The organism is Rheinheimera sp. B2H12 (assembly GCF_059620065.1).
On the sequence record NZ_CM184363.1, the window covers coordinates 1,440,141 to 1,670,826 of the forward strand.

General features: G+C 50.7%; 194 protein-coding genes, 1 other RNA gene and 1 pseudogene (2 of these 196 only partly in view). 112 read left to right on the top strand and 84 right to left on the bottom strand.

Translation table 11 applies throughout. The annotated features are described in order from the left end of the window. Both AC53GJ_RS06445 and rlmC read left to right on the top strand, forming a co-directional pair. Positions 1–619: the 3' portion of a GGDEF domain-containing protein gene (locus AC53GJ_RS06445; RefSeq protein ID WP_496731722.1), read on the top strand. Its footprint begins 596 nt before the window's first position; 619 of the gene's 1,215 nt are visible here — the last part of the coding sequence; the start codon falls outside the window, past its left edge; its stop codon occupies positions 617–619. A gap of 114 nt (positions 620–733) precedes the next feature. Beyond that, positions 734–1,822: a 23S rRNA (uracil(747)-C(5))-methyltransferase RlmC gene (rlmC, locus tag AC53GJ_RS06450; RefSeq protein WP_496731723.1), complete on the top strand. Its 1,089-nt coding sequence runs from the start codon at positions 734–736 to the stop codon at positions 1,820–1,822. A 10-nt stretch (positions 1,823–1,832) separates the two neighbouring features. Here rlmC and AC53GJ_RS06455 read toward each other — a convergent pair whose 3' ends face one another. Further along, entirely contained in the window at positions 1,833–2,393 is a 561-nt protein-coding gene (locus tag AC53GJ_RS06455; protein ID WP_496731725.1) for a SixA phosphatase family protein, read from the bottom strand. A gap of 307 nt (positions 2,394–2,700) precedes the next feature. Here AC53GJ_RS06455 and AC53GJ_RS06460 point away from each other — a divergent pair, with 307 nt between their 5' ends. From AC53GJ_RS06460 to AC53GJ_RS06470, 3 genes are all read left to right on the top strand, one after another. Further along, complete coding sequence (locus AC53GJ_RS06460) at positions 2,701–3,204, top strand: M48 metallopeptidase family protein (RefSeq protein ID WP_496731726.1); 504 nt, start codon at positions 2,701–2,703, stop codon at positions 3,202–3,204. 1 nt (position 3,205) lies between these two features. Further along, positions 3,206–3,658: a gamma-glutamylcyclotransferase family protein gene (locus AC53GJ_RS06465; RefSeq protein WP_496731727.1), complete on the top strand. Its 453-nt coding sequence runs from the start codon at positions 3,206–3,208 to the stop codon at positions 3,656–3,658. A gap of 66 nt (positions 3,659–3,724) precedes the next feature. Next, positions 3,725–5,065: a serine hydrolase domain-containing protein gene (locus tag AC53GJ_RS06470; protein ID WP_496731729.1), complete on the top strand. Its 1,341-nt coding sequence runs from the start codon at positions 3,725–3,727 to the stop codon at positions 5,063–5,065. Positions 5,066–5,074: 9 nt separating this feature from the next. Here the strand turns inward: AC53GJ_RS06470 and rlmA are convergent, their stop codons facing one another. From rlmA to AC53GJ_RS06495, 5 genes are all read right to left on the bottom strand, one after another. Continuing rightward, positions 5,075–5,899 carry a 23S rRNA (guanine(745)-N(1))-methyltransferase gene (gene rlmA, locus AC53GJ_RS06475; RefSeq protein ID WP_496731730.1) on the bottom strand — a complete coding sequence of 275 codons (825 nt, stop codon included), beginning with the start codon at positions 5,897–5,899 and terminating at the stop codon, positions 5,075–5,077. Between the two features lie 96 nt (positions 5,900–5,995). Then, positions 5,996–6,487: an SRPBCC family protein gene (locus AC53GJ_RS06480; protein WP_496731731.1), complete on the bottom strand. Its 492-nt coding sequence runs from the start codon at positions 6,485–6,487 to the stop codon at positions 5,996–5,998. Positions 6,488–6,732: 245 nt separating this feature from the next. Further along, a complete protein-coding gene (locus AC53GJ_RS06485; protein ID WP_496731733.1) occupies positions 6,733–7,122 on the bottom strand; it encodes a VOC family protein in 390 nt (129 codons plus the stop codon). 21 nt (positions 7,123–7,143) lie between these two features. Next, positions 7,144–7,800, bottom strand: coding sequence for a response regulator (locus tag AC53GJ_RS06490; RefSeq protein WP_496731734.1), 657 nt, complete (start codon positions 7,798–7,800; stop codon positions 7,144–7,146). Positions 7,801–7,802: 2 nt separating this feature from the next. Continuing rightward, positions 7,803–8,975 (bottom strand): sensor histidine kinase, encoded by a 1,173-nt coding sequence (locus AC53GJ_RS06495; protein WP_496731735.1) that lies wholly within the window; start codon positions 8,973–8,975, stop codon positions 7,803–7,805. Positions 8,976–9,170: 195 nt separating this feature from the next. Here AC53GJ_RS06495 and AC53GJ_RS06500 point away from each other — a divergent pair, with 195 nt between their 5' ends. The 17 genes from AC53GJ_RS06500 (at position 9,171) to AC53GJ_RS06580 (ending at position 24,171) form a co-directional block, all read left to right on the top strand. Further along, positions 9,171–9,905 (top strand): hypothetical protein, encoded by a 735-nt coding sequence (locus AC53GJ_RS06500; protein ID WP_496731736.1) that lies wholly within the window; start codon positions 9,171–9,173, stop codon positions 9,903–9,905. 71 nt (positions 9,906–9,976) lie between these two features. Beyond that, positions 9,977–10,333: a DUF440 family protein gene (locus AC53GJ_RS06505; RefSeq protein WP_496731737.1), complete on the top strand. Its 357-nt coding sequence runs from the start codon at positions 9,977–9,979 to the stop codon at positions 10,331–10,333. A gap of 27 nt (positions 10,334–10,360) precedes the next feature. Beyond that, positions 10,361–11,026 (top strand): HutD/Ves family protein, encoded by a 666-nt coding sequence (locus AC53GJ_RS06510; RefSeq protein ID WP_496731739.1) that lies wholly within the window; start codon positions 10,361–10,363, stop codon positions 11,024–11,026. Positions 11,027–11,203: 177 nt separating this feature from the next. Next, on the top strand, positions 11,204–12,358 hold the full coding sequence (locus AC53GJ_RS06515) for an alpha/beta hydrolase family protein (protein WP_496731740.1): 1,155 nt from the start codon (positions 11,204–11,206) through the stop codon (positions 12,356–12,358). A gap of 80 nt (positions 12,359–12,438) precedes the next feature. Then, on the top strand, positions 12,439–12,954 hold the full coding sequence (locus AC53GJ_RS06520; protein ID WP_496731741.1) for a ClbS/DfsB family four-helix bundle protein: 516 nt from the start codon (positions 12,439–12,441) through the stop codon (positions 12,952–12,954). 1 nt (position 12,955) lies between these two features. Continuing rightward, positions 12,956–13,558 carry a GNAT family N-acetyltransferase gene (locus AC53GJ_RS06525; RefSeq protein ID WP_496731743.1) on the top strand — a complete coding sequence of 201 codons (603 nt, stop codon included), beginning with the start codon at positions 12,956–12,958 and terminating at the stop codon, positions 13,556–13,558. Beyond that, a complete protein-coding gene (locus AC53GJ_RS06530; RefSeq protein ID WP_496731744.1) occupies positions 13,549–13,929 on the top strand; it encodes a cupin domain-containing protein in 381 nt (126 codons plus the stop codon). The genes AC53GJ_RS06525 and AC53GJ_RS06530 overlap by 10 nt, the downstream gene beginning before the upstream one ends. Before the next feature lie 110 nt (positions 13,930–14,039). Beyond that, positions 14,040–14,786: a 2OG-Fe(II) oxygenase gene (locus AC53GJ_RS06535; protein WP_496731745.1), complete on the top strand. Its 747-nt coding sequence runs from the start codon at positions 14,040–14,042 to the stop codon at positions 14,784–14,786. 90 nt (positions 14,787–14,876) lie between these two features. Further along, the gene (locus tag AC53GJ_RS06540; RefSeq protein ID WP_496731747.1) at positions 14,877–15,146 is read left to right on the top strand and encodes a hypothetical protein; all 270 of its coding nucleotides are present in this window, start codon (positions 14,877–14,879) and stop codon (positions 15,144–15,146) included. Positions 15,147–15,226: 80 nt separating this feature from the next. Further along, on the top strand, positions 15,227–15,568 hold the full coding sequence (locus tag AC53GJ_RS06545) for a 5-carboxymethyl-2-hydroxymuconate Delta-isomerase (RefSeq protein WP_496731748.1): 342 nt from the start codon (positions 15,227–15,229) through the stop codon (positions 15,566–15,568). Positions 15,569–15,691: 123 nt separating this feature from the next. Continuing rightward, positions 15,692–16,009, top strand: coding sequence for a hypothetical protein (locus AC53GJ_RS06550; protein ID WP_496731749.1), 318 nt, complete (start codon positions 15,692–15,694; stop codon positions 16,007–16,009). Positions 16,010–16,060: 51 nt separating this feature from the next. After that, positions 16,061–16,318 carry a helix-hairpin-helix domain-containing protein gene (locus AC53GJ_RS06555; RefSeq protein WP_496731750.1) on the top strand — a complete coding sequence of 86 codons (258 nt, stop codon included), beginning with the start codon at positions 16,061–16,063 and terminating at the stop codon, positions 16,316–16,318. 133 nt (positions 16,319–16,451) lie between these two features. Further along, positions 16,452–17,867 carry a leucine-rich repeat-containing protein kinase family protein gene (locus AC53GJ_RS06560; protein WP_496731751.1) on the top strand — a complete coding sequence of 472 codons (1,416 nt, stop codon included), beginning with the start codon at positions 16,452–16,454 and terminating at the stop codon, positions 17,865–17,867. Between the two features lie 134 nt (positions 17,868–18,001). Next, positions 18,002–20,080, top strand: a complete 2,079-nt coding sequence (locus tag AC53GJ_RS06565) for a S9 family peptidase (RefSeq protein WP_496731752.1) — start codon at positions 18,002–18,004, stop codon at positions 20,078–20,080. A gap of 135 nt (positions 20,081–20,215) precedes the next feature. Next, entirely contained in the window at positions 20,216–21,826 is a 1,611-nt protein-coding gene (locus AC53GJ_RS06570) for a sensor domain-containing diguanylate cyclase (protein ID WP_496731753.1), read from the top strand. Positions 21,827–21,919: 93 nt separating this feature from the next. Next, positions 21,920–23,224: an MgtC/SapB family protein gene (locus AC53GJ_RS06575; RefSeq protein WP_496731755.1), complete on the top strand. Its 1,305-nt coding sequence runs from the start codon at positions 21,920–21,922 to the stop codon at positions 23,222–23,224. Between the two features lie 47 nt (positions 23,225–23,271). Then, positions 23,272–24,171, top strand: a complete 900-nt coding sequence (locus AC53GJ_RS06580) for a pseudouridine synthase (RefSeq protein WP_496731757.1) — start codon at positions 23,272–23,274, stop codon at positions 24,169–24,171. 27 nt (positions 24,172–24,198) lie between these two features. On the opposite strand, the gene AC53GJ_RS06585 is transcribed toward AC53GJ_RS06580, so the two are convergent. From AC53GJ_RS06585 to AC53GJ_RS06600, 4 genes are all read right to left on the bottom strand, one after another. Continuing rightward, positions 24,199–24,675, bottom strand: coding sequence for a hypothetical protein (locus AC53GJ_RS06585; RefSeq protein ID WP_496731759.1), 477 nt, complete (start codon positions 24,673–24,675; stop codon positions 24,199–24,201). 43 nt (positions 24,676–24,718) lie between these two features. Continuing rightward, positions 24,719–25,657, bottom strand: a complete 939-nt coding sequence (locus tag AC53GJ_RS06590; protein ID WP_496731760.1) for an SPFH domain-containing protein — start codon at positions 25,655–25,657, stop codon at positions 24,719–24,721. 211 nt (positions 25,658–25,868) lie between these two features. Further along, a complete protein-coding gene (locus tag AC53GJ_RS06595; RefSeq protein ID WP_496731762.1) occupies positions 25,869–27,725 on the bottom strand; it encodes a M61 family metallopeptidase in 1,857 nt (618 codons plus the stop codon). A gap of 88 nt (positions 27,726–27,813) precedes the next feature. Further along, a complete protein-coding gene (locus AC53GJ_RS06600; RefSeq protein ID WP_496731763.1) occupies positions 27,814–28,443 on the bottom strand; it encodes a DUF2799 domain-containing protein in 630 nt (209 codons plus the stop codon). A 144-nt stretch (positions 28,444–28,587) separates the two neighbouring features. Between AC53GJ_RS06600 and AC53GJ_RS06605 the strand changes: the two genes are divergently transcribed. Together AC53GJ_RS06605 and AC53GJ_RS06610 are read left to right on the top strand one after the other, a co-directional pair. Continuing rightward, complete coding sequence (locus AC53GJ_RS06605) at positions 28,588–29,838, top strand: class I SAM-dependent methyltransferase (protein ID WP_496731765.1); 1,251 nt, start codon at positions 28,588–28,590, stop codon at positions 29,836–29,838. A 48-nt stretch (positions 29,839–29,886) separates the two neighbouring features. Next, positions 29,887–30,285 carry an acyl-CoA thioesterase gene (locus tag AC53GJ_RS06610; RefSeq protein ID WP_496731766.1) on the top strand — a complete coding sequence of 133 codons (399 nt, stop codon included), beginning with the start codon at positions 29,887–29,889 and terminating at the stop codon, positions 30,283–30,285. 35 nt (positions 30,286–30,320) lie between these two features. Here the strand turns inward: AC53GJ_RS06610 and yjjX are convergent, their stop codons facing one another. Then, complete coding sequence (gene yjjX, locus AC53GJ_RS06615; protein WP_496731767.1) at positions 30,321–30,848, bottom strand: inosine/xanthosine triphosphatase; 528 nt, start codon at positions 30,846–30,848, stop codon at positions 30,321–30,323. An 83-nt stretch (positions 30,849–30,931) separates the two neighbouring features. Next, positions 30,932–31,633 carry a YebC/PmpR family DNA-binding transcriptional regulator gene (locus AC53GJ_RS06620; protein ID WP_496731768.1) on the bottom strand — a complete coding sequence of 234 codons (702 nt, stop codon included), beginning with the start codon at positions 31,631–31,633 and terminating at the stop codon, positions 30,932–30,934. Positions 31,634–31,771: 138 nt separating this feature from the next. Here AC53GJ_RS06620 and AC53GJ_RS06625 point away from each other — a divergent pair, with 138 nt between their 5' ends. Together AC53GJ_RS06625 and AC53GJ_RS06630 are read left to right on the top strand one after the other, a co-directional pair. Then, positions 31,772–32,221, top strand: a complete 450-nt coding sequence (locus AC53GJ_RS06625; RefSeq protein WP_496731769.1) for a cytochrome b562 — start codon at positions 31,772–31,774, stop codon at positions 32,219–32,221. Between the two features lie 104 nt (positions 32,222–32,325). Further along, positions 32,326–32,721, top strand: a complete 396-nt coding sequence (locus AC53GJ_RS06630; protein WP_496731771.1) for an excalibur calcium-binding domain-containing protein — start codon at positions 32,326–32,328, stop codon at positions 32,719–32,721. 44 nt (positions 32,722–32,765) lie between these two features. Here AC53GJ_RS06630 and serA read toward each other — a convergent pair whose 3' ends face one another. The 5 genes from serA to ppnP form a co-directional block, all read right to left on the bottom strand. After that, complete coding sequence (gene serA, locus AC53GJ_RS06635) at positions 32,766–33,992, bottom strand: phosphoglycerate dehydrogenase (RefSeq protein WP_496731773.1); 1,227 nt, start codon at positions 33,990–33,992, stop codon at positions 32,766–32,768. Between the two features lie 143 nt (positions 33,993–34,135). Continuing rightward, a complete protein-coding gene (rpiA, locus tag AC53GJ_RS06640; protein WP_496732774.1) occupies positions 34,136–34,792 on the bottom strand; it encodes a ribose-5-phosphate isomerase RpiA in 657 nt (218 codons plus the stop codon). Positions 34,793–34,967: 175 nt separating this feature from the next. Then, complete coding sequence (locus tag AC53GJ_RS06645) at positions 34,968–36,044, bottom strand: calcium/sodium antiporter (RefSeq protein WP_496731774.1); 1,077 nt, start codon at positions 36,042–36,044, stop codon at positions 34,968–34,970. 66 nt (positions 36,045–36,110) lie between these two features. Further along, complete coding sequence (locus tag AC53GJ_RS06650) at positions 36,111–37,925, bottom strand: ABCB family ABC transporter ATP-binding protein/permease (protein WP_496731775.1); 1,815 nt, start codon at positions 37,923–37,925, stop codon at positions 36,111–36,113. 57 nt (positions 37,926–37,982) lie between these two features. Beyond that, positions 37,983–38,264, bottom strand: coding sequence for a pyrimidine/purine nucleoside phosphorylase (gene ppnP / locus AC53GJ_RS06655; protein ID WP_496731776.1), 282 nt, complete (start codon positions 38,262–38,264; stop codon positions 37,983–37,985). Between the two features lie 395 nt (positions 38,265–38,659). Here ppnP and AC53GJ_RS06660 point away from each other — a divergent pair, with 395 nt between their 5' ends. Beyond that, positions 38,660–39,991: a diguanylate cyclase domain-containing protein gene (locus AC53GJ_RS06660; RefSeq protein WP_496731777.1), complete on the top strand. Its 1,332-nt coding sequence runs from the start codon at positions 38,660–38,662 to the stop codon at positions 39,989–39,991. On the opposite strand, the gene AC53GJ_RS06665 is transcribed toward AC53GJ_RS06660, so the two are convergent. After that, on the bottom strand, positions 39,988–43,668 hold the full coding sequence (locus AC53GJ_RS06665; RefSeq protein WP_496731778.1) for an ATP-binding protein: 3,681 nt from the start codon (positions 43,666–43,668) through the stop codon (positions 39,988–39,990). The two genes, AC53GJ_RS06660 and AC53GJ_RS06665, sit on opposite strands and share 4 nt — an antisense overlap. Before the next feature lie 251 nt (positions 43,669–43,919). After that, positions 43,920–46,181 (bottom strand): Orn/Lys/Arg family decarboxylase, encoded by a 2,262-nt coding sequence (locus tag AC53GJ_RS06670; protein WP_496731779.1) that lies wholly within the window; start codon positions 46,179–46,181, stop codon positions 43,920–43,922. Positions 46,182–46,614: 433 nt separating this feature from the next. Between AC53GJ_RS06670 and AC53GJ_RS06675 the strand changes: the two genes are divergently transcribed. After that, positions 46,615–47,496 (top strand): transporter substrate-binding domain-containing protein, encoded by an 882-nt coding sequence (locus AC53GJ_RS06675; protein ID WP_496731781.1) that lies wholly within the window; start codon positions 46,615–46,617, stop codon positions 47,494–47,496. 32 nt (positions 47,497–47,528) lie between these two features. Here the strand turns inward: AC53GJ_RS06675 and AC53GJ_RS06680 are convergent, their stop codons facing one another. The 3 genes from AC53GJ_RS06680 to AC53GJ_RS06690 all read right to left on the bottom strand — a co-directional run bounded on the left by AC53GJ_RS06680 (position 47,529) and on the right by AC53GJ_RS06690 (position 51,621). Beyond that, positions 47,529–49,067, bottom strand: a complete 1,539-nt coding sequence (locus AC53GJ_RS06680) for a PKD domain-containing protein (RefSeq protein ID WP_496731782.1) — start codon at positions 49,065–49,067, stop codon at positions 47,529–47,531. Between the two features lie 246 nt (positions 49,068–49,313). After that, positions 49,314–51,251 (bottom strand): alpha-amylase family protein, encoded by a 1,938-nt coding sequence (locus AC53GJ_RS06685; protein WP_496731783.1) that lies wholly within the window; start codon positions 51,249–51,251, stop codon positions 49,314–49,316. 40 nt (positions 51,252–51,291) lie between these two features. Then, positions 51,292–51,621, bottom strand: a complete 330-nt coding sequence (locus tag AC53GJ_RS06690) for a hypothetical protein (protein WP_496731785.1) — start codon at positions 51,619–51,621, stop codon at positions 51,292–51,294. 129 nt (positions 51,622–51,750) lie between these two features. Between AC53GJ_RS06690 and AC53GJ_RS06695 the strand changes: the two genes are divergently transcribed. The 4 genes from AC53GJ_RS06695 to AC53GJ_RS06710 all read left to right on the top strand — a co-directional run bounded on the left by AC53GJ_RS06695 (position 51,751) and on the right by AC53GJ_RS06710 (position 55,130). Next, positions 51,751–52,395 carry a hypothetical protein gene (locus tag AC53GJ_RS06695; protein ID WP_496731787.1) on the top strand — a complete coding sequence of 215 codons (645 nt, stop codon included), beginning with the start codon at positions 51,751–51,753 and terminating at the stop codon, positions 52,393–52,395. Between the two features lie 12 nt (positions 52,396–52,407). Continuing rightward, positions 52,408–52,743: a hypothetical protein gene (locus AC53GJ_RS06700; protein ID WP_496731788.1), complete on the top strand. Its 336-nt coding sequence runs from the start codon at positions 52,408–52,410 to the stop codon at positions 52,741–52,743. Positions 52,744–52,847: 104 nt separating this feature from the next. After that, positions 52,848–54,563: a M28 family metallopeptidase gene (locus AC53GJ_RS06705; RefSeq protein WP_496731790.1), complete on the top strand. Its 1,716-nt coding sequence runs from the start codon at positions 52,848–52,850 to the stop codon at positions 54,561–54,563. A 99-nt stretch (positions 54,564–54,662) separates the two neighbouring features. Continuing rightward, entirely contained in the window at positions 54,663–55,130 is a 468-nt protein-coding gene (locus AC53GJ_RS06710; RefSeq protein WP_496731792.1) for an OsmC family protein, read from the top strand. 118 nt (positions 55,131–55,248) lie between these two features. Here AC53GJ_RS06710 and AC53GJ_RS06715 read toward each other — a convergent pair whose 3' ends face one another. The 5 genes from AC53GJ_RS06715 to AC53GJ_RS06735 form a co-directional block, all read right to left on the bottom strand. Beyond that, complete coding sequence (locus tag AC53GJ_RS06715; protein WP_496731793.1) at positions 55,249–56,043, bottom strand: gluconate 2-dehydrogenase subunit 3 family protein; 795 nt, start codon at positions 56,041–56,043, stop codon at positions 55,249–55,251. A gap of 1 nt (position 56,044) precedes the next feature. Further along, positions 56,045–57,718 (bottom strand): GMC family oxidoreductase, encoded by a 1,674-nt coding sequence (locus AC53GJ_RS06720; RefSeq protein WP_496731795.1) that lies wholly within the window; start codon positions 57,716–57,718, stop codon positions 56,045–56,047. Then, positions 57,715–58,419 carry a 3-keto-disaccharide hydrolase gene (locus AC53GJ_RS06725; protein ID WP_496731797.1) on the bottom strand — a complete coding sequence of 235 codons (705 nt, stop codon included), beginning with the start codon at positions 58,417–58,419 and terminating at the stop codon, positions 57,715–57,717. Before AC53GJ_RS06725 ends, AC53GJ_RS06720 begins: the two co-directional genes overlap by 4 nt. A 454-nt stretch (positions 58,420–58,873) precedes the next feature. Then, on the bottom strand, positions 58,874–59,623 hold the full coding sequence (locus AC53GJ_RS06730) for an ABC transporter permease (RefSeq protein ID WP_496731798.1): 750 nt from the start codon (positions 59,621–59,623) through the stop codon (positions 58,874–58,876). A gap of 28 nt (positions 59,624–59,651) precedes the next feature. Continuing rightward, complete coding sequence (locus AC53GJ_RS06735; protein ID WP_496731799.1) at positions 59,652–60,587, bottom strand: ABC transporter ATP-binding protein; 936 nt, start codon at positions 60,585–60,587, stop codon at positions 59,652–59,654. Positions 60,588–60,790: 203 nt separating this feature from the next. Here AC53GJ_RS06735 and AC53GJ_RS06740 point away from each other — a divergent pair, with 203 nt between their 5' ends. The 6 genes from AC53GJ_RS06740 (at position 60,791) to AC53GJ_RS06765 (ending at position 65,945) form a co-directional block, all read left to right on the top strand. Further along, positions 60,791–61,903 (top strand): sensor histidine kinase, encoded by a 1,113-nt coding sequence (locus AC53GJ_RS06740; RefSeq protein WP_496731801.1) that lies wholly within the window; start codon positions 60,791–60,793, stop codon positions 61,901–61,903. Positions 61,904–61,906: 3 nt separating this feature from the next. Further along, a complete protein-coding gene (locus tag AC53GJ_RS06745; protein WP_496731803.1) occupies positions 61,907–62,503 on the top strand; it encodes a response regulator transcription factor in 597 nt (198 codons plus the stop codon). Positions 62,504–62,611: 108 nt separating this feature from the next. Continuing rightward, positions 62,612–63,451 (top strand): Cof-type HAD-IIB family hydrolase, encoded by an 840-nt coding sequence (locus AC53GJ_RS06750; RefSeq protein ID WP_496731805.1) that lies wholly within the window; start codon positions 62,612–62,614, stop codon positions 63,449–63,451. A gap of 157 nt (positions 63,452–63,608) precedes the next feature. Further along, positions 63,609–64,448: a polysaccharide deacetylase family protein gene (locus tag AC53GJ_RS06755; RefSeq protein WP_496731806.1), complete on the top strand. Its 840-nt coding sequence runs from the start codon at positions 63,609–63,611 to the stop codon at positions 64,446–64,448. A gap of 89 nt (positions 64,449–64,537) precedes the next feature. Continuing rightward, positions 64,538–64,945 (top strand): GFA family protein, encoded by a 408-nt coding sequence (locus AC53GJ_RS06760; protein ID WP_496731807.1) that lies wholly within the window; start codon positions 64,538–64,540, stop codon positions 64,943–64,945. A 100-nt stretch (positions 64,946–65,045) separates the two neighbouring features. Further along, positions 65,046–65,945 (top strand): hypothetical protein, encoded by a 900-nt coding sequence (locus tag AC53GJ_RS06765; RefSeq protein WP_496731808.1) that lies wholly within the window; start codon positions 65,046–65,048, stop codon positions 65,943–65,945. A gap of 18 nt (positions 65,946–65,963) precedes the next feature. Here AC53GJ_RS06765 and AC53GJ_RS06770 read toward each other — a convergent pair whose 3' ends face one another. The 12 genes from AC53GJ_RS06770 to kdpA form a co-directional block, all read right to left on the bottom strand. Further along, a complete protein-coding gene (locus AC53GJ_RS06770) occupies positions 65,964–66,848 on the bottom strand; it encodes an SMP-30/gluconolactonase/LRE family protein (RefSeq protein WP_496731809.1) in 885 nt (294 codons plus the stop codon). A 47-nt stretch (positions 66,849–66,895) separates the two neighbouring features. After that, the gene (locus AC53GJ_RS06775) at positions 66,896–68,425 is read right to left on the bottom strand and encodes an FAD-binding oxidoreductase (RefSeq protein ID WP_496731810.1); all 1,530 of its coding nucleotides are present in this window, start codon (positions 68,423–68,425) and stop codon (positions 66,896–66,898) included. A 90-nt stretch (positions 68,426–68,515) separates the two neighbouring features. Beyond that, positions 68,516–70,078 carry a methyl-accepting chemotaxis protein gene (locus AC53GJ_RS06780; RefSeq protein ID WP_496731811.1) on the bottom strand — a complete coding sequence of 521 codons (1,563 nt, stop codon included), beginning with the start codon at positions 70,076–70,078 and terminating at the stop codon, positions 68,516–68,518. Positions 70,079–70,272: 194 nt separating this feature from the next. Then, entirely contained in the window at positions 70,273–71,817 is a 1,545-nt protein-coding gene (locus AC53GJ_RS06785; RefSeq protein ID WP_496731812.1) for an amidase, read from the bottom strand. A gap of 164 nt (positions 71,818–71,981) precedes the next feature. Then, positions 71,982–72,620, bottom strand: coding sequence for a hypothetical protein (locus tag AC53GJ_RS06790; protein ID WP_496731813.1), 639 nt, complete (start codon positions 72,618–72,620; stop codon positions 71,982–71,984). A gap of 370 nt (positions 72,621–72,990) precedes the next feature. Beyond that, positions 72,991–73,410 (bottom strand): VOC family protein, encoded by a 420-nt coding sequence (locus AC53GJ_RS06795; protein WP_496731814.1) that lies wholly within the window; start codon positions 73,408–73,410, stop codon positions 72,991–72,993. Positions 73,411–73,602: 192 nt separating this feature from the next. Further along, positions 73,603–74,280: a response regulator gene (locus tag AC53GJ_RS06800; protein WP_496731815.1), complete on the bottom strand. Its 678-nt coding sequence runs from the start codon at positions 74,278–74,280 to the stop codon at positions 73,603–73,605. A gap of 35 nt (positions 74,281–74,315) precedes the next feature. After that, a complete protein-coding gene (locus tag AC53GJ_RS06805; RefSeq protein ID WP_496731816.1) occupies positions 74,316–76,994 on the bottom strand; it encodes a DUF4118 domain-containing protein in 2,679 nt (892 codons plus the stop codon). An 18-nt stretch (positions 76,995–77,012) separates the two neighbouring features. Beyond that, a complete protein-coding gene (locus AC53GJ_RS06810; protein ID WP_496731817.1) occupies positions 77,013–77,738 on the bottom strand; it encodes a TorF family putative porin in 726 nt (241 codons plus the stop codon). An 84-nt stretch (positions 77,739–77,822) separates the two neighbouring features. Beyond that, positions 77,823–78,536, bottom strand: a complete 714-nt coding sequence (kdpC, locus tag AC53GJ_RS06815) for a potassium-transporting ATPase subunit KdpC (protein WP_496731818.1) — start codon at positions 78,534–78,536, stop codon at positions 77,823–77,825. Beyond that, a complete protein-coding gene (gene kdpB, locus AC53GJ_RS06820) occupies positions 78,536–80,539 on the bottom strand; it encodes a potassium-transporting ATPase subunit KdpB (RefSeq protein ID WP_496731819.1) in 2,004 nt (667 codons plus the stop codon). Before kdpB ends, kdpC begins: the two co-directional genes overlap by 1 nt. A 1-nt stretch (position 80,540) precedes the next feature. Further along, complete coding sequence (gene kdpA / locus AC53GJ_RS06825) at positions 80,541–82,298, bottom strand: potassium-transporting ATPase subunit KdpA (protein WP_496731820.1); 1,758 nt, start codon at positions 82,296–82,298, stop codon at positions 80,541–80,543. 560 nt (positions 82,299–82,858) lie between these two features. Here kdpA and AC53GJ_RS06830 point away from each other — a divergent pair. From AC53GJ_RS06830 to AC53GJ_RS06845, 4 genes are all read left to right on the top strand, one after another. Next, positions 82,859–84,082: a metallophosphoesterase gene (locus tag AC53GJ_RS06830; protein WP_496731821.1), complete on the top strand. Its 1,224-nt coding sequence runs from the start codon at positions 82,859–82,861 to the stop codon at positions 84,080–84,082. 282 nt (positions 84,083–84,364) lie between these two features. Next, positions 84,365–87,103 carry a TonB-dependent receptor domain-containing protein gene (locus tag AC53GJ_RS06835; protein WP_496731822.1) on the top strand — a complete coding sequence of 913 codons (2,739 nt, stop codon included), beginning with the start codon at positions 84,365–84,367 and terminating at the stop codon, positions 87,101–87,103. A gap of 85 nt (positions 87,104–87,188) precedes the next feature. Then, positions 87,189–87,740 carry an alpha/beta hydrolase family protein gene (locus AC53GJ_RS06840; protein ID WP_496731823.1) on the top strand — a complete coding sequence of 184 codons (552 nt, stop codon included), beginning with the start codon at positions 87,189–87,191 and terminating at the stop codon, positions 87,738–87,740. Between the two features lie 34 nt (positions 87,741–87,774). Then, the gene (locus tag AC53GJ_RS06845; RefSeq protein WP_496731824.1) at positions 87,775–89,934 is read left to right on the top strand and encodes a winged helix-turn-helix domain-containing protein; all 2,160 of its coding nucleotides are present in this window, start codon (positions 87,775–87,777) and stop codon (positions 89,932–89,934) included. Positions 89,935–89,951: 17 nt separating this feature from the next. Here AC53GJ_RS06845 and AC53GJ_RS06850 read toward each other — a convergent pair whose 3' ends face one another. The 10 genes from AC53GJ_RS06850 to AC53GJ_RS06895 form a co-directional block, all read right to left on the bottom strand. Beyond that, positions 89,952–90,653, bottom strand: a complete 702-nt coding sequence (locus AC53GJ_RS06850) for a response regulator (RefSeq protein ID WP_496731825.1) — start codon at positions 90,651–90,653, stop codon at positions 89,952–89,954. Further along, positions 90,632–91,948 (bottom strand): DUF4118 domain-containing protein, encoded by a 1,317-nt coding sequence (locus AC53GJ_RS06855; RefSeq protein WP_496731826.1) that lies wholly within the window; start codon positions 91,946–91,948, stop codon positions 90,632–90,634. The genes AC53GJ_RS06850 and AC53GJ_RS06855 overlap by 22 nt, the downstream gene beginning before the upstream one ends. Positions 91,949–91,952: 4 nt before the next feature. Continuing rightward, positions 91,953–93,437: a TrkH family potassium uptake protein gene (locus tag AC53GJ_RS06860; RefSeq protein WP_496731827.1), complete on the bottom strand. Its 1,485-nt coding sequence runs from the start codon at positions 93,435–93,437 to the stop codon at positions 91,953–91,955. Positions 93,438–93,687: 250 nt separating this feature from the next. Then, a complete protein-coding gene (locus tag AC53GJ_RS06865; RefSeq protein WP_496731829.1) occupies positions 93,688–95,562 on the bottom strand; it encodes a PhoX family protein in 1,875 nt (624 codons plus the stop codon). 197 nt (positions 95,563–95,759) lie between these two features. After that, positions 95,760–97,172, bottom strand: a complete 1,413-nt coding sequence (locus AC53GJ_RS06870) for an FAD-dependent oxidoreductase (protein WP_496731830.1) — start codon at positions 97,170–97,172, stop codon at positions 95,760–95,762. A 17-nt stretch (positions 97,173–97,189) separates the two neighbouring features. Beyond that, a complete protein-coding gene (gltB, locus tag AC53GJ_RS06875) occupies positions 97,190–101,656 on the bottom strand; it encodes a glutamate synthase large subunit (protein ID WP_496731831.1) in 4,467 nt (1,488 codons plus the stop codon). A 419-nt stretch (positions 101,657–102,075) separates the two neighbouring features. After that, on the bottom strand, positions 102,076–103,002 hold the full coding sequence (gene folE2, locus AC53GJ_RS06880; protein ID WP_496731832.1) for a GTP cyclohydrolase FolE2: 927 nt from the start codon (positions 103,000–103,002) through the stop codon (positions 102,076–102,078). 284 nt (positions 103,003–103,286) lie between these two features. After that, complete coding sequence (gene iadA, locus AC53GJ_RS06885; RefSeq protein ID WP_496731833.1) at positions 103,287–104,465, bottom strand: beta-aspartyl-peptidase; 1,179 nt, start codon at positions 104,463–104,465, stop codon at positions 103,287–103,289. A 10-nt stretch (positions 104,466–104,475) separates the two neighbouring features. Next, positions 104,476–106,020: a putative basic amino acid antiporter YfcC gene (gene yfcC, locus AC53GJ_RS06890; protein ID WP_496731834.1), complete on the bottom strand. Its 1,545-nt coding sequence runs from the start codon at positions 106,018–106,020 to the stop codon at positions 104,476–104,478. A 147-nt stretch (positions 106,021–106,167) separates the two neighbouring features. After that, positions 106,168–109,041, bottom strand: coding sequence for a TonB-dependent receptor domain-containing protein (locus AC53GJ_RS06895; RefSeq protein WP_496731836.1), 2,874 nt, complete (start codon positions 109,039–109,041; stop codon positions 106,168–106,170). A gap of 362 nt (positions 109,042–109,403) precedes the next feature. On the opposite strand from AC53GJ_RS06895, the gene AC53GJ_RS06900 reads away from it, so the two are divergent. Next, entirely contained in the window at positions 109,404–111,218 is a 1,815-nt protein-coding gene (locus AC53GJ_RS06900; protein ID WP_496731837.1) for a cyanophycinase, read from the top strand. A gap of 32 nt (positions 111,219–111,250) precedes the next feature. Further along, positions 111,251–113,548 carry an ATP-binding protein gene (locus tag AC53GJ_RS06905; RefSeq protein WP_496731838.1) on the top strand — a complete coding sequence of 766 codons (2,298 nt, stop codon included), beginning with the start codon at positions 111,251–111,253 and terminating at the stop codon, positions 113,546–113,548. Positions 113,549–113,619: 71 nt separating this feature from the next. Here the strand turns inward: AC53GJ_RS06905 and arcA are convergent, their stop codons facing one another. Further along, the gene (arcA, locus tag AC53GJ_RS06910) at positions 113,620–114,327 is read right to left on the bottom strand and encodes a two-component system response regulator ArcA (protein ID WP_496731839.1); all 708 of its coding nucleotides are present in this window, start codon (positions 114,325–114,327) and stop codon (positions 113,620–113,622) included. 216 nt (positions 114,328–114,543) lie between these two features. Continuing rightward, entirely contained in the window at positions 114,544–116,181 is a 1,638-nt protein-coding gene (locus AC53GJ_RS06915; protein ID WP_496731840.1) for a sensor histidine kinase, read from the bottom strand. A 194-nt stretch (positions 116,182–116,375) separates the two neighbouring features. Between AC53GJ_RS06915 and AC53GJ_RS06920 the strand changes: the two genes are divergently transcribed. Then, on the top strand, positions 116,376–116,774 hold the full coding sequence (locus AC53GJ_RS06920; RefSeq protein WP_496731841.1) for a DUF3293 domain-containing protein: 399 nt from the start codon (positions 116,376–116,378) through the stop codon (positions 116,772–116,774). Positions 116,775–116,824: 50 nt separating this feature from the next. On the opposite strand, the gene AC53GJ_RS06925 is transcribed toward AC53GJ_RS06920, so the two are convergent. Together AC53GJ_RS06925 and trmB are read right to left on the bottom strand one after the other, a co-directional pair. Next, complete coding sequence (locus AC53GJ_RS06925; RefSeq protein ID WP_496731842.1) at positions 116,825–117,907, bottom strand: class I SAM-dependent methyltransferase; 1,083 nt, start codon at positions 117,905–117,907, stop codon at positions 116,825–116,827. Beyond that, a complete protein-coding gene (gene trmB / locus AC53GJ_RS06930; RefSeq protein WP_496731843.1) occupies positions 117,907–118,656 on the bottom strand; it encodes a tRNA (guanosine(46)-N7)-methyltransferase TrmB in 750 nt (249 codons plus the stop codon). Before trmB ends, AC53GJ_RS06925 begins: the two co-directional genes overlap by 1 nt. A 130-nt stretch (positions 118,657–118,786) precedes the next feature. On the opposite strand from trmB, the gene mutY reads away from it, so the two are divergent. From mutY to rlmM, 6 genes are all read left to right on the top strand, one after another. After that, entirely contained in the window at positions 118,787–119,812 is a 1,026-nt protein-coding gene (mutY, locus tag AC53GJ_RS06935; RefSeq protein WP_496731844.1) for an A/G-specific adenine glycosylase, read from the top strand. Between the two features lie 130 nt (positions 119,813–119,942). After that, a complete protein-coding gene (locus AC53GJ_RS06940) occupies positions 119,943–120,218 on the top strand; it encodes an oxidative damage protection protein (RefSeq protein ID WP_496732775.1) in 276 nt (91 codons plus the stop codon). A 25-nt stretch (positions 120,219–120,243) separates the two neighbouring features. Further along, on the top strand, positions 120,244–121,179 hold the full coding sequence (locus AC53GJ_RS06945; protein ID WP_496731846.1) for a transcriptional regulator GcvA: 936 nt from the start codon (positions 120,244–120,246) through the stop codon (positions 121,177–121,179). Beyond that, positions 121,179–121,883, top strand: coding sequence for an alpha/beta family hydrolase (locus AC53GJ_RS06950; protein WP_496731847.1), 705 nt, complete (start codon positions 121,179–121,181; stop codon positions 121,881–121,883). Before AC53GJ_RS06945 ends, AC53GJ_RS06950 begins: the two co-directional genes overlap by 1 nt. Beyond that, on the top strand, positions 121,861–122,277 hold the full coding sequence (locus AC53GJ_RS06955) for a hypothetical protein (RefSeq protein WP_496731848.1): 417 nt from the start codon (positions 121,861–121,863) through the stop codon (positions 122,275–122,277). Before AC53GJ_RS06950 ends, AC53GJ_RS06955 begins: the two co-directional genes overlap by 23 nt. A 1-nt stretch (position 122,278) precedes the next feature. Beyond that, entirely contained in the window at positions 122,279–123,349 is a 1,071-nt protein-coding gene (gene rlmM, locus AC53GJ_RS06960) for a 23S rRNA (cytidine(2498)-2'-O)-methyltransferase RlmM (protein ID WP_496731849.1), read from the top strand. A gap of 123 nt (positions 123,350–123,472) precedes the next feature. Here the strand turns inward: rlmM and AC53GJ_RS06965 are convergent, their stop codons facing one another. The 6 genes from AC53GJ_RS06965 to AC53GJ_RS06990 all read right to left on the bottom strand — a co-directional run bounded on the left by AC53GJ_RS06965 (position 123,473) and on the right by AC53GJ_RS06990 (position 128,497). Continuing rightward, entirely contained in the window at positions 123,473–125,191 is a 1,719-nt protein-coding gene (locus AC53GJ_RS06965; protein ID WP_496731850.1) for a M28 family metallopeptidase, read from the bottom strand. Between the two features lie 167 nt (positions 125,192–125,358). Next, a complete protein-coding gene (locus AC53GJ_RS06970; RefSeq protein WP_496731851.1) occupies positions 125,359–125,619 on the bottom strand; it encodes a cysteine-rich CWC family protein in 261 nt (86 codons plus the stop codon). A gap of 151 nt (positions 125,620–125,770) precedes the next feature. Then, positions 125,771–127,048, bottom strand: a complete 1,278-nt coding sequence (locus tag AC53GJ_RS06975; protein WP_496731852.1) for a hemolysin family protein — start codon at positions 127,046–127,048, stop codon at positions 125,771–125,773. A gap of 175 nt (positions 127,049–127,223) precedes the next feature. Then, positions 127,224–127,835: a 5-formyltetrahydrofolate cyclo-ligase gene (locus AC53GJ_RS06980; protein WP_496731853.1), complete on the bottom strand. Its 612-nt coding sequence runs from the start codon at positions 127,833–127,835 to the stop codon at positions 127,224–127,226. Between the two features lie 180 nt (positions 127,836–128,015). Further along, positions 128,016–128,199, bottom strand: a non-coding RNA gene (ssrS, locus tag AC53GJ_RS06985) — 6S RNA. Positions 128,200–128,236: 37 nt separating this feature from the next. Beyond that, positions 128,237–128,497, bottom strand: a complete 261-nt coding sequence (locus tag AC53GJ_RS06990; RefSeq protein ID WP_496731854.1) for a cell division protein ZapA — start codon at positions 128,495–128,497, stop codon at positions 128,237–128,239. Positions 128,498–128,626: 129 nt separating this feature from the next. Between AC53GJ_RS06990 and AC53GJ_RS06995 the strand changes: the two genes are divergently transcribed. The 7 genes from AC53GJ_RS06995 to gcvP all read left to right on the top strand — a co-directional run bounded on the left by AC53GJ_RS06995 (position 128,627) and on the right by gcvP (position 138,156). Next, positions 128,627–129,208, top strand: coding sequence for a UPF0149 family protein (locus AC53GJ_RS06995; RefSeq protein WP_496731855.1), 582 nt, complete (start codon positions 128,627–128,629; stop codon positions 129,206–129,208). 78 nt (positions 129,209–129,286) lie between these two features. Continuing rightward, complete coding sequence (gene pepP, locus AC53GJ_RS07000) at positions 129,287–130,603, top strand: Xaa-Pro aminopeptidase (RefSeq protein ID WP_496731857.1); 1,317 nt, start codon at positions 129,287–129,289, stop codon at positions 130,601–130,603. Next, positions 130,604–131,995: a 2-octaprenyl-6-methoxyphenyl hydroxylase gene (gene ubiH / locus AC53GJ_RS07005; protein WP_496731858.1), complete on the top strand. Its 1,392-nt coding sequence runs from the start codon at positions 130,604–130,606 to the stop codon at positions 131,993–131,995. Beyond that, positions 131,982–133,202, top strand: coding sequence for an FAD-dependent monooxygenase (locus AC53GJ_RS07010; RefSeq protein WP_496731860.1), 1,221 nt, complete (start codon positions 131,982–131,984; stop codon positions 133,200–133,202). Before ubiH ends, AC53GJ_RS07010 begins: the two co-directional genes overlap by 14 nt. Before the next feature lie 281 nt (positions 133,203–133,483). Further along, positions 133,484–134,563: a glycine cleavage system aminomethyltransferase GcvT gene (gene gcvT, locus AC53GJ_RS07015; RefSeq protein ID WP_496731861.1), complete on the top strand. Its 1,080-nt coding sequence runs from the start codon at positions 133,484–133,486 to the stop codon at positions 134,561–134,563. A gap of 110 nt (positions 134,564–134,673) precedes the next feature. After that, entirely contained in the window at positions 134,674–135,060 is a 387-nt protein-coding gene (gene gcvH / locus AC53GJ_RS07020) for a glycine cleavage system protein GcvH (protein WP_496731863.1), read from the top strand. Between the two features lie 207 nt (positions 135,061–135,267). After that, positions 135,268–138,156, top strand: a complete 2,889-nt coding sequence (gene gcvP / locus AC53GJ_RS07025) for an aminomethyl-transferring glycine dehydrogenase (protein ID WP_496731864.1) — start codon at positions 135,268–135,270, stop codon at positions 138,154–138,156. Between the two features lie 170 nt (positions 138,157–138,326). Here gcvP and AC53GJ_RS07030 read toward each other — a convergent pair whose 3' ends face one another. Next, positions 138,327–139,298 (bottom strand): integron integrase, encoded by a 972-nt coding sequence (locus tag AC53GJ_RS07030; protein WP_496731865.1) that lies wholly within the window; start codon positions 139,296–139,298, stop codon positions 138,327–138,329. Positions 139,299–139,530: 232 nt separating this feature from the next. On the opposite strand from AC53GJ_RS07030, the gene AC53GJ_RS07035 reads away from it, so the two are divergent. The 7 genes from AC53GJ_RS07035 to AC53GJ_RS07065 all read left to right on the top strand — a co-directional run bounded on the left by AC53GJ_RS07035 (position 139,531) and on the right by AC53GJ_RS07065 (position 146,526). Next, positions 139,531–139,965 (top strand): hypothetical protein, encoded by a 435-nt coding sequence (locus tag AC53GJ_RS07035; protein WP_496731866.1) that lies wholly within the window; start codon positions 139,531–139,533, stop codon positions 139,963–139,965. 671 nt (positions 139,966–140,636) lie between these two features. Then, entirely contained in the window at positions 140,637–140,969 is a 333-nt protein-coding gene (locus tag AC53GJ_RS07040; protein ID WP_496731867.1) for a hypothetical protein, read from the top strand. 699 nt (positions 140,970–141,668) lie between these two features. After that, positions 141,669–142,082 carry a hypothetical protein gene (locus AC53GJ_RS07045; protein WP_496731868.1) on the top strand — a complete coding sequence of 138 codons (414 nt, stop codon included), beginning with the start codon at positions 141,669–141,671 and terminating at the stop codon, positions 142,080–142,082. 417 nt (positions 142,083–142,499) lie between these two features. Then, a protein-coding gene (locus AC53GJ_RS07050) for an IS3 family transposase (protein ID WP_496732760.1) occupies positions 142,500–143,674 on the top strand; the annotation gives its coding sequence in 2 pieces (ribosomal slippage) (positions 142,500–142,767 and positions 142,767–143,674; 1,176 coding nt in all). Further along, positions 143,655–144,341 (top strand): serine hydrolase, encoded by a 687-nt coding sequence (locus AC53GJ_RS07055; protein WP_496731869.1) that lies wholly within the window; start codon positions 143,655–143,657, stop codon positions 144,339–144,341. The genes AC53GJ_RS07050 and AC53GJ_RS07055 overlap by 20 nt, the downstream gene beginning before the upstream one ends. 80 nt (positions 144,342–144,421) lie before the next feature. Next, positions 144,422–144,943, top strand: coding sequence for a YcxB family protein (locus AC53GJ_RS07060; RefSeq protein ID WP_496731870.1), 522 nt, complete (start codon positions 144,422–144,424; stop codon positions 144,941–144,943). A gap of 407 nt (positions 144,944–145,350) precedes the next feature. Further along, positions 145,351–146,526: an IS4 family transposase gene (locus AC53GJ_RS07065; protein ID WP_496731871.1), complete on the top strand. Its 1,176-nt coding sequence runs from the start codon at positions 145,351–145,353 to the stop codon at positions 146,524–146,526. A 492-nt stretch (positions 146,527–147,018) separates the two neighbouring features. Here AC53GJ_RS07065 and AC53GJ_RS07070 read toward each other — a convergent pair whose 3' ends face one another. After that, the gene (locus AC53GJ_RS07070) at positions 147,019–147,318 is read right to left on the bottom strand and encodes a type II toxin-antitoxin system RelE/ParE family toxin (protein WP_496731872.1); all 300 of its coding nucleotides are present in this window, start codon (positions 147,316–147,318) and stop codon (positions 147,019–147,021) included. Further along, entirely contained in the window at positions 147,315–147,557 is a 243-nt protein-coding gene (locus AC53GJ_RS07075; protein WP_496731873.1) for a type II toxin-antitoxin system ParD family antitoxin, read from the bottom strand. The genes AC53GJ_RS07070 and AC53GJ_RS07075 overlap by 4 nt, the downstream gene beginning before the upstream one ends. Before the next feature lie 184 nt (positions 147,558–147,741). On the opposite strand from AC53GJ_RS07075, the gene AC53GJ_RS07080 reads away from it, so the two are divergent. The 5 genes from AC53GJ_RS07080 (at position 147,742) to tnpC (ending at position 152,521) form a co-directional block, all read left to right on the top strand. Next, entirely contained in the window at positions 147,742–148,491 is a 750-nt protein-coding gene (locus AC53GJ_RS07080) for a hypothetical protein (RefSeq protein WP_496731874.1), read from the top strand. A gap of 406 nt (positions 148,492–148,897) precedes the next feature. Beyond that, positions 148,898–149,911, top strand: coding sequence for a S41 family peptidase (locus AC53GJ_RS07085; RefSeq protein ID WP_496731875.1), 1,014 nt, complete (start codon positions 148,898–148,900; stop codon positions 149,909–149,911). 312 nt (positions 149,912–150,223) lie between these two features. Beyond that, entirely contained in the window at positions 150,224–150,598 is a 375-nt protein-coding gene (locus AC53GJ_RS07090; RefSeq protein WP_496731876.1) for a transposase, read from the top strand. Next, a complete protein-coding gene (gene tnpB / locus AC53GJ_RS07095) occupies positions 150,595–150,942 on the top strand; it encodes an IS66 family insertion sequence element accessory protein TnpB (RefSeq protein ID WP_496731877.1) in 348 nt (115 codons plus the stop codon). Before AC53GJ_RS07090 ends, tnpB begins: the two co-directional genes overlap by 4 nt. Positions 150,943–150,991: 49 nt before the next feature. Beyond that, positions 150,992–152,521 carry an IS66 family transposase gene (gene tnpC / locus AC53GJ_RS07100; protein WP_496731878.1) on the top strand — a complete coding sequence of 510 codons (1,530 nt, stop codon included), beginning with the start codon at positions 150,992–150,994 and terminating at the stop codon, positions 152,519–152,521. 684 nt (positions 152,522–153,205) lie between these two features. On the opposite strand, the gene AC53GJ_RS07105 is transcribed toward tnpC, so the two are convergent. The 3 genes and pseudogenes from AC53GJ_RS07105 to AC53GJ_RS07115 all read right to left on the bottom strand — a co-directional run. Next, positions 153,206–153,484: a type II toxin-antitoxin system RelE/ParE family toxin gene (locus tag AC53GJ_RS07105; protein WP_496731879.1), complete on the bottom strand. Its 279-nt coding sequence runs from the start codon at positions 153,482–153,484 to the stop codon at positions 153,206–153,208. Further along, positions 153,481–153,765: a type II toxin-antitoxin system RelB/DinJ family antitoxin gene (locus AC53GJ_RS07110; RefSeq protein ID WP_496731880.1), complete on the bottom strand. Its 285-nt coding sequence runs from the start codon at positions 153,763–153,765 to the stop codon at positions 153,481–153,483. Before AC53GJ_RS07110 ends, AC53GJ_RS07105 begins: the two co-directional genes overlap by 4 nt. 135 nt (positions 153,766–153,900) lie before the next feature. Beyond that, a pseudogene (locus AC53GJ_RS07115) lies at positions 153,901–154,080 on the bottom strand (transposase); the annotation flags it as partial. A 239-nt stretch (positions 154,081–154,319) separates the two neighbouring features. Between AC53GJ_RS07115 and AC53GJ_RS07120 the strand changes: the two are divergent. Beyond that, on the top strand, positions 154,320–155,039 hold the full coding sequence (locus AC53GJ_RS07120) for a DJ-1/PfpI family protein (protein ID WP_496731881.1): 720 nt from the start codon (positions 154,320–154,322) through the stop codon (positions 155,037–155,039). A gap of 164 nt (positions 155,040–155,203) precedes the next feature. On the opposite strand, the gene AC53GJ_RS07125 is transcribed toward AC53GJ_RS07120, so the two are convergent. Beyond that, positions 155,204–156,394 (bottom strand): helix-turn-helix domain-containing protein, encoded by a 1,191-nt coding sequence (locus AC53GJ_RS07125; protein ID WP_496731882.1) that lies wholly within the window; start codon positions 156,392–156,394, stop codon positions 155,204–155,206. A 177-nt stretch (positions 156,395–156,571) separates the two neighbouring features. Here AC53GJ_RS07125 and AC53GJ_RS07130 point away from each other — a divergent pair, with 177 nt between their 5' ends. The 26 genes from AC53GJ_RS07130 (at position 156,572) to AC53GJ_RS07255 (ending at position 195,219) form a co-directional block, all read left to right on the top strand. Next, a complete protein-coding gene (locus tag AC53GJ_RS07130; protein WP_496731883.1) occupies positions 156,572–157,321 on the top strand; it encodes a DUF2306 domain-containing protein in 750 nt (249 codons plus the stop codon). A 37-nt stretch (positions 157,322–157,358) separates the two neighbouring features. After that, positions 157,359–157,529 (top strand): hypothetical protein, encoded by a 171-nt coding sequence (locus AC53GJ_RS07135; RefSeq protein WP_496731884.1) that lies wholly within the window; start codon positions 157,359–157,361, stop codon positions 157,527–157,529. A 233-nt stretch (positions 157,530–157,762) separates the two neighbouring features. Beyond that, a complete protein-coding gene (locus AC53GJ_RS07140) occupies positions 157,763–159,664 on the top strand; it encodes a bifunctional 2',3'-cyclic-nucleotide 2'-phosphodiesterase/3'-nucleotidase (protein ID WP_496731885.1) in 1,902 nt (633 codons plus the stop codon). Positions 159,665–159,751: 87 nt separating this feature from the next. Continuing rightward, positions 159,752–161,920 (top strand): DUF6359 domain-containing protein, encoded by a 2,169-nt coding sequence (locus tag AC53GJ_RS07145; RefSeq protein WP_496731886.1) that lies wholly within the window; start codon positions 159,752–159,754, stop codon positions 161,918–161,920. A gap of 418 nt (positions 161,921–162,338) precedes the next feature. Next, a complete protein-coding gene (locus tag AC53GJ_RS07150) occupies positions 162,339–162,695 on the top strand; it encodes a hypothetical protein (RefSeq protein ID WP_496731887.1) in 357 nt (118 codons plus the stop codon). 227 nt (positions 162,696–162,922) lie between these two features. Next, a complete protein-coding gene (locus AC53GJ_RS07155) occupies positions 162,923–163,090 on the top strand; it encodes a glyoxalase superfamily protein (protein WP_496731888.1) in 168 nt (55 codons plus the stop codon). Then, positions 163,026–163,235, top strand: a complete 210-nt coding sequence (locus tag AC53GJ_RS07160) for a glyoxalase superfamily protein (protein ID WP_496731889.1) — start codon at positions 163,026–163,028, stop codon at positions 163,233–163,235. Before AC53GJ_RS07155 ends, AC53GJ_RS07160 begins: the two co-directional genes overlap by 65 nt. 677 nt (positions 163,236–163,912) lie before the next feature. Further along, positions 163,913–164,428 (top strand): GNAT family N-acetyltransferase, encoded by a 516-nt coding sequence (locus tag AC53GJ_RS07165; RefSeq protein WP_496731890.1) that lies wholly within the window; start codon positions 163,913–163,915, stop codon positions 164,426–164,428. 105 nt (positions 164,429–164,533) lie between these two features. Further along, on the top strand, positions 164,534–164,992 hold the full coding sequence (locus tag AC53GJ_RS07170) for an HIT family protein (protein WP_496731891.1): 459 nt from the start codon (positions 164,534–164,536) through the stop codon (positions 164,990–164,992). 96 nt (positions 164,993–165,088) lie between these two features. After that, positions 165,089–165,565 carry an ASCH domain-containing protein gene (locus tag AC53GJ_RS07175; protein WP_496731892.1) on the top strand — a complete coding sequence of 159 codons (477 nt, stop codon included), beginning with the start codon at positions 165,089–165,091 and terminating at the stop codon, positions 165,563–165,565. 287 nt (positions 165,566–165,852) lie between these two features. Further along, positions 165,853–166,014, top strand: coding sequence for a haloacid dehalogenase-like hydrolase (locus tag AC53GJ_RS07180; RefSeq protein WP_496731893.1), 162 nt, complete (start codon positions 165,853–165,855; stop codon positions 166,012–166,014). A 337-nt stretch (positions 166,015–166,351) separates the two neighbouring features. Continuing rightward, positions 166,352–167,419 (top strand): serine hydrolase domain-containing protein, encoded by a 1,068-nt coding sequence (locus tag AC53GJ_RS07185; RefSeq protein ID WP_496731894.1) that lies wholly within the window; start codon positions 166,352–166,354, stop codon positions 167,417–167,419. 467 nt (positions 167,420–167,886) lie between these two features. Further along, a complete protein-coding gene (locus tag AC53GJ_RS07190) occupies positions 167,887–168,123 on the top strand; it encodes a DUF3303 domain-containing protein (RefSeq protein WP_496731895.1) in 237 nt (78 codons plus the stop codon). Between the two features lie 138 nt (positions 168,124–168,261). After that, positions 168,262–168,633 carry a nuclear transport factor 2 family protein gene (locus AC53GJ_RS07195; protein WP_496731896.1) on the top strand — a complete coding sequence of 124 codons (372 nt, stop codon included), beginning with the start codon at positions 168,262–168,264 and terminating at the stop codon, positions 168,631–168,633. 103 nt (positions 168,634–168,736) lie between these two features. Beyond that, the gene (locus AC53GJ_RS07200) at positions 168,737–170,062 is read left to right on the top strand and encodes an alpha/beta hydrolase (protein WP_496731897.1); all 1,326 of its coding nucleotides are present in this window, start codon (positions 168,737–168,739) and stop codon (positions 170,060–170,062) included. Between the two features lie 494 nt (positions 170,063–170,556). Then, positions 170,557–172,122: a TolC family protein gene (locus AC53GJ_RS07205; RefSeq protein WP_496731898.1), complete on the top strand. Its 1,566-nt coding sequence runs from the start codon at positions 170,557–170,559 to the stop codon at positions 172,120–172,122. Then, positions 172,123–172,854, top strand: coding sequence for an efflux RND transporter periplasmic adaptor subunit (locus AC53GJ_RS07210; protein ID WP_496731899.1), 732 nt, complete (start codon positions 172,123–172,125; stop codon positions 172,852–172,854). It abuts the gene before it with no gap. Between the two features lie 83 nt (positions 172,855–172,937). Beyond that, positions 172,938–187,850 (top strand): autotransporter-associated beta strand repeat-containing protein, encoded by a 14,913-nt coding sequence (locus AC53GJ_RS07215; RefSeq protein WP_496731900.1) that lies wholly within the window; start codon positions 172,938–172,940, stop codon positions 187,848–187,850. Positions 187,851–187,853: 3 nt separating this feature from the next. Beyond that, complete coding sequence (locus AC53GJ_RS07220; RefSeq protein ID WP_496731901.1) at positions 187,854–189,191, top strand: efflux RND transporter periplasmic adaptor subunit; 1,338 nt, start codon at positions 187,854–187,856, stop codon at positions 189,189–189,191. Further along, the gene (locus AC53GJ_RS07225; protein ID WP_496731902.1) at positions 189,192–191,309 is read left to right on the top strand and encodes a site-2 protease family protein; all 2,118 of its coding nucleotides are present in this window, start codon (positions 189,192–189,194) and stop codon (positions 191,307–191,309) included. Further along, positions 191,310–192,140: a hypothetical protein gene (locus tag AC53GJ_RS07230; protein WP_496731903.1), complete on the top strand. Its 831-nt coding sequence runs from the start codon at positions 191,310–191,312 to the stop codon at positions 192,138–192,140. Positions 192,141–192,411: 271 nt separating this feature from the next. Beyond that, complete coding sequence (locus tag AC53GJ_RS07235) at positions 192,412–192,954, top strand: hypothetical protein (RefSeq protein ID WP_496731904.1); 543 nt, start codon at positions 192,412–192,414, stop codon at positions 192,952–192,954. 60 nt (positions 192,955–193,014) lie between these two features. Beyond that, entirely contained in the window at positions 193,015–193,473 is a 459-nt protein-coding gene (locus AC53GJ_RS07240) for an acetyltransferase (RefSeq protein WP_496731905.1), read from the top strand. Between the two features lie 33 nt (positions 193,474–193,506). Further along, positions 193,507–193,791, top strand: coding sequence for a hypothetical protein (locus AC53GJ_RS07245; RefSeq protein WP_496731906.1), 285 nt, complete (start codon positions 193,507–193,509; stop codon positions 193,789–193,791). Between the two features lie 108 nt (positions 193,792–193,899). Continuing rightward, positions 193,900–194,310, top strand: a complete 411-nt coding sequence (locus AC53GJ_RS07250; protein ID WP_496731907.1) for an SRPBCC family protein — start codon at positions 193,900–193,902, stop codon at positions 194,308–194,310. A 57-nt stretch (positions 194,311–194,367) separates the two neighbouring features. Continuing rightward, positions 194,368–195,219: an alpha/beta hydrolase gene (locus AC53GJ_RS07255; RefSeq protein WP_496731908.1), complete on the top strand. Its 852-nt coding sequence runs from the start codon at positions 194,368–194,370 to the stop codon at positions 195,217–195,219. Between the two features lie 148 nt (positions 195,220–195,367). Here AC53GJ_RS07255 and AC53GJ_RS07260 read toward each other — a convergent pair whose 3' ends face one another. The 6 genes from AC53GJ_RS07260 to AC53GJ_RS07285 are packed head-to-tail and all read right to left on the bottom strand — an operon-like array spanning position 195,368 to position 202,243. Then, a complete protein-coding gene (locus AC53GJ_RS07260; protein ID WP_496731909.1) occupies positions 195,368–197,266 on the bottom strand; it encodes an NAD(P)-binding domain-containing protein in 1,899 nt (632 codons plus the stop codon). Positions 197,267–197,278: 12 nt separating this feature from the next. Beyond that, positions 197,279–197,764 (bottom strand): aromatic-ring-hydroxylating dioxygenase subunit beta, encoded by a 486-nt coding sequence (locus AC53GJ_RS07265; RefSeq protein ID WP_496731910.1) that lies wholly within the window; start codon positions 197,762–197,764, stop codon positions 197,279–197,281. Then, the gene (locus tag AC53GJ_RS07270; protein WP_496731911.1) at positions 197,765–198,976 is read right to left on the bottom strand and encodes an aromatic ring-hydroxylating oxygenase subunit alpha; all 1,212 of its coding nucleotides are present in this window, start codon (positions 198,974–198,976) and stop codon (positions 197,765–197,767) included. Positions 198,977–198,979: 3 nt separating this feature from the next. Continuing rightward, entirely contained in the window at positions 198,980–200,119 is a 1,140-nt protein-coding gene (locus AC53GJ_RS07275) for a cupin domain-containing protein (RefSeq protein WP_496731913.1), read from the bottom strand. A gap of 19 nt (positions 200,120–200,138) precedes the next feature. Next, positions 200,139–201,593 (bottom strand): di-heme oxidoredictase family protein, encoded by a 1,455-nt coding sequence (locus AC53GJ_RS07280; protein WP_496731914.1) that lies wholly within the window; start codon positions 201,591–201,593, stop codon positions 200,139–200,141. Between the two features lie 44 nt (positions 201,594–201,637). Then, positions 201,638–202,243 carry a glutathione S-transferase family protein gene (locus AC53GJ_RS07285; protein ID WP_496731915.1) on the bottom strand — a complete coding sequence of 202 codons (606 nt, stop codon included), beginning with the start codon at positions 202,241–202,243 and terminating at the stop codon, positions 201,638–201,640. 124 nt (positions 202,244–202,367) lie between these two features. On the opposite strand from AC53GJ_RS07285, the gene AC53GJ_RS07290 reads away from it, so the two are divergent. From AC53GJ_RS07290 to AC53GJ_RS07335, 10 genes are all read left to right on the top strand, one after another. Then, positions 202,368–203,291, top strand: coding sequence for a LysR family transcriptional regulator (locus AC53GJ_RS07290; protein WP_496731916.1), 924 nt, complete (start codon positions 202,368–202,370; stop codon positions 203,289–203,291). Positions 203,292–203,489: 198 nt separating this feature from the next. Further along, entirely contained in the window at positions 203,490–203,798 is a 309-nt protein-coding gene (locus tag AC53GJ_RS07295) for a DUF6172 family protein (RefSeq protein WP_496731917.1), read from the top strand. Between the two features lie 177 nt (positions 203,799–203,975). Then, positions 203,976–205,355 (top strand): DEAD/DEAH box helicase, encoded by a 1,380-nt coding sequence (locus AC53GJ_RS07300; RefSeq protein ID WP_496731919.1) that lies wholly within the window; start codon positions 203,976–203,978, stop codon positions 205,353–205,355. Between the two features lie 412 nt (positions 205,356–205,767). Next, positions 205,768–206,373 (top strand): class I SAM-dependent methyltransferase, encoded by a 606-nt coding sequence (locus AC53GJ_RS07305; RefSeq protein WP_496731921.1) that lies wholly within the window; start codon positions 205,768–205,770, stop codon positions 206,371–206,373. An 85-nt stretch (positions 206,374–206,458) separates the two neighbouring features. Then, positions 206,459–207,337 carry an alpha/beta fold hydrolase gene (locus AC53GJ_RS07310; RefSeq protein WP_496731923.1) on the top strand — a complete coding sequence of 293 codons (879 nt, stop codon included), beginning with the start codon at positions 206,459–206,461 and terminating at the stop codon, positions 207,335–207,337. Continuing rightward, positions 207,334–207,783 (top strand): hypothetical protein, encoded by a 450-nt coding sequence (locus tag AC53GJ_RS07315; RefSeq protein ID WP_496731924.1) that lies wholly within the window; start codon positions 207,334–207,336, stop codon positions 207,781–207,783. Before AC53GJ_RS07310 ends, AC53GJ_RS07315 begins: the two co-directional genes overlap by 4 nt. Further along, on the top strand, positions 207,773–208,003 hold the full coding sequence (locus tag AC53GJ_RS07320) for a DUF6500 family protein (RefSeq protein WP_496731925.1): 231 nt from the start codon (positions 207,773–207,775) through the stop codon (positions 208,001–208,003). The genes AC53GJ_RS07315 and AC53GJ_RS07320 overlap by 11 nt, the downstream gene beginning before the upstream one ends. Before the next feature lie 22 nt (positions 208,004–208,025). Next, complete coding sequence (locus AC53GJ_RS07325) at positions 208,026–208,166, top strand: hypothetical protein (protein ID WP_496731927.1); 141 nt, start codon at positions 208,026–208,028, stop codon at positions 208,164–208,166. Between the two features lie 303 nt (positions 208,167–208,469). Next, a complete protein-coding gene (locus AC53GJ_RS07330) occupies positions 208,470–210,437 on the top strand; it encodes a LodA/GoxA family CTQ-dependent oxidase (RefSeq protein WP_496731929.1) in 1,968 nt (655 codons plus the stop codon). Then, entirely contained in the window at positions 210,437–211,555 is a 1,119-nt protein-coding gene (locus AC53GJ_RS07335) for an NAD(P)/FAD-dependent oxidoreductase (protein ID WP_496731931.1), read from the top strand. Before AC53GJ_RS07330 ends, AC53GJ_RS07335 begins: the two co-directional genes overlap by 1 nt. A 33-nt stretch (positions 211,556–211,588) precedes the next feature. Here AC53GJ_RS07335 and AC53GJ_RS07340 read toward each other — a convergent pair whose 3' ends face one another. Next, positions 211,589–212,398, bottom strand: a complete 810-nt coding sequence (locus AC53GJ_RS07340; RefSeq protein ID WP_496731932.1) for a S1/P1 nuclease — start codon at positions 212,396–212,398, stop codon at positions 211,589–211,591. Positions 212,399–212,452: 54 nt separating this feature from the next. Next, positions 212,453–213,298 carry a 23S rRNA (adenine(2030)-N(6))-methyltransferase RlmJ gene (locus AC53GJ_RS07345; RefSeq protein WP_496731934.1) on the bottom strand — a complete coding sequence of 282 codons (846 nt, stop codon included), beginning with the start codon at positions 213,296–213,298 and terminating at the stop codon, positions 212,453–212,455. Between the two features lie 215 nt (positions 213,299–213,513). On the opposite strand from AC53GJ_RS07345, the gene AC53GJ_RS07350 reads away from it, so the two are divergent. The 4 genes from AC53GJ_RS07350 (at position 213,514) to AC53GJ_RS07365 (ending at position 220,961) form a co-directional block, all read left to right on the top strand. Beyond that, a complete protein-coding gene (locus AC53GJ_RS07350) occupies positions 213,514–214,524 on the top strand; it encodes a tRNA/rRNA methyltransferase (protein WP_496731935.1) in 1,011 nt (336 codons plus the stop codon). A 144-nt stretch (positions 214,525–214,668) separates the two neighbouring features. After that, complete coding sequence (locus AC53GJ_RS07355) at positions 214,669–215,196, top strand: GAF domain-containing protein (protein ID WP_496731936.1); 528 nt, start codon at positions 214,669–214,671, stop codon at positions 215,194–215,196. A 196-nt stretch (positions 215,197–215,392) separates the two neighbouring features. Further along, the gene (locus tag AC53GJ_RS07360; protein WP_496731937.1) at positions 215,393–219,748 is read left to right on the top strand and encodes a response regulator; all 4,356 of its coding nucleotides are present in this window, start codon (positions 215,393–215,395) and stop codon (positions 219,746–219,748) included. Positions 219,749–219,797: 49 nt separating this feature from the next. Then, on the top strand, positions 219,798–220,961 hold the full coding sequence (locus AC53GJ_RS07365; protein WP_496731938.1) for a response regulator: 1,164 nt from the start codon (positions 219,798–219,800) through the stop codon (positions 220,959–220,961). 2 nt (positions 220,962–220,963) lie between these two features. Here AC53GJ_RS07365 and AC53GJ_RS07370 read toward each other — a convergent pair whose 3' ends face one another. From AC53GJ_RS07370 to AC53GJ_RS07410, 9 genes are all read right to left on the bottom strand, one after another. Next, a complete protein-coding gene (locus AC53GJ_RS07370; protein WP_496731939.1) occupies positions 220,964–221,215 on the bottom strand; it encodes a superinfection immunity protein in 252 nt (83 codons plus the stop codon). A 57-nt stretch (positions 221,216–221,272) separates the two neighbouring features. Beyond that, positions 221,273–222,007, bottom strand: a complete 735-nt coding sequence (locus AC53GJ_RS07375) for a LytR/AlgR family response regulator transcription factor (RefSeq protein ID WP_496731940.1) — start codon at positions 222,005–222,007, stop codon at positions 221,273–221,275. Next, positions 221,985–223,154, bottom strand: coding sequence for a sensor histidine kinase (locus tag AC53GJ_RS07380; RefSeq protein WP_496731942.1), 1,170 nt, complete (start codon positions 223,152–223,154; stop codon positions 221,985–221,987). Before AC53GJ_RS07380 ends, AC53GJ_RS07375 begins: the two co-directional genes overlap by 23 nt. Further along, positions 223,147–224,382, bottom strand: a complete 1,236-nt coding sequence (locus AC53GJ_RS07385; protein ID WP_496731943.1) for an ABC transporter permease — start codon at positions 224,380–224,382, stop codon at positions 223,147–223,149. Before AC53GJ_RS07385 ends, AC53GJ_RS07380 begins: the two co-directional genes overlap by 8 nt. Before the next feature lies 1 nt (position 224,383). After that, complete coding sequence (locus AC53GJ_RS07390; protein WP_496731945.1) at positions 224,384–225,115, bottom strand: ABC transporter ATP-binding protein; 732 nt, start codon at positions 225,113–225,115, stop codon at positions 224,384–224,386. Further along, positions 225,112–226,287: an efflux RND transporter periplasmic adaptor subunit gene (locus tag AC53GJ_RS07395; RefSeq protein ID WP_496731947.1), complete on the bottom strand. Its 1,176-nt coding sequence runs from the start codon at positions 226,285–226,287 to the stop codon at positions 225,112–225,114. The genes AC53GJ_RS07390 and AC53GJ_RS07395 overlap by 4 nt, the downstream gene beginning before the upstream one ends. Before the next feature lie 88 nt (positions 226,288–226,375). Beyond that, positions 226,376–227,068 carry a YIP1 family protein gene (locus tag AC53GJ_RS07400; protein ID WP_496731948.1) on the bottom strand — a complete coding sequence of 231 codons (693 nt, stop codon included), beginning with the start codon at positions 227,066–227,068 and terminating at the stop codon, positions 226,376–226,378. Between the two features lie 148 nt (positions 227,069–227,216). Further along, complete coding sequence (locus AC53GJ_RS07405; RefSeq protein WP_496731950.1) at positions 227,217–227,879, bottom strand: lytic transglycosylase domain-containing protein; 663 nt, start codon at positions 227,877–227,879, stop codon at positions 227,217–227,219. 101 nt (positions 227,880–227,980) lie between these two features. Further along, the gene (locus AC53GJ_RS07410; RefSeq protein ID WP_496731951.1) at positions 227,981–228,550 is read right to left on the bottom strand and encodes a YkvA family protein; all 570 of its coding nucleotides are present in this window, start codon (positions 228,548–228,550) and stop codon (positions 227,981–227,983) included. A 202-nt stretch (positions 228,551–228,752) separates the two neighbouring features. On the opposite strand from AC53GJ_RS07410, the gene AC53GJ_RS07415 reads away from it, so the two are divergent. Beyond that, complete coding sequence (locus AC53GJ_RS07415) at positions 228,753–229,439, top strand: M24 family metallopeptidase (protein WP_496731953.1); 687 nt, start codon at positions 228,753–228,755, stop codon at positions 229,437–229,439. Here the strand turns inward: AC53GJ_RS07415 and AC53GJ_RS07420 are convergent. Then, positions 229,394–230,686 carry the 3' portion of a response regulator gene (locus AC53GJ_RS07420; RefSeq protein ID WP_496731955.1) on the bottom strand. The gene runs 312 nt beyond the window's last position, so only the last 1,293 of its 1,605 coding nucleotides appear in the window; its start codon lies beyond the right edge, outside the window; its stop codon occupies positions 229,394–229,396. The genes AC53GJ_RS07415 and AC53GJ_RS07420 overlap by 46 nt on opposite strands.

Consider the following 230,686-nt stretch of genomic DNA (forward strand, 5'->3'; position numbering starts at 1 on the left):
GTTACCGCAATTAGGCTTTTTGCTGGTGTTTTCGCTGTTGATGAATATTAATGCCTTTGGTTGTGCGCTCAGCCGGTTGATTTTAAGGATCCGTGATCTGGCGGATCGGGATGCCCTGACCCGGGTCTGGAACCGGCGGGTGATCCTGGAGTTGCTCCGTCAGCATGAAAGCCGTTATCAGTTACAGGGCATCCCCTTTGGTTTGCTGGTGTGTGATCTGGATCATTTTAAACAAATCAATGACCGTTATGGCCATCAGGCCGGTGATGAAGCGCTGTTACATGCCATCCGTTGTTTTGAGCAAGTGTTGCGCGATACCGACATCATAGGTCGGTTGGGTGGCGAAGAATTTGTCATTATTCTGAGCAATACTGCCCCTGCCGGTGTGCACAGTGCCGCTGAACGGTTCCGGCAAAATTTATCGGCACAACAGCTGCAATTCAGTGCTTTGGCTGACCAGGCTGCGTCCCAGCAGATTACTGTCAGTATCGGTTATGGTTCAATGGGGGATTTTGCCGACGTTAGTGCGTTACTGGTCGCTGCGGATCAGGCGATGTACCGCGCTAAACAAAATGGCCGCAATCAGATTTGTGCTGCGACTGAACCGGCGCTTGCTTGATGTTAGTTGCGGCATAACCCGATTAATTTTGCTAAAATCAGCGTTTTTCGCTTGAGTCAGTTTGTCATGCTTTGTCCATTTTTTGCCGCAGATCGCTGTCGTTCCTGTTCTGCCATGGCAACCCCTTATACCCTGCAACTTCAGGCTAAGCAGCAACAACTACAACAATTGTTGGCTGCATTTTGGCAAGTCGAACTGTTACCACCGGTGGCCAGTGCCGAACTGCATTTTCGCAATAAAGCAAAAATGGTGGTGCTGGGATCTGCTGAGGCGCCGGTGCTGGGCATTATCGACCAGCAACAGCAGCCACTGGATCTGAGCGCTTGTCCATTATACCCAGCTGCTTTTGCGACTGCATTTAGCCATATTGTGGCTTTTATCCAGTTGGTGAAGTTACAACCTTATGATCTGCTGACAAAAAAGGGTGAACTGAAATATATTTTGCTGACGCAAAGCATGGCGAGCGGCCGCTGGTTATTAAGGTTTGTGCTGCGCTCGCAGCATCAATTGGCGGCGATCCGCAAATATTTGCCGCAACTCCAACAACAATGGCCTGAGCTGGAAGTGTGTTCTGTTAATCTGCAGCCAGAGCATAAAGCTGTGCTGGAAGGTGAACAGGAGTTTATCCTGACCGAGGCTCAGATGCTGGCGGAGCGATTAAATGACGTGCCTTTGTATCTGCAACCGCAAGGCTTTTTTCAAACCAATCCACAGCTGGCGGCGCAGTTGTATCAGACCGCGCGCGACTGGACGGCTGAGCTGCCACTCGTCAGAGTATGGGATTTGTTCTGTGGGGTGGGAGGCTTTGCACTGCATCTGGCACAGCCGGGCCGTAGTCTGACCGGGATTGAGATTTCAGCCGCTGCTATCGCTTGCGCCAGTCGTTCTGCCGCCGAGATGCAACTGAGCGATTTTCATTTTCAGGCGCTGGATGCGGCGGCTTTTGCCAGCGCGCAACAACAAAGCCCGGATTTGCTGGTGGTCAATCCACCCAGGCGTGGTCTGGGGGCCGGCCTTTGCCAGACCGTCAGCCAGTTGCGCCCGCAGTGGTTATTGTATTCCAGTTGTAATCCGCAGACGCTGGCGGCAGATTTAGCGCTATTAACCGACTATCAGTTGCTCAAAGCGCAGTTGTTTGATTTTTTCCCGCATACCAGCCATGCCGAAGTGTTATGCCTGTTGCAACTGAAGACCGGACATTAACAGCCCGCCTTTAGCGAGCTGCCGGCTGGCAGGCGGCAGGAACTGGCAGTTGCAATAGCTGTAATGTCAGCAATTGCCGGCCTGAGAAATTCAGCTGATAAATCAGTCCGTACTGCTGTTCGTGCATGGCGGGCACTTCGCGTCCTGTCAGAAGGCTGACCAGCGCAGGAACGGTATTACTATGACCTACCACTAGTGCTGACTGTTGTTGTTGCAGCAGTTGCTGCGCCAAAGTAGCAGCTTCCGCCGTTTGATACTGCTGTAACTGACGGCCTTGTTGCAACAAAGCACTGGCCGTCTGCCGGGTACGTTGATAAGGGCTATGATAAAGCGTCGGTAACTGGACCTGCTGCAATAAAGTCGCCAGCGCTTTTGCCTGCGCCAGTCCACAAACGGATAATGCCGGATCCGACTCATTACTGCTGACCTGCTGTTTTTCGGCGTGCCTGACCAGATACAGTTGATACAGTGCTGACTGCGGCTCTGTAGCCACTGCGCTGGTCGTGATACATAAAGCGGCGATAACAGCCAAAAGCACGCTGTGATACCAGCGCTGAAAAAAATCCTGCATCAATTAACCCCTTGTTGCCAACTGGTTCGTCCAATGTCTGAATGCAGTGCACAGGCATGAAAGCAAACACTGCCAGATCAAACGTAACGCAGGAGCATATCATAACGATAGATTTTTGGGTTCAGCCGCAATCCACTGTCGCTGTAATGGCTGCCGCTAATCCGGCTGCTGTAACGGCCTGTGCGCCCTGATGGCCAGGGTGAAAAATGCTGGGCATAGTGCCGGACTCTGGCTACAATGGCCAGCTTCACCCCGTTGAGCCGTCGACGCGGCTGCCTTATGTTCAGTCAGTGGATTTAGCTGCGTTATGTCAGACCTGATTTACCTGGGTAGTTACCCGGATCCAATCCAACAGCAAGTGCGGCAATTACTGCAGCAAGGCAAGCTTGGCAGTATTTTGCAACAACGTTATCCGCAAATGCAGCACCAGGTGCAGACCGATAAAGCACTCTATGATCTGACTTTGCAACTGAAACAACGTTTTCTGAAAAGCAGCGAACCGCTGAGTAAAGTGCTGTTTGATCCGAAAATTCATGTCATCAATAATGCGCTCGGCACTCATACCCAAATCAGTCGGGTACAGGGTGGCAAACTGAAAAGTAAAAATGAAATCCGTGTCGCCAGCTTGTTAAAACAGCTGCCTTTTCCTATCCTGAACATGGTTGTGGTGCATGAACTGGCGCATTTAAAGGAAAAAGATCACAACAAGGCGTTTTATCAATTGTGTCAGTATATGGAACCCCAGTATCATCAACTGGAACTGGACCTGCGACTGTTTCTGACCTGGCGCGATTTCGCACAAGGAGCTTAACATGGCTGATAGGGCACATATTTTTGTCTATGGTTTGCTGATGTTTCCGGACATTGTTAGTGCGATTACCGGCCGTCAATTCCAGATGATCCCGGCGCAATTGCCTGATCATCGTCGTTATGGGCTGAGTAAAAATCCGGGGCAAACACCGGTGCCGGTGTTACTCCCTGCCGCCGGTGCCAGTCAGTCAGGTCAGTTACTGCTGGATGTGGACGCTGAGTCCGTCGCCAGGCTGGATTATTTTGAAGAGCTGGATTCTGGTCTTTATCTGAAAAAACAAGTCAGAGTCCAGACGGAACAAGGCTGGTTGCCGGCATGCTGTTATCTGGCAGGACCGGCGCTGGCACCTTATGCGAGCGGTGAGTGGCAGCCTGAACAGGTGAATGCCACTGACCGGCAATATTTGACTGAACAATTGATCCCACAAATGCTGGCTGCTTTTCCTGCAGGTTAACTTCAAACCGCAGTGTGTCGCAGGCTTGTGCTGCCCAGCCAGGCAAGGTGGATCCCGGAAGGTATTATGTTGAAGTATTCTCTGTTCGCGGGGATGTTGTTACTGTCCACAGCTGTGGCTGCTGCGCCTGCTGTCAGTCAATTTTCCGATGAGTTTCATCGTGAATTTACCAGCAAGATGAAAAAAAATAACATCCCTGGTGGTGTTTATGTCATTGTAAAAGATAATAAAATTGTTCGGGTTGGCGCTTATGGCGTCCGTGCTAAAGGCGCGAAAGCCAAAGTGGACGCCAATACGGTTTTCCGGTTGGCATCGGTGTCGAAAACCTTTGCCGGCGGGCTGGCGGCCCAATTGGAACATGAAGGCCGCTTTAGCTGGAATGACAAAGTCACTAAATATGTGCCGGGTTTTCGTTTTCGCAGTCCGAATATGACCGCACAATTGAAGGTTGAACATTTACTGGCGCAAAATGCTGGCTTAAGTGCCAATGCTTTTGATGATTTGATCGAAGCCAATATGACCCCGGCGCAGATCCTGCCCAGATTTGGCCGGATCAATCCGCGTTGTCAGCCCGGTAAATGTTATGGCTATCAGAATGTGTTATTCAGTCTGATTGAAACTGTGTTGCTGAAAACCACCAATACGCCTTATGAGCGGCTGATCGAGCAACGAATTTTTAAACCTCTGCAAATGCACAATGCCTCAGTCGGTTATGCCGCCTTTCTGGCCAGTAAAAACCGCGCCATGCCGCATGTGAAAATACGCAATGGCTGGGGTGAAGCTAAAGTGGTACCGACTTATTACCGGGTCAATCCAGCCGCTGGCGTCAATGCCAGTGCCATGGATATGGGTAAATGGTTAATTGCCAGACTGGGCCATCATCCGCAAGTGTTATCGCCGGCAGTACTGGCTGATATTCATCAACCCAGAGTGAAAACTTCCGACAATTTGTCCGGTCGCACTTTTGGGCCTTATGTGTCGGCAGCACATTATGGTTTAGGTACCCGCATCTATAAATTTGGCCGGCATAATCTGTATTATCATGGCGGTTTGGTGAAAGGTTATCGCACCGATTTGTCTTATTCGACCGAAAAAGGCCTGGGTCTGGTGGTGTTATTGAACGGCCAGAGTAATTTAGTCGCCGAGTTATCCAGTTATTTCTGGGCGACTATGCTCGATACCCAACCGCAGGCGGCTCCGGCGCCACAACGGAAAAAGAAAGTTCGCAAAGTTGCGCAGCAGTTGGAACCTTTGTTTACTCCCGATGAGATAGCAGAGTCGCAGTTGCTGGCGGACTGGACTGTGCCACAGTTGCCAGCCACCGAAATGACAACGGCTACCTGGTCAGATGATGAATTGCAGCAACTGGCGCAACAAGCGATGAGCGAGCTGCAGGTCGCGCCCTGAGCAGGGCGCTTACAGATCAGCAGTGCGTTGATACAGATCCAGATAAAAATCCAGGCTGATGGCCGGTAAATCAAGCAGCAACTGCTGGCGACTGTCGGCACTGAAGCGATAACCCAATGGGATCATCTGCAGTAATTGCGACAGCGCCGCCGCATCCGCGGGCTGAAAAGTCCAGCTGAGCCGTTGGCGCTGTTGGTGGCTAAAGCCGGCTTCAGTGGCGACACTGGCAGGATGTAACCGTACCTCGCTGTAAATCCGCTGTTTCAGTTGCAACAGATGCTCTGGCGCTGGTGTGACAGTCAGCAGATAGCCGCCAGGCCGGCATACTCTGGCTAGCTCTGTCGCTTTGGATGGCGCATAAATTCTGAGCAGGGCATCGATGCTTTGGCTGGCAAAGGGCAACTGATAGCTGCTGGCCACTGCCACCTGCAGTTGCCGGTACTGTTTAGCGGCAGCTTTGACTGCAGCTTTAGAAATATCAATGCCAAAGCATTGCAGTTGCGGGTGGGATGGCTGCAGACTTTGTTGCATTCTGGCGCTGTAATAGCCTTCACCACAGCCGATATCGAGCAGCACTGCGTTGCCTGGCAGGGGTAATGCCAGCAACTGTTGATTCACCGCATCCGATAAGGCCTGGTAAAAACCAGCTTGCAAAAAGGCGCGGCGCGCCTCGATCATGCTGGCACTGTCGCCCGGATCCAGCGATTTTTTCTGCTGCACAGGTAACAGATTCAGATAACCTTCGCGGGCCCGATCAAACTGATGACGGCTGGCGCAAGCCAGCCCCTGCGGGTTTGCTAAAAGTGGTTGTTGGCAAAGCGGGCAAAGATACATCGGCAGTTCCGGCTGAAAAAAGGCTGCTGATTATAGCCGCAATTGCGCTTGGGATTACAGCCCAGGTGCATAGCTCAGGCTAACAACAGCCCCTGATCACAGCCGCAAAGCCGGATATAACCGCGGCAGAGCGCTGCGTTTTGGCAATTGACGCTGATCATTTAAATCGGCCGCTAATCTCATCAGAATATTGGTCCAGCGTTCTACCAGCTTTTGTTGCTGCTCATTGCTCAAGCGCGGTAAATGATGATGCACCGTCAATTCGCAGCCAAAAGGGTGCGGGCTAAATTGTAACCGGACTAAGTCCGGTTCTGGCTGCTGGACATTTTCCAGACTAAACAACAGTTGATGCGGTGGTTCAATCAGATGAAATTGGCCGGTTAATAATAAAGGACCTTGCTGGCGGCGCTGACTGATTTGAAAACGGCCGCCAACTCTGGCATCCAGTTGTACTTCAGGCGTAGGAGCATCATGGCTGGTGAGTAACCAGCGGCCGGTAGCTGATTCCTGTAACCAGCAGTCAAAAACTGTCTGGCATGCATATTCAAAACAATGACTGACCTGGACCAGTGTGGTTTGCCGGTGCATGAATGTCACCTCCCTGCCGTTGCCTTGGCAATTGTGTTGCCGCTGAATCAACCTCAGTGCTAAGCCGAGGTTGGCTTAAATCCTGGGGTTAAGTTTAGCGGCTTTGCCATAAAGCGCGAACAGAAAAACACAGCGCAGTTGATAAAGATCAAATGAAATGCCGACAAATGAATTATTAAAGCGAAAAGCTCAGCTCTACCAGCTCAGCTCTACCAGCTCAGCTCTACCAGCTCAGCTGTACTGGCTCAGTGATTGCGTTGCAGCAGATCCCATTTATTACCATACAGATCACAGAACACCACGACAGTGGCATAAACCTCCTGTCTGGGTTGCTCCAGAAACTGCACACCTGCAGCCAACATCCGCTGATAATCTGCCCAGAAATCGTCGGTTTGTAAAAATAACCAGACCCGGCCTGCGCCTTGTTGACCGATCATGGCTTGCTGGCTGGCATCACTGGCTTTGGCCAGTAATAAAGCGCAGCCAGAGCTTTGGCGCGGGGAGACCACCACCCAGCGTTTGTTGCCTTGTGGGCTGTCTTCCTGCAGGCTAAAACCCAGTTTTTCGATATAAAAATCAATAGCTTCATCATAATCGGCCACCAGTACACTGACCAATCCAAGTTGTTGTGTCATCAAAACCTCCGCCAGTGGCGTTTAGCCTAATAATCCTAAATCTATCGCTTTTAACACGGCTTTGGTCCGGTCGCGCACCCCAAGTTTTGCCAAAATAGCCGACACCTGATTTTTCACTGTGCCTTCAGATTTAAATACTGCGCTGGCAATTTCGCGATTGCTAAAACCTGCTGCTAATAATCTGAGTATTTCCAATTCCTTGCCTGAGAGTTGGTCCGGTCCGGCCAATGGCTCTGGGGCTGAAGACGCCGATTTCCGGCCCAGAAAAGACGCCAGAATTTTATCGGTAATACCAGGTTGTAATAAACTGCCACCAGCATGCACAGTATGGATAGCGTCCACCAGCAGCTCCAGCGCGACATCTTTGAGTAAATAACCACGGGCGCCGGCCTGCATCGCCTGCAACACCCGCTCATTGTCATCAAAAGTGGTCAGAATAATCACCGGGACCTCCACCGCAGCAGCAGCCAGCAGATGCAGCGCATCAATGCCGCTAACCTGGGGCATTTGAATATCCATCAGTACCACTTCAACCTGATGCTGTGCAATCAGTTCGACGATGCCGGCACCATTGGCAGCCTGCGCTACCACAGTTAAATCCGGTGCCAGACTGAGCAAGCTGACAATGCCTTGTCTTACTAATGTTTGATCATCAATGACTGCAACCCTGATCGTCATTTTTACTCCATGAACTCGACATCAATCTGCAAACCCTGAGTGGCGCTTTGGCTAAATAACAACTTGGCCCCAGCCTGTTCAATCCTCTCCCGCATGCCACGCAAGCCATTGCCTTCTGTCAATGGCCAGTGGGCGCAATGACCATTATCCTGATAGCGGAACAGTATCTGCTGCTGGTGACGCCAGACTTCTACCTTGGCATGGCTGGCACCGGCGTGACGGATACTGTTAGTCAGTGCTTCCTGACAAACCCGGAATAGCAGGGCTGTGGTCAAAGGGTGTAATTGTAAATCCGGCCGGATTTGGCAATCGAGCTGTAACTGCGGGAAATTGGCCGCTAAGGCACGGCATTGCAGGGCCAGTTGCGGGCTCTGGGGTTCGCGTAATTGTGTCACGCTATGGCGGATGTCCTGCAGTAACTGTTTGGCCAGTTGATGGCAATGCTGTAATTGGTTTTTTTGCGCCGCACCAGCCTGGTATTCAGCCACCTGCAACTGGATCACCAGCGCGGTCAGATGATGGCCCAGACTGTCATGTAAGTCGCGGGCGATCCGCAAGCGTTCAGTATCAGCCGCTTGTTCTGCCAACTGCCCTTGTGCATCCAGCAGTTGTTGGTGGGTGAGTGCCAATGTTTCTCTGGCAATGGCTTCGGCTCTGGCTTTACTCATGGCAAAAATGGCAAAAAACTGAAAAGTCCCGCAAGTCACCAGCATAATCAGCAGTCGGGCTGAAGGTTCATCCAGCAGATTCACCAGCGCATAAGGTGCCAGCGAGGGCACAATCATCCAGTACACATAACGTTCCGGGATAAACCAGGGCAGCAACGCCACCCACAACACCCCCAAGCCCGGGGCAAAACCATCCGGTACCAACACCGCATTGAGCGTCAGCAACAACCACATGCCCCCCAGTTGCAGCCATTGCCGGCGGACAGATAATGCTTGTTGGCTGGATAAAAACAACGTGATAAACAGCAGCAAACTCAGCACTATCAGCATTGTTATGCCACTTTGCATGCCATATTGCCGGCTGATGGTTAAAAATTGCACGTAACTAAAGGCCAGCCAGGTAATGATGGCGGCCCAGTTTTCTTTGGCAAACCAGCGGCGGGGCCGTTGGTTGCTGTTCGCCAACAGTGAGAGTTGGCTGGTGGTGGTAAAGCTGGTTGTGGTCATTCAGTGTTTTCCAACCCGAAATACAGCAGGGGCATGATGGCAGTCGCAGTAGTATGCCGTTGCGTCTGCTTTGGAGCAATAGGCCACAAGTCATGTTGCTGCTGATGACTTGTGGCACTGGGCTGGCTCCTGTTGCTGTTTTAAGCTGCCACTTCGCAGTCAACAACAACTGCAGTCGCAATGGAGGAAAGCATCATGGTTTATCTGTATCAGGGTTTTGTGTGGGCACATATTGTCGCTGGCAGTCTGGCACTGCTGTTATTCTGGGCCCCGATGCTGGCGACCAAAGGCAGTGCCTGGCATCGGCAAAGCGGCCGTTGGTATGCCAATTTGCTGTATATCGTTTCGTTATCCGGCATTGTTTGTTGTGGGCTGGTGCTGGCGGCGCCGCTGTATTTTAAAGCTGAACGTTTTGCCGCTGGCACTGATATGGCCGCCCAAATGGGGCAGATCCGGTTATTCTGGAGCTTTTTAGCCTTGCTCAGTGTGCTCAGTTGGGTGTCCATCCGCCAGGCCGTGCTGGTACTCAAAGCTGGTCCGGCACGGTTGTTACTCAAATCCGGCAGCCATCTGGCGGCTATTAGTGTGCTGTTACTGCTGGCTTGTTATGTGCTTTGGCTTGGCATCAGCCATGCTCAGCTGTTGCTGCAAATTTTCAGCGCTGTGGCGATATTCAGTGGTATTGGCGCACTGCACTATATTTTCCGTACCAATGTCAGCCGGTTGCAGATCATTCGCGAACACATTGGTGCTATGTTGGGGTCAGGTATTGCGGTTTTTACTGCATTTACCGCTTTTGGCGGCCGACGTTTGTTTGCGTTCAGTGCCAATGCTCAGTTGTTAAGCTGGCTGTTGCCGTCGCTGATTGGCCTTGGTTGCATCCTCTGGTATCACCACCGCTATCAGTTGCCGGCTAAATCGTCGCGTTGAGCTTGGTTTACGCACTGGAGCCGTCGGGGCAGTGTTGGTATACTGCCCTTTTTCGCGCCGGGAACTCTTTTATGTCAGAACAGCAGCACCAGCAAGCCAACCCTAACTCCGAGCTTGAACTTTGGAGTATCGATGAACTGTGTGACCATGCCTTTAGTATTTTTGAAGAGCTGGCGGCAGAGAATTTATCGGCGGCTGATTATCAGTTGTATCAGCAACATTATGAACAACGGGCTTATGTCGATTTAGTGGCCCCTGCCGCTGACTGGATTGATTTAATTCAGGCTGAGCTTGAGCCTGAACTACATTTCGAAGCCCTGATCGGTTTAAGCGGCGAAGCCGGGTCTGCTGATTTAGTGCTGGCGCGGATTTTACTGAGCCGGGAAAAACATGATGCGCTTTGTCATGCCCAATGGCGCGGTCAGTAAAGCCTAAACAGATACAGGATTAGCACTGTGCAAGCTGAACTCATCCGCCCTGAGCAGATGACCATCAGCCATTGGGCCGGTGGCAGCACCCGGCAACTGGCGATTAGTCCGCCGGGAGCTACTGTGGCAGCGCAGGATTTTCACTGGCGCTTTAGTTCTGCCACTGTGCTGCAGGACGGCCAGTTCAGCCGCTTTGTGGCTCATCAGCGGTTATTGGCCTTGCGCCAGGGCGGCGGGATGGCGTTGCAGATTGATCAGCAACAGGCAGTGTTATCCAGTCAGTATCAAAGCGTACGTTTTGCCGGTTCAGCCAACAGCAGAGCCACTTTATTGGCCGGCGCTGTCACCGATATCAATCTGATGCTGGCCACGGGCTGGCAAGGCAATTTATGGGCTGAGCCTTTGTCGCCTGATTGGCAAAGCCTGCAATGGGCGGGGCCGCCGCTCTGTACCTTGTTATGCTATGCCGATGAAGCGGCGGTTGAAATCCAACTGATGACTGCGGCTAAACAGCGATATCACTGGCAACTGGCCCTTGGTGAGGCGCTGCAACTGGCCCACTTAAGCCAGCACAGTCGGATGAGGTTGCGACGTGTTGGAACCAGCCAAACAACCACTCAAGTCTCCACCTCTGCAGTTGCCACCAGTCCAAGCCTGGTGGTGGCCTGGCTTTGTCAGCAAAGCAATGACTGAACGCCAGTATCTGCCTCGCTATTGGCGCTAGTTCAGTCGGTTCAAAGATGGAATTGCCGCCAGAATAACTGCCGTTTTATCACGCGCCGATTGCCACTGCGCTGTGAAGCTGTTAACTGTTGACCACATTTTTTTGATGGTGCCAGTTGCGATCATCCTGCACGACGTGGAAAACCGATGAAAGGCTACTTATGGCTGTTGTTATTTTGTTGCTGGCCGCTGTTGGCCGCTGAAACTGTGTTCTGGCCTGCTGAATTGCAAGCATTGCCGGTGCAAGCCAGCGCCAGTTGGCAAGCCGGACAAGACTTTGCCAACTGGCAACAACAAGGCCGGCAACTGCTGAGACAGTCTTATTTATGGCCGCAGCAAAGCCTGCCGCCAGTCAGTCAGGCCAGATTAGTGCAACGACTGGAACAAGGCAGTTACTGGCGTGAGCATTGGCAAGTACAGTTACTGACGCCGGTCTGGCAGCAAGTCTGGTTGTTAGTGCCAAAAACAGCTTCAGCACAGCAGCAAGCGCCGGCTGTACTGCTGTTGCATGATCATGGTGCTGAATTTCGGCTGGGCAAAGACAAATGGATCCGGCCATTGCAACCCGGGAAGTTTAAGCTGGCTGTACAATGGGCTGACAAATATTTCTCCGGCCAGTTTTTTGGCGAACAGCTGGCAGCGGCAGGTTTTGTGGTGTTAGCAGGCGATATGCTCGGTTTTGGTGAACGTGGTCCTTTGCCTTACTCACAGCAGCAACAGTTGGCGGCTAATTTTCAGGCGCGGGGTTTATCCTTGTCCGGCTTTGTCGCTTTGGAAGATCAAATGCTGGCCACCTGGTTAGCGCGCCGCCCAGAGGTGGCTGGCGGTCAACTGAGTGCCGTCGGATTTTCGCTTGGGGCTTATCGGGCCTGGCAACTGGCCGCTTTATCTGAGGTGGTCAGTTCGGCGGTCGGCATCGGTTGGTTTAACCAATTTGCGAACTTAACCACGGCTGACAGTAATCTGAGCCAGGGGCAAACGGCATTTTATCTGTTGCATCCCGGGTTGAATGCGCAGCTGGATTTACCTGATGTGCTGGCGCTGGCGGCACCCAAACCGCTGCTGATCCTGCAAGGTGAGCAGGATACACTGATGCCTGTCAGCGGTGTGCAACAAGGCTTCCGGCGCTTACAGCAGTTGTATCAGGCTTGTGTGGGCGCCGCAGGTCAGTCCCCGCTACGGGCCCTGTTGTTACCGGCGCAGGGCCATAGTTTTCCGGCCAGCAGTCAGGCGCTGGTGCTGCATCAACTACAACAATGGGCAAAACACAGGGCCAGACCAGTGGCTTGCATCGCCTCGTAGCAGTCTGTTGCAAATGCGTTGAAAACACGGTAGTTTTGCGCTGGAAGACCGAGAGAACTCAGCAGGCGCAGGGATGGACCATGAGCAGAATTGCGCACAATAAAACTGCATTACAACAAGCGATCAGGCAAAATTTCACTCTGTTACAGGCTGATTATCAGCGGTTACCTGTTGAGATTTGTCGCCAGCCGTTGTTAGCTGGTAATCGCAGAGGTTTGCAAATCAGTGTTTGTGATAGTCTGGCTTATCTGATTGGCTGGGCGGCACAGTTGCAATGCTGGATCTATGACTGGCAACAAGGATTAACACCGAAGCTGCCAGCCCCCGGCTATCAGTGGCATCAATTGGGTGATTTGGCAGAACATTTTTATGCGCAGCAGCAAGGTCGCAGTGTGGCCGAATTGTTCACTCTCTACCAGCAGCAGATTGATACTGTGCTTGAGCTGATTGAGCAGTTCACTGAGCCGCAATTGTATGCTGGTCTCTGGTATCGGAATTATTCACTGGGCCGGATGATCCAACTGAACACCGCTGCGCCTATGCACAATGTGCGGTGCAAAATCCGTACTTTACTCAGAACAAGCACAAGGAACTGATGTGGTCAGCCTGACAAACCCGATGGCAGCATTTGAGATTGTCAGTCCGACAGCTGCCGATGCCGCCTTGTTGGCCGATTTTTATTTACAAAATCATGCACATTTCCAACCATTTGAGCCGCTGCGGCCAGCCGATTTTTACACTGAGCCTGCACTTTTACATCGGCTGGCCGCGCAGCAACAGTTGCAGCAACAGCGGCTTTGTTATGCGCTGATCGCCCGGACTGAACAGCAAATTGTGGCGCAGGCGACATTAAGCAATATTATTTACGGGCCTTTTTGCGCCGGTTATCTTGGTTTTGGCGTCGCCAAAGCTTTCGAAGGGCAGGGCCTGATGACAGAACTGTGCCGGCAACTGATCCGGCACGCCTTTACCGAGCTGCACCTGAATCGGATTATGGCGAATTATTTACCGTCGAATCAGCGTTCAGCGCGTTTACTGCAGCGGCTTGGCTTTGAGGTGGAAGGGCGGGCCCGGCATTATTTACAAATCAATGGCCAGTGGCAAGATCATATCCTGACAGCCTTGTTGCATCCGAAATATGCCAACAGCACTGCCAGTATCTCCAGCCCTGCTAGCTTTGGAGTCAAGCAATGCTGTTAGATCCGCAACAACATTACCTGAGTTTATTGCCAGCAGGCCAATTGCAGTTATTACCTGGCGGTGAGGCGTTCTGGCAACAATCGCCGGCGGCCTTGGATGCTGTTGGCCGGCGCTGGCTGGTGACTGAATTCAGCTTTAGCGCAGATTGGGCGCAGTGGGAGCTGCATCCGGCTGGCGATGAACTGGTGTATCTGCTGACAGGCGCGGCTGAATTGTGGCTGGAAACGCCAGCAGGTTTACAATGTTTGCCAATGCAAGCGCCGGCAGCAGCCCTGATCCCTGCCAATTGCTGGCATAGAGTCAGTACCCAGCAGCCTTGCCGGATGTTGTTTATCACTTATGGTGAAGGTACCCTTCATAAAGCGGTCTGAATGGGAACGCTGGTGTTCATTTTGCATTGAAATATTGCAGTCAGTCATGGCTCAACCTGCTGGTAGGACAATACCCGTTCAGCGGTTGCAGTCTGGTATCCGGAGTGGTAATGAAACTTGAACTTAATCCTGAGATAGAAGCGCATTCGGCCTTATCAGCGGCCCAACTGCAGGCAAACGGTGTGTTACAGCTGCGGGATTTGTTGCCAGCAAGCGATTGCCTGGCGTTATACCAGGTGGCGGCAAGTCTGCCGTATCAGTTGTCGTTAAATAGTGGCGATAAATCGATGGATCTGGATTTGACTGAGCTGGCGAGTTTAAGCCCGGAACAGCAACAACAACTGACCCATCTGATCCATCAGGGCGCTGCCAGTGGCTTTCAGTATTGCTTTGATTCTTATCGGTTATCGGACCGGATGGAAGCTGGGTTGGACTGTCCGCCGTTGTTGCAGCAATATTATCACTGGCTGAATTCTGCCACCTTTTTACAACTGCTGCGGGATATCTCCGGCGATCCTGGCATTGTGTATTGTGATGCGCAGGTCACCCGCTATCGGCCAGGCCACTTTTTGACCAGTCATGATGATGCGGTGGCTGGTAAAGGCCGGGTGCTGGCGCTGGTGTTTCATCTGAGTCCTTACTGGCAACCGGATTGGGGTGGTTTATTATTATTCCATCAACCCGATGGCGTGGTGAAAACTGGTTTTTCGCCGCAGTCTAATACGCTGAACCTGTTTCAGGTGCCGGCACTGCATGCGGTCACTATGGTAGCGCCATTCGCCCAAGCCGAGCGGATTGCAATCACTGGCTGGGCTCGCACTCAGAGACCGCTGACGGTAGTCGAGGCTCAGGCGTAAACCATGCTGATGTTGATTCAGCAACGGCTCATGCTGGCGGCTGTAACATGGTTTTTTTGGTATATCAATGGCTTTAAAAAGGGATAAAGGATGACAGAACCGAACACTGCAACAACTTCGGTCAAACAAAAACTGCTGCTGTTTGCCTTTGAATGGGGCGTCGCCTTGCTACTGGCGCTGCTGCTACTGATCAGTGCCGGGGTCGAGGTCGGCAGCGCCAATCCGCTACGGCCAGAATTCTTTGCCTGGTCCGTGCTGCTATTACTGGTGATTTGTGTCTGGTTTTTCCAAAAAATTTGCGCCCTGTGCAGCCGTTGGTTTTGGCCTGTCGTGAAAAACACAACAGAAAAACCGCTATAAAGTTACGTTTTAGCCAATGATTGCGGTACCCTATGCAGGTTTTTTCGTTTTAACTTGTGCTGAAATTTTTTAGGATAGTCATGCCACACTTTATCGTCGAATACGCCAGCCCCTTGCAGCACAAAGTGGCGTTGCCGGAATTACAACAAGCCGTCTGGCAAGGCGCTGCGGGGAGTGGATTATTTACCGGACCGGACATCAAAATCCGCTTATTGCCTTATGAACATTATCAGGTCGGCACTGAGCGTACTGATTTTATTCATGTCACGGCGCGCATTTTAACCGGTCGCAGTGCAGAGCAACGTCAGCAGTTAGCGGCCACAGTACTGGCACAATTAGCGGCGCTTGAACTGACGGCTGTCTCCCTGACGGTGGAAGTGGCTGAAATTGAGCGGCAAAGTTACGCCAAGCAACTCGTTTAAAGCAAAACCATGCTGTGTTGAAGCTCAGACTGCGACAGGTCTGAGCACTCAATGGCCGCTGGTGTTGTTCCTTGTTTGCTTTATGCTGGTCATGTGCACCGCTATCACAGACTGAGATACATCATGCTGGTCATGTTCCTTGTTGCTGTACTGATTATTATGCTTGGCTGCTGGCCGATTTGGGCGCTGGCACAACATATCAAACGCAGTAAAGATTATTCGTTGTTTTGTGGCTGGCAACCGGCCAAGCTTCGTCAGCCTGAGCTTTATGCAGCACAGTTGTGCCGGGGCCTGGAACAATTTGCCGTTGCATTGGCGATCGCAGCCTTGAGCTTGATGATCCCGTCAATTCCGATTTGGCTCAAAGCCAGTTTGCTGATCGGATTACCCTTCATTGTGCTGCTGCATGCCATTATCCGGGCGGAACAAAGCAATAGCTAAGCGGGCTTGCATCGCCCAAGATTGGATTGATTAAGCATGGACAGGACCACGATGATTTTTCCCCCGGCCGAAGCCGCTGTGTTATTACAGGTGAAAGGCGTTGGCCCGACGGTGATCCGTCGGCTGGAACAAATTGGCATCAGCTCGTTGGCGCAGTTACAGCATTGTGAGGTCAGCACCCTGGCGCAGACCGTCGCAGACATGCTGCGCAGCAGTTGCTGGAAAAACAGTCCACAAGCAAAAGCTGCTCTGGCCGGAGCTATTGCGGCAGCACGGCATTATTGCACGCAAGAAGTCAGCCATTCGTAGCTAGCCACTGCGGGCAGCAGCAAATGAACAATGTCATGTTGTCGTCTTTGCTTTCGTACTTGGTCGGAAAACACAGTTTCCGCTTTTTTGCCGGGATCGGCTAGCGTAGAATATCGCTATTTGCGAGTGACCCATGTTATCTTTTACTGCAAACAGCCTGGAAGCGCTCGCCGCCTGGCTTGACACTACCGGCATCAACAGCGCTGTGCCTGCCGGCCCCGTGGCTACCCCGCCAATGGCTGCGCTGCGGATAAAACTGGCGGCTGGACTGACTGAGTTTCCAGAACTATTGTACCGCTGCACTGAACAACTGGAAATTCTTGATTTATCTGATAATAAACTCTGTGCATTGCCGTCAGATCTGGCCAGATTTCGCCGGTTAAAACGGCTGTTTCTGACCAATAATCACTTTGAACATATTCCAGCGGTGCTGGCGCAGTGTCCGGCGCTGGTGATGCTGAGTTTTAAAGGCAACAGCCTGACTGAGTTTGCTGCTGACGTGTTGCCTGTGCAATTGCAATGGCTGATCCTGACCGATAATCAGTTGTCAGAATTACCCGCTGATTTTGGCCGTTACCGGGCGCTGCAAAAACTGGCGTTGGCTGGCAACCAGCTCAAAGCGCTGCCGGACTCGATGCAACAGTGCCAGCAACTGGGTTTGTTGCGCCTGGCATTGAATCGATTCGACGCTTTCCCCGATTGGTTATTCCAGTTGCCCAAGCTGGCCTGGCTGGCACTGGGGGCGAATCCAGCCTGCCCGGTCGCGGATAAAACCAGTCAGCAACTGCCGTTGTTAGCAGAAGACGCTATCACCAGTCTGGATATATTAGGGCAGGGCGCTTCCGGGGTGATTTACCGCGCACAGTTGCAACAACCCCTTGATCAGACTGCCCCTGATGGCAACCGCAGCACGCTGCCAGTTGGCACTGAGTTGGCGCTGAAGCGTTTTAAAGGCTGGATCACCAGTGATGGCTGTCCAAAAGAGGAGTTACAAAATTACCTCAACGCTGGCGCCCATCCGAATCTTATCCCGGTGCTGGCGCGGGTTCAGAGCAATGATTTACCTGCACTGGCGATGCAATTGATCCCAAAACGCTTCAGCGCGCTGGGTTTGCCGCCTTCTTTTGAGACGATCACGCGTGATACTTTTGCGCCGGAACTCAGCTTAAGCGCCGAGCAGGTTCTGAGCCTGGTGCGGCAACTGGCAGCTGTGTTATTGCAGTTGCATCAGCGTCAAATCATCCATGGTGATCTCTACGCGCATAATGTGTTACACAATGCCGCTGGTCAGTTGTATCTGGGCGATTTCGGCGCTGCCACGGCGCTGGATGCGTTACCCCTTTGGCAGCAACAACAGGCCAAAGCACAGGAAATGCGTGCTTTTGGTTATTTTATTGAAGATTTATTGCCATTCGTTGCAAGCGACAGTGCGGCTGATAGCCGGTTGACAGCCTTAACACAACTGGCCGGGCGGTGTTTGACACCTGAATTGTCAGCGCGGCCAGTGGCGGCTGAATTAGTGCAGCAACTTGAACTGGTGACAGCTTAAAACAACGGTTAGTTTTTGTGTTTTGTCGTGCTCAGACAGCAGTGACTGGCAGGTTTTTTCCGGCCATTGGTCGAACAGCATTTGTTGTCCGTGGCAACAACAGGTAAGTTAGTTATTTTGCAAGGGGATGATTGATGTTATTACCACGCCGATTTTGGGGGGCTTTGTTGCTGCTCAATACCGCGATATCGCCGATGCTGGCAACCGCCAGTGCTGAAACAAAACAAACTGCGGCCAGTTATTTTCAGCCGGAAGATATTTTTGCCTTAGAGTACGCTTCAGATCCACAAGTCTCTCCCGATGGCCGGACTGTGGTTTATGTCAGGCAAAGTAATGACATTATGACGGACGATAGCCGGGGTAGTTTATGGCTGATTGATGTCAAAACCTCTCAGCAGTGGCCTTTGTTTGACGACCAGTTTCAATACAGCCAGCCACGCTGGTCAGCGGATGGTTCTCAGCTGGCTTTTGTATCGGATCGCAGCGGTTCCCGCCAAATTCACGTGCACTGGTTGCAACAAAACCGCACCGCTCAGTTGAGCCAACTGGCCGGCAGCCCGGCCAATCTGACCTGGTCACCGGATGGACGTCAACTGGCTTTTAGTATGAATGTTGCGGCCGGACCTGCCAAAGTCAGCAGTCTGGTGAAAATGCCGAAAAAGCCAGCTAAAGCGAACTGGTCTGAACCTGCGGTGGTGATTGACCGCGCGGATTACCAGGCGGATGGGCAGGGATTCTTATCTTCTTCTTACCGGCAGTTGTTTATCTTACCTGCCACGGGTGGCAAAGAGCGGCAACTGACTTTTGCTGAGCGCCATCATGGCGCTGATTTATTATTTAGTCCGGATGGCCAGTCACTGATTTTTTCTGCCAACTTAGCGGCTGATTTTGAATATCAGCCCAGAGATAAAGATTTATATCAGTTAAGGTTATCCGATCTGTCGCTGCAACAGCTCACCCGTTTGGCCGGACTGGAAGAAAAAGCCAGCTTTTCGCCGGATGGCCAAAGATTAGCGTTTATCTGGGGACACAATGAAAAAGTGCCTTTTGCCAATGGCAAGGTGAAAGTGCTGACTCTCAAGACCGGTCAGATTGAGGATATTGCTGCCGACGCTGATCTGGATATTGCCGCGCTGGACTGGCTGGATAACCGGCAATTGCTGGTGCAATACGATGAACGCGGTTTGCGTAAACTGGCGACTTTATCTTTGGCTGGCAAGTTTAATGTACTGACGGATCGGTTGTCGGGCACAGGTTTGCCACAACCTTATCTGAGTGGTGAGTTTCACCAGCAAAATGGCGTCATTGCCTTTACCGATGGTGATGCCAGCCGGCCTGCCGATATCGCCATCTGGCAACAAGGTAAAAGTCGGGTAGTGACAGCATTAAATGCCGATCTGCTGGCGCATAAAAAGTTGGCGCAAGTGCATGAAATGAATTACACATCATCTTTTGATCAAGAGCCAATGCAAGGTTGGTATCTGACACCGCCAGACTTTGACCCGGCGAAAAAATATCCGCTGTTGCTGGAAATTCATGGCGGGCCGCATCTGGCCTATGGGCCGCATTTCAGTGCCGAAATGCAGCGGTATGCCGCCGAGGGTTATGTGGTGTTTTATGCCAATCATCGTGGCAGCACCAGTTATGGTGAAAGGTTTGCCTTGTTATTGCATGGTAAATACAGTTCAAAAGAAGATTTTGCCGATCACAACAGTGGTGTGGATGCCATGCTGCAGCTTGGCTTTATCGATAGCAACAATCTGTTTATCGCCGGTGGTTCGGCCGGTGGTATTGCCACGGCTTATGCCATTGGTCTGACCGATCGTTTTAAAGCTGCAGCTGTGGTGAAGCCTGTGATTAACTGGTTAAGTAAGGTACTGACCGGTGACAGTTATTTGTATCAGACTTATTTCCAATTCCCGGGTGTACCATGGGAGCATATGGAACATTATTGGCAACGTTCGCCGCTGTCTTTGGTGGGCAATGTGAAAACACCCACCATTTTAATCACCGGTGAAGCCGATCGACGGACGCCGATCAGTGAATCAGAGCAGTTTTATCAGGCACTGAAGCTGCGCAAAATTGATACAGCTATGGTGCGGATCCCAGGCGCGCCGCATGGTATTGCCAACAAACCAAGCCGGATGATCAGCAAAGTCGAACATATGCTGGCCTGGTTCCGTTTGTACCGGACCGATCTGAACCACAATTAACTGACCACTTGTCAGCCGCTGGTGAGACAGCGGCGACTGGCATTGGCTGCAAACGGATTTGCAGTTTAATATTGACACAGGGCTGAAAGCAGCAATGCTTAAGGCTGAATCTAAACACGGACCAGGATAGTAGTGTTGACCGAGTCGCAGTTTCCCCGTCAGCGAAATAAAAAAGTCGCAGTGGCCGCTGGGGAGCCACTTCAACTGTCGCCAGGCTGGCGACAGCAGCTATCGCGCCAATGGGCGATTTTTGCTTTGTATCTACTGCTGGCATTCTTGCCTATGGTGGTGTTTAAAACTATCAATGTCTGGCCTTCTGCTGGTGTGGCTGCGGCCGCTTTTTTACTCTATGGCCGTCAAATCTGGCCCGCTGTTTTTGCCGCCTCTCTGTTGGTGGTATGTGGTTTTTTTCTGCAGGCGGAAGCTAAGATCAGTGCTAGCTTGATGTTGTTGATTAGCTTGGCGACTGCCACTGGCAATACCTTGTCCGGCTGGCTGGCATTGTGGTGTTGCGGTCAGTTGCAGCAGTTGGAACTGTCATTTGCTGATCAACGCTGGATGATCCGGCGGTTTATTCCTTCGACTGTGCTCTGTGGTGGCGTCGCAGCCAGCTGTGGCGTTGGCGTTTATTGGTTGGCAGGCTTAGCCTGGCCCCAGGGCTATTTTCGTGGGGTACTGAATTGGAGTGTCAGTAACACCGTTGGCATGCTGATTATGGCGCCTTTGTTGATCGGTTGTGTGTTGGAGCCGCATTGGCGGCGATTGCTGAAAAAAGTCAGGTTGAAATTTGTCGCGCTCGGTAGCCTGTTGCTGTTGGCGTTGTTTTTATTTGGCCCGGGTCAGCAATGGCTGCCGGCCGTGTATCTGCAACCGGCGTTATTGCTGGTGCCGTTGTTATTTGTCGCCCTTAGTAGTACAGCGTCTTTTGTCTTTATTTTTCAGGCGCTGACCTTCTTGCTGATTTGGGCTGGAACCACTGCAGGTTATGGCCCCTTTATTACTGCAAATCAGCAAGATACTGATATGTCGATGCAGTTGTTTTGTGGTTTGCTGGCGGCCGTGGTGCTGATAGTGCAGGCGCTGCAAAGTGAACAACGTAAATTACGCAAACTCTGGACTTCTGAGCTTTTGAGCAGTAATCGCCGGCTGGAGCAGCGGGTGCAACAGCGAACCCGCGAACTGGAAGAAGCCAATCAGCAACTGGAACAACTCAGTGTCACAGATGCGCTGACGCAACTGGCTAACCGGCGGCGGTTTGACAATTATCTGTTGGCAGAATGGCAGCGTGCCAGTCGGTTGCAGCAGCCGCTGGGGTTGATGATGATAGATGTCGACTGGTTTAAAAACTACAACGACAGTTATGGTCATTTGCAAGGAGATGAATGTTTACGCCAGATAGGTCAACTGCTGAGGTTAGGCGCCAGACGCACCACAGATTTAGCGGCTCGCTTTGGTGGTGAAGAGTTTGCGCTGGTGGTGCCACAAGCCGATGTGAAGTACCTGCGCCAGCAAGCTGAGCTGATGCGAATGGCCTTTGCCTCGCTCAATATTCCGCATCAGAGTTCACCCTTGGGCAGGGTCACTGTCAGTATTGGCATTGCAGCTTTAGTGCCTGCCATCGGCCAACAACCTGAAGTTTTGCTGGAGCTGGCTGATCAGGCGTTGTATCAAGCCAAAGCGCAAGGTCGCAATCAGGTGGCTGTTGCAACTGAGGAAGGCCCTTTGCCAGCAGCCATGTCGCAATAACGTGGCTACGCACTTTGCGTGCGGCCAGCCATTGCATTGTGCTTGGGGCAGCGGCACAATGCCTTCAACTACGCAGCGACAAGGAAAGCCTAAGTGTTTGAATTTGATGTAGCTCTGGTGCAAAAGTTTTTGCTGGCACTGGCCATTGGCGCTTTAGTCGGCATTGAACGGGAAAAACATAAAAGTCTGGAGCAACACAGCGGTTTTGCCGGCTTACGGACTTTTATTCTGTTGGCTCAACTTGGCGCTATCAGCGCCTGGCTCAGTATGTTTTTACAAAGCCCGGCGGTGTTTACCGGCACAGTGCTGGCCGTATCCGCGATAGTGCTGACATCCTATGTATTAAAACAACGCAATCCGCAGCCAACTCTGACTACTGACGATGTACCGCCGGCCAGCAGACTGGGCCTGACCAGTGAGTTTAGCGCTATCACGGTTTGTTTACTGGGTGGGGCCGTGATGTTTGGTTTTGCCGAATTGGCGGTGGCGCTGGCTATCCTGACTTCGGCGGTGCTGACCTTCAAACAACCGCTGCATGGCCTGGTCAGTAAAATTGATAGCAGTGATTTATATGCCGGGTTGAAATTGTTGCTGGCGACTTTTATTGTGTTACCGCTGCTGCCGGATCGTACTGTTGACCCCTGGCTGGCATTAAATCCATTTAAACTCTGGTTGCTGGTGATTTTGATTTCGGCACTGTCATTGCTTGGTTATCTGGCGGTGCGTTTGCTCGGACAGGCCCGTGGTACTGCGGTGGCCGGACTGACTGGTGGTCTGGTGTCTTCCACCGCAGTGAGTTTAAGTTTTGCCAGACAAAGTAACAACGACCCTGATCCGCTGGCCGGAGATATGTTTGCCGCCGGTATTCTGCTGGCCTGGCTGGTGATGGTGATCCGGGTGCTGGTGATGGTGGCCCTGGTCTATCTGCCGTTGCTGCAGGCGCTTTGGCTACCGCTGGGGGGGATGGGGCTGGCGACGGCACTGTTTGCCGGTTATTTTTATTGGCACGGCAGTACCAGGCGACAATTGCAACAACGGCAGGTACCACTGAGCAACCCGTTTAGCCTGTGGGCAGCCAGTAAATTTGGCTTGTTGTTTGCTGCTATTTTGCTGGCGGTCAAACTGACCGAACAATATGCCTCCAGTCATGGTTTATATCTGCTGGCGGCCGTAGCTGGGGCCACCGATGTTGACGCCATTACCTTATCCATGACCGAGTTTGCCAGACAAAATGATTTGACGCTGGCAGCTGGTGCTATCTGCATCGCAGCGCTGAGCAATACTCTGGTCAAATGTGGCATGGTGCTGCTGACCGGCAGTCAGGCACTGCGCCAGCGTTTATTGCTGGCGACACCGGTGATTGTGCTCAGTGGTGCGCTGGCGGTCTGGCTGAGCTGAAGCTGCGCCTTATGCTATGATGCGGTTTTTTGCCACAAGGATCTGCTATGAGCATTGCAGAGCGCGCTTCTGAAATTACCTTGCCACCGCGCAATCAAGGCTGGCCGAATCTGGGAGAATTTGTCTGCAGTCAATTCCCGCGCATCAGCCGGGAGATTTGGCAAGCCAGGTTTGCGGCGGGCAAAGTGCATTGGTTTGGTGGTGCCGTGGTTGCCTTTGACAGCCCGTTTTTGCCCAGCAGAAGGCTGTGTTATTACCGCGAAGTATCGGCTGAGCCAAAAATCCCTTTTCGCGAGACTGTGATTTATCAGGACGAGCATATTCTGCTGGCTTGTAAACCGCATTTTTTACCGGTAACGCCCGGTGGTGAGTTTGTCAACGAATGCTTGCTGGAACGGCTGCGGCAGCAATATCAGTTGCCTGATCTGGTGGCGGTGCACAGGTTAGATCGGGAAACCGCCGGTTTAGTGTTGTTTAGTACCAACGCCAGTAGCAGGGCGGCTTATTATCAGTTGTTTGCCGGTGGTCAAATTGAAAAACGTTATCTGGCGGTGGCGGCAATGCCAACTGCGGCCGTCTGGCCAACGGGGCAGCACAGGCAAGTGGCGAACCGGTTAGAGAAATCGCAACCTGCTTTTTTGATGCAAGTGGTGGCAGGTGAGGTCAATGCCCGCTCTGACATTCAATTACTGGCACAACAGGATGGCTTGGGTTTATTCCAATTAACCCCCCATACCGGTAAAACCCATCAGCTGCGTGTGCATATGCAAGAGCTAGGCTTGCCACTGTTGCATGATAAATATTATCCAACCTTATTGCCTAAAACGGCGGTGGATTTCAGCCAGCCGTTGCAACTGTTAGCGCAACAACTGGCTTTTACCGATCCGGTGACCGGATTGCAGCATCATTTTCAGTCAGAACGCAGGTTGCAAGCCTGGCGCTGCTAGTCAGCTGCAGTGGGTGGTCAAAACGGGTTAATCCGGTACTGCGGCTTTGACTGTTAATTTGCCAACATTGGCACTGACAATCACCACAGGAGTGCCGGCTGGTAAAAAACTGTGCTGGCTGTCTGGCGCCAGCTGTAGCTGCCATCGTACGCCTGAAAAATCGGTGTGGCTGAGTTGGCCCAATTGCAAATCCGCCTGCAGCACCAGTTGAGCGCCGACAAAATCGGAAATTGCCGGATCTTCCTGCAGCCGCAGTGAAGGTTGTTGTAAGCGCCGCAACGGTTTGTACAGCAAAGTTGCCAGCAGTAAAGTGCCAAGCGCCAGCGTAGGCAGTAACCAGGCTAACTCAGCTGGCAGCCAGCCTAAAGCCAGCAAGCCGGCACTGATAAAACTGGCCAAAGCCAGTGCCAGTAACGCTTCCAGAATACCAGGCACGGCAAAAGGTAATAAAATCAGGCAAACCAGTCCTAACAAGGCGGTCCAACTGGTGAGTGATAATTCCATAATGCTCCTCTTGCGCAGCGAAGGGTGGGTCAGATCCTAGCGCTTAACACAAAGTGCCCGATTTTTGAATAGCGGCAATCACCCCTAAGGCCTCTGCCACACTGTTAGCGGTGTTGGATTTATCATTATCCATCAGTACCACAGTGGACGCTTTGGCAATGGCCTTTTTCGCCGCGATGGCTTCAGTGGCTAAATCCAGTTGCACGGCGGCCTGGCCATCCGCGGTCGAAGCGGCTTCACCAATCAGCGTCAACGCTTTGGCTCTGGCGGCTGCGACCAATTCAATGGAGCGGGCTTCCCCTTCAGCTCTGAGCACTTGCTGCGCTTTGTCGGCCTCAGCGGCCAATACAGTGGCTTGTTTTTCACCTTCGGCCAGGTTTATGGCGGCCTGACGTTTACCTTCGGAATCCAAAATGGCGGCCCGTTTTTCCCGTTCAGCACGCATTTGCTTTTCCATCGCGTCCAGTACCGACGCCGGTGGGCTGATATCTTTCACTTCGTAACGCATCACCTGTACACCCCAAGCGGCAGATGCCTGATTGATGGCTTCGATGATTTTGGCGTTCAGGTTATCCCGTTCTTCAAAAGTTTTATCCAGATCCAGTTTACCCAGTTCAGAGCGCATCGAAGTTTGTGCCAGTTGGATCACGGCGTATTCATAGTGATCAATGCCATAAGACGCTTTATAAGGTTCCATCACTTTGATGTATAACACACCATCAATGGTCAGACTGATATTGTCTTTGGTAATGGCGGCCTGGCTTGGGATATCAATAGCACTTTCTTTGAGTGAAACCCGGTAAGCGATCCGGTCGATAAAGGGGATAACAAATTGCATCCCAGCCGTCATGGTATCGTGATATTTTCCCAGCCGTTCGACGATATAAGCCATATTTTGCGGGACTATCACCACAGCTTTGCTGATAATCACCAATACGGCGATCACCATAAATAGACTTACCAGCAGATTTGAATCGGGCATCTGTCACTCCTTGTAAAGACAGGGGTTCTGAGCTGCAACGTGCAATCACAACCCAGCGTAAAAACAACAGCCTAACGGAAGCAGATTGAAAATTAAAGATCTGTACATCTTTGGTAACATTTTACTATCGAGGCACTGCCGCCAGTGTGAGCGGACCCGCCGGGTTTATGGTGCCTGACGGCACTGTGGCACAGCGCCGTCACGTCAGCAATTAACCTTTCAGGGCTGAATCCAGCCAGGCCGCCCGGCGTTTCAGCGCCGCTTTGGCCGGTTTTTGGCCAAGGCTCTCCATGGTGACCAGTTCAAGCTCAGGATCGCTACCGAGTGTCAGGCGGGTCGTGCGCTCTTCACCATATTGCTGATACCGTAATTCAACCTGTTGTCCTGGTTTTAGCTTCGCCAGTGCTGCTTGCCAGTCTTGCTCTGTACTCAGCCGATCACGGCCTATCTGCAGCAACACATCATCGCGGTCAATACCCGCCTGATACAAAGGACTGCCAATTTTGCTGTTGCCAGCGACGATTAACTTGCCATCTTCAGTGCGCAATGGCACCGCGCCGGCAGCAGCGGCCGTACTGGATTTTGCTTGCAATACCAATCCCATTGTCGCGAATAAAGCTTGAAAGTCCGGTAGTTGATTACCTTCGATATAACGGCTGAAAAAGTCGGCGGCCAGCTTTTGATCGCCACTGCTATCAGCAAGGGCGGTTTGCAAATCGTGGGTCTGATAAGGCCGTTCAGTTTTACCAAAACGTTGCCACATCAGTCGCATCAGTTGATCAAGGTTACGCTCTGTCGCTGGCTGACGCAGCGTTAAATCTAATGCCAGGCCCAGCATATCGCCATACAGATAATAGGAAATGTAACTGTTGCCGTAGTTGTGCTGATCAACAGCGACCGCAGCATCGACAAAAGGCGCTTGCTGGCTCATTTGCACTGCCGAGGCAAACTGCCGGCCCGGACTCTGGATAAAACGGTTCAGTTTACGCGCCAGCAGAGCCAGATAGGCTGCTTCGCTATGGTGCCCTGAGCGTTTTAATAATAAATCGCCGTAATAACTGGTGACGCCTTCGGCAAACCACAGACTTTCCGACATATTGCCGCCGTGATACAAAAAGGGCTCCAGACTGGCAGGGCGAATGCGTTCCACGTTCCAGGCATGAAAAAACTCATGCGAAATAGTGCCAAGCTGGTCAAAATTGGCTTGATACAAAGACTTATTGCTGGTGACAATGGTGGAGTTGCGGTGTTCCATGCCATCGCCACTGACGCCTGGCAAAAAGTCATTGATAAACACATACCGACCATGGTCAAAATCCGGCAGTTCACCAAATACCGCCATTTGTTCTGCCACCACAGCTTTGGTTTTTGCCAGCAGCACAGCTTCATCCTCCGTCGTGCCCTGATGATGGGTCGCCAGCACCAACTGATAGTTTTTGCCAGCCGAAGGCACTGTCCACTGCTGCACTGTATGGCGGGACAGTTCGATCGGGCTGTCCATGAGTTCATCCAGATCAGTGGCCAGCCAGCGACCATCAGTGCTTTGCTGCAATTGGGTTGCAACCTGCCAGTCCGCCGGATGATCGATAAAACTCAGGCTGATCGGGCTTTGTTGCAGGGCTGGCGACCACAACAAGGTGGCTGGCATATTCAAATGGGCATGACGATGATCAATCTGATTGTAGGTGCCGTCAGCATGGTCACCATAAAGCCGGTAACTGATTTCGACACTGCCATCCTGCTCCGCCACCTGCCATTGGGAAGGAGCCAGCCGCTGCAGCGGCAACGGCTCCCCTTTGCTGTTGCGGGCGGTTAACTGATAAATATTTTTGGCAAAATCATGGCGGGCATAACGACCAGGTGAAGCGTTACTAAATTGCAGTTGCAATGGTCCGGCCGGTAACTGACTGAAGCGTACTGTGACCAAGGCTTCATTATGCACCGCATTGGCGAAAGAAAACTGATAATGCACCGCAGTTTGGGCGGCGTTTTGAGCTAATGCGGCTGGCAGCATGCTGGCAGCCATCAGGCTGAGCACCAGAGCTGACTGACTGAAACGACATAACATAAGGCGATCCTTGTGAAAAAATCAGTGAAAGTCGGAGCTGGTGCTGCTTGCAGACTAAGGCCACAGCTGACAGTGACCTTGGTCGGGGTTAGCGATTGAGCGGGGCGAACGCTTGTTGCGCTTGTGCCAGTTGCACTTGCAAACGTCCAACCTCAGCACTGTACTGTTCCAGATCAGCTCTTAATTTATCTGTTCTGTATAACAGAGCCGCTCTGTCCTGACTATTCCCTGACACGACAATCTGCTGATTATTGCGGTAGATTTCATCTTTGGTCTGTTCAATCCGATAGTGTAGGCTGCTCAGTGCCGAGGCGATATCATCGACCCGCTTTTTTGCCAGATACCAGCGATGGCCTTGTTGGTAGCCACTGCGAAAAGAGGGTTCAAGTTTACCGGTACAAGCGGTGTTGTAATCGGCACCACTGCGACCATGGGCTTCGCCATGGGGGAAATCGCAATAAAATACTAAGCCCTGACTGTGTCCCTCGGTATAAGCCTTGAAATCCGGCGCTACGCCATGTTTGCCGCAATCTTTTTGATAGTCACGGAATTTGCTGCTCAGTTCACCGGCCTTGCCGTCATTCACACCCAGGCTATACCAGTCGCCAATCTGACATTCTTCTTTGCTGATGCTGCTACAGGCGCTGACTGTCAACAGACCGACTGAAAGCCAGACCACGCGTGCTAGTCTGGTCGTGATAAAAGATGCTTGTTGCATGAAACTAACCTGTGCTGTTGTGATGGTTGGATCCTAATCGCTCAGGGCCTGACTGCCAAGTAGAATTCGGCAGCTTTTGCCACTGACACGCCTCGGTTTCTGCTATAATGCTGGCCGATTTTTCCTGCTTAACCAAGGTGTGTGATGACTCCAACCCCTGCCACAACAGATGCTGCGCTGGAAGACTTTTTCCAGCAGTTACAACGGGCCTGGCAAGAGACGCAGTTGCAAAAACTGGTGCTGAGCAAATATCAGGGCCTTGATCCTGAATGGCAACGGGTACAGATCCGTCCTGTGAAGTTGAAAACAGAATTTTTGTTGCAGTTTGTCTGGCAAAACCGCACCTTTGATCAGACCAAAAACCTGGATTTTGACGCTGCAGTAGCCCAGTTAAGGCAGTGGCTCGGACAGTGTTTTTTCAGTGCCCATCTGACCACCGCCAGTCAGGAACTGCAACTGAGTTACAGCAAAAAAGGCAAAGTGTTATTAAGCCGGCATAAAAAAGCCAGTATTGCGCCAACGCCAGTTGCCGCAGGTCAGCCTCCGGCAAACGCCGACGTCGCGCTGGCGGCATTGCAGCATAACAAAGCGAAACAGCGTTATGTCGAGCAAAGCCGGCCATATCTGCAGGCGCTTGGCATCACGGACAACCAGGGACAACTGGTGCCGTCGATGTCAAAAAAGTGGAAGCAAATCAATAAGTTTATTGAGATTTTGGCCGCCGCTATCCAGCAAACCGGTTTGTCAGGCCGGCAACAGGTGCATGTGGCTGATTTTGGTTCCGGCAAAGCTTATTTAACCTTCGCAGTCTATGACTATCTGACCACAGTGTTGCAACTGGATGCCAAAGTGACAGGCGTTGAGTTACGCCAGCCGTTGGTTGATTTATGTAATGAGCTGGCAACGCGGGTGCAGTTCGCTGGTTTACAGTTTGAACAGGGCGATGTGAAGCATTTTAAAGCGCGTGGCATCAATGTGATGATAGCGCTGCATGCCTGCGATACGGCCACTGATTATGCCATTGAGATGGGCATTCGTACCGGCGCGGAAATTATTATGTGTTCGCCTTGTTGTCATAAACAGCTGCGGCCGCAACTACAAACCCCCACCGTATTAGCACCCTTATTACAACATGGCATCCACCTGGGACAGGAAGCTGAAATGCTGACCGACGGTTTACGGGCATTGCTATTGGAAGCTTATGGTTATGATACCCAGGTATTTGAATTTATTGGCTTGGAGCATACCAGTAAAAACAAAATGATCCTGGCGCAAAAACGGCGTAAAGCACGGGATCATCAGCCGATATTACAGCAAATTGTGGCACTGAAAGCCTTTTATGGTATTACTGAGCATTGTCTGGAAACGCTGTTACAAGCTGCCCCGACCAGCTAACAAGGTTTTTTCGGCGACAATCAGTCTTTTTATTGCATGGAGTTCCGCGTGTTTAGCGTCGATTTTAAAGTTCGTGATTACGAATGTGATATGCAAGGCATCGTCAATAATGCGGTGTATTTTAATTACCTTGAACATGCCCGGCATGAGTTTTTACTGAGCCAGGGCATCGATTTTGCGGCGCTGGCGCGGCAGCAAATTAATCTGGTGGTGATCCGCAGCGAAATGGATTACAAAGGCTCGTTAACCTCAGGCGATCAGTTTGTGGTGACAGTGGCTTATGAAGCCATTTCGCGCTTGAAGTTTGGTTTTCGCCAGCAAGTTATCCGCAGCAGCGATGGTGCTGTAATGCTGCAGGCGCTGGTGATCGGCACCGCCCTGAATGCCAAAGGCCGGCCTTTTGTACCGGATGTATTGCAGTTGTTGCTGGCAACTGACAGCCAGTGACCGGTGCCGCAGGCTCAGTGAGTGCAGCGCAGTGGCTAGTCTTGTCTGGGAAACAGCGCTGGATTCAGCACCGGGATCAACGCCAGGATCAGCGCCTGATGATAGACGCTGCTGCGACTGAGTCGGTTACCAGTCAATAAACCAATGGCACCACCAGCTTGTTTGATATTCTGAGTGCCAAACAACTGGTCCATCACATCACCAAGTTCAGCCCCTTGCCTGAGCTTGGTAAGCGCGGCCGGTGGCAGCATCAGACTGGCAGAGCGGGCTTTACTTTGCTGACCCTGATGCTCAATCAACATCCAGGCGAAGGTCAGCTCCTGCTCCAAACCCGCTTCGATACTGACATAAAAATCGGCCTGCAACTGAATTTTCAGTGCTTGTAATCGGTTTTGTGCCCCCAATAAGGTTTCAGCACTGGTCATAGGTTGGGCCGCCACACCAGAAGGCACGGCCAGGCCACGAACTTCAATGCTTTGGGTCGGGAAGACTTCGGCAAAACATTGTTGTACCGCGTTAATTTTGGCCGGATTGGCAGAGGCAACGGCAATCATCCAGGGCATACAGCAGATCCAATAGCTAACAGCGGACAGGGCGGTGGGCGACTGAATTTAGCTCAGTCGCCTGCGAGCAGAGTAAGCAGGTATTAACCAGCCAGTCCGACATAAACACTTTGCACGTCGTCGTCACCGTCAATGGCTTCTAAGAAAGCTTCCACTTCGGCGCGGGCGGCATCGTCCAGACTGACCGGGTTTTTCGGTTTGTAGATTAATTTGGCTGAGCTGACGGTAAAACCAAATTCTGGCAGTGCCTTTTGTACCAGATCCAGATCGGTAGGTTCAGTGTAAAATGTCACACCACCTTCGTCGTCCTGTTCAAAATCCTGCGCACCGGCTTCAATCGCAGCAACTTCCACATCGGCATCTTTGCTGTCAGCGGTTGCTTCAATGGCACCCAGATAATCAAAATCCCATGAAACTGAACCTGAAGTGCCTAACTGGCCTTTACGGAACAGCACCCGGATACTTTGTGCCGAACGGTTTTTATTGTCGGTTAAACATTCAACAATCACCGGCACCTGATGCGGTGCAAAACCTTCGTACACCACATGTTCGTAGTTGACCGGACCATCCAGTAAACCGGCACCTTTTTTAATGGCGCGCTCTAAGGTCTCTTTAGGCATGGATGCTTTACGGGCCGATTCAATCGCCATCCGTAATTTGGAATTCATCGCCGGATCGGCACCATTGCGTGCTGCCACCATGACTTCTTTCGCTAATTTAGTGAAAATTTTACCTTTGGCTGCCGCGGTGTCGGCTTTATGTTTGGCTTTCCATTGTGCGCCCATGGCTGCAATCTCGCTGTCTGAATGTGAGGGGAGTAGAAAATCGCAGTAGTCTAGCCAATGGCCTGCGCCGACGCAACAGTTCTGCCCGAACAGGCGCTAGATTATGCTAGACTGCTGACTGAATTTTTTGAGGTTGTTATGGGTTTAAATCAAAAACTTTTTACCAGTTCTATGCTCATGCTTTGCTTGAGTTTTCATCATGTTATTGGGTATGCTGACGAGCAACAGTCAGCGGCACCGACCAGCACTGTGGTCGCCACGACTGATGTTGAGGCCACGATGAAAGCGATGGCGCTGCATTTAAAACAAGCGGCGGCTGCGCCTGATGTAGCGACCATGCAGCAACAGGTGGAGCAATTGCAGCAATTGGTGGCTGCGGTGCAGCTTTACCAGTTCAGTGCTGACAAGCAAGCGGTGTTCCAACAAGGTTTGGATAAAGTACAACAGCAACTGACGCTGGTCAGCCAGAGTTTGCAGCAACAACAGTTGGAGCAAGCCCGACAGCAGTTACAGCAAGTGGATGCTCTGCGCAAAGAATATCACCGTCATCGCAGTCCCAGTATCTGGCAACTGTTATTTGGTGGTTAGCTGCGCTGTTTCAGTTTGCTGCCGTTATTCAACCGCGGGCGGTTGAGGTCGTGACGGCGTATTTTTGCCAGTGTGGGATCAGACAATTTAGCCAGGAGGGCGGCATGAAAGGGATTTTATTATTAGTGCTGGTGGTGTTTTTTGCCGGTTTTGTCGCAGGTAAGCAATATTATCAGCCGCAGCAACCGGCATTGACCACCGGCTTCGCGGTCAGTACTGAACAAGAAGCCTATCTGGCGCCGGTGGCTAGCGGGCCCAATGGCGCTAGCCAGAAACCACAATTTCGTTGTGATAGCCGGCGTTATTGCTCAGAAATGACCTCGCGGGCCGAAGCGAATTTTTTTCTGCAACATTGTCCGGATACTGCGATGGACGGGGATCAGGATGGCGTCCCCTGTGAGTTTTCGCCACGCTGGAATACTCACTTTGCTGAGTCAGACGCTGCAGCGCAGAGCCATACTGACGATGAAGTTAGCCGCAGTTCCCGAAAACGCTATTAGTTTGCTTTGACCCTGAGCTATGCGCAGGGTAAAGCAATATTAACCTAGTGCAAGACCCGCGCTTTTAACGTCCCTGGAATGGCTTTTAGTTCATTCAGCGCCAGTTCCTGATCCAGACTGTCGATATCAATCACCACATAACCAATTTCACTGTTGGTTTGCAGATACTGGCCAGAAATATTGATGCCGTGCCGGGCAAAAGTTTCGTTGATTTTGGTCAGCATGCCAGGCTGGTTTTTGTGGATATGGAGCAACCTGGAGCGACCTTTGTGCTCTGGCAGTGACACTTCCGGGAAATTGACGGCCGATAAGGTCGAGCCATTATCTGAGTATTTCACCAGTTTACCGGCCACTTCATAACCGATATTCTCCTGCGCTTCTTGGGTAGAACCGCCGATATGCGGCGTCAGTATCACATTGTCAAAAGCGCGTAATGGCGAGATAAACTCTTCATCATTACCGGTAGGTTCCACCGGGAATACATCAATGGCGGCACCTGCCAGTTTTTGTTCTGCTAATGCCCGCGCCAGCGCATCAATATCGACCACAGTACCGCGGGAGGCATTGATCAGCACTGCACCTGCTTTCATCAGATCCAGCTCAGCTTCACCAATCATATTCTGCGTCTGAGCAGTTTCCGGCACATGCAGCGACACCACATCTGAGGTTTTCAGTAAGGTGGCCAGGCTAACCTGAGTGGCGTTACCCAGCACCAGCTTATCTTCGATATCGTAAAACTGTACCCGCATGCCGATGTTTTCCGCCATGATCGACAACTGAGTACCGATATGACCATAGCCAATAATGCCAAGGGTTTTGCCACGGGCTTCGTAAGACTGGGTGGCGGTTTTTTGCCATTCACCGCGATGCGCCGCGGCATTGCGTTGTGGAATACCACGCAGCAACATAATGATTTGCCCCAGTACCAGTTCCGCCACGGAACGGGTATTGGAAAATGGCGCATTAAAGACCGGAATCGCCCGTTCCAGCGCGGCGTCTAAATCCACCTGGTTGGTACCTATACAGAAACAACCGATGGCCACCAGTTTACTGGCTTCTTCCAGCACCCGTGCTGTCAGTTGGGTGCGGGAGCGGATGCCGATAAAATGCACATCTTTGATTTTTTCCAGCAATTCTGCTTCGGATAACGAAGTTTTCAGGTATTCGATATTGCTGTAGCCCTGATTTTTAAAGGTTTGCACCGCACTCTGGTGCAAACCTTCCAGTAACAGGATCTTAATTTTATCTTTTGGCAGTGAGTATTTTTCCATGTTCCGTTCTCTTCAATGTTGCAAAAATAATACGGCGCAAGCTGTTGATTTAATTATTAAAGTAAATTTCGCTGCCGATGTTTATCCAGCGCTGACGCAAGCAGCGCCGAAACAGTGTCCTGGTACAGTGTCCTGGACCAGTGTCAGGATAATACTTGGGTGCCTGCAGCGGTGCCCACCAGTACCAGGTCAGCATTGCGACAGGCAAAAATGCCATTGGTCACCACACCGGTGATTTGATTGATTTGTTGTTCCAGCGCAATAGGATCGACAATCTGTAAATCAAACACATCGAGGATATCATTGCCATTGTCAGTGACGACACCTTGCCGCCAGACCGGACGACCGCCCAGTTGACTCAGTTGCCGCGCCACATAATTGCGTGCCATCGGAATCACTTCGACCGGCAGTGGAAATTTGCCCAGGACTGGTACTTGTTTGCTGCTGTCGACGATACAGATAAATTTATCGGCTACAGCGGCAACAATTTTTTCCCGCGTCAGTGCCGCGCCGCCGCCTTTGATCATATGGCGCGCCGGGTTAATTTCATCGGCACCATCCACATAAACACTAAAGCTGTCGACTTCATTTAAATCCAGTACCAGAATGCCCAAGGCACGCATTTTGTCAGTCGATTGCACCGAACTTGACACTGCACCTTTGATCTCAGTTTTGATACTGGCCAGGGCGTCGATAAAATGATTGACTGTCGAGCCGGTACCTACACCGACGATGCTGTGGCGGGGGACATAATCCAGTGCAGCCCAGGCCGCATTTTTTTTCATTTCATCTTGGGTCATCGACATATCCGAACTGTTTAGCCATAAAGACGGATATTATATCGAAAGGCAGGTCGGACAACAGTGCAATTTGCCGACTGAGAGAAAAAAACCAGCACTGCTACTTGATGTCGCGCTGAGCAAACAACAACGCTGGTGAAGCAGCGTTGTTGTTTGTGGCTTCACAAAATATGGCTTAGTGAGTCTGGCGACGGTGTCTGAGATCCTGTAACAAAGATATCACCACATAAAGCAGAACTAATGGCACCAGACCATACATGATACCGTTCTGCAGCTGCGCTAAGTAAGTTTTATTCAGTGCCAGCGCTATCAGGTACCAGGTATAAGCGACGTATAAGACTAAAAACAATACCCCTTCAATCCGGTTCAGAATAGAGCCGGCAAAGAACAGCGGTACACACAGCATCGCGACCGCCAGCATCACCGGAATATCAACCTGGGCCAATTGATCGCCGGCCAGTAATGGGATAGGGGATACCAAACCAGAGATACCCAGCACACACAAGATATTAAAGATGTTGCTGCCGACGACGTTGCCGACGGCAATATCACGTTCGCCTTTAATTGTCGCCACAATAGAAGTGACCACTTCAGGTAAGGACGTACCGGCCGCGACAATAGTTAAACCTATCACAGCTTCATTCACGCCCCAGGCTGTCGCCAGTTCAATCGCACTTTGTACCAGCCAGCGTGAACCGAGCACCAGACACGCCAGGCCGGCAATGACAAAAGCCAGGTTTTGCCACAGTGGCTGCGGTTGGCTGATTAATTCATCAACTTCACTGTCCGCCGCGTTATCCGCCCCCTGGGCTTTCCCCTGTTTAAACAGGAAAAAGGTGTAACTGAGCAAACCAAGGGTTAAAAACGCCGCTTCAATTTTATCAATCTGACCATCCTGCACCATCAGGACTGCTAACACAGACACAGCAACCATAATTGGTACATCCTGGCGGATTAACTGGCGGGAAATGATCAGTGGCATAATCAGCGCGGCAGCGCCAAGAATAAACAACACATTAAAAATATTGCTGCCGACGACATTGGCAATCGCCAGTTCAGCCTGACCGGCATACGCAGCTTTGACACTGACCGCCAATTCAGGTGCACTGGTGCCAAACGCAACAACCGTCAGACCAATCACCAGGCTGGGAATACCAAAACTGGCTGCCAGCCGGGCTGCTCCTTTTACCAGTAAATCAGCCCCTATTACCAGTAACACCAGCCCTACGGCCAGCAAAAACCATGTCATCATCAGGATTTCCTTTTAAGTTGAAAAATTGTGCTCAGCCTACTCAGTTCGTTGATAAAATACAATCAGTCAACCCTCTGTCGTATGTTCTTCCCGCTGCTGCATCGCCCACAGCTTGGCATAATAACCTTGCTGACTAAGTAGTTGCGCATGGGTACCTTGTTCGATCACTTGACCTTGCTCTAACACCACAATCAAATCAGCGTCTGTAACGGTCGATAAGCGGTGCGCGATCACCAGCGAGGTATGGCCAGTCGCCAGCTCCCGCAACGCAGTTAAAATAGCGCTTTCGCTGGTTGAATCCAGCGCTGAGGTGGCTTCATCAAAAATCAGCACCGGCGAGCGTTTTAACAGCACACGGGCAATGGCGATGCGCTGTTTCTCGCCGCCTGAAACTTTTAAACCTCGTTCACCAACTAAAGTTGCATCGCCTTGTGGCAGGCTTTGGATAAAAGGTCTTAAGTGAGCTAAATCAATGGCTTGCTCTATGTCTACTGCATTGGCGTCGGGGTTGCCATAGGCAATATTGTCGCGAATGCTGCTGTTAAACAACACAGTATCCTGCGGCACTATCGCCACAGCGCGGCGCAGGCTGTCGAGGCTGACCTGACGGATATCCTGGCCTGATAACAAGATTTGACCTTGGTTGATGTCATAAAAGCGATATAACAATCTGGCCAGCGTGCTTTTACCAGCGCCTGAACTGCCGACCACTGCCACCTTTTGTCCTGGTGCAATCTGCAGATTAAAATTCTGTAAGATTGGCCGCTCGGGCTGATAAGCAAAGTTGACATCGCGAAACTCAATACTGGCGGCAGTCAGTTGTAATTCTTTAGTACTAGCGGCGTCGGTGATGGCGGGTTGGCGGGTTAATAAGCCCAGCATATTTTCCAGATCAGTTAAAGCTCGTCGGATTTCCCGATAGACAAAACCTAAAAAGTTCAGCGGGATAAATAATTGGATCATGTAAGCGTTCACCATGGCTAAATCGCCCAGCGTCAGCTCTTTTTGTAACACGCCGTTGGCGGCCAGCCACATCATCAGGGTAATGGCTGCTGCAATAATCAGCGCCTGACCTGAGTTCAGCGTCAGCAAGGACATGCGGTTTTTTAATTTAGCGGTTTCCCATTTCGCCAGAAATTCATCGTAAATCCGCGCTTCATAAGCTTCGTTGTTAAAATATTTTACCGTTTCATAATTCAGCAGACTGTCGACCGCGCGGGTATTGGTGGCAGAGTCGGCCTGATTGGCTTCGCGGATAAATTTATTCCGCCATTCGGTAATCACCACGGTGAACCAGATATACAAACTAACGGCCACTGCAGTGATCAGGGCATACCAGAAAGAGAATAAACCCCAGAAAATGGCTGCCACCAACACAATTTCCAGCAAGGTCGGCACAATGTTAAACATCAGAAACCGCATCAGAAAACTGAGGCCATTGGTACCACGTTCGATATCCCGGCTAATGCCACCGGTGTTGCGGTCCAGATGAAAGCTCAGCTCAAGCTGATGCAGATGTTTAAAGACTCTTAAGCCAATCTGGCGCATGGCATGTTCAGTCACCCGGCTGAATAGGGCATCCCGCACCTCACCGAAAAATACCGTGCCAAACCTGAGTAAGCCATAACCGATGATGAGCAATAAAGGTAAGGTCAGGCTTGGCTGGAGTGAGCTATCGAGGCTATCGACAATCAGTTTCAGCGCATAAGGCAGCAGCAAGGTGGTGGCTTTGGCCGCGATCAGTGCCAGCAACGCCAGCACAATCCTGCCTTTAAAGGCCCACAGATAAGGCCACATATAACGGATGGTTTGTTGAAGATTTAACGCCTGTACCGAGCGGCTGGCGTCAGGTCGTTTTGCTGCTGTGCCCATGCCGCGCATGTGGACTCCTGTGCTGACTTAAGGTATGCAGATCCTGTTACCTATTGCCGAATCAGGCTATTGATAAGTACAGAGATAAGCGGTATCAGTGGCAACCTTCAACTGAAATTTGCTGTGGGCAGGCACGGCAAATTGCTGGCCCTTGCTAAAGGTCTGCCAATGCTGGCTGCCTGGCAACAACACAGTTAATGCGCCGCTGATGATGGTCAGCACTTCATGCTGACTGGTGCCAAATTCATAGTCACCGGCGGCCATCACGCCAACGGTGGCCGGTAATTGTTCGCCCTGAAAAGCGATAGACGCTACTTTACCATCAAAGTACTGATTTATTTTAAACATAAGTTGCTCCTGTGAAGTTTCTCTGGCAGTAAAGCGGATTTTTCGGCGCTTGAATAGCTATTTTTAGCTGTATAGATGGCTGAAACATTTCAGTCAGAGCAAGATCTGCCGCGACATCGATGCGCGTCGTGGCCAGAGTGTGGCACAGCCAACAGCAAGGCTGGTTTTTTTGTAGTTTAATTGCTGGTAACGGTCAAAGCTGCGGTTTTTTTGCAAGGAAATCGTTGGTAAATTGCTGCCTGCGTGCAGCAAACCAAAGCCCTTGCACAGTCTGATTGCGCTTTAAAAGCCAAGCAGTTACTGTAGACATGTCTGCGGCTTCGAAGCTGTTTTTGTGATAACTTCGCTGCGCCCAGCCTGATGTAAGTTCCACATGCTGCCCACAGGAGTCTGTCTTGGACAACAGTAGTTTTGTCGCCCTTAGTCAGTATATAGATTTATTGCTGGACGCCATTTGTGTGGTTGACCCTGAGGGGACTTTTGTCTTTGTCAGCGCCGGGGCCGAGCGGATTTTTGGTTATAGTCCGCAGGAAATGATCGGCCGGCCCATGCTGGATTTATTACATCCGGCCGATCGGGAAAAAACACTGCTGGCAGCGGCTGAAATTATGGCAGGTCAGCCCAAAGTAGATTTTGAGAATAGATATCTGCGCAAAGATGGCCAGGTGGTGCATATCCTGTGGTCTGCCCGCTGGTCGGCGTCACAGCAACTCAGAGTCGCTGTAGCACGCGATATTACCAGTTTGAAGCGCAGTCAGGCGCGCCAGGCGGCTTTATTTGCCATCTCTGAAGCGGCGCATGATGCTGCCAGTCTGACCGACTTATACCAGCATATTCATCGCATCGTTGCCGGGCTGCTGCCGGTTGCCAATTTTGTCATTCTGCGGACCGATGAACAAAGCGGTTTGTTACAGTTTGCTTATCAGGCTGCCGCTGAACCTGCAGCCGTGGTGCAACATCAAGCGCAAATTATTGCGCATGCGCAAACTGTGTTACAACAGCAGAAAACCTTGTGTGTCACCAGGCCAGCTTTAACATCAGAGCACAGTCAGCATTGGCTGGTGGCGCCACTGAAACTACAACAGCATTTATCCGGTGCTGTGGTGTTATTTGGCTGTCAAAGTTACAGCCAGGATGAGCAGGAATTACTGGAATTTGTCAGTAGTCAAATCGCAGCGGCGATTGAACGGAAACAACTGCAGAACAGATTACAGCAAATCGCCTTGTATGATGGGTTAACCGGTGTGCCAAACCGGTCGTTGTTTGCCGATCGGCTGCAATCGGCGTTATTCCGCGCCAAGCGCGAACAAAGTCAATTTGCCGTGCTTTATCTGGATTTGGATAAGTTTAAACAGGTTAATGATGCTGCCGGCCACGCGGTTGGTGATCAATTATTACAACAGGCCGCCTTGCGTGTGCAACGCGCCATTCGTGCCAGCGATACCGTGGCACGTTTTGGCGGTGATGAGTTTGTGGTGTTATTAGAACACATTGATGAGATTGCCACAGCGAGTTCAGTGGCGGAAAAAGTCCGGCTGGGGCTGAATCAGCCGTTTGATATCGACGGTGGTCAGTATTGGGTGTACCCGAGTATTGGCATTGCCGTATTTCCGCAGCAGGGCAGTGATGAAAAATTGCTGTTGCTCGAAGCCGACCGCGCCATGTATCAGGCTAAACAAGCCGGCGGTAATCAAGTTTGTTTGAGTGATATTGCCAGGCCACATTAGTGCTGGGTTTGTTGTTGTCCTAAGGGCGCAATGACCGCAGGTTCGGCTTCGCTGCGGCAGATAAACATAATCTCGAACCAGCCACTCTGTTCGTCGGACTGATAACGAATGGAGCCGTGCAGCAACTGGCAAACCAGATTATAAATCAGACTGAGGCCCAAGCCTACATGGCCTTGTTGTCTTGAACTGGTGGTGAAGGGATCAAACATCTGGCTACGCAGTGCCCGACTAATGGGTTTGCCATTGTCCTGATAGCGGATGTGGCAGTGGTTTTGCTGTAGCCAGATCTGCAACCGGATCTGGCCCGGCTGGCCGTTTAACTGGGCATGTTGCAAGCTATTTACCAGCAACTCATGCAAAATTTCGCTGATAGCACTGTGGTAAGTCTCAATCTGCAGCTCTGGCTCAATTTCGGTTTGAATGCTGAACTGGCGGGCCTGGATCTGAGCTTGTTGCTGTTTGAGCAAACTTTGCCACAACGGGGCCAATGCCAGCCGGATCTTGCTTTCGCCAGATAAATTGACCGCCAGTTTTTTAAAGACGGTAATCAGTTGTGCCATGCGTTGCAAATTCTGGGTGGCAATTTGGCAGCCTTGCTGAATTTGTTGCTGGCTTTGATCAAAAAACTGCGCTGATAATTGCTGGTTGGCACGTAATTGTTGCTGCTGCCTTACTAAATCTTCCACACTGCTGACCGAAGTGACCGCGACCCCCAGCGGGGTATTCAGCTCATGCGCCAATCCTGCCACCATAGTGCCGAGCGACGCCATTTTTTCGACCTCCAGCAATTCATGTTGGGTGTCCTGCAATTGACGGATAGTGTCCCTTAATTGCTGATTACTTTGTGCCAATGCATTGGTTCTGTCTTGAACCAGTTGCTCCAGTTGGTCATTGAGTCTGGTTAAGGCCTGTTCGGCAGTTTTCAGTTGTTCAATCACCTGGAGAGTACCACTGAATCGCAATGGTTGTTGTTGTTGATCGCGGGCAGTCACTTTGCCGCGGTCCAGTACCCACAACCATTGCTCAGCACCAATCTGCAGCCGGTAACTGGCCTGATAAAATTGCGATTCGCCGCGCAGATGTTGTTCAATCAGCGTCTGCACCTGTAGCCGATCGTCAGGATGGACCTGGTCCAGCCGTTGTGCCAGCTTAAAAGCCGTGGTTTGGGCCGGACTCTGCAACTGGGACAAACAATTTTGTCGCAGCATCAGTTGTTGCGGGATATGCCAATCCCATAATTCATCGCCAGAACCCCACAATGCCATACGCAGCTGTTGCTCTTTTTCCTGCAATTGCGAAAGATGCAGGGCCTTGGTTTGCTGCCGGCAACGCCAGTCCTGGTAAAGCAACCCAAGCATCAGTAAAAGCAATAAGCTATAACCACTGTAGGCCAGCCCGGTGCGCCACCAGGGCGGATGGATCTGCAACTGTAATTGTAACTGCTCAGTTGAAACCTGATTATCCGGCCAGATCCAACGGACCTGCAACTGATGCTGGCCTATCGGCAGGTTGTACAAATCAAATTGCGGTTGCGCCGTGGCTGGCCCCCATTCATCCTGTTGGCCGGGGATCCTGAGCTGGAAACGCAATGTACTGAGATCGATACTGGCAAAGCCGGCCAGTTGCAAGCGGAATTGGCGCTCATCGTAGCCAAGCTCAACCAGCTGAGTGGGGGCGAGGTTTGACAGCTCAATCTGGCGTTGTAAAGTGCTCAGTTGACTAAAAGCCAGCGCCAGTATGGGTTGCTGGCGCTGCTGGACCAGATCCAGCCGGAGTTGATTCAGTCCACTGACAGAACCGCTGTACAGCACCTGCTGATTACTCAGCAATTGTTTAGCTGGTAGCGGTGTCAGCAACCCTTGGCTGGCCTGGATGCTACTGGCTTGCCACAGTTCATCCTGATAGACCATGATTTGTTCGCTGTTATGCAACCAGATGTGACCATCCTTTGCTAAATGCACAGTCCGGACTTCACTGTGCAGTGCCGTCACGCCAAGGACCGGCGAATCAAGCGTTAACTGGCCATCTGTCAACGTCAGCCGGAAGGCACCCTGATCACTGGCAAACCACAGTCGCTGTTCGGTGTCGGTGGTAAAATCAAAATAAGTGCGACCTGGTAAATGCGAGGTATCAAACCTTTGCCATCGCCGCTGACTTGGTGCCAACTGTAACAGCCCGTCGGAACGGGTTAACAGCCACAGCTTGCCGTCTGCGGCCGGTGCTATATTGGCGATAGTGATCAGTTGGTTATTCAGTGGTAGTGGGAAATGTTGCTGCCGACCAGTTGTTAAATCAACCTGCACCAAACCGTAAAAAGTGGCCAGATACAACAACTGTTGCGACTGATCCAGATAAGAAGCGTTGATACTCTGATAGGTCTGCTGCTGCAATAACGCCAGCGGCTGCCAGTGAAATTGTTGCAACGCCGCATCCGCCACATAATAACCGGCGTTACCAATCAGCAGCACCCGACCATCCTGCAATTGGCGGGCGGCGTAAGCCCTGATGTCAGGCGCTAACGCAGTGAGCTGTTGTGACTGTGGTTGCCAGCGCCACACTTTAAGCTGGTGATCTGCCAGCAGCAAACTGTCGTCGGCTAGTAACAGCAGAGGCCTAAGTGCATGATTGCCGGGCTTTGGATCCGCCAGCGCAAAGCCCTGACTTTCATGATGCCGTAGCGAGATACGCGCTAAACCGGCATCGACGGTGCCGACCCATAAATTTTGTAACCCATCGACATAGAGCACACTGGTGTGATTATCGGTTAAGGCATTGGCCAGTCCAGGCACAGCGGTAAAGCGCTCAGCCTTAGCGCTGGTTAATTGATAGCGGATCAGGCCGGTATCAGGGCCACTTAACCACAGTTGCTGATTTTCGTAAGCCAGATAAAAAGGGTGAGCGTTCTGATGCAGGGTGCGACAATCAAGCAATAACCGGCTTTGCTGCAGCTTTGGATCCAACTCCAGTAGTTTCTTGTTTTGTAGCAGATAGATTTTATCCGCGACCACCAACATTGCTTCGACCGGTTCAGCAGCGGCCAGTCGCAGTACTGGTGTCAGTTGTTCAGTTGCTGACTGCCAGCGATACAATTGACCCTGGTCGGTCAGTACCCACAGGTCTGGCTGACTTGGATCTGAACCAGTGACAGTGCCATAACGGTTGACCAGACCATCCAGCGGTGGACCGGCACTGTGTAATGTCAGGCTGTCCCGCTCGACAAATCTGATCCTGTTACCGCCTAGCAGCCATACTCGGTTGGCAGTGCCATGAAACCTCGCCACATTAAAGCGCTGGGTCGACAATGCCGTTGATAAATCCAGCGTTTGGAAACTCCGAGTCTGATAATCCATTTTCTGCAGTTGCAGGTTATAGGTCAACAGCCATAAGGCGGTTGGATCGCTGTTATCCAAATCTGTGACCAGATTATTGGCCAGGCCGGAATTATTGCTGGCAAAACGTTCAACCTCTACACCATCATATCGCAACAAGCCATTACGGCTGGCCAGCCACAACCGACCCGCCGGATCCTGCACTATGCTGCCTAACGAGCCATAACGGCTCAGTTGCTGCTCTGCAGCACTGCGGCTGACATGCAACAGCGGTTGCATACTGGCTTGGACGGCAGCAGGCGGCTCTTTGGCTGATGCAGCCGCTAGTGGACCATAGCTGGTCAGCATGAGGCAGAGCAGGGCAGCGCAACATAGCGCCAGTCGAAGCAAATAGCCTGATTGCTGCAAGGCAAGATCCCGCTGATAGTGAATTTTCAGAGCCTAGCTAATTTTTCGCTTTTAAGTAAGGTTGCAGGCTGTAAAAGCCCGGTTTTGGCCGCAAATGTCACTGTGATGGGAAAATTTAGTTGTTAGCCGCTTTGTTCGCGGGCAAAAAAAACGGCAGTTATTACTGCCGTTTTGTGTCGTTTAGACTGAGATTATTTCACGCAGTCGACATAATAGACTTTTTTGCCATCGATTTCGGTCAAAGCCAGGCCGTGAATGTAAGTTTCAAAACCTGGGAATTTACCATTAAATTCGCGGGCGAATTTCAGGTAACTGACGATGGTCTCATTAAACACTTCGCCTGGCACCAACAGTGGAATTCCTGGCGGATAAGGCGTTAACATCACGGCCGTGATCCGACCGGTCAGCTCGTCCAACGGCACCCGTTCAATTTCTTTGTGCGCCATTTTGGCAAAAGCATCGGCTGGTTTCATCGCTGGCACCATTTCCGATAAATACATTTCGGTGGTCAGTTTGGCGATGTTGTTGGCCCGATAAATATCATGGATCTGATCACATAAATCTTTTAAACCAATGCGTTCATACTGCGGGTATTTCTGGATAAATTCCGGCAGAATACGCCACAGCGGGGCATTTTTGTCGTAATCATCTTTAAATTGCTGCAGTGCTGTCACCATGGTATTCCAGCGGCCTTTGGTAATGCCGATGGTAAACATGATAAAGAAGCTGTACAGACCGGTTTTTTCAATCACCACACCATGTTCGGCCAGATACTTGGCGACAATAGCTGCCGGAATACCGCTGTCCGAGAAGTTACCATCCACATTCAGGCCCGGCGTTAAAATGGTGGCCTTGATTGGATCTAATAGGTTAAAACCTTCGGCAATGGCACCAAAACCATGCCAGTTTTCGTCGGCATGCAGCATCCAGGCATCACGGTGATCCAGACCTTCGTCGGTTAAATCATCCGGGCCCCAGACTTTAAACCACCAGTCGTCGCCATATTCGTCATCGACTTTACGCATGGCACGACGAAACTCCAGTGCTTCATCCAGTGATTCTTCCACCAGTGCGGTGCCGCCCGGTGCTTCCATCATCGCCGCGGCCACGTCGCAGGACGCGATAATGGCGTACTGCGGGCTGGTTGAGGTGTGCATCAGATATGCTTCGTTAAATAAGTTGGTATCCAGCTTATTGTTGTTGGCATCCTGCACCAGAATTTGCGAAGCCTGGGAAATACCGGCCAGCAGTTTGTGGGTAGACTGGGTTGAGAACACCATGGACGTATCACAACGCGGCCGGCCTTCACCGATGGCGTGGTAATCGCCATAAAAATCATGGAAAGCTGCGTGCGGCAACCAGGCTTCGTCAAAGTGCAGCGTTTCGATTTCACCATCCAGCAACGACTTAATCTCTTCAACGTTATATAAAATACCGTCGTAGGTGGATTGAGTAATGGTCAGTACCCGCGGTTTCACGTTGGGGTTTTTCGCCAGCACTTCGCGGATAAATGGATTGGCTTCCATTTTACGACGGATAGTGGCTGGTTCAAATTCACTGCGCGGAATAGGGCCGATAATGCCGTAATGGTTGCGCGTTGGCATTAAAAACACCGGCAGCGCGCCTGTCATCATAATGGCGTGCAAAATTGATTTGTGGCAGTTGCGGTCAACCACCACAATATCACCTGGCGCCACAGTGCTGTTCCAGACAATTTTGTTGGAGGTTGAAGTACCGTTGGTGACAAAAAATAAATGGTCAGCGTTAAAAATGCGCGCAGCATTACGCTCGGAAGCGGCGACCGGACCGGTATGATCGAGTAACTGACCGAGTTCATCCACTGCATTACACACATCGGCGCGCAGCATGTTTTCACCAAAAAACTGGTGGAACATCCGGCCAACCGGCGATTTTAAAAAGGCAACCCCGCCTGAGTGGCCAGGGCAATGCCAGCTGTAAGAGCCATCTTGCGCATAATGCGTCAGAGCGCGAAAAAACGGTGGCGCTAATGAATCTAAATAACTTTTGGCTTCACGAATAATGTGACGCGCGACAAACTCCGGCGTATCTTCATGCATATGGATGAAGCCATGCAGTTCACGCAGGATATCGTTTGGTATATGGCGGGCGGTACGGGTTTCACCGTACAGGTAAATCGGAATATCCGGATTACGACGGCGGATTTGCTCAACGAAGCTGCGCAATTGTGCCAGTACCGACTGACTCTCTTCTTTGCTGCCGCTGCCAAATTCTTCATCGTCAATCGACAGAATAAAACCAGCGGCGCGGCTTTGTTGCTGCGCAAATGATGTTAAATCACCATAACTGGTATAACCGACCACATCCATACCGGCTTTTTCAATGGCAGAAGCCAGTTCACGGATGCCGGAACCGCTGGTATTCTCCGAGCGGAAGTCTTCGTCAATAATGACCAGAGGAAAGTAAAAACGCATTTTGGCTCCTTAATTTGCAGCATTCGGCCAGCAGAGCAGACAGCAACAGACTGCATCGGGTAAAAGCGCAAAAGCCAGGCTGCATCAGTATGCAGTCCGGCGTATCGTCTTTTGCGCGACAGAGTCCATGAATAGCCCGGAGACAACCGGGTGGAAAAACCTGCACACCATACCTGAAATCTGAGTTTTTTCCAGTGAAAATCTGTGACAAGCGGCAAAAGCAGCAAAAAAAACCGTCTGCCAGCAACAGTCTCAGCAAAAATAGATATGCCGCTTTCCTGACTGCTCATGCAGTTTAGCCGGCCAGTATCCAGTCACAGGCTGTTGCTGAGGCTGGTTGGGAGAACATGTTGCAGCAATAAATCGCTTTTGGCGGGCTGCAACATTCAGGCTTATACTGTGCTGCAGACTGTTGTTCACTGTGGTCGTTGTTATGCTGGTGAAAAGATCCCGGGTATTCTGGCATTGGTTACTGTTGCTGCTGCTTGCCAACTGGTCAACAGCCGCAACTGAAAGCCGCACTGTTACTTATAGCTGGCCTGTGCATATGCAAATGGATAAACGGGGAGATTATCCGGTCGCTTTATTGCAATTGGCGCTGAGCAAAGCAGATCAGCGCTATCAGGTGAAGCCAAGTGACATGGTGATGAGTCAGCATCGCACCCTGAAACAGCTGGAACTGCAACGTGGCATTGATGTGGTCTGGACTATGAGCACCGCTTTGCGTGAGCAACAATTCAGACCGATCCGAATTCCGATTGACCGCGGTTTGATTGGCTGGCGCCTGCTTGCCATTTCACAACGCGATGTTGATTTGTTTAATAATTTAACTGATGCATCGCAGTTAAAAGCATTGCTGACGGTGCAAGGGGCAGACTGGCCTGATCTGACTATTTTGCAAGCGAATGGTTTTGTCATCGCACCCAGCAATCATTTTGACGGCATGTATCAGATGCTCAGCCAAGGCCGGGTACGCTATTTCCCACGCTCTTTGACCGAGATTTGGCCGGAATTAGCGCAACGTCCGGCTTTATCCTTGACTGTGGCTCCACGTTGGGTGTTGTATTATCCGGCAGCTTTGTACTTTTTTGTCAATAAATCCGATACCCAATTAGCGACAGCCCTGGAAACTGGTTTGGAGCGGGCTATTGCGGATGGCAGTATGTTGCAGTTATTCCGGCAATATTTCCAGCAAGCCATCGAAGCGGCAGATCTGCCTAATCGTCAGGTGGTGCCGCTGACCAATCCGACCTTATCAGCGACCATGCCGCTGCACCGGCCGGAACTTTGGTTTGACCGGCAAAAAGGTTACTGAAGTAGTCAGCGGCCATGTCCGGCCGCTGACTGCTATTTAACCTGAACCAGCGCTTTGAGTGGAGCCGAAGCTTTGCCCTGATTGTCAGTCACAACCACCATCAGATAATAATCTCCGGCCAGATCAGCACTGAATTCTGTACTGGCCTGGTTTGGCTGGCTCAGATTGACTTTCGCGTTGGTCGGTGCCTGTGCTACGGTCCACTGATAACTGAGCGGGCTAGCTTCAAAATCGCTGGCCAGCACAGTTAAGGTCCGATTGCTGCCGACAGCAACTATGCCTGCAAAGGGTTGAATGCTGACTTCTGGCGCAAAGTTGTGATAAGCCTCAATTTTCACTCCCTTTGGAAAAGATTTTTTCTCGCCGTCTGATACCTGCATCCAGATGACATATTCGCCTTCTAAATCAACAGTTAAATCTGTGGTTGCCGCCGCAGGTGCAGTTAATTTTGCCTGGCTGTCACGAGGTTTGATGCCAAGACGCCATTGATAACTCAGCAGATCGCCTTCCGGATCTGTGGCGTTGGCAGTGAGCTTAACGGTATCGCCAGGCCGGATTTTTTTCTGACTGCTGCTTATTTCGGCCCGAGGAGCCTGATTTTGCGTATCAGCCTGCAGATTCAACGCTTGGGTGGCCTTTTTCTCGCCGTCCGAAACCGTTAATTGCAACTTATAAGTACCCACAAGATTGGCAACAAATTCGGTATTTACCGCTGCTGGCGCCGAAAAACTAAATACAGCGCCAGCTGGAGATTGCAGGACCTCCCACAGATAGCTCAGCGGCTTTCCCTCAGGATCTGAACTGTTGCTGGCGGACAGATTGACCTTTTCATTGATTTTTATCGAGGTTTTTTCCAGTCCGATGACAGCTGATGGCGCGGCATTGCTGCTGATGGCGCTGACACTGAGCGTCAATTGCTCGGTCAGGGATACGCCTTGACTGGCAGTGACCGTCAGTTTCAGCACGTAGTCACCTGGTACATCGGGTTGTAATGTGGTGTTCAGTCCCTGGAGCGAGGTTGGACTGCTTTGGCTAAGGAGCGGTTTTTTCTCCAGTTGCCACTGATATTGTGGTTGCTCCAGATCAAGTGAACTCAGGGCGGCGCTGTAGGTTAATAACTGACCCTGACTGGCTGATTTCACCCCAACAATGGTTGCCGTGATAGCCTGCAGCGCACTGACGGTGATGCTTTGTTGCTGTTTGCTGCTTAATCCTTTGCTGTCGGTCACTTTGAGCTCGATTTTATACTCACCGGCCACAGGTGTGATGACTTCAGTGCTGGCAGTCGCGGCATTGTTCAGCGTGATGGCTTTTCCGTCCGGGCCTGTCAGCAGCCAGCTATAACTGAGCGTATCCTGCTCCGGATCTGTACTTTGGGTTGCATCCAGTTTCAGCATGCCACCAGCTTTGTTATTGCTGTGGCTTAGCACGGCTTTGGCAACGGGAGCCTGATTTTGTTGCTGCACCTGGCTCGGGGGTTGCTGAGCTTCACCTGAGCCGCCACCACAGCCACTGAGCATGACAGCAACTGTGGTTGCTGAGGCAAATAAAAAAGAATGTGATTTGAGCATCCTTGAGGGTCCTTTTCCTGTGCCGCCGGCAATCGCGGATAATTATGATGTGCATTGATTTATCTAAAAAAAGTTAATATTAAATGATAGATAAACCTAAAATCAATTCAATTGTTTTTTATTTGTGAATTTAAGCTTTTTTATTTGTGCTTTTGAGCGTTGCCACCGCCTGCTATGTGCCCGTGGTGGCCCGGGCAGACAGCAATAGGGTCGGTTCCAGTGACTTGCCGGTGTTGGTCTGTGAGGTTAATCCGCTACTTGCAGTTGCAACACTGCCGACGCCAGGCCCTCCAGTGACAGAGTCACAGTGGCGTTTGTCGGGTTGAGCTGTATCTGGTAGGACTGACCTGAAAAGATATCTGCCAGTTGCCAGCGAGCTGTCGGGGTTGCAGGTCGCAATACTTGCCATTGTGCGAGCAAAGTTGTCGGTAGTTGCAGCTGAAAACTAGCTTGCTGCCTGCTGAAATTGCTGACGATGATCAGCTGTTGTTGTTGATCCCAGCGTGCAAAACTCAGTTGTTGTTCTGTGTAACCCGGAGTGTTCAGATTCAACTGATGTAACGACATAAAATCGCCAGTCAGCGCCGGTGCAGTCCTGACAAAGCTAAGCAATTGCTGATAGAACTGACGTAATTGCCGCTGCGGCGCTGTCAGTGCGCCACCATCATATTTGCCTTGATTGAGCCAGCCCTGATGGGCGGGAACTCCGGCATAATCAAAAATACTGGTGCGGCCCGGTTTACCAAAACCACTGTCAAGCGCTCCAGCTTCACCCACTTCCTGGCCAAAATACAGCAGGGTCGGGGCTTTGCCTAACATGCTCGATACCACCATGGCGGGTTTACCATGCTCGGCCGAACCGGCAAAGTCGGGGCTGGCGATGCGATGTTCGTCATGGTTTTCGAGAAACTTCAGCATATGGCGCTCAATATCGGCAATACTCTGCTGTTGTTGCAGTACCGCGCTGGCGCTGCCTTTGCCCTGCATCAACAATTTCAGACTGTCATACACACCGACTTTGTCATACAGGTAATCCATTTTACCCAACTGGATATAATCACGGTACAGGGCGAGTTGATACACTTCTGCCAGCAGCAGGGCTGTTGGTTGTTGCAGTTTGATCTGGCTGTTTAAGTAACTCCAGAATTCAACCGGCACCATTTCGGCCATATCGTAGCGAAAACCATCGACACCCATATCTAACCAGAATTTAGTGATCTCACGAAACTTCAGCCAGGAATTGGGGACTTCTTTCTGCTGCCAGAATGCCGCATGCGCCGCCACATCTTGCTTGGCATAATCAGCCGGTAGCCGGTCAAAGTCATAGCTGCCGTCTGGTTTCACCCCGTAGTTAATTTTCACGGTTTCATACCAGTCGTTAAAGTCAGGTTTGGCGGTTCTGGCACCATTGCCGGTCCATTTGGCTGGCATTTCACTGAACTGACCATCTTTTAATGGGTGTGATGACTGACCCAATGGCGTAAAAGCTGGCGGGATATCGGGCAATTGGAAGGCCTGATCTGGCACATAATAAAAATTATTATGTTTATGGTACACCAGGCTGTTGTCATCATCAGCACCAAAATCGCGCACGCCAGCAGGTTTACCGAGCGATTGATAATGTCTGGCGACATGGTTCGGCACTATGTCGATGATCACTTTTAAGCCGTGTTGATGGGCTCGCGCCAGCAAGGCTTTGAATTCTTCCATCCGTTTGGCCGGATCCACCGCCAGATCCGGATTGACACTGTAATAATCTTTCACGGCATAAGGCGAACCGGCCCGGCCTTTAATTACATCCGGATCATCAGCACTGATGCCATAGGCAGAATAATCTGTTACCAGCGCATGATGCGGTACTCCGGTTAACCATAGATGGCTGACACCCAGTTGTGTCAGTGCAGATAAAGCAGCGTCATTGATATCATTAAATTTACCAACCCCATTTTGTTCCAGGGTGCCAAAAGGTATGTTTTGACTGTTGCTATTGCCAAACAAACGGGTAAACGCTTGATAAATTATGATTTTTTGTTGTGGCTGTATTTCAGCGCCAGCAGAACTTCGGTCGCGCTCGACCCTGACGGAGCCTGCAACAGTTTCTGGGGCAGTTTCTGGCCCTGGAGTGCATTGACTCAGTAAGCTTAGCAATAACAAAGCTGATGAAATATATTTGATTTTATTCATAATTGGTTCTGCAAATGTCAGCATGTGCCTCATGCTACCATCAGCGGCCGCTGTCCGTGTCATCTGGCTTGGCTGCATACGTTTGCAGTCTGGGTGGCCATAACGCATATTTGCTATCCAATTGAACCAACAACTGCAGCAGGGCCTGTTGCGCTGATGCTGCGCCGCTCGTCAGTTGTGGCCGTTGTTCATCGGTCAGTAATAACACTGCGGAACCTGCACAAAAGTAGACACTATGGCCAAAAAAGCTGACACAGACTTTTAACTGTTCTAACTGATAACCGATGCCAAAAGGTGTATCGGCAATGACGCCAAAATGCTCAGCTTTGGCAAATACACTCAGCAGCAAACGCGGCGGCGGTAACGTCATGATGTCCGATGCAATGCAGAGGGTAAATGCTGCAAGTATGGACAAAACTACAGCTTATGCCAGTGGTCCTGCACCACAACACTTGTGCCATGCCGCCAGCGCCGGTTATAGTCAGCCAAAACAAGGAGAATGATGATGATAAAAACCATGCCTTGGTATCAGCGCAGCAGCTTGCGCCCTTCGATCATTGTGATGTTGTGTGCTGTGAGTCTGGCGCCGCTGGTTGCGACTGCAACAGTGGCCGGTGCCAAGCCAAAGGCGCAAACTGAGTTTTTGGCCAATCTGGCGGCTTTATGTGGCAAGGCCTTTGCTGGCAAAGTCATTAAAGGCAATGCCAGTGATGACAAGATGCGCAGCCAGCAACTGCTGATGCATGTGCGTGAGTGCAGTGAGCAACAGGTGAAAATTCCATTTCATGTGGGCGAAGACAGATCCAGAACCTGGGTATTTCGGCAAACCGCCAGCGGTTTACAGCTAAAACATGATCACCGTCATCAGGATGGCAGCTCGGATAAAGTCACAATGTACGGTGGTGATACTGCCACAGTGGGGACAGCCAATGCACAGGCATTTCCGGCCGATGCCGAGTCGAAAGCCTTATTTAGTGCCCATCAGATGGCGGTGTCCAATGCCAATACCTGGCTGGTAGAAATTGTGCCGGGTCAATATTACCGCTATGGCTTAACCCGGCCGGGTCGTGAGTTTATGGTGGAATTTGATTTAACCCAACCAGTGACGCCACCACCAGCGCCCTGGGGTCACTCTACTCTTTAATAAAGGATCGTTATGTTGAAAAAAATACTCTGCTCTGCGCTGTTAGTGGCTGCACAGGCAAGCGCACAGACTTACGTTGGCAGTGCTCCTAGCAAAATTGTGTCGATTACTTCTTACAATAAATATGGTGGTGGCGATGTTCATTTTACTCTTGAGCATAACAGCGCAGAATGTCAAAGCGGCTATTGGCTGACCAAAACAGATGCTGGTTTTCAGGCCGATCTGAGTCTGCTGCTGGCCGCCTATCAGGCGAAAAATACGGTGATAATTTATGGTATACCGACTGAAATGTGGCCAGGCAGCAGTAGCGCAAAATTCTGTAAACTGCAGTCAGTGACGTTAAAATAAGCCAAAAAACTGCAGGCAAAACCGAACAACTAGCCAACAGTAGATACCTGCGTTACCATCAGTCGGCGTGACCGATAATTCTTATAATCAGCATTGGAGCCTTTATGAAACCGAACTTTTGGTTTTCAGGAACAACGCTGGCGCTGAGTGCCTGTCTTGGTTTAGCCGCCTGCCAAAAGCAGCCGGACACTGAACCAGTCAGCACCACAGCCTCAGCCCCCGTCGAAGCCGCAGCCCCGGCTCAAACAGCACTGGTCGATACTCTGATGAATCCGAAACTGGGGGAATATATTAAAACCCTGGCTTCTGATGACTTTCAGGGCCGTGCCCCAGCCACCAAAGGCGAAGAAAAAACCCTGGCCTATTTGTCAGCCCACTTTAAGCAGATTGGGTTAAAACCACTGCATGGCGACAGTTATATCCAGCCGGTTCAGTTAGTGCAAATTGATCCGAAAGAAGTGTCAGCGATGACCTTTAGCGGTGACAAAGCACCAGCTGAGTTTAAATACCGCGAACAGATGTTTGCCTGGACCACCAGAGTCACTGAATTTTCAGAAGTGAAAGAGTCCGACATGGTGTTTGTAGGTTACGGTATTGTGGCACCAGAGTATAACTGGAATGACTACGAAGGCCTGGATGTTAAAGGCAAAACCGTGGTGATGTTTGTCAATGACCCAGGTTTTGCCACCAAAGACAAAAATCTGTTTACCGGCGATGCCATGACTTATTACGGTCGCTGGACTTACAAGTTTGAAGAAGCGGCCCGCCAGGGCGCAGCTATGGCGCTGATCATTCATGAAACCGATGCCGCTTCTTACGGCTGGCATGTGGTGGCTGGCGGTTCGGCGACCAAATTTGATCTGATTAATCCAAATAAAAATGCTGACCGGGTGGCGGTGGAAGGCTGGGTCACCAGCGAGTCCGCCCAAACCTTATTTGCCGGTATTGGTGAAAGCTTAGAATCAATGCATAAAAAAGCGCTGGAGAAAGATTTTGCGCCGGTGCCACTTCAGCTAAAAGCCTCTGTTTCGGTGAAAAACAATGTCCGCGAGCTGACCTCGGGTAATGTAGCCGGTTATATCGAAGGCAGCGAAAAGCCGGATGAAGTGGTGCTCTATATGGCGCACTGGGACCATCTGGGGGTCGATTTTTCTAACCCGAATAACAAAGTGTTTAACGGCGCGCAGGACAATGCTTCAGGCACCGGTGGGTTGATGGCGTTGGCGGAGTATTTTGCCAGCCAGCCACAGCCTAAACGCAGTGTGGCTTTTATTGCCGTGACGGCAGAAGAGCGCGGTTTGTTAGGTTCAGCCTGGTATGCGAAAAATCCGTTATTTCCACTAAACAAAACAGTTGCCGGCATCAATATGGACGTGATGAACGTCTATGGTCCGATGAAAGATATGGTGGTGGTTGGACAAGGCAATTCCGAGTTGGAAGTGTTGCTGGAAAAACACACCAAAGCCCAGGGCCGTTATGTGGCGCCTGAGCCAAATCCGGCTGCAGGCTCTTATTACCGCTCAGACCACTTCAATCTGGCGAAAGTTGGTGTGCCGATGTTGTACGCCAAAGGTGGGGTGGACAGTGTCGCCCATGGCAAAGAATGGGGCCTGGCGCAAGCCAAGGCTTACAACACTTGCTGTTACCACAAAGTAGAAGATGAATTCCAAGACAGCTGGGATTTATCCGGGGCACAGCAGGATTTATTCCTGTACTACCGGGTGGGGCGTGAGTTAGCCGATTCTGCGGCCTGGCCAAACTGGTACGAAGGTAAAGAGTTCCGTGCCGCGCGGGATGCTTCGCGCGCTGGCAGCAACTAAACGGCCAACACTCGGTGTGTCGGCGTTGCATAAAAAACGGTAAGCTTTGCTTGCCGTTTTTTTTAAACGTCAGCGCTCACTGAGTCATAAGGAAAAAAAATGTCCGAATATACTGCTTTGGTGACATGGGCTCGTGGCAAAGATGAAGCCTATATCGACAATAAATATAGCCGGGGCCATCTCTGGCAGTTTGATGGTGGTGTTTGCGTGCCTGCTTCTTCCTCGCCTCAGGTCGTGCCTGTACCGTATTCAGTTGAAAAAAATGTTGATCCTGAAGAAGCATTTGTTGCCGCTTTATCGAGTTGTCATATGCTGTTTTTTCTAGCCATCGCAGCGAAAAAAAAGTTTGTGGTTGACAGTTATACCGATGCCGCTATTGGCCTGATGGAAAAAGACCCGGCAGGTCAACTAGCTATGACCAAGGTCAGGCTCAGGCCAACAGTCGTGTTTGCAGGTGATAGCAAACCTGCCAAAGCAGAGCTGGAAGAAATGCATCAGTTGTCACATCAGCAATGTTTTATCGCGAACTCGGTCAAAACCAGCGTCACTATTGAAATCAATCCTTAACAGAGACTGTGCCAATACGACCGTTGAGCCTTGCACCCGCTAAAGGCCAGCCGTTTTCACGGCTGGCACTTGACAATGCCTTGAATATCAAAGGGTGGCTACCGCAACCAGTCCTGGCTTAACCCCCTTGCCAGGCGTATGCAGTTAAGCCCAAATCGGCCAGCACTTTGGTCAGATGAGCTTTGGCTGCAGTTGTTGGACCCGGGTAATCACCGCCGATGGCGGTATTGCCGAGATAGCCGATATCTTTGGTACCGGCCGGACTGGCAAAAAAAGCTGCCACGACTAGCCCACGCAGCAGCGCGAAGGCTTTGGTGATGCGGACAAAACGAGGCGCTGTTTCAGTGTTCAGATAAGCGATATCATCCAGAATGGCAATCCGCTCAGCCCGGCTCAGACTGGCAAAAATTTTGTTAAACCGCAGCCTGGCTTCATCATCAATCCAGGCCAGCGCGGCTAAGATCACGGCTCTGTCCTGTTGTTGCCGGACATAAGGCGCACTGACCCATTCATTGATGACGCTTGGGACATCCACTTCTGCAGCTGAAGGGGTTTCGCCGTCGCGTGGGATCAACAGATCGGATAACAGTGCTACCAGCGTCAGTTGTGCCGGTGTTAAGGTCAGTGGCCAGGGTGATTCCGGCGGCAAAATCTGGTTCGGATCCTTGCCATAACCCGGCGCCGTGATTGGGCTCAGTTGCAATTCTGGCCAATGCTCTGTCGTTGGCGCCGCGCTGCCTGAGCTGCTACTTGCCATCGGTGTTGGCGCTGGTTCGCAGCCGCTTAATGCCGGCAGTAAGGTACTGGCGGCCAGGGCTGCCAGTATTTTTAAGGAATCGCGCCGGCTCAGCCTGGATTGATAAGGTACAGCAACTTTGTCCATCAGTTCTGGGGTGTTGTTGTCGACAGCCATGTTACAGCGCTCCTTTGCTCAGTTGTCCGGACAGCCAAGACGAGTTTCGCATCGCCAGCGTCATAATGGTCAGAGTACAATTTTTATGCGGGTTGGAGGCAAAGACACCGCCATCCATCACAAATAAATTCGGACAATCCCAAGTCTGTCCCCATTGATTGCAAACCGAATCTGTCGCCGAGGCGCCCATTCGGGTGGTGCCGACTTCATGAATAATCTGGCCGCCCTTTAAAATGGCTTGCTCCGGCGTTGGCAGTTCGTCGACGGTAGCTCCCATAGTGGTCAGAATAGCCTTCGCGGTTTGTAAACCATGCGCCACTTGTTTTAACTCATGTTCCGACCAGCGCCAGTGAAATCTGGCCACCGGAATGCCCCATTTGTCTTTTACCAGCGGGTCGATATCCATATAACAATGTTCATTGGGCAACATTTCACCCCGCAGCGCAAATTGTACATAAGCGCCGTATTTTTGTTTCACCTGTTGCTTCAGGGCAGTGCCATAGCCTTGCAGGCTGGTATCAATATTGGCACCAGGTTCGCTAAAACGGCCCCCCAGTTCAAAATGATAACCACGCGGGAAATCCAGTTCTTTGCGTTGCTGCGCCTGATGGCCCCACCAAGGAATAAACAAATGATTGGCAGTGTGGCCATCTTCGTTATAAATAGGCCGGCCTTGTAAAGCTGGCACCAAGGCACCCAGATTGGCTCCGGTCGAATCCATCAGGTTTTTGCCGACCTGACCACTGGAGTTGGCGAGGCCATTCGGATAACGCTCGGTTTTAGAATTCAGTAAAATGCGCGCCGACTCGCAGGCACTGGCCGCCAGAATCACGATTCTGGCTTGTACCTGCTGCTCGGCGCCGGTTTTTTTATCGATATAGCTAACGCCTGTGACTTTGCCTTCGGCATTGCTGTCGACCGATTTCACCATGGCATTGGTCAGGATAGTCAGTTTGCCAGTGGCTTTGGCCATCGGCAGTAATGAGGTGGTGGTCTGAAACGCCGCGCCAATAGAGCAACCATGGCCACAAGGAGTGGCATAAAAACAAGCTGCTCTGTTATCCAGCGGCCGGGTCAGCACAGCCCGATGCATGGGGACTGCCGGGATACCCAGCTTTTTCGCTGCTGCCGCCACCAATAGCTCTGGCACCCTCGGCACTGGTGGCGGTTGTAACACGCCGGGCGGCGAGGGCGGCATATCGTCCAGGCCGGTATTGGTGCCACAAACCCCAACTAATGCTTCAGTCTGATCATACCAGGGCGCCAGCTCGGCATAAGTAAAGGGCCAGTCCGCACCTAAACCATCGCGGCTTTTCCCTTTAAAATCGTGTTCACTAAAACGCAGGGCATAACGCCCCCAGTGATTGGTGCGGCCTCCCAGCATCCGCGCCCGCCACCACATAAATTCGGAACCTTCGGCCGAGGTATAAGGCTCATCCGGCACCTGCCAGCCGCCATCGACAGTCGCATCGTAATAACCAAAGTCTTTATCCGGCGTACCGGCACCCAATAACGGCGCTTCGGCATTGCGTTTAAACATCGGAGTTTCAGTTTTAGGGTCGTAATCGCGACCGGCTTCTAACAACAGCACCTGATGACCGGCTTTGGTCAACTGATAGGCTGCCATAGCGCCACCTGCACCGGAACCGACCACCAGAATTTCAGCAGCGGTCATGGTTTTAGCTCCCGGATTTTGATGTTTTTAAACCAGACCTGGTCGCCGTGATCCTGCAAACCAATATGACCGCGGTCGGCTTTGGCAAATCCAGCCCAGTTGGCAAACTTGCTGCTGGCCAACAGTTGTTGCCATTCTGGGCCATTGATTTGAATATCGGCAGTCTGCAGCTGATTTTGCCAGATGGTCAGTTGTTGCTGATGCAGGCGGATTTTGAGCTGATTCCACTGACCGGCTGGTTTTTGCGCGCTGGCTGGCGCAGCGATCATATCGTATAAAGAGCCGGATCTATGGCTGGCGAGTTGATTGTCGGTATGGCGTTCGTTATCCAAAATCTGAATTTCCGGCGCATGGGAATAAATATACTTGCCGTTTTCATCGACCAGCACAAAGACGCCGCTGTTGCCCGCTTCGGCGATTTTCCACTCCAGTTGTAATTCAAATTGCTGATATTTGCTTTTGGTTAAAATATCGCCGCCGCCTTTGCCGGTCAGCACCATAGCACCTTGTTGTACCTGCCATTGCGGGTTTAAGCCGGTTTGCTGGTAATTGCGCCACTGGGTCAGATCCTGCCCATTAAACAGCAGTTGCCAGCCATCGGCTTGCTCTTGTGGCGTCAATTGGTTATCAGCGTTAGCCTGGGCGCTCAAGCTGAGCATGCCCAGCAGCATGGCACTCGCCAGTGTGAAAGTCGATGTCAATGCAGTTCTCCTGTTGCGGTGGGCCTGGTCTTCACACTTTGTTGGCGCAACAACAATCGAGTGCCAGGCTTGTTATTGATTTTGCCGGTTATAACAACAGCATTTACCCGACAGTTGCAAGCGGGCCGTTGTTTTTTTGAGCCGCTTATCCACTGCTGTGGGTTGAATGGAGCTGTGGATGGCCAGCTTTGGCTGCTGGCTGTTAATTGTCACAGGGCACAGAGCGAAACTCAGTATCGCAACTGTCGAGTTGGGGTGAGGCTGAAACGTTAAATCCGGCGCCTTATTTTGCTGTTGGCAGTGCCGGTGATGTTCAAAGTGCTGAATAGTTACGCTGGCATAGCGGCAAGACTGACAAAAAACGTCAGGATCCCCCTGAAATAGCAGCCGACAGCTCAGGAGTAGGCCGCTGTACTGTGCGGCCGGCTCCTTTGCAGGATACTTCACTTGGGCGCTAACGCTGCAAATTGCGAAATAACTTGTTGGCTAACGCCGCCAGCAGCAGGCAACTGAGCAGTAAAGCAGTTAAATGACCGGCGATAGTCCCCCCCTGATCCTGAGCTATCACTTTCAGACCCAGTTGCGACAGATGATAACTGGGCCACAACCAGCAAATATCCTGCAGTAAGTCTGGTAACGTACTGATTGGAAACCATAAACCGGATAAAAATGCCATCGGCAGATACAACAGATTGACGACCCCTGGTGCCGCTTTATCCGACAGCAGCAAACCTAATACCAGCCCGAGTAAGGCAAAAGGCAGTGATCCCAGCAATAAAATGAGCGCCAGCAACAGCCATTGCGCGGGCGCCAGCCTTACTTCCGCCAGTCCTGCCGCGACACTGAACAACAGCAGGATGATCAGCAGCGCAAAGCTCAGGCTGGTGCTAAGTTTCGCCAGCAAATAAGCTGGCATCGGCAGCGGGGATAAGCGTTTGAGTGTGAGCCAGCCGTGGGCTCGGTCACTGGCAATATTGGCGGCAAAATTAAACATGGCCGGCCCCATAATCCCGAAACAACCGTAGGTCACCAACAAATAACTACTGCCAGTGGCCGAGCCAAACAGCACTCCAAAAAACAGATAAAACAGCACAGGAAAGGCCAGCGCGGGCAGCACAAAACCGCTGCTGCGCCAGACACTGAGTAAATCATACCAAGCCTCTTTCTGATAAAGCCGTAATTGCGCCATGCTGCCTGCGTTCATGCTGCTTGCTCCTGTGACTGGGCGGCGTTCATGCTGCTTGCTCCTGTGACTGGGCGGCGTTTTGTGGTTCGCCGGTCAATTGTAGAAAAGTCTGTTCCAATGAGACGGGCCTGACTTCCAGTTGGCTGAGTCTGGTATCTTGCGCCAGTAAAGCCCTTACTGTTTGCTCGGCGTGCTGGCTTTGCAGGCTGACTTGCTGCGCATCGCGGTGGATGGCAATCACACCGGGTAAAGCCAGTAACTCGCTGTCGGTTAAACTGCTGTGGCAATGGATCAGTTTATAGCTACAAAGTGCACTGAGTTCGCTCGGCGTGCCGCTGGCAATAATTTGACCTTGCTGCAGCACCAGAATACGGCTGGCCAGTTGCTCAGCCTCTTCCAGATAATGAGTGGTCAGTACCACGGCCACGCCTTGCTGTTGTAAATGACGGATTTGCTGCCATAAAGCCTGACGCGCCGCCACATCCATGCCAAGGCTTGGTTCATCCAGAAATAACAAAGCGGGTTTGCCGGCCAGAGCCAGCGCGAATAACAAGCGCTGTTTCTGCCCGCCGGACAAGGCACTAAATTTGAGTCCGGCGCTGTCGGCTAAACCGCAAATGTCGAGTAATTGCGCTGGCTTTTGCTGATAGTGGTAATAACTGGCGAATAAATCACATTGTTCAAACACAGTTAAATTGGCGCTGAGCTGGCCTATTTGCAGCATCACCCCCAGTTGCTGCCGGATGCTGTTGGCTCTGTGTTGTCCGCGCTGTGGCTGACCAAACAAGCTAATGTCGCCACTATCGGCGCCAATCAGCCCCAGCACTGCTGAGATAAAAGTCGTTTTACCAGCCCCATTCGGCCCCAGCAAACAAACCACTTCGCCGGCCTGAACACTGACATCCACACCTGCTAATACCGCTTGCTCCGCATAGGATTTACGCAATCCCCGGACAGCTAATACCTGACGATTGAGCTGCATCTTAACCTCCTGTAAAGCGATGGTCAGACCGGATCTGGTCTGTTAGTTGGCAGCATAAGAGTCGGCAGCAGGCTTGACGAGTGACATTTGTCATGGATTGTCGATGACAAATGCCAGCAATTGCCGCCCTGGCTTGAGCAAAAGGCCAGCCTTAGGTATAACCAAGGCAGTGCATTGACCGATTGTTCGCCACAGGAGTTGGCATGGCCACTATCAGACTTGAACGGAAAATGAGTTGGGTTTATCTGCTCAATCTGAGCTTTATGCTGCCGCCTTTGTTCAGTTTGCCTTATAGTCCGTGGCAATATCTGTGGCAGGGGGTGGCGGTGGCCGGTTTTTTGCTGGTTTATGTCCAGGCTTATGCCAGTGACAGTCAGCGCATGCTGCTGCCCGTGGCAGTGATGGTTCTGCTGGCCGCTTTGGTGATCCCGCTCAATCCAGGTGCTGTCTCAATGCTGGCATTTGCCAGTTTTTTTATCGGTTTTGCCTGTTCGATGCGGTTTTTTGTGTCGGCGATGCTGGCATTCACGCTGTTACTGTTGCTACTGGAACAATTAAGTAATCCACCCTGGGACTACTATCGTTATATCGCCATGGCGATTACGGTGGCTGTTGGTTTACTCGGTCGAAGCGAACGGGAAAAAGTGCTGGCGCAACAACGCCAACTGCAAAGTCAGGATGAAATTCGCCAACTCAGTGCTATGGTCGAACGTGAACGGATAGGCCGGGATTTGCATGATATTCTCGGTCATAGTTTGTCCAGTATTGCGCTCAAAGCTGATTTGGCCAATAAGTTGCTGCAGAAGCAGCAACTGGTGGCGGCACAACAGCAATTGACCGAACTGAGCCAAATTGCCCGCGATAGCTTATCGCAGGTCCGGCAAAGTGTGTCAGGTTACCGGCATCAGGGCCTGGCGGCTGAAGTGGCAAAATTATTAGCCAGGCTCAGAGATGGTGGTTTTATTGCCAAGCTGCAAGGCGAGATCCCAACTCTGGATAGCCGCACCGAAACTGCTGTGATACTGGCGCTGACAGAGCTGGTGACCAATGTGTTACGCCACAGTGATGGCAGTTATTGTGAGCTGAGTTTTGTCAGTCATGACCAGGAGTTGCAGATCAGTGTTTGTGATGATGGCCGCCAGCGTGCCTGGTCAGAAGGCAATGGTTTGAGTGGCGTGCGGGAACGGTTGGCGGCGCTGAATGCCAGTCTGGAAATTCGCCAAACAGCGGGTTGCGCTATTTATATTCGGCTGCCAGCAGGGGCCGTCGCCATTGACAGTGCCGCAGGTCGCGCTTTAACGACGCAAAGGGAATAAGCAATGAAATTATTACTAGCCGAAGATCAGGCGATGGTGCGTGGCGCCTTGGCCGCTTTGCTGGCGCTGGAAGCAGATTATCAAATCATTGAAGCGGCCGATGGTGACAAAGCGCTGGCACTGCTGAAACAACAACATTTTGACCTGCTCTTGACCGATATTGAAATGCCCGGCCTCAGTGGTATCGAATTGGCGCAATATGTCCAGCAACAGCAACCTGCCACTAAGGTGGTGATTATCACCACCTTTGGCCGTTCTGGTTACATCAAACGAGCGTTGGCGGCAGGGGTCAGTGGTTTTTTACTAAAAGATGCGCCTATTGAACAGCTGTGCAGTGCGCTGCGTCAGGTGCAGGCGGGAAAAAAGGTGATTGACACTGAACTGGTGCTACAAGCGCTGGGGGATGTAGATCCGCTGACCGATAAAGAACGCCGGGCATTACGGCTGGCCGCTGAAGGCAAAACCACCAGCGAAATTGCGGCGGCACTTTATATTGCAGAAGGCACTGCGCGCAATTATCTATCGGAAGCTATCAGTAAAATGCAAGCCAGTAACCGGATTGATGCAGCCCGGATTGCCCGGCAAAAAGGCTGGCTCTGAGCCGCCAACTGAGCATCAACGTGGCTCAGTTTGCGGAACACTGCCAGAAGCTTTACAATCGCCGATACCACAGTGGGTGGTCTTTCGCTTGCAACAGGGAGTCAGTGCATGCAATTACAGGATATTCGGCCCGCGGCCACTGTCATCGAAACCTTTATTTTCGATTTAGATGGCACCTTACTCAATCGCCAGCATCAGTTGTCGGCAATGACTGTGGCCACTTTACAGCACTTGCAACAGCAAGGTGCCCGGTTAGTGATTGCCACTGGCCGCCATATCAATGATGTCCGTGGTTATCTGCAACAATTAGGCGGTGATATCACCGCGATCAGCTGTAACGGTGCCAATATTCATGCTGGCAATGGCGAGTTGATTTACCGGCAGGCGCTGGCGACTGAGTGGAATTTACCTTTGCTGAAGCTAGGTCAGCAATTTGCCGTCCATACCAGTTTTTACACCGACCAACATTGGCTGGTCAGTGCCGAGAATGCAGATTTAGCTGCAGTGCAACAACATGGCCCAGGTTATCAGTTGCTGGATGTCGGGCAGTTATCAGCCTTGTCCGCGCTCAAAGTGATGTTTTATGGTGAACATCAGTTGCTGCAGCAGCTCAAACAGCAGATTGCCGACCAATGGCCACAACAGTTACACCTGACGTTTTCCGATCCACATTATCTGGAAGTGATGCCGGCCGGTTGTTGCAAAGGTCAGGCGCTGCAATTTTTACGACAACAACAGCAATTTTGCCTGCAGCAGAGTATAGCTTTTGGGGATGGAATGAATGATGCCGAATTGTTGGCGCTGGTGGGATTTCCGGTGCTGATGGCCAATGCCAGCCAAAGTTTACAGCAGTTGTTACCACAGGCGGCGCGGGCGCCACATCATGATCAAGACGGCGTGGCACAGTTTTTAGCTGCGCTTGGCTACAGCGCTGAATTGCTGCGCTAACACCGGTTTGATGGCTGCTGGCTGGTTTTGCCGTGCTCTGCCATAAAATCTTCCTCCGATAGCCCTGCCAGCCTGTTATGATCGCCACTGAAATCGTGTCTATCGTCCAGTCGTCAACCTGACGGCTTGATTGCGGCACAACTGATTGAGAAAAATCATGAATTCTAACGGCAACACGACTCAACGCCAGCACAGCAAATGGCATTGGCCTGGCTGGGCTCTGCTGATTGGAGCCAGCTGGCTGCACGCTGGCCAGGCCGCTGAGCCGGCATTTAATTATCCTGACAAAAACAGCAATGCCGTCTCCATCAGTTTTGATGACGGTCATGCCAGTCAGGTACAATTGGCGGTGCCTTTGCTGGAGCGACTCGGCGTCAAAGCGACTTTTTATTTGTTGCCCTATCATATCCGGCATCAATTGCCTTTGTGGCAGCAAGCGGTGAAAAATGGCCATGAAATTGGTAACCACACCAGTTCCCATACCTGCACCGGCAATTTTCGATGGTTACGCAATCGTAATGCCGGTCTGGAGCAAGTGGACTTAGCGTTTATGCAACGTGAGTTGCAAGCCTCCCAGGCCGATTTGCAGCGGATGTTAGGTGTCAGCCCCCGTCATTTCGCTTATCCTTGCGGCCAAACTTTTGTCGGCCGTGGCCGGGCGGTGCAAAGTTATGTACCGCTGATTGCCGAGCACTTTGCCACGGGCCGGACCTGGAACAATGAAACCGGTAATGATCCGACTTATGCCGATTTTGCCCAGTTAGCCGGGCTGAAAATTGATGGTTTAACCTTTAACCAGATGCGACAGCTACTGGAACAATACCGCGAACAAGATAAGTGGTTGATCCTGGTTGGTCATGAGGTGGGTGTCGCAGGACCTTACAGCACAGATTTGCAGGCGCTGGAGCAATTGATCCACTATCTGCAAGATCCAGCCAATGGCTATTGGCTGGCGCCTGTGGGTGAAGTGACCAGCTATATCCGGCAACAACAGTAGTCGGCTTTTTACGCTATAACAGGACCGTCACTGTGCTGGCGACCGACAGCTGCAATGCCGTTGCTGAACTTATTAAGGAGGAAGGCAGCTTGAGTTATCTGGCTAGTTGTTTATGTGGACAAGTCCGGTTGGCAATTGACGGACCTATCACGGCGATTATTCATTGTCATTGTTCCAAATGCCGTAAAAGCACTGGCAGTGCTTACGCCACCAATGGTTTTGTCGCCACCGCAGATCTGCAGTTGCTGGCTGGGGCTGAGCTGTTACAGTGTTATTCGGCGGCGCCGGGTAAAAAACGTTATTTTTGCCAGCATTGCGGTTCACCGGTTTACAGTGCAAATCAGGCAGAACCCCATCGGCTGCGGATCCGGCTCGGCTTGCTCGATTGCGACATCCGCGAGCAGCCGTTGTCGCATAACTTTGTCAGCTCCAAAGCCAATTGGGATCTGTTTGACTGCACTTTACCGCAGTATGACGGCTACGAACCGGGACGTTAATACAGCGTTATTGTGATAGCCCTGCCATTTGTCAGTTGGCAGCCTTGCGCTACACTTCAACAGCCTAGGGTGTTTAGTCCGGGGAACAAGGAGGCCGACGATGGCAAATCAAGGGCGTTTGTCTTATCTACTGATTTTCAGCTTGCTAGCGGCAGTGTTGTATTTCAGTGCTGCCGGATTGGGGCAGGCAGTGAGTGCATTGCAGCTTTGGTATGGCTATTTATTGTTGATGCTGTTGGTGTTGTTGCTGCTAGGCAAGACGATCACCGGCTCCTGGCGTGGTGTGCTGATTGATGAGCGTAACGTCATTTCATTATCACGTTTTCAATTGCTGGCCTGGACCTGGCTGATTTTGCCTTCCTATGCCGTGGCAGTGCTGTGGAATATGCAGCTATCTGGCGCTCAGGCCATCAATACCATAGCTTTGGATCCGACGTTATGGCTGTTGATGGGGATCAGTACCACCTCGCTGGCTGCTTCCCCTTTGATCCTCAATGGCAAAAAAGCCCAGACACCGCAAACCCTTGAGATGGAACGAACTTTTGCTCAGCTACAGCAACAGGGTGAACAGACCAGCAGTCATCAGGGGCTGGTGGTGACCAATCAGAGTCAGCGACAAGCAAAATGGAGTGATATGCTCACCGGTGAAGAAACCGGCAATGCCGCTCATTTGGATTTAAGCCGGGTGCAAATGTTTTTTTTCACCCTGATTAGCTTGCTGATTTATGCGGCGACTTTAAACAACATGTTTGCCAGATTAACCGGTGCGCCTTTGACCATGCTGACGGAGTTACCGCAGTTGTCCGAAGGATTATTGGCACTGATTGGCATCAGTCACAGCGGTTATCTGGCGGTAAAAGCGCTGCCAGCCAGTCAGAATGCGGCGCTGCCAGCCAGTCAGAATGCGGCGCTGCCGGCCAGTCAGAATGCGGCGCTGCCAGTCAGTCAGAATGCGGCGCTGCCGGCCAGTCAGAATGCGGCACCGCCAGCATCTGACTGATTTGCTCGGCCTTGGGTGCTATTTTTTGCTGTGGCGCAGGTTGATCCTTTCCACGGCACCTTGTTGTTGCATCGTAACGTATAGCCACTGCTGATCCGGGCTGAAGCTGACGTTGGTCGGATACTTACCCTGCAACTGATACTCCTGCAGTAAGGTGCCATCTGGGCTCAGTTTGGCAATTACGCCTTTGCCATAGCGGGCGATATATAAGTTGCCGGCGTCGTCACAGCGCATGCCATCTAGCCCAAAGTCAGCAAACTGGTGCAGCAATTTTTTTTGTCCGGTTTGTAAATTTTGGTCTAATTGATACACCCAAACCCGGCGCTGTGCACTTTCGTTGACATATAATTTTTGCTGATCCGGACTGATTTCAATCCCATTGGTGGTACCCATGCCAGTTTCTACTAACTGGCTATCCCCAGCTTGGCTTACCCGCCAGATCTGACCCTGGTTATTTTTCCAGTCCGGATCGCTGGCAAACAGCACACCGCTGCGGCTGATGGCCAAGTCATTAGGTTGATGCATCTGACTCTGATGGCTATGCAGACTGAGTTTGCCCGCAGCATAACGCCAGATGTTATGGCCAGTATAGTCGGCAATATACATTGCGCCTTGTTGATCAAACCGGATGCCATTGCCAACACTGCCAGTAGGTAAGCGCAAATAGAGGCTGACCTCACCAGTTGGCGTCACTTTACCTATAGTGCCTTTATAGCTATCTGCCGGTCCGCCAACATTGACAGCATATAAGTTACCTTGTTGATCGGTGGCCGGACCTTCGATTTCAGCATGAAAACTGCCGGCTTTGACAAATATTTCGCTGTCAGCCTGAGGCTCTGGCGGTGGCACTGCGCCGGTGCCTGTCAGTAACGCGGTGAATAATAACGTCTGGGTCATCAACATCAGTTCCCTCCCTGTCTGCAGCTATGCAGTGTTGTTGTGGTCAGCCCTCAGCGGCCTTGGCTGAGTTTGGCCGGTTGAATATGCTGTCGGCCCTGAAATAGCTGGCCGGCATCATACTGGGTTTTGATTTGTTGCAAGCGTGCATAATGATCGCCGTAATAAGCTGTGGGCCAGTCTTTTAACAAGGCATCGGTATAATTCAGATAAGCGCCGCCGCTACTCCAGCTTTTCATCACGGTGCGCATCTGGTTGACCCAACGGGCACCATCGGCCATTAAAGGTTCCGGGCTACCCACCGGACCACTCATCAGGTATTGGGCGCTGAGTAAAGCCCGGCGGTGGGCAAAGGCACTGTCATGATGCGGCAGTTTGTTAATGGCGCCGCCCATGGCCGTCAGCATCACGCCGCCACGGCCGCCTTGTTGATGACGTTGCCGGATGGCTTGTAATAGCCGGGTAATGCCCTGGGCTGGGATCGCCTGATTAAAAATATCTGAGCTGCCGGCCATCGCGACTCGCTTTAACCGGCCATTCTGATGCTGATTCGGTAACTTACATTCTGGCATTTCCATGCCGTCACAGTCGGTTAGCATAAAATCCAGATATTGGTGATCCTGCATATCCAGTTCACTCCAGACTTCGCTTAGTTGCAGTGCCAATTGTTGCCAGTGTTGCGTCAGCAGGGCAGGCTCATCCATGGCACAAGCGCGGATTTGAATTTCCGGCTCACGCCGGGCGTCACCACTAAACCAGATAGTGGCCTGACTCCACAAACTGTCCGGCAGTTGCCTCAGCCAGCCTTGCCACTTTGTCAGTACTTTTTCTCCCGCGCGAAGCGGATAACGACCGATATAATTGCGAATAGGCCCGGTGGCAAAGGTCTGAAACACCAGTTCGGTCACAATGCCAAACTGACCGCCACCGCCGCCTCTGAGCGCCCAGAATAAATCAGCATGCTGGCTGCGGCTGCATTGTCTGATCACGCCATCCGCTGTCACAATTTCGACACTTTGCAAGGCATCACAAGTCAGGCCAAAGCGCCGGTCGGCAATACCAAGGCCACCACCGAGGGTTAATCCGGTGATACCGACACTGACACAGCTGCCGGCCGGAATGGAACGGCCGTCACGGCCCAGTGTGGCGTACACATCACCCAACTTGGCACCGGCACCAATACTAGCTAACTGACCATCCAGCCGGATCTGTTGCAATAATCCCAAATCTAACAACAGGCCATGACTACTGGACAAACCGGTATAACTGTGGCCGCCGCCGCGAATGGCAAATGGCAGTTGATGCTGGCGGATAAAGTTGACGCAAAGCTGCACGTCCTGACTGTTGGCGCAGCGGATAATAGCCGCCGGTATGTGGTGGTCATATCTGGCATTGGCGGCTTTACCCAGCCGGCTGAATTCAGCATGTCCCGGCAGCAGCAATTCCCCCAGTAATTGGCGGCGGAGTTGCTGCCAGTCTAATTCGGCTGGCAGCGCAGACTGCTGGCGATTGCTCACAGCGCTGCAGGCGCTCAGAGCCGCCAGACTGGCGGAAGAAAGCAATAAAAATTCCCTGCGGATCATCAGGTTGCTTCTGTCAGTGCGGAAATATCTGTCAACCTTAGCACAGATAAAACCACACCGGAAGCGCGCAGAGTTGAAGACCGACCTGACTCAGTGGCGTTTAAAGCCAATGCGAAAACCACCCCAGTGCCGGCCATTCACCATAATTGGCACCGATAAATCATGCAGAATTTCGCCGGTATCTCTTTTATAAGTTTGTAGCAGCATGGTTTGAGTATTGCTGCCACAACGACTGCCGGTCCGGTCGTTAAATAAGCGTTTGCTGCGGTTTTGTAGCAAATCTTTTTGATAGTCGCCGGTCAGCGGCTGGCTGAATTTTTTGTTATGGGTTGGGAAATAGCCTTTGCGATCGACGGCGCCTGCATACAACACTTGCGGCAAGCGCTGTAAAATCGGTTCCTGAATAGCTGGAAAATGTAGATCGGTATAACGATCGTAACTGCTATGATATTTCTGCGGATTGGTATTACTGATGGGCTGGTATTGTTCACTGAACAACGCTTTTTCGTCCAGTTCCCCGGCGCTGATGGCTTGTTGCAGTAAATTGCCGATGGCGTTGGCAGCCTGCTGTGCTTCTAGCAGTACAGGCGCAAAAAATGTGTTGATGCCGATTTGGCTGATTTCCCGATAAATACTTTCTGTTTCGACAGATAAATCAATGGCTTGCTCAGCAACTGTGCCGCCTTTATCTTCAATCGCGGCCAGGCCCTGATGAATATTGGCAATGGCCTGACTAATTTCACTGCTGGCCTGTAACACGCCATTGCCGGCTTGATCAATTTGGCTCAGTGCCCCTGAAGCTTGTTTAATTTCGCCGCTGATATCATTCACACCTTGGGCCACTGCCTGCAATTCCTGCCTGGCGCTGTTGCTGATCTCAACCAGCTTATCCATCTGCGCGCCGGTCTGACTGCTTTGCTGACGGATATCCTGCAACATCTGGCTAATATCGCGGGTGGCGGTGGAGGTTTTACCGGCCAGGGTGCGAACTTCATCGGCCACCACCGCAAAACCGCGGCCAGCTTCGCCGGCACGGGCTGCTTCAATGGCTGCATTGAGCGCCAGTAAGTTGGTTTGATCGGCCACACTATGAATGACTTCAGTGATGCGCTGAATATTGTCGGCACTGCTGCGCAGTTGTTGCAACTGACCGGCAGCTTGATTGACGGCGTCTGCCAGCTCTGCCAGACGCGCTACGCCAGCCTGCAGTCGTTGATCGGTTTGATTGGTGCCTTCAGCGGTGTGCCGGACATTACGGCTAATATGTTGCAGGTTTTCACTTAATTCGGCGCTGGTGCTGGTCAGGTTGCTGGCAACCGCGGCAATTTGCTGGCTATCTACGCCGACCTGGCGGATATCTTTGGTCAGGCCATCAATATAAAAAGACACTTCTGCTGCACCAATTGCCATGCTGGACGTTGCTGCTGTGATGGCCTGGCCGCAATGGCTTAAATCTTTGCCGGTAACACCGGCGCTGTTATCCGCGCTGTTGCCACTGGCCTTGCTTTGCGGTTGTAACTGCAGCCAACCAAATAACAGCAGAGCACCGAGCAGCAGGCTGAGCCAAAGCGGTACTTGCAGCCATAACAACACCGTCAACAAACCAAACAGCAACAGGACAATGACGGCATTTTTCAACATGTTGGCGACCATAGGTAAAACTCCGGGCGGAGGACAAAACTGTGCAGGCAGTTTTGGTCAATTCGGCCAATGTGTCAAATATAGCGACATTGAATTCGACCAAAGTCGTAGCGTAAAAAAGGCGCCGCAGCGGCACCTTTGATCCAATCAACGCAGGATAAAACCAACCCAGGCCATATTTGGTAAGACTGTTCGCATCCTGTTGCTTATAACTGCGGTTTGACCCGGGCTGGTAACTGTTGCTCCAATAAACTTGCCAAACCAATCAATTTTCCTTCTGACCAGCGTGGACCCACCAGACTCAGCCCCAAGGGTAATTGTTGGTCCATGCCAGCAGGAATAGTGACAGACGGATAACCCGAGACGGCCGCAGCAGTGGAGGTGCCAAAGTTAAATTGGTCGCCTTTGACATGATCAATAGGCCAGGCCGGGCCATAAGCCGGTAATAAAATAGCATCTGCCTTGGCATCGACCAGATAAGCATCCAGTGCCGCCGCGGCCAGTTTGCGGCTATTCGTCAGTGCCTGCTGATAAGCCGCCTGCGCTTTGTCCAAATCAATGCTATTGGCCTGTTGCAAATATTCCTGACCATAAAAAGCCAGCGCAGCTTTGCCCTTTTTTTGATTAAATTCAATGATTTTAGCCATGGAGTTCACCGAAGCAGGCACCTGATACTCGGCTAACCACTGATTCAGATCCCGTTTAAATTCATACACCAGCACGGTAATTTCATCTTTGCTCAGTTGTTCAGGTAATTGCCAGCTCTGAACCTGCTGCACAGTGATACCCTGTTGTGTCAACACGGCTGCTACCCGATCCTGCATCTGTTTTACGGCCGGATATTCGGCATCAAAAGCACGTACCAACACCACTTTTTTTACTTTGGTCGGTGTGGCCGCCGCTGCCAGTGATGTACTGTATTGTGCTCTGGCGGCAGGTGTTGCCAATGTATCGAGCAATAAAGCTGCATCAGCGACCGTACGTGCCATTGGTCCCGCAGTATCCTGCGAGGCAGCAATAGGGATAATGCCATGCCCCGACACTGCACCATGGGTTGGTTTGATCCCGACAATGCCATTGACTGCAGCCGGACAAGTGATAGAACCATCGGTTTCAGTGCCAACTGCCAGCAAGGTCATATCTGCGGCCACAGCAACACCGGAGCCAGAACTGGAACCACAAGGCGAATGGCTCAGCAGATGCGGATTTTTGGTTTGACCACCGAGGGCTGACCAGCCGCTGGCGGACGCCGGCCCCCGGAAGTTGGCCCATTCAGATAAATTGCTTTTGGCGAGGATCACGGCACCGGCAGCTTTTAACTGGGTGACTAATTCGGCATCTTTTTTACTGAGAAAACCTTTCAGCGCTAAAGCACCGGCCGTGGTTGGCATGCCGTCAGCGGTGGCGATATTGGCTTTTAACACCACAGGTAAACCATGCAATGGGCCACGCAGTTTACCGGCTTTGCGTTCAGCATCCAGCCGGCTGGCCAGTTTAATCGCATCGCGGTTAATGTCGACAATAGCGCGCAAGTCGGCGCCCTGACGGTTATGTTTGTCGATGCGGGCCAGATAATAATTGGTCAGTTCCACTGCTGTCAGTTGGTTCGCGGCCATCTGTTCCAGTGCTTGTTGTGCGGTGATATCGGTCAGTTGAGCCGGGGTGGCATCAGCCTGCTGAGCCGTCAGTGCCAGCATCAGTACGGACCAGGCTGGCCACTGTGGCCGGACGGAAGAAAACAAATTTTGCATTGCAGTTCCCTGATATTTTTATTTGAGTTTTGTGGCTGATAGCCTGAGGTATGTGCCGGTTGCGGCGGACAGCACAACATAGTGGATATTTTTCCGCCATGCAATGGCGATCATACCGCCAGATGCTGATAGTCTGACTGCAGATCAGCAACTGGCGACAGCGATCAGTGCTGACTGCTGTGGGTTGTCGCGGTGCCTGTCGCCGTGGTCGTGTCTGCTGCGGTTGGCCAATTCCCCAGCTCCTGGCAGTTATCCACCAGATATTGATTGTTTCGTCCGTCATTGGCGACAAACCATTGCTGATTCGCGTTTTTTTCCAACACGCCATCGGCGGCACAATCGGCACTCTGAGTATTGCCAATCACCACTAAACTACCAGGTTTCAATTGGCAACTGACATGTTGGTCCAGTGCACTCCAGGCCGGACAAATTGCATTGGCGCGCTGGTACGCTGCTTTCGGGCCTTGTGGTAATTCAGCAGACCACCACTGGCCTAATTTAGTGTAACTTTTACTGCCATCCCAAACCCGGTACAGCCGGACTGGCTGTTTGGCCTGGAACACCTGGCCGGCGCAAATTTTGCCAGCCCCAGTTGCGCCCAGCGCCTGTTGTAATAAGGCTGCATCCTGCACCGGGGTTAACCCCGGCGGCGGCGGCTGCAGCGGACCCACACAGGCGATGCCATCAATACCAACAGTGGCGGCACCGGCGACAGCTGCGCTATCTTTTGGCAACTGCGGTAGTTGACTACAAGCGCTGAGAATAACAATAAAACAGAGTGTACAAAGTGACTGAACTTTCATGGCAACCTCCTGTTGCATGCGGAATAACAATGATGGTCTGATAGGGCACTACAGTGCAGCAGTATTGATTTAACTAGGTATTATTTCCAGCGGTCGGTTTGATATTCTGCTGATAAAGCAATTAGAGCACCGAGCAGTTTAAAAAAACGGCAACCGCCGTGGGCAAAATAGGACTCAGACAAGGCAAATTTCTGAAGGTTTAGTGCACTAAACCGAAGGAATTTAACGCCGGATGCGAGTTTTCCCGTTAGCTCTGCTGCTCGCTTTTTGAACTTGTGTTGACCTTTGGTGAACAGGCAGGCGAAACTTTTAACGGCTAAGCAAAGATGCCAACACCGGCCGCAGTCTGGCTGCGACCGGATGATGCTGCTTAACCTGCCATGGCTGCCGGATCCATCCAGAATGCTTCCCAGACGTGACCATCCGGATCAGCCAGGCTGCGGCTGTACATAAAACCAAGTTCCTGCAGTGGATTAATATCCGTTTGTCCACCTTGCTGACCTGCAGTGGTTACCATGCTATCCACTGCGGCGCGAGTTGTGAGTGCCAGAGCCAGCATCACCTCACTGCTGTCTGTGGCTGGAATAGGCCGGCTGGTAAAGGTCTGCCATCTGGCATGCGTCAGCAGCATCAGATAAATGCTTTCACTCCAGACCATGCAGGCGGCGGTTTCGTCGCTGAACTGCGGATTATTGACAAAACCAAGCGCCTGATAAAAGGCGATGGCGGTCGTTAAGTTTTGGACCGGTAAATTCACAAAAATGCTTCGTGCTGCAGTGGGTTGTGACATAGGAGTTCCTTTTTTATCTGCATTGAGGGTTACAACCAGCGTGGCTGGTTGTCACAGTCAGGCTCGGTTGTACTTCCTGTGACAAGGATAGTCGCAGCAGTAAGGGGCGAATCGACAGGCAGAACAAAAAAATTGTTGCCAGGATTGCTGACTCAGTCAGGTTAGCGCAGCAGCGGCCGAAGCCGCGCCGTTTTACAACATCAGCCGGTAACCAATGCCGGCTTCGGTTTTCAGATAACGGGGTTCGGTTGGATCGTCGCCAATTTTTTGCCGGATATGGCTGACTACAATCCGCAAATAATGACTGTCGTGGCCATGGGTTGGCCCCCAGATTTGTTCCAGCAATTGTTTTTGCGTAATGACACATTGCCGGTGTTGGGCCAGCAGTGCCAGGACTGCATATTCTTTTGGTGTTAAATCAATGGCTTGCTGTTGTACCTTTACCAGCCTTCTGGCTAGATCAATCTGCAGATAACCATCATCGAGCAGTGGCTGAGTTTTTTCCGGCAGTCGATCCCGCAATTGCGCCCGCACTCTGGCCAATAGCTCCTCCACACTAAAAGGTTTGCTGACATAGTCCTGAGCACCGACATCCAGTGCCTGCACTTTGTCGCAGTCACCGCTGCGCACTGACAGCACTATCACCGGAATTTTACTGAAAGTACGCAGTTCGGCCAGTAATGCCATGCCGTCACCATCCGGTAATCCCAAATCCAGGATCAGTAAGTCTGGCTGTTGCCTGACCAGCGCGGCCAGGCCAGATTGCACTGAATCTGCTTCAGTGACGTCATAACCGACACTTTTGAGTGCAATCTTCAGCATTTTACGGATTTGCGTTTCATCATCAATCACTAAAATACGTGCGGACAAAGGGTAAACTCCAGCTAAGGGCAAAGGTCTGTGGTTTAAGCTTGTGGCTCGGTCAACGGCAGTTCAATCACAAACAAAGAGCCTGTGCCATCAGCCGCTGCGATTGCACGCACAGTGCCACCGTGGGCGCCAATCATACCACGGCAAATTGCCAGCCCCATGCCGGTGTTATGTCTTTTACTGTCGCCGTCAGCTACCACATAAAACATATCAAAGACTTTTTCCCGCAGCTCTGCCGGAATGCCTGGGCCTTTGTCTTCAATCTCAATCCGGCAGCTTGACTGGCCTCTGCCGCCGGACTGGTGTTGCACCCGCAATAACACAGCTTCACCCTCCGGGCTGTACTTGGCGGCATTTTCCAGGATATTAAACAGCGCTTGTTCCAGCAGCGCAGCATGCACATACAAGGGCGGCATCTGCGGATCGGGCTGATAAATCAGCTCCTGAGCTGGGAAAAATCTTTTTAACCGCTGTTTGGCACTGCCGACGATATCGTCAAGGCTGACCCAGTCGCGCTGCAGTTTTAAAGTGCCATGACCAAGCCGGGTCATATCGAGTAAATTCTGGATATAGCGATCCAGTCGCTGACTTTCACTGACAATGGTAGTGAGCAACTCAGTCCGATCGGCGGGGGACAGCTGTTGATCCAGCACCTGCAGACTTTCGGCGCTGCCCATCATGGCGGCCAGTGGTGAACGTAAATCGTGTGACACCGACGATAACAGCGCTGAGCGCAGTTGTTCCATTTCAGCTTTGATTTTTGAACTTTCCAGTGCAGTGCTAAGGTGAATACGTTGCCAGACACTGGCCGCTTGCTGCACTAAGCTGTGAATCAGGTCCAAATCATCCGATCTGAGCACCAACTGGCTGGCGGGCAATTGCAGCATCAGCACTGCGAGCGGTTGGGTGGCGGCAGGATCCGGACTGACCACCGGCAGCGCAGTCCAGCTACTGGCATTGAGGGTATCGCTGAACCGGCCTGCGCGCTGCTGATGACGGCGACACCAGTCCAGCATAGCCTGATCCAGCGCCAATAGCGGTTGCGGTAGCGTCGGTAGCAGTTGTTGTTGCTGCGCCTGCCACACCACCAGATGGGCCGGACAGCGCAGCGCCTGCTGCAACTGCTTTGCCAGCAGCAGCCAGACATCCTCGGTTTGATGCAGCACTGTCAGTTGCTGGGCAAAATCACGTTGCAATTCTGAATAGCGGTTGGCGGCTTTGAGCAGCAACAATTGCTGACGGATGCGGGACGCCGCCGGACCGCACACCATGCCAATCACCAACATAAAGATCAACGTCGCGACATCATGGTGTTTGTTGACATCAAAGCTGTAAAACGGCTCGGTCAGGAAAAAATCAAAACTCAGAAATGACAACAGCGCGGTGAAAATGGCAGGCCTGGCGCCAAACTTCAAACCTGCCAAGACCACCGCCATCACATAAATCAGTACCAGATTGCCACTTTGCAACCATTGATCCAGCAGCAAAGCCAGACCACTGGCGACGGCCGTCAGCAGGATACCGGCGGCATAACCGGCTTTTTGGCCAAAGGTGCCGGATTGCGCACTGCTGACGCGCTGAGGTTGCTGCTCTTCACTGCGACAGACCGAGACTTCCAGCGGCAATGAGCTGTTGATCAGTTGCTGATACAAAGGTTTGCGCCAGGGTTGCCAGAAACGGCGCACGCCAGCACCCACCAGCACGGTATTAATGCGATGTTCGCTGATATAAGGCAGTACCATTTGCAGCGTCGAAGGGCCGCGCAGAATATCAGTGGCGGCGCCAAGCTCGCGCGCCAGCGCCAGCGCTGATTGCAGCCGCTGCTGCATCGGCTGGTATTGTTGTTGGCCGGTATCGACCCAGACCACCAGCCAGGGCATCTGCCGTTTTTCCGCGATCCGCCGGCCTTGGCGGATCAGATATTCGTGATCACGGCGGTTGGAAATCAGCACCAGCAATTTATCCTGAATAAGATAATCATGGCTGCGCGCCTTCGCCGCCTGTTCGGCCGATAACTGGCTGTCGAGGTGCGTCATCACCCGTTTCATCGCCATTTCCCGCAGTGCGGTCAGGGTTTCCAACTGAAAAAACTGCTGCACTGCAGTGGCCGCGTAGTCAGCCAGATAGACTTTGCCCTGTTGCAGGCGTTCCAGTAAATGATTCGGTGCCAAATCAACAAACACCAATTGGCGGGCGCTGTCGATAAACTGATCCGGTACTGTTTCCTGCACCCGGATGCCGCTGATTTGCAGCACTAAATCATTCAGGCTGGCAATATGCTGCACATTCACCGTGGTATAGACGTCAATACCGGCAGCCAGTACTTCGGCGATGTCCTGATAACGCCTCTTATGCCGGCTACCGGGGATATTGCTATGTGCCAGTTCATCCACCAACAGTAACTCTGGGTGGGCGGCCAGCGCCGCATCCAAATCAAAGTCGCTTAAGGGTTGACCCTGATACTGGATTTCGCGTCTTGGTAACTGCACAAAGCCTTGCAATAACGCCTGAGTATCGGCCCGGCCATGACACTCCACCAGGCCTACCAGCACCTGACAGCCTTGTTGCTGCCGCTCGCGGGCGGCATTGAGCATGGCGCAGGTTTTGCCAACCCCGGGCGCGGCCCCTAAAAAGATTTTCAGTTGGCCACCGCGCTGTTGTTGCAGGTTTTTCAACAGCGCATCGGCTTGCTGGCTGCGTGTATCTGTCACCACGACGCTATTCCTTACTAATTAAAAGCTTTTACTCAGACCCAGCACCAGGCGGGTATCACATAACTTGATGCAGTCGCTGGCACTGACACTGGTTCCGGAAAGCATAAGTGACCAGTCCAAACCAAGTTGTGATGTTTGCACTTGCACACTCCAGTCGGTGTATGCCTTGACGGTGGCCGCAGCACTGCCGACAAAACCCTGATAATCTTTGAGTCCGGCAAAGCTATTGTATCCCAGATGCCAGCGCAGCTGTACCTGTTCTGCTAACTGTCGTTGCCAATCCAGCGTCAGATAGCCAAATTTACCGACGCCGGCGCCAAAATAGTTGTCGGTCAGGGCCAAACCCAGCGTCCAGTCCTGATAACTCAGTTTGCTATAGGCTTCGATAAAGTTGTAGTCGGTCTGGTCATTATCGCCTTGTGGGTAACGGTATTGCATCAACCCCAGATCCAGCTTGATATCCTCTGACAGTTGAAAGAACCGGCCAGCCGACAGATCCAGTTCCAGGCTGCCGTCGCCAAATTTGATATTGGAGCCCCAGGCCGTCAGATACCAGTCCTGCTGTTGCAAACTAAACTGGCCCTGCAGCGCCGGTCCTTCATTGGTCTGAGAAATGCCACGATACAGATAATCAGACACCAGTTGCAGCTGACCTGAGCTGGTGGCAGCACTGACCGGGGCAGGGCAAAGGGCGCTCAGTGTGATGGTGGACAGCAGAGCCAGGGTTAAAGAGTTGATACGCATAATATTCCTATGTTATTGAACAAAATGGCGCTGGATAAAGCTATCCAGCGCTGTTGCCAGCCTTTACTGTCAGCGATAATTGGATTATTTCAATGTTGCAGCCGTGCTACTGGGCATAGTCGCCGGCAGCGGAAATTGCTGATCCAGTGCTAGATTCAGTTGCAGCACATTGACAGTCGGCTGACCTAACAAGCCCCACTGCGGGCCTTGTTGCTGCTGGCTGAGCAGCAACTCCAGCGCGGTCGTGCTGATGCCACGGGCGGTGGCCACTCTGCCTAGTTGCAGCCGGGCGGCGGCTGGTGAAATATGCGGGTCGACGCCAGAGCCTGAGCTGGCCAATAAATCGACCGGTAATTGCTGTGGTGTCACCTGATATAAGGCGGCCAGATGCTGACTCTCATCGCTGACCCGTTGCCGCAATGCCGGGTTAGAAGGCGCTAAGTTGCTACCGCCGGTTGCCATTGGATCCGTGCCGACACTGCTCGGCCGGCCATGAAAATAATGACTGGCGGTAAAAGGCTGACCAATCAGCGCAGAACCGACATAACGCCCATTTGCAGTAGCCGTAGCTGAGTCGGCCGCTGCCGGCGTGGCACTGATTAAACTGCCATGCGCCTGCAGCGGGAATAACCAGCCACCGACAGTGGTGACCACTGGGCTATACAACAAGCCGCAGCCGACCAGCATCAGCACGGATAAACCCAGTGCCGGCCGCCAGACCGGCGGGGTAGCTGTAACAGCAGGGCTGGCCTTGGTTTGGACCTGCAGTGTACGAGTTGTGGAGTTGTTGTTAGTCATCAGATCACCCAATTCAGTAAGACATCAATCAGTTTGATGGCGACAAATGGCAGCAGCATGCCGCCAAGGCCAAAGATCAGCATATTGTTACGCAGCAATTTTTCCGCGCTGATGGCGCGGATTTTCACGCCCTTCAGTGCCAGTGGGATCAGCGCCGGAATAATCAGCGCGTTAAAAATTAGCGCTGATAACACCGCGATTTGTGGATCCGGCAGTTGCATCAGATTGAGTGCATTAATTTCTGGCATAGCTGCAGCAAACACAGCTGGCACTATGACAAAATATTTCGCCACATCATTGGCTAATGAGAAGGTGGTCAGGGCGCCGCGAGTGATCAATAACTGTTTACCGACCGCTACCACAGCTAACAATTTGGTTGGATCTGAATCCAAATCCACCATATTGCCGGCTTCTTTGGCGGCCTGAGTGCCGGAGTTCATCGCCAGACCAACGTCGGCCTGGGCCAGGGCCGGGGCGTCATTGCTGCCATCACCGACCATGGCCACCAGATGACCGCGGGCTTGTTCGCGCCGGATCAGTGCCAGCTTGTCTTCCGGTCTTGCTTCGGCGACAAAATCATCGACGCCGGCTACAGCGGCAATAGCCCCGGCTGTCACCGGGTTATCGCCTGTCACCATCACAGTACGAACCCCAAGCGCGCGTAATTCAGCAAAACGTTCGGCTACACCTGGTTTAATCACATCAGAGAGCTGGATCACACCAAAAATTTGTTGTGAACTGGCGACTACTAAAGGGGTAGCTCCCTGTTGTGCCACTTTGGCCACCAGCGCATCCAGTTGCGCCGGAATGGTCACGCCCTGGCTTTGCGCCCATTTTTTCACTGCATCAGCGGCACCTTTCATCAGATGACTGCCACTTGGCTGGGATAAACCTGATAACCGGGTTTGGGCGCTAAATGGGATAAACTCGGCTGCGGCGGGCATTGGTGGCAGTCCGAAGCCTTCGCTTTGGGCCAGTTTCAGCACGGACTTGCCTTCAGGTGTTGGATCTTGCAGCGAACACAAACAGGCGGCATTGATAAGCTCAGCCAGCGGGCAACCGCTGACCGGTAAGAAAGCCGTGGCCTGACGATCACCAAAGGTGATAGTGCCGGTTTTATCCAGCAGCAAAGTGTCGATATCACCGGCCACTTCGACGGCTTTACCGGATTTGGCAATCACATTGGCCTGTAAGGCCCGATTCATGCCAGCAATACCAATGGCTGGCAATAAACCGGCGATGGTGGTTGGGATCAGACAGACCAATAATGCGATCAGCATCAGCAGATCCAGCTCAATGCCGACAAATGCGGCCATCGCCGGCAAGGTGGCGACCGCAATGACGAACACCAGCGTCAGCGCTGCTAACAGTACCGTCAGCGCCAGCTCGTTGGGCGTTTTTTGCCGGTTGCTGCCTTCGACCAGGCTGATCATTTTATCCAGAAAACTGTGGCCAGCTTCGGCGGTGACTCTGACAACCACGTTGCCGCTTAATACTTTAGTACCAGCAATCACCCCTGAGTGATCAGTGCCGGCTTCGCGCAGTACCGGCGCCGATTCACCGGTCAGAGCTGACTCATTAATAGTGGCAACGCCCTGACTGATCTCACCATCGGCCGGAATAAATTCGCCAGCCAGCACCCGAACTTCATCTCCCGGTCTGAGTTGGCTGGCAGCCACAAGCTGCACCTGACCAGATTTATTCAGCAGTTGGGCGGTTAAATCGCGCCGACTGGCTTTTAAACTGGCGGCCTGACCGCGGCCACGCGCTTCAGCTATGGCTTCGGCAAAGTTGGCAAACCATAAAGTAAACAGCAAAATCAGACTGCAACAAAAAGCAAAGCCAATAGGTTGGCCGTGCCAGCCTTGCTGCAGTGTCAGGCCAAATGACAGCATAGTGCCGAGCCAGACCACCCCCATCACCGGGTTTTTCACCGCCTGGCGCGGTTCAAGTTTGTAGATTGCGGCCAGACTGGCCTGTTTGATCACAGCTTGGGTCAGCATATTAATGTCCTGCTCCAGAAGTAAAGCCAGACTGGCTTAATTGCAGTGCTTCGCCGATGGGGCCAAGTACCAGGGAAGGTAAAAAGGATAAGAAATTCAGCATTAAAATTACCGTCAACAGCGTGACGATAAAGGTAAGGCCACCCAGCGGTAAGCTGGCAGCATTACTGGCCAACTGGCGTTTTTGTGCCAATAAACCGGCGATATACAGCGGCAGCAATAACGGCAGGAAACGACCCAGTAACAGCACCAGCGCACAACTCAGATTCCACCATGGCGTGTTGTCGGCCAGACCTTCAAAACCGGAGCCATTGTTGGCAAAGGCTGAAGTATATTCATAAAACACCTGGGAAATACCATGTAAACCCGGATTACTGTTGCCAGTCAGCGCCGGAATACTCAGCGTGATGGCACTGAACACCAGTACCACAGCGCCTGGCAATACCAGTAAACAACCAAGGGCACTGAGTTCAGATTTTTCCAGCTTGCGGCCGAAGATTTCTGGCGTCCGGCCTGTCATCAGACCGGCCATAAATACGGCGATCCAGACATAAACCAGGAAGTTAACAAAACCACAGCCAATGCCACCCCAAATGGCGCCAATCAACATGGCAGAGCGGGTAATCAGACCAGCCAGCGGATTCATCGAGTCATGCATGGCATTAACCGAACCGTTTGAACTCTGGGTGGTTAAAGTGGCCCACAACGCCGACAAATCGGTGCCAAAGCGAACTTCTTTACCTTCCATATTGCCAGCAGGGGCTGACAGACCGGCAAAAGCCGCATTCGGTTGTTGTTCGCTATAAAGCGCCACCGCCACACAGATCAGACTGAGCGTGCCCATCACCACTAAGGTCATGCGGGCGAATTCAGGTCTTTTCAGCATGCCACCGGCCATAAACACCACTGCAATCGGGATCAGCACCAGCGCGATGGTTTGCAACAAGTTACTGAAAGGTGTTGGGTTTTCCAGTGGGTTACTGCTGTTTGGGCCATACCAGCCACCCCCATTGGTGCCGAGCTGTTTAATGGCGACCATGGCCGCGACCGGACCCAGCGGAATTTTTTGGCTGGTCAGTTGCTGATCAGCCTGCAATACCTCAATGGTTGGACTTGGCTGATAAGTCGAAGGAACACCCTGACTGGTCAGCAGCAGGGCCAGCACTGCACTGAGCGGGATTAATAATCGCAATACAGCTCGCACTGTGTCCTGATAATAATTACCCAAATCAGCGCCTGTGGTAACCACGCCAGACTGAGTTGTTGTATCGCTGACGGCAGCAGCTTGCCGGCCACCGGCTAAACCGCGGATCACCGCCAGACAAATCGCCAGTCCCATCGCCGGGGTGACAAATTGTAGCGTGACAATCACCACACTCTGGCTGAAAAAGCTCAGTTGTGCCTGACCGGAATAATGTTGCTGATTGGTGTTGGTTAAAAACGAAATCATGGTATGAAATGCCAGATCCCAACTCAGAGCACCAACACCATCCGGATTACCCGGCAACAGATGTTGCAGCATCAGCAGCAGATAGGCCAGTGTTGCCAGCAGCAGGTTACTGAGTAAAAAGGCTTTACCAAAAGCTTTCCAGTCCATGCCCTGAGCCGGATTGATCCCCAGCAGCTTAAAAATACCGTTTTCCAACGGTAAAAACAGTCGGTCACTCCAGTGCGACTGGCCACTGAAGATCGCAGTCATATAACGGCCAATTGGCCAGGCCAGCAGCAGTGCCAGCGTTAAAATCAAGATGATATCCATCAGCTATCCTCAGAACTTTTCCGGTGCCAACATGGCGTAAAACAACAAAGCGCAGACCGCGCTTATTCCTATCAGTTGAACTATCAACACAAAGCTGCTCATTTTTCACTCCAGTGGGACTTATGTACTTCTTAAGGAACTTCTTAAGGAACTTGGTTATTTACTGCCGCTGGCAATCGCCAGTCGGGGCTGACCCTGGTGCAGGCACTCAGGGTAAAACCGGCGGCTAAGATAGGGCCGGTCCGCGTAAAGACTCCAGATGGCAAGCCCCTCAGGGCGTAAAGAGTTCGTAAAATTGCGTCGTCAGTCACGGCGTGGTGCGGCAACAATGATTGGCAATCAAGCTTATTTTTGCTGTTGGATTTAATTTAAGTATTTGAAAAATAAATAAAAGATATGAATAGATATTAAAGCGGCACACAAAGGAGACTGGCAGCAGCCAGATCGCTTGCAGCAAGGCTTGGCTTTGCCTGATGCTCAGACCATCAGATGCGGCGGCCTCATGGCTTTGGCATCAGGCTGAGCCCGCAGACTTAACGCGGGGCAACTGAGTGGATAAGATGCGAAGCAAAAAAATAGCACAAACCTTGTTTTTCAGCCTGTTAGGGCTGGCGCCATTGCTGTTGGTCTGGGGCTGGCTCAGCGGCCAGTTGCAAGCCTGGCAGCAACAAGATCTGAACGACGGTCCTTATATTTTTTATCAAACGACAGCAGACCAAGCATTCAGCAAAGCTTTCACGGCAGATCGCAACGAAAAGCCGGCAAATACGGCAGTAGGTCAAAACCCGCAACTTCAGGTGCAGTGGATTTGTCAGGGCCAATTGTTGCAAACACAACAGCAACTGCAACAGCCAGTGCTGCCAGCCTGTGGTTTTCAACAACCGCTGCAAATCCGGCCACCGGCGACTGCGTTACCGACGGTGAAATTCAGCGCCAGCAAGCTGGCGGCGCTCAGTGATATTCACGGCCAGTACCCCTTGATGTTGCAACTGTTACAGCGCCATGGCGTGGTTGACGAACAACTGCAGTGGCGGTTCGGGACAGGCCATCTGGTGATCGCTGGCGATGTGATGGACAGAGGGCCACAAGTGACTGAAATATTGTGGTTTTTATATCAGTTAGAACAGCAGGCCATTCAAGCCGGTGGCCGGCTGCATTTGTTATTGGGCAATCATGAAACCATGGTGCTCAGAGCCGATCTGCGCTACATCCACGACAAATACCGTCAGGTTGCCAGCCTGCTTGGCCGCAGTTATCAGCAGCTCTACAGCGCTGATTCAGTGCTTGGCGATTGGCTGCGCAGTAAACCTGTGCTGGTGCAAATTAATGACAGCGTTTTTCTGCATGCCGGGCTGCATCCGGATTATCTGGCACTTGGCTTATCGATGTCGGCCGTGAATGAGCATTACCGGCAAGGGCTTGGCCTGAGTAAAAGTCTGCTCAAGCAACAGCCGGTGCTGGAGTTTTTGTATGGTTCAATTGGGCCTTTATGGTATCGCGGTTATTTCCGTGCCAAAGACGCCATCCAGTCGCCCGCCTTAGATCAACTGCTGCAGCAGTTACAACTGCGGCGCATCGTCGTGGGCCATACCAGCATGGATGCAGTGTACAGCCACTGGCAGGGCCGGGTGCTGTCACTCGATAGCAGTATCAAAAATGGCGTCGGTGGTGAATTGCTGTTATGGCAACTGCCGGGGATGCCAGCAGACACTTTTATGCGCGGCACCCTGGATGGCCAACGCTTAACGTTAACAGAGTGGCAGGCCGGGGCAGCGCAGCACTAAGGTTGACTGCGACTCTGTAATACACTGATTTATATAAAAATAGATATTAAAAGATATCAATTGGACAGTGAAAAGATGCCGATGGCATTGAGTTGTCTTGCTGACTACTGATGATACCAGGCAGTTGCTGCACTGTGGCTCACACCCAGCCAGCCACTGCAATCTGCGCCATAGCGTGGTCAGCCACCAGATTCGGTCTTGCGCCGGACTAAGCACCGAGATATGCAGGAAGCACAAGCGATAACAGGGATCCAGCAACATGATAAAAACAGGAAACACCCAATGAATAACAAGACTCTGATCGCCCGTATCGTGCAAACTGCTTTGGCTGGTGGCATCTTGCTGTCAGTGCCGTTACAGGCAGCAACCCAGACAGTGACAGCCGCGGCCAAACCAGACAGCCCGGAGCGGATCGAAGTAACAGGTTCCAGGATCAAAAGAACAGATATGGCCGGTGTCGCCCCTGTCACCGTCATCAGCGCCATTGATATTGAACGCAGTGGTTTTAGTAATGTGGAAGAAATTCTGCAAGCCAGTATCGGCAATGCCGGTCGTACTATCGAAGGCAATGAATCGAGCTGGACTCAGGGAGCCAGCACCATCAATTTACGGGGTATGGGGGCTAACCGCACTCTGGTGCTGGTCAATGGTAAAAGGGTGCCGCAGTATCCAACCGCCACTGGTGGTAATACCAACTTTGTCGATACCTCCACTTTTCCATCCAGTGCTGTGGAGCGGATTGAAATTCTGACCGGTGGCGCTTCGGCGATTTACGGTTCGGATGCGATCGGTGGGGTGGTGAACATTATCCTGAAAAAACAATATGACGGTTCCAGCTTAGAATTACGTCATGAAAATCCGCAACATGGTGGCAATGATAACAGTAAATTGTCTTTCACCAGTGGTTTTGAAACATCCTGGGGTAATACGGTGCTGGTGGCTGAATACACAGATGAAGAAATTCTGCTGGCCGGTCAACGAGAGCTGACTGCGGGTTTAGGCCCGGACAATATCAACTTGCACAGTACCACCTCCGCTTATATCCGCGATCGCAATAAAACCTTCCATAAAGATGAATATGTGATGGCCAATGAGCAGCAATGTTCAGCGTTGTTTGGTCAGCTTGCGGTGTATGACAGCAAAGAAAGCCGTCACAAATGCCGTTACAACGCGCTGGCAGAAGATGGTCTGCAGACCGGCAAAGAAGAATACAACCTGGTGCTGAACCATCAGAAAGATTTATCCGATGACTGGAGTCTGAGTGCTTTATTGCAAGCCAGTCATAAGGATACCGTTAAAGGGAATGCACAAAAGAGCATCAGCCCGACCATTTATATGGACCGCAATAAACCAGGCCGCTACAGCTACAATCAGGCTGATTTTGCCAGCAGCCGTGAATTCCGGGTCTATCGGCGGTTAGACGATTATGGTCAAAGCCGGTTGTATCCGGGTGAACAGGAAAGTTTGACCAGTTCCTTGGGTTTACAGGGCACTGTCGGGGATTATCAGCTTGAACTGAGCTGGGCTTATGGCAAAAGTAGCTTTACCCGCGAAGGCCGCAACCAGATGTTGATGGATAAGTTGCTGGAAGTGATTAGTTTTAATCCGGCGGATTCGGCCAATCCGGATAAATGGTATCCGATGGATGCGATGACACCAGCACAAAAAGATAAACTTTATGCCAACACTCTGACGGATGCCGGTTCAGGCCTAAACCAGTTATCTGCCGTGATGACCGGCGATCTGCTGGAGTTACCTGCTGGTACTGTGCAGTTTGCTAACTCGGTGGAGTGGGCGCGGGAGTGGTATTTCGATTTAAAAGATATCCACACCGTGAATGGTAACCTGATTGGTCAGGGCGGTACCCAAGGCCGCGGTGAGCGTAAACGTTATGCTGGTGCCAGTGAAGTGTCAGTGCCGCTGCTGGCACCAGACAGTGGTGTTGGCGCGCTGGAGCTCAGTGCCGCGGTCAGATATGACTATTATGACGATCAATCTGATGTCGGTGGTGCCATGACACCGCAGTTTGGCCTGAAGTATCAGCCAACCGAGGATGTGCTGGTCAGATTTAATGCCGGTCGCAGTTTCCGTGCACCGGATCTGCATCGGATGTATGCAGGGGTCAGCCGCTCTTTCAGCGAAACCACGGTCAAAGTAGACCCGAATCATCCTATCGATTTGGATGACTCATTTGAATCCTACAGCGCCGGTAATCTTGGCTTGACTGAAGAAAAGGGTAAATTTGCCAATTTAGGCGTGGTGGCGCAACTGACCGAGGATCTGAGTGCCAGCATTGATTACTGGCGGGTCTCGCTCGAAGGGGCTGTATATAGCGAAAGTTCACGCCGCATCCTGGAAAATAAAGCTTATGATATGACAGGTAAGGCGAGTAACTGTCGTGATATCAGTGGTTTAGGTTATATTCTGCAACGTCAGCCGGACCAGAGTTATCAGGACGTATTGTGCGTGCGCAGCGGCACCATCAACAGTGCTTATGAAGCTTCGCAGGGTATAGACGCTGAATTGAGCTACAAGCTGAGCCTGGCTGATTTCGGCCAGCTGAAAATCACGCCAAAAGTATCTTATATGATGAAAAAGGAGTACTTGCCGTTTACTGAAGGTGAACGGGAAGAGTACACCAAAGATGACTATCTGCCAGCATGGAAAACCGAGTTAGCGCTGAACTGGAGTGTGGAAGATTTAAGTGTGAATCTGAGCTGGTACTACTTAGGCACAGCCGAGGGCCGTGATGACTGGACGTTCAAAGACAGTGCCGGTAAAGAGTACCAACAAAGAGTCTGGAGTAAACTCGACAGCTATGATCGGGTGAACCTCAATAGCAGTTACCGCTTTAATCAACAGCATAAACTGTCTTTGGGTATCAATAACTTAACTGACAGTATGCCACCGTTATTTAAGCCTGGTCATCCGGAGCGGAATTCACATCCGTATTTTAGTGAAAACAGTGGCTACAACCTGATCGGGCGGATTTTCTACGCCAGTTATCAGTACAGCTTCTAAGTTGCCCAATCTGACCTGTGCGGGCAAGGTCTGTGGTGAGGAGTGAACAAGCAAGGCCGGTTCCGGCCTTGCTGTTTTTTGCTGTGTGTCATGCGAAGATGATGATGAAAACTCTGTTGATGTTGCTAACTGGGTTGTGACAGTGCTGGAACGGCTTGGGGTGGCTAAACGTGGCAACATCGCGATTGGTGGCCATTCTTATGGTGCTTTTATGGTGGCAAACTTATTGGCGCACACGGATTTATTTGCCGCCGGTATCGCCCGCAGCGGCGCTTATAACCGCACCCTGACACCTTTTGGTTTTCAAGCCGAACAGCGCCATTTATGGCAGCAACCTGAGCTTTATCTGGCGATGTCGCTTTATCTGGCGGCGACAAAAATCAAAGCTCCTTTGTTGCTGATCCACGGCAGCCATGATCAAAACAGTGGCACCAGACCCTTGCAATCAGAGTTGATGTACCAGGCGTTGCAGGGACTGGGTCGGGTCAGCCGGTTGGTGATCTTGCCGGCTGAGGGGCATCATTATCAGGCGCGACAGTCATTACAGCATCTGTTGTGGGAGCAACAACAGTGGTTGCAGCAACATTTGCAAGCAGACGGCAGTTCGGAGGTTGTTGTTGAGCGTCGCCGAAATTGATACATTAGCATCCTGCTTTTTTAATGAAGTTGATATGCCTGAATCTGGACGTTTTTCAGCCCAAGCTTTTTTGCTGAGTCATATTGTGGTTGATCCGGTGGCGCTGACGTTGACAGCGCCGCAGCAGACTGCTGTCAGCATTCAGCAGAAACCGATGGAAGTGCTGCAGTTTTTGGCGCAGCAATACCCGGCGCTGGTGACGCGTGAGCAGTTGATCGAAGCGGTCTGGGATGGCAATGGTTATGTCGGTGAAAAAGCCCTGACCAATGCCATCTGGCAATTACGGCATCAATTACAACAGCTCGGGGCCGCAGAACTGATTGGCACTATCCGCAAAAAAGGCTACCGCTTACAGGCAGCGCCAGCGCTGTTGTCGGCAACTAATCCCATGCACGCTCCGGTTACCGGTTCGGCTGGTGTCCTGACCAACATTGACCTCAGCACTGCTATGCCGTCCGGTGGTCTTAGCCTGGGGCTTGCTGGCAAAGCCTACCGCTGGTGGTTGCCAGTCGGCCTGTTGTGTTTGCTGCTATTAGGCTGGTTGTTCTGGTGGCTGCAGCAGCCTGCGCCCCAGGTACTGCAACAACAATTGACGCAGGGCAGTGGCCGCGCATTATTTCCGTCGTTATCCGATGATGGCCGTTATCTGGCTTTTAGCTGGCGTAAGTTTGAACAGGGCACAGATCTGTATCTGCTGGACTTACAACAGCCGCAACAGCCCTTTAAGCAACTGACATTCAGTCCTGACAACGAGAGCAGACCGGTGTGGGGGCGCGACCAGCAACATTTATATTATTCAGTCAATTCAGCTGTGTATGGTCATTGCAAAATTATGCGGCTAGACTTGCGGACCCTCAGCAGTACCCAACTGGCCAGTTGCAACCGGCACAGTTCAGTGTATCTGGATGTGTCACCGGATGGCCGTTATCTGTTGTTTAATGGCTCACTGACGCAAGATGGCCGCAGCTTATACCAACTGGATTTACAAAACAGTGAAGCCAAACCTGTGGCACTGCCTTGTCAGCAAAACTGTCAGCATCGGATCCGGGATCTGGCCTTTGCACCGGATGGCCGTAGTTTAGCCATTACCCGCCGTGCTAATGCTCTGTCAGAGCAGGTGTATTTACATCAATTGGCAACTGGCGAAGAAATTCAGCTGACCTCAGATGAAGAAGATATTCTGGGCATGGAGTGGCATCCGGATGGGGAACGACTGGTCTATGGCGCACTACGGCACGGGAAGCGCCATGCGGTGCTGCTGAATATCCGCACCAAACAGCGGCAAAATCTGGGGGTGGCCGATTTTGCCGGTCATACCCGGATCACCAGGGCGGGTGAGTTGTATTTCCATCGGTTAAATAGCTCCTCACAACTGGCTTATTTGCCGTTATCGAAAAATAAACCTGGCACTTTGTTTCCGCTGACGGCTTCGGATGAGCGCTATGAAAGCCCTGATTACAATCCAAATCGGCAGGCTTTAGTCTATGTCAGTAACAGTTCAGGTTATATGGAGTTATGGCAGGCCGATGCAGATATGCAAAATCCGAAACAATTAACCTCATTACAAGGGGTGGTAAAATATCCGCGCTGGTCAAGACATGGCGAAAAGGTGTTGTTTGTGGCTCGTTTTGCCGGTGAGCAACGCGACCGGCTGATGTTACTGGATATCACCACCGGTCAGCTCACCACGTTGCAAACCGGCATTCAATGGCACCGGCGCCCGAGCTGGTGGCATCAGGATCAAGGGGTGGTGTTTCGCAAAGGCGACAATTTATTTTTACTGAACCTGGCGGATCAGCAGATCAAACAATTAACCCATCAGGAAGGCGTTTATGCCGCAGTGACAGATAGCGGCAAAGTCTATTTCAGTAAAGGCACCAACCGCGGCTTATTCCAGTTATTGCCAGATGGTTCAGAACAACAGCTGCTCAGTGGCGAGCAATTTTCGCCTAAATATGCCTGGACAGTGGTAGGTGAAGACATTTATTTCCTGCAACACAGTCCAAACCAGCTGATGTTGAGCCGTTACGACAGTCAAACCCGGCAAGTGACTGACATCCAGTTATTATCGCTGGAATATTTATATCCCTTTAACAGCATTAGTTATGACGCCCAGCGCCAGCGGCTGTTACTGGAGCTATCGGCCATGCCCAGAGCTGATATTGTCAAACTGGAACACCCGTTATTGAAATGATGCCAGTTTGACCCGGTTTAGCAGACAAACCGATAGCCTACACCAGCTTCGGTTTTGATATGACGCGGTAATTCAGCGGTGGTTTCCAGTTTTTGCCGTAACTGGCCTATATGCACCCTGACCAGCTCAGGCCTGTCCTGATAGGTGTTGCCCCAGACTTGCTGCAAAATTTGATTGTGAGTTAAAGCGGCACCTTCATGCCTTAGTAAACACAACAACAGTTCAAATTCAATTTTAGTTAAATGCAGTGGCTGGCCAGCTTTACTGACCAGCCGCCGGCCAACATCGACCTTGATATCGCCAAAGCTGAAATGCTCCATGGCAGCTGTGCTCTGCGTTGTGGTTGGATGGGGCGCGCGCAGCGCTACCCGGATCCTGGCCAGTAACTCGCCTGCGCTAAAAGGCTTAGTGACATAATCGTTGGCGCCCAGATCCAGTGCTGTGACTTTGTCCTGCTCCTGTTGCCGCGCCGAAATTACAATCACCGGCACCTGGCTGGAGGCACGTAAAGTGCGTAATACGCTGATCCCGTCCTGATCCTGCAAGCCTAGATCAAGCAGAATTAAATCGGCTTTTTGTTGCTGCAACCAGCGTAAACCTGTGGCACCAGCCGCCCAAAACTCAGTCTGATAACCCTGACTTAGCAACAGGGTCTGTAAAAAACTCTGCATGCCGCTGTCATCTTCAAACACCCCGATCATGACGGTTGATTCGGACATAAAGGCCACTCCAGAGTTGCGATAAATTGTTGCTGGTCAGCACTGAGCTGCCGGTAAAAATGGCCCTGATGCAGGCTGGCGATTGTTTCGATGATAGGAATTCCCAGCCCAGAGCTACTGTCGCGGCCACGGGTTGCGGTAGTGGTAAACTGATTGGTTAACCGCAGTTGATTGCGCCCCTGCTGCAGCACTTCCAGATGGAAGGGCGGCTGGCCATGTTTACAGGCATTTTCCAGCATATTCGCCAGCGCAATTTCCAGCAGATCTGCCACTGCCAGCAGCCTGGCGCTGGCAGGTAACTGCAGCTGCGCCGGACCCAGCGCGGCCAGCTCAGGCCGGCGTGCCAGTGCACCGCTGATTAAGTCTGCTGTTAACACAGTTTCAAAACGCACAGTGGCTGGGGTCAACTGGGCTTTGCTCAATTCCAGCACTTTTTCAAATTGTTGATTTAACAACAAACTTTGCTGATAAATATTGGCGGCCTGCTGCTGTTTTTGTGACTCCGTCAATGGCAGGCTGGTATCCGCCAGCATGCTGGATGCACCCATAATAGTGGCCAGTGGGGTGCGCAAATCATGCGATAACGACCTTAATAACATAGTGCGGTTTTGCTCTGATTCCATTTGCAATTGCTGCTGCTTTTGTTGCTGCTGCAGCTGTAAATTCTGCAGACTTTGCGCCAACAAGGTACAAGCAGCCTGCAGCAGGGCAGATTCGGTTGCGCTGGCTGCTCTTGGCAGTTGCAGCCAGGCTAAAGCAGGTGCCTGGCCAATCAGAAAGATGTGTTGTGGCCCGGCTGGTGGCTGGCCCTGATAGATCTGGACCTTGCAACCCAAGCGGCGGCTTAAAAAGCGGGCGCTGTAGGCACAACAACTATCAAAGCTACGCCGGCTGGCCAGTCCGCGTGACAACCGGTACATACCACGTAATTCTGCCATGGAGGCTCTGGTTTGCAGCAATTGTTGTTGTAAGGTGTCGGATAAATAACTAATCGCCGCGCCAAGTGCCGCCATCACCACAAAACTAATTAAATTGCTGGCATCCTGCACGTGCAAGGTATTGTAAGGCGGTACAAAATTCCAGTTGAGCAGTAATACACTGAGCAATGTGGTCGCCAGCGCCCAGCCTTTGCCAAAGCGATAGGCCATCAAGGCTATCCATAACAATTGCAGCATGGCGATGTCAGTGATGCTGATGCTGCTGCGTAATTGTAATAACAACCAGGCGAGCAGCAAAGGGATGAACACAGTGCCCGTCAGTGCGGCTGGCCAGCCGGATAAGATGATTCGACGCATTGGCTTAATAGCGCCAATAAGCAGGGGTAAAAAAGATCAGCATGGTGAGAATTTCCAGTCGTCCCATCAACATGCCAATAGTTAACCACAATTTAGCGCCGTCTGGTAAGGAGGAAAAATTACCGGCCGGGCCAATAATGCTGCCAAGCCCTGGCCCAACATTGGCTACTGCGGTGGCAGCGCCAGTGACAGCGGTGACCAGGTCAAGCTGATAAAACGACAAAGCCAATGCCAGGGCGCCAATGGTGGCAAAGTAGATAAAGCAAAACGCCAGCACAGTGCCCAGTAATTGGTCATCGACAGTCCGACCGCCGTATTTTTGTGAGATCACGGCCTTGGGATGGATCAGCAGTTTAAATTGTTTCATCAACAGCAATGCCGCAAGCTGGATGCGAAAGATTTTTAACCCACCTGAGGTCGACCCTGAACAAGCGCCACAAAAAGTCAGGTAGAAAAACACCATCACAGCCAAGGGACCCCACAAGGTATAATCTTCAGAAGCATAACCACAGGTGGTAATAATAGAGACCACATTAAACAGACTATGAGTCAGTGCATCAAACCAGTCACGGTCATGATGCCAGTGTTGATAAGCTGCCAGCGTCAGGCTGCAGACCAACACAATGCTCAGGAAAGCTCTGACCTGTGGATCACGCCATAAGGCATGGCGATCCGTTTTTACCATAGCGACATAAAGCACAAAAGGCAGGGCGGCTGCCATCATAAAGAAGCTACTTAACCAAAAAATCAGCGGGGTGTCGCGATACTGACCAAACGAGGCATCATAGTTGGCAAAACCGCCGGTGGCGACTGTGGACATGCCATGAGTGATGGCATCAAACCCAGTCATGCCGGCGGCGTAATAACTCAACATAGTTGCCAGACTTAACAGCAGATACACCATGCCAATGGAACCTGACAAGGTTGAACTTTTCGGCAGGATTTTTTCCGAAATATCTGAGTTTTCAGTTTTGAATAATTTCATACCGCCAATTTTTAGCATCGGCAGAATCGCAATCGCCATCACGATAATGCCAATGCCACCGATCCAGTTCAGCACTGCACGCCAGAACAACAAGGCTTTTGGCATCTGATCCAGGCCGGCGAAGACTGTTGAGCCTGTGGTGGTAATAGCTGAAACCGTTTCGAACCAGGCGTCAACCCAGCTACAATTGGGGACTACCAGCCAAATCGGGATAGCCGCAAACAGACAGATACTGAGCCAACTGAGTGTCGTCAGGGCAAATAACTGGCGGTTTTTGATTTGACTACTGTGATGGCGGCCGCGGTAAATCAGCAGATTGGCGAAGAGCAGCGTAAAACAGGCGCTGGCTAAAAATAACCAGAAGATCTTTTCGTTATAAATCACAGCGACCACCACAGCGACCAGCTTTAACCCTGTCAGCATCAGCAGTAAATAACCAACAATCCGGTATAACAGCAAACGATTGGCGGAGTTGGTCAACGCCAGTTCAAGGTTTTTGGCCATAACATCTCAACAGCTTCGCTGCTCACAAGCAGGAACAGTCCACAGTATTTTGCTGCTGCGCAGTGTAATGGGGTTGGTGAAGGGCAGTTATAAAGTTTTTATAAAGATTACCGACAGCCCATCGCAATAGGGCGCTGCAGGCTAATGCTCTGCCGAGCAAGGGCAACCCCAATCGCATTGAGCATTGGGGTTGTCTGTTACTGGCATCAGAACAAGCAAATGGTGAGTCAGTTGTCAGCTGCGGATACAGTTAACTGCCGATGATTTGACCATCTTTTTTGCCAATCACCACCACAGCCGGGCGCGGTGGTAATTTCTGATCAAAATCCGGCCAGCGGGTGGATGGTTGGTCGAAACTGCTGCCATCAGCCGGATGCTGCACTGAACAGAATAAGTATTTGTCATCCGGGGTAAAAAACGGCCCGCAAATTTCCGCCCCGACTGGTGCCCGTAAAAAACGTTTTAGCAGTGCCCGGCCTGCGCCGCTGACATCGGTCGCCCAAATGCCTTCGGCAATATCAAAATCTTCGGCGCCATCTGAGGTGATCCAAAGCCGGCCTTGCCGGTCAAAAGCACAGTTATCCGGACAGGCCAGCCAGCTATTGGCACCGGTGGCCGGGTGGTAATTACTGGAGGGATCATCCTTGCGGCCCGCCAGTAAAAACAGATCCCAGGCAAAACTGCGCAGACTGTGATCGCCTTGTGGGGCCACCAGTTCGACAATTTGACCGGCTTTGTTGGCCGGGCGTGGATTCACCGGATTGAGCTGTGCTGGGGTGCGGTCAGCATTTTTGGTCAGCATCACGTACACGGCGCCATTGGCCGGATTGACTTCAACATCTTCCGGTCTGTCCATCGGGGTGGCGCCGAGTAAATCCGCCGCCTTGCGCACATCAATCAGCACATCAGCCTGACTGTGAAAACCATTGGCCGCTGTCAATGGACCTTCGTTCCACAGCAGCGGCAGCCAGTCGACAGTGCCATTGGCATCAAAGCGGGCACAATACAAAATACCATCATCCAATAACTCTAGGTTGGCGGCTCTATTGTCAGCTTGATACCGCTTATTTGATAAGAACTTATACAAGTATTCAAACTTTTGGTCATCGCCCATATAAGCCACCACCCGGCCATCTTTATTCAGATAAACGTTGGCACCTTCATGTTTAAAGCGGCCCAAGGCCGTACGCTTTTTCGGTGTAGAGGTTGGATCATAAGGATCAATTTCGACAATCCAGCCCATGTGGAAACTTTCGTTCGGCTCTTGACTCAGATCCCAGCGTGAATAATGCCGGGCCCAGCTTTTTTGTGGCTGACTTTGCATACCAAACCTTTGCAGACTGGCTTGCTCAGCGCTTTGACTGAAATCACCGGCAAACATGGCGTCAATATTTTCTTCGCCAGTCAGTACTGTGCCCCAGGGCGTGACACCGCCAGCGCAATTGCCGTAAGTGCCTAAGGTGTAAACGCCATCTTTAGATATCGCTGTCTGCATCCGGCGGCTACCGGCGGCCGGACCGCTCAGTTGCATCGGAGTCAGCGGGGTGATGCGGCGGGTATAAGCGGAATTTTTTTGTTGTTGCCATTGTCCCTGCTGCAGTTTGATTTCCACCACAGATAAACCATGGGCTGCAATGTCAGTATCGGTTTGGGCTTTTGTCAGGCTGGTATCGGCAGGTGCACCCGGCCACATTAAGGCTGGTACTGTATATTCATGATTGACCACCAACAAACCATGCTCAGCATTATTGCTACCCAGGGGTAATGGTAAAAAACCAATAAAATCGTTATTAAAACCAAACTGTTGCCGTTGTTTTTCCGCGCTTTGGTTGGTTGGGTCAAAGGCAGGACCAGCGGCAAATAAAGGTTCACCCCATTTCAGTAAGACTTGCGCCTGATAACCCGGTGGCACTTCGAGTGTTGGCGTCAGTTGATGGCTTTGTTCAGTGAAGGTCAGGCTGGATAGATTTTTACTGTTGCTGCCTGGCTGATTGGCAAGCTCTCTGCTGGCATCCTGCGCCATGGCTGGCAAGCTCGTGGCAACAGCGATAGCGCCGCTGCCGGCTAAAAAACTACGGCGTGACAGCCGGCTACCTAATAAATCTGCAAAATGAATGGCCATCATAGCTCCGGAAACTGGCGACGGGGATCAATTGCTGGCGGTGTCGCGCCCGTTGCTCACAGCAAAAAATAACAGAAACAATGTGATAGTATCACCAAAATCATGACGGAAGCATGACAGCCATCAGCTTAGCTCAGCAGTTTTTACCATAAAAAAATCCGGCCTGCTGGCCGGATTGTTGGCAGAAGCAGAGGCGGTGATCAGACCGCCAAAAAGTCCAGCATGCCTTCTGCGGCCTTGCGGCCCTGCGCTATGGCGGTGACGACTAAATCCGAGCCGCGCACCATATCCCCCCCGGCAAAAATCTTTTGCTGGTTGGTTTGCAGTGGAAACAGACTGTCTTCGCGGGCGATCACCCGACCTTTGTTATCGAGCTCAATACCTTTATCCTGCAGCCACTGCGGCGGACTTGGCTGGAAACCAAAGGCAATCACCACCGCATCAGCGGCCAGCACTTGTTCAGAGCCGGCCACAGCTTCCGCCGAGCGGCGGCCTTTGGCATCTGGCGCTCCTAGGGCGGTCGATACTACTTTGACACCACAGGCGCGGCCTTCGCTATCAATTTCAATGCCAAGGGGTTGTAAGTTAAACATAAACTCAACCCCTTCTTCGCGGGCATTTTGAACTTCTTTGCGTGAACCCGGCATATTGGCCTCATCACGCCGATAGGCACAAATCACTTTGCTGGCACCCTGACGAATGGCAGTCCGCACGCAGTCCATCGCGGTATCACCACCGCCGAGAACGACGACATTTTTACCTTTTAAATCAACAAATTGATGTTCGGTTTGCCAGCCCATCAGATTGTTGATATTGCCAATCAGATAGGGCAGGGCTTCATAGACCCCCGGCGCTTTTTCGTTGGCCAGATTACCCGCCATGGGCGTGTAGGTGCCAAGGGCTAAAAACACCGCATCGTAATCTGCCAACAAACTGTCAAAGCTGACATCAACTCCAACCGTGGTATTGAGGCGGAACTCGATGCCCATAGCGCTGAAAATTTCGCGCCGCAATTGCATCACGCCCTTTTCCAGCTTAAATGGCGGGATGCCAAAGGTCAGCAGGCCACCAATTTCCGGGTATTTATCAAACACCACAGGTGTCACGCCATTGCGCACCAGCACATCGGCACAAGCCAAGCCCGCCGGGCCTGCGCCAATCACGGCCACTTTTTTGTCGGTTTTCACCACAGCAGATAAGTCCGGCCGCCAGCCCATCTCGAAGGCTTTATCGGTGATGTACTTTTCAATCGAGCCGATGGTGACAGCACCAAAACCTTCATTCAGGGTACAAGCGCCTTCGCAAAGCCGATCTTGCGGACAAACCCGACCACAGACTTCAGGTAAGCTATTGGTTTTATGTGATAATTCCGCTGCTTCAATAATCTTGCCGTCATTGGCCAGTTTTAACCACTGCGGAATATAGTTATGCACCGGGCATTTCCATTCGCAATAGGGGTTACCACAATCCAGACAACGGTCAGCCTGACCGGCTGCTTGGGTGTCGGTCATCGGCTGATAAATTTCCACGAACTCGATAGTGCGGGCTTCGTGCGATTTTTTTGGCGGATCAACCCGCTTTACATCGATAAACTGATAAACATTCTGTGCCATTGTGAATTTCCTCGCCCTTACATCGCCTGCACCCGCAGCTCAGCAGAGGAGCGTGCGCGGTGACCCAATAACGTGTTGACGTCACTGGTTTTGGGTTTAATCAACTTAAATTGGGTTAAGCAACTTTGGAACGACGACAAAATCTTGTGCGCGCGTTCAGAACCTGTGGCTTCAAAATGCTGGTGGATCAGACTGCGCAGATGCTCTTGCAAGATTGGCGTGCTGACATCCAGACATTCGACTAACTCCGGGTTGACTCTGAGGGCTAAATCCTGATGTTCATCAAATAAATAGGCAAAGCCACCTGTCATACCGGCACCGAAGTTGACGCCGGTTTGACCCAGCACCACCACCACACCACCGGTCATATATTCACAGCAGTTATCGCCGGTGCCTTCAATCACGGCAATAGCGCCGGAGTTGCGCACGGCAAAACGTTCACCAGCCCGACCGGCCGCATAAAAACGGCCGCCGGTGGCCCCGTAAAGACAAGTGTTACCAACAATAGTGGCATTGTCTCTGGCAAAACTGACGCCCTTAGGCGGATAGACCGCAAGCTGGCCACCGGTCATGCCTTTGCCGACATAATCGTTGGCATCGCCTTGCAGTGACAGATGTAAACCACCCGCATTCCAGACGCCAAAGCTCTGGCCAGCGGTGCCGACAAACTGCACTTCAATCGGCTCAGTTGCCATGCCCTGGTTGCCATGATGGCGGGCGATCAGACCCGACAACGCGGCGCCGACTGAACGGTCGGTATTGCGGATCGGTAAAGTTAACCGGCCGCCGGTTTTGTATTTCACCATATCAAGGCATTTGGCCACCATTTGCTGATTGAGCGGACCTGAATCAAAGGGATCGTTGTTTTGCACACAATGCAGCGATTTTTCTGACTTCACGCCACAGGCTTGTAAAATCGGCGCTAAATCCAATTTCACTTGTCGGGCGGTCTGCCCTTGACGTTGCACTAATAAGTCGGTACGGCCAATTAAATCGGTAATTTCCCGCACGCCCATTTCAGCCAGTAATTGCCGCACTTCTAAGGCTAAGAACTTAAAGTAGTTCATCACCATTTCCGGCAAGCCGTTAAAGTGGTCGCGCCTCAGCGTGGCGTCCTGGGTGGCAACGCCGGTGGCGCAGTTATTTAAGTGGCAAATCCGTAAGAATTTACAGCCCAGCGCCACCATAGGGCCGGTGCCAAAGCCAAAACTTTCGGCGCCTAAAATAGCGGCTTTGACCACATCCAGGCCGGTTTTTAAGCCGCCATCTACTTGCAAGCGAACGCGGTCGCGTAAACCGTTTTCCACCAGAGCCTGATGCACTTCCGCTAAACCCAATTCCCACGGTGAACCTGCGTATTTCACTGAAGTGAGTGGGCTGGCACCAGTACCTCCGTCATAACCAGAAATGGTAATTAAGTCGGCATATGCTTTAGCGACACCTGTGGCGATAGTGCCAACACCAGGCTCGGATACCAGTTTGACTGAAATCAGCGCCTGTGGATTGACTTGTTTTAAGTCAAAAATCAGCTGCGACAAGTCTTCAATGGAATAAATATCATGGTGTGGCGGCGGTGAAATCAGTGTCACGCCAGGCACTGAATAACGCAGACGGGCAATTTCAGCCGTCACTTTTTCACCCGGCAGTTGACCACCTTCCCCAGGTTTGGCTCCCTGAGCGACTTTGATTTGAATGACTTCAGCATTAACTAAATAATGCGGCGTCACGCCAAAACGGCCTGAGGCTACTTGTTTAATTTTACTGTTTTTCTCAGTGCCAAACCGGCGTGGATCTTCACCACCTTCGCCGGAATTCGAGCGGCCGCCTAAGCGGTTCATCGCAATTGCCAAGGCTTCATGCGCTTCCGGACTTAAAGCACCAATCGACATCGCGGCGCTATCAAAGCGTGGATACAGCTGTTCGGCCGGTGCCACCTCAGCCAATGGGATTGCTGTGACGTGATCGGTCACCACTGTCAATAAATCGCGGATATGGGCGACCGGGCGCTGATTGACAAAATCTGAGTAGACTTTGTAATCCTCGTACAGACCGCTTTTTACTGCTTTTTGCAAGCTTTGCACCACATCCGGGTTGTAGGCGTGGTATTCGCCGTCATGGACATATTTGAGTAAACCACCATGATTCAGTGGCTTACGCTTGAGCCATGCCATATTGGCGCGTTGTTGCACGTCCTGCTGGAAGTCGTCAAAGTCAGCACCACCCAGCCTGGACGGGACGTCCGGGAAACACAACTGCATCACATTTTTATTCACGCCAACGGCTTCAAACAGGTTGGAGCAGCGATAGCTGGCCACTGTTGAAATACCCATTTTTGACATGATTTTATACAGGCCTTTGTTGATGCCCTTGCGATAGTTGATCACAGCTTCGCGCGCGCTGATATTCAACGAGCCTTTTTCACACAGTTGTTCGACGGTTTCATAAGCTAAAAACGGATAAATACCGGTAGCTCCCAACCCAACCAGGACGGCAAAATGATGTGGATCGCGCGCAGTCGCAGTTTCAATCACGATGTTGGAGTCACAGCGCAGTTGGGCATCGACCAACGCATGATGCACAGCACCGACCGCCATGGCCGCCGGAATTGGGATCAGATCCGGCGCAATGCGCCGGTCGGTTAAAATCACCAGCACCACTTTATGTTCCCGAACTGCAGTGACAGCGTCCAGCGCCAGTCGGCGCACGGCCTGTTCCAGCGTCTCTGCATTCGGCTGATAATTCAGGCTGAAGATCTGATGCTTATAGTATTTTTCATCGGCACTTTTTAACTGTTTTAAATCTGAATACATCATCACCGGCGATTCAAATTGAATACGACGAGCATAACCTGCGGTTTCAGAGAACACGTTATGTTCACGGCCAATGCTGGTGGCCAGTGACATCACATGGGCTTCCCGCAGCGGATCGATAGGCGGGTTGGTGACCTGGGCAAATTGCTGACGGAAATAATCATAAAAAGTGCGGGGCTTGCGCGATAACACCGCCATCGGCGTATCATCCCCCATGGAACCTACCGCTTCCTGGCCGTCTTTGGCCAGGACTGTGATGACCTGATCGATTTCTTCATAACTGTAGTTAAACAGCTTATGGTAAACCATGATTTCATCGTCGCTGAACACGCGTTTACCAATCAGGTCCACCTCAAACTTTTCGTATGGCACTAAGCGCTGGACGTTTTGCGTCAGCCATTGCCGGTAGGGGTGGCGGGCGCGTAAATCTTCATCGATTTCGTTGGAGCGCCAGATTTTGCCGGTTTGTGTATCAACTGCCAGCATCTCGCCCGGCCCGACGCGGCCTTTTTCCTGCACTTCATCAGGTGTGTAGTCCCAGATGCCAACTTCAGAAGCCAGCGTAATTAACTTATCCTTGGTAATCACAAAACGGGCTGGGCGCAGGCCATTGCGGTCCAGGTTACAGGCCACATGCTGGCCGTTGGTCAGCACAATACCGGCCGGACCATCCCATGGCTCCATATGCATAGAGTTAAATTCGTAAAAAGCTTTCAGATCATCAGCCATCACCTTGTTGCCTTGCCAGGCTGGTGGCACCAGCAAACGCATGGCACGGAATAAGTCCATGCCACCGGCTAAAAACAGTTCCAGCATATTGTCCAGTGAACTGGAGTCTGAACCTTTCTGACCAACAAAAGGCGCGGCGTTTTGCATATCTGGCAGTAATGGCGAGGCAAACTTGTACTGACGGGCGCGTGCCCATTGCCGGTTGCCGGTGATGGTATTAATTTCACCGTTATGGGCCAGAAAGCGGAAGGGTTGTGCCAATGCCCAGCGTGGCATGGTATTGGTGGAAAAACGCTGGTGAAAGACGCAAATGGCGGTTTCCATCCGAATATCGGCTAAGTCCAGATAAAATCCAGGCAAATCTGCCGGCATCATCAGGCCTTTAAATACGGTCACTAAGCCGGAGAAACTTGGGATATAAAAATCGTCGTCATTGACGATTTGTTTTTCGATACGGCGGCGCACCATATAAAGCCGGCGCTCTAAATCGTGATCGCCCCAGCCCGGCTGTGCACTGACAAAAGCCTGCATCACCCGCGGCATCGAATCGCGTGCGATAGGGCCAAGCACGGACGGATCGACCGGTACTTCACGCCAACCAACCAGGGTTAAGGTTTCGCGGGCGATTTCAGTTTCGGCAATTTCTTTGGCAAAGGCCGCTTTGACCGGATCCTGACTGAAAAAGAAAATCCCCACGCCATATTTTTTACCTAATACCCAGCCGTTTTCTTCGGCAATAGCCCGAAAAAAACTGTCAGGTTTTTGCATCAGCAAACCACAACCGTCACCGGTTTTGCCGTCTGCTGAAATTCCACCCCGGTGCTGCATCCGATCCAGGCCGCTGATGGCGGTCCGGACGATGCGATGGCTGGCGGTACCCTCTAAATGGGCAATTAAACCAAAGCCACAGTTTTCTCTGGCCTGGCTGTGGTGATACAACCCCATGACACTTTCCTCCAACCTGTCCTGCATTCAAATAAATATGTTTAATTTGTGAATTATTATTCTTTTTATATGTTTTTTTACGTGTGAAAGAAAATAACGGCAATACTTTCAAGGGTCAAGGGTTGTTAGTGTTTTTACTCTAGTGTCGTTTTTGTAGGTTTTAGCCGTCTATACATAAAGAGTACAGTTAGGTATACCGATATTCCGGCAAAAATGCAAGCTGACTTTTGGCGAATATCCCGCCAGTCATCGCTTGCAGCTGCGCGGACCTGTTATGTAATAAAATTACAGTTTTTACGATTTTATGGCAGTTAAAGCGGAAAAAAGCGCAAAAAAAAGCTGCCGAAGCAGCTTTTTCTCGTTAGATTACTAACAGCTTTATGCGTTAGTTATGCGAATGAATTGCATTTATCTAAGACTCAGGCGCGGTAGCCGCCCTGCATACCTTTGGCGGTGACAGCAACAGCGTCATGGGCGTGCAATGATTCATAGTGGTTGACGCGCAACCAGAAATCATCAAATTCGCTCAGTTGATTCAGCGCGTATTTTAACCGGCGTGCTGCGTCTTCACAGAACATCAGGTTCTGGCCATTTAAGCGGGCAAATTCCTGTTCATCGGCGCGTTTAACGGCAGCCTGAACCGGAGTTTTTAACGCGTCTTCAATGGCGTCAATCAGTTCAACAATTGGAAACTCAGTGACTTTATGGTTCAGTTTCACTTTAATTTCAGCCACTGAGCGTTGGCTGTGTGGAGTTGCCACTATGCCCTGGGTGGTTCCTAACCAATCCACCACCAGCTCACTACTGATGTGCTGTTGGCCGGCAAATTTTGCCACAAAAGCTTCCTGGATCAACTGACGCGCCAGCGCGGCTGAGCAAGGGCAAGTGGAAGAATAGGGCACCTTCACTGCCAGTTCGACTGATAATACCTTGTCCGTCACCTGACCTGTTACTGTCACCGGATAAGCTTTCCAGCCTTGTTTCTCGGTGATCAAAGCCTTGCGGCGTAAGTGCAGGTCAAAATCAAACTTTACAAAAGCCTGATTGCTTAATTCTTCGTGACTGCTGATAAAACCATCCAGCAAATCACAAAGACTGGCGTGGCTTAAGCTGGATTCACGCGATAAATCGTCCAGCAACAGATACAGCCGCGACATATGAATGCCCTTGGCTTTTGGGTCCCTCAGGTTCACAAAAGCTTCGACATGGGCGCTAACCTGACGCGGTGCTTCACCGGCCAGAGCCAGCATCAGTGGCACTTCAATATTGCTCATTCCAACCCAGTCCAGTACCCCTTCGGTGGTGGCACAAGAGTGGTTGGCTACATCTGGCATCGCTGTCGGCATGAATTCTCCAAGATCCGTCGATTGCAAAAAAATGGCATCAGTCTTAGTGGTAATTAACCTGTCTGGCTGAGCTCTCGTCAGCGCCGCCACAACGGCAGCATAGCTGGATAGCTGAAAAGGGCTGCATTTTACCCCAGTTCACAAATTTGTCTTATGAAAAATTTGCAACACAGCAATCCATTTTTTCGAGCAATAAGCCGAAAAAACAAAATACCCGATTAAAACAGTCGGGTATTCTACTCTTTCCCTTTACGCGCTGACAAGGAGGATGGATCAACCGTGATTTATTCGAAGGACCCTTTGACCACAGCTTTGCCCGCCCGAACCAGACTTCTGCCTTTGGCAAAAACACTGTCAATAACCAGATCGTCACAGCGGATCAGTAATAAATCGGCGTCCAGTCCTGCTTGTAACCGGCCTTTTTGCGCCAGACCCAAAATGCTGGCGGGTGATGATGTGACTGTCGCCAGGACCAATGGCAGTGGCAGCCGCCAATCCAGCACTGCGCTGCGGGCACTTTGCCACAATGAGCTGATTTTACCCACTTCCAGACCCAGCAACTTACCGCTGCTGTCGAAGATCGGCAAACTGGCGTTGCCATCCGAGCTCATCGTCAGTTGAGAGCTGCAAATGCCACGGTTGATGGCTTGCGCCAGTGCTTCGGCGGCGGCGATTTCGCCATGTTGCAAATCATAGCTGGTGGTGCTGGTGGTAAAATCAATCACGGCACCGGCGGCGGCAAAGGCAAAACCAGCGTTTAATAACGCCTGATTGCGGTTGATATGGGTTGGATAAAATTGCCGTAACGACAATTCAGTGCCAGCCACTGCCTGATGTAACGGCTCTAACAGACTAGCGCCGCTACCCACATGCACGCTGACAATACCACTTTTGCCTGCCAGCATACCGCCGACGCGAGCCTGAGCTGCCACTTTTCTGAGCTCTTCTAACGTCGGTTGCGAAGAGCGATGGTCGCTAATCGCGATTTCACCAACGCCGATAAACTTATCAATTAAGATCAGATCATCTGTGATGGAGCCGAGCAAAGTACGGCAAGGGACTTGATAAGAGCCGGTGTGACACCAGGTCGAGATCCCTTCAGTTTCTAAGGCCCAGGCTTTGGCTAATAAATTGCTCAGGGTGCGGGTGGTGGCATCAGTGCCCAGCACGCCGATGGCCGTGGTCACTCCGGCCAACGTAGCGTCGGTCAGCATCATTTCTGGCGTGCGGCTGGCAAATCCAGCTTCACCACCGCCACCAATAAAATGCACCAGCGAATCGACCAGGCCAGGCGTCAGATAAAAATCACTGGCATCAATCACTTCGATTGGAAAATTACTATCGCCCTGACTCAGTTGCGGTGCGATAGCGGCAATCTTAGTGCCAGCCACCAGCAGATCCTGCCGTCCCAAGTCATTCGGTGCCAGCAGGCGGGCATTTTTAAACAGTTTTAACGGTAACATAGAACATTCCTTAGCGATAATCGACCGCAACTGCAATCAATACGGCCAGACTGGCCAGCGCAAATAACCCCAACTGCAAGCGCCAGGCAAAACGGGCCCATTGCATCCAGTCCAGTCGTACCGCACCAAGACAACCTATTAACGATGCCGACGTTGGAACAATACAGTTGGTTAAACCATCCCCCAGTTGAAAAGCCAGCACCGCAATTTGCCGCGAGACGCCAATTAAATCCGACAGCGGTGCTACCAGTGGCATGGTCAGCGCGGCCTGGCCTGAGCCAGAAGTGACAAAAAAGTTGAATATCGACTGAAACAGCAGCATCAACCAGGCCGATAGATAAGGGGATAGTTCAGTAAAACTTTGACTGGCCAGATACAGCAAGGTATTGAGTGCAGAGGGCTGGGTTGGATCATCGCCACCCAGCAGCAGGACTATGCCTTTGGCCATGCCGACAATCAGCGCGGCTGGTAATAAATCGGCGGCACCTTTTTTAAAGGCCTCGGCTGCACCATTCATGGTCATGCGCTTACCGATAATTGCAACGATGGCGGTGGCAATCCCCAGGCTGAAAAACTGACTGGCGATTTCGGCAATATAATATCCACGGCTGAGCACCCCCCAGATGATCCAGCCGATACCGCTGACAAACAGTAGCAGGATCAACTGGTCGACCCAGTTAAAAGTGCTGTGTGCTAGTTGTTGCTGCTGAATTTGGTTTTTCAGCTTTAAATCAGAATGATAGCTATATGATTTTTCCGGTTGTGCCTTAATCTTGGCGGCATAATGCAGGGTAAATAACAGACCGGCTAAGGTAAATACCAGCCAGCACAGCAGACGGAATTCAGTACCGGATAAAATAGGTAAACCGGCGATGCCCTGAGCAATCGAGACACTAAACGGATTCATCCAACTGGTGGCAAAACCAATCTGGGTGGCAATATAAGTCACCAGTACTGTGGTAATGGCGTCATAACCCAGCGCCAGTAGCAGCGGCAGTAACACAATACAAAAAGCGATCGCTTCTTCGCCCATGCCAAAAATGGCACCACCAGCCGAAAAGAGCACAAATAACAACGGAATAAACAATAACTCTAGCTGCCTGGTATGGCGTACCAGGGCCAGAATGCCATTGTGGATGGCGCCGGACTGCATGATGATGCCAAAAGCACCGCCAGTCAGCAGAATAAACACCATTACGCCAATAGCTGCACCATTGCGATCGCCGGATACCATGCCTTCAAAGGCATAGTTCAGAAAGCCTAATTGACCAGGTTCGGCAAACAGCACTACTGCGGTATTGGCTTGGGGGCTATAACTAAAACTGTTGGGATCCAGTCTGGCTTGGCCGCTACTGGTTGGTTCCGGCGTGGTCAGGGCAAAACTGCCTGCCGGAATAAAATGCGATGCCACTGCTGCCAACAGCATCACAAAAAACAGGATCACCAGCGCATCCGGCATCGCCATCGCGCCCGCTGGGGCCGTGCCAGCCTGGTTTTCGCCGGCGGGCTGCGCTTTTCTGCTGTCGGCCGGGGCTGACATTGGAGGATTTGACATTTGAATTCACCATCTTCAGCGGCAGTTGAATGCCGGTACTTTGTCACAGGGCACCAGTTGTGCTGGTGCCCGTTGAAAGGCCAGGGCTGCAAAGTCGCAGCGCAACGAACCAGCGCTTAACAGGGGAGTGAACTCCCTCGGCTAGCGTCAGAACTTATAACTGGCTTGCAGCCGGAAATTGCGACCCAGCACATCGTGATTGAGCAAATCGACATCTTTATAGCGGCCATAGACAAAAGGCGGTTGCCGGTCAAACAGGTTGTCCAGATTTAAAGTCACCGTCAGCGCCTGACTAAATTGATAACCGAGCATCGCATTGACTTTAGTCCAGGATGGGATCCGCCGATCGACCTTGATACCCTGAGCCGCCAGCTTGCTGATATCAGCCGGATCAAGCAAAGCGATTTCATCCATATAATCACTGGTATAACTGACACTGGTGCCGGCAAACCAATGTTCACCATCCCAACGTAGCTTCATGCCTGCCAATATCTTTGGATAACGAAAGGCGCCAGCCAATTGCTCAGTGCCGGCAAATGCCCCCCGCTCGCGGCTGAAACTTATTAACCTGGTGACATCAGCACTGAGGCGGAAGTTACCCAGTTCACTGCTAATCACCTGGCTGAAACTTGCATCCACGCCTTTGGTTTGCTGATTACCGGTGTTTGCTAGCTGCAGAATATGGTCACGGAATAACGGCAGACTGCGGGCCCGCCGATCCACTTGTTGCCAGGCCGTCAGCACCTGATCCAGCGGCTGGCTGAAACCGGATTTCAGCTGCAAGGCATCACACATTTGCTGGGTAAAAGAAATACCAATCTGGTCGGCCGGAACCAGGCCACAAAACCGCAGGCTAGGATCGGTCAGAGTGTTTAATAAGGTTGCTTCCAGATCGGTGCCGATGGTTTTTTTATGCTCAAATTGCCAATAGTCCACCGCCAGCGTACTGCTGTCGGTCGGACTCCAGCCAAAGCCAGCACTATAAGAGGTGGCTTCTTCGGCTTGCAGATCCGGATTGCCAAGCTCCAGTGTATTTGGATTCAGCTCGCCACCGGCATCACCACCACAGTAAATAGCAGCAAATTCAGTCAGACAACGGGCGGTACTGCTGGTGGTACGCAGCTCAACACCACCTTGAGTCAGTGATGGTGCGCGAAAAGAGGTGGCGGCAGAAGCGCGCAGCACTAACTCTGCAACCGGCCGCCAGCTCAGCGCCGCTTTGGGATTAAAGCTGCTGCCAAAATCGGCATAATGATCAAGCCGGCCAGCCAGTTGTAGATCCAATGTGGTCAGCAGTGGCAGAAATAATTCAGCATAAATAGCGGCTTGATCGCGATCCGCCGTGGATTTGCTGGAACCAAAGCCAATCACGTCAACCAGATAATTGCGTTCAAATCTGGATTGAGCCATCAAATCAGGTTGATCAGACAGTTTTTCCTGCCTGACTTCCAGCCCAAACGCCGAAGCGACAGTGCCAGCCGGGAGTTGCCATAAATCGCCATTGAGGCGCAGATCGGCGGCCAGCACCGTTGATTTACCATGCCGCTGCGGGTTTTCCTGCATCAGGGCGACGACTTGCTGATTATCCTGCTGGCCGCCAAAAGGGTTGAACCATAAGCCGTTGTTGCTTGGGGCACAATTGGTGCTGCCATCTGCACATAACTCGCCAAATAAAGCGGCATTAAATTTATATCTGTTATAAATGCCACTGACTGCGGTTTGATCTGAGCTGCTGCGGGAGTAATTCAGTGCCGCTTCCCAGCTAAAGCGACCAAGTTCACCTTTTAAGCCTGAGACTATCCGGTAAGCATCTGTGCTGATTTCGAGCTGGCGCGGCGCTAAAAAACGGCCGCGAATTTCGGCCACCTGTACCCGCTGTCCAGTCGGGCTGGTGCCACGAATGGGATAAATCAATCGGCTGAGTACGGCATTGTTTTTAATCAAAGGATTGTTTGCTGCGGCCTGGATCCAGCTACTCTGATCCTGTAAATCGGCAAAATTGGCTGGCGTACTCTGAGCCGAAGATTCAGTGCGGCTGTAAAATACTTCATTAAACCATTCGACATCGCCGCTTTGCCGGGTATAGATAAAACCAGCCGAGCTTGATGTCAGCGCCGGGTTAAACAACATATCCTGATTCGGATTATAGCCGCAGGCGGTATCGCCAAATTCCGCATCTGTGACCACTATGAGCGCTGCCGGACAAGCCGGATCAGCAAAACCAACATATTCGCCGCTCACCGGATCTTTAAAATCTGAAGTGGTATAGCGGACACTGCCATATTGGCCGCGGGTCGACAAAGACCAGGTATTGGCAGTCATATCCCGGTCATGATAAGCAAAACTGTTCTTGTCATATAAATCCAGAAAAGCGGTTAAATTGCCCTGTTCAAAGTCATGACCAAACACCAGATTCAAACCTTTTTTACTTTCATCAGTGCTGGCGGTGGAATCGCCATAATGCAGATTAACTTCAGCGCCCTGATAATCTTTTTTCAGCACGTAGTTGATGACACCAGCCACCGCATCTGCACCATAAATCGCTGAGGCGCCGGTTGCCAGAATTTCAACCCGTTCAATGGCCGCCATCGGAATGGAGTTGATATCGACAAAATTTTCCGTGCCGGCGGCGAAAGAGGACGCTGCCACCCGCCGTCCGTTGATTAAGGTAAGGGTTGAGGAAGGGCCTAAACCACGCAGCGATGCAGCGGCTTGTCCGGCCGGGGTATCGTTGGAACCGGCGCCACTTTCGGAGGTGGAGAAAGTGCCGGAACCGCCTCTGAGCTGGCCAACATCCTTCAGTAATTCATACAGATTGCTGGCGCCGGATTTTTTGATGTCCTCGGCCGATAACACGACCAAAGGCTGGGTGCCTTCCAAATCCACCCCTTTGAGTCTGGAGCCTGTGACTTCGACCCGCTCAATCGACTTGTCATCATTTGCCTGTTGTGCCACAGCAACAGCTGAATGCACAGCAAAACTACCGGCCACTGCCAGTGCTAACGCAGAAAATTTAAACATGCTCGTACCTGCCTGAATTCCGTCCGGCTGAATATCGCGTGCTGCAATACGCTCAAGCCAGACTGAGTTATCGTTATGGTTTTATTTGATTTGTGGTGTTTACAGGAATAGCTTCCCGCCAGCCTAACCTACGTTGGCTGACTGTTGGCTACTCGTTAAACCACTCCGACAGGTAGTAGGACGAGTAGTGATAGCAATCGAGTCGGTGCGCTTTTTTCAGCATAAAAATCCGCTTCGTTATCACTGAGAAGGACGATTGCATTAACAATTACTTTGAATTGGCAAAGATGTCAAGACCAGCTACTCTGGCTTTTGCTAATTTAATTTTTGCTGTAGTTCATAAGCGAAGTGAGAAAGTGCTGATGAAAAAATTCCGTTACCCGCTGTTGTTGCTTGGCTTGCTGACAAGTCCGTTGCTGGCAAAAGAAAATCTCCGGCACCAAAGTTATGATCTGATGTTGATGGGTGGCGGTTTGTCGATATGTTCTTCGATGCAGCCGCAGCATTGCCGTACGCCATTGCCGGCAGACGCCGCTAAAAGCAGCAATCTGTTTGTCGTCAGTACTGAGGCCATCTTGCGCATTGAGCAGTCTGCCTTGTGGTCGGAACCCCGTCAGTTGTTGCGCTCACAGCTAGTGCAACTGCTACGGCAACTGCAGCAATCAGCGCAAGGCGAGCTGACCGAGCACGATTTGCTAAGCGCGCTGCGGGCGCAGTCGTTCACGCCTATGGCTGCTGAGCAAGCAACTACAGGGGCAGCCGTTGTGTCCGAACTGACGAATGCCGAGTTTGATTTAATGTTGGACCAACTAGAAGTGTTGCAACTCAGCGCCGACAGCGGGCCACGGCTGACCGAGCGGGTTTATCCGGCACTGAGTAAAGATCCGTTTTCGCTGGAGCTATATCAGCAATTTATTCGGCAGGCAGCCAGACGCAAAAAAGCCGCTAAACCCAAAATATTGTTGCTGGCGGCTTCAGGCCGTGATCCCTTCGCTGCCGTCGATTTTTATTTGGATTTATTCCGGCAATTAGGCGCTGATGCCAGCTGGTTACCGTTAAATGCCGCATATCAGGCGAGTGTGGCGCAAGCGAATGGTTGTGCAGATTTTGAACGTAATCTGGCCAGCTTACAGGGGAGTTATCAGCGCTCAGCCGTGTATCCGGATTTGATGGCGCAACAACTGACATTTTGCCAGCAAGGTGAAGCCGCTGCGCTGGCCTTGATCCACCAGGCCGATGGTATTTTTATTAATGGCGGTAATCAGAGTTTGACTTATTTGGCACTGAAAACGCCAGCCGGCGAGGACAGTGCCGCGCTGAGGCTGATCCGGCAGCAAATCAAGGCCGGTCAATTGATCATGGCAGGCTCCAGTGCTGGCACTGCAGTCCAGGCAGGTGGTAGTTATTTACAGCAAGCCACTGTGATGATCAGCAATGGTCAGAGTGAAACGGCGTTTATGCAAGGTGCAGTGGCAGCGCCAGCACCTTTGCCTGGTTGTCGCTTTGATCAAAGTTGCGGCCCTGGTTTATCGGAGCTCAGCCTGACCTATCAGGCGCAGGGTGGCTTGGGTTTATTTCCATGGGGCGTGCTGGACACCCACTTTTCTGAACGCGGCCGCGAAGGGCGGTTATTAGCACTGGTGGCGCAAACTGGCGCCCGCTTTGGCTTTGGTATTGATGAAGCCACAGCTTTGCTGGCGCGATCAGATCAGACCCAACAGGTGCATTTCCGGGTGCTGGGGCGGGAAGGGGTTTACGTCGCCGAACGCGCCGCTGACAGCAACTTTCAGCCGGGCAAGCGGTTAAAGATGCAAAGTCATTATTTTAGCCGGGAAGATGAATTCAGTCTGAGCCAGGCTGGACTCAGAGCCCAGCCCGCTGCCTGGAAGCAGTCGCTGTTGCCAGCGGCTGGCCAATTTAGTCAGCCGGATCTCAAGCCAGCTGTGATTCAAAGCGATGCGCTTGGCACTGACAAATACCGGCAACTGGCCAGCCAGCTCTGTCAGAGTCAGGCGGCGAAGTTACAGCAGCAGTTGCAGACAAAGTCAGGTCCATGGTTACTGACCTTACAACGTGATGAAAAAACCAGCAGTCGTGCCGGACAGTATCAGCAAAATGGTCAGCATAAGGTATATTGTTCGTACCAAAATATGGGAGTATTGCTCCAGACGTTATAGCGCTTTACTGTGCTGACAGAGGTTGAGTTAATTTGAGTCAATATCCGGTTTATGGCTGGGTGCATCGTCTGGCCACAGTGTTAAAACTGTGGGGATGGTTCCAGCTTGGTAGTCTGACAGTGTTATTTATCCTGGTCGGCAGTGGTTTGATCACGCTGGCGGCCAGTTTGATCCTGCACAATCAAGTCCGCTGGGACATGGTAGCCGGTGCCTTGTTGTTTGCGGCAGTGGCCGCACCTTTGTTTGTGTTCAGCCTGCTCTATCTGGTGAAACATCTGGATGCGGCTATGTTTTATCTGCAGGATTCGGCACGGCAGGAAACCTTGCTGAACCAGAACTTGCAGGAAAATATCCGTCAGCTGAACTTTGAAATCGAAGAGCGGAAAAAAGCTTTTCAGGCCAAACGCCGGGCTATTGATGAGTTGCGTAAAGAAATTGCCGGCCGTAAGAAAACCCAACAAGAACTGGAAGAACAAAGTTTATTAATGCGTTCCATTGTCGACAGCTCGCCGGATTTATTTTACTACCGTGATGAAACCGGCCGTTTCGCCAGTTGCAATAAAATGTTTGAACAACTGATTGGCAAGTCAGCAGCAGAGCTGATTGGACGTTTCCCTTCGGAAATTTATGCTGCCGATATGGCGCCGGCAGCCATTCTGACCGACCACGAAGTATCGGTACATCAGGCCGAGTTGACGCTGGATGTGGAATACATCACAGCTGCAGGTCAGGTGATGTGGTTTGAAATGCGTAAAGTGCCTTTTTATGACAATCAAAGCCGTTATATCGGCTTATTGGGCTTTGGTCGTGATATCACTTCGCGCAAGCTAGCCGAACAAGCACTGGAACGGGCCTATCAGGACAAAGGCAAATTTATCGCCACGCTGAGCCATGAATTACGCACGCCACTGAATGGTATTGTCGGTTTAACCCGGCGTTTATTACAAACCCAATTGCAGTCAGAGCAGCGTAGCTGGGCCAATACCATTTTCAGCAGCGCTGAAACCTTAGGTAATATTTTTAACGATATTATCGATTTAGATAAAATTGACCGGCAAGATCTGGATATCGTTTATCAAAGTGTCGCCTTGTCGCAATTTGTTGGTGATATCGCTAATTTTGCTGAACTCATTTGTCAGCAAAAAGGTTTGCAGTTCAGGCTGAACTGGTTACAGCCTTTTGAGGGTTATATCCGGTTAGACCCGACCCGGGTACGGCAGATTTTGTGGAACTTACTGAGTAATGCCGTCAAATTTACTGCCAAAGGCACTATTAGTTTAACCTGCGAATTTCGCCCGCAGGCAGATCAGGCACAGCTGGCTTTTACAGTCACAGACACAGGGATCGGTATTTCAGCGCAAGAACAAAATCGGATTTTTGATATGTATTACAAATCCAGTGATGGTCGCCGGATGAGTATTGTTGGTTCCGGTATTGGCCTGTCGGTGTCAAAAGCGCTGGCAGAGGCGATGGGCGGCAGTATTGGCCTGCGCAGTCAATTAAATCAGGGCAGTGAATTTTTAGTGTTACTACCTACTGCTGTGATGGCCAAGCCTGACCAACTGCCGGTCGTCAATTGCCCAAGTCTGACCGTCTTATTGGTGGAAGATGTGCCGCTCAATGCAGACATCGCCATTAATTTACTGGAGCAGCGCGGTCATAGCGTGATCCATGCCGAAACCGGTGAAGATGCGCTGGCGTTGCTGGAAACCGAAGATGACATTGATTTGGTGCTGCTGGATATGCAATTGCCGGATATGACCGGCGATCAAATTGCCAGATTTATGCAGGAAGAGTCGCATCTGGCGCAAATTCCGATTGTGGTGTTAAGTGCGAATGTGCGTAAGGCTGAGCAGCAACTGGCAGGACTGCAGATCGCGGGTTCTCTGGCGAAACCTATCAATACCGCCAATCTTGATCATGTATTAGCCCAGTTATTCTCGCCAAGCTCAGTGCGAGCTAAAGTCAATCCGGCCAGTGCCAGCAGCGATACCGTGCTTGATACGGCCACCTTACAGGACTATCTGCAGTCACTTGGCAAAAACTCAGTCAAACGCAGTATTCAATTATTTCAGCAATTATTGCCTGGTTATCTCAACAAAATGCTGGAAGCTGCCAGTCAACAACAATTGCCGGAATTTCAGGAAGCGGCGCATAAACTGAAAGGGGCAGCGGCATCGGTTGGATTATTGTGGGTACAGCAGCAAGCGAAACAGTTGGAATTGCAGGAACAGCCACAGTGGCAGGGCATGGAACGACAGTTAATCGAATATCACTTAACAATAGAGCGGCACTTGGCCGCTCTACATGAGTTTGTCGAACAATATTAACAGCTGAGCAAAGGCGGCTCACTTTTAATCAGGAACTGCGCAGGACTCAAGTCCGCGCTGCTCCTGCGCTGTTATTTTTCCAGCTTGCCAACAAAACGGTAACCTTCACCATGAATAGTGCTGATCAGCTCAGGGCTGTCGAGATCTGATTCAAAGTGTTTGCGGATACGGCGGATGGTCACGTCCACAGTACGGTCATTTGGCCGCAGATCACGACCCGTCATATGCCGGATTAACTGTTCACGGGTGAAAATTTTACCCGGTGTATCCAGCATCAAACGCAGAGCACGGTATTCACCTTTGGGTAAACGGCGTGACACAGCTTTTGGTGATGTCAGGTTGCGGCTGTTTTCATCTAAAGTCCAACCGTTAAACCTGACCACACTTTTATGCTCTTCCACCACAGGTTGAGCCACAGTGCGGCTTAACAGGTTGCGGGCACGAATGGTCAGTTCACGCGGATTAAATGGTTTTGTCAGGTAATCATCGGCACCAATTTCCAGACCCAGAATACGATCGACTTCACTGTCACGACCGGTCAGAAAAATCAGACCGATGTTTTCTTTCTGGCGCAGCTCCCGCGCCAGGATCAAGCCGTTTTTACCCGGAAGGTTAATATCCATCACGATCAGATTGACGGTGTTATCCGTCAGTTGCTGATGCATGTCTTCACCATTAACAGCTTCCAGCACCTCATACCCTTCACCCTGAAACAGGCTGACCAGGTTTAAGCGTGTTACTTCCTCGTCTTCTACGATCAATATCACAGGCGTCTGCATGGGAGATGAACCTTATGTAAATTGTGTTGGTTTTTTATACGGGTCGAAACTGTTGAAATGACAACTGGTTGTCATTTTTTTTGCAATTATAGCTGGCAGTCCAATTGTTAACAAGAAAATTTGTTAACAATTAGCCGAGACTAATAAAAGAAGGGATGAATTACGGATTCGACTTGAAAATGAATAGCTTAGATTTTGGCGGCTATCGGCGTTATTTTATAGCCGTTGTGCTGCCGAAGATTTAATCACCACCGGAAAATCAAACTGAATATCGATGCCATGGCCCAGGGTACTTTCCAGCGTGATTTTGCCATTTAAGGCTTGTGTCACCAGGTTATACACTAAGTGCATGCCCAGACCACTGCCGCCTTCGCCTCTTTTGGTGGTGACAAAAGGATCAAAAATACGTTTTTTGATATGTTCAGGCACGCCTGCACCATCGTCAGAATAGTGCACATAACAGCGACTGTTTGCCACTGTGACCACCACTTTAATCACACCATGTTCTTTGTTTTCAAAGGCATGAATTAAACTATTCATAATCAGATTAATTAAAATCTGGTTAATGGGACCAGGCTTGCTGTCGATTTCCAGACTAGGTTCACATTCGAGCAGCACCTGATGCTGGGTCTTTTTCAGATTGGGCCGCAGCGACAACAGCACTTCGTTCATCAGTTGCAACATATTAAATTGCCGGCGGTTTTCATTCGACTGATCAACTGCAACCTGTTTAAAACTGCGGATCAAACTGGCTGCTCTTTCCAGATTACGGTAGATGATGCCGAGGTTTTCTTTACTTTCTGCAAGGAATTTAGCCAGTTGTGATGAGGTCAGCTTTTTCTCATCAAAGGCTTTTTGAATATCCGCCAGTTTGTCCTGCATCAGGGTTGAGGCGGTAACACCCAAGCCAATTGGGGTATTGACTTCATGCGCTACCCCAGCCACCATTTGGCCAAGACTGGCCATTTTTTCTGTTTCAACAATTTGATTCTGATACTGGTGCAAGGTTTCCAGCGTGTTGAGCAAATCCTGATTCGAACTTTTCAGTGCCAGCGTCCGCTCGTTAATTTTATGCTCGAGCCCCTGGTTCAACTGCCGGATTTCCTGCTCCGCCTGTTGCACCTTGTTAAATTGTTGCTCAATCCGATCAAGCATATTGTTGATAGCCCGGCCCAGCATATGCAGTTCTTCAATTTCGGCAGCAGGGGCGCGCATGGAATAACTCTTTTCTTTGGTGACTTTTTGCACTACTGCCAGCAGATTTTCAATCGGGCGGGTAAAACGTTTTTGTAGCCGGATACTGATTAAAAATGCACAGAACAAGGCAATCACTGCAATTAACAAATCAAACAAGATCCTGTTTTGCATGTATTTATTTAATTCACCCAGCGTGGCTCGCAAATAAACATAGCCAATAATTTTATTTTCAAATTCGACCGCTTTGGTAATTTCTATCACATCACCGTCAAAATGCGGCTCCAGCAAAGTTTCGACATTGTCAAACTGAGTCGGATATGGACCGACATCCCTTTTGTTATAGCTGGAAAAAAAACTCAGTTCGTTGGTTTCTGCGGTTAATTTATAGATATGAATGTTGTATAAAATATCGACAGCTTCAAAAGATTTTAACCTGCCATCTTCCATCTCGGCATTGTCATACAAAATACTGGTGCGGGAATTAAATGCCAGTATGTTGGCATAAGCATGCAACTGATCGACCAGCTTCTTTTTCTGGAAACTAATATCCTGCAACGATGAAATCGTCAGCGAAGCGAGCAGGGTGATACTGCAGATCAGCATCACAACCCAACTGAGGGCGCCTTTGATGGATGTCGTGCGCAGTAAAGGCTTCATGATTCCGTCCAGTAAAGCTTTATGAATGTCAAATAGTTAGGTCTTTGATGTTATGCACTTTCATTAAATTAAGCAAACCGGCCTGACAAATTTGTTCTGGCCGTTTATAGTGAATTGCGGCTGAAAGCAGTCTGCCACAACTGTCATTTCAGCCTGATACCCTGTTATTGCACAGCAGCTGAAAGGAGCCGGTGATGGATCTTTGGGAAAGCTATAAAAGCAGTGTATTTATCTGCTATCAGCCACTAGGCGATGCGATCGATTTTGCCATCATCAGTGCACAAAATCCGGCTGGTGCAGTGCAGCATCCGCAACACAATCTCAGATTAGACTGTGAATTAGAAAGCCATCTTGATCTGCATCAACTGCCCTACCGTGCTATTATCGGTTCTTCACCGGATCTGAGTTTTCAGGAAAAAAGCTGGGCTGTGTTATGTGAAAAAAGCCGGGCGCTGGCGTTAGCAAGGCAGTTTCAGCAAAACGCCATTTATTGGGTTGAGGCTGGAAAGTTGTATCTGGTGCCAGCTTTATGCTTCGGCGATGAGGAGTATCTGGGTTTGTATCAACAACGGCAAATAGTGCTGGCAGACTAGCCGCACAGGCTGGCAACTGAAATAACGCTGCTTTCAGTTGCCGGGCGATGCTAGTTTTTCCGGCAGTAATACACCACAAAACCCTGGCGTCTGGCCAGTTCTTTTACATTACCAAAAGCCGTTTTTAACCAGTCGGCATAAGGTAAATGGGCGTTGGCAACCAATGTCAGCGTGCCGCCACTGGTTAACTTCGTTTTGCTTTCATCAATAAATTTCTGCGCCACACTGTAGTCGGTTTTTAAGCCGGTATGGAATGGCGGGTTACTGACAATATGGTCAAATAACGGCGTGCCATTTGGCAAACCATCTGCCGCCAACACAGTGGCTTGTTGCTGATTCAAGGCAAAAGTTGCTTTGGTACTGGCGACTGCTAATGCGCTGACATCAGAACTGAACATCTGCAGTCCTGGCTGAGCTTTGAGCAAATAACAACCGACAATACCGGCACCACAGGCAAAATCAAGTACTCTGCCTTGCTGGATATGCTTTAAGTTTTCCAGCAGCAATAAAGTGCCGGCATCCAGTTTACCGTGGTTAAATACGCCAGGCAGTGAACAAAACTTCAGGCTATGTTGCCCGCCATTCGCCGGAACTGTTCCTGGAACAGTACCTGGAACAGTTCCTGGTACAGTACATCCAAACTGTTGCATCGCTACTTTTGGCAAAGGTTTCGCTGCTAAGTCGTTTAAGGCAAACCATAAACAGTGTTTAGCGTTATCCAGTTTGTGCGCGCCAAGGCCGAGTTTTTCAGCGTGACTGACCAGGCTTTTAATGCCGCCTTTGTTATCACCTACCAGATAAATCTGGCTGTCGGCGCTGATCAAACCATCCAGCTGCGCTAGGGTAAAGCCAAGCTGTTCTTTGCTCTTTGGATAAAATAACACCACAGTGTCAAACACTGTGGTAGCGATATCGGTGCTGGCTAAATCAGCGGCAAAATAACAAGGTGCCTGGCTTTGCGCTTGCCAGCACGTCGCCACAGTTTTATCTGTGGTATAACAATGTAACTGCAAACTGCCGTCGGCATGACTCAGCTCACGGGCTAAATCATCGGCCATAGGTTCAACCAGCAACACTTTACCGGTTAAATCAGCTTGATTGCGCAGTATTAACTGGCTTTGCGGGGTCAGCATCAATTGATCTTCTTAAACATTAAATCCCAGACGCCATGGCCAAGTTTGACACCACGGTTTTCGAATTTGGTTAAAGGCCGGTTATCCGGGCGAGGTACATATTGCTGATCGGTCGCCAGGTTTTGATAACCTTCAGCTGCGCTCATTACTTCCAGCATATGTTCGGCATAATTTTCCCAGTCAGTCGCCATATGAAAGACACCACCAAGTTTGAGTTTACGTCGCAATAATTGCACAAATTCCATCTGCACAATACGGCGTTTGTGATGACGGGTTTTATGCCATGGATCCGGAAAAAATAACTGGACAGTCGTCAGGCTATTATCGGCGATGCTGTCATTGAGAATTTCGACCGCGTCATGTTCAAATAACCTTAAGTTACTGACACCTTCTGCTTCGGCTTCACCCAGACAGGCACCAACGCCAGGTTTATGCACTTCAATGCCAATAAAATCCAGCTCAGGCGCTGCTTTTGCCATAGCGACCAGTGATTTACCCATGCCAAAACCAATTTCCAGCACCAGATCAGCACTGCGGCCAAACACCTGGCTGAAATCGTAAGGCTGTGCCTGATGTTCCAGACCCATAGTTGGCCAGAACAGTTCCAGACTGCGTTGCTGGCCTTTGGTCAGCCGGCCTTCACGCAGCACAAAACTACGGATACGACGCAGATATTTAGGCTGCTCAGCATTGTCAGTCGGCTCAGCGCTGACAACTTCAGCGGTTAAATGGGTTTCTGCTTTGGTCATTGGACACTCCGGCGGGAATTTTTTGCGGCGCACATTATGCGTTGTAACGCAGCGCTACTCAACCGACTTTGCATTGGCAGCAGCAAAATTGCGGGTTAGACTGCCGCCCTGCAATTCACAGGATTTTGTTATGTTAACGCAGTTAGAAGTCAAAGCTTTTCAAAATCAGGTAGTTAACTGGCAACTTAGCCATGGCCGCCATCAGTTACCCTGGCAGCAGCAAGTGACTCCGTATCGGGTGCTGGTGTCAGAACTGATGTTGCAGCAGACTCAAGTCAGTACTGTGATCCCTTATTTCCAGCGCTGGATGCAATCTTTTCCGACTATTGAGGCATTGGCTGGCGCCGATAACGATAGCGTGATGGCGCATTGGCAGGGCCTGGGTTATTACGCCCGGGCCCGCAACCTGCACAAAGCGGCGGTTTATATCAGCGGGCTGGGCGCATTTCCAGCCACGCTGGCCGGGTTACTGGCGGTGCCCGGGGTTGGCCGTTATACCGCAGGGGCTATTATGTCTTTTGCTTATGATCAATATGGCCCTATTGTGGATGGTAATGTCCGGCGTTTTTATGCCCGTTATTTTGCCATTGAAGGCGTCACCAGCAGCAGTGCGGTGGATAAAAAACTCTGGGCTTTGGCGGAACAATTGACGCCACAGACGCAATGCCGCAGTTTTGCCCAGGGTTTATTGGATTTAGGCGCGACTATTTGTAAACCCAGACAACCGCTGTGTGAGCAATGTCCGCTGGCCGGCAGTTGTCAGGCGCTGCTGCAAAACCGGCTGGATAGCCTGCCAACGGCGAAAGCAAAAAAAACGGTACCTACCAAAGACGGCCATTTTTTATGGCTGCAGCAGGATGGTTTGTTGTTTTTACAAAAAAGGCCGGCACCGGGGATCTGGGCGTCACTTTGGTCCTTGCCTCAGGTCGAAGCTGATTCAACCTTGTTATCTAAGGCACAGAAGCAAGGCGGCTTTGTGCATCAGTTCACCCATTACAAATTGAATGCCACCGTCTGGACGCCGCACCCTGCAGCCACTGCTGAGGTGAGGGAAGCAGCGAATGGCAGTTGGTATAACACTGAGCAATTGCAGCACATTGGTTTACCGGCACCAATCCGGGTTTTTATCGAGTCGAGCACCGGCAGCAAAGAGTAATTCGTCAGCATCGCCTTTGCCACTTGAGCATAGCTTGGCAAAATAGATTACAATGCTCGCCATTCAACGGCCTGCTGCCGGTTAATAGCTGGCAGCGGACCTTCAGTTACCCCTGAGCAGGAGCAGCATGATGGCACGCGAAGTATTTTGTCAGTATTTTAAAAAAACAGCAGCCGGACTGGATTTTCAGTTATATCCGGGTGAACTTGGCAAAAAGATTTTCGACAATATCAGCAAAGAAGCATTTGCCTTATGGCAGGCCAAGCAGACCATGCTGATTAACGAAAAGAAACTGAATATGATGAATCTGGAGCATCGCAAACTGTTGGAAGAGCAGATGCAGCAGTTTTTGTTTGAGGGACAGGATGTCACAGTCGAAGGTTATGTGCCGCAGGCCAAAGCTTAAGCCATTTTTTTCTCATAGGTGAGTTATGGCGCGCCGGTTACCTCCGCTTAATGCGTTAAAAGCTTTTGAAACTGCAGCCCGCCACTTAAGTTTTACCAAGGCGGCTGAAGAAATGTTTGTCACTCAGGCCGCCATCAGTCATCAAATCAAAGCACTGGAAGACCATTTAGGTCTGAAGCTGTTTATGCGGAAAAACCGCTCTTTGTTGCTGACCGAAGAAGGCCAGAGTTATTTTCTTGATATTAAAGAAATTTTTTTGCAGTTGCACGAAGCCACTGAGAAGTTGCTGGCGCGTGGTGCCAAAGGCTCGTTGACGGTCAGTCTGCAGCCGAGTTTTGCCATTCAGTGGCTGGTGCCGAGGCTGAGTTTATTCAGTGAGTTGCACTCGGATATCGACGTACGGATCCGGGCCGTTGATTCGGAAGAAGGCTCGCTGACCGATGATGTCGATGTTGCAATTTATTATGGTCGCGGCAGTTGGCGTAATCTGCATGCTGACAAACTGCATACTGAATATCTGTTACCAGTGTGTTCGCCGATGCTGCTCAATCGTGCCAAACCGCTGAATGAGCCGGCTGATTTGCGCTATCATACCTTATTGCATGACACCACCAGAGACGCTTGGAAAGCCTGGTTTACCAGTCAGGGTTTTAAGCATTTTAATGTCAATCAGGGACCGATTTTCAGTCATAGCGCTATGGTGTTGCAGGCGGCTATTCATGGCCAGGGCGTCGCATTGGCGCATAATGTGCTGGCGCAGCCGGATATTAATTCCGGCCGTTTGATTGTGCCTTTTAATCATGTGTTGCAAACCAAAGATGCCCATTATCTGGTGTGTCGTGACAGTCAGGCTGAACTTGGCAAAATTGCCGCTTTCCGGCACTGGATGAACGCCTTGGTGCAGCGTGAGCAGGAAGACTTTAAAGAGCAGCAATTTAATATTGCCGCAGTGACTGACTAATGACTGGGCTCATCACAACTGATGATGCCGAGTCAGCGCCATGGCTGAACTACCCGGCAACAAAACCGCTAGCTCGATTGTTGCTTTGTCATGGTGCCGGTGCGCCGGTACAAAGTGAGTTTTTAACCCAACTGGCACAACAGTTAGCCGCAGTTGGCGTGGAAGTCTGGGCCAGAAATTTTGTTTATATGCAAAAGTCGTTGCAAGGCCAAAAGCAACCGCCGCCAAAAATGGCAGTATTACAGCAGGAATTACAAGGCTGGTTAGCACAGTTACCGAACGACTTGCCGCTGCTGTTGGCGGGTAAATCGATGGGAGGGCGACTGGCAACTTTGCTGCTGGCAGACGGTCAGCCCCAGCCAGTTGCAGTGGCTGCGGTGGTGGTTTACGGTTATCCGTTTCGGCCAGCGGCCAAAAAACACTTACCTTTGTCGGCGCCGGAATTATCCGGTCGGGTGGCTCATTTGTCACAGTTAACAGTGCCGACCTTGCTGTTGCAAGGGCAAAGGGATGCCTTTGGCGGACCTGATTTGATTACGCCTGCTGAGCAGGCCAATTGGCCAGCGCTACAATTGCAATGGTTAGCTGGTGGCGATCATGATTTGCAAACCTTGAAAAAACAGCAGTTGACGCAGGCACAGTTAATTCAACAGGCGGCAGCACAGACCAGAGAGTTTATCGATGCAAAAATTTTGGCAAGTTAGTTTTTCCCTGGCCGCCTGTTATGGCGCAGTGGTGATTGGCATGTCCGCAGCAATTTCGCATTTGTTTAGCCATAGCCTGGATAGCCGTGCCTTTGCTTCCTTGCTAAGCAGTACTGCAGTACTGGCTTTTCAGACGCTGGCATTACTGCTGCTGAGTCAGTGGCAGTTGCAGCGAGTCACAGCGCCGTCCGGAGCGCAGTCCGGCCTGGTAGCAAGATTATGGCCGTTGTTGGTGGCCTTTGGTTTTCATTTCGGCCTTTGGCTATTTGTATACACAGTGTGGGCAGGGATTTTTACTTTGCCGATGCATTTTTCGCAGCTGGCGCCGGTTGGCGGTCAGTTGCTGTTAGTCAGTTGGCTGTTGCTGGCTGTCACGCCCTGGATCAGGAAATAACATGAAACAACTTTTACTTTATTGTCGCGCTGGTTTTGAAAAAGAATGTGCGGCAGAAATTCAGGACAAAGCGGGACAGCATGGTGTCTTCGGTTATTGCAAACTGAAAAATGACAGTGCTTTCGTGCTGTTCGAGGCTTATGACAGTGCCGCACTGGCCAATTTTTTCCGGGATTTTCCGTTTGAACAACTGGTGTTTATCCGGCAATGGGCCTTGTTGGTCGGCGAGTTAATCGATTTCCCGGCCGGTGACAGAGTCGGTGCCGTGGTAGCGCAGGCGCTGGCGGCAGAATTAACCACTTGTGGTGAAATTCGGGTTGAATATCCGGATACCAATGAAGGTAAAGAATTATCCACGCTCGCAAGAAAGTTGACAGTCCCACTGCGGCAAAGCCTGCGGCAGGCTGGCGTGATGTTGCCAAAACAACAGTCGCGGGCACCTGTGCTGCATTTGTTTATGTTATCTGGTCAGCAAGCTTATCTGGCGTTGTCTTATCCGGAAAACAGCAGCGAACTGGAAAATGGTATCCGCCGGCTGAAGTTTCCGCATGATGCGCCCAGTCGTAGTACGCTGAAACTGGAAGAAGCATTTTTACAGTTTATTCCGCGTGATGAATGGGACACCAGGCTCAGTTCAGGCATGAACGCAGTGGACCTGGGCGCATGTCCGGGTGGCTGGACCTATCAGTTGGTGATCCGTTCTATGATGGTGGTTGCCATTGATAACGGCATGATGGATCAGAAACTGATGGATACCGGTCAGGTCAAACATTATCAGGTCGATGGTTTTAAATTTCAGCCGGAAAAACGTAACGTGCACTGGCTGGTCTGCGACATGATTGAAAAACCGCAGCGCGTTGGCCAGTTAATTTGTGACTGGCTGATCAACGGCTGGTGTCAGGAAAGTATTTTTAACCTGAAATTGCCAATGAAAAAACGCTACGAAACCCTGCAGGAAGTACTGGCACAAATGCAGGCCCGTTTTGACGAAGCCGGCATGCGGGTGATCTTTCAGGCCAAGCACCTGTATCACGACCGGGAAGAAGTGACAGTGCATTTGTGTAAAGGTTAACTGGAATAGGGTGCCGCGTCGCGGCAAACCTAAGACTGAGCACAAAAGAAGACGCTGAAATTGACTGTTGAAGTGGCTGGTTATTTTTTAAAACCAGCCACTTCGAGGGTAGCTCCAAACAACTTATTGCTGCTTGTTATACTCCTGCCCAAATACCTTGCCAAAGAATGATTGTTTTAACCAAACCGGACGTTCGGTGGCGTTGGCAACCTCCAGCGCGATATCGTAGTTGATGTCGGCAAATAACGCGCCAGCGTCATAGCGGATAGGGCCAAAGTCTTTGGTTAAACCGGCGATATCATCGGTCGGTTTGTGGTAGTGCTTGGCGAAGAATTTTCCCCAGATTTCACCACCTTTTTGTTTTGGATCCTTTGAGGTAAAACCTGTCATCAGAAATACTGAAGGTACGCCTTTTTTCACCAGTGTGTAGTGATCTGAACGGGTAAAAATGGCCTGTTCCGGCATTGGATCGGCGCTTAATTTAATGCCGTGGTTGGCGGTAGCTCGTTCCACAGTCGCACCCAGCGATGAATGGTTGGCACCAAAAGCTATCATATCGGCAAATGGATATAACAACACCGGCATATCCAGGTTGACGTTCGCGACTATGGATTTAATAGGGCGGGTTGGGTTATGAGCAAAATAATCAGCACCTAACAGACCTTTTTCTTCACCGGTAACCGCCAGGAATAAGATTGACCGTTTTGGTTTGACCGGATTGGCGTGGTAGAGCCTTGCTGTTTCCAGCAAAATAGCGACACCGGCGGCATTATCCATCAGACCGTTATTGATTTTATCTTTTGAGCGTAAATCATTGCCGATACCAATATGATCAGAGTGAGCAGTCACTATCACATATTCATCTTTAAGTAGCGGATCAGAACCTGGCAACACTGCAGCGACGTTCTGACTCTGAATAGTTTTATGTTCTGATTCACGACTGAAACTGGCTTTAGCAGTTAACGGGAAACCTTTAGGACTTTGCTTTTTTTCCAGCATGGCAAAAATTTGCTCAAGGTTTTGTGGTGCACCTTCGAACAACATTTTAGCGGCATCCATATGCAGGTAAGCACCGGCTTGAAGCTGTGGATAATCATTGGCTTCAGAGCCATCCTGATTGACCCAGCGCACTCTTGGCGAATTTAAATACATCAGGCTGTTGGCATAAGGCCGGGTTTTTTCTTCAATTGGCGTATGCAGGGTAAAAACACCTACAGCGCCATGTTCAGCGGCAAGCTGTTGTTTTTGTGATCCAATATGGGCAGCTTCTTCACTTGGCAATGAACTTGGCCGGCCCGGTAATACCACGACAATTTTGCCTTTCACATCTAAACCAGCATAGTCATCGATACCGAACTCTTTCGACACCAGACCATAACCGACGAATACCAGTTCAGCATTGTTGACGCTGACTTTGCCCTGATGGCCGCTGGCGCTGGTGAAGTATTGTTTTGGATAAGCCAGTTTCTGCGCTTTGCCATTGATGTAAAAGACCAGTTCGTTACTGTTTTTCACCAACATGCTTTTTTTCATCGGCACTTGCTGGAAAAATTGCTGGTTATCACCCGCTGGTTGCAAGCCCAGTTGTTGAAAGTTGCTGGCAATATACTGGCTGGCTATCAAATGACCGCGGCTGCCGGTATCACGGCCTTCCAGGCTATCGTCGGCCAGAAACGCCATATGGGCAGCAATTCTGTTGGCGTCGGCTTTGACTGCTGCAGTTGTTACTGGACTGGCTGCGGTCGCAGCTGTGGTGTTGGCTGACTTATTGCTGGCTGTGGTGGCAGCACAAGCGCTGAGCAGTATTACGGATGATAACGTCATCCAGGGTGTTAATCGCATTGCTGATTCCTGAGAGTGAAGTGTAAGTGGCGCTGGCTTCAAATGGCCAGCTTTTTTTTGCCAAATCAGCCTATCATGAAATTGCTGTGACGCTGCTCGCTAGGCAAAGTGTCTGCGACCAGCGGAGGAAAATCAGCGGTAGTTTTGGCAAGCCGAACCACCTGTGGTCAGAGATTTGTCTTTAACTTTGCTGTCGTAAGCTCATCGGATTGATCTGGCATAAAAAGCTGCACTGCTTGCTCTGGCTGTGCAACTGTGACCTTTGCTTGTTGCAGGCATTGCTGACAAATACAGCTGATTTGGTCAGGGGCTTTGGCCAGTAACTGGGGTGGGAATTGTTGTTGCATACACCAGCAATGCTGGACCCGGCTTGTGCCAGCCAGGCATTGATTGGGTTGCTGGCAGAGCGGGCAAACAAAGTCAGACATTAGTTTTTCCATTGCGTTACAACCAAATAGTACTGTCGCAATCAGACCCGGACTGCCAACGGATATTTACGACCGTCGATGTGGGCCGGACTCGTCACGGCGAGCCCGGCTTTCGGCTAAATTTTAGATAATAGCTGAACTTTTCAGTAACTTAACCAGACTTTTCGCTGTCGCTGGATAAATCTTCCTGCTCGACAAAGTCTGGTTTTTTCATCGCCAGCACTTTATCGATGCGTTTGCCGTCCATATCAATAATTTCCAGCGACCAGGCACCCACTTCAACTATATCGGCTGTTTGCGGCATTTTACCGAGTAACAACATAATCAAACCATTCAGCGTCTGGTATCTGTTGCTGTCTTCTTCCGGTAACTTGCTGATATTCAGGCAATCTTTTAAATCAATCACCGGTAATAAACCATCCAGCAATAAAGAGCCATCGGCGCGGGTGATCACCATCATATCTTCGCCATCATCCTGGCTGAATTCACCGGTCAGGGCTTCCATCAAATCCAGCAAGGTTACCAGACCTTTTAAATCGCCATATTCATCGACCACAAACACCATCTGGCTGCCTGAGGTGCGGAAATGGTCCAGTAATTCCATACCGGTCAGACTATCTGGCACAAAGTTACACGGCTGCGCCAGTTCAGTTAAATCGGTCAGTTTACCGGATACCGATTGCACCAGTAATTGTTTTGTGGAGACCACCCCAATTAAATCATCGGCATGGCCACGGCAAACCGGAAAACGTGAATGCGGCGACTGCGTCAAGATCTGCAGGTTTTCTTCGATACTGTTTTCGACATCCAGAAACACAATGTCAGAACGTGGCACCATCAGGGAAGAAATGCTGCGCTCATCCAATCGGAACACGTTTTTCACCATAGTGTGTTCGTTTTGTTCAATCACCCCCGAACTGGAACCTTCCTGCAGCATGGCATGAATATCTTCGTGGGTGACATTGGATTCCTGATTTTGCGAAAAGCCAAATAATCGCATCAGGGTATGGGTGGAACCAGACAGCAACCAGACAAAGGGTTTTGTCAGTAACGCCAGCAATAACATAGGTTTAGCCATTACACATGCGATGGTTTCAGCGCTGATCTGGCCAATACGTTTTGGCACCAGCTCACCGACTACGATAGAGACATAAGTGACCACGATAACCACTAACACTGTGGCAAAGATGGTGCTGAAGGCCACTGGCATGCCAAGGCCTTGTAACCAGATGGCAAAAGGCCCGGCCAGGATTGCTTCACCGAAGATACCGTTCAGGATACCAATCGAGGTGATACCAATCTGCACCGTGGATAAAAATTGAGTCGGATCTTCGGCCAGTTTTAAGGCAATAGCGGCGGAGGATTTTCCATTGTGCGCCAGCGCGGTCAGTCGTGATTTGCGCGCTGTGACAATAGCAATTTCAGACATGGCAAAAATGCCGTTAAGCAAGATTAAACTGACAAGGATCAGGATTTCCATATAAACCATAAAGTGACTGCGAAGCGGTGAGTATACCAAAAAAGTGTTTCGCTGCTAGTGGTCTGTCACCAAGCAGTGCTGTTTTGTTAGGTTTAAAGCTGAATTAGCGCTGAAGCTGCCAGTATTATTTGCCAGCAACAAACAACGTTGTTGGTGTCAGCACCGCATGCAGCGGAATATCCCAGGCTTGCTGCGGTAAAGCCTCAAGCTGCTGACATTGATGCGCCAGGCCAACTAACATAGGGCGCTGAAGTCGTTGCGGCTGCTGAAGCCGCTGGCCACAAGCCTGCAACGGCAGCGTTTCGCTAAAAGCCGGAAGTTGCGCCAGGGTGCGATCATAAAAACCGCCTCCCATGCCCATCCGATTGCCGGCGGCATCAAAAGCCACCAGCGGCAGACAAATCAGCGATAACTGCGACAGCGGGCAAATCTGGCTGCAGTTGAGTACAGGTTCCGGGATACCAAAACGATTCGGCCGCATCGGGGTGTCGGTGTTGTAACGTTGAAACAATAAATAGCCGGGCGCAAAGGGATGCAACACCGGCAAATAAAGCTGTTTGCCTTGTTGCCATAACCAGGCGATTAATAATGTGGTATCCAGTTCAGCGTCATTGGTGAGATAAAGCGCAATATGCTGCGCTTGCTGCAAGGCGGTTTGGCCAGCAAAAGCGCTGACTAAATCGACGGCGGCTTGCTGTTGCTGAGCTTTCGTCAGGGCCTGTCGACGCGCGCGCATCTCGCTGCGCAGTTGCTGGCGCAAAGTTATGTTGGCCGCTGCAGGCAAAAACTGGTTTGGCATCGCCATCAGGTTGCAACTGTTCTGACAATAAAATTGGCATGAAAAATAGCATAGCCAGCGCTAAAAAGCAGTAACGGCTGTTGGTCAAGGATATTAAACATGAAGAGAGCGGGGGAAGTGTTCTCGAGGTTGCCGTGTCAAACGTTAGCCTCGAACCATAGGTTCAAGGCGGAAGTCAAATCAGCACCGCAGGCTTCCCGGTACGAGCCGGGCTTGCACAATAGTGCTGGATAAGAATTCCTATGTATAAACAATTATCGGCTCGGGGACATCAGCTTGATCACAAACAACCCAGAGAACGGGGCTAAGTATATCACCACAATGTGACAAGGTAAGCCTTATTCTGCGTTCTTTTTCATTTCCAGTAACTCATTGCACAAATTTAGTGCAATCATCAGTAATACGTCTTCCGCGCCATGCACGCCTGGTTGATAACGGGTATTACCAACGCGCTGTTCTAACTCCAGCATGGCATTTTGCAATTTTTCTTCCTGACCGGCCGGACAGGAAATTTTCATATGGCGACCCAGTACCGAAACGGTCAGTTGTTTTGGTTTGGCTTTAGTGACTGGGGCTGTTTCTTGCTTTTTCGGGTACATGGTGTCCTTTGTATCTTACAATTCGGTCTGACAATGCTGTTCAAATGCCCGGCCAAAACTGGCCGACTTGGCGCTGTGGGGCTGGCGGTGATAGCATAGTGCCAATTTTACTGTTAATGCCGGATTAATATGACCACTCAACTCCTACTTAATTACGACCACTGGACCAGTCAGTTGGATCAACATGCAGTGATGGCCTCAGCTGCCGAATTACATGGTTTGATTGCCGGCATGCTCAGTGCCGGTATCCCGGCGGATGCGGCGACGATTTTACCAGTATTGTCCGACTTCTTAAACGATGGGCAGGCGCTGAATGCACATTTAAAAGCGATTATCGAGCAATTAATTGCTGAAACAGCCCGGCAATTAGCAGATCCGGATTACGGTCTGGTGCTATTACTGCCAGGTGATGATGATTCGTTGCCGGAACGGCTGGAAGCTATGGTGGAGTGGGCGCAGGCGTTTCTGGTTGGATTTGCCATTCAGCAAACCGATTTATCGCTGGTCAGCGCCGATGTGCGTGATGCCATTGAACAATTATCCGAAGTGACCCGTATTGATATTTACACCGAAGATGACAGCAGCGAAGCTGAAAACGAAGAATCTTATTATCTGGTGCTGGAACATGTCCGGCTGATGGTGCTGACTTGCTTTAATGAAGTCGGGCAGAAATTTACCATCAGCGAAGTTGCCGCCAAAACGCTGCACTGAGGCAGTATTGCTTGCTGCAGTGAATGCTAGGCTGCAGAGTCAGGTCGTAACAGAAGAAAAATTGCGCAGGAGAAACCGATGTCGGTGGCCCATTTTGCAAAGCGTCGCGCCAAAGTGGCGGCGCAGATGCCGTTAAATTCTGTACTGCTGGTGCCAGCAGCACAGGAAATTACCCGTAGCCGGGATACTGAATTTAGTTTTCGTCAGGACAGTGATTTTTGCTATTTAACCGGTTTCCCGGAACCTGATGCGCTGCTTGTTCTGCAAAAAAGCGCCAGTGGCGAGGTCAGTGAACTGTTGTTATGTCGGCCAAAAGATCAACTGGCTGAAATCTGGCAGGGCCGCCGCTTTGGTCCTGTTCAAGCAAGTAGCCAGTTTGGCTTAGCTACGCAGAGCCTGGCCGAGCTTGACACTGAGCTGCTCACTGCGGTTAATCAAAAACAAACGCTGATTTATGCGCAAGGCGTTTATCCGGCTTTTGATGAAAAAGTGTTTGCCTTGCTGGCCACGCTGCGTAAATACCCAAAACGAGGTTATCTGGCACCGGTGCAGTTACAGGATTTTCGCCCGCTGATTGCAGAGCTGCGGTTAATTAAAGACGATGCCGAAATTGCCCTGATGCAGCAAGCCGGCCGGATCAGCGCGCAAGCGCATCTGCAGGCCATGCAGCAGTGCCGGCCTGGCATGTGGGAATATCAGCTCGAAGCTATTATCCGCTATCAATTTGCCATGCAAGGCGCCCGTGACTGCGCTTACAACACTATTGTTGGTGGCGGCGCCAACGGCTGCATTTTGCATTACACCGACAACAACTGCCAACTGCAGGATGGTGAGCTGGTGCTGATTGATGCCGGCTGTGAGTTGCAGGGCTATGCGGCGGATATTACCCGTACTTTCCCGGTGAGCGGCAAATTCAGCCAGGCGCAAGCGGCTTTGTATCAGGTGGTGCTAAACGCCCAATACGCTGCCTGTGCAGCAGTGAAACCCGGTAACAGCAGCAAAGATACTCTGGCAGCCGCTTGTTTTGAGCTGACCAAAGGTTTGCTGGAACTTGGTATTTTGCAAGGCGATCTGACTGAACTTATCGAACAGCAGGCTTGTAAACAGTATTTTATTCATGGTCTTGGCCATTGGCTTGGGCTGGATGTGCATGATGTGGGTGCTTATAAAGTGGCTGACACTGAACGCCCATTTGAACCTGGTATGGTGTTAACGATTGAACCTGGCCTGTATATTCCGGCCGGTTCAGCCTGTGATGAAAAATGGTGGGATCTGGCCGTTCGAATCGAAGATGATTTGTTGGTGATCAAAGAAGGTCATCTTAACCTGACGGATACTGTGCCAAAAGAAATTGCCGCAATTGAGCAGCTGATGGCTGCCGCTAAGGGACAATAAGTGCAAGCAGGCCAGAAGGGTGATGATAGCAGCGCCAGCAACTTTGATGTGGTGATTGCCGGTGGTGGGATGACAGGCGCGATGTTGGCGCTGGTGCTGCTGCAACAACAACCGGCGTTAAAGCTGGCCATCATTGAACAACAAGCTGAACAACAAGCTAAACAGCAAGCACAACCAGCCGAACAAGCCACTGCAGCCGCAGCCGCCAAGGCACCAGCGCTGAGTTTTGACAGTCGCAGTATTGCTTTGTCAGCGGCCAGTGTCGAATTGTTACAGCAATGGGGCCTGTGGCAGGATTTACGCCAGCATGGCTGTGCCATTCAAACCATTCAGGTGTCAGACCGCGGCCACTTTGGTAAAGCTGTGCTAAATGCCAGCGAGTTTGGCCGTCGCAGTCTGGGGCAGGTGATCGAAATCGAATGGCTGGGCGCCTTGTTGTATCCAAAGTTACAACAGTATGCCAATAGCGGTGCCTTAAGCTGGTTCAGACCAGCCCGCATCAGTGTTGTGCAGCCGGAGACTGATCACAATTTGTTGCAACTGAGTGATGGCCGGCAACTGAGCTGTCAACTACTGGTGCTGGCCGAAGGGGGCGACTCACCAACCCGCCAGCTGGCGGGATTTCAGACTCAGGTTGAGCCTTATCAGCAAACAGCATTAATTGCCAATATCGGCATTGCCGCCGGTCATCAGCATATAGCTCATGAACGTTTTACTGCCAATGGTCCACTGGCGTTGCTGCCGTTAACGCGGCAGCGTTATTCGCTGGTCTGGACTTTAGCGCCAGCCGAAGCCGAACATTTGCAGCAACTGCCGGAAGCGGAGTTTTTGACTGAGTTGCAACGCGCTTTTGGTTACAGTGCCGGCATCTTTACCGCGGCGGGTCAACGTCAGCTTTATCCGCTGGCACTGAAATACAGCACTGAAGCGGCCCGGCACCGGATTTTACTCTGTGGCAACAGCTTGCATAATTTGCATCCTATTGCCGGGCAAGGCTTTAATTTAGCGCTGCGTGATATTGCAGCCATTATTGGCTTGGTGGCGCAGTTGCCACTCTCCAGCGCGGCCGCAGCGGGCGATACTGCCATTGATTACGGTTGTTATCCGCTCTGGCGTAGCTATCAGCAGTTGCGCCAGGCCGATATGCAGCAGGTGATCCAACTGACCGATGGCATGGTGAAAGTGTTTTCTAATCAGTCCAGATTATTGGCGCTGGGTCGCAATCTGGCGTTAACAGCCTTGATGCAGTGCCAGGGGCTGAAACAGCTATTTGCCGGCCAAACCATGGGCCTGACGCCGCTGGCCCGGCAACAACAACAGATCAGCCAGTTCAGTCAGACTGGCTGGCAGGGCAACCCCGAGTGGCAGGAACACAAGCATGCAAACCTCTGATGTGATTATTGTGGGAGCTGGCAGTGCCGGTTTAACGCTGGCGCTGCTGCTGGCTCAGGCCGAACACAGCTCAGCCTTGTCCATCACTGTGCTGGACCAAGGGCCTGCGCCTGTACCAACCCGTCCAGCGTTGCAACGGGTCAGCGCGCTGAACTTAGCTGCCGAGCGTTTGCTCAGTAAACTTGGGGTCTGGGCTCTGTTGAGCGCCAAACCAGCTTATCAGCAGATGCAGGTGTGGGAAGCCGATAGTTTTGCTCGCATCAATTTTAGTGCTGCTGATGAAGGCCAGCAGGCGCTCGGTTATATGGTCGATAACGAAGAATTACGCCAGCAGTTGTTGCAGAAAGTGCAAAGTTATCCGCAGATCCAGTGCCGCTTTGAAGCGCGGATCAAAGATATTCATCTTACCGAGCAACAAAGTTTATTAACCTTAGCTGATGGCCGCTTGCTGCTGGCTAAATTGCTGGTCGGCGCTGATGGTGCTGAGTCTCAGGTCAGAAAAAGCCTGCAACTGACGCAAAATTTCTGGGATTACGACCACCATGCGGTGGTGGCAACCATTCGCACCGAGCAGCCGCATCAGGCCACGGCGCGGCAGGTGTTTTTACCAACCGGTCCTTTAGCTTTATTGCCACTGGCCGATCCTAAGCTCTGCTCTATTGTCTGGAGTACCTCGCCGCAGCAAGCGGCTGAGCTTTGTGCCTGTGATGAAACTTTATTTAATCAACAACTGACTGTCGCCAGTCAGGCGGTGTTGGGTGTGCTGAAAGTTGACAGTCACCGCGCCAGTTATCCGCTGAAAATGCGTTACGCCAGGCAATGGCAACGGCAGCAGGCGGTGTTAGTGGCGGATGCTGCCCATACCATACATCCACTGGCCGGTCAGGGCATGAACCTGGGGCTGATGGATGTGGCTGCATTAGCTGAACTAATAGATCAACAGATGGCAAGCAGCGGTCAGCCGGTCAGTAGCCGCATGCTGCGCCAGTATGAGCGCTGGCGCAAAGCGGAAGCACAACAGCTGATTGCAGCGATGGAGCTGTTTAAACGTGGTTTTATGGCGCCACAACCGCTGTTAAAGCTGGTCAGAGCTGTCGGGATGAAAGTGACCGATCAACTGCCGGCCGTGAAAAGTAAAATTATGGCAGCCGCGCTTGGCAATCAGGGCGATTTGCCAAAAATAGCCCGCCCTGAACTGCTCCCTTAAGCTCTATCGCCTATCAAAGCAACACAACAGGTCGATTTTCGCATTATTAAATCTAATTAATAAGGGGCTGTCGGCCTGTAGCCCCTTACGTTATAATCCGGCGCAACTTTTAGTCCTTAACCCGTTTGTGGTTATTCAGTGTTGTTGCTGTCACAGTGGTAAAACCTCAGGTTGTTACTGTCTGGCCATCACACTGACGACTGCATAAACAGCAGGCTTTGCTGGCGGGCAGGATGTCTTCCAGACAACAGCCGCCTTGCGGCATTCAGAGGATGGTACTGATGGCTCAACAAACAGTGTTAATTGGCAAACATATCGAAGCAGGCGCAAAAGTCGTCGATTTTCATGGCTGGGATATGCCACTGCACTATGGTTCTCAGATTGAAGAACACCACGCTGTCCGTACTGATGCCGGTATGTTTGATGTGTCGCACATGACCATCGTTGATCTGCACGGTGCCCGCACCCGCGAATTCCTGCGTTATTTAGTGGCGAATGATGTGGCCAAGCTGACAGTGCCTGGCAAAGCTTTATACACAGGTATGCTGAACGAGACCGGTGGTGTGATTGACGATCTGATCGTGTATTTCATGACGGAAGACTTCTTCCGCTTAGTAGTGAACTCAGCCACCCGCGAAAAAGATTTAGCCTGGATCAACGCCCAAGCGGCAGCTTTTGCCGTGACAGTGACCGAAAGACCTGAATTTGCCATGATTGCCGTACAAGGCCCGAATGCTAAAGCCAAAGTAGCGACCTTACTTTCTGCCGAGCAACAAGCTGCGGTGGCGGGCATGAAGCCATTTTTTGGCGTACAAGCCGGTGATTTGTTTATCGCCACTACAGGTTATACCGGTGAAGATGGTTACGAAATTTCGCTGCCAAACGACCAGGCTGCTGATTTCTGGCAAAAACTGTTAGATGCGGGCGTTAAACCGGCCGGTTTAGGTGCCCGTGATACCCTGCGTTTAGAAGCAGGCATGAATTTATACGGCCAGGATATGGATGAAACCGTATCGCCACTGGCTGCCAATATGGGCTGGACTATCGCCTGGGAACCAAGCGACCGTAACTTTATCGGTCGGGCCGCGCTGGAACAACACCGTGCTGCAGGTACCTTCAAGCTGGTCGGTCTGGTGATGGAACAAAAAGGCGTGCTGCGTCATGGCCAGAAAGTGGTAGTTGAGGGCGGCGAAGGCGAAATCACTTCAGGTACTTTCTCCCCAACCTTAGGTTACAGTATTGCGATGGCACGGGTACCAGCAACGGTTGCTGACACTGCAGAAGTGGACATCCGTGGTAAACTGGTGCCGGTCAAAGTGGTAAAACCAAGTTTTGTTCGTATGGGCAAAAAAGTTATCTAAACTGAACCACGGCGTTGCAAGTCGCTGACAGTTTAACGCGGGGTGGTGTGACCGCCTCGCGACTCACAAAATTAACAACCAAACTTCGAGTGAAGGTCCGAGGAAAAATCATGAGCAATATCCCACAAGAATTAAAATATGCTTCATCACATGAATGGGTTCGCAGCGAAGGTAACGGTGTTTACACTGTTGGTATTACTGAACACGCCCAAGACCTGTTAGGTGATATGGTGTTTGTGGAATTACCTGACGTCGGTGACACTGTGGCTCAGGGCGACGACGTGGCAGTTGCTGAATCAGTGAAAGCCGCTTCTGATATCTACGCGCCAATTTCTGGCGAAATTCTGGCCGTGAACGAAGCGCTGAATGATTCACCGGAAACAGTGAACAGCGCGCCTTACACGGATGGCTGGATGTTCCAGATTAAAGCAGCTGACGAAGCCGAAGTTGCTGCGCTGTTAGATGCCGCCGGATACGCCGCTTCTATCGCCGAATAAGCCCGTAAGGGCCACTGAAACCCCGCCGAAATGCGGGGTTTTGTTTATCCCCTGGTGGTATTGCTGCCAGTGGATAAGTGAAAAGTTAAACCTTTTCAAAGTAGTTAAATAAGCAACGCACTAGCCCAAACAGAACTTCGCAGCGTATCTGCAAAGTCTGCAACGCAAATTCGTTGCCCCCGTTAAGCTTTTTAGGAAATTCCAGGCATGACCACTTCTGTGAAAACCCTGTCGCAACTTGCGAACCATACTGACTTTATCGGCCGTCATATTGGCCCGAACGCTTTAGAGACTCAGGCCATGTTAGCTGAACTGAATGTCAGCAGCGTGGAAGAATTGATCGCGCAAACGGTACCTGCCGGTATTCGTCTGACGACGCCATTAGCGACTGGCGAAGCGACCACAGAAGCGGATGCGCTGGCTTATTTAAAAGCGGCTGCCAGCAAAAATAAAATGTTCAAATCTTACATCGGTATGGGTTATCACCCAACGTACACGCCGAATGTAATTTTACGTAACGTGCTGGAAAACCCGGGTTGGTATACAGCTTATACGCCATACCAGCCAGAAATCGCGCAGGGCCGGTTAGAAGCACTGCTGAATTTCCAACAAGTTTCATTAGATTTAACCGGGATGGAATTAGCGTCTGCGTCACTGCTGGACGAAGCCACGGCCGCTGCTGAAGCTATGGCGCTGGCCAAACGTGTGACTAAAAACAAAGCAAACGCTTATTTTATTGCTGATGACGTGCACCCACAAACCATAGATGTAGTGCGTACCCGTGCCGACATGTTCGGTTTTGAAATTATCGTGGGTAAAGCAGCTGACGCCGTCAACCACGATGTGTTCGGTGCTTTAATTCAATACCCGTCAACCACAGGTGAAGTACGCAACGATGCACAGCTGATTGCTGATTTAAAAGCGAAAAAAGCTATTGTTGCTGTGGTGACAGATCCAATGGCGCTGTTGCTGTTAAAATCTCCAGGTGAATTAGGCGCAGATGTGGTGGTCGGTTCAGCCCAGCGTTTTGGTGTGCCAATGGCCTTTGGTGGTCCACACTCAGCGTTTTTCGCCACCCGTGATGATTACAAACGCTCGATGCCAGGCCGGATCATTGGTGTTTCCAAAGACCGTCGTGGCAATCAGGCGCTACGGATGGCAATGCAAACGCGCGAACAGCATATCCGCCGCGAAAAAGCCAACTCGAACATTTGTACCGCTCAGGTGTTACTGGCCAATATGGCCTCGTTCTACTGCGTATTCCATGGCCCTGCTGGCCTGAAAAACATCGCCGAGCGCATTCATCGCTCTGCCGATGTCTTTGCTGCTGGTTTAACGGCTAAAGGCGTAACGCTTTCGCACCACAGCTGGTTTGACACAATCACCTTCAGTGTTGCTAACCGTAGTGAAGTGATTGCCCGCGCTTTAGCTGCTGGTGTGAACTTACGGACTGATTTGGCCGACACCTTAGGCGTCAGCTTCCACGAGCAAACCTCAGCCGCTGATATAGCTCAACTGTTTGATATCGTGTTGGGTGCAGCTCATGGCTTAGATGTAGCTGCCTTAGACGCTGCTATTGTCGCCAACGGCTCTACTTCAATTCCTGCCGATTTAGTGCGGACTTCGAAATATTTAACGCACCCGGTGTTTAACCAGTATCACAGTGAAACTGAGATGTTGCGTTATATCAAAAAACTGGAAAACAAAGACTTAGCCCTGAACCATGCGATGATTTCGTTAGGTTCATGCACCATGAAATTAAACGCCACTGCCGAAATGATCCCGGTGACCTGGCCAGAATTTGCGTCATTACACCCGTTTGTGCCAAAAGATCAGGCGCAAGGTTATTATCAGATGATTGGCGAACTGGCGGATTGGCTGGTGAATATCACTGGTTATGATCAAATGTCGATGCAACCAAACTCGGGTGCACAAGGCGAATACGCCGGCATGATCGCCATTCGTAAATACCATGAAAGCCGTGGTGATTCACACCGCAACATCTGTTTAATTCCAGTGTCAGCCCATGGTACTAACCCGGCGACAGCGGCGATGGCCAGTTTCGAAGTGGTGTTGGTGGATTGTGATAAGAGCGGCAACATCGACATGGCAGATTTAAAAGCCAAAGCCGAAGCTGTTTCAGACAAATTAGCCGCCATTATGGTGACTTACCCGTCTACCCACGGCGTGTTTGAAGAATCTATTCGCGAACTCTGTGACATAGTGCACGCGCACGGCGGCCAGGTCTATATGGACGGCGCTAACATGAATGCCCAGGTAGGCGTAACTTCACCAGGCTTTATCGGTGCCGACGTTTCGCACTTAAACCTGCATAAAACTTTCTGTATTCCACACGGCGGTGGCGGCCCTGGTATGGGTCCAATCGGTGTGAAAAAACAGCTGGCTCCGTTCCTGCCAAACCACGCAGTCGTGAAAATTGAAGGCACTGGTGCCGACAATGGTGCTGTGTCTGCTGCTCCATTTGGTAGCGCTGGCATTCTGCCAATCAGCTGGATGTACATCAAAATGATGGGCGGTGACGGTTTACGTCAAGCCACTGAAATGGCGATTGTGAACGCCAACTATATGGCTGCCAAACTGGATCCAATGTTCCCGGTGTTGTACAAAGGAACTAACGGCCGTGTGGCGCACGAATGTATTATTGATATGCGTCCGTTAAAAGAAGCCACTGGTGTCACCGAAATGGACATTGCCAAACGTTTGATGGACTACGGTTTCCACGCGCCAACCATGTCATTCCCAGTGGCCGGCACCCTGATGATTGAGCCAACTGAGTCTGAATCAAAAGTGGAAATGGACAAGTTTATCGAAGCGATGACGTCAATCCGGGCTGAAATTGCCAAGGTAGAAGCAGGCGAGTGGACCGCGGATAACAGCCCGCTGCACTTTGCCCCGCACACCATGGCTGATATTTTCGACGCCAATTGGGACCGGGTTTACGACCGTCAATACGCGGCCTTCCCGGCGCAGTATGTAGCCGACAACAAGTTCTGGCCAACAGTGACACGGATTGATGACGTCTATGGCGACCGCAACCTGATGTGTGCTTGCCCAAGCCCTGAGGATTATCGTTAATTAAATCAATGGCTTACAGGTGTTAATTTAACCTTGTAGTTATAGTTGAAAGCAAAAGCCGGCGCCAGTGAAGCGCCGGTTTTTTTATTTTATAAACCGCCAGACGGCATATCCTTTGGCTCGAAAGGCCGCTTTGAATGCTGGCCGCGAGTGCAGAGCTCAAGCAGCAATCACGACTGTACCAATAACGACAGCGGGCTTTTCACCGCATTGCCGCCACGCTGCAATACATGGGTGTAAATTTGGGTGGTCTTCACATCACTATGCCCCAGTTGTTCCTGCACAGTGCGAATATCGACGCCTGCTTCAAGCAGATGTGTGGCAAAACTATGGCGCAATGTGTGGCAGGTGACGTTTTTTGGATTTTTGCCAAATAAGCCGCTGCTTTGATGGCACGGCGTAAAGTGGCCATCATCCAGATGATGGCGACGGATAAAGCTAGATTCTGGATCGCGACTGAGCTGATAAGACGGAAACAGATATTGCCACTGCAGCGACTTCGGCGCTGCCGGATATTTTCGCTCCAGGGCGAAGGGTAGCCAGACGCCAGCATAAGCAGGTTGTTGTAAGTCTGCTTGAAAATAGTCGGCTACTTTTTTGATTTGGGTATGTAGTACAGGGATCAGTTCAGGGGCCAGGGTAACCCGCCGATTTTTATTGCCTTTACCTTGCCACACCAGTACCGAAAGATAGTCAAAATCGATATCTTTGACCCGCAATCTGACCGCTTCCATTAAGCGCAAGCCACTGCCATATAACAATTGTGCCAGCAATTTATAGCGCGGCTCGATGCAAAACAGTAGTTGCTGCACTTCAAGCCGAGTCAGCACCACTGGCAATTTTTGCGGGGTACGGGCTTTATTAAAATCCAACTGAATGGCCAAAGGGCGGCGTAAAATATGGCGATATAAATAGGCGAGGGCATTTAAAGCGGTCGCCTGCGTTTTGACCGCCACATGGCGCTGATTGGCAAGATAAGACAAAAAGTGTTCAACCTCTGGGTCGCTTAAATCCGCCGGATGTTGCTTTTTATGGTACAAAATATAGAATTTTATCCAATATAAATAGGTATCCACAGTGCGCTTGGCATATCGCTGCAACACCATGCGTTCACGGACAAAATCCAAAAATGGCGACGCCATAAATCACCTATGTATTGACTGTTTATATATACAGTAGTTTGTTTGAGTATTTTTTCCACCGTCTTGCGGGCACGAAACCGTTCCATCTCGTTTCTGGTTTGGTTGTATTAAATGGAAGTGGTTGATTTAATGTGGTTAAAAGGTTAAGTTTGTTTGAGTAAAATTCATGAAAGAAGGCAGAAAAATTTCCGTCTCGCGGGTTCTTTGCCTTCTATTAAATTGTTAGGTAACCATGAAAATTATTGCTAAAACAATCGGATACAGTGCTGTTGGCTATTTGGTAATGATAATCTTAGCTAAATTATTTTGGTTTATGTACCCTTACCCCGATAGTCCGACTCAAGAAGAAATTAACTTGGTTTGGAGTCTCCATGTGTTAGCTGAAAAGATATTGGGTTATTTAATCATTATTGTTCTATCGATATTGTTGGTTTTCAATTTTAAGCAACAATATGGAGTCAAAAGTATCTATTTGGCTATTTTTGCTGGCATAACTTACAACGTAATTGGTGGTTTAATCTGGATTGTAAGATTTGGCTATGAGCCTTATTTTAAACATTCTTTGCCATTGCAATTATTAGGGTTGGTGACAATTATTTGTGGGTTAACATCTTTATTTGCTTATAAATATTTACCTAACAAGCGCCTTAAACAGTGCGGCTGTTAGCCGCTGGACTCGCAACAAGTTGCTCGCCGTTTAGGCGATAGTTAGCTTGCAAAAGTAAAGTCGGTGTAATTGCATATTTTCGGTACGTTCGGTGGTTTAGCCCGTTCGTTACTACAACGCCGGTTTTCATCGCACAACTGGCTTGGCAAGGCGCTTAAAAGTAACTCAAACCGTTGGCGTCTTGCGCCAACGCCCCTGGCGGTAGCATGGTGTTTTTATGTTATGCAGCCGCAAGTTTTTAAATTGCACGGCTGTTGTGGTTTGTTGCACTGGTTGCTAACAACGCGCAGCAGTAGCGGCCTGCGGCCGCGGGACGCGCACAAGTTCGCGCCCCTGTGCTTATAGTTAGCTTGCAAAAGTAAAGTCGGTGTAATTGCATATTTTCGGTACATTCGGTGGTTTAGCCCGTTCGTTACTACAACGCCGGTTTTCATCGCACAACTGGCTTGGCAAGGCGCTTAAAAGTAACTCAAACCGTTGGCGTCTTGCGCCAACGCCCCTGGCGGTAGCATGGTGTTTTTATGTTATGCAGCCGCAAGTTTTTAAATTGCACGGCTGTTGTGGTTTGTTGCACTGGTTGCTAACAACGCGCAGCAGTAGCGGCCTGCGGCCGCGGGACGCTCACAAGTTCGCGCCCCTGTGCTTATAGTTATGCATAAATGGTGGTCCATTTGAAGCTGGCTCTGACCGTTATATTAATGATTTTTGCTGCTCAAGTAGCAGCAGAAGACTTATGCCCGATAAACGAAGATATTGAACCTGACATGCGGATGACGGAAAGCCATTTTACAAAAGAGAATGCTGAAGCAGCTGCAAATAAAATTAAAGGAATTATCTCCGGCGTGGATAAAAAGTATGAGTGGTTCACAGTGCCAAATAATCTGAAAGTCATTGAAGGTTTTATTTTGAAACGTGATGCTATGACCGCTAAAGGCGAAATGCAGCCATATCATAAAGAGCAATTTTGTGAATTTATGAAAAATAAAGCTTGGTGGTACGACTAAATGCATAACAAGGCGCGGCACTTTGCGGCCTGCGGCCGCAGCGACGCTCACCAAGGTTCGCGCGCGTGCGCTTATACTTTTAGCTTTCAAAAACAAAGTTCGGTGTAAATGCGCATTTGCGGTACGTTCGGTGGTTTAACCCGTTCGTAACTTCAACGCTGGTTTTCATTTCACAACTGGTTTGGCAAGGCGCTTAAAAGTAACGCAAACCGTTGGCGTCTTGCGCCAACGACCCGGGCGGTAGCATGGTGTTTTTATGTTATGCAGCCGCAAGTTTTTAAATTGCACGGCTGTTGTGGTTTGTTGCACTGGTTGCTAACAACGCGCAGCAGTAGCGGCCTGCGGCCGCGGGACGCTCACAAGTTCGCGCCCCTGCTCTTATAGTTAGCTTGCAAAAGTAAAGTCGGTGTAATTGCATATTTTCGGTACATTCGGTGGTTTAGCCCGTTCGTTACTACAACGCCGGTTTTCATCGCACAACTGGCTTGGCAAGGCGCTTAAAAGTAACTCAAACCGTTGGCGTCTTGCGCCAACGCCCCTGGCGGTAGCATGGTGTTTTTATGTTATGCAGCCGCAAGTTTTTAAATTGCACGGCTGTTGTGGTTTGTTGCACTGGTTGCTAACAACGCGCAGCAGTAGCGGCCTGCGGCCGCGGGACGCTCACAAGTTCGCGCCCCTGTGCTTATAGTTAGGTCTGCTATGAAACTTCCAATAGGTATCTATCTAATAGCGGCAATTTATGCTTTTTCTTGTTTGTACAGTATTAATACAGCGGCAATATGGGAAACGAATGGAATAAAATTTATCTGGCTGTTGGTGGGCGGAGGAGGCATCGCTGCAGGGCTGCTATACCGAAAGGCTTGGGCTTGGCACGTTGCTTTCGTTTTAGGCTGGATAGGTTTTGCAATGACACTAGTTTCAGTTTTGATTATGCTCGCAAGTGTCACGGTATCATGGTTGGTTTTGGTAATGTTAATAGGTGTAAGTATTTGCTTTAGCTACATATCATATCTTATTCCAACTTATTTAAATAAGCCGGTAATCAAAGCTATTTACATTCAACCTAACCAGCAAAGTCAGCAGGACTCGCCTGACGGCTCGCCTTTGCTTTGATTGTTAGCTTGTAAAAAGCAAAGCCGGTGCAATTGCGCATTTTCGGTACGTACGGTGGGTTAGCCCGTCCGTTATTTCAACGCCGTTTGTCATCATAAAACTTGCTTGGCAAGGCGCTTAAAAGTAACTCAAACAGTTGGCGTCTTGCGCCAACGCCCCGGGCGGTAGCATGGTGTTTTTATGTTATGCAGCCGCAAGTTTTAAAATTGCACGGCTGGCGCGGTTTGTTGCACGGGTTGCTAACAACGCGCATCAGTAGCGGCCTGCGGCCGCGGGACGCTCACAAGTTCGCGCCCCTGTGCTTATAGTTATGTGTAATGGAGTAGTTGGCATGGAGTTTCAGCTGTAGTGGCACACTGAATTTGGCCACCTGATTAGAGGTGTTATGCTATACCTCGTAAGCAATTAGGTGACATGATGAACAAAAAGACAAGACCTACTTTTAGCCCAGAATTTCGTCTGGAATGTGCCCAACTGGTGCTCGACCAAGGTTACTCGGTTGCTAAAGCAGCGGCAGCGATGAATGTTGGTAAATCCACCATGGATAAATGGGTTCGGCAGTTGCGTGAAGAGCGCTCAGGCATCACGCCCAAAGCCACACCGATGACGCCAGACCAACTTAAAATTCGCGAATTAGAGAAGCGAATCAAACAGATAGAGCTGGAAAAAGAAATCCTAAAAAAGGCTACAGCTCTCTTGATGTCGGACTCGCTGAACAATTCACGATAATTGCTCAGCTCAAGCAGAGTTATGCCGTGGCGCAGTTGTGCCGGGTGTTTGAAGTCCATCGCAGCAGCTTTAAGTATTGGAAAAAGCCCAAGGCGATTCAGCCAGAGCAGGTTGTTCGGCTAAGCAAAGTCCGTGAGCTGTTTGATGCCAGCAATGGCTCCGCAGGCTCTCGCAGCATTGCAACGATGGCAAGCACTCAGGGTGTTAAAATGAGCCGATACCTGGCGGCTAAATGCATGGAAAAACTAGGGTTTATCAGCTGCCAGCAACCGGCGCATTCATATAAAAAGACAGGCAGTGAACGGATTGATATCCCAAACTTGCTGGCGCGCCAGTTTGCCGTAACCAAACCAAATCAGGTGTGGTGTGGCGATGTGACCTACATCTGGACAGGCAACCGCTGGGCTTACTTAGCTGTAGTGATGGATTTATTTGCAAGAAAACCAATTGGTTGGGCCATGTCGTTCTCGCCTGACAGTGAATTAACCGGCAAGGCGCTTAGTCATGCGTTTGAATCCAGAGGTCGGCCTGAAGGAGTGATGTTCCATTCAGACCAAGGCAGCCATTACACCAGTACCAAGTTCCGGCAATTGCTGTGGCGCTTTCAAATTCGGCAAAGCATGAGTCGTCGTGGTAATTGCTGGGACAATAGCCCGATGGAGCGCTTCTTCAGAAGCTTAAAGACAGAATGGGTTCCGACCGTAGGTTACAGCTCATTTGCTCAAGCAGAACGAGAGATACTGAATTACATGCTGGGCTATTACAGCCAGCTCAGGCCACATCACTATAACGGTGGTTTGGCTCCGAATGAATCCGAGCGCAGGTACTGGCTTGGCTACAACGATGTGGCCAAAATTAGTTGACCACTACAATTTGCCCCCCGAAACCGTTGACCGCAGTTGGATTTATGCGGCAGGTGCAATTGCATCGACTCTTGACGACATTAGCTTGTGGCATCGTGGCTTACGCTCTGGGAAGGTAATTTCGGCTGAAAATTATCAGTTGATGGTAACTAGAGCAAAATTAAATAACGGAGAACCAATTAATTATGGGTTTGGCACTGATGTGTATCCGATAAGCGGTCAACCGTCGTACAGTCATCAAGGGCAAGTGCCTGGTTTTGTTGCATGGTCAGTCTATTTTCCCGCGCATGATTTACTTGGCACCGTATTCGGCAATAATGACGCAGTTCACCCAGGTCCAGCTTTGTTAAATATGATTGCAAGGCAACTGAACCTTTCTCCAGCGCCAATTGTTCGTAAAAATATTACAGAACAAGCTAAGGCTATGATTGGTAAATACAAAGGTGCAGATGATACGGTGATGACTGTTACATTTGATGATGGGCAACTCAGTGCGAAAACCAGCAATGGCGACATTCGAAAATTAGTGCTTCGGGAAAATAACTCTTTTTCGTATGAATGCACCGAAGATTATTATGAACTTAGAGAGCAGGATAATAAGCGTTTGCTTGTTCCTGTCAGCATTTACATGGGTGAACGAGCGCCTCTAGTTAGAATGGAAATATAACAAACGCCATCAAAAATGACTCGCAACAAGTTGCTCGCGTTTGTGGGCAGGTGTTATACATACATGGAAAAGTTTGAATCATGATTAAAACAATAACAGTCACGAAGTCGGATTATCTTAACTTCACTAATTACGCGTTTAAGCGCCTGTGCGCACCACAACCTAAGGGCGGTGCAGGGGTCATCAAAAACATGATTATTTGGTGTATTTCAGCGATAGCTTTTATGTTTGTATTTCAGATTGATTCATTATCCTTGTCTAGCTTCCATTGGCCTTCAGCTGCAATAGCTGCACTCCCTTTTGTTGTGTTTATTGTCGCTTACTCTAGCAATATGCGTAAACTCCGTCAGTCGAGCACTCCCAATGAAAATGGCTTAATGCTTGGGGAGAAAATCATAGAGTTTGGTAATGACGGAATTACAGAAATAAACCCACTTGGAAATTGTTTCTATAAATGGGAATGTGTTGAGTCAGTAGAAGATAATAACGGTGATCTTTATATTTTTTTAGATAAGCTTCTTGCCTTAATCATCCCAGCGTCTTCTTTTTCTTCAGATATAGAAAAAGCAGAGCTCCAATCAATAGTCAAAAAGTTTGTATAACAAGGCGCTGTTATATGGAACTGAAAGTGCAGACTCCGCAACAGAACCTTGGTACTCCGTCGGTCGCAGAGGTCGTCAGTGACATTGCCCAAATGTTCAAAAGGCTGCAAAGAAACGTGGTCATCGGAATCTCAGGGCGCGGAGGGGCTGGGAAGTCCACAGTTGTAGAAGAATTGCGCACGAGGCTTTACGACTGGTCTGTCGAGCCGTTAGTGCTTCACGTTGACGACTTTGTTTTTCCAAAGGCGGTTCGGGATGCAAATCCTGACCGAGCGAGGCGAGGTACTATGAGTCGTCTGAGGAATCCCCACAAATGGAGTAGGTAAAACAAATAGTTAGGCGAGATGGGAACATTCATGGCAGTTCCTGATCTGATCTTTCGCCAAAAAAATAACCAGTAGCACGCCATGAATGTTCAACGAATGCTCGCCGATTTTCTCTCATTTGTCACGCCAAAAAACATCCATAAAACCAGAATGGCGTCACTTTGCGCGTCGTTGCAAAGTTTAGTCACCAACGGCAAATGTACGGTCACTGCCATCGGTCGCGGAATTCAAAGTGCCGCTACTGAAAAAAGCTGTATTAAAAGAGCCGACCGGCTGCTGAGTAACGAAGGTTTACAGGACGACATTCCGCTGATTTATGCGGCACTGACGAAGGCATTAGTTCAAACTAAACAACCCCTTATCTTGGTTGATTGGAGTAACGCCGACAATAAAAAGCGTCACTTTATCTTGCGGGCCAGCCTCGCACTCGAAGGCCGCTCTTTGACCTTGCTGCAAGAAGTGAAAGCGATTGATGAGTACAACTGCCCACGCGTGCATCAGGCATTTTTGCTACGCCTGAAGGCTAGTTTGGCAGCGGATTGCCGACCGATTATCGTCACCGACGCCGGTTTTAAGGTGCCGTGGCTGAAACAAATTCGTAAGTTGGGCTGGCATTATATTGCGCGGGTGCGCGGCAATCAGACGCTGCAACTGCCTGATTCTAGAACATTTATCAGTGTGGACCAGCTCTACAAAAAAGCCAGAACGACGCCGCAGTGTTTGGGTAAAATTAAGCTCACTAGCAGCCAGCGTTATGTAACCACAGCAGTGTTAGTCGGCACGCACTGGAAACTTCGAAAACGCGATAAACATAAGTCATACAAAGAGCCCTGGTTACTGGTAAGTTCATTAGCGCAAACAGCTGATTATGCTTCAAAAATCGCTAAGTGTTACAGCGCCAGAATGCAAATTGAAGAGAGCTTCCGCGACCAGAAAAGCCAGACATATGGTCTTGGCAGCAACACGCATCAGACCTATAAAAAGGAACGTCTCAAAGTGCTGTTAATGCTTGCTGCGCTCGCCAACTGGCTTCATTACATGCTGGGATTGGCGGTGGAAATCAGTGGCCAACATAGGTCGTTGCAAGCCAACAGCATCAAACATCGACGGGTGCTGTCGTGCAATTATTTAGGAATGCGGTTATGTCGTCTGGCACGGCTGACTATCTCAACGCAGGATATCCAAGCTGCCATCAGGCAAATCATGACTTGGGCTGAAGAGTGGGATTGGAAAAGTATTAAATCGGTAAGTTATTGATATGATTAGAGCGTTTATGGGGATCCGTCAGATGAGTCGTATGACTTTGCGACGCTCTTCGATAGGGTGCTTCGTCCGATGAAAAACTCGGCCTCCTACGTGGCTGAAGTTCCAGTCCTCGACCGAGCCGAAGACCGCCAGGTCCCACGCTGGATCGTAATGTCAGATCCTAATGTGGTGCTCATCGAGGGGGTTCAGCTTTTCCGCCAGGCGGCAGAGGACATTTTCGATCGCCGGATCTGGATCGAGGTTCCATTTGAAGTGGGGTTGCAACGAGCTCTTGCTCGGCAGAACCATTTAGGGGTCCCGATGACGGCAGAGCAAAAGCGGAGTCAGTATATGGACTGGTCTACTGCTGGATATCTACTGTACGAGAAGCTTGATGCACCTCGGGAGCGCGCTCATATAATCATAGACGGCAGTAAGCCGTGGTACTGAGGAGATAACATCAGCCTCGTGCCGTACGACGTCCGCCGCCGCACAGCCAAACCGTTATGCGCCAAGTATCGGATTAACATCCATACTTTTATGAAGAATACGGATGATTTTAATTTGTTGACTGCCGGTCTGTTGATAAAAGATGACGTGGCTACCTTGAGGGAATTTACGAAATCCGATTCTGATTTCATCGCATGTTTTACCGCTGTCGGGGTTTTCTGCTAAAAGCCAAAATGAATCATCAAATTGTTTTAAATAGATATTTCGTTGCTCTTTTCCCCAGCGACGCTGGGTAAATAATGCGATATCTCGCAAATCGGTTTTAGCAGCAACGGTGAGATTAAATGGCTTCATCGAGAGTTTTCACTATCAAGTTCATTGATAAAGCTATCGAGGTCATATTCTGCGTCACCGCTTTGTTCGCCTTCGACAAGTAGTTGACGAAGTGAGTTAAGTTTGGTTTCTTGGTTTTCGAGTAAGCGTAGCGCTGAGCGAATGACTTCACTCGCTGAGCCGTAACGCCCACTTTGGATCTGGCTTGCAATAAAGCTCTCAAAGTGTTCTCCAATAGTTATGCTTGTGTTCTTGGCCATGTGTAGTTCTCCGGATACCAAAAAATACCTAATTATGGTATTAAGTAAAGTTGTGAGCAAGGCGCATAACAAACAAATTTTATCGCCAGCAAAAAAAAGCTGGCTGCGACGTCAACCCGCGCTGCGCGGCTTTCCGCGCTAAATTTGGGCGTTATACGTTAATCACAGGGGGAGACTCAGCCGTATGAAACAGCACATAATTTCACTTTTTCTTGTGTTTGCATTTGCACTGGCGTCGTCAGCGCACGCCAATTTCATTGATAGGTCAGCATTATTTGAAGGTTGTAAAAAACTTACTGAATCAAAAAAATATTTCAGAGCTTTGGACCGCAAGAAAATAAAATCCTTCTATCTTTCCAGTGCTACTTTCAGCGGGGCTGGAAAAGATAATATCAATCTTATTCTTGATGAAATTGAGAAAAGAAATTTACAAGGCGACAAAAGACAAGTGGCTTACGTTTTGGGAACTGCTTTCAGGGAGACTGCAAGTACGCTTAAACCCGTTCATGAAGCTATGGGGTGTAAAACTGAAGCCTGCATTCACAAGAACGTAGGGGCATATGGGCAACCCAAAAAAAACGGCAAGTCCTACTATGGTCGGGGGTTTTCTCAGCTAACCCATGACAAAAACTACAAGAAATTCGGGCCGCTCCTTGGTCTGCAACCGAGCACCGCCCTCTACGACAATCCAGATTTAGCGCTTGAACCAAAAACAGCCGCAATAATAATTGTTATAGGCATGTTTGATGGTTCTTTTACAGATAAATACAAGTTATCCGATTTCTTCAACTCAAACAAAGCAGACTGGGTTGGTGCCAGAAAAATAGTCAATTCAGAATCCCCGCGCGCGCCCGTGACTGCCGGGTACGGTAAATTATTTTACGAATGTATTACTGGAGAGTCTTTGGTGAGCAATGGCGAGCTTATTGAGTGAGCGTATGCGAGTAACGTCTAACAAGGCGCTGCACCCGCCCCCCACGCCGCTGCTTCGCTGCGGCGCGGGGGCCGGTGAGCCTGGGCGTTAGCTTGCAAAAGCAAAGTCGGTGTAAATGTGCATTTTCGGTACGTTCGGTGGGTTAGCCCGTTCGTTACAACAACGCCAGTTTTCATCATTCAACTGGCTTAGCAGGGTGCTTAAAAGTAACTCAAACCGTTAGCGTCTTGCGCCAACGACCCGGGCGGTCGCATGGTGTTTTTGTGTTATGCAGCCGCAAGTGTTTAAATTGCACGGCTGTTGCTGTTTGTTGCACTGGTCGCTAACAAGGCGTCAGTAAAGGCCTGCGGTCGCAGGACGCTCACAAGTTCGCGCGCTAAATTTGATAGTGAGGTGCCGGTGTTGAATGTCATTTTTTGAGGTTAAAATGAGAATAATTTGTATACTTTTATCCGTATTGATCGCTCCTATCGCATGCGCTGATGATCATAGACATGATCAATTGGTCAATCTTCTCAAAGAAAAAATCGCTAAAAATTATGTGATGGAAGAGAGTGTTCCCGACATTATGAGGACTCTATCCAGCGTGCAGCTGAAAGCTGAGTTCAATAGCACTGATAATCCAGCTAAAATTGCTGAAATATTGAACTCATCTCTACAGCTACATGACAAGCATTTCGCCGTTAGGTGGAGTGAACCAGCGCATAAAACAGAGCAAGTGGTGTCCGAAGGATGGTTCTCAAAGCTTGATAGAAAGAACTCGGGGTTTCAGCGAGTTGAAATTTTAGACGGAAATATTGGTTATATTGATTTTTGGGGTTTCGATAACGTTAATGCTAAATCGAAATCCAGAGCTCACTCAGCGATGCAGTTTGTATCGGAAACAGATGCGCTCATCTTTGATTTGAGGGACAACGGTGGTGGTAGCGCTGATATGGTTCGCTTAATCAGTAGCTATTTACTTAAAGGACGCGTGCACCTAAATTCTATTTATTGGAAAGAGAGTGATTCTATCACTGAATTCTGGACCTATACCGACATAGAAAGTAACGCTAAATCTGAAGTCCCAGTTTATGTTTTAACAAGTAAAGACACGTTCTCTGCAGCGGAAGAATTTGCATACAATTTAAAAGCGCTTAAACGGGCAACGATCATTGGTGAGACCACCAAAGGTGGGGCAAATCCCTGGAAGTTTTTTGATCTCACCGATAATTACCGGGTAGCTATCCCCATAGCAAAAGCAGTGAACCCTATCACGAAGACAAATTGGGAGGGGATTGGTGTTCAGCCTGATATTGTTGCAAGCAAAGATGCTGCCCTTAATGTGGCATATAAATTAGCATTAAAAAATTTGCAGCGCTCTAAAGTTTCTCAAGCACAGCTAAAAGAAATTAAAGAGACCCTGCAGAGTCTTAAATGAAGCGCGTACCTAGATTCGCATATATCAAAGCGCAGCAGACCGACGCCTAACTTTGTCCAATCTATGATTGGTCGCTTTGCTCCCATTTGCGCGCATAAAGTGCCCAATGTTGGCCGCGGCTGAGCTTAGCCTTAGCTTGCAAAAGTAAAGTCGGTGCCATTGCGCTTTTGCGGCACGTTAGGTGGTTTAGCCCGCGCGTTCCTGCAACGCCGGTTTTCATCGTATAACTGTAAGCGTCCGGCCATCACATCTTTTATTAACTGACCGATCACGCATCATAGCTGTCACTGTTCCCAACCGTGAGAGTTATGAATGTCTGCCTTAAAACCATCCGATGTGCGTCGGAGCTTTTCGCCCGAGTTTAAATGGCAGGTTGTGCAGGAATCCAAAGCCAGATTACTGTCGGCCTCTGCGTTAGCGCGCAAATATGATGTGAATACCAATCAGCTGTTTCGCTGGGTGCGGGAAGCTCAGCTTGGCAAAGCACTGTGGGTCCGGCGGGCCAAAAATGAGCAAGCAACTCCTGAGCAACTAAGCCCGTTCCTTCCCATCAGCGTCCAAGCCACTGAAGCACCTCCGGTTGTTTATCAAGGCGCCGTAACTGTGTCGTTTCGTAACGGTCACCAATTGGTTTTGCACGATGCAACGCCAGACATGCTGCGTCAACTGGTGGCGGCGTTGTCATGATGATGTTATCGCATGATGTGCGGATCTGGCTGTGTGCGGGTTACACCGATATGCGCAAAGGCTTTGATGGTCTGGCAGCCATGGCTCAGCATGTGTTGCAAAAAGACCCGTTCAGTGGCCATGTGTTTGTCTTTCGCGGGCGGCGCAGCGACCGGGTTAAATTACTCTGGTGGGATGGCCAGGGATTATGTTTGTTTTACAAGCGTTTAGAGCAAGGCCAGTTCGTCTGGCCCCATGCCAAATCCGGCGCTGTACACTTAACTCAGGCCGAGTTGGCGCTGTTGCTTGAAGGTTTAGATTGGCGTCCACCTGCCCGAAAAAATGCACCGAAAAATGCTGCATAAGCGCCATTAATCAATGAGTTAGCTGGCTTTTTGTGCTATGATGCACGACATGAAAACGATGGCATCTTCCTTACCCAATGATCCGAAACAGTTGCAGGCAATCATCCTACAGCTGCAGCAAACACTTGCTCAGCAAGAGTCGGTGATTGCCACCTTACGCCATCAATTATCGGTGTTAAAGCGGGCGCGTTTTGGTCGCTCCTCTGAGCTTCTCGACACGCAAATCCATCAGTTGGAATTGCAACTCGAAGAGCTGGAGATGCAGACTGCTGCGCTTCCTAAGCTCAGTGCGCCAACCACCGAAGACACAGCAACACCACGTCGACGCGCTGCTTTACCTGAGCAACTGCCGCGGGAAGAACTGCGCGTTGAAACTACGTGCCAATGCCCGGCCTGCCAGGGTGAATTGACTCATATTGGGGATGACGTCTCAGAAATGTTGGATGTAGTCCCGGCTTCATATCGGGTCATTCGCATTGTTCGGCCTAAATTCAGTTGCCAGCATTGCGACATTTTAGTGCAAGGTGTAGCACCAGAGCGTGTGATTAAAAAAGGACTCGCCAGTGCAGCATTGCTCACGCAAGTGGCTGTTGATAAGTACCTCGATCATCAACCGCTGTACCGTCAGGCAGAGCGGATGGAGCGCGAAGGGATTGATGTTGAACGCTCGACCTTAGCTGACTGGGTCGGGCAAATCGGCGCTTTACTCACACCACTTGCAGATGCCATCGGACGTCATGTCAAAGCAGCGCAACATATCTATGCGGATGATACCACAGCGCCAACCCTGTCTCCGGGCAAGGGGCGCACACAAACAGGCCGGTACTGGACCTATGTGCGCGATGGTCGTCCATGGGGTGATACCACAGCGCCAGCGGTCTGGTTACAATACAGCGAAGACCGAAAAGGCCTGCACCCGACAGCCCATTTAAAAGGCTATCAAGGTTCGCTGCAGGCTGATGCTTACGCGGGTTACAACGAGTTATATCAACAAAAAATCCAACAACATGGCTGTTGGGCACATGTGCGGCGTAAATTCTATGAAATCACTCAATCCGGCCCATCACCTATCGCTGATGAAGCGATAAAGATAATCCAATCGTTGTATGTGATTGAAAAGCAAGCGCGCGGCCAACCACAGAATGCACGACAACACATCCGAGCGACACAAGCAAAGCCAATTCTGGAGCGCTTCCATACCAGGTTGCAGGCAACCTTGCGCACCTTATCAAAAGGCTCGCCGTTGTCCAAAGCCATTCACTATGCGCTTAAGCAGTGGGATGCGCTGGTTGCGTATGTCGACAATGGCTATGCTGAATTAGACAACAACAGCGCAGAGCGGTCATTGCGCCCCATCGCCTTGGGCAGGAAAAACTATCTGTTTGCAGGTTCAGTCGCCGGAGGCCAACGTGCGGCTGTGCTGTACTCGATACTCGGCACTGCCAAACTGAACAGCATCAACCCGAATGACTATCTGACTGCGGTTCTCAAACGCATCGGGAATCATCCGATCAACCGCATCGATGAGCTACTGCCATGGAACATCGACTTAGCACCACAACCTAGCGACGCCATTTAAGACACTCAGTGTCCACTAAAAATAAGTGGACACTTAAATTAGAGCATCAACCTGTGATCGCCGGACGCTTACGTATAACTGGCCTGGAAGGGCAGTGAAAAGTAATTTAAACCCTTGGCGTCTTGCGCCAACGACCCGAAGGCGGCAGCGTGGTTTTATCGTTTGCTGTCATTAGTTTTTAAATTGCACGGTTGGCGTTATTTGTGTGCGGTTCGCTAACAAAACGCGGTACTCGCCGCCTGCGGCCGCTGGGGCGCCAAACCGCGAGCGGTTTGCCACCCGTGCGCTTGGTGTTAGGTGTACACATTTAATGGAGATAACAGCGGAAGCAATAACGGAATTTATCACGGCATTGTCATCTTTAGCGTGGCCTGTTCTTGCTGGTCTGGTGATTTATAAAATTTCACCTTCAGTTAAGACAATTCTTGAGGGTAAATGCTGATCCGATTTGGCTGCATCAGAATGAAATGTGGGAATTGATGTCAGTCGATATGGAAGAACCTATTTCCTATCCTGCTCCGGCGACTAAATCGGTGACAATGGATGACGAAAACGGAATACCGTTTTGATTTCAACCCACCAAGGGCAGTCGAGCAGTACTCACAAATGTAGGCTGTTGGAAAATTACTCGCTGCGCTCGCAATTTGCCGCGGCTACAGGCGTTAGTTGCCAATCAGATACAAATCAGTCGTTTGGAAATTTTTGTTTCTGATGTAGCACACGTATTATTCGAATATTAGCATCATCAACCCAATATGAAACAATCATTGAAATCTCAGGGATAATAAACAAGCGGCCTCTAATTCCATCGCGCTGAACACCCATGAGTGGTTGCTCAAGCAAATTTTCAACTTTGGTTTCTATCAGTTCATCAGTTTTTTCAGCTGCTGCTGGGTTGAAGTTGTAAAGAAATTCGAAAATTTTCTCACGATCATTGAGAGATGCTTCTTCCCAGGAAATCATGCCTGGCCTCGATTTCGGATTTTAGCTTTACGCTCAGCCATTCGCACCTTGGCGATGTCATGTTCAATGAATACAGCTTTTCCCGAGTCGAACTTCTTAAATGCTTGATTCACTTGCTCTGTTAGCCATGCATCGTGAGATAATGCCTTGCGTTGTTGCTCAGCCAATTGTTCAGTGAATTCACGACAAGCATCACTAAGTGTTCGTCCCTGGCTTTCAGCCATTTGTTGAGCTAGACGTTTTGTTTCTTCGTCGACCCGAAATTGAATTCTAGTATCCATGGTGAACTCCTTGGTTGTGTGCACAAATGTTAGCGCTAGCATTGAGGCAGGGCAACTAACAAACGTCTTATACATCCTGTCCTTGGGGCGCTGGACTTACAACAAGTCGCTCGCCTGTTTGGCGGTAGTTAGACGTTCTGAGGTTGGTTTACTTCCGGGCACAGGACGACCTTGTTGTTTGGCTTTATCCCGCCAATTATACAAAGTTTGCACGCCAATTCCTTCTTGTCTGGAAACTTCAGCAACGGTCATATTGGAAGGCGGTAGTAACTTGTTCAAAATCTGTTGCTTACGTTCTTCACTGTCACTCGGCACAATTACGCTTTAACGCCCAAACTGGTTAAATTTTAAGTAGTGACAACTATCCTGTCAGAGCGGGGAAGGGATTGCAGGTTCGTACTGTTTTGTCGCCAGAGCAAGTTAGGCGAGGTATGATTACAGCCCCAACCCGACTCGTTGCCAAACAAGGCCAATCACAATAGCATCAGCAAATTGGCGCTTTACTCTCAACAAGTTGCTCGCCGTTTAGGCGCGCGTTATGACAAGAGGCATGCATGCAAATAGCAATCCTTCTATATCCGGGAATGACAGCCCTAGATGCAATTGGACCGTATGAAGTACTAAGATTCATGCCTGATTGCGAAGTCCGGTTCGTCAGCGAAAAACCGGGGCCTGTTGTGATGGACAGTGGAGTCCTTGTTCTCGGGGCGACGCATTCGTACGAAGAGACCCCGAAGCCGGATATAGTTCTTGTGCCGGGATCTGAGGCTAGTACCGCAACAGCTATGGCAGATCAGAAGCTCGTGCAGTGGGTCAAGCTTACGCACGAGAGTAGTCGATTTACGCTGTCGGTATGTTCCGGAGCATTGATTCTCGGTGCAGCCGGTGTGCTGGAAGGACATCCGGCGACTACCCACTGGATAGCACAGAGTCGGCTTTCGCTGTTCGGCGCAATACCGAACCGGGACCAACGTATTGTTCGATCAGGCAAGATCATGACCGCCGCCGGAGTATCGGCAGGTCTGGATCTGGGTCTATACGTTGTTGCAGAGATTTACGGCAGAGAGCGTGCCGAAAGAATACAGTTGCTTATCGAGTATGATCCTCAACCACCGTTTGACTCCGGGCATCCGAGCAAAGCCTCTGAGGCTGTTTTTGCTGCCGCCAAAGAAGAGATGTTGGCTCGTTCGAAAAATCCAAAAAATGCAATATCGATACCATTGGTCTTGTGGCGTAGCGTTATTGAAAAGATTCGTCGTAAATTGTCAGCTTAGCATCTGGATCCGGACAGCCTAACAATGGGCTCAAGCTAGAATCCGCAGCTACAATAACGCGAGCAGACAAAGGGCAAGGGTGACCAGATCCAAACCCAGCAGCGATGTTTTCACAACAACAGCGCTCGCGAGATAGCAACTTATTTGGATGAGTCTTGAACGCTTTACCGGGCTTTGCGAAATTGGTTCGGCGTCAGTTGGGTTTCTTTTTTAAAGGCGGTATAAAACGACGATTTGGCGTTAAAACCGACGTTCATTGCGATATCAAGCACAGTATCGTCACTACTTAGCAACTGGATTTTGGCAGCCTCCACTCGAAACCGATTCACATAGTCGAAAAAATTAACCCCTAGCGTTTCATTCAGGGTTTGCGAAATATAACTGGGCGAGGTAGCAATATGTTTGGCAAGTTTGGGTAACGACAACGCGGCATCTAAAAACAGCTGATCTTGCATCATCGCCTGATGCAGTTTATGGACGATGCTCGCTGCCAATTGTTCATTTAAAGCGGAGCGCTGATATTTTGCTTCTGGCTGTTTCTGCAACGTTTGTTGAGTTTCCTGAATATCCATATCAGATTGATAAAGCTCTGCAAAGCCCGGTTTTTGCCGTAAACCCCAACCGGCGATGGTCCAAACCAGGAGCAATGTCACCCCATTTTGCAGTGCCGGATCTAGCTGGACCGGGGCAACAAGGTTGTGGTAGAGCAAAGACGCCGACACAAATAACCAAATCCCGATTAATGCCAGCAATAGCCACAAGATCCAGCGCAATTCCTGAGTTTCAGTACTGGCGAATACCTGTTTGAGCTGCGCCCGGTAGCGGTGCAATTGCCGAAACACCGCAACGACATAATAACCTGCCTGCACACACCAGCCGATCACCATGCCAAAGGTGAGGATCAATAAGCCATAGACAAAGTGACGCAAAAAAGTTGGGCTGGATTCAACAACCTGTTCGTTGCCTTCGACCAATAATCCATGGCGAATTTCAGCAGGCAGCAGCAAAACACAAATGACAATCACCAGTGCAATGCCGCTGAAGGCAAAATGTTTGGTATGACTTGCATGAAAGCGCCAGGGGGTGCAACTGGTGAGCCCTTGTACATAAAGCCAAAAGCAGGGCGGTAGCAAATACAGCGCCGGTAACGCCAGTAGTAAAAACAACAGTCGTAACTCTGGCGCCAGCTGTTTTAACCAGGGCTGCGCAATCAACACCGCAATCGCCAGCAGACAACCAAGCAAGGGCCAATAAAAGGTCTGATTTTTTGTTCGTTGCAGTAAGACATGGCCGCTAAAGGCGATGATGGCGAGCGAAGCAGCGTTTAAAAAGAGCGCCAGCGCATGTTCGGTCATTATTGCAATCACTCCATTGAAAATATTTAAAAATCAAATCATTACCAGATTTAATATGAGTCCTGTCCGCCCGGCTGAAACCTTGACAAGTACGAGCCTGTGCATCCGGACGACAAATTTCGGCCATCGCGGCAGCATGCTGGGCATCTTAACGAAAATTAATCAGGAGACCAACAGATGACCCAACAGCAACACCCGCAACCTCGTACTGATATTCAGGATGGCACCCATTTGGCATTAGAATTAAACTACAACTGGCTCTTAGTCAGCACTTTATGGTTGCTCACCGCAATTCCCGGCATTCCGGCGATATTCATCGTTTCGCTGGTGCTGTTGGGCCCGGTAGAGTCCACTTTATTGATGTCCTTGATCAATCCAAACTATTTTTCGTCGCCATGGGCGGTGCTCGTCCACGGTGGCAGTGGCGTGGCATTTTTTCTGACGATGCCATGGCAGTTTTCGCCTGCGCTTCGGCACCAATATCCGACATGGCACCAGCGAAGCGGGCGAGTGGCCATACTGAGTGGTTTTATCATGGCGATTTCTGGTGTGTGGATGCACCTCTCTTTAACGCCAGAGGAACTTGGCATGCGCTTTATCGGCCTGGTGGTGGTGAGTAGTGGCATGATGCTGGCTTTGGCCATGGCGTTGTATGCGGTGCTGCAGCGTCAATTTGAGCGGCACCGCCGCTGGATGTACCGTGCAGTCGCTATTACGCTGGCAGTGGTGACTCCGTTATTTATTGAAGAGCTTACTGGACTGACTCTCGGCCAAGTGGCTGCATTCGAACCATGGCTGGCGCCATTTTTACACGAGTACGACCGCTTGGTTGGCTTGTGTTTAAACCTGTTGATTGTAGAGGGGGTGTTGCGAGAGAAGGTTGTGAAGAAGGCGCATCATGTTGTGGTTGAGATTGAGAAGGCTTAAATTCAAGGGGCTGAACATACAAGGGAAAGTAGTGTTCGTGAACATCGCCTGCTTAGCACAACCGGCAAAGCAATTGTTGCTAAGTATGATCTGCGACGGCAAAATGCATGCGCGTTTTGCCGCGCTTCAGTTGGGGGTCTATACCGCGACCAATGGCGGTGACAGAGCATTGGCCATTGGTGAGTATGCTGCCGATACCGTCGGTTAACGCCATACAAACGTATTTGCCTCAAAATTGCCATGTTTCTGGCATCAACTTGCCATCTAACCTTCGCTAGCTTGTCTTTTTCATCTTCTATATTTGCCGCTCAAATTGGATAATGAGAAAGGACTATGAACATAAAATACCTCCCTTTAGCGCTTATTTGTGGTACTGCTGCTTTGCTTGCAGGATGCTCAGACTCAGATAAAGACGATAATCAAGTCAAAGACGGTACACAGATGACGGTGCGTCTGTTAGAGACCACAGATCTACACGCCAACCTGCTGAATTTTAATTATTTTAGTGATTCTGTTGACGACAAAGTAGGTTTAGTCAGAACTGCGGCTCTTATTCGGCGCGCCCGTGATGAAGTGGTAAACTCAGTACTGGTTGATAATGGTGACTTAATTCAGGGCAGCCCGCTTGGTGATTATATGGCCAAGGTCCAGAAGCTCAGTGCCGGCCAGGTTCACCCGATTTACAAGGCCATGAACACCTTAAGTTACGACGTGGCCAATATCGGTAACCATGAATTTAATTTTGGCCTGCCATTTTTACAGGAAGCCATTAACGACGCCAACTTCCCTTATATTTCTGCCAACGTATTTAAATACGATGGTGATAACAACAGCGCCAACGATGAACCATTATTTAAACCTTACGTCATTTTAGATAAAACCTTTAAAGATCAGGACGGTAAATCGCACAATCTGAAAGTTGGTGTGATTGGCTTTGTGCCACCACAAATTATGCAATGGGATAAAGCCAACTTAGAAGGCAAAGTGATCGCCAAAGATATTGTTGAAATGGCAAAACTTTATGTGCCCAAAATGAAAGCCGAGGGCGCGGACTTAGTGGTGGCAGTGCCACACTCAGGTTTAGAAACTGGTGATGGTCAGCCTATGGCAGAAAATGCCAGTTATTATCTGTCTAAAGTACCAGGCATTAATGCCATTATGTTTGGCCATGCCCACGCAGACTTCCCAAGCTCGCGTTATGCCAATATGACAGACAAAGGCATTGATATTGCCAAAGGCACTATCAATGGCGTGGCAGCGGTGATGCCTGGTTTTTGGGGCAACAATTTAGGGGTGATTGATTTAACCCTGCAATACAAAAACAAACAATGGCAAGTGGTGAATTCACAATCAAAACTGCAACCTATTTATCGCACTGACGAAAACAAGCAAACCGTTGCCGTGGTTCAGAACGACGCCCAGGTTGAAGCCGCAGTGATGAAAGAACACAATGCCACCAGAGAATGGGTCAACAAACCTTTTGCGAAAATAACGGCACCGGTTAACAGCTATTTTGCATTAGTGAACGACGACCCTTCCATCCAGATCGTGACGGATGCGCAAGCCTGGTATACCAAAAAAATCGTGCAAGGCACTGAGTTAGCAAGCTTACCTGTTCTTTCAGCAGGAGCGCCTTTTAGAGCGGGGCGTGGCGGCGCTGAAGATTTTACCTCGATACCTGTGGGTGATATTGCTTATCGTAACGTGGCAGACTTATACATTTACCCGAACGTGTTAAAGGTATTAAAACTCAAAGGCAGCGAAGTTAAAGAATGGCTGGAAATGTCAGCAGGCCAGTTTAATAAAATTGACCCACAAGCCAAACAAGCGCAAGCCCTGATTAATCCAGACTTTCCGTCTTATAACTATGACGTGCTGGATGGCATCACTTACCAGATAGATGTGACTCAGCCTGCACGTTACAACGCCAAAGGCGAAAAAGTGTCTGATGGTCAACGTATCGTTAATTTACGTTACAACAACCAGCCGATTGATTTAAATGCGGCGTTTTTAGTGGCAACCAACAACTATCGCGCTTCGGGCGGTGGTAATTTCCCAAATATCAACGCCAGCAAAATTGTGGTGGATTCACCAGACGAAAACCGGCAGGTTGTGGCGGATTACATTGAATATCAAAGCAGCCAAAAGGCTGGTCAGGGTTTAAACCCCTCAGTTGATATGAACTGGAAATTTGCCCCTGTGCCTCAGGCACAAATCACCTTTATCAGTGCCAACAACGATAAAGCCGTGAGCTACAGTGCACAGTTCCCGCATATTTTGCCAACTGGACAAACCAACGCCGACGGCTTTGCAATTTACCAGCTGGATCTTACCCAGCCGTAATTGACCCCTCATTAAAAAGGCCCTGCGGGCCTTTTTAATTGCCAGCACTAAAACCCCAAACTTTCAAAACACAACAGGAATTGAGTGATGAAAATGCCATTGTTAAAAACCACCTTATTGCTTGTAACCTTGTTCGGGATCTCAAGCGTTTATGCAGTTGAACCCTATAGCTGGAACAATCTTGCTCCGGTAAAAACCCCTTCAGCCAGTCACAATAACGGTAAAACCGTCTTGTTTGATGTTTCCCACGGTGGTGTGGAAGGCAATGCGGATTGGGTTATCGATGGTGCTTTTTCAGATTTTGCCGATGCCCTGGTGGCTCAAGGTTATACCGTCAAAGAATACCGTGGTGTGGATTTAAATAACGACAACCGTATTCGCTTTTATGACGACCGCACCAGCTCAGCCAATCAGAATGAAGCCATTATCAGCTACAACGCAATTAAATCGGCCGATGTATTGGTGTTGGCTGAATCTAACCGTCCTTTCACAACGGCTGAGCAGCAAGCGCTGCTGCAATTTGTGGCCGATGGTAAAGGCATATTTTTTATTGCGGATCACTATGATGCCGACCGTAACTTAAACACCTGGGACGCCACTGAGGTTTTTAACGGTTATAACCGTTCAAATCTGAGTAAGTACCAGTTAGGTGGCGTTTACGGTGATTGGCGAAATCCAAAAGATGCCAGCAAAGGTTGGCTGGTGGAAAACTTTGGCATTCGTTTTCGCTTTAATGCCATAGACTATAAACAAGGGGTGAGCGGCATTGAGCCTGCCAACAAAACCGAAGGTATTACTGCAGGCGTGCAGCCTATCTTAATGGCTGGTGGTGCAACGCTGAGTATTGTTGACCCAACCAAAGCTAAAGGACTGGTCTATTTTTCGGCGTCTGATCGCCCCGTGAAATGGTCAAACGCCAAAGATGCAGGTCTGTATTTTGGTGGCAGAGCCGAAGGCCCTTATGCAGCTATTGCTAAATCAGGGGCAGGTAAAGCCGCCTTTATTGGTGACTCATCTCCGATTGAAGATGCCACGCCGAAATATCGTCGCGAAGATAACGGCAACAGCAAAAAAACTTACCCTGGCTGGACTGACTCAGGCAATGCGGCCACTTTGGCGGTCAACATGGTAAATTGGCTGGCAACACCAGAGGCATATAGCCATTTTGACGGTAACAATGGTCACCTGAGTGGTGATGCGACACCACAACCTATGGCCAGCACGGAAATGACCGATCCGAATAATGGTCAGCCGTGGGGGGCGCCTGCCAGTGGTTACAACGCCTGGAATACCGATACTTTTAAAAACAACGCTTACAATGCGCCTTATGGCACAACAAGCAATGTGCCGGACCCAAATCCTACGCCGGGTGGCACAGTGTCGGTTGCCACAGCGTTAAATGCCGGGACAGGCACGTCATTAGTGATCTTAGGTAAAGTCACAGCGGCGGTGAACGATATTTATGGCCTACAGCTGACCGATACCAACAACAGCGCATTACACTTAAATGTCAAACTTGAAAGCACGCAGCGCAACGATTTTAGCCCAAAGCTTAACCCGGACATGCTGAACAAAAACATTATTGTGACGGGGAAACGCGACAGCTATATGGGCGGTGCCGGGGTGAAGTACGTCACTGATATTCAATTGGCGCCAAGCTCGTTATCGGTTGAGCAAGCACTTGCGTCGGCGCAAGGCTCTGGCATTGAACTGACCGGCCGGGTGAAAGCTGCGCTTAATGACATCTATGGTCTGGTGCTGGAAGACAATAACAATCCGGCTTTCACCATCAACATAAAACTCGAAGCCAGCCAACGCAGCCACTTTAGCCCACAGCTTAATCCGAGCATCTTAGGTGCGCAGCTATTGATCAAAGGTGTGCGTGACAGCTATATGAACCAACCGGGTGTACGCCAGGTTTCAGCCATTGCAGATGTGAGCGACGCCGACGTGCCGGAGCAAAATGGCGACAGCTCAGTCAGTGATGTATTGGCACTGGCAAATGGCACACCAGTCGTGGTTGTGGGCGTGATTAAGGCTGCGATGAACGGCCAATATGGGCTGGAACTGGCTGATAGCCAAAACGCGGGCAACACACTGTATGTAAAACTTGAAACAAATCAGCGTGATCTGTTTAGCCCAGCTTTGAACCCAGGGCTTATCGGCAAGCGTATTCGTGTTGAGGGTATCAAAAACGACTATATCAGCCACGCCGGGGTTCGTAGTGTGGCGAAGTTAACTTTATTGACAAATTAACTGCCACAGCGTCAATTGGCGACAAGCATTTGCTGATGCTTGTCGCCATATCGCCTTGTTGACATGCGCCACAGCGCGAGCGTCAATATCCAAATGCCTGCGGCATAAATGCGATCAGGAACCGCAGTAGCTAACCGATAAACTTTGGCGCAATGAATCCCTGCTATCGAGCTAGCGTGCCGGTGCCAAGCATCGGTCGTTAGCCTTTATTACAGGACAAGTCTGATTCCACTCTGGTCGTTATGCATAGAGTCTGGCATTGTTTTGCTTGCAAAAGCAAAGTCTGGCCAATTGCGCTTTGGCAATACGTTTGGTGGCTATGCCTGATCGTTGTGGCATCGGCCCGGAGTCGGTAGTGTGGTTTTATCCTGTTGCTGCCGTTTTTTTAAACTGTTCGGTGCTCTAGAGGAGTTATTTTTTGCTAATCATCGCGTCAATACTACTTGTGCTCTGTGGATTTGTTCATTCAATCCTTGGTGAAAAGTACATCCTGATCCGTCTATTAAAAAGGGACAATCTGCCACATCTTTTAGGAAGTGATCAATTTACCAAAGGCACCCTTCGATTTGCGTGGCATGTAACAAGTTTGGCTTGGTTCGGCTTTGCGGCACTTCTGGTGTTACTGCCTGAATCAGTTCCGTTGCTGCTGACAATCAGCCTTGTGTTTGCCTTTAGTGGCGTTTTTTCAGCTTATCACACAAAGGGTAAACATCTGTCATGGCTGGTTTTTTTCATCATTAGTGGGTTAACGCTGGCGAGTGCGGTGAATGGCTGACAAACGCCGGCATAACGCGCCTGCTGCACTCGACTGGCAGGTTATGGGGTTTATCCAATCGAAATTGAAATAGACCAAGAATCAGTAGGTGCTACTTGTCATGGTAGTGTAGCAAGTGTTAACGCAGTGTGTTATCTTGCTTAGGTAAGTTTGGCCAGCAACTGCTGGCTCCACCGAACGCCAAGTGCGTTTCAATCCAAAGCGTTATGTGTGATGGCGTAGTTGAGATGGAGTTTCAGACCATCCCAATTATGCGGATTTTTGATGAAGATAAAGCGAAAGAGTTTTATCTTGGTTTTCTTGGCATGGAATTAGATTGGGAACCTCGCTTTGCGGAGGTATACCCGATTTACCTGCAAGTATCGCTGGGCAGATTTTATTCTGCACCTCAGTGAGCATTCTGGTGATTGCACGCCAGGTAGCAAGGTTTTTGTTCATGTCAGCAACCTGGATCAGCTGTTTGAACAACTTACTGCCAAGCCAGACCAATACAACAAACCTGGAGCACCGATCAGTTCAAAAAACGAGCAGCAGAGCTGACGGAAAAACTCGCAGGCAAGGCGGGCAAATTGAGCAATAGTCATTCTATTGCTCATTTTGCCCAACGCCGGATGCGTGTTTTTCCGGCGCTCCCGCAGGGCCGGGGCAAAATATCCTCATACGGCGTTAAATTCCTTCGGTTTAGTTCACTAAACCTTCAGAAATTTGCCTTGTCTGAGTCCTATTTTGCCCACGGCTGCTGCCGTTTTTTTAAACTGTTCGGTGCTCTAGTATTGAAGATGCACCTTGGGGGGCAAGGTGTTTCACTGTCACAAATCCGTTTTCAAACAGGATATTGTTTAGCGGAACCGCAGAGGTATAACAAGATGCTTCATTTCGTTACGGCGATACAAGGCGTGACTCCGATAGGATTGCCGATGCCCTGTGGCAGCCTATTGGCAAGGCGTTGCCAGTTTAACTGTGTTGCTTAGCTGAAGATGAAGTTTGATTTCATGGCTGTCGGGTAAGCCTGATGCTGAGCGAATCAGTGTGTTCGCTTCATCTTATCCCGTACTTTGGCATTACCGGCTATATCTGGCGATTCATGATATCGCCCACACGAAAACCAAAGCCATGTCGCCGCAAACGCATGGGTTCTGCTCCAGTTGTCTTACGCTGGGCGTAGGGGCCAACGGGGACGGCTTTGAGGTTTTCACCATGATGCGCTGACAACTGACATGAACAACACGCCGCTTGGGCAATCGACTCACAACAAGTCGCTTGCGTTTGTGGCGGGCGTGAAGCTAAGGAAAATCATGACTATTACACTGCAACAAGTGACAAGTTCAAATTATGAAGCGGTCTGTGACCTGAATGTCACGGATCAACAGCAGGCCTATGTTGCCAGCAATATGTGGTCGTTGGTTGAATCACATTATTGTCAGGGCCATAGCTGCAGAGCCATCTATCAGCACGATACACCGGTAGGTTTTTTCATGTGGGTCTCTGAAATGCCTGAAAAAGTTTCTATCTGGCGTTTTATGGTTGATCAGCGTTATCAAAAAGCAGGTATTGGCAGAGCGGCATTACATTTGGCGTTAAATGAAATTAAAGCTTGCGACAAAGTAAAAGAGATTGAAATTTGTTATGACCCAGAGAACCCAGTCGCGAAAGATTTTTATGCTAGTTTTGGTTTTCAAGAGGTTGGGCTTGATGAGGATGGTGAAGATATGCTGGCAGTCATCAAATTATGAGCTCTGACAACCGTCAGTACAAGGCGCCTGCGGCGCTCGACTCGCAACAAGTTGCTCGCGTTTGTAGTGGGCGTTATGCGTTCGTTATGCATTGGAAGGTCTGATATGAATTGTATTTTTTGTGACATCGTTGCCGGTAACTCCCCGTGCCATAAGGTCTGGGAAGATGATGAGCATCTTGCTTTTTTGTCGATTTACCCAAATACCCAAGGTTTTACGGTAGTGATACCAAAAAAACATTATTCAAGTTATATATTTGCGCAGGAAGATAGTGTGATTGCCAACCTTACTCTCGCGAGCAAGAGAGTGGCCCTATTGCTTGATAAGGCGCTGGATGGCGTGGCGCGAACAGGTATCGTTTATGAAGGGTACGAGGTTGATCACCTCCATAGTAAACTGATCCCAATGCATGGCACCGGGAGTGATTCTGCTTTCCAGCCTATTGACGGAACCACAGGTCCATTCATATTCAAATACCAAGGTTTTTTATCGACACATGATTGTGCGCGGGCTGATGACACTGAGCTTGCACTATTGGCGGCACATATCAGGTCGTATGCATAACAAGCAAATATTACCGCCAGCAAAAAGAGCTGGCTGTGCCGTCAACCCGCTGCGCGGCTTGCTGCGCTTTAAATACCAGACAACCAGGACACTGTGATGCACCGATCAGTCACTCTGATGTGGGACTCCTACCTTGCTAGGCAGTCTCAATCTGCACAATGCGCCACGCAGGCACCGCCAGCCTGGTATTTCTGCGCTAACGAGGCCGATGCAAATGAGTGCGCTCAGCTTGTGCTGAGCGGCATCAAATGTGCAACAACACCTTCATTGTGGTTTTTTGAGACCAGCGGTGAGGCATTGCCGTGCATCGGCGATCTGAACATCGTCACGGACTGGCACGGTAAGGCCGTATGTATTATTCGTACTACCAAGGTGCAGATCCTGCCGTTCCACGAGATCACCGAGGTGCATGCCGCCATTGAAGGGGAGGGCGATGGCTCGCTTGATTGGTGGCGCCAGGCGCATTGGGACTATTACCATCACGAGCTGCAAGGCACTGGCTATGAGCCGCGGCCTGACATGCCGGTTGTTTTTCAACAGTTTGAGTGTGTATTTCCCTCGGGCCCGGCCTGACAATTTATTAAAGCCAGCACCGCTGCAAGGCGCGGTTTTGTAGTGGCACTACTGAATTTAGTTCAGAGGTTTTGCCTGGCAACAGAGGAATAGTTGCAGATGGATCTAGCTCTTTTCGACTTCGATGGCACTATCACAGATCGGGAAACCATGTCCGACTTTATGCTTGCGTCGGTGAGGCCAGGCAGATTGCTGGCTCGGTCGTCCGGGCTGCGATCTGCTGGTTCGGTTTCAGGGGCATCCCGGTTGCGGAGCTGGAGCATTACGGCGCAGAGTTTGCCCGCTCGGTGCTGCCGTTCACTGTCCGGCCAGGGGCCATGGCAAGGATCAAGTGGCATCAGGCGCGCGGTGACCTGATTGTCGTCGTCTCGGGTGGCCTCGATCTCTACCTTCAGCACTGGACAGAGGCACATGGCCTGGCGCTTATTTGCTCGTCACTTGAGCTGTAAGCTGGCCGCTTCACAGGTTTTTATCAGGGGCTGCAGTGTGTGAAGGGGGAAAAGGTGCGCCGAGGCAACTTCACCCCATCCATTCGTTTGGTAAGGTTTTCGCCTACGGCGATACCGCAGAGGACTATGCGATGCTGGCGATTGCCCATGAGGCGTACTACCGTTGGCAGCCCTTGGATTTCGCTGCCGGAGGCGGGCGCTAATCATTGGGCCAGGCCGACGCCGCATCGCGGTGCTGCTTCATTAAGTGTTCGCTGACAACAGCAAGGCCGGTGCGCCATGACAGGACAATAACGATGAATTCTTTAGGTATGAATATTCAATGACTAAATTCAGTGTGTTGGTGTTACTTTATTTATTATCTGCCTGCAATGCATCTGCGCAGAAGTTAACTATCGATCACAGTGCTGCCATTGATGCTCAATTGTTGGCCAATGCGCAACAACACGGTATTCCCGGTCAGGCTGTGCTGGTGCTGCACAACAGCGATATTTTGTACCGTAATGCCATCGGCGTGACCGCGACCGAAGACGGTGTACTGGTCACGCCGAAGACAGTTTTTCCTGTCTACTCCATCACTAAGCTGTTCACTATCACACTCGCGATGCAGTTACAGCAAGCAGGCAAACTTGATTTTTCAGCGCCAGCTTCACGTTATGTCGACAATCTGCCGCTGTCCTGGCGTAGTATACGGATTGAGCAGTTTCTCAATCATGCTTCGGGCATTCCTGAGTATTTTGACAGCAATGATTTGTCGCGTCCATTTCCAGCCAGCCTGGATGGCGTATTTGCAAAGTTAGACAAAATGCCGCTTGCCGCTGCGCCGGGTGAACGCACCAGCTATACCAATACTAACAACCTGGTGATTGCGGCTGTACTCGAGGCCATCACAGGTACACCTTATCGCGAGCTGCTGCGCCAGCGCATTATGAAACCGCTTAACCTTGACGAGACGTGGCTTCAGCTTGCTGATGTGCCTAAAGAGCGTCTGGTGAAAAGCTATCGGGCGGCAGCGGGCCAGATTGTGCCTGATCTGACTATCTCCTGGCCGGATTACAGCATCGCACATGTAGGTGCTTATATGACGCTGGATGATTTAGGCAAATTCATCTCTGCTTTAGCGCATGGGCGTGTTGTTTCAAAGGCTGCGCTACTTCGTTTATGGCAGCCCTATCGACTTGCTAACGGTGTGGCTGGCTTTTTTGCCAGCGGTTGGGACTATGGCGAGTGGGGGCGTTGGCACGAAGTGAGTCATGATGGCGGCACCAAGGTCCGGGCGCGGATCCTGTTCGATGACAAGCTCGATGACCATTACGTGGTGGTCTATCTGACCAACGGCAATAAAGATGGCGTCTGGTCGCACACGCTTGTCCGCTCAGTTCAGAGCATTATATTGCCGAATTAACTGTCGCCAGGCAAAGCCGGCCGACGCTTGCCGCGTAGCTGTTTTGGCTGTTATATGAAAATGGCAGTGATCCGGCGATGGTTTTAGATAGAGTTGGCTATTTACTTGAGATTATCGGGCGGTTTTTTGCAGGATTTTGCATCAAGCTTTAGTCGAATTTGTTGGTAAAGGCACCGGTTATTTAACCTGCAAACCCTTTAAATCAACTGTGGATCCAGATGGTTTTTAGTTTTTACCCTCGGTGTTATTTTCTGGGTTGGTACTGTAATCTTGGTTTTTTATCTGGATGAATTTATGCAAATGGCTCTATGCCTGGACGCTGCTGGCAGCTTTGCTGATGCCAGCAATCACTGTTTGAAATCAATGTTGTAACAACAAAACAGTTCATCGCCGCTGCTGCAGATGTGCGGCAACGGCAAAACGCATACGTTATTAGCCGTGTTAAATATGACTTGTAAGGAAAAACTTTGAAAAAGTACATGGTTGTGGAGAATTTCAAGCCTGGTTTAATGGCAGAGAATTATAAGCTGTACAACGCGAAGGGACGCCAATTCCCGGCTGGTTTGTATTATTTGAACTCTTGGGTAAACACAGAAAAAAACATCTGCTTTCAGTTGATGGAATCTAATGATGAGTCTTTGTTTGATGAGTGGTTTAAAAAGTGGGAGCAGTTTGTTGATTTTGAACTGTATCCTATTGATTAAGTACAGCATCATCCGGGTGATAGCGACCGCGGCCGATAGGTTGACAGTTATCAAAGCAAGAGTTCTGACGAAGGCCAGTATATCGCGCCTGCGGTGCTGGCTCTCGTGTTAGTGGCATCAATAGCGGAGAAAAGTTAAATGGATGATTGTGTCGCTTTAGTTCAGCGCCAGTTAGAGGCTTACAATGCGAAAAATATTGACGCCTGGTTAAGCACTTATGCATCAGATGCTGAGCAGTTCAATTTACATGGTGAATGTATTGCTTCTGGCCATGCCGAGCTGCGTAAGCGAATTGCGATAAGATTTGCCGAGCCGGATTTACATGCCCGTCTGATACAGCGGATAGTGATGGCCAATATTGTGGTCGATCACGAAGTGATTACCCGAAACTTCCCGCAAGGCAAAGGCGAGATTGAAATGCTGTGTGTATATGAAATACACAGTGGTTTGATTCAGAAAGCGTCTTTTTCTCTTGGCCAGCCAACACTGTATGGGCCAGAAAAAGTCTGACAACTTATCAACACAGCTTGCGCAATGTTCAGTCGGTCTTTGAGTATTGCATCGGGGCGGATGTTAGGGTGGTATTGCCGCAATCTTCCGCCACAAGCAGGATGTGATTGGGTGGTATTTAACTGAACAAGGAAGGTCGATGCGTAGATGTTATTGTTTGATTTTGATGCTTGTTTTAATTGGAGTAACCAAGGCCAGCGCAGCCACAGCAGCATCAGAGCAAATTGCCAAAACTGAATATCCGACAGAAACGCTGTATAACATCTGGCAGTCGCAGCAACAGGATAAAGATGCGGCGCTGAAGTTTTACCAAGGGCTCGATGTTAAGCATCTGGTGGAATTGGATCCAACAGATAGCAAAACAGCCATTGTCACTTATTTTGCCAAAGGCAGTGCGGAGACCGATTACATCATGCAGTCGGGCGGCCCGGACTTTTATGGCTTGCGGTTTAAGCGGTTTGGCAGCTCTGATATTTACTTCTGTGTGCAAAAAATTCCCCGCGATGCCTGGTTTATTTATGGCATTAACGAATTCAAGCTTCATAAAAACAAAGATGTACCAGACTTGATGCAAAGTTCGGTCGTACAGATTGCGCAAGGCGCCGTGGTAGGGCCGGCAGCACCTTTATCTGACTTGCTCAAGCGCAAGCCCGGAGTGCCACGCGGTACCATGCGCGAAGTATTGATCAACAGCAAAGCGATGGGCGAGCCCCGTAAAATTCAGGTGTATGTCCCGGCGGACTATAACCCCGCTGTTGCCCATAATTTGCTGTTGCAGTTTGATGGGCAAAATTACGCAACAACCGATGAGCAAAGGCCGGCAGAGGAAGGCTGGACGCCACTGCCGACGATTTTGGATCAGTTAATTTGGCAGCAGAGCATAGGCCCGACCATTGCTATTTTTATCCATAATCAAGGCAACCGTTCGGCAGATTTGATCAGCAACCAGATGACAGATTTTGTCGCGCTGGAGCTGGTGCCCTGGGCGCGGCAGAATTTTCATATTTCGACGATACCGCACCATATTGTGGCGTCCGGACCGAGCCGCGGTGGCTATGCCGCGGCCAATACCGCCTTTCGGCATGCCAATATCATAGGCGCAGTGTTATCACAGTCAGGCTCTTTTTATTACCGGCTGCAAGAGCCTGATAATTGGCCGATCTATCCGGAATTTGACGGCCAACTGCTGCAGAATTACAAAAACTCAGCGTACCGCAATATCCATTTTTATCTCGATGTGGGTCTGTATGATCTTGGCTTAGCAGCTGTCGGCACCAACCGACAGCTACGGGATGTGCTGGAGCTGAAAGGTTATCAGGTGAAATATTATCAGTACAACGGCGGCCACGCCCATCTGGGCTGGCGGCATACGATCGGCAAAGGTTTGGTTGCATTATTAGCGAAAGACAAACCGAATGTTCAAAGGTAGGCCTTAGACCATTGATTCACTATGGCTGTCAAAGCCCGCCAGCTTGACGTTGATGTGAAAATCAGCATCGAACTGGCGGGAAAACTCTAATCTTCCAGTGACATGCCGTCGTTGCAAGGTTAGCCATTCGCGCAGTTAGAGCCCGCCTCAATCTTTGGTATGACCATCATTCCCGAATATCGCCACGCTGGCAGTGCTGCTTCTGCCAAAGTGGTCTAACCTTTTGTTGCAACTCGTAAAATAATAGTTCCGCCATAGCAAACAACGGCTTTGAAACAGCATAGTTGTTTGTTATGATGGAATTTACTAAATTATCCTAATCTATCAGATTAATATGAAGATATATCCGTTGTACTTTGACAAGGTTGTCACTGTGTTCCTCTGGAGCTATACCTATCTTCGTTGTTCACATTTTGGGGGGGCCGCCGCCCCAATATTGTCTTTCCGCCAATCAATTTTTGCATAAATTTGAAATTCCTCTAAGGGGTAGCGTCATGAATACTTGTGTAACGTTTTCTCGTGCGGCTCTGGCTGTGTTCGTTGCCACGGCGATAGCAGGCTGCTCTGTTACCCCTGAGCAGTTGACTGAGCAGGCCGTGCTGGTGAATGCGGCAGAAAATGCATCGACCTTGGCGCAGGATGTTGCCGCCATCAACGGTCCGATAGATTTGCACCAAGCTTTTGCCCGCACTATTAAATACAACAGAGAAGCAAGGTTAAAAGCCTTTGAAGCTGTGATGTCGCAAGGGCAATTGGCGGTTGATCAGTTTGATATGCTGCCGGATATCGCGGCACAAGCAGGTTACAGTAGTCGCAATAACTATGCGGCTTCTGCCTCAGTGGCCTTTATTGGTGATAAACCTGGTGCCATTGGCAACAATCCGAGTTATTCGGTTTCTTCGGAGAAAAACACCGTCAACGCCAGCATTGGCGCGACCTGGGATGTGCTGGATTTTGGTTTATCTTATTACCGGGCTAAACAGCAAGCCGACCGGTTTTTGATTTCAAAAGAACGGGAACGTAAAGTTATTCATCTGATGATGGCACAAGCACGCAGTGCTTATTATCGTGCTGTTTCTGCAGAGCGGTTGCTGGCTAAAATTGATCCGCTGATAGAAAAATCGCGCTCGGCTTTAGCTGATTCGGCCAAGCTGGAGCAGTTGCGGGCGCAATCGCCGATTGATGCCTTAACTTATCAGCGCGATTTATTGGAATCGTTGCGGACCTTGCAAGATATTCGCAAAGATTTAATGCCGGCCAAAGCTGAACTGGCAACTTTGATGGGCTTAAATCCGGCGACAGCCTTTGAATTAGCCGATGTGGCGCAGCCAGATTTCAGCACGCCTCAGTTGACTGCCGATATTAACGCGATGGAAAGGACAGCCTTGGTGCGTCGTCCCGAGTTATTAGAAGCACAATATCAGGACCGTATCACCCAGGATGAAGTGCATTCTGCTTTCCTGAAACTGTTCCCAAGTTTGAGTTTAAATGCCGGCGTCAATTACAACGATACTGACTATTTACGCAATAACAACTGGAGTTCTGCCGGTCTTGGCGTGAGCTGGAATTTAATGAATGTGTTCCGGCATGGCAAGCTGGAGCAGTTAAACAGCCTGAAAATAGCAGTGAGCAAACAACAAGCGCTGGCAACTTCGATGGCGGTCATCTCGCAGGTGCATATTGCCGATCTGCAATTCAAAGAATCCAATGACACCTATCAGCTGGCAACACAGTATTTTGATGTCGCTCAGCGGATTAAAAGCCAGGTTGATGCCAATAGAGTGACGCAAAACATCGGCGAACTGACGGTGATCCGGGAAGATTTAAACGCCTTGCTGGCGGAGTTACGCCGCGATGTTGCTTATGCCGAAGTGCAAAACAACTATGGCAAGGTGCTGGTGTCGATGGGGCTGGATCCACTACCGGAAGGTTTTGGCGCTATGAACCTGGAGCAATTATCCGGTGCTTTTGCCAGCTTAATGCAGAAATGGCAACAAGGTAACCTGGATATAGTGACGGAGCCATTTGGCCCTGTGGTTGAACAGACAACGGAGCAATAAGTGGTGAATATCAGCTGGGTTGGCTCTCTATTGCTGTTTGCTTTGCCTGGTGTCGAGGCGGCTGGTGTGCAGCCAGCAGAGCACAAAGCCCGTGGCATGCTGGTGGCTGTCAACAAAGCGACTTTATCCAGTGAGCTGGCGGCGCAGGTGGTTGCGGTGCCAAAAAAAATGGGCCAGTCGTTTAAAAAAGGTGAAGTGCTGCTCAAACTGGATTGCCGTCTGTTTCAGGCGCAACTGAAGAAAGTCACTGCTGAGACGCAGGTGGCACAGCTCAAGCTGGACAATAGCCAGCAACTGACCAAATTAAATTCAATCGGCACGCTGGATCTGGCAATTGCCGAAGCCGAGTTACAAAAAGCCCAGGCTGAAAGTGCGATGGCGCAACTTAATGTTGAGCGCTGTGAGATTAAAGCGCCTTTTCATGGCGTGGTGGAGCAAGTTGATGTGCAAGCCCATGAAGTTGTGCAACAGCAACAAGCTTTGCTCAAAGTCGTGAGTCTGAATCAGTTGGAGGCTGAGATTATCGTTTCAGCGCACTGGATGAGTTGGCTTGAACTGAATAAACCCATTGTGTTGCAGGTGGAAGAGACGCAGCAAACTTTAGCTGCGGTGGTGAGTTACATCGGACCCAGTGTTGATCCGACCAGCCAGACCATGCAAATTCGTGCCCGTATTAAAGAGATACCTGCCAAAGTATTGCCAGGTATGAGCGTTGTGGCGGATTTTAATTAACGCTTCGCAACGTGCCAGATTGAACAAGCTTTATCTGCCAACCGAAGGTTGGTGATGAAAAAAATCCCCTTGAGGTGGTTATTATGAAAAAGCATTACTCCAACAAAAAACTTGCGCGTAAACCTTTGATCACGGCTTTGGAGCCGCGTTTGTTGTTGGATGGTGCTGCGGTGGCCACCGCGCTGGAGGCATTGAGCGATGCTCAGTTGCAGCAGGATGCTGCGCAAAATTCAGTCTTAGCGCAGCATAGCCATGGTTTTAATGGGATTGCGCCGACAGAAGCCCGGGCAATGGATCCGGCCAGAAATGGCGATAAAAAAGCAGTGGTTTTTATCGACACTCAGGTAGCTGATTACCAGACCTTACTCAACGGCATGAAAGAGGGTGTTGAGGTTGTATTGCTGGATGGCAGCAAAGACGGGCTGGCGCAAATGGCTGCCTGGGCCGGTGACAAATCAGGTTATGACGCCATCCATATCATCAGCCATGGCGCAGAAGGGCAAATTCAGCTGGGTGCTTTGACGCTGAATAGTCTCACTGCAGCTTCCCGTAGCGCTGACTTAGCGGCAGTGGGCGCCAGCTTGGCCGCCGGTGGTGATCTGTTAGTTTATGGCTGTTCAGTGGCAAGTGGGGAAGGACAAGATTTTATTACCAGCCTGGCGCAGCTGACGCAAGCGGATGTGGCGGCATCAGAGGATGTGACCGGTGCGGCAGCCAAAGGTGGTGATTGGGTACTGGAACAACACACTGGTGCTATTGAAGCTTCACATCTGAGTGCTGGCTTTGCAGGTACCTATCAGCATACTTTAGCAACTATTTCCTTTATTGCTGCCGATGCGGATTATTCTGCCACTGCTGTGACAAAAACAGTGCTGGATAATACTTCGACGAGCAGAACTGTTACCTTTAGTGATGACGGTGGCGATAATTTCCTTGCCTTTGACGGCGGCGGCTTGTATGCACTGAGCGAATCTAGTAACAACAATGGCATTGAATTAAAGGTCACAATGGAGCCTGGTTATTCATTTGATTTAACAGGTGTTTCATTGTTGGGCGGCTCGACCACGGTCATGGTGTCATTTACCAGTGCTGATGGTTCAACGGGCGGCCCCATCGCCTTTGACTCTGCCTTACCGCTGAATGATGTGAAACAAGTGGTATTCACCTCCAGCGATTATGCCGTGTTTAATGATTTTGTTATTAACGATGTGAAAGCTATTTCCGCCAACTCAGCTCCAATAATCAACAATTTAAATGGTGATAATAAGGCCTGGCCGGGCGGGACTTTCACTTTCCTTGATAATTTTAGTGGCTTGACCGGCATCGCAACCGTGACTGATGCTGAAAATGACAGCAGCAATTGGAATGGCGGGACATTGACGCTACAACGCACTGCGACGGGTGCAACGTCAAACAATGCTTGGGGTGCGGATATTTTTGCTTTTAACAGCATCTATTTTTCAGCCACAGCAATTGACGCCACCAGCGGTACTTTAAAGTTTTATACCCAAGCTGCCGGCCAGAGTTTTGCAACTTACACCAATACCAATGGTGTGCTCAGCATCAGCTTTAACAGTAATGCCACTTCAGAAATGGTGGGCTGGATTTTCAGTGGCATAAGCTATCAAAATGTGACGCCTGCCGGTGACGTGAGTTTTGGTTTTACCTTAACCGATGGTGCTGGCGGTAGCACCACGGCCACGACGACTGTAACCAGTGATACCATTTATGTAACCAACGCCAACGATACTGCCGTGATTGACGCTTCGGATGGGATCAGCTTCAGTGAAGCCGTCGCTATCGCTGCGGCTGATGCGACCGGTTCGCAGGCTATTTCGTTTAGTTCGGCGCTCGCCGGACAGACCATCACTTTGGCTGGCGACCTTGTGATCAATGAATCTTTAACTATTGATGCCTATGAAGCTACAGGCGTTAGTCTGACAGGTCATAGCATCACTATTAATGCCAACAACCAACTGGCATTTAGTAACAGCAGCGATGACAGCCTAACAATCAACAGTACCCTGGCAGGTTCGGGCAGTCTGGCCACATTTGGTGACGGAACCTTAGCGATTTCGGGGAACAATACCAGCTTTACTGGTGATGTCAGCATTAACTCAGGGACTATCAGTACCGCCAATATCGCCAGCTTAGGTAGTGGTGGCTCTCTTACGCTCAATGGCGGGACACTTTCTTATACCGGTGCCAGCGCGACATTGGCTCATGCGATTACCGTGACCAACAATGATGGTGTGTTAACACATAACGGCAACCTGACGATTACCGGGCAGTTATCTGGTGATGGCATGCTCGCCAAGTCTGGCAGCGGAAGGTTAACGTTAAGCAACACCGGTAATGAAGCGACCATGAATGGTGTTATAAAAGTTACCGCAGGTAGCCTTAGTATCAGTGACGATGACCAGTTGGGTAGCGGTGACTTGATACTCAGTGGTGGTGCAACACTGGCCACCGCGGCCAGTATTCTGACAATCGACAATGGCATCACGATTGAATCCGGTGGCGCAACCTTTAATCAGTCTGTCAATGGACATCTGACGCTTTCCGGCTCAGTCGCTGGTGATGCGCTATTGACTAAAACCGGTGCTGGTAGCCTGACCCTATCTGCGAACAATGAAGACTTTGCAGGTGGTGTACAAATCAATAATGGTACGCTTAATGCCACATCGACAGGGGAAAGCTTAGGTTATGCTACTGTGACCTTAGCAGGTGGCACGCTTGCGCTCTCTGGTGCGACAGTCATCAACAATAATATCGTTGTCGACGAATCTGCAGACGCAACCATTTCAAACAGCACGGACGTCACTTTGTCTGGGCAAATCTCGGGTTTGGGCGCGCTAACAAAAGCCGGTGCTGGTACTATGACCTGGTCAGGTGCTAATACTCATAGTGGTGACCTGATCGTTGCCGCGGGCACGTTGGCGCTGTCTGGCGGCAGCTCTATCGGCGATAGCAGTGCTGTGACAATCAGCAGTGGCGCAACGCTTAGCCTGGCAGGAGGCGGCGAGACTATAGGCTCGCTGTCCGGTGAAGGTAATGTGGCGCTTGGCAGCTACAACCTGACACTAGGCGGCGACGGCAGCAGCACTGTATTCTCTGGTGTTATTTCTGGCACTAACAGCGGTATCACTAAATTAGGTAGTGGTACATTCACTCTGTCCGGCATCAACACGTACACCGGCACCACCACGGTTTCGGCCGGTACGCTTGAGGTCACTGGCAGCAGCGCTATTGCCAATAGCGGTGCTGTGACTGTGGGCAGTGGCGCCACCCTGACGCTGAATGCGGACGAAACCATAGGCGCGTTGAGCGGTGCGGGTAACGTCACATTGGGCGGCAGCACGCTGACCCTGGGTTCGGCCGCTGACGGTACCTTTTCCGGCATCATTTCTGGGGCTGGCGGGCTGAGCAAGGCTGGCAGCGGCACTCAAACGTTGAGCGGCAATAACAGCTATACCGGCGCCACTGCGGTTACCGCTGGTACCTTGGCTGTTGGGCATGCTAATGCACTGGGCACCACCGCCGGGGCAACAGCAGTCAGCAGCGGTGCCACACTGCAAATCGCCGATGGCATCACTCTGGCTGAAAATTTGAGTTTGTTGGGCCTTGGCGTGTCCAGTAGCGGTGCTTTGCTGGGTAATGGCACCAGTACTGTTAGCGGCGCCGTGACTCTGGACGGCAATACGCGCATTTCAGTCGCTTCTGCAGGGTCGATGACTCTCAGTGGCGGTATCGGCGGCAATTTCACTCTGACTAAGGCGAACACTGGCACGCTCTCCCTGACGGGGGATAACAGCGCTTGGGGTGGTACTATTTCGGTATCTGCCGGTACACTGGTCGCCGGCCACAACAATGCCCTTGGCAACACCACTGGTACAACCAGCGTTTCCAGCGGCGGTGCACTGGCCTTGGCCAATGGTGTAACCATTGCTGAAAATATAACTATTTCAGGTCTCGGGATTTCTAATAGCGGGGCTTTACGACTCGATAGTGGCAGTGCCACTTTGAATGGAACTGTCACCATGAGTGGCAATAGCCGGATAGGAGCTGCCACTGGCTCCAGTCTTACGCTCAGTGGAGCGATCGGCGGTAGCTTTAGTTTGGCTAAGACCGGGGTCGGTACTTTAATTCTGGATGGTGCTAGTACCTATACCGGTGCAACCACTTTATCAGACGGTACTTTAGAGGTGAATGGCTCCTTGGGTTCGACCTCAGCATTGGCTACAGTCTTTGGCACTACACTGAGCGGTACTGGCAGTATTTTTGCCCATGGTTCAGGTAATACACTTAACCTCGTCAGTGCTGCTACTCTGGCACCAGGTGTAGCAGGCAGCAATAATGGCGTTGGTGCTTTGACCATCAATGGTAATTTAATAATGCGTGCTGGTTCGATTTTAGCTGTTGATATAGCAGGTACTACTGCAGGCACAGGTTATGATCAGGTAGTGGTTAATGGCACTGTGTCTATCTTGAGTGCTACCATAGCTCCAACGCTCAGCTACACGCCCGGTAATGGTGACGCCTATGTCATTATTAACAATGACGGCACCGACAGTATTTTTAACTCCTTCGGCAGTCTAAATGAAGGCGGAACCATCAATTCTGCCGGTACAGTGCTGGCGCTGACCGGCAGTTATATTGGCGGCAGCGACAATAACGATTTCACGCTGACAGCACCCAGTAACAATGCGCCGATTATCAGCGACCTGGATGGCGATAGTGTCGCCTGGGCCGGCGTCGGCAACTATGTCACCTTAGACGCAGGCACCGCCCTGTCGGTCGCTGACACTGAATTTGGATCCTTGAATGCCGGTAACGGTAATTGGAATGGGGCCACGCTGACCATCAGTCGGGTCACCAGCAGTGGCGTTGCCGACGGTACGACCAAGGATCTATTCAGCTTCCTTGACAACGCCATGTTCTCGGTGGATCAGGGCAGCAGCCCCTATACCAACTATCCGGTCCAGTCGATCGAGGAGGCCCAAGCCAAGGGACAGAACGCCACCGGCGCCTTGAGCGATAAGGCATTGGTCGCGGCGGGGCAGGATAGCTGGTTCGCCCGCTGGTCTTACACCTATGCGACCGGCACGCTGGTGGTCGAGTTCGGCACAACCTCAGGCGACGGCGATATCAATGTCACGCCGACGACTGCGCAGGTGGCAGCGGTGCTGCAGAGCATAGGCTACCGCAACGACACGCCCTATGGCGATACCACTATCCGTTTCTCCCTGTCTGATGGCACAACAGCAGCAACGGCCGATGTTACCGTTACCAGTGACACCATCTACGCCGATGCTACCTCTGACAGCGACAGCGAAGGCGATGCCTCAGACGGATTCAGTCTGCGTGAAGCGCTGGCCCGTGGCGTCAGCCAGGGTGGGTTTGACACCATCAAGGTGGTACTTGCCAACAACAGCACTTATACCCTGGCAAGTGACGCCACGGCGGGAGTGGGTGACACGCTGGATCTGAGCGGTGCCGACGGTGTGACCATCACCGGGAACACTTTGAATCTGGCCGGCGCTTTGACCGTCACAGCGGATGCGTCAAAGACAGCGACCCTCTCCAGTGCCCTTGCCGGGTCGGGTCACCTGATGAAAGAAGGTGCCGGCACGCTGACGCTGTCGGGTACTAACACTCATAGTGGTGCGGTAACTGTATCTGGTGGCACCTTAGCCGTATCGGGCGGCAGTGCAGTCGGTGATAGCAGTGCGGTCACTGTGGCTGGCGGCGCCACTCTGGCTCTAAATAGCAATGAGACCCTTGGATCTCTGGCCGGTGCAGGCAGCGTGACGCTGGGGAACAATACCCTGACGACAGGCAGTGATAACACCAGCACAACCTTCTCGGGCGCTGCCAGCGGTACCGGCGCGCTGACTAAAATCGGCAACGGCACCCTGACTTTGTCTGGGGCTAACAGTTATACCGGCGCCACTGCAGTTTCGGCTGGCTCACTGGCTTTATCGGGTGGCAGTTCCATTAGTGATAGTAGTGCTGTGACAGTAAGCAGTGGTGCAACGCTCAGCCTGACCCTAGGCGGCGAAACCATAGGTTCGCTCGCTGGAGCCGGTGCGGTTTCGCTCAGCTATAACCTGAGCGTGGGTGATTCAACCGATACTATTTTTTCCGGTGTGATTTCCTCAACCAATACCAGCGGTATCACCAAGGTAGGTTCAGGCACACTAAGCCTGACCGGTGCCAATACCTATACAGGCAGCACCACAGTATCAGCTGGTAGATTGGTGCTGGAAAATGGTGCTGCGATTGCAGATAGCAGTGCTGTCACTGTGAACGCCGGAGCTGAATTAGAGCTGCGCTCTGGTGAAACTCTGGGTAGTCTGGCCGGTGCGGGCAGTCTGACGCTTAATGGCGGCAGCCTGACGACAGGCGGCAATAATGACAGTACCACCTTCTCCGGTGTGATCCAAGATGGCGGCAATGGGGGTGGATTGACCAAGATTGGCACAGGTACTCTGACTCTGACAGGTAGCAATACCTACACAGGTGATACCGCCGTATTTAGTGGTGGTTTGTCCATTAATGGTGATTCGAATCTTGGTTCTGGAGCACTTACGTTAAATTCAGGTACCTTATCTGTGACTGGAGATGGCGCCAATATTGATAACGCCATTTCCTTACTATCTAACGGAGGCGTTTTAAATGTCGGTACTGGTATCACTGCCACCTTGTCAGGCATTGTTTCAGGTACCGGAGCCTTCACGAAAGCAGGTGCCGGTGTAGTGGCGCTGGCTGGGAACAATACGTATTCCGGGGCTACGAACATTACTGAGGGGACGTTGCAAACGAATACAGCAGGTATCAATGCGACGTCAGGCTTGACGTTAAATGGCGGTACCTTATCAACCTACAGTAATCTTGGCATTACCAAGTCGTTGGCTATTAGTCTGGGTAGCAACGGTGGAACATTAGATCTTAGCAATGGCTCAATGAGCTTATCGGGCATTATTTCTGGCTCAGGTAATTTGGTGATCAGCAGTACCAATGCAGGTAACGCTGTTACTTTGTCCGGGACTAACACCTATACCGGCGGTACCACCTTAAGTAATGGCATAGTGCAATTTAATAATGACGCAGCTGTTGGCAGCGGCACCTTGACAATTGAAGGCGGCAAGGTGCGTGCTAGTGCCGCCCGCACAGTCAGTAATGATCTGGTATTAGGCGGCACCATGACCATGTCAGGGTCCAATGCTATGACATTTACAGGTAACGTTAACCTGGGGGGGGCGGACCGCACTATCGATAATTCTATCAGTAGTGATTTGACCTTCAGCGGTATTATTAGTAACGGCAGCATGACCATTGGTGGCGGCGCAGCTACAGGTGCTGTGGTACTCTCGGGCAATAATACCCATACCAATACGACTATCATTGGCAGCAACTCTAGCGGCAATATCAATACTCTATCAGTGGCCAGTGATGCCAGTCTGGGCTCAGGTTCCATCACTCTGAATGGCGCTGGAGCTGTTCTTAAAGTGACAGGTGCGACCACTATAGATAACGCCTTAAGTATTGGCAGCAGCGGCGGCAAAATAGAGAACAGTGCCGCAGCTACTCTGTCCGGTGTTGTGTCTGGTTCCGGAGCTTTTACCAAAGCAGGCGCCGGTACTTTGACCTTGTCAGGCACTAATACCCATACAGGAGCAGTCACGGTATCGGCTGGTACACTGGCCCTGACAGATGGCAGTTCCATTGGTGATAGCAGCGCTGTGACTGTGGATAGTGGTGCAACGCTGAGTTTGACCGGTGGCGGCGAGACTATAGGTTCGCTCAGCGGAGCCGGAGCCGTTTCGTTAAGCTATACCCTGACAGTGGGCGATTCGACCAGTACTATCTTTTCCGGAGTGATTTCCTCAACCAATACCAGCGGTATCACCAAAGTAGGTTCAGGCACCCTGACTCTGAGCGGAGCCAATACCTACACAGGTTCCACAACCATTTCCGCTGGTGGTCTGACACTGAACAAAAGCGGTGGAGCTTTGTCTGATACAACTGCTGTCGTGGTAGCATCGGGCGCGACGCTGACCGTTTCGATTAATGATACAATCGGCTCGCTTGCCGGAGCCGGTACTGTGGCTCTGGGGTCGTCACTGCTGACCTTTGGTAGCAACAACACCAGCACCACCTTTAGTGGCAGCATTACCGGAGCTAGCGGCGGCTCTATCAAAAAGTTGGGCTCAGGTACTCTGACACTGTCGGGGACCAACAGTTATGTAGGCGGCACTGACTTAACGGGTGGCACTCTTGTTGTTAGTTCAGTTGGTGCTCTGGGCTCAGGTGGTATTTCGTTTTCTGCCGGTACCACGCTGGATCTGGCGGCCTCAGGAACCTTTGCCAACTATATCGATCTTGCTGCTGATGCCACAATTCATGTTGGTTCAGGTGTCAGCGCTACATTAAGCAACACAATCGATGGCAATGGCAACCTGACCAAATCTGGTTCGGGCACGCTGAGCTTGTCAGGTAGTCAGTCAGCGACCGGGACTATGCTGGTTTCAGCAGGGACTGTGTCTGTTGCAGGTGATGAGAATCTGCTGGCGGGTAGCCTGACATTGAATGGCGGAACTCTGTCAATCAGCGGTGCCAGCACCATAGACAACAGCATTATTCTGGGCAGCAATGGCGGTTTTGTAACCAACAGCGATCTGGTTACCTTGTCCGGGGTTATTTCTGGTACTGGCGACTTCAGCAAAGCTGGTGCTGGCACGCTAACACTGTCCGGCACTCAGACTGCGACCGGTGCTATGCTGGTCTCGGCCGGAACACTGGCGGTTGCTGGTGACGGCAATTTGCTGGCAGGAAGCCTGACGCTGAATGGCGGTTCTTTGTCCATCACAGGCACCACGACTATCGACAATGCTGTTCATCTGGGCAGCATCGGTGCTGCTATCAGCACTAGTGCAGTTGCGACTTTGTCCGGCATCATCTCAGGTGCTGGTGATCTGCGCAAAGAAGGTTCGGGTACGCTGACGTTATCAGGTACACAAACCGGCACAGGCGGTGTGACTATTAACAGTGGCGCCCTGGCGGTAGCGGGGGATGCGAACTTGCTGGCAGGCAGCCTGACTCTCAATGGCGGTACGCTGTCTGTCACTACAGCTGGTACTATAGACAATGCCATCAACTTAGGGAGTGCCGGGGGAACGGTTAGTCACACTGCTGCTGTCACCCTGTCTGGTATTATTTCCGGTGCAGGCGACTTGAGTAAATCAGGCAACGGCACTCTGACGTTGACAGGCATGCAAACTGGTACTGGTGGACTTACCGTGTCGGCTGGCACTCTGTCGGTAGCGAATGATGCTAACCTGCTGGCGGGTAGCCTGACGTTGAATGGCGGCACGCTCTCTGTCACCGGTTCTGGTGTAACGATAGACAATGCCGTTGTTCTGGGCAGCAACAACGGCACTATTACCAATGCCAGTGCGATGACTTTGTCTGGTGTTATTTCTGGTTCAGGTAATTTCAGTAAGAGTGGTGCGGGCGCGCTGACCTTGTCGGGGACTAATACCTATACCGGTACTTCGACTTTTGCTGGTGGTACTGTGAATATCAGTTCTGACAGCAACCTGGGTAGTGGTGATGTAATTCTTGGCACGAATGGCAATTTTACCATCACTGGCACTACGACCATTGACAACAATATTATCCTTAATGCCGCACCAGCTGTGATTAGCGTGTCGACCGGTGCGACAGCCACGATAAGCGGCGTGATTAGTGAGACTGGCGGTAACCGTGGATTAAATAAAGGTGGCTCAGGTACCCTAATACTGGGTGCCAATGCCACTTATACCGGAGGAACAGCATTAAATGGTGGTGTGTTCCAATTAGCGGCTACAACCACCATGGCTACTTCAGGTATTACGCTCAATAACAGCTCGCCGACACTGAAACTGACGGGTGAAGGTACCTTTGCGACAGCTATTATTATCCGCGGCAATGGTACTAACAGCATTAGCGTAGATGATGCGGTAACGTTGTCGGGGTTGGTGTCATTGAGTAATGACCAGACTGCTAACCGCACTTTGACCAAGACAGGAAGTGGGACGCTGACGCTGTCCAATACGGGTAATTCGGCTGCAGGAGCGGTCACAGCAGGTGCCAATACTTATCAGTCCTTGTTGACGATTGCAGCAGGTACTGTTGCGGTGGCAACTGATGCCAATTTAGTGGCAGGTACTGTGACTTTAAGCGGCGGTTCTTTGGCTGTGACAGGCGCCACGACTATTGATAATGCGATTGTTATTTCGTCGGCCGGTACCATCAGTAGCAGTGATGCAGCGACCTTGTCAGGCGTGATCAGCGGTAGTAGCACTCTGACCAAAGCGGGCGCAGGTGTGCTGACCTTCAGTGGCAACAATACCCACACTGGTGCTATCAATATCGCTGATGGGGTGCTTGCAGTGACAAGTGGCAATGCGATTGGTGACAACAGCGCTGTGACTGTGGCTTCTGGCGCTAAGTTGCACCTTTATCTAGCCGACGAGACGATAGGCTCACTTAGCGGCGCTGGCATTGCGACCTTGAACGGCGGTACCCTGACAGTCGGTGGCAACAACACTTCAACTACCTTTTCAGGTGCTATCGAGGATCAGGAAAGTGGTTCATTGGTTAAAGCAGGTGCTGGCACATTTACTTTGTCGGGAACCAGCACTTATACCGGTGCTACCGCTGTAAACGCAGGAACCCTGAATATATTAGGTGCTTTGTCTGCTACATCAGGTATTTCGGTGCTTTCAGGTGCGACTTTAACTGGCACAGGATCTGTATTTACGCCAGGGGCAAACAGCACTTTAACGGTAAATCAAGGTGCTTTGCTGGCTCCAGCTGGTTCGGGTACCGGTGTGTTAACTGTCAATGGCAATCTGACACTGAACGGTATTTTGAAGGCCGATATCACAGGTCCTACAGCCGGAAGTCAATACGATCAAGTCTTGGTCACAGGCGCTGTAGCGCTGGGAACCAATAGTGCCTTTGATATTAACTATGCAGGTTCGGGCACGGATAATTCTTATGTGTTGATTGATAATGATGCCAGTGATGCAGTTACAGGCACCCTGAATGGTGTGGCGGATTATGGCCTTTTACCTGCTCATAGTGCTGATTTCCAAATCAGATACCAAGGTGGCACTGGCAATGATGTCACCCTTACCCTGAATTCAGCGCCAGTGCTGACTTCGGGCACCACAGGTAACGTGGCTGAAAATGCGGCAACCAACACAGTGATTTACGCTGCCACAGCCACGGATGCAAACAATAATACCCTGACGTACAGCCTGACCGGTCAAGATGCTAACTTGTTAACCATCGATGCGCTGACAGGTGAGGTGCGGCTGAAAAGCCCGGCAGATTATGAAACTAAAGCCAGCTATAGCTTTACGCTAGTTGTCACCGACAGTGGCAACCTGACTGCACGTCAGGCTGTGACCGTGAGTGTGACGAATGTTAACGAAGCGCCAGTGCTGACTTCAGGCACCACAGCTAACCTGGATGAAAATGCTGCAACCAGCATTGTGATTTACACTGCGACAGCGACAGATGTAGACAATAATACGCTGACTTACAGCCTGAGCGGTACAGATGCCGACTTGTTAACTATAGATGCAGTGACTGGTGAAGTGCGGCTGAAAAACGCGGCTGATTACGAAAGCAAAACCAGTTACAGCTTTATCGTCACGGCCAGCGACAGTGGCAATCTGAGCAGCAGCCAGGCGGTGACGGTCAATGTCAATGATCTGAACGATAACACTGCCGTCATTACGTCAGGCGCCACCGGCAGCGTCAATGAAAATGCTGCCACTTCGACAGTGATTTACACTGTGGTCGCCTCTGACGCCGATGGCAGCAGTGCTTATAACACCCTGACGTATAGCTTGTCGGGGGCTGATGCTGATTTACTGATGATTAATGCGGTCAGCGGCGAAGTGCGATTAAAAGCTACAGCTGATTATGAAGCCAAAACCAGTTACAGCTTTATCGTCACGGCCAGCGACAGCGGCAATCTGAGCAGCAGCCAGGCGGTGACGGTCAGTGTCATTGATCTGAATGATAACACCGCGGTCATTACGTCAGGCGCCACCGGCAGCGTCAATGAAAATGCTGCCACTTCGACAGTGATTTACACTGTGGTCGCCTCTGACGCCGATGGCAGCAGTGCTTATAACACCCTGACGTATAGCTTGTCGGGGGCTGATGCTGATTTACTGATGATTGATGCGGTCAGCGGCGAAGTGCGATTGAAAGCTGCAACTGATTATGAAGCCAAAACCAGTTACAGCTTTATCGTCACCGCCAGCGACAGCGGCAATCTGAGCAGCAGCCAGGCGGTGACGGTCAGTGTCAATGATCTGAACGATAACACCGCGGTCATTACGTCAGGCGCCACCGGCAGCGTTAATGAAAATGCTGCCACCTCAACTGTGATTTACACTGTGATTGCCAGCGATGCGGATGGCACCAGCGCGCATAACACCCTGACGTATAGCTTGTCGGGGACTGATGCAGAGTTGCTTACCATTGATGCAGTTACGGGCGAAGTCAGGTTAAAAGCAGCCGCCGATTACGAAAGCAAAACCAGTTACAGCTTTATCGTCACGGCCAGCGACAGTGGCAATCTGAGCAGCAGCCAGGCGGTGACGGTCAATGTCAATGATCTGAACGATAACACTGCCGTCATTACGTCAGGCGCCACCGGCAGCGTTAATGAAAATGCTGCCACCTCAACTGTGATTTACACTGTGATTGCCAGCGATGCGGATGGCACCAGCGCGCATAACACCCTGACGTATAGCTTGTCGGGGACTGATGCAGAGTTGCTTACCATTGATGCAGTTACGGGCGAAGTCAGGTTAAAAGCAGCCGCCGATTACGAAAGCAAAACCAGTTACAGCTTTATCGTCACGGCCAGCGACAGTGGCAATCTGAGCAGCAGCCAGGCGGTGACGGTCAATGTCAATGATCTGAACGATAACACTGCCGTCATTACGTCAGGCGCCACCGGCAGCGTCAATGAAAATGCTGCCACTTCGACAGTGATTTACACTGTGGTCGCCTCTGACGCCGATGGCAGCAGTGCTTATAACACCCTGACGTATAGCTTGTCGGGGGCTGATGCTGATTTACTGATGATTGATGCGGTCAGCGGCGAAGTGCGATTAAAAGCTGCAGCTGATTATGAAGCCAAAACCAGTTACAGCTTTATCGTCACGGCCAGCGACAGTGGCAATCTGAGCAGCAGCCAGGCGGTGACGGTCAGTGTCAATGATCTGAACGATAACACCGCGGTCATTACGTCAGGCGCCACCGGCAGCGTTAATGAAAATGCTGCCACCTCAACTGTGATTTACACTGTGATTGCCAGCGATGCGGATGGCACCAGCGCGCATAACACCCTGACGTATAGCTTGTCGGGGACTGATGCAGAGTTGCTTACCATTGATGCAGTTACGGGCGAAGTCAGGTTAAAAGCAGCCGCCGATTACGAAAGCAAAACCAGTTACAGCTTTATCGTCACGGCCAGCGACAGCGGTAATCTGAGCAGCAGCCAGGCGGTGACAGTCAATGTGCTGGATCTGAATGATAATGCGCCAAGCCTGAGCGCAGGCGCATCCTCTGCAACTCTGGTCGAAGCCGGCGGGGTGAACAACACGACTGTTGGTACTGCTACTGCAACTATCACACTAACCGCCGCCGATATCGATACGGTTGGCAGCGTGCTTTATGACCGCACCTTCCTGCTGGAAAATGGCTGGAGTACTGCCGATGCTGGCGCGACTTACAGCAAAGCTGGCACTTATGGTACTGCGAGCTTCACTGTGGAAAGTGGCGTGTTGAGTTATCGTCTGAACAATAGCGACAGCGTGACTCAGGCGCTGATCGCTGATCAGGCCGTTAATGAGAGTTTTGTGATCCAGGTTACAGACGGTAATGCGAGTGCGCAAACCACAGCAGTATTTAATCTGCTGGGCAGTAATGACGCGCCAACTGTGGTCGGCTCAGTCGCACCAATGGCTGGTATTTTAGGGCAAGTGTTTAATCCGGTTAGTCTGCCGGAGACCTTGTTTACCGATGTGGATGCGACAGAAAGCCGCCAATTACAATGGAGCGTAGAAAATCTACCGGCAGGCTTAGTGTTTGATGCCGGGACCCGTACCATTGCCGGGACTTTGGGTGGTAATGTGACTGGTGCTGTGACTTTGCAACTGGTCGCCACAGATCCGAATGGCGCTCAGGTCCGGACAGCTGTGGTGATGAATATTGAACCTGCACCTGTTATCAACCTGGTGGTAGCGCCGCCTGTGTCTGTGGTTGCACCTGTCAGTCAGGTGATCACCAGCAGTGCTTTGGAGGTGCCAACCCTGACCTTCTCCTCGCTGCCAGAGGGGACGTTGAGTACCTCATCCGGGGCCTCCGGCTTTGCCGCGGCGCCTGGCCAAGCCAGTCCGATTCAGGGCCTGAATGATGCTCCGCCGGCAGTATCCAATGCGGTGGTGGTGAATGTAGCTGCTGATGGTCAGGTTCAAATTAGCCAGGCTGGCGCAGATCTCGCCAACAGCGGTAGTCTGACAGTGGCCAATATGCAGATCCAAACCGGTCAGCTATCTATTCAGTTAGCCGATTCGGTAGGCGCTGCCAGCTATAGCGCTACTTTAGCGGATGGCTCGCAGTTACCAGACTGGGTGTCCGTCAACCCGGTGACAGGTGAAGTGACCATGACACCGCCGCCGGGACAAGGCAAAATTACCCTTCGGATCAACGCTGTGGATGCCAATGGTACTGTGCGGGTGCTTGAGGTTGAGGTTGATTTGGAAAATCTGCCGGCCGCAGGTGCCGTTGAGCCAGCACCAGTGAACGCGCCAGTTGATACAGTGGCCGCCTTTATGCCATTGGCACAACAATTGAACATCGCCGCAGCCCAAACCGACGATTATGGGATCGATCTGATGAAATTATTGGCATCTTAACGCATGTCTGACCAAGCAATTGCACAATTACTACAGCTAGAGCAGCAAGTGCGGCGTTGTGAAACCCTGACAGAACTGAGTTTTGTGATGGTGAATGCAACGCGCAGCTTGCTGTCGTACCAACAGGCGGCCTTTTTACGGGGCAACGAGCTGCAGCGGCTGACGCTGGCTGCTTTGAGTGATCTATCGTTGATTGATCGGACGACGCCTTTTTGCGCCTGGCTGGAACAGGTGGCGCAACATTTGGCTGGTTCGGCCTTGGCAGCTAAGACCCACGTCATCAACACCGCGACCTGGCCGGATGAACTCAAGCATGATCTGGCAGAGTTTTCGCCGCCTCATATGCTGTGGTTGCCGCTGATGATCCCTGCCAAACCCAATCAGCGGGTGGGTGTGCTGTTATTAGCGAAATCTGAATCCTGGAGCGACAAAGACATCGGATTGTTGCAGCATCTGGCGGCCAGTTATGCCCATGCGATGCAGCTTTTTATCACTGAATCCGGTTGGCGTTATTGGTCAAAACGACTGTTGACCAAGCGGCGTCGCATTGCTTTGGCAGTGGCACTGGCGGTTGTGAGTTTTTTACCGGTTCGGTTAACAGTGTTAGCGCCTGGTGAGATCATCCCGAAACAACCGCTACTGATTACCTCGGCCATTGCCGGCGCCGTCAGCGAAGTTTTGGTCAAACCCGGTGACGAGGTCCGTCAGGGCCAACCCGTGGTGCTGCTGGATAAAACCGAGTTTAACGGACATTATGAAGTGGCCGAGCGGGAATTAGAGCGGGCCAGGGCGGCTCTGCGCACTGCCGAGCAAGCAGGTTATGTCGATAGCAGGAAAAAAGCTGAGCTGGCAGAGCTGGAATCGCAGGTGGAGATTAAAACCATAGAGCGGGATTATCTGCAAACCAAGTTAGCACAGACCGAAATCAAGGCGCAGCAGGCCGGTGTGGCGGTGCTGGATGATCCTGAGCAATGGCAAGGACGTCCGGTGGTGATCGGAGAACGCATCTTGTTGATTGCCGATCCGGCCAAGATCCAGCTGGAAGTTAACTTGCCGGTGAAAGATGCCATTTCATTAAGTCGGGGCAACGAAGTGACTTTTTATCTGGATACCGATCCGCTTAATCCACTGGCTTTTGTGGTCGATTATTCATCCTTTGAACCAAGCTTAACCCCGGAGCAGATTGTCGCTTACCGGATCGTGGCTGATAGCCGTCAGGATAGTACGCCGCCACGGATAGGATTACGGGGCACCGCCAAGTTGTATGGCGAACGGGTTCCGCTGGTTTATTATTTATTGCGCAGACCTATCACTTTTGTGCGACAAAATTTAGGTTTTTAAATGTTATCTCAAGCAGTTGCGCCGGTTGCTTTACCCAGGCTGCGGCAGAATTTACGTCTGTTGGCCGCTTCCCCGGATGAAGATGGCGAACCACGCTGGCAAATTTTTGATCCGCTGGCGAATAAGTTTTTTTTCTTAACCAGCAGTGCCTTTTACTTATTCAAGGAGTGGGGGCAAGCTGACAACGAGCAGCAGTTGCTGGCGTTGGTACAGCGCCGCGATATTGATATCAGCGCAGACGAACTACGGTTTTTTATCCGGTTTTTAGAGCACAATCATCTGCTTGAACGTCAGTCTACGGCTGAACTGGCCGGTTTGCAGCAAGCGGCAGGGCTGCAGAAAAAACATGCACTGAGCTGGCTATTACATAACTATTTGTTTATCAAAATTCCATTAGTCCGGCCCGATTTATTGCTCAGCCGTTGTTTCCCAAAGCTGAAGTTTCTGTTTACGCTACCGCTGCATTGGCTTGCGCTGCTGTCAGGCGCTATCGGTTTAGTGATGGTGTTGCGCCAATGGGAAACCTTTAGCCATACCCTGCAAAACTTCTTCAATTTTTCGGCCATTTTGTATTATGTCGCGGCCTTGGTGCTGGTCAAAACGGCGCATGAACTCGGTCATGCCCTGGTAGCCAAGCGGTACGGCTGCCGGGTCAGTTCGATGGGGGTGGCATTTTTATTACTCACGCCCATTTTGTATACCGATACCACAGATGCCTGGCGCTTGCGCTCAAGGTTTCAGCGGCTGGATATTGTCACTGCCGGCATCCGGGTAGAGATTTATCTGGCTTGTGTGGCAACTTTTTTATGGGGCATTGTGCCGGAAGGAAGTTTTCGGCATGTGCTGTTTTTTGTAGCGACCACCAGTTGGATCTCCTCTTTACTGATTAATATCAGTCCCTTTATGCGCTTTGATGGCTATTACGCCCTGTCAGATTTTTTAGGGATGGAGAATCTGCAACCGCGATCCTTTTTAGTCGGTCGCTGGTTTTTACGGGAATTGTTGTTTGGTTTTGGTTTTGCACCGCCTGAGCCACTGAATCGCAAAAAATGTGCGCTGATGGTGGCTTATGCCTGGAGCACCTGGCTGTACCGTTTTCTGCTGTTTATTGGCATCGCGCTGCTGGTTTATTATTTTGCCTTTAAGCTATTAGGCATAGTCCTGTTTTTAGTCGAGATTATTTGGTTTGTGCTGATGCCGATTGGTGCAGAAATAGCGGTGTGGTGGAAGTTAAGGAAACAAATGAGATTAAATAGCTCCAGCCGGCTCAGTCTGTCGTTGTGCCTGATTGTGCTGCTAGGTTTAGTCATTCCCTGGCAAAACGAGATCAGTGCGCCGGCAGTGGTGACTTTTGCCCGGCATCAAAACTTCTATCCGAGCGAAGCAGGTCAGGTGGTGGCCTGGGATATTCCGCAGGATAAAAAAGTTGCGTCAGGCCAGTTGCTGATTTTGTTGCAATCACCTGAAGTTGAGCAGCAAATCCGGTTAAGTCAGCTCAGGTTCGAGGCATTGCAAACGCAGTGGCAACGGGCCAGTTCGGGCGCGATGTCGCGTGAGAGCCAATTAACGCTACAAAGCCAGATGTCACGCGAGAATGCCCGCTTGTCGTCATTACTGGAGCGTCGGGAGAAACTGCTGTTCCGCGCGCCTTATGCAGGTTATATCGGGCAATGGGCGACGCTGCAAAAAGGCGACTATGTGAATGAAAAGAAGTCATTAGCAACACTCTATGACGTACAAAGTGGCATGGTGAAAGCTTATGTCAGTTCCAGTGTGCTGAATCAGTTAAAAATAGGCAGTTCAGCGCAGTTTATTGGCAATGATGGTGTGGTATTAACAAGCGCTTTAGTGGTCGAAAAAGTGATCCCGACGGCAATCAAACATTTACCATATGCCGGTTTAGCCGCTGACTATGGCGGACCTATTGCAGCGAAAAAAATGGCGGACCTGCTGATCCCTGATGCCGCGACCTACGAAGTGCATTTAAGTTTGCAACAACCCCATCTGCTGACCAGTCAGCACTATGGCCAGGTGAGTTTAGCGGTAGAGGCAAGTAGCTTATTGCTGGATGGCATCCGTTATATTTATGCAATTTTGCTAAGAGAATCAGGTTTTTAGATGAATGTGCCAGAGATAAGCTGGGATAATGAGCAGGTTAACGCCGTCGTGGCGGCTTTAGCCAAATTAAGGTTGACGGCAGATTTAACCTTGCTGCCGCAGTACCCCTATATCGGCAGCAAAATCTATCCGCTTGGACGCTGTCGCGAGATCCGTGATACCGTTTTTGAGCTGCTGGCACAACAATTGCCAACCTCGACTGAGCCTGGCCTGGTGTTGATCCGTCAGCGGCTGGCACAAGGTCAGGTGTTGCGAAAAATATGGGGGGCGTTGCGGGGTGTCTATTTTCAAAACGCGATGACGCTCGGGGATTGGTATCTGGATGTCTCCAATGATACCGTGAACCCGAATAAGCCGCGGATTGAGGTGCTGCCGCTCGCACAATCCGGTTTTGCCGAAATCACCAGCTTTGTGCAGTTTGTCACAGTTGCGCAAAGTTATTGGGAAGTTTCAGTGTATCGCAATGATATCTGCCCGGCACTGGCGCCTTTTATGCCGTTATGCTTCGTTTCTAAATGTGGAACCAGTTGGCTGGGGGATGCGACAGATGAGATGTTAGCGGTCGCAACCGGCAGCCAGTTTGTTGCCTCAGCACAAATTCTGGCTGGATTAACGCCGCCACCTGTTGCTGTTCTTGCACGCTGGCAGCAGGCACTTCAGGCATTGCCTTATCAAGACTTTTTGCACCTGCAAGGCGATGCGATGCACTATTGCCAACTGTATCGACAACAAGGCTACCATCTGGATAACGCCAGGCGTGATGCTGCTGTGATGGCTTATCTGAAATTACCCAAAGGGCTGTCAATGACGGCATCGCAGCCGAGTCTATAGCTGATGCCGGCGCCTGTCTTGTTGCCAGTTAAAGTCGCTCGCATTTATGACTTGTTATCAATGCGCTTGAATTTTTAATTAAGTTCAGTTTATGCTGCTGAAATGTTTAAAACATTCAGGTCTGGCAGGAGTGTTGTCAGGTTCTGGCTGTGAAATAGCTCTTTCACACAACTCATATTGATTGAACAGGCCAATTATTTTTGCTGTCGGGCTATCAACTTTTAGCACACTGTCTTGTGGCAGTTAGTGCGTACTGAGAATGTTTCACAGGATGAGGATATTTAAAATATCATTTACGCTGGTATTGACCCTGGTACTGATGCTGGTTGGTGCGATTTTTATTTTTCAGCAAAAATTAATTTCTGTGCTGATCCTGCCTCCATACATTGAGTGGGCAACGGAGACTGAAGCAAAAGGGGTTGCTAAAGGCGTTGCCTTAGATGAAAAACAATTGTTGATAGCCCGCGAAATCGGCTTGCGCCAGCCGGAAAAAGTCAGGTTGGTTTATGTCGATGCAGTGCCATTTCCGTATGACAATTTATTGCTAAAGACAGTGGGCGAAGCAGTCGGCTTTATCGGTGATGGCATCATTAATAATGCCCAGGTATTCGGCTATGCCATTTATGTCAGAAAAGATTACCCACTGACGACAGCAAAGCTGGCACATGAGCTGGTGCATGTGTTGCAAATTGAACGCTCCACCTTAGCTCAGGTGATCAGCCAGCATTTTACTGACATGCTGACTTATGGCTATGCCGATTCGCCGCTGGAAATTGAAGCATTCAAAGCAAATGAAAGATTTCGTGACCGTTAAATTGACAGGTGGATTGCCTCTGGTGAGCGGAGTGCAGGATAAACCGATATAAGCGAATGAATGATGCAAATTGTACAGGTAAAAAAAGCGCAGTACCAAAGATTGCTTGAGATCTGGGAAGCCTCAGTCAGAGCCAGCCATGATTTTTTAGCCGAAGAGGATTTACAGCAATTAAAACCGTTGATACTAGAGCAGTATTTTGACGCGGTGGAGTTAAAGTGCGCGGTCAGTCCGAGCGGTGACATCCTTGGGTTTTGTGGCGTGCTGCAAGGCAATATTGAAATGTTGTTTATTGAGCCGGCGGCGCGGGGTCAGGGCATTGGCGCTATGTTGGTGGCTGATGCTATCAAACAACAAGGTGCCAGCCTGGTGGATGTGAATGAGCAAAATAGCCAGGCGCTGGGCTTTTATCAACATCTTGGCTTTGTCGTGACCGGCCGCTCGGCACTGGATGGTCAGGGCAAACCTTATCCCTTATTACATCTGGCGCTGCCGCAAGCTGGCATGCAGTTGCGATGATCACCTGGTTATTTCCAAAGGATGAGCGAATTGATGCCGATGTTCACCCTGAGTATCTACCAACTGTTGCCGCTGCTGGTGATTGTGCTGTTGCTGATGTTACAACAGCGCGCAATCAAAAAGGGCCAGCTCGTCAAGCTGCAGTACAGCAAAGCAAAATGGTTATTCTGGGCGCTGCTGACCTCAATGCTGCTCGCCATTAATAGTATCACTTTTAATAACCTGTTCTTATTGCTGCCGGCCATCGCGCTCGGTATCTATCTGTATTATTTTAAGCAGTATTATGCCCTTCAGCCGACAGAGCCAAACCAGGGTTGATGGCTGCGCTCTCATTGCAATTGTGGTCGAATCTGAGTGCTTTGTTTCGACTAGTCAGAGTTGGCAACTGAGCATTGGGCTCAAAGCAGAACTTTTTAAGGATAAACGATGGACATTGTGATTGAAACTCTGGTCAAAGCGCCGCTGGCAAAGGTCTGGCAAGCCTGGACCACGCCGGCTGACATTATGCAATGGAATTTTGCCAGCGCTGACTGGTGTTGCCCGCGGGCAGAACTGGATTTGCAGGTGGGGGGGCGTTTCAATTATCGGATGGAAGCCAGAGATGGCTCCTTTGGCTTCGATTTTCAGGGCGAGTTTAGCCACATCATTCCTTATCAATGCATTCAATACAAATTGGCCGACGAGCGCCAAGTCACAGTGCAATTTAGCGAAAGCGAACAGGGGGTGCACCTTTGCGAAACTTTTGCTGCTGAAGATGAACATTCAGCGCAGCAACAGCAGCAAGGCTGGTTGAGTATTTTACAAAACTTTGCCAGACATGTTGAGTGCAGTGCTTAAAGTTGCCGCCAAAGGTGCGCCAGAACGAGTTATTGACCAGATGTGAAGGATGAACTCATGAAAAAATGTTGGTGGTTACTGCTGTTGACGTTACTGGCAGGGCCGTTACAAGCAGGGTCTGAACTGAGTTTTGGCGTTAAGCAGCAGTTGGCTTCAAAAGTATTACAGGAGAAGCGGTCCTATTATGTTTATTTACCACCATCTTATTCGCAAAACAACGCAGCATATCCGCTGATTATTCTGTTAGATGGCGACGTGCACCGCTGGAAAGCTTTTGCCGGTATGCTGGAAGGTTTAAGCACGGATACGCTGGAGCGTCAGGTCAAAGAGGCAATTGTAGTGGCAGTGCCCAGCAGTGAAAATGCTATCCGGGAACGTGATCTGACACCAACGTCATTAGCGCGCTGGACCTTTAACGGCAAACTTTTGGAACAATTTGCCGGCCCGACCGGCAACGCAGCGGCTTACCTGACATTTTTTAAAACTGAGCTGATCCCACAGTTGCAGCGTCAATACCGCATTGCGGCCGAGCGGATGATTGTCGGTGAATCTTTTGGTGGTTTATTCAGCGCCGCCGCCTTGCTGAATGATCCGACCGTGTTTAGTCATTATCTCATCATCGATCCCACCGCCGTCTGGGATGATAACTATCTAAACCGACAGCTTGCCACGGTGAATTTTGCTGAAAAACAACTGGCCGCTCAGGTGTATATCGGTTTTGCCAACAATGCGGCCATCGGTGATATCGGGGTGACGAATTTAGCCTGGGGGCAGCAGTTCGCTACGGCTCTGGCGGCGAATAAGTCGGTGGCTTTTAACATCAAACAACAATATTTCGCGGATGAATCACATGGCACCGTTGCATTGCAAAGTTGGTATCACGGCCTGAAACATCTGTTGCACAACTGAGCCTTCGTGCCGGATCAGCATCGTACTCACTGTACTCAGTTCAGTCTGGCTGAGGTTGGTTGCAAGCACGGCTCTGAACCGCTGAAGCGTGCTTGCATGTCGGGCTCTGCTTACCTCATGCATGAGACAAGTTGAATGCTGGTTAAAATCAGCCTTCAGGCATATTTGCCAGTAAGCTTTCGGTTTGCTGCAAGTAAGTGTCCAGCTGTGCAATGGTTTGATTGGGATGCAGCAACTCCAGCGGAATGTCGTACTCAGTGTGCAGAAAATACTTAAACCCTTCCAGCTCAAACTGGCTGGCAAAGACAGCACCGAGTCGGGTGTCATGTTGCAGACTGAACTCCTGCCCAGATGGCCATTGCATGCTGATTATTTCATTGATGTTATTATACTTTTTGTAATGATTACAGTTATGTTCTGCTAAGCCTGTCAGTTGGATCAAACGACGGAGTAATGGGGCGACCAGTGCTAAGGCTGAAGTCAGGCTATAAAAAAAGACTTTATGCCAGCCAGGCACCCGCATCAGGCCAACCTGGCGTATGACAGTTTTAGCATGTGCTGGCATTTTGCCAGGCCCACGCAATCTGAACTGTGCCGCAACTAAACTGCCATGGTAAAAATTGAAAATTAACCGGAAGTCTGGCAGCACATCATACCATTTCGGCACTACACCCAGCTTTTGTGCCAGATAATGCGTAAAACGGTAATAACGAACATTTTCTGAGCGATTGGGTTCAAGGCAAAATTGCTGATGGCATTCATGCTGGTAAGCATTGATTTTCAATGCCAGCTCGGCACTGCTTTCCAGTGAAACTTTGCCTGCCAGCAGTCTGGCAAAATATCTTGCCTGCAGTTCAGCGATGGTTGGTACCCCGCCAACATCCGGCCTGGCAAAACCAATCCAGACCAGACTATCGCGCAGGTCTGGATGGATCATATGCAGATAGTTAGAACGAATATTCATTGCAACCTCCTGCGCCGCCGGATGAGCGATAAAATCAAATTGTGTTTTATATCCGGTCGCCATAATCACATCGGTACAGCGAATGAATTGCCCATCTTTCAGCACAATGCCTTCAGGTTCAAATCGTTGCACAGAAAACAAATGGAGCTGAGTTTTACCGCTGTCTACATCTTGCATCCAGATATCATTCTTGTTGCTGAATTCACCATGCAGTCCGTACTTCACCAGGAACTTCCACATCCAAAAAGCACTCAGTGGTCTTTTCTGTTTGCTTTCATGTAATTTCAGCCCTTTATTCATGATGCGTTTTTTCAGCGTTGCTTCAAAATTAGAATGATTAATTAAAAATGAATAGTGGGCTGCCCGGGTGGTGCGCGAGTCGCCGGTATCACCAAGAATAATCCGAGCAATAATACTTTTGGGGCGATTCACGACTAAATGTGTCTGTGCCGCCACCTGCGCAATTTGATGGACAATATCTGAACCAGACTCACCGAGTCCCAGGCACACCACCTGTTTATCTTTAAACGAACTGGCTTCTTTAAAATCGAAACTATGATGGATGTTGCCACGAAATTGTCTGATATTGGGAATATCCGGATAATCCGGGTTTCTGAACTTTCCGCTACATACTGCGACCGCATCAAACCATTCCTGTTTGATCTCGCCACCACACTTAGTTTGTATCAGCCATTGCTGCTGGCCTGCCGGTGTAATACTCAACACTTCAGTGTTGAACTGAATAAATTTTCTCAGCCGGAAATGATGGGTAAAGTCTGTCAGATATTCCAGATACTCGCTGGCGGTCCAATATTTGCGGACTTGTTCCCGAGCGGCAAAAGATGAGAATGCCATAAAGTAATTGGAAACGGTCAGATGAATATCATTGTATATTCCACCTTCATCCGCTTTGTTATAAAAAGCGCCGCCAATATTATCATTCTGCTCAAAGCAAACGACAGTATGGCTTTCATCGATTAATTCTTTGATTGACACTAGTCCGGACAAACCCGCGCCAATGACGGCGACCCGTTTCATTGGGTGACTGGGAGCGGACATGCTACGCACAGCAGAGTATTCCATTTGTTTGATCCTTCAAAGCGGGTAAATAATTGAATCAGGCAAGATTTCTGCATCAATCACACAAAGCCGCCTGTGCAGTAACAGGCTGTTGTGCTGATAGACGAATGAATCATAACTTTCGCCACAGACCAGGAGCTGAGAAGGCAAGCCTTGTCTTGATTCCATCACGAAAAAATTGGCCTGTGCATTCACAATATTGCCTTCTAGTGACACCAGCCGGATATTTGAAATCAACCGGCGCTGCTGACGCTCGCGAAACCAGACCGCTTTTTCTATACCTGTCGCCCGATCAGTCAGCATGCCTTGCCCCTCGCAAAAGATATTGTAAACAGGCATGTTGTCCATGAAATTATATCTGTTGGTCAGCAGATAGCTGCCTTGTTCGGTAAAGTAGCCTGGCCACTTTGTCAGGTTTTGCTCATCGATGGCAGCTGCGTAGCTGGTATAAAAATCATCCAGCGCTTTATCCAGCAATAATGCATTGATCAGATCTTGCATCTACAACTCCATCACTTGCCGGTAATATTGATAAAAGGCCCGAATTGCCGCTTCGGACACCAGGTAATCACAATCACTGTTGCTTTCACCTGCTTCCAGCACCGCTGCAAAGTCTTGCTGGTAGGATATGCCTTGCTGACAGGATGCCAGGATCTCATTGTCATCAATTGATACCAGCCCTGCCGCCCCCAGCAGATTGGCTTGTTTAATACGGCGGTCAGTCAGTTCCTGTGGCTCATCAGCGTAAGCAAAAAAGGTCCATGTTTTAATGCAGGAGTGGGCATCAACAGGCTCGACATGGCGCATCACGAGGCAATTGAGTTGTTGCAAAAAAATCAGATTTGGCCAGAGGGTCATCACGGCCCCCGTCGCTTGCTGAAACTCTGGACTGTGAGCAATCAGACTTTCGTCCTGCAGCGTAAATTCGGCATCCTGCTTGGTGACTGAGCACCCTTCTTGTTTGCTAAAAGTGGCGGTTGATACCAGTACACTGTGTCGTCCTTGCTCCTCAATCAGGATCTGAGTTTTTTGATCAGATCGCCAGATGCCAAATAAAGTAAAAAATGAATGTAAAATAGCGGCATGGATAGTATCTTTGACATTTTCAATTTGCAGTTTCCAGTTACTGGAGACCACATGTTTATGTTTACCTATCACTTTAAGTGGCCTGCCATTACAGACCCGATCAAAATATTGCAGAATTTTAGGTCCAAGGTAGGTTTCCAGGGGGGCCACCGTCTGGCTGAAGCTGGCAAATATCACGCCGTGTCGTTCAGTCACATACAATTGCTGCAGATGGTGGGCGGCAGGATCAAATTGGGCTGACATGCCGCCTTTACCGTCGACGCCACGACTCAGCGGCACACCAACCAAACGTCCTTCCAGATTAAAACTCCATTCATGATAAGGACAAGTGAACAGTTTATTATTGCCTTTGCGTCGTTCACACAGTCGCGCCCCACGATGCGGGCAGCGGTTTAGAAATACTCTGACATCTCCTTTGCGATCTCTGGATACGACGACTCCAAGATTGCCAATGGTACTCAGAATAAAATCACCAGGCTGGGGTAACTCACAACTGAGTGCAACATAGTTCCAGCTATTGGCCAAAAAAATCCGTTCCATTTCAAGTCTGAAAATGGCGTCGTCTGTATAAATAAAGCCGGGGAGCCGGCGCTCTCCGGCTGAAGGCCATGCATAATGTGCATTCATAGTTTACTCAACCGCAGCCGGGGCAGGGGTCGTGTTCTGATGACGGCCGGCAGTTTCAGGGTTATTGCCATACACCACCAGATCCGTGATACGGCTCATAACCGCCATCAGCATGGACCAGCCTTGTTCCTGAATTTTGAATAATTGTTCTGCTTCCTGTAGTTCCGGAGTATGACGACGGATATGGTCATAACCCATTTTGACGTGATGATGATCGTCGGCTTCATGGCTGTGAAAGTGTGCGCTGCTGGTATCAGCAGACATTTCAGGAGCCAGATGGCGATAGAATATTGTGGCTGAAGCTTCAACGACCAAATGTACCAGCACTAGTTTTTGCATATCTGACAAACGTTGTATCGCACTGCTGAACCAACTGCTGGTTGCTTCTAAGATCGGATCAAAAATGTCCGTTTGCTGCAGGCGGCTTGATTCCAGCGCTTTGTTATGGCCGAACTCTTCGACCAGATGCTCCCAGGCAATATCAGTATGCCGTCGGGAATTGCTGGTCAGGTAACGGAAAAATACCATCTTCTGAAAATGATTAGACCAAACCTGAAAACAATCTAAAAAGCGCTGTTTGGCGGCAGGCTCCTGCAGCAAGCCTTTTTTAACCAGTGCAAACAAGCGATGTTTATCAAAGCGGTCTCTGAATTTATCATTGGTCTGAAACAGTTTGTCGACAATATTGTCAGCATGTTGTACCAGATAAGCTTCATCTTGATGAAAAGTTGCCCAGGGATCTTCGATGTTTTCATACAATCCGCGTGAATCAAATTGAATCGACAACCCCCAAAAGCCAGCAGGTTCGGCGCCGATAAAACCATGCGGGCGAGTCGGTGGCACCAATAAGGCGTCACCGGCCGTCATCACCGTTTCGACGTCACCCAGGGTTTGAGCGCCACCTTCGCAAATCAGGATCATTGAATCAACCGGATGGATATGTTCATCCAGTTGTTCGCCGGCCTCCAGTCTGACCCAAGCCATCGAGATGCGGTTATCTTTTGGTAAAAATGCCTGCATGCTTTCATGTTTAGTGAAGTCTTTCACGTGGCCGAGCCAGTGTTCTACACCATTGACTTCAATGGTCCGCATGGACGGAATAGCATCACGCCGGACTAGCGTAACTAATTTACTTTCTAACATTGTAGCTTCCTAATCTGTTTTATAAGTCAACAACTTGCAGTGATTTTAAGAACTGAATTACCGCCTTTTGTTCGGTTAGCGGTAAAAAAGTGAACAGGTCACGACTTTGTCGTGCCTCGCCGCCGTGATACAGAATAGCCGCGGTTAAAGTGGTTATATCACCCCGATGGCCGTAAGGGGCTGAACTGCCAGCATCCCACAATTTACGGGTGACAAAATATTCAGCGCCTGGATTACCATGCTGTGCCGGGCGCGATTGGTCTAATTTTTCATTACAAAAGAAACGTATCGCATCCGGGCTGCCGACCGGATCACATAAGTTGTGTCGTTTAAGGTCGGTATAAGCTCTGACTGTCGCGGTACCATTGGCATTTTTTGCTAAACGCGGTGCCTTGCCTTCTCTGGTCATATCCCAGCGAATGGATCGGGAGGTATCATTGAAGGTATGAGACGCGTTTAATGGGCTGGGTTCTGCGAAGACAGGAACATTGAGTGTTAACTCAGGAACATGGCAGCTGTTACAGCCAATCTCATTAAATTTTTTTGCGCCCAGTGCGACAGCCTGACGTTTTTTCCATGAGTGGGGCAACACTTGCTGCGGTACGGGTAAGGTGGCCTGATACACGGCCAGCGCGGTGATGTCACCGATTGACAACTCGCGTTCAACATCGTCTTCATCATGGTCTTTATCAAAACCTTTCGCCGGATTAAGGTCAAACCTTTCCTCTGCTTGCATGCCATGATGGTGATTCATCGCATCGACGGTAAAATGCCGCAAGGTGGCAATATTGCCAGATTGGTTAAAAGGCCTGACCATCAGATCCGTGTTGATGCCTTCGCTTTCGACCACTGCGCCATGTTCTTTTCTGATATTGAATTGAATGCCCTTGGACTGCAGAGTGTGCCTGCCATCTGGCAAGTTATTTGCCTGAGCACGTAGTTCATAGGTCATTTCGCGGGCAACCATTTCAATCGCGCCTGCACCATGCATGCCTAAGGTATTACGTTCATTACTGAAGTTGGCTGAGACTGACTCTGTCACCGGATCCAGTCGTTGTGCCAGGATAAACGCATTGACGACAAATTCACCTGAACCACCAGTGACCGGTTGGGAATGGCAGCCGGCACAAGAATTGGTTTCAGGGGAAGACGTGCGGATAAATGCCGGTTGATCAGGTGCGCGTTTTTCTCCACCGCCTGTGGTTGCGGGTCTGCCCTGACCATCACAGAGATTAAACTGAGCCACAAACAACTGTTTGCCTAAACGGTGGATCTGTTCAATGCTGACTTTGCCGTTGGTCAGATCGTCATGTTCAATGTGTTGTTCATGCACGCCTGATTCAGGGTAGTTGGCTGGGCATGCAGCTTGGACAGCACCGGCCAGTGCGGTAAAACCCAACAGGGTTAGCATAGGTAAACTGGCACTCACTTTTTTGGCATCGGCAGAATGGCTGCCAAAAGCAGATTTTTGCATGTGAATTTCCTTTTATGCAATAATTTACATGTCATCTAAATAGGTTATTTATCTGGCGTGGCAATAAAACCTGGTAATGCTTCATAGCGGTTGCACCATGCCGCTACAGCACTGAAATCAGCGAGTTCAAAACCTGCTTTCACTGCCAGTGCCAGGTAGCTATAGATGGCAACATCGGCAATGGTTGCTGAGTCGCCAACCAGCCAGTGTCGCTGTGTCAGGTGTTGGTTTAAGAAGGCAAACAGGGACAGGGTGCGCTGATAGGCCTGGTCGACATCGCCAGGTTTCCCCAGTGCTTTGATGCCGCGGTATAACGCAGGTCCCTGGCATACTTCGCCAGCGGATAATGCCAAAAAGTGCTGGATCTGCACTTGCCTGACGATATCTTCAGGATACCAGCGCCGGGCTGGATCGTAGCGGAGAGCCAGATACAGTAAAATGGCATGTGAATCGGCAAAAACCTGATTTTCATCAAGTAACACCGGAATTTGCCCTAAAGGGTTCAGGGCAAGAAATGCTGCAGACTGCTGCTGTTTTGCCTTCAGATCGAGCGGCTCCTTGGTTAACTCCAACCCAAGAAAGGACGCCAGGCAAATAACTTTATGGCAATGACCGGACAGCGCAAAGTAGTAAAGTTGAAGATTATTCATAATAAATAGCAAGTAGCTTCCATAGGAGTGACGGCGCGGGTATTTAAGCTTAAAATCGCCACAGGATAAACGGACAACTCAGAGACACACTGTTTACGGCTTGTTGATAAAATGGAGTGAGTGGATGGACACGCTGGATGGCTTTAAAGCCGTGATTGCAGTTGCAGAAACAGGATCTTTTACTGCTGCGGCTGCCAGACTTGGGTTATCGAAAGCAGTCATTAGCAAGTATATCAATATTGTGGAAGCTCAGTTTGCGACGAAAATTTTTACCCGGACGACTCGTAAAGTTTCGTTGACGCGTGCTGGCAGAAAACTGTATCAGACGATAGTGCATATTCTGGATGAATATTCTTGTTTAATCGATCAGGTGCATGAGGAGCGGACACATCATTCGGGCTTATTGCGGATCACCACGTCAGTGACTTTTGGTGAACAACTGCTGGCACCTAAGTTGCCGCTGTTTATGGATTTATATCCAGATATTCAGTTAGAAATTGAACTGAGCAATCGTAAAGTAGATTTAATTGCCGAACATTTTGATTTAGCTCTCAGAGTTGGCAACGCGGAAGTACAGGATTTGGTTGCCACGCCGATCCGCCATTTTGATATGGTGTTTTGTGCCAGTACAGCCTATTTAGCAGCACATGGGGAGCCCGCCACAGTTGCCGAATTAGCAAAACATCATTGGCTGATTGACAATAACGTTGCGCTGGATCCCTGGCATGAATATGGTTTATCCCATAGCTGGTTAAAGAGCCAGCAGACCCGGTTTACCCTGGTCAATAGTCCGGCGGTGATCAAAAGCCTGTTGCTGGCCAACAAAGGGGTGGCGCTGTTACCTGAATTTTTAGTGCAGCCTGACATCCGCAATGGCAAGCTGAAGGTGTTGATGCCTGAGTGGCCACAACGTCGTCTCACCTTGCATGCTATTTTCCCTGAAAGTCGGTATATGCCTGAAAAATCAAAAGTTTTTATCAGTTTCTTAAAGTCTGAGTTTGGCGATATGACGCAGCCAGAGCCATTGTTGCTGCATTGCTGCAGTTGAGTTTTGTGAAGGCAGGAGTAGACACTGACGACCAGTGCAACACTGACACCATGATCAATTTTGCGTTTTTACCGCCAGTTGCAGCGTACTTTCTGACAGAAAAACACAGATAATGGCGGTTATCTGCCGGCTAACCATGTAGAATGCACCTTCAAAAGCTGGTACAGCTTTTTTATAGTGCTTTGTGCAGGAAATTTAATGAAAAAAACATTTGTGTTAACACACCCTAAGCTGGCTCCAGCGCGTCTGGTCGATTTAATTAAATTCGATATTAAGAAGTACATAAACCGTGAGCGTCGCAAAGCGCTGCCGGCTGGTACTGATTACTGGACCTTTGATTGTCGTTTTGGTGCCACCGAAGCTGACGCCAGCAAAATTTTCACCTCTGAAATCAATAAACATATTGATGCCGCAGTGGCGCAGCAATTACCAGGTTTTTATCTGGAAATTCTGGCCAGAGCTGCCCATCACCAGCCGCGACTGGCGGCGGATGATCAGGCTGACTAAAGCCTACCCACATTTTTAGCCACAGTTTTTCCCACTGCTATGTTGCAGCATGGGCGAATATTTGTGCTTATTTGGTGAAATATCCGCCATTTTTTAAACTATGCTCTCAAGCGCCGACAAAATACTGTATATTCGGCGCCCTTATTTTGACTGTAGCAATTCTACAGAGGAACTCTTATGCAATTTTCATCTTTAGATTTAGCTGCTGATCTGCAACGCGCGTTACTTGACTATGGTTACACCGAGATGACCCCGGTGCAGCAGCAGGCCATTGTGCCAGCTCGCCGTGGTAAAGATTTACAGGTGACGGCACAAACCGGCACTGGTAAAACTGCGGCTTTTGCCATTCCGGTGTTACAGCGTATGTTGGATCAGCCTAAAGCCACAGTCGAACGCCGTCCGCGCACCTTAATTCTGACACCAACCCGTGAACTGGCGGAGCAAATTGCTGAAGCTGTGACGGCATACGCCAAATTTGTGCCGATCAGTGTGACGGCCCTCTATGGTGGCGTGAAAATGGGTGGCCAGGCCAATAAACTGACTGCCGGTGTTGATCTGGTGATTAGTACACCGGGCCGCTTGTTAGAACATATGGCGCTGGGCAATGTCATTCTGAGTGACGTTGAATTTGTGGTGCTGGACGAAGCCGATCGGATGCTGGATATGGGCTTTAGTGCCGATGTGCTGAAGTTGCTGCAAATGACGGCGACGAAACGGCAGACGCTGCTGTTTTCCGCCACCACCTCGCCGGCTGTGAACGAGTTGTCGCATAAAATTCTGCGCAATCACCAGCAAATTCGGGTGGCGAAAGTTAATAGTACTGCCGATACCGTGCACCATGTGGTGTACCCGGTGGAAGAAAGCCGCAAAATTGAACTGTTTGAACAGTTACTGGCAGAGCAAAACTGGTTTCAGGTACTGGTGTTTACCAGTACCAAAGAACAAGCCGATCGGCTGCTGGCAGGCTTACAACAACGCAAAATTGATGCAGCTGTCTGTCATGGTGATAAAAGCCAGGGGGCCAGACGGCGTGCCATCGCTGATTTTAAGTCGGCCAAATTACAAGTGCTGATTGCGACTGAAGTGGCAGCGCGCGGACTGGATATTCAGGGACTGGATTATGTAGTGAACTTCAATCTGCCTTATTTACCGGAAGATTATGTCCATCGCATTGGCCGCACTGGCCGGGCCGGCGCTTCAGGCCAGGCGATTTCATTTGTCAGCCGCGAAGAAGAGCAAACTTTGCAGCGGATCCAAAAACTGATTGGCAGCGACATTCAGCGGATTGTTAAAGCAGGCTTTGATGTCAGTAACCGTGAATCCCTGCTTAAGAGTATTTCCCGCAAAGTGCTGTCCGGCCGTTCGAATAAAGCCAGTGAAACTGTGATCCAGCTTGATGCCGGTCAACATCAGCCACAGCGTAAAAACCGCGCCAGTGATGCCACGGCGCCTGAGCGTAAAAAACCTGCGGCTAAACCGGTGTTTTTAAAACGGACCAACCAAGGGGCTGCTGGCGCTGGTAAAGCGACTTCAGGTCGCAGTAAACGCGATAAATAACCGCAGCACCCGTTGAATTTATTGCAGCCGGTCTTGATCGGCTGCAATTCTTGGCTGCAATGACCGATTGCACTGGCATGTGGTTGGACGCCAAGCGTTGGACGCCAAGCGTTGGACACCAAGTGTTGGACGCCAAGCGTTGGACACCAAGCGTTGGACGCCAAGCGTTGGGCTCGACCTGGTGTAAAACTCAGGCACTGTCCGTCAGCCAGCATCTCTCTATGTTCTATCACAAATATTGCACCGTCTAAGACGCAAGCTCCAAGTTCCTCTGCTATCGCAAGCTGTCCGATGTATTCACCTGCCAAACCACTTTTAACCCCATGACGGCACTGATTTCAGTTGTGGTAGTTAACAACACGCTGTTCAGTGATATAACTGACAGCACAACTTCACTGCTGATGGGATTAAGATGATGACGCAAAAGCTGGCAGATCCGAGCAATGGCTGGGAGCAGGTGGCCGCAGAATTTATCACGTTAAGATCTGGCTCCGACATTGGGGTCGCCGAGCTGCGACAATGGGCACAATTGTTAGCGCCTGGTGCTGCAGTGCTTGATTTAGGCTGTGGTTTCGGCTGGCCGGTCAGTCGCACTTTGCAACAGCTAGGGTTTGATATTTATGCTATAGATGCCTCGGCGCAGCTGGTAGCAGAATTTCGCCGACAATTGCCAACAGCACAGGTTCGTTGCGAAACTGTTGCAGAATCAGACTTTTACCAACGTAGTTTTGCTGGTATTGTTGCCATAGGCTTGCTGTTTTTATTACCTGCAGCCCAACAACTGGCGCTACTGCAGAAAATGGCTGCCGCCTTAACGCCGGATGGTGTGTTGTTATTCAGTGCGCCATGGCAGCAATGTGAGTGGCTGGACCTGACAACAGGGAGGCCATCTCTCTCCCTGGGTCGGCAGGCTTATCTGGCGGCCGCGCAACGGGCAGAATTAACAGCCTTGACTGAGTTCACCGATGCCGGTGGCAATCATTATTTTTGTTTTCAAAAACGTTCAATCTGCGGCTGATGTTATCAGCGCTGTTGAAGACAAGGAGTAGGGGGTAATGCAGTGGCCGACCTTTGTGCAGTACATTAAATTTGGACTGGCTTGCATGATGATAGCTTTGCTGCTGACCGCGAGCAGCATAAACGCTACCGCCAGTCAAACTAGCACTGCAGCGTCATGGCGTATCCAACAAGCTGAGATTGGCGGGCTTGCGTTAGAATATGTCGACAGTGCCAGTTTGGCGAATACGCCAACAGCGGCAACTCAAGGCGGTTATACCCTGGTGGTTGAATCTGGCGTCGGCACCGGACTTCGCTACTGGCAACCCTTACTGGCTGATTTTGCTGCGCTGCCGATGCGTACCATCATTTATTCCCGTGCTGGCAATGGCCAGTCTGAGCAGGCGGCCGATCCTTCTTTGCCCGCCACGGCGCTGCGGCTGACGCAATTGTTACAACAACTGAAAGTACAGCCACCGCTGATCCTGGTCGGGCATTCATTTGGTGCCTTGCATGCCAGATTTTATGCAGCGACCCATCCGGCAGCTGTGGCCGGCCTGATATTGATCGATCCAAGTCATGAGCAGTTTGGCCAGAGTTTAGCCCGGTTGGATCCACAGTGGGCTGCCAAAGATGCCGCTACCTTAGATAAGCTGTTGGCTGCAGCGCCGGAATGGCAGGTGTTGCAACAGTTGTATCAGCAACAAAGCCTGGTCGCAGATATCAAGCCGCAACTGCCGCTGGTGCTGCTGACGTCAGTGCAGCAGCAGGAAAGTGACTGGTGGATTGGGCATAGTGCAAAGGGCAAGCAGCTTTGGCTGCAGTTGCATCAACAGTTGCTGGCCCGGCAGCACAATGCCGTGCATCTGGTGACAGACCGCAGTGGTCATCACATTCCGCTAGAGCAGCCAAAGCTAGTGTTCAGCGCCTTGCAATCACTGTTGCTGTTACTTGAATTGCCGCCGCCGCAGCAGCAGACGCCATGATCTGGTCGCTGTACTGGCGCAGCCAACTGCTGCTGTTGGCGGCGATGCTACTGCTGGTAGTGCTCAAACAACAGTGGCCCTGGTTGGTGGCGGCTCAAGTCGAGTTTGAACCCAGTCTGTTCTGGTGCCAACTGGCCGTTATTGTTGGCCTCTGTTCGTACAGTGGTCGTTTTGGCTGTGGTTATTTGCATTGGGGGCTGCGGCAACCGCAACCTGTCGCGTTTTATCAGCGTTTTCAGTTATGGCTTTGTGGTTTTTTACTGCTACTGGCTTTGCTTGGCGCCCTGTTGGCTATGCTGACCATGGTGTTACAACAAGCTGAACTCTGGGCCTGTTACAAACTTTATCTGCAGCCGCTGCTGCTTTTGGCTGGCCCCGCTGTGGTGGGTCAATGGTTTATGCAACAACAACGGCGACTTTCGCCTGGGAGTTTAGATGCGGGCTAGCCTCAGAGCCACGATAATCGCAGTTTGCGAGCAAAAAATTCAGCGCAAAGGTGAGCAAGTTGGTTTGTCTTTTTACGCATTTTTTGCCAATAAAAATACTGATCCAGAGTTATTGCTGGAAGCGGCAGATTGGTGGATCCGGCAACATCAGTTAGATCACTTTGAGAAAGCAATAAAAATCAAACAGCTGGTACTTGATGAAGGTTCCCCCTTGGCATAACCCAGCAGGAATGGCGCCGCAGATGAGCAAAGATTATTTTCAGCATAAAGCTCAGAGTTATCAGCAAAACCCGCAACGGGTCGCCAATGTCGTAGCCATCGCGGCTGCAATGCAGGCTTGTGTCAATTTCCAGCGGCAGGGTATAGGCCAGCCGCGTTGCTGAAAGCTCTGGTAAAGATTCGGCAACTGTTGGCATTGACCTGTACCGAGATTTGTGATGATCCCGCCAATCCGCTGGCGCTGCTGCAATTCTGACACAGCGCTGCCCGTTGGTTTGGTGGTTGTCATTTTACAACCCGCCATTTTACAACCCGACCAGCCTGAACTAGGCTTTGGCTGGTTTGTTCCCAACATACCTCTGCACGTTGTTTGTGTACCAGTACTTGGTACCCAGTACGTGGTACCCAGTACGTGGTACCCAGTACGCAGGATCTGTGTACAACTTCCCCTATAAAGGAATATTGTTATGAGTCAGCTTTATCCTTCAGAAAACTCAGCTGCGGCTGAAATTGTCAGTGCTGCCATTTACCCACCTATTGGTGTGATGCGGGTAGGGAACAGCGCAACAGGTTATTTTATTGGCCCGGAAGTGGCTCAGCCACTAGCGCAGGATCTTGGCTTTTACCGCGATGCCGATGGTGCGCTGAAACGCCAGGCCGCCCGGTTTCGCATTTATGGCTTAGACGCGGCCGGTCAGGTGGTGCAGGAACTGACGGCCGACAATGCCAGTATTCGCTGGCAAGCCAGACTGGCCAATCAGAAAGCGTCCTGGTATGAATTTCAGCTGGCGCTGGATATTCCGGAAGCCGCCGAAGCTCCGCCATCATTATTACGCAATGCCGCTGTCACCGATCGCAGTACTTTGTTGATCGATGGTGGCCAGCAACAAGTGTCAGGTCGCGCTGTGGATGGCAAAAATGCACAGTTTGTCGGTACTTTCACCGGCGTGCAGGTGTATCTGGGCGAAATGCGCACCGATGAGCAAGGGCGTTTACTGATGCTGGGCGGGCATGGCGTTTCCGCCAATCCGGCAGGGCAGCCGGCAGTGACTTTTGGCAATAATGAAGGCTGGTATGACGACACCTCGGATGGCCCTATCACTGCGGAGGTCAGCTATCAGGGCCGTCCTTTAGTGGTCAAACCAGCCTGGGTCATTTGTGCGCCACCAGATTATGCGCCAATGCAAAAGTCGGTGCGCACCATGTGGGACTTAATGCGTGATGTGGCGGTGCAGGCCGGGATGTTACCCAAGCCGGGTCGGCCATCTTTTATGCAGGATATTCTGCCGATCTTCCAGCGGATGACCGATCTGCAGTGGGTGAATGCCGGTTTTGCCGCTGGTTTTGGCTGGAACAGTGCCTTTGATTTTACTTCCGCAGACTGGTTAAACCGTTTGGCCGATCCATCACCGGTCTGGCGCGAAGCCCGTCGGGCGTTATTTCACAATTTCCGTTCGCTGCAGACTGTTTTTTACCACCCCAATGGGCAGGGCAAAAACCAGAGCTGGGATCCATCTTTTGCTGCGGCATCACCACAGCAGTGGCCCTGGCTATATGGCGATGCCATGAGTGTGGACGCTGGCGCTTCGCCACGGCAGTTTGTCAGTCTGACGTCAGTGCAATTAACAGCGCTGGCCGCCTGGGCTGAAGGTAATTTTGAGCCGGATTTCCCACCGAAACACCCCCCTTACACCAGCCTGGAGCAAGTGCCGCTGCCGGAACAACCACAGATGCTGACCCAGGCGGCGATGGATTTTTGTCTGGCGGATGCCTTTCATCCCGGTTGCGAAATGACCTGGCCAATGCGGACTGCCGGCATGTACAGCGAAGCTTTCCGGCTGCGACATGCCAGCGACACTGCCCCTGTCCATGGGATCAATTATGGTGCGGAAATGACGCCGCAAATAGCCCTGCAAGCCAATGGACCCATCTGCAGTGGTCAGGTCGCAGGTGGTATTACCCGTTGGATGGCGATCCCATGGCAGACCGATACTGCCAGTTGTCGTGATGGTTATAACCTGGCCTATGATCCATATTTGCCAACCTTCTGGCCGGCCAGGGTGCCAAATAATATGCTCGATCAGCATAATTATCAGATCGTACTGAATGAAGCCTTGCCGATAGCCGAACGGCAGCGGGCTTTTAATGAACGGCAGTTCTGGCTGGATGATTTACCGATTGGGCCTTCGACGGATTATCTGGCGCAGATTAACAGTATGATCACCCATTTTGCCGATCTGGCACTGGTGCTGCCGCAAACCCAGCCAGGCGTCAGTCAGTTCCCAACTACCATGCAGGTCGGGATTGCCCCGGCAAAAGCTGAACACGCGAAACCGATGCTGCTGCACTCTGCTAGGCCCAGCCTCAGTTCGCGTGAGCGGCGGCAACAACTGGCAGCGACCGATAAAGCGAACCGCTTCCGGCGCAAACGCTGATGCGAGGGCCACAAGGTTCAGCCTTGCAGGCTGAGATCACCATCTTCGGCGCTGGCATCGGCGGCTGCATCGCTGCGCTGGCTTTGCAGCCGTATTATTCGGTGTTGTTGGTCGATACGGCCGCTGAACCTGCGGCACGGGTGGGCGAGAGCCTGGCCGGTGCCGCCGGCCGGATCCTGCACCAATTGTCTTTGTTGCCCTTGTTGCAACAGGGTCATTTGCGCTCGCACGGCATGTTGTCGTACTGGGGTAGCAGCCAGCCGCAGTTGCAGGATCGGCTGGCAGATCCGGACGGTGCTGGCTGGCAGTTAGATCGGGTCTTGTTCGGTCAGCAGCTGCGACAAACCGCGCAGGCGCGTGGTGTACGAACCTTGTGGCCAGCCCGGCTGGCTAGCTCAGCAGCCCCGGTGTATCAGCGGGATGACACCGGCCATTGGGAGCTGCAACTGACAGATGCGCAGCAGCAGTATCAGCTGCGCACGCGCGTCGTGATTGATGCCACCGGTCGGCACCGTCAGTTTGCCAGGCTCTTGGGGGGCAAATGCCAGCAACTGGATCAGTTGTTATCAGTCTGGTTGACGGCAAGAGTACGGGTGCAAAAAGCTATCAGTGTACTGAGCAGCAGCAGTCAGGGCTGGTGGTACAGTGCCCCTTTGCCGGACGCTGCCGTGGTCACACCGTTGCAACAGGCTGCAACACCGAGTCAGGCCAGGCTATTTGCCTGGCAGGTGCCGGCGGCGCAGTTGGATAAAAGTCATGGCCAGTCAGCCGCTGCATTTTTGCAAGCTGCAGCGCAAGTGCCGGGTTTTGCAACTTTAGTCAGTCAGGTGCTGCCGGGCAGTTGCAGTGAGCCGGTGCTGGTGGCTGCCAATTCGGCCAGATTAACCGAGGCGGCAGGGCCAGGCTGGTTTGCGATCGGCGACGCTGCACTCAGTTTTGACCCGCTGTCTGCCCAAGGTATGTTTAATGCGATGGCTACTGCCATGCAACTGGCTGATTTGCTGATTGCGGATGGTTTAAGCGCTGCGACCACTGCCGCCAGCTATCAGGCACAACTGGATCTGATCTGGCAGCATTATCTGCAACACCGCCAGCGCTACTATCAATTAGCAGGCTGAAGCCCGGCAATTCGCAGGCTGAGCCTGGCCGAGTTATTCCTTCGTCAGCAGCAGTTGATCGAGCCACCAGGCCAGTCGCACTCCGGCTTGTAACAGTCGTTGTTCGACCACAGGTCCGTCACGGTCGATGCTTTGAGCGTCCAGCAACATGCCAGGCCGGTAATGCTGATAAATCCGTCTGGTCTGGCGCAGCGATTCATTGGCCCAGCTCAGCACATCACCCTGCCGCCAGGCTGCGCTTTCACTGCTGCTTAGGTTGGCAAAGCGGTTTAAAATTTTTGCCGGATCAGCGTCATAGCCCATTTCGGCTAACAGTGCGCTGTCCCAGACACCATGCAAATTGGCTGGTTTTTGCAAAAAATACACCGCCGTTTTATTACCACCCCAGTCATCTGCGTAACTGACATGCAGTGGCTGATGCAGATCGGCAATAAAATGGCCAACAAACCATAAGGATTGCAGCCTGGTGACTGAATCCGGTAACTGCTGCAACAAGGCACTGTGATGGGCGATGGCAGAGGATAAACAGCCAACATCGGCGCAGTCGTGGCTGTCTACATGGCTGTCATCCCTTGCCACATTGATAAAGTGATGATTTTTGCTGTAACTAAATTCCGGCAAACTGCGCACTTCATCCGGCCAGACACAACCGTCAGCAAAACTTTGTTTTTGTGGTTGCGGCATGGCAGTGGCAAACTGCATCAGGGCAGTGATACGTTGCTGCGTGGCCGGTTGGGCCAATTGGTAGGCCAGCAGACAGACCTGCTGATGACCAGTGCGGCCAAAGGCCATCGCCTGCCAGGAGCAAAGGCTGAGACAGGCTAGCAATAGTAACAATCGCATGATAATTCTCCTTTTAATGCCAACAGGCTTGGCTGAGTCAATGAACCAGCTTGGTTATTCGGCAACCGTCTGGCTGACTTGCCAGTTGGCTGCACCATCGGCCAGTAACGGCGCAATTTCAGTCAGGGCCGCTTCCATCTCCGCTGCCAGGGTGTATGGCGGATTGATCACCAGCATGCCTGAGCCTGTCATGCCAAAACCTTCACTATCCGCCTTCGGACAATATTCTATCCTTAATTGATTACGGATCCCGCACTCGGCGATGGCTTGTAACACAGCTTCGATACTGCTGCGTTCAATCACCGGATACCAGATGGCATAAGTGGCTTGCGGGAAACGCTGATAGGCCAGTTGCAGACCTTTGATCAGATCCTGATACTCAGTTTTCAGCTCATAAGGAGGATCGATCAGCACCAAGCCGCGTTTATGCAGCGGTGGCAACATGGCTTTAAAGCCAGCGTAAGCATCCATATTGGCGATGCGGCAATGGCCTCGGTGCAGAAACTGGGCCTGCAGCAGTGGAAAATCTGTCGGGTGTAATTCAGTGGCCTGAATACTGTCGGTGCTGCGTAGCAGCAGCCTGGCAATCGTCGGCGAGCCCGGATAAAACTGCACATCACCTTGTGGATTTAATTGCTTAATCAGACCCAAATAGGCCTGCAGCGCCGGGCTTTGCAGTTGCTGTTGATGCGGTAACAACCGGCCTATGCCGGTTTGATATTCAGCGGTTTTTTGTGCCTGTTCTGATTGCAGGCTGTATAACCCCGCACCTGCATGACTGTCATGGTAACAAAATGGTTTATCTTTTTTCTTCAAATACAGAAGGATAGCTACTTCGACCAGATGCTTGATCACATCGGCATGGTTGCCAGCGTGATAACTGTGACGATAACTCAACATAATTCAGGCTCCGTGATGGCAAGCTGTCCGGCCACAGGCATAACACAGGATCAGCGAAAAAGCGCCACAGCATACTGCGCACAGCGCTAAACTCAAGTCTAATTTGTGCATGGCGATGGCTTCCTGCTACGCCATTGCTGGCAATTAGGGTAGAATAGTTGCCCTTTGTTGACTGTAGTGCCGTTTTAGCGGTGCCACCCTGTAAGGAATAAATTGTGTCTGCTGCTTCAAAATCACCGCGCCCGGCGCGTCAATCAGGCTCTGCTGGCAACAGCAAACCCGCTCTGGCGGCAGGCAGTCCTGCCGGCGGTCGGGGTTCGGCGGCGGCCAAAACTAGTGGCCGTAGCCAGGGTAGGCCAGGCCAGCGTCAGCGCCAACAGCAGGCCGATCCCTTGCAAAAGCCCTGGGTCAAAGCGGCTGCTAAAACCGGCCCTAGCGACAAAAATACCGACAACACCACGCACTCTGTCAGTGCCGCCTTGTTAAAACAACACCGGCTGGAAGAAGCCAAGGTGCAGGGTGAAAATGCCTGCCGGGTTTGTTTTACCCAGCGCCCTGATGCGGTGGTGAAAATGTATCTGCATGCCAGTCTGGCCGCTAAATTTGCCGATGTGATGAAATATCTGGCGGCGCATAAAAAGGCTTATCATCTGGTCGATGACGCTGAACTGGAAAAAATTACCGGCAGCTCGCATCATGGCGGTGTGGTGTTGGTGGTTAAACGTAAAGCTGAGCAAAGTCTGGCCAGTTATCTGGCGGCCAATAAACAGAAAAAACAAGACTGTTTGCTGGCACTGGATGGGGTGGGTAATCCGCACAATCTGGGGGCCATCGCCCGCAGTTGCGCCCATTTTGGTGTGACCGGCATTATGATGACCACGCCGGATTTATTGCAATCCGGTGCTGCCGCCCGCACCGCTGAAGGGGGCCTGGAGTTTATTACCGGCCTTGGCTGTGACAATTTGGCGCTGGCATTACAACTGTGCAAACAAGCCGGTTATAGCCTGATCACCACGTCCAGCCATGCTGGGGTGTCGTTATACCAAAGCAAACTGCCGGCCAAAGTGGTGGTGGTGTTTGGCGAGGAAATGGACGGGGTATCCTCTCAGGTTGCCAACAGTACGGATGTAGCGTTGCAAATTCCGGGGACTGGCCGGGTCGAGTCGTTAAATGTCAGTGTGGCCGCCAGTTTGATTTTGGGTGAATGGTACCGGCAGCAACAGTAAATAGAGTAAGGGTCTGGTTGCTGCTGGCCAGTCAGTTGCAGGCTTGCGATTGGCGGTCGGAATTTTCTGCCGACCGCACTTGTCAGAGTCAGTGTTATCGCTGACAGTGAGCACAGTATTATTTGATGTGACTAAGGAGAGTGCATGCTGGACCAAACTGCGTTATTACTGTTGATCAAAGCCTATAAAGATCAGCAACTGACAGAAGAGCAATTTTATCGCCAACTGACTGAAACTATCACGCTCAGCCTCAATTGCAGCAGAGCTAGTTTGTGGTTATATGCCGATACGCTGCTCAATGAAATTGTGGCAGTGGATTTATTCGACAGTAACCAGCAGGATCATCTGCAAGGGATGCGGTTGCATGAAGATGATTTTGCGCCCTATTTTGCTGCCATGCGTGATGAGGGTGGCATTGATGCCCCTCAAGCTGCGACGCACCCGGCCACCCGTTGCTTTAATGAGTTGTATTTTTTACCCAATGATATTTATTCGTTATTAGATGTTGGCATCCGCATCAATGGCCAGCTGGTTGGCGTGTTCTGCTGTGAACAGGTTGGCGCTGAAATGCATTGGACTCAGTCACAAAAAACCTATCTGGAACAAGCTGGCAAACTGATCACCTTCGCTCTCAAGCCCTTGTTAATCCAAAAATTCTCGGCGTTATTTTAAATCGGTACTATCTTTAAAGCCAATACCGCCTGCTATTCTGCTGCCGGGCAGCGGAGCAGAGCGGTGGAAGCCATGCCGCCATTGGCGTTGAACCCCGTGACTGCGGGCGGACTTCGCCTGCTGTAGCGCGGTTGCATGAGCCAGCTTGCTGTTGCAGGCTAGCCTTGGTGTCAGCGCGACAAAGGACAGCAGCCGAATGCGAATTAAAGCGACCAGTAATCTGATTGCCGCCGTGATGGTGATTTTAATCGCGCTGACGATGATCGCGGTGCTACTGACCAATCACTATCAACAACAACGTTTGCAGGTACAAACCGATTTGCTGCACGCTCAGCAGATGTTGGTGTTATTTCGCAAAGGCAGCGATAACCTGAGTTATGCCGTGCGTGCTTTTGCTGCCACCGGCCAGGAGAAGTTTCAGTCTGAGTATCAGGCCGAGCTGGAAGTGACTCAATCCAGAGAAAGAGCCTTAGAAGGACTGTCGCAACTCAGTCTGAAGAGTAATGAACAACAATTACTGAGTGAGAGCAAATTATTGTCGGATACCGCGGTGCAGCTGGAGCAAAAAATCTTTGCGCAAAGTTCAGCGCAGGCGGTGCTGGCCGCTTACGGCAGTCAGTACAGTAATGCGAAAAGAGCCGTCAATAGTCGATTAAACAATCTGGCGACTGAACTGCAACAGCGGCTGGAACAGCAGATTGACTATTTTGCCCGCTTGACGCTTCGCACTGAGCAACTGTTATTTACCTTGCTGCTGCTCGATTGTGCCTTGCTGTTGCTGGTGTTTATTGGCTTTGTCCGGTTGCGGCTGGTGCGGCCCCTGCTGCGCCTGACCCGGCAGACCCAGCGTCTGGCTGCGGGTGAGATGACAGCTGAGTTTGGTTATCAGCAAGATCAGTCTGAATTAGGCGAATTGGCGCGGGCGCTGGAAAGTTACCGGCTGGCCAGTCAGGAAATTGATTTACAACGTGCCGCCAAAACGCTGATTTCTCAGCTGGCCAGCTCATTGCAAGCCTGTCACAGTTATGCCGGTCTTGGCCAGACCGCGTTACAAATTCTGGCGACCGAATTAAAACTGCAACATGGGCTGTTCTATTGGTTTGATCCAGAGCTGGCTGAACTGCAACTGATGGCCACTTATGCTTGTGTCGACAGCAGCCAGGTGCCGAGCCGGCTGGCATTAGGCCAAGGTCTGGCGGGGCAGGCCATTTTACAGCAACAGTCGCTGTTGACTGAAGCACCAGCAGGTTATCTGCAGATAGGTTCAGGTTTAGGCCAGGCTGACGCCGCTTCAATTCTGATTGTACCTTTACTTGATCAGGGCCTGGTGCTGGGGGTGCTGGAGTTAGCTTGTTTACACAGTGCCAGCCAGCAGCAATGGCGCTTGCTTGACAGCGCCTTACCGGCGCTGGTCAGTGCCATCACCACCTTGCAACGGCATTTGCATAATGAAGAGCTGCTGGCAGCCACCAAACGGCAAGCGCAAAAGATGCAAGCCCAGGCGCAAATACTGGCCGAACAAACCGCAACTTTAGAAGCCCAGCAATTAGAAATCCGCGCCACAGAAGCCTGGTACCGCGGTATTATTCAGTCGGCACCAGAAGGCTTGCTGGTCTGTGATCAACAAGGGCGGATCATTTTATTTAACTCCCGCTTGTCGCAGATGTTTGATTATCCTGAACAAAGGTTAACCGGCCTGGAGATTGGCCAGTTGTTGCCAGACTGCGAATTATTGCTGACGCAGCTGTGCCAGCCTGATAGCCCGCAACCACAGACTGGGCTGGAGCATACCGGCATCATGGCCTCGGGTCAGGCTTTTCCGGTCGAATTACAACTGGCGCTGTTGCCGCCGATGGATAACAAGGCAGATGGCATCTGCATTTCGGTGCGGGATATCCGTGAGCGGCAGGCTGCGCAGCGGTTGTTATCCGATCAATTCAGTTTTCAGCGGGCACTGATTGACACCATTCCTTATCCGGTGTTTTACAAAGGTCCGGATGCCCGTTTTGAAGGGGTGAATCAGGCCTATGAAAAAACCTTTGCCGTACAGCGGCAACAGTTAATTGGCAAAACGGTGCTGGATCTTGATTATCTGCCGTTGCCGATGCGCCAGCAATATCAAGCGGAAGATGAAACCGCCATCGCCCAAAGCAGTTCGTTACAACGTGAAATCAGTATGCAGTTTAGTGATGGTCAACTGCATGAAACCATTTATTTTATTGCCGGCTTTCAAAAAGCCGATGGCAGTCCAGGCGGTTTGGTCGGTACTTTTGTCGATATCTCAGAGCAAAAAGCGGCGGAGCGGGCGATGTTACAGGCCAAGGAGCTGGCGGAGCAGGCTACCCGGATGAAATCCGATTTTCTGGCCAATATGAGTCATGAAATCCGTACGCCAATGAATGCCATTATTGGCATGTCCCACCTGGCGCTAAAAACTGAGCTGACCGGGCAGCAGCGTGATTACATCAAAAAAGTCCAGTCGGCTGGCCAGCATTTGCTGGGCATTATCAATGACATTCTGGATATTTCCAAAATCGAAGCTGGTAAATTAGAGCTGGAACAGGTCAGTTTTCAACTGGAGCGGACCTTAGAAAATGTGGCTGTCTTACTGAGTGAAAAAGCCACTGCCAAAGGTCTGGAACTGATTATTGATATCAGTCCGGAAGTGCCGAAAGCATTTATCGGCGACCCGTTGCGGCTGGGGCAGGTGTTAATCAATTATGCCAATAATGCGGTTAAATTTACCGAACGGGGGGAGATTTGTCTGCAAATCCGGTTGCAGCAGTTGGAGGCCGAGCGGGCGTTATTGCATTTTTCGGTGCGGGATACTGGTATTGGTCTGACCGCGAGCCAAATCAGCAAGTTATTTCAAAGTTTTCAGCAAGCGGACAATTCCACCACCCGCAAATATGGCGGTACCGGACTAGGTTTATCGATTTGTAAGCAGTTGGTCAGTCTGATGGGCGGCGAAGTGGGGGTCGAAAGTACCTTAGGCGTCGGTAGTTGTTTCTGGTTTACCGCTTGGTTAAAGCTCGATCCAACGCCGGCCCGTATTTTGTTACCACGGCATGATTTGCGCCGGCAGCGGGTGTTAGTGGTCGATGATAATCAGAGCGCGCTCAGTGTGTTGGCCGAGTTATTGACCGCGATGACTTTTATCGTCACCACCAGTACCAACGGTGCTGAAGCGGTAAGGCTGATCCGTCAGGCTGAACTCAATGGCCAGCAATTCCGGCTGGTGATGCTGGACTGGCAAATGCCAGGTATGGATGGCTTGGAACTGGCGCAGGCGATTGGCCAGTTGGCGTTGGCCGACCGACCTAAGCTGGTGATGGTGACGGCCTTTGGCCGGGAAGAACTGTTGGCTCAGGCCAGTGCCGCCGGTATCGAAAGCGTGTTGCTAAAACCGGTGAATGCCTCGATGTTATTTGATACCGCGATGGAGTTGCTCGGTGGCAGTGCTGCGCAAGCTGTTGTCACAGCGCCAGCACAAACTGTCGATTTGCAACAGCTCAGTCGTTATCAGGGGTTGCCGATTTTGCTGGTAGAAGATAATGAGTTGAATCAGCAAGTCGGGCAGGAGCTGCTCCAAAACGCTGGTTTTGTGGTGACAGTCGCCAAAGATGGCGCGCAAGCGCTGGCTCTGGTGCAGCAACAGCCTTTTGCGCTGGTGCTGATGGATATGCAGATGCCGGTGATGGATGGAGTGACCGCCACCGAAAAAATTCGCCAGTTGCCTCAGTTGCAGCAATTGCCGATAGTGGCGATGACGGCCAATGCCATGGCGCAGGACAAAGCCCGTTGTCTGCAAGCCGGCATGGTCGATTTTATCAGTAAGCCGATTGAACCTGAGCAGCTGTTTTTGACCATGTTGCGGTATTTACCTGCGCCATCCGCCGGGCTTGACAATGGCAAAGTCGAGCTGTCAGCGGCATTGCCTGTAGCGCTGACATTGCCCTGGCAGTTGTTGGATCAGGTGCAGGGTTTGCAATGGCGTTCAGCGTTGCAGCGCTTGCAACAGAATGAAGCTTTATATCTGTCTTTATTACAAAAATATCGCGACTCGCCGCAGCCACTGTGGCAACAACTGACTACTGCGCTCCAGGCGCAGCAATTGGATGAGGTTGAACGCCATGCCCATAGCCTGAAAGGGGTGGCTGCGACACTGGGGGCGACGGCGCTGGCAGCAGTTGCAGCGGTGTTAGAACAACAAGCCGCGTCTGCTGCGGCTGAACAACCACTGTGGGCTGAAACTGCCATTGCGGTGATCGGCCAGGCTCGTCAATTGCAACAGGATTTAAGCGAGATTTGGCCTTTCTTGCAAACGGCCACTATGTCACAGGACCAGGTCAGCAGTTGCAATCCGGAGTCATGGCAGCAGCAGTTATTGGCTTTGTTATTGGCGGATGATGCCCAAGCGCTGAGTTGTTATGCCGGGCAGCAACAGCGCTGGCAACAGTATTATCCGGCCATCAGCCCGCAGTTACAGCTGGCCATGCAGAACATTGATTTTGAACAAGCCGTAGCGCTGGTGAGCTCAGTGCTGTCGTAGCCTGGCGTTTGGCAACACCCGGCACCATGGCGTGCACAGGAGAATAGAGATGGATAGCAGCATGCAAACCAACTTAGGTCATCAGGCAACCCTGCTGGTGGTGGATGATACACCAGATAATTTGTTGTTGATGAGCGGCCTGTTAAAAGATTTATATCGGGTGAAAATCGCCGCCAATGGTGCTAAAGCTTTGCAGATAGCGACGGGCGAGAGCCCACCGGATTTGATTTTGCTGGATATTATGATGCCAGGCATGGATGGTTTTGAAGTCTGCCGGCGGTTAAAGGCCAATCCACACAGTCAGCATATTCCGGTATTGTTTTTGACCGCTAAGTCGGCAGTGGCGGATGAAGAGCAGGGGTTTGCCCTAGGTGCCGTTGATTTTATCAGTAAACCAATCAGTCCGCCTGTGGTGCTGGCGCGGGTGAAAGCGCAGCTGGCTTTGAAAAATCAGGTTGATTTCTTGCGGGATAACAATGTGTTGTTGCAACAGGAAGTGGAGAAACGGACCCGCGAAATTCAGGCGATCCAGGATGTGACCATTCTGGCGATGGCATCGCTGGCGGAAACCCGTGATGCTGATACCGGCAACCATATTCGCCGCACTCAGCATTATGTCAAAGTGTTAGCAGAGCATTTAAGTCAACTGCCGCAGTTTCAGCAACTGTTAACCACAGATGTGATTGATTTACTGTTTAAATCTGCGCCCTTGCATGATATTGGCAAAGTGGGGATCCCGGATCGAATTTTACTCAAGCCCGGTCCTTTTGAAGGCAATGAATTTGACATTATGAAAACCCATACCACTTTGGGTTGGAATGCCATTGAATATGCAGAAAAAGCACTGGGTACGCCGGTGGCTTTTTTGCATTTGGCGAAAGAAATCGCCTTGTACCATCAGGAGAAATGGGATGGCAGCGGTTATCCGCATGGGCTGGCTGGCGAGGCCATTCCATTGTCAGCCCGGTTGATGGCGCTGGCGGATGTGTATGATGCGCTGATCAGCCGCCGCGTTTATAAAGAGGGCATGCCCCATCAGCAAGCCCGGCAGATCATCATCGCAGGGGCAGGCCAACATTTTGACCCGGTGATAGTGGCGGCCTTTCTGGCGGTTGAGCAGCAGTTTATTCAGATCGCCGAACGTTTTGCCGATACCGACGCTGAATTACAAAACAAGGCAGCTCATCTGGCAGAGATCCGCGGCCAAAGTTAACATCATGGCTTGGCGTCAGTCTGGCTGGCTGTTTTTTGCCAGATTTTACCGGTAACAGCCCAGACCATGCAGCCGCCCCAGGCAATGACTGACAAACCAGCCGGGATATTGGCCAGTGCTATCAGCTTTAGATGTTTGCGGTTAAAAAACAGTGCCAGCAGGGTGGGTAAAAACCAGCTGACCAGCAGCACTGGCGCAAACCAAAGCCAGAACACTAAACCTTGTTGTTGTAAATGTTGTAGGAGTTGTTCCATGCGAAAATCCTTTCTGGTTGATAAAGCTATCAGCGGATGAAATGTGTTGTTATCGCATTAAATGCCGCCAAATAATAGTTTCAGGTTTTGCATCTGGCGGCGGCTCACTTCGACCATAGAGCCATCCTGTAACTCGGCCAGCATAGTGCCGCTGGCGATGCCGGGCTCTAGTTGCTTGATGGCGTCAATCCGGATGATATCGGCACGGCTGGTTTTAAAAAACAGCTGCGGATCAAGCCGGTTTTCAATGCGCGATAACGAACTGAGAATAAAGCTTTTACCAAAAGGCGTGTAAACTGCGGTGTGGTTGCCAACACTTTCAAAACGACTGATTTCCTGCAATCGCACAATACGGTTGATTTCGCCAAATTTTAATAACAAGCCATGCTGCGCCGGTAAATAGTTGGCGCTGGCTGATAGGCTGCCTGATTGCTGGCTAGCCACCCGTTGACAGGCTCTTTCAATGGTTTTTTGCAGCCGCTCAGGGTCCAATGGTTTTACCAGATAATCCAATGCGTTCAGCGCAAAAGCATCCAGCGCAAAGCTGTTATAGGCAGTGCAGAACACAAATTGTAAATGCGGCGCTAATTCAGCCGCCAGCTCCAGCCCGGTGATTTCCGGCATTTGAATATCCAGAAACACTAAATCAATGGCTTGTGTTGCCAGTATTTGCCTGGCCATAGCGGCATTTTCAGCTTCAGCCACCAGCCGGATATGCGGGAAAGGGCTTAATAACCGTTTTAGTTCAGCCCTTGCCAGTCGTTCATCATCAACGATCAGGATGTTGAGCATAAGCAAACTCCATAGTGACAGTAAATTCGCCGGCTTGTTGCGGGGTGGCCGGCTGTTGTTGCCAATGCAGACTGGCCTGATCCGGCAACAGTGCCAGCTGTTGCTGCAGATTCAGCAGGCCGGTTTTGGTGCTGGCTTGCTGACTGTTAAACCGAAAACTGTTGCTGATTTGTAATTGCCAGCGCTGGTTGGCACCCAGTTGACTGCGGATGCGGATAAAACCTGGTTGGCTGTTCGGGCTGATACCATGTTTAATGGCATTTTCAATCAGCGTTAACACACTCAAGGTCGGTAACTGTGCTGACCACAGCTGCGGTTCAAATTGACAATCTAGTTGTAACCGTTGTTCCAGCCGGACTTGTTCTATTGCCAGATAACGCTGGGCAATTTGCCATTCATCCTGCAAATTGCTGAGCGGGCGTAAGTGGGCTTGCAGATGAGTGCGAAACAATTCGGCTAGTTGCGTCACAATATCGGCCGCTTTGTGCTGATCTTCAAAAATCAGTGCCCTGATACTGTTTAATGCATTAAATAAAAAATGCGGGCTTAACTGATTGGTCAACTGTTGCAGCCGGCTTTCTTCCAGTTGCAACTGCATCAGTTTTTTACTGCGGATGGTTTGCCACAGCACATAACATAAACTCCAGCCCCAGTAGATAGCAGCCTGACCCAGGCTACCAATTAAAATCAGCGAAATCAGATCAAACTGAAAGGTGGCTTTGTGGCCGGTTTCATTGTTGATAATTTCAAAACTGCTGAGATCAACTTCACCAAAAATTTTTAAGTGGGAAAGCTCAATCGACAAGGCCATCAGTACTGCGGCAATCAACCAACAATATAAGGCGAAGGTTAACCAACCCCAGCCAAACCGGCCTCTGGGCAACAATTTCAGCTTCAAATAAGGTCTGACTAAAAAATGGCAACTGAGGAAAAACAACAGCAGCTCCAGCAAAGCCCGATTTAACATACCAACCAGACTTTGTTGCAGTGTTTCTGGCGTGAGCATCGAAATCGACGTCAGCAGATGCAACAGGCTGTAAAGCGGAATACTGAACCACATCACGCGCAGGTATTGCCGGCTGCACTGAAAACTGACCTGCCAATAAGGCTGCAACTGCGCTTTGCCGCGACTTAACCAATTATTCATAACGTAATGCTTCAATAGGCACTAAGCGGGCTGCTTTGACCGCTGGTGCTAAACCAAATACCAAACCAATCAGACTGGTAAAGCCAATCGACAAGCCAATCGCCCACAGCGGTACTAAGGCACCCGGCATGGTCGGCAACAAAAATGCCACCATAGCAGCCAGCGCATAGCCTAACAATAAGCCCAATAACCCGCCAAATAACGATAACACCAAAGCTTCGACCAAAAATTGCAACAGGATAAATTGCGGAGTGGCCCCCAGCGCTTTGACAATGCCAATTTCGCGGGTGCGCTCAGTTACCGACACTAACATGATATTCATCACACCAATACCGCCGACCAGCAAGCTGATACCCACCACGCCAGCAGCGACGGCAGTGATAGAGTTAAATACCGAGTCCAGCTGTTGTTTGGTTTTTTCTGCGCTGACAAATTCAAAATGATCGGGCTCAGTGCTGGCTAGTTTGGCACGGTGGCGCAATAACTGCCGGATCTGTTGTTCAATCTGTTTGGCATCGGCCTCAGGTTTGGGCCGGTAACTGATTTCTACCATCAGGTTATCCGGGCCATTCAGCGCTTTGGCGGTGCTAAAGGGGGTGATGATGTAATTATCCTGATCAAAACCAAACAAGCTACCGCGTTTTTCTGCCATGCCAATAATCCGGAACCAGTCGCCGGATAAATTGATAAATTGCCCGACCGGATTGACCGGCATATTGAGTTTCTTCGCTACACTGGCGCCAATAAAGGCCACCCGCCGTCTTTTGGCGTCATCTTCGCTGGTCAAAAACCGGCCTTGTTGCGGATAAACCCGCACCACATTCTGGTAACTGCTGTCTGCGCCAATCAGTTGGGTTTGGGTATTACTCCGGCCATAACTGACACTCAGGCCCATACTAAAAGCTGGCATGGTCGCTGTGATATCTTCTACATTTTTCACTTTGGCTTTGAGCAACAGATAATCTTCATCCTGCAGCCTGTTACGAAAGCCAAGCAGTTCTTGCTCCTGGGTGGTGTGGGCCCGCACTGTAACCATATCACTGCCCAAATCATCCAGTTGACCGCGAATACTGGCACTTAAGCCATTCATCACTGCGACGACCGTAATGACGGACGCAACCCCAATAATAATGCCAAGGGTGGTCAGGGCGCTCCGCAGGCCATGAGCGCGGATGGACTGTACCGCCGCTTTGCTGCCTTCGAGTAATGCATGCAGAAAATGTTTCATGTCAGACCTTCAGCTTGCTGGTGGTGGTGCCGTTTTGACTGTCGGCAGCCAGTTTACCATCGACTAAACGGATCACCCGCTGACAGTGATCGGCAATGTCCTGTTCGTGAGTGACCAAAATAATGGTATGGCCCTGCGCGTGCAATTCATCAAATAACTGCATGATATCGCTGGTCGTTTTGCTATCAAGATTGCCGGTGGGTTCGTCGCCGAGCAAAATAGCCGGTTCAGTCACCAGGGCGCGGGCTATGGCCACCCGTTGCCGCTGGCCGCCGGAAAGCTGATTGGGCAAATGAGCGGTTTTATCACTCAGACCTACTTTTTCCAGCGCAGCGCGGGCGCGGCGTTCGCGCTCTTTGGCTGGCATTAATCGGTACACCAAAGGTTGCATCACATTTTGCAGTGCCGTCATCCTGGGTAATAAATTAAAGCTTTGAAAAATAAAACCGACCTGGTGATTGCGCAGCACGGCCAGTGCGGTTTCATCCAGCTCGGCGACTTTATGGCCCGCCAGCAGATATTCGCCGGCGGTCGGGGTATCCAGGCAACCCAGCAGATTCAGCAAGGTCGATTTACCGGAGCCACTTGGTCCGATAATGGCAACATATTCATTCGGGTAAATCTGCAGACTCAGTTGCTGCAGCGCATCAAAACGCTCACCGGCCATTTGATAGCTTTTGCCAATGCCCTGCAACTGGATCACAGCTCCCGGCTCTGTTGTGATGCTGTTCATAAGGTCAGCTCGGTGACTTTGACTTTGCTGCCTTCACTCAGGCTGGCCATAGTGCGGGCTGGCCCGGTGATCACTTGCTGACCTTCACTCAAACCGGATAACACCGCCTGGGCAGTATCTGTCGCCAGGCCAGGTTCAACCCTGACCTTCACGGCCTTGCCATCCTGGATTGTCCAGACAAAATAGGGCTTGCTGTCAGTCTGTCCGGCGCTGATCGTGCTTTTCTGGATGGCGGCAACCGGCACCGACAGGGTATTGGCCAGGCGCTGGGTCAGTAACTCGGCACGACAACTGATGCCGGGCTTCAGCTGTAAAATCGCCTGTTCCAGTAACACCTTAACCCGAAATGACAGTGCCTGGCTTTGCCCCAGTAACCGGGCCGAGCTGCCAATGGCAATCACTTTGCCTGCAATCGCCTGATTGGGATTGGACGCCGCAAACACGGTCGCGCTCTGGCCTAGGCTGATGGCATTAATATCCGCTTCATCGACTCTGAGTTCAGCTAAAATGGCGCTTTGATCCGCCAGTGTCATCAGATCCGAGCCAATAATATTGGTGGTGCCCGGGATCACGGTTTCACCCACTTTGACATCCACCGAAACTAGTAAACCGGCAATCGGTGCTCTGAATTCGGTTTTGTTCAGTGCATCCTGCGCCATGGCCAGGCTGGCAATACTTTGCGCCAACTGTTGCTGACTGGCTTTGATCTCAATCTGCGCCAGTCTGACTTCACTTTGCAGTAAATCGACGGTTTCCACCTGCACCAATTTACGTTGCAGCAATTGTTGCTGCCGGTTGAGCTGACGTTGCAAATTTTCCAGCCGGGCCTGATGGCTGCTGATTTCGATGCGGGAGCGGGCCACCATCGCTTCTGCTTTGGTCACCTCGGCCTGATAGGCGGTGGGGTCTAACTTGAGCAGGAGTTGATCCTTTTCCACTTGCTGGCCTTCTTCAACCAGCACAGCGGCGACACGGCCCGTCAGTTCCGAGCGGATTTGGATTTGGGTGTTATACACCAGATTGCCGGATGCCAGAATGCTGTCATCCAGTTGCCCCAGCGTGACAGCGGCCACATTAACTTCCAGCAACTGGGCTTTACTGCGATAGTGCTGTAATGCCAACACGGCGGCAAACACCAACACCAATAAGATTATTTTCACGCTTTTTGCCACGATAGCTTCCTTTTATGCCAGCAGGCGCCGCCCCGGCGCTGGGCTTAAACCGGCGGACCGCCGGGTCGCCGGTGCGAGCTGTTTAAGTTCAGATCAGCAGTGCCCAGATACCAAAAATCAGTACTAAGGGTAAGGCTGCCAGCAACAATGCTTTGGTCAGACTGAACTGACACCATTGGCGAAACGCCAGAGTCAACAACGCAACCTGCCAGAAATAAAACAGATTGAGGCTTTCAGTCAGGAAAAAATACCCATGGCTCGGTGGCAACTGCAGTAACAATTGGTTGACTGAAGCGTAATTAGCCGTCGACAGTGGCAGATTCGGGTTGTCTGCCAATAAGGTTAACAACATTAAACCTATCATATTGAGCAGCAGCGGCATTTGACTCCAGACGCTGGCGGCAAACCACTGGCTGTAGCTGAAGTTACCGGCCATTTTGCCAATTAAATGATAATAACCAGCGAAAATGGCATGCATCAGCAACGACACTACCACCACACTGACCACCCCTATGATCGGCGTGTAAGCGGCCGTTTGTGCCATCATGGCTCTGGCTTGTTCGGTTTCAGCCGGCGTTAAGTCGCCAGCTTGCAATAACTGTTGTTCCACCAGCCATTCAGCCGACATGCCACTGTAAAACAGATAAATGGCGACACTGGTCAGCACTATTTGTAGCAGCAGTGCCGGTACAATCAACGATTTTTCCCGCAGTTGTTGCCAGGCCAGATTGGGGCTGAGCAGAATGTTACTGCAGACAGACAAAAAGGTGGGGGTCGTCATAGTGATGGTCCTTCAATGAGTGAATTTTAAGCTGTTGTTGAATGTAAGTAAATTATCAACGGAACGTACCAACAGTGTGACAGACGGCAGTAGCGCCTGACCAACGGTAATTTTTCCGGCTTGATCTGCCAGTGGCTGCCAGCTTGTTTCAAGACTGATGCTCACGATAACGTTGCAATAACAGTTGCACCCGTTTGAGGTAGGATCTGGTTTCGCTAAAAGGCGGGATACCGGAAAACTTGCGAACCGCGGCCGGCCCTGCGTTGTAAGCCGCCAGCGCAAGCGTCTGATCTCCATCGAATTGTTGCAATAACGCCGCCAGATAAGCACTGCCTGCCTGAATATTCTGGTGGCCGTTAAAGCTGTTGGCGACACCATGTTGCCTTGCGGTTTCCGGCATCAGTTGCATCAATCCGCGCGCGCCTTTGCGGGACTGGGCTTTGGCCTGAAAACCAGATTCAGCATGGATCACGGCGCGGATTAAGGCAGGTTCCAGCCCATAGGTGCTGGCTGCCAATTGAATACTTTTGTGGTGTTGTCGCAGGAACAACGGCGTCTGTTGCCAATCAATAGTGGAAGCAGGTTGACAGGCATAACAATCATATTTCAGCAGCCGATAAGGTTGTTGGAGCGGAGCCCGATCGGCATAGACCACGATGCCGTTGGCTGCCGTATACTGATACACCCGGATGCTGTTATCGGCGGCGTTGCTAAAAAGCGAGATAAAACTCAGACAGAAGATAGCGCAGGACAGGGCAACTACCGGCTCGTGGTTGCCTTGTTGTGCCTGACTGACTGCTCCGTTGTCCACCGCTGACTCCTTGTGCTGACATCAGGTAGCGCCCTTGTTACCGGGCGCTGCGCTGTTTAGGTTGGCAGTAACTGCGACACATTGCAGTACCGCCTGCCAGTTTAGCCGCGGAAGCTGAATACTGAACGGAAACCGCCACCGCCAGAGCCACTACGACGTTCGGCACGACGACGACGCATCCATGAATGTAATTCCTGCCGTTTTGCTTCCAGCCAGTCGGCTTTGCTGGTGTTTGCCTCAGCGCCACGGCGGGCAATTTCCGCGCTGCGGAACTGGCAAAAATCACTATAGGCTTGTAAATCATCTTCTAAGGAGCGGGCGACCAGCTCAATCATGATGGCATCATCGAGAAATCCCAGCACAGGCACATGGTCCGCAATCAAGTCCTGTGGTTTGGCAAAATAAGCTAATGCTGCTAAAACTTCGGCTTTTTCTTCGCCGGTTAAATCCCATTCCAGATCTTCGACCAGCGCAATCAGCGTGCGCAGCTTGGCCAGCCGCTCAGCGACAAAAGCTGGCACCTGTTGTTCTACCGCATTGGCCAGCGATTTAGCAGAGGCCAGCACTTGTTCCTGGCTGAGCTGGGTTACACTGCTGTAGGTTTTTTGCATGATGCTGCGAAAATAGTCCAGATCCTGCTCTTGTAAATCAAAACTAACGGTTAAAGTCATTGTTATTATTCCCTGCCGACAAGTTAAATGATTGTATAAACGGCTTTGAGTATATGAAAGTGCCCATGCTGAAACAAGGGGCCATCCGGTTAAAATGCAGTTTAGTTTTTGGGGGTATTTTCGGCATGATTTGTATCCTTGCTTTTCGTCGTTACAGCGATGACAATTACTTAAAAAACAAATATCTATGAAGGGGTTAACGATGAAGTGGACAATTTCAGCGGAACAGGTTGGCAGCAGTTTCAGTCTGGCGCTGATGCAGCAGGCGCAACTACAGTCCTGGTTGGCGCTGCGGCAAATTGCCGCTGCTATCCGGCCAGGCATGCTGGAAAGTGAAGCCAGGCTACTGGCGAAGGATATCCTGGCTGCGCAGGGGGCGGAAAAACTCTGGCATCCGATAATCATCAGGTTTGGCGGCAATACCTGCAAAACTTACGATCAGCCGTCTGACAAACACATCCGTTTACAGGCCGATGATATCTTTTTTATTGATTTAGGCCCAGTCTTTGCGGGTCACGAAGGGGATGTCGGGGCCACTTTTGTGCTGGGTGATGATCCACAGAAACTGCAATGTGCCGCTGCCGCCAGCGCAGTGTTTCACCAGGTCAGGCAACGCTGGCTGGCCGGTGATTGTAGTGGTGCAGACTTATATCATTTTGCCAGGCAACAAACTGCCGCTCTGGGCTTTGAATTAAATTTGGCGATTAAAGGTCATCGTATCAGCGATTTCCCGCATAAACTCTATGCCGGTGGCGAACTTGCTGACATGCAGCACTTGCCAGCAGCAGGCGTTTGGGTGCTGGAAATTCAGTTGCGCCATCCGACCTTGCCGATGGGCGCTTTTTATGAGGATGTATTATTATCCACCGAATGTGCCGAGGCTTGCTGAATAAATGGTGCCGGCAACGGCACGCCACGAAACTGCGATACCGCCAATTGTTGCATCAGCGGATACAGCTGCTGTAAATAATGTTCAGCCGCGGCTGGATCTGCGCTACTCAGTCGCCAGGCAGCATGGTACATCTTGGCTGCCTGCCGCCATTCTTGCTGTTGCTGGTGGCGTTTGGCCATTTCAGCGTAACAAGTCGCTCTTTGTTCGCTGGCAATAATAAAATCAAAGGTATGGCGATGCAGGCAACCGGCAAAAACCCGGCTGCTGTTATCCAGCATCTGGTCAAAGCATTGATTGGCATAAAATAAATAATCAAAAGCAGTGTGCATCTGACCTAAGGATGCGAATACCACTGCAGCATGGCAGAGCAGGGATACGGTTTTGCCAGCTGGCTCCAGCAACTGTTGTTGTTCAGACAGTAAGGTACTGGCAGCCTGACTTTGACCAGCCAGATGATATTGATGCACTTTGAGCAGTAATAATTCCGCCTGAAAATAGCGGCTGGCCGTATCAGCTTCGATACTGTGTTGTAACTGTTGCAATTGCGCGTTGAGCTGCGCTTGATGCTGTGCGTCAGCAGAGGTCAGCAGATACAATAAAGAGCGGGCTTGTGCGACAGATAACTGGATAAATAATTTGCCTTTCACTGCCAGTCGGCGTTTACGCTCGATAAACTCAAGCGCAGCATCAATTTTACCCGCCAGCACCATCACCAGATGCACCAGCCGCACCATCTTCATGGACATGCCTACATTGGGGATTTTGCCGCTGATTTGGCAAGCTTTGCCATAATCCTGCTGCTGTAAGGCCAGATAGAGTTGCCAGACTTCGCGCCGCTCTGCATATTTAGCCAGTTCTTCCGAGCCATCCTGTAAAAATGCCTCACAACCTGCCAGATCGCCACGTTCGTAACGGATGCGAAATAACGCCCATAAAGCCCAGCCTTGTTGCTCAGCCAAAGCCGTTTTCAGCAGCGGCAACACCAGTTCAAACTTACCCAGATCAAGCAGCAGTTGAACTTTCAGTTTTTGCAGATACTGCGCCAGTCCGGGCGGGAGTTTCTGCTGCTGGGTATGCAGTAAAATTTTCAGCGCATCGCCAAAACGACGTAAGCCAGCCAGTGCCAGAATAGGCTTTAGGAATTGGCCATACATCACATGTTGTTTCAGTTGTTGATCAAGATGTTGTTTATTAAAGGGCCGCGCCAGATATTCCACCTGATGGTAGGGATATTCAATGGCGTA

Bases quoted from the DNA above. Each gene is read 5' to 3' on its own strand.
- rlmC (WP_496731723.1), top strand. From the start codon at position 734: ATGGCAACCCCTTATACCCTGCAACTTCAGGCTAAGCAGCAACAACTA.
- AC53GJ_RS06455 (WP_496731725.1), bottom strand. From the start codon at position 2,393: ATGCAGGATTTTTTTCAGCGCTGGTATCACAGCGTGCTTTTGGCTGTT.
- AC53GJ_RS06460 (WP_496731726.1), top strand. From the start codon at position 2,701: ATGTCAGACCTGATTTACCTGGGTAGTTACCCGGATCCAATCCAACAG.
- AC53GJ_RS06465 (WP_496731727.1), top strand. From the start codon at position 3,206: ATGGCTGATAGGGCACATATTTTTGTCTATGGTTTGCTGATGTTTCCG.
- AC53GJ_RS06470 (WP_496731729.1), top strand. From the start codon at position 3,725: ATGTTGAAGTATTCTCTGTTCGCGGGGATGTTGTTACTGTCCACAGCT.
- rlmA (WP_496731730.1), bottom strand. From the start codon at position 5,899: ATGTATCTTTGCCCGCTTTGCCAACAACCACTTTTAGCAAACCCGCAG.
- AC53GJ_RS06480 (WP_496731731.1), bottom strand. From the start codon at position 6,487: ATGCACCGGCAAACCACACTGGTCCAGGTCAGTCATTGTTTTGAATAT.
- AC53GJ_RS06485 (WP_496731733.1), bottom strand. From the start codon at position 7,122: ATGACACAACAACTTGGATTGGTCAGTGTACTGGTGGCCGATTATGAT.
- AC53GJ_RS06490 (WP_496731734.1), bottom strand. From the start codon at position 7,800: ATGACGATCAGGGTTGCAGTCATTGATGATCAAACATTAGTAAGACAA.
- AC53GJ_RS06495 (WP_496731735.1), bottom strand. From the start codon at position 8,975: ATGACCACAACCAGCTTTACCACCACCAGCCAACTCTCACTGTTGGCG.
- AC53GJ_RS06500 (WP_496731736.1), top strand. From the start codon at position 9,171: ATGGTTTATCTGTATCAGGGTTTTGTGTGGGCACATATTGTCGCTGGC.
- AC53GJ_RS06505 (WP_496731737.1), top strand. From the start codon at position 9,977: ATGTCAGAACAGCAGCACCAGCAAGCCAACCCTAACTCCGAGCTTGAA.
- AC53GJ_RS06515 (WP_496731740.1), top strand. From the start codon at position 11,204: ATGAAAGGCTACTTATGGCTGTTGTTATTTTGTTGCTGGCCGCTGTTG.
- AC53GJ_RS06520 (WP_496731741.1), top strand. From the start codon at position 12,439: ATGAGCAGAATTGCGCACAATAAAACTGCATTACAACAAGCGATCAGG.
- AC53GJ_RS06530 (WP_496731744.1), top strand. From the start codon at position 13,549: ATGCTGTTAGATCCGCAACAACATTACCTGAGTTTATTGCCAGCAGGC.
- AC53GJ_RS06535 (WP_496731745.1), top strand. From the start codon at position 14,040: ATGAAACTTGAACTTAATCCTGAGATAGAAGCGCATTCGGCCTTATCA.
- AC53GJ_RS06540 (WP_496731747.1), top strand. From the start codon at position 14,877: ATGACAGAACCGAACACTGCAACAACTTCGGTCAAACAAAAACTGCTG.
- AC53GJ_RS06545 (WP_496731748.1), top strand. From the start codon at position 15,227: ATGCCACACTTTATCGTCGAATACGCCAGCCCCTTGCAGCACAAAGTG.
- AC53GJ_RS06550 (WP_496731749.1), top strand. From the start codon at position 15,692: ATGCTGGTCATGTTCCTTGTTGCTGTACTGATTATTATGCTTGGCTGC.
- AC53GJ_RS06555 (WP_496731750.1), top strand. From the start codon at position 16,061: ATGATTTTTCCCCCGGCCGAAGCCGCTGTGTTATTACAGGTGAAAGGC.
- AC53GJ_RS06560 (WP_496731751.1), top strand. From the start codon at position 16,452: ATGTTATCTTTTACTGCAAACAGCCTGGAAGCGCTCGCCGCCTGGCTT.
- AC53GJ_RS06565 (WP_496731752.1), top strand. From the start codon at position 18,002: ATGTTATTACCACGCCGATTTTGGGGGGCTTTGTTGCTGCTCAATACC.
- AC53GJ_RS06580 (WP_496731757.1), top strand. From the start codon at position 23,272: ATGAGCATTGCAGAGCGCGCTTCTGAAATTACCTTGCCACCGCGCAAT.
- AC53GJ_RS06585 (WP_496731759.1), bottom strand. From the start codon at position 24,675: ATGGAATTATCACTCACCAGTTGGACCGCCTTGTTAGGACTGGTTTGC.
- AC53GJ_RS06590 (WP_496731760.1), bottom strand. From the start codon at position 25,657: ATGCCCGATTCAAATCTGCTGGTAAGTCTATTTATGGTGATCGCCGTA.
- AC53GJ_RS06595 (WP_496731762.1), bottom strand. From the start codon at position 27,725: ATGTTATGTCGTTTCAGTCAGTCAGCTCTGGTGCTCAGCCTGATGGCT.
- AC53GJ_RS06600 (WP_496731763.1), bottom strand. From the start codon at position 28,443: ATGCAACAAGCATCTTTTATCACGACCAGACTAGCACGCGTGGTCTGG.
- AC53GJ_RS06605 (WP_496731765.1), top strand. From the start codon at position 28,588: ATGACTCCAACCCCTGCCACAACAGATGCTGCGCTGGAAGACTTTTTC.
- yjjX (WP_496731767.1), bottom strand. From the start codon at position 30,848: ATGCCCTGGATGATTGCCGTTGCCTCTGCCAATCCGGCCAAAATTAAC.
- AC53GJ_RS06620 (WP_496731768.1), bottom strand. From the start codon at position 31,633: ATGGGCGCACAATGGAAAGCCAAACATAAAGCCGACACCGCGGCAGCC.
- AC53GJ_RS06625 (WP_496731769.1), top strand. From the start codon at position 31,772: ATGGGTTTAAATCAAAAACTTTTTACCAGTTCTATGCTCATGCTTTGC.
- AC53GJ_RS06630 (WP_496731771.1), top strand. From the start codon at position 32,326: ATGAAAGGGATTTTATTATTAGTGCTGGTGGTGTTTTTTGCCGGTTTT.
- serA (WP_496731773.1), bottom strand. From the start codon at position 33,992: ATGGAAAAATACTCACTGCCAAAAGATAAAATTAAGATCCTGTTACTG.
- rpiA (WP_496732774.1), bottom strand. From the start codon at position 34,792: ATGACCCAAGATGAAATGAAAAAAAATGCGGCCTGGGCTGCACTGGAT.
- AC53GJ_RS06645 (WP_496731774.1), bottom strand. From the start codon at position 36,044: ATGATGACATGGTTTTTGCTGGCCGTAGGGCTGGTGTTACTGGTAATA.
- AC53GJ_RS06650 (WP_496731775.1), bottom strand. From the start codon at position 37,925: ATGCGCGGCATGGGCACAGCAGCAAAACGACCTGACGCCAGCCGCTCG.
- ppnP (WP_496731776.1), bottom strand. From the start codon at position 38,264: ATGTTTAAAATAAATCAGTACTTTGATGGTAAAGTAGCGTCTATCGCT.
- AC53GJ_RS06665 (WP_496731778.1), bottom strand. From the start codon at position 43,668: ATGCTGACCAGCTATGGTCCACTAGCGGCTGCATCAGCCAAAGAGCCG.
- AC53GJ_RS06670 (WP_496731779.1), bottom strand. From the start codon at position 46,181: ATGCGTTTTTACTTTCCTCTGGTCATTATTGACGAAGACTTCCGCTCG.
- AC53GJ_RS06675 (WP_496731781.1), top strand. From the start codon at position 46,615: ATGCTGGTGAAAAGATCCCGGGTATTCTGGCATTGGTTACTGTTGCTG.
- AC53GJ_RS06680 (WP_496731782.1), bottom strand. From the start codon at position 49,067: ATGCTCAAATCACATTCTTTTTTATTTGCCTCAGCAACCACAGTTGCT.
- AC53GJ_RS06685 (WP_496731783.1), bottom strand. From the start codon at position 51,251: ATGAATAAAATCAAATATATTTCATCAGCTTTGTTATTGCTAAGCTTA.
- AC53GJ_RS06690 (WP_496731785.1), bottom strand. From the start codon at position 51,621: ATGACGTTACCGCCGCCGCGTTTGCTGCTGAGTGTATTTGCCAAAGCT.
- AC53GJ_RS06695 (WP_496731787.1), top strand. From the start codon at position 51,751: ATGATGATGATAAAAACCATGCCTTGGTATCAGCGCAGCAGCTTGCGC.
- AC53GJ_RS06700 (WP_496731788.1), top strand. From the start codon at position 52,408: ATGTTGAAAAAAATACTCTGCTCTGCGCTGTTAGTGGCTGCACAGGCA.
- AC53GJ_RS06705 (WP_496731790.1), top strand. From the start codon at position 52,848: ATGAAACCGAACTTTTGGTTTTCAGGAACAACGCTGGCGCTGAGTGCC.
- AC53GJ_RS06710 (WP_496731792.1), top strand. From the start codon at position 54,663: ATGTCCGAATATACTGCTTTGGTGACATGGGCTCGTGGCAAAGATGAA.
- AC53GJ_RS06715 (WP_496731793.1), bottom strand. From the start codon at position 56,043: ATGGCTGTCGACAACAACACCCCAGAACTGATGGACAAAGTTGCTGTA.
- AC53GJ_RS06720 (WP_496731795.1), bottom strand. From the start codon at position 57,718: ATGACCGCTGCTGAAATTCTGGTGGTCGGTTCCGGTGCAGGTGGCGCT.
- AC53GJ_RS06730 (WP_496731798.1), bottom strand. From the start codon at position 59,623: ATGAACGCAGGCAGCATGGCGCAATTACGGCTTTATCAGAAAGAGGCT.
- AC53GJ_RS06735 (WP_496731799.1), bottom strand. From the start codon at position 60,587: ATGCAGCTCAATCGTCAGGTATTAGCTGTCCGGGGATTGCGTAAATCC.
- AC53GJ_RS06740 (WP_496731801.1), top strand. From the start codon at position 60,791: ATGGCCACTATCAGACTTGAACGGAAAATGAGTTGGGTTTATCTGCTC.
- AC53GJ_RS06745 (WP_496731803.1), top strand. From the start codon at position 61,907: ATGAAATTATTACTAGCCGAAGATCAGGCGATGGTGCGTGGCGCCTTG.
- AC53GJ_RS06750 (WP_496731805.1), top strand. From the start codon at position 62,612: ATGCAATTACAGGATATTCGGCCCGCGGCCACTGTCATCGAAACCTTT.
- AC53GJ_RS06755 (WP_496731806.1), top strand. From the start codon at position 63,609: ATGAATTCTAACGGCAACACGACTCAACGCCAGCACAGCAAATGGCAT.
- AC53GJ_RS06765 (WP_496731808.1), top strand. From the start codon at position 65,046: ATGGCAAATCAAGGGCGTTTGTCTTATCTACTGATTTTCAGCTTGCTA.
- AC53GJ_RS06770 (WP_496731809.1), bottom strand. From the start codon at position 66,848: ATGTTGATGACCCAGACGTTATTATTCACCGCGTTACTGACAGGCACC.
- AC53GJ_RS06775 (WP_496731810.1), bottom strand. From the start codon at position 68,425: ATGATCCGCAGGGAATTTTTATTGCTTTCTTCCGCCAGTCTGGCGGCT.
- AC53GJ_RS06780 (WP_496731811.1), bottom strand. From the start codon at position 70,078: ATGGTCGCCAACATGTTGAAAAATGCCGTCATTGTCCTGTTGCTGTTT.
- AC53GJ_RS06785 (WP_496731812.1), bottom strand. From the start codon at position 71,817: ATGCAAAATTTGTTTTCTTCCGTCCGGCCACAGTGGCCAGCCTGGTCC.
- AC53GJ_RS06790 (WP_496731813.1), bottom strand. From the start codon at position 72,620: ATGAAAGTTCAGTCACTTTGTACACTCTGTTTTATTGTTATTCTCAGC.
- AC53GJ_RS06795 (WP_496731814.1), bottom strand. From the start codon at position 73,410: ATGTCACAACCCACTGCAGCACGAAGCATTTTTGTGAATTTACCGGTC.
- AC53GJ_RS06810 (WP_496731817.1), bottom strand. From the start codon at position 77,738: ATGCGTATCAACTCTTTAACCCTGGCTCTGCTGTCCACCATCACACTG.
- kdpC (WP_496731818.1), bottom strand. From the start codon at position 78,536: ATGACTAACAACAACTCCACAACTCGTACACTGCAGGTCCAAACCAAG.
- kdpB (WP_496731819.1), bottom strand. From the start codon at position 80,539: ATGCTGACCCAAGCTGTGATCAAACAGGCCAGTCTGGCCGCAATCTAC.
- kdpA (WP_496731820.1), bottom strand. From the start codon at position 82,298: ATGGATATCATCTTGATTTTAACGCTGGCACTGCTGCTGGCCTGGCCA.
- AC53GJ_RS06830 (WP_496731821.1), top strand. From the start codon at position 82,859: ATGCGAAGCAAAAAAATAGCACAAACCTTGTTTTTCAGCCTGTTAGGG.
- AC53GJ_RS06835 (WP_496731822.1), top strand. From the start codon at position 84,365: ATGAATAACAAGACTCTGATCGCCCGTATCGTGCAAACTGCTTTGGCT.
- AC53GJ_RS06845 (WP_496731824.1), top strand. From the start codon at position 87,775: ATGCCTGAATCTGGACGTTTTTCAGCCCAAGCTTTTTTGCTGAGTCAT.
- AC53GJ_RS06850 (WP_496731825.1), bottom strand. From the start codon at position 90,653: ATGTCCGAATCAACCGTCATGATCGGGGTGTTTGAAGATGACAGCGGC.
- AC53GJ_RS06855 (WP_496731826.1), bottom strand. From the start codon at position 91,948: ATGCGTCGAATCATCTTATCCGGCTGGCCAGCCGCACTGACGGGCACT.
- AC53GJ_RS06860 (WP_496731827.1), bottom strand. From the start codon at position 93,437: ATGGCCAAAAACCTTGAACTGGCGTTGACCAACTCCGCCAATCGTTTG.
- AC53GJ_RS06865 (WP_496731829.1), bottom strand. From the start codon at position 95,562: ATGATGGCCATTCATTTTGCAGATTTATTAGGTAGCCGGCTGTCACGC.
- AC53GJ_RS06870 (WP_496731830.1), bottom strand. From the start codon at position 97,172: ATGGCACAGAATGTTTATCAGTTTATCGATGTAAAGCGGGTTGATCCG.
- gltB (WP_496731831.1), bottom strand. From the start codon at position 101,656: ATGGGGTTGTATCACCACAGCCAGGCCAGAGAAAACTGTGGCTTTGGT.
- folE2 (WP_496731832.1), bottom strand. From the start codon at position 103,002: ATGCCGACAGCGATGCCAGATGTAGCCAACCACTCTTGTGCCACCACC.
- iadA (WP_496731833.1), bottom strand. From the start codon at position 104,465: ATGTTACCGTTAAAACTGTTTAAAAATGCCCGCCTGCTGGCACCGAAT.
- yfcC (WP_496731834.1), bottom strand. From the start codon at position 106,020: ATGTCAAATCCTCCAATGTCAGCCCCGGCCGACAGCAGAAAAGCGCAG.
- AC53GJ_RS06895 (WP_496731836.1), bottom strand. From the start codon at position 109,041: ATGTTTAAATTTTCTGCGTTAGCACTGGCAGTGGCCGGTAGTTTTGCT.
- AC53GJ_RS06900 (WP_496731837.1), top strand. From the start codon at position 109,404: ATGAAAAAATTCCGTTACCCGCTGTTGTTGCTTGGCTTGCTGACAAGT.
- arcA (WP_496731839.1), bottom strand. From the start codon at position 114,327: ATGCAGACGCCTGTGATATTGATCGTAGAAGACGAGGAAGTAACACGC.
- AC53GJ_RS06915 (WP_496731840.1), bottom strand. From the start codon at position 116,181: ATGAAGCCTTTACTGCGCACGACATCCATCAAAGGCGCCCTCAGTTGG.
- AC53GJ_RS06920 (WP_496731841.1), top strand. From the start codon at position 116,376: ATGGATCTTTGGGAAAGCTATAAAAGCAGTGTATTTATCTGCTATCAG.
- AC53GJ_RS06925 (WP_496731842.1), bottom strand. From the start codon at position 117,907: ATGCTGACCCCGCAAAGCCAGTTAATACTGCGCAATCAAGCTGATTTA.
- trmB (WP_496731843.1), bottom strand. From the start codon at position 118,656: ATGACCAAAGCAGAAACCCATTTAACCGCTGAAGTTGTCAGCGCTGAG.
- mutY (WP_496731844.1), top strand. From the start codon at position 118,787: ATGTTAACGCAGTTAGAAGTCAAAGCTTTTCAAAATCAGGTAGTTAAC.
- AC53GJ_RS06940 (WP_496732775.1), top strand. From the start codon at position 119,943: ATGGCACGCGAAGTATTTTGTCAGTATTTTAAAAAAACAGCAGCCGGA.
- AC53GJ_RS06945 (WP_496731846.1), top strand. From the start codon at position 120,244: ATGGCGCGCCGGTTACCTCCGCTTAATGCGTTAAAAGCTTTTGAAACT.
- AC53GJ_RS06950 (WP_496731847.1), top strand. From the start codon at position 121,179: ATGACTGGGCTCATCACAACTGATGATGCCGAGTCAGCGCCATGGCTG.
- AC53GJ_RS06955 (WP_496731848.1), top strand. From the start codon at position 121,861: ATGCAAAAATTTTGGCAAGTTAGTTTTTCCCTGGCCGCCTGTTATGGC.
- rlmM (WP_496731849.1), top strand. From the start codon at position 122,279: ATGAAACAACTTTTACTTTATTGTCGCGCTGGTTTTGAAAAAGAATGT.
- AC53GJ_RS06965 (WP_496731850.1), bottom strand. From the start codon at position 125,191: ATGCGATTAACACCCTGGATGACGTTATCATCCGTAATACTGCTCAGC.
- AC53GJ_RS06970 (WP_496731851.1), bottom strand. From the start codon at position 125,619: ATGTCTGACTTTGTTTGCCCGCTCTGCCAGCAACCCAATCAATGCCTG.
- AC53GJ_RS06975 (WP_496731852.1), bottom strand. From the start codon at position 127,048: ATGTCTGAAATTGCTATTGTCACAGCGCGCAAATCACGACTGACCGCG.
- AC53GJ_RS06980 (WP_496731853.1), bottom strand. From the start codon at position 127,835: ATGCGCGCGCGTCGACAGGCCCTGACGAAAGCTCAGCAACAGCAAGCC.
- AC53GJ_RS06990 (WP_496731854.1), bottom strand. From the start codon at position 128,497: ATGTACCCGAAAAAGCAAGAAACAGCCCCAGTCACTAAAGCCAAACCA.
- AC53GJ_RS06995 (WP_496731855.1), top strand. From the start codon at position 128,627: ATGACCACTCAACTCCTACTTAATTACGACCACTGGACCAGTCAGTTG.
- pepP (WP_496731857.1), top strand. From the start codon at position 129,287: ATGTCGGTGGCCCATTTTGCAAAGCGTCGCGCCAAAGTGGCGGCGCAG.
- AC53GJ_RS07010 (WP_496731860.1), top strand. From the start codon at position 131,982: ATGCAAACCTCTGATGTGATTATTGTGGGAGCTGGCAGTGCCGGTTTA.
- gcvT (WP_496731861.1), top strand. From the start codon at position 133,484: ATGGCTCAACAAACAGTGTTAATTGGCAAACATATCGAAGCAGGCGCA.
- gcvH (WP_496731863.1), top strand. From the start codon at position 134,674: ATGAGCAATATCCCACAAGAATTAAAATATGCTTCATCACATGAATGG.
- gcvP (WP_496731864.1), top strand. From the start codon at position 135,268: ATGACCACTTCTGTGAAAACCCTGTCGCAACTTGCGAACCATACTGAC.
- AC53GJ_RS07030 (WP_496731865.1), bottom strand. From the start codon at position 139,298: ATGGCGTCGCCATTTTTGGATTTTGTCCGTGAACGCATGGTGTTGCAG.
- AC53GJ_RS07035 (WP_496731866.1), top strand. From the start codon at position 139,531: ATGAAAATTATTGCTAAAACAATCGGATACAGTGCTGTTGGCTATTTG.
- AC53GJ_RS07045 (WP_496731868.1), top strand. From the start codon at position 141,669: ATGAAACTTCCAATAGGTATCTATCTAATAGCGGCAATTTATGCTTTT.
- AC53GJ_RS07055 (WP_496731869.1), top strand. From the start codon at position 143,655: ATGTGGCCAAAATTAGTTGACCACTACAATTTGCCCCCCGAAACCGTT.
- AC53GJ_RS07060 (WP_496731870.1), top strand. From the start codon at position 144,422: ATGATTAAAACAATAACAGTCACGAAGTCGGATTATCTTAACTTCACT.
- AC53GJ_RS07065 (WP_496731871.1), top strand. From the start codon at position 145,351: ATGAATGTTCAACGAATGCTCGCCGATTTTCTCTCATTTGTCACGCCA.
- AC53GJ_RS07070 (WP_496731872.1), bottom strand. From the start codon at position 147,318: ATGAAGCCATTTAATCTCACCGTTGCTGCTAAAACCGATTTGCGAGAT.
- AC53GJ_RS07075 (WP_496731873.1), bottom strand. From the start codon at position 147,557: ATGGCCAAGAACACAAGCATAACTATTGGAGAACACTTTGAGAGCTTT.
- AC53GJ_RS07080 (WP_496731874.1), top strand. From the start codon at position 147,742: ATGAAACAGCACATAATTTCACTTTTTCTTGTGTTTGCATTTGCACTG.
- AC53GJ_RS07085 (WP_496731875.1), top strand. From the start codon at position 148,898: ATGTCATTTTTTGAGGTTAAAATGAGAATAATTTGTATACTTTTATCC.
- AC53GJ_RS07090 (WP_496731876.1), top strand. From the start codon at position 150,224: ATGTCTGCCTTAAAACCATCCGATGTGCGTCGGAGCTTTTCGCCCGAG.
- tnpB (WP_496731877.1), top strand. From the start codon at position 150,595: ATGATGATGTTATCGCATGATGTGCGGATCTGGCTGTGTGCGGGTTAC.
- tnpC (WP_496731878.1), top strand. From the start codon at position 150,992: ATGAAAACGATGGCATCTTCCTTACCCAATGATCCGAAACAGTTGCAG.
- AC53GJ_RS07105 (WP_496731879.1), bottom strand. From the start codon at position 153,484: ATGATTTCCTGGGAAGAAGCATCTCTCAATGATCGTGAGAAAATTTTC.
- AC53GJ_RS07110 (WP_496731880.1), bottom strand. From the start codon at position 153,765: ATGGATACTAGAATTCAATTTCGGGTCGACGAAGAAACAAAACGTCTA.
- AC53GJ_RS07120 (WP_496731881.1), top strand. From the start codon at position 154,320: ATGCAAATAGCAATCCTTCTATATCCGGGAATGACAGCCCTAGATGCA.
- AC53GJ_RS07125 (WP_496731882.1), bottom strand. From the start codon at position 156,394: ATGACCGAACATGCGCTGGCGCTCTTTTTAAACGCTGCTTCGCTCGCC.
- AC53GJ_RS07130 (WP_496731883.1), top strand. From the start codon at position 156,572: ATGACCCAACAGCAACACCCGCAACCTCGTACTGATATTCAGGATGGC.
- AC53GJ_RS07140 (WP_496731885.1), top strand. From the start codon at position 157,763: ATGACGGTGCGTCTGTTAGAGACCACAGATCTACACGCCAACCTGCTG.
- AC53GJ_RS07145 (WP_496731886.1), top strand. From the start codon at position 159,752: ATGAAAATGCCATTGTTAAAAACCACCTTATTGCTTGTAACCTTGTTC.
- AC53GJ_RS07155 (WP_496731888.1), top strand. From the start codon at position 162,923: ATGGAGTTTCAGACCATCCCAATTATGCGGATTTTTGATGAAGATAAA.
- AC53GJ_RS07165 (WP_496731890.1), top strand. From the start codon at position 163,913: ATGAACAACACGCCGCTTGGGCAATCGACTCACAACAAGTCGCTTGCG.
- AC53GJ_RS07170 (WP_496731891.1), top strand. From the start codon at position 164,534: ATGAATTGTATTTTTTGTGACATCGTTGCCGGTAACTCCCCGTGCCAT.
- AC53GJ_RS07175 (WP_496731892.1), top strand. From the start codon at position 165,089: ATGCACCGATCAGTCACTCTGATGTGGGACTCCTACCTTGCTAGGCAG.
- AC53GJ_RS07195 (WP_496731896.1), top strand. From the start codon at position 168,262: ATGGATGATTGTGTCGCTTTAGTTCAGCGCCAGTTAGAGGCTTACAAT.
- AC53GJ_RS07205 (WP_496731898.1), top strand. From the start codon at position 170,557: ATGAATACTTGTGTAACGTTTTCTCGTGCGGCTCTGGCTGTGTTCGTT.
- AC53GJ_RS07215 (WP_496731900.1), top strand. From the start codon at position 172,938: ATGAAAAAGCATTACTCCAACAAAAAACTTGCGCGTAAACCTTTGATC.
- AC53GJ_RS07220 (WP_496731901.1), top strand. From the start codon at position 187,854: ATGTCTGACCAAGCAATTGCACAATTACTACAGCTAGAGCAGCAAGTG.
- AC53GJ_RS07225 (WP_496731902.1), top strand. From the start codon at position 189,192: ATGTTATCTCAAGCAGTTGCGCCGGTTGCTTTACCCAGGCTGCGGCAG.
- AC53GJ_RS07230 (WP_496731903.1), top strand. From the start codon at position 191,310: ATGAATGTGCCAGAGATAAGCTGGGATAATGAGCAGGTTAACGCCGTC.
- AC53GJ_RS07235 (WP_496731904.1), top strand. From the start codon at position 192,412: ATGAGGATATTTAAAATATCATTTACGCTGGTATTGACCCTGGTACTG.
- AC53GJ_RS07240 (WP_496731905.1), top strand. From the start codon at position 193,015: ATGATGCAAATTGTACAGGTAAAAAAAGCGCAGTACCAAAGATTGCTT.
- AC53GJ_RS07245 (WP_496731906.1), top strand. From the start codon at position 193,507: ATGCCGATGTTCACCCTGAGTATCTACCAACTGTTGCCGCTGCTGGTG.
- AC53GJ_RS07250 (WP_496731907.1), top strand. From the start codon at position 193,900: ATGGACATTGTGATTGAAACTCTGGTCAAAGCGCCGCTGGCAAAGGTC.
- AC53GJ_RS07255 (WP_496731908.1), top strand. From the start codon at position 194,368: ATGAAAAAATGTTGGTGGTTACTGCTGTTGACGTTACTGGCAGGGCCG.
- AC53GJ_RS07260 (WP_496731909.1), bottom strand. From the start codon at position 197,266: ATGGAATACTCTGCTGTGCGTAGCATGTCCGCTCCCAGTCACCCAATG.
- AC53GJ_RS07265 (WP_496731910.1), bottom strand. From the start codon at position 197,764: ATGCAAGATCTGATCAATGCATTATTGCTGGATAAAGCGCTGGATGAT.
- AC53GJ_RS07270 (WP_496731911.1), bottom strand. From the start codon at position 198,976: ATGAATGCACATTATGCATGGCCTTCAGCCGGAGAGCGCCGGCTCCCC.
- AC53GJ_RS07275 (WP_496731913.1), bottom strand. From the start codon at position 200,119: ATGTTAGAAAGTAAATTAGTTACGCTAGTCCGGCGTGATGCTATTCCG.
- AC53GJ_RS07280 (WP_496731914.1), bottom strand. From the start codon at position 201,593: ATGCAAAAATCTGCTTTTGGCAGCCATTCTGCCGATGCCAAAAAAGTG.
- AC53GJ_RS07285 (WP_496731915.1), bottom strand. From the start codon at position 202,243: ATGAATAATCTTCAACTTTACTACTTTGCGCTGTCCGGTCATTGCCAT.
- AC53GJ_RS07290 (WP_496731916.1), top strand. From the start codon at position 202,368: ATGGACACGCTGGATGGCTTTAAAGCCGTGATTGCAGTTGCAGAAACA.
- AC53GJ_RS07295 (WP_496731917.1), top strand. From the start codon at position 203,490: ATGAAAAAAACATTTGTGTTAACACACCCTAAGCTGGCTCCAGCGCGT.
- AC53GJ_RS07300 (WP_496731919.1), top strand. From the start codon at position 203,976: ATGCAATTTTCATCTTTAGATTTAGCTGCTGATCTGCAACGCGCGTTA.
- AC53GJ_RS07305 (WP_496731921.1), top strand. From the start codon at position 205,768: ATGATGACGCAAAAGCTGGCAGATCCGAGCAATGGCTGGGAGCAGGTG.
- AC53GJ_RS07310 (WP_496731923.1), top strand. From the start codon at position 206,459: ATGATGATAGCTTTGCTGCTGACCGCGAGCAGCATAAACGCTACCGCC.
- AC53GJ_RS07315 (WP_496731924.1), top strand. From the start codon at position 207,334: ATGATCTGGTCGCTGTACTGGCGCAGCCAACTGCTGCTGTTGGCGGCG.
- AC53GJ_RS07320 (WP_496731925.1), top strand. From the start codon at position 207,773: ATGCGGGCTAGCCTCAGAGCCACGATAATCGCAGTTTGCGAGCAAAAA.
- AC53GJ_RS07325 (WP_496731927.1), top strand. From the start codon at position 208,026: ATGAGCAAAGATTATTTTCAGCATAAAGCTCAGAGTTATCAGCAAAAC.
- AC53GJ_RS07330 (WP_496731929.1), top strand. From the start codon at position 208,470: ATGAGTCAGCTTTATCCTTCAGAAAACTCAGCTGCGGCTGAAATTGTC.
- AC53GJ_RS07335 (WP_496731931.1), top strand. From the start codon at position 210,437: ATGCGAGGGCCACAAGGTTCAGCCTTGCAGGCTGAGATCACCATCTTC.
- AC53GJ_RS07340 (WP_496731932.1), bottom strand. From the start codon at position 212,398: ATGCGATTGTTACTATTGCTAGCCTGTCTCAGCCTTTGCTCCTGGCAG.
- AC53GJ_RS07345 (WP_496731934.1), bottom strand. From the start codon at position 213,298: ATGTTGAGTTATCGTCACAGTTATCACGCTGGCAACCATGCCGATGTG.
- AC53GJ_RS07355 (WP_496731936.1), top strand. From the start codon at position 214,669: ATGCTGGACCAAACTGCGTTATTACTGTTGATCAAAGCCTATAAAGAT.
- AC53GJ_RS07360 (WP_496731937.1), top strand. From the start codon at position 215,393: ATGCGAATTAAAGCGACCAGTAATCTGATTGCCGCCGTGATGGTGATT.
- AC53GJ_RS07365 (WP_496731938.1), top strand. From the start codon at position 219,798: ATGGATAGCAGCATGCAAACCAACTTAGGTCATCAGGCAACCCTGCTG.
- AC53GJ_RS07370 (WP_496731939.1), bottom strand. From the start codon at position 221,215: ATGGAACAACTCCTACAACATTTACAACAACAAGGTTTAGTGTTCTGG.
- AC53GJ_RS07375 (WP_496731940.1), bottom strand. From the start codon at position 222,007: ATGCTCAACATCCTGATCGTTGATGATGAACGACTGGCAAGGGCTGAA.
- AC53GJ_RS07380 (WP_496731942.1), bottom strand. From the start codon at position 223,154: ATGAATAATTGGTTAAGTCGCGGCAAAGCGCAGTTGCAGCCTTATTGG.
- AC53GJ_RS07385 (WP_496731943.1), bottom strand. From the start codon at position 224,382: ATGAAACATTTTCTGCATGCATTACTCGAAGGCAGCAAAGCGGCGGTA.
- AC53GJ_RS07390 (WP_496731945.1), bottom strand. From the start codon at position 225,115: ATGAACAGCATCACAACAGAGCCGGGAGCTGTGATCCAGTTGCAGGGC.
- AC53GJ_RS07400 (WP_496731948.1), bottom strand. From the start codon at position 227,068: ATGACGACCCCCACCTTTTTGTCTGTCTGCAGTAACATTCTGCTCAGC.
- AC53GJ_RS07410 (WP_496731951.1), bottom strand. From the start codon at position 228,550: ATGACTTTAACCGTTAGTTTTGATTTACAAGAGCAGGATCTGGACTAT.
- AC53GJ_RS07415 (WP_496731953.1), top strand. From the start codon at position 228,753: ATGAAGTGGACAATTTCAGCGGAACAGGTTGGCAGCAGTTTCAGTCTG.